Source organism: Streptomyces sp. NPDC056479 (assembly GCF_042795335.1).
Taxonomy (GTDB): domain Bacteria; phylum Actinomycetota; class Actinomycetes; order Streptomycetales; family Streptomycetaceae; genus Streptomyces.
This window is the reverse complement of the sequence record NZ_JBHTRZ010000001.1, coordinates 648,761-871,055: the sequence shown is the minus strand read 5'-3', so window position 1 is coordinate 871,055 and position 222,295 is coordinate 648,761. Positions and strand designations below refer to the sequence as shown.

The 222,295-nt window shown below is 71.0% G+C and carries 203 protein-coding genes and 3 pseudogenes; 95 read left to right on the top strand and 111 right to left on the bottom strand.

Features of this window, described 5'->3' with window-relative positions; translation table 11 throughout:
* The first annotated feature begins 64 nt into the window (after positions 1 to 64).
* Positions 65 to 430, top strand: coding sequence for a nuclear transport factor 2 family protein (locus tag ACFQ6S_RS03920; protein WP_383403017.1), 366 nt, complete (start codon positions 65 to 67; stop codon positions 428 to 430).
* Positions 431 to 486: 56 nt separating this feature from the next.
* Here the strand turns inward: ACFQ6S_RS03920 and ACFQ6S_RS03915 are convergent, their stop codons facing one another.
* The 3 genes from ACFQ6S_RS03915 to ACFQ6S_RS03905 all read right to left on the bottom strand — a co-directional run bounded on the left by ACFQ6S_RS03915 (position 487) and on the right by ACFQ6S_RS03905 (position 3,441).
* A complete protein-coding gene (locus tag ACFQ6S_RS03915) occupies positions 487 to 1,659 on the bottom strand; it encodes an alanine--tRNA ligase-related protein (protein ID WP_383403015.1) in 1,173 nt (390 codons plus the stop codon).
* Between the two features lie 266 nt (positions 1,660 to 1,925).
* A complete protein-coding gene (locus ACFQ6S_RS03910; RefSeq protein WP_383403012.1) occupies positions 1,926 to 2,915 on the bottom strand; it encodes a CU044_5270 family protein in 990 nt (329 codons plus the stop codon).
* Positions 2,908 to 3,441, bottom strand: coding sequence for an RNA polymerase sigma factor (locus ACFQ6S_RS03905; protein ID WP_383403010.1), 534 nt, complete (start codon positions 3,439 to 3,441; stop codon positions 2,908 to 2,910). The genes ACFQ6S_RS03910 and ACFQ6S_RS03905 overlap by 8 nt, the downstream gene beginning before the upstream one ends.
* A 105-nt stretch (positions 3,442 to 3,546) precedes the next feature.
* Here ACFQ6S_RS03905 and ctaD point away from each other — a divergent pair, with 105 nt between their 5' ends.
* Positions 3,547 to 5,166, top strand: coding sequence for a cytochrome c oxidase subunit I (ctaD, locus tag ACFQ6S_RS03900; RefSeq protein WP_383403007.1), 1,620 nt, complete (start codon positions 3,547 to 3,549; stop codon positions 5,164 to 5,166).
* Positions 5,163 to 5,486 (top strand): hypothetical protein, encoded by a 324-nt coding sequence (locus tag ACFQ6S_RS03895; RefSeq protein ID WP_383403004.1) that lies wholly within the window; start codon positions 5,163 to 5,165, stop codon positions 5,484 to 5,486. Before ctaD ends, ACFQ6S_RS03895 begins: the two co-directional genes overlap by 4 nt.
* A gap of 10 nt (positions 5,487 to 5,496) precedes the next feature.
* Here ACFQ6S_RS03895 and ACFQ6S_RS03890 read toward each other — a convergent pair whose 3' ends face one another.
* Positions 5,497 to 7,461, bottom strand: a complete 1,965-nt coding sequence (locus ACFQ6S_RS03890; protein ID WP_383403001.1) for a ricin-type beta-trefoil lectin domain protein — start codon at positions 7,459 to 7,461, stop codon at positions 5,497 to 5,499.
* Positions 7,462 to 7,661: 200 nt separating this feature from the next.
* On the opposite strand from ACFQ6S_RS03890, the gene ACFQ6S_RS03885 reads away from it, so the two are divergent.
* Both ACFQ6S_RS03885 and ACFQ6S_RS03880 read left to right on the top strand, forming a co-directional pair.
* Positions 7,662 to 8,873: a glycosyltransferase gene (locus ACFQ6S_RS03885; protein WP_383404306.1), complete on the top strand. Its 1,212-nt coding sequence runs from the start codon at positions 7,662 to 7,664 to the stop codon at positions 8,871 to 8,873.
* Between the two features lie 101 nt (positions 8,874 to 8,974).
* Positions 8,975 to 9,301, top strand: coding sequence for a hypothetical protein (locus ACFQ6S_RS03880; RefSeq protein ID WP_383402999.1), 327 nt, complete (start codon positions 8,975 to 8,977; stop codon positions 9,299 to 9,301).
* 35 nt (positions 9,302 to 9,336) lie between these two features.
* Here ACFQ6S_RS03880 and ACFQ6S_RS03875 read toward each other — a convergent pair whose 3' ends face one another.
* The gene (locus tag ACFQ6S_RS03875) at positions 9,337 to 9,999 is read right to left on the bottom strand and encodes a TetR/AcrR family transcriptional regulator (protein WP_383402996.1); all 663 of its coding nucleotides are present in this window, start codon (positions 9,997 to 9,999) and stop codon (positions 9,337 to 9,339) included.
* A 185-nt stretch (positions 10,000 to 10,184) separates the two neighbouring features.
* On the opposite strand from ACFQ6S_RS03875, the gene ACFQ6S_RS03870 reads away from it, so the two are divergent.
* Positions 10,185 to 11,435 (top strand): YncE family protein, encoded by a 1,251-nt coding sequence (locus tag ACFQ6S_RS03870; protein ID WP_383402993.1) that lies wholly within the window; start codon positions 10,185 to 10,187, stop codon positions 11,433 to 11,435.
* Here ACFQ6S_RS03870 and ACFQ6S_RS03865 read toward each other — a convergent pair whose 3' ends face one another.
* The 4 genes from ACFQ6S_RS03865 to ACFQ6S_RS03850 all read right to left on the bottom strand — a co-directional run bounded on the left by ACFQ6S_RS03865 (position 11,436) and on the right by ACFQ6S_RS03850 (position 17,413).
* Positions 11,436 to 12,635, bottom strand: coding sequence for a nucleotide disphospho-sugar-binding domain-containing protein (locus ACFQ6S_RS03865; RefSeq protein ID WP_383402991.1), 1,200 nt, complete (start codon positions 12,633 to 12,635; stop codon positions 11,436 to 11,438).
* Positions 12,632 to 13,423: a MerR family transcriptional regulator gene (locus ACFQ6S_RS03860; RefSeq protein ID WP_383402989.1), complete on the bottom strand. Its 792-nt coding sequence runs from the start codon at positions 13,421 to 13,423 to the stop codon at positions 12,632 to 12,634. Before ACFQ6S_RS03860 ends, ACFQ6S_RS03865 begins: the two co-directional genes overlap by 4 nt.
* Before the next feature lie 65 nt (positions 13,424 to 13,488).
* Entirely contained in the window at positions 13,489 to 15,345 is a 1,857-nt protein-coding gene (locus tag ACFQ6S_RS03855; RefSeq protein WP_383402986.1) for a cellulase family glycosylhydrolase, read from the bottom strand.
* Between the two features lie 73 nt (positions 15,346 to 15,418).
* Positions 15,419 to 17,413, bottom strand: coding sequence for a GTP-binding protein (locus ACFQ6S_RS03850; protein ID WP_383402984.1), 1,995 nt, complete (start codon positions 17,411 to 17,413; stop codon positions 15,419 to 15,421).
* Positions 17,414 to 17,690: 277 nt separating this feature from the next.
* Between ACFQ6S_RS03850 and ACFQ6S_RS03845 the strand changes: the two genes are divergently transcribed.
* A complete protein-coding gene (locus tag ACFQ6S_RS03845) occupies positions 17,691 to 18,788 on the top strand; it encodes a glutamate--cysteine ligase (protein ID WP_383402981.1) in 1,098 nt (365 codons plus the stop codon).
* A 77-nt stretch (positions 18,789 to 18,865) separates the two neighbouring features.
* A complete protein-coding gene (locus tag ACFQ6S_RS03840; protein ID WP_383402979.1) occupies positions 18,866 to 19,966 on the top strand; it encodes an XdhC family protein in 1,101 nt (366 codons plus the stop codon).
* A 222-nt stretch (positions 19,967 to 20,188) separates the two neighbouring features.
* On the opposite strand, the gene ACFQ6S_RS03835 is transcribed toward ACFQ6S_RS03840, so the two are convergent.
* Positions 20,189 to 20,689, bottom strand: coding sequence for a metallophosphoesterase family protein (locus ACFQ6S_RS03835; protein ID WP_383402976.1), 501 nt, complete (start codon positions 20,687 to 20,689; stop codon positions 20,189 to 20,191).
* Positions 20,690 to 20,833: 144 nt separating this feature from the next.
* Between ACFQ6S_RS03835 and ACFQ6S_RS03830 the strand changes: the two genes are divergently transcribed.
* Together ACFQ6S_RS03830 and rfbC are read left to right on the top strand one after the other, a co-directional pair.
* Positions 20,834 to 22,771, top strand: a complete 1,938-nt coding sequence (locus tag ACFQ6S_RS03830; protein ID WP_383402973.1) for a glycosyltransferase family 2 protein — start codon at positions 20,834 to 20,836, stop codon at positions 22,769 to 22,771.
* A 4-nt stretch (positions 22,772 to 22,775) separates the two neighbouring features.
* Positions 22,776 to 23,372, top strand: coding sequence for a dTDP-4-dehydrorhamnose 3,5-epimerase (gene rfbC, locus ACFQ6S_RS03825; RefSeq protein ID WP_383402970.1), 597 nt, complete (start codon positions 22,776 to 22,778; stop codon positions 23,370 to 23,372).
* Positions 23,373 to 23,453: 81 nt separating this feature from the next.
* Here the strand turns inward: rfbC and ACFQ6S_RS03820 are convergent, their stop codons facing one another.
* The 5 genes from ACFQ6S_RS03820 to ACFQ6S_RS03800 all read right to left on the bottom strand — a co-directional run bounded on the left by ACFQ6S_RS03820 (position 23,454) and on the right by ACFQ6S_RS03800 (position 29,722).
* A complete protein-coding gene (locus tag ACFQ6S_RS03820) occupies positions 23,454 to 24,254 on the bottom strand; it encodes a class I SAM-dependent methyltransferase (protein ID WP_383402967.1) in 801 nt (266 codons plus the stop codon).
* Entirely contained in the window at positions 24,241 to 25,122 is an 882-nt protein-coding gene (rfbD, locus tag ACFQ6S_RS03815; protein ID WP_383402964.1) for a dTDP-4-dehydrorhamnose reductase, read from the bottom strand. The genes ACFQ6S_RS03820 and rfbD overlap by 14 nt, the downstream gene beginning before the upstream one ends.
* Positions 25,119 to 26,108 (bottom strand): dTDP-glucose 4,6-dehydratase, encoded by a 990-nt coding sequence (gene rfbB, locus ACFQ6S_RS03810; protein ID WP_383402960.1) that lies wholly within the window; start codon positions 26,106 to 26,108, stop codon positions 25,119 to 25,121. The genes rfbD and rfbB overlap by 4 nt, the downstream gene beginning before the upstream one ends.
* Positions 26,105 to 27,172: a glucose-1-phosphate thymidylyltransferase gene (locus tag ACFQ6S_RS03805; protein WP_383402957.1), complete on the bottom strand. Its 1,068-nt coding sequence runs from the start codon at positions 27,170 to 27,172 to the stop codon at positions 26,105 to 26,107. The genes rfbB and ACFQ6S_RS03805 overlap by 4 nt, the downstream gene beginning before the upstream one ends.
* 93 nt (positions 27,173 to 27,265) lie before the next feature.
* On the bottom strand, positions 27,266 to 29,722 hold the full coding sequence (locus ACFQ6S_RS03800; RefSeq protein ID WP_383402955.1) for a SpoIIE family protein phosphatase: 2,457 nt from the start codon (positions 29,720 to 29,722) through the stop codon (positions 27,266 to 27,268).
* A gap of 196 nt (positions 29,723 to 29,918) precedes the next feature.
* On the opposite strand from ACFQ6S_RS03800, the gene lanKC reads away from it, so the two are divergent.
* The 4 genes from lanKC (at position 29,919) to ACFQ6S_RS03780 (ending at position 36,541) form a co-directional block, all read left to right on the top strand.
* Entirely contained in the window at positions 29,919 to 32,645 is a 2,727-nt protein-coding gene (gene lanKC, locus ACFQ6S_RS03795) for a class III lanthionine synthetase LanKC (RefSeq protein WP_383402952.1), read from the top strand.
* A gap of 47 nt (positions 32,646 to 32,692) precedes the next feature.
* The gene (locus ACFQ6S_RS03790; protein ID WP_062720510.1) at positions 32,693 to 32,803 is read left to right on the top strand and encodes a SapB/AmfS family lanthipeptide; all 111 of its coding nucleotides are present in this window, start codon (positions 32,693 to 32,695) and stop codon (positions 32,801 to 32,803) included.
* 97 nt (positions 32,804 to 32,900) lie between these two features.
* Positions 32,901 to 34,622, top strand: a complete 1,722-nt coding sequence (locus ACFQ6S_RS03785) for an ABC transporter transmembrane domain-containing protein (RefSeq protein WP_383402949.1) — start codon at positions 32,901 to 32,903, stop codon at positions 34,620 to 34,622.
* Entirely contained in the window at positions 34,619 to 36,541 is a 1,923-nt protein-coding gene (locus ACFQ6S_RS03780; protein ID WP_383402946.1) for an ATP-binding cassette domain-containing protein, read from the top strand. The genes ACFQ6S_RS03785 and ACFQ6S_RS03780 overlap by 4 nt, the downstream gene beginning before the upstream one ends.
* Here the strand turns inward: ACFQ6S_RS03780 and ACFQ6S_RS03775 are convergent.
* A pseudogene (locus tag ACFQ6S_RS03775) lies at positions 36,464 to 37,024 on the bottom strand (response regulator); the annotation flags it as partial. The gene ACFQ6S_RS03780 and the pseudogene ACFQ6S_RS03775 sit on opposite strands and share 78 nt — an antisense overlap.
* A gap of 292 nt (positions 37,025 to 37,316) precedes the next feature.
* On the opposite strand from ACFQ6S_RS03775, the gene ACFQ6S_RS03770 reads away from it, so the two are divergent.
* Positions 37,317 to 39,467, top strand: coding sequence for a SpoIIE family protein phosphatase (locus tag ACFQ6S_RS03770; protein WP_383402943.1), 2,151 nt, complete (start codon positions 37,317 to 37,319; stop codon positions 39,465 to 39,467).
* 122 nt (positions 39,468 to 39,589) lie between these two features.
* Here ACFQ6S_RS03770 and ACFQ6S_RS03765 read toward each other — a convergent pair whose 3' ends face one another.
* Positions 39,590 to 40,942 carry a S1 family peptidase gene (locus tag ACFQ6S_RS03765; protein ID WP_383402941.1) on the bottom strand — a complete coding sequence of 451 codons (1,353 nt, stop codon included), beginning with the start codon at positions 40,940 to 40,942 and terminating at the stop codon, positions 39,590 to 39,592.
* 188 nt (positions 40,943 to 41,130) lie between these two features.
* Between ACFQ6S_RS03765 and ACFQ6S_RS03760 the strand changes: the two genes are divergently transcribed.
* From ACFQ6S_RS03760 to ACFQ6S_RS03740, 5 genes are all read left to right on the top strand, one after another.
* The gene (locus ACFQ6S_RS03760) at positions 41,131 to 41,544 is read left to right on the top strand and encodes a PaaI family thioesterase (RefSeq protein WP_383402938.1); all 414 of its coding nucleotides are present in this window, start codon (positions 41,131 to 41,133) and stop codon (positions 41,542 to 41,544) included.
* 474 nt (positions 41,545 to 42,018) lie between these two features.
* On the top strand, positions 42,019 to 42,234 hold the full coding sequence (locus tag ACFQ6S_RS03755; RefSeq protein ID WP_383402936.1) for a type A2 lantipeptide: 216 nt from the start codon (positions 42,019 to 42,021) through the stop codon (positions 42,232 to 42,234).
* A gap of 144 nt (positions 42,235 to 42,378) precedes the next feature.
* A complete protein-coding gene (locus tag ACFQ6S_RS03750; RefSeq protein WP_383402933.1) occupies positions 42,379 to 43,185 on the top strand; it encodes an HlyD family efflux transporter periplasmic adaptor subunit in 807 nt (268 codons plus the stop codon).
* Entirely contained in the window at positions 43,182 to 45,404 is a 2,223-nt protein-coding gene (locus ACFQ6S_RS03745) for an NHLP family bacteriocin export ABC transporter peptidase/permease/ATPase subunit (protein WP_383402931.1), read from the top strand. Before ACFQ6S_RS03750 ends, ACFQ6S_RS03745 begins: the two co-directional genes overlap by 4 nt.
* 1 nt (position 45,405) lies before the next feature.
* Positions 45,406 to 48,222 (top strand): NHLP bacteriocin export ABC transporter permease/ATPase subunit, encoded by a 2,817-nt coding sequence (locus ACFQ6S_RS03740; protein WP_383402928.1) that lies wholly within the window; start codon positions 45,406 to 45,408, stop codon positions 48,220 to 48,222.
* A gap of 4 nt (positions 48,223 to 48,226) precedes the next feature.
* On the opposite strand, the gene ACFQ6S_RS03735 is transcribed toward ACFQ6S_RS03740, so the two are convergent.
* A complete protein-coding gene (locus tag ACFQ6S_RS03735; RefSeq protein ID WP_383402925.1) occupies positions 48,227 to 48,757 on the bottom strand; it encodes an SRPBCC family protein in 531 nt (176 codons plus the stop codon).
* A gap of 6 nt (positions 48,758 to 48,763) precedes the next feature.
* Positions 48,764 to 49,132 carry an ArsR/SmtB family transcription factor gene (locus ACFQ6S_RS03730; RefSeq protein WP_383402922.1) on the bottom strand — a complete coding sequence of 123 codons (369 nt, stop codon included), beginning with the start codon at positions 49,130 to 49,132 and terminating at the stop codon, positions 48,764 to 48,766.
* Between the two features lie 138 nt (positions 49,133 to 49,270).
* On the opposite strand from ACFQ6S_RS03730, the gene ACFQ6S_RS03725 reads away from it, so the two are divergent.
* Positions 49,271 to 49,453 (top strand): hypothetical protein, encoded by a 183-nt coding sequence (locus ACFQ6S_RS03725; RefSeq protein ID WP_383402919.1) that lies wholly within the window; start codon positions 49,271 to 49,273, stop codon positions 49,451 to 49,453.
* A 142-nt stretch (positions 49,454 to 49,595) separates the two neighbouring features.
* A complete protein-coding gene (locus ACFQ6S_RS03720; protein WP_383402917.1) occupies positions 49,596 to 50,009 on the top strand; it encodes an STAS domain-containing protein in 414 nt (137 codons plus the stop codon).
* Positions 50,010 to 50,156: 147 nt separating this feature from the next.
* Here the strand turns inward: ACFQ6S_RS03720 and ACFQ6S_RS03715 are convergent, their stop codons facing one another.
* Complete coding sequence (locus ACFQ6S_RS03715) at positions 50,157 to 50,591, bottom strand: protease inhibitor (RefSeq protein WP_383402914.1); 435 nt, start codon at positions 50,589 to 50,591, stop codon at positions 50,157 to 50,159.
* Between the two features lie 325 nt (positions 50,592 to 50,916).
* On the opposite strand from ACFQ6S_RS03715, the gene ACFQ6S_RS03710 reads away from it, so the two are divergent.
* The 5 genes from ACFQ6S_RS03710 (at position 50,917) to ACFQ6S_RS03690 (ending at position 56,192) form a co-directional block, all read left to right on the top strand.
* Positions 50,917 to 51,474: a hypothetical protein gene (locus ACFQ6S_RS03710; protein WP_383402913.1), complete on the top strand. Its 558-nt coding sequence runs from the start codon at positions 50,917 to 50,919 to the stop codon at positions 51,472 to 51,474.
* A 195-nt stretch (positions 51,475 to 51,669) separates the two neighbouring features.
* Entirely contained in the window at positions 51,670 to 53,280 is a 1,611-nt protein-coding gene (locus tag ACFQ6S_RS03705) for a purine-cytosine permease family protein (protein WP_383402910.1), read from the top strand.
* Entirely contained in the window at positions 53,277 to 53,975 is a 699-nt protein-coding gene (locus tag ACFQ6S_RS03700; protein ID WP_383402907.1) for an alpha/beta fold hydrolase, read from the top strand. The genes ACFQ6S_RS03705 and ACFQ6S_RS03700 overlap by 4 nt, the downstream gene beginning before the upstream one ends.
* Positions 53,976 to 54,048: 73 nt before the next feature.
* Complete coding sequence (locus ACFQ6S_RS03695; RefSeq protein WP_383402903.1) at positions 54,049 to 55,218, top strand: lactate 2-monooxygenase; 1,170 nt, start codon at positions 54,049 to 54,051, stop codon at positions 55,216 to 55,218.
* Positions 55,215 to 56,192: a 2-hydroxyacid dehydrogenase gene (locus tag ACFQ6S_RS03690; protein WP_383402900.1), complete on the top strand. Its 978-nt coding sequence runs from the start codon at positions 55,215 to 55,217 to the stop codon at positions 56,190 to 56,192. The genes ACFQ6S_RS03695 and ACFQ6S_RS03690 overlap by 4 nt, the downstream gene beginning before the upstream one ends.
* A 75-nt stretch (positions 56,193 to 56,267) precedes the next feature.
* Here the strand turns inward: ACFQ6S_RS03690 and ACFQ6S_RS03685 are convergent, their stop codons facing one another.
* The 3 genes from ACFQ6S_RS03685 to ACFQ6S_RS03675 all read right to left on the bottom strand — a co-directional run bounded on the left by ACFQ6S_RS03685 (position 56,268) and on the right by ACFQ6S_RS03675 (position 59,053).
* Entirely contained in the window at positions 56,268 to 57,884 is a 1,617-nt protein-coding gene (locus tag ACFQ6S_RS03685) for an RICIN domain-containing protein (RefSeq protein ID WP_383402897.1), read from the bottom strand.
* A gap of 542 nt (positions 57,885 to 58,426) precedes the next feature.
* Complete coding sequence (locus ACFQ6S_RS03680; protein ID WP_383402894.1) at positions 58,427 to 58,804, bottom strand: toxin Doc; 378 nt, start codon at positions 58,802 to 58,804, stop codon at positions 58,427 to 58,429.
* Positions 58,805 to 58,807: 3 nt separating this feature from the next.
* Positions 58,808 to 59,053, bottom strand: coding sequence for a hypothetical protein (locus ACFQ6S_RS03675; RefSeq protein ID WP_383402891.1), 246 nt, complete (start codon positions 59,051 to 59,053; stop codon positions 58,808 to 58,810).
* 200 nt (positions 59,054 to 59,253) lie between these two features.
* Between ACFQ6S_RS03675 and sigJ (ACFQ6S_RS03670) the strand changes: the two genes are divergently transcribed.
* The 3 genes from sigJ (ACFQ6S_RS03670) to ACFQ6S_RS03660 all read left to right on the top strand — a co-directional run bounded on the left by sigJ (ACFQ6S_RS03670) (position 59,254) and on the right by ACFQ6S_RS03660 (position 62,597).
* Positions 59,254 to 60,186 (top strand): RNA polymerase sigma factor SigJ, encoded by a 933-nt coding sequence (gene sigJ, locus ACFQ6S_RS03670; protein WP_383402888.1) that lies wholly within the window; start codon positions 59,254 to 59,256, stop codon positions 60,184 to 60,186.
* Entirely contained in the window at positions 60,183 to 61,652 is a 1,470-nt protein-coding gene (locus tag ACFQ6S_RS03665) for a cytochrome bc complex cytochrome b subunit (RefSeq protein WP_383402886.1), read from the top strand. The genes sigJ (ACFQ6S_RS03670) and ACFQ6S_RS03665 overlap by 4 nt, the downstream gene beginning before the upstream one ends.
* Positions 61,653 to 61,808: 156 nt before the next feature.
* On the top strand, positions 61,809 to 62,597 hold the full coding sequence (locus ACFQ6S_RS03660; RefSeq protein ID WP_383402884.1) for an acyl carrier protein: 789 nt from the start codon (positions 61,809 to 61,811) through the stop codon (positions 62,595 to 62,597).
* A 7-nt stretch (positions 62,598 to 62,604) separates the two neighbouring features.
* On the opposite strand, the gene ACFQ6S_RS03655 is transcribed toward ACFQ6S_RS03660, so the two are convergent.
* Both ACFQ6S_RS03655 and ACFQ6S_RS03650 read right to left on the bottom strand, forming a co-directional pair.
* Positions 62,605 to 64,839, bottom strand: coding sequence for a glycoside hydrolase family 9 protein (locus tag ACFQ6S_RS03655; RefSeq protein ID WP_383402882.1), 2,235 nt, complete (start codon positions 64,837 to 64,839; stop codon positions 62,605 to 62,607).
* A 292-nt stretch (positions 64,840 to 65,131) separates the two neighbouring features.
* A pseudogene (locus ACFQ6S_RS03650) lies at positions 65,132 to 66,015 on the bottom strand (sugar-binding domain-containing protein); the annotation flags it as partial.
* 189 nt (positions 66,016 to 66,204) lie between these two features.
* Here ACFQ6S_RS03650 and ACFQ6S_RS03645 point away from each other — a divergent pair.
* Together ACFQ6S_RS03645 and ACFQ6S_RS03640 are read left to right on the top strand one after the other, a co-directional pair.
* On the top strand, positions 66,205 to 68,586 hold the full coding sequence (locus ACFQ6S_RS03645) for a SpoIIE family protein phosphatase (protein ID WP_383402879.1): 2,382 nt from the start codon (positions 66,205 to 66,207) through the stop codon (positions 68,584 to 68,586).
* Between the two features lie 32 nt (positions 68,587 to 68,618).
* The gene (locus tag ACFQ6S_RS03640; RefSeq protein ID WP_383402876.1) at positions 68,619 to 69,290 is read left to right on the top strand and encodes a DUF4232 domain-containing protein; all 672 of its coding nucleotides are present in this window, start codon (positions 68,619 to 68,621) and stop codon (positions 69,288 to 69,290) included.
* Positions 69,291 to 69,299: 9 nt separating this feature from the next.
* Here ACFQ6S_RS03640 and ACFQ6S_RS03635 read toward each other — a convergent pair whose 3' ends face one another.
* Positions 69,300 to 71,384 carry a ricin-type beta-trefoil lectin domain protein gene (locus ACFQ6S_RS03635; protein ID WP_383402874.1) on the bottom strand — a complete coding sequence of 695 codons (2,085 nt, stop codon included), beginning with the start codon at positions 71,382 to 71,384 and terminating at the stop codon, positions 69,300 to 69,302.
* Between the two features lie 347 nt (positions 71,385 to 71,731).
* The gene (locus ACFQ6S_RS03630; RefSeq protein WP_383402871.1) at positions 71,732 to 72,649 is read right to left on the bottom strand and encodes a helix-turn-helix domain-containing protein; all 918 of its coding nucleotides are present in this window, start codon (positions 72,647 to 72,649) and stop codon (positions 71,732 to 71,734) included.
* Between the two features lie 63 nt (positions 72,650 to 72,712).
* Between ACFQ6S_RS03630 and ACFQ6S_RS03625 the strand changes: the two genes are divergently transcribed.
* Positions 72,713 to 73,534 carry a phytanoyl-CoA dioxygenase family protein gene (locus ACFQ6S_RS03625; protein WP_383402867.1) on the top strand — a complete coding sequence of 274 codons (822 nt, stop codon included), beginning with the start codon at positions 72,713 to 72,715 and terminating at the stop codon, positions 73,532 to 73,534.
* Positions 73,535 to 73,548: 14 nt separating this feature from the next.
* On the opposite strand, the gene ACFQ6S_RS03620 is transcribed toward ACFQ6S_RS03625, so the two are convergent.
* Genes ACFQ6S_RS03620 through ACFQ6S_RS03610 form a run of 3 tightly spaced genes read right to left on the bottom strand, consistent with a single transcriptional unit; the run spans position 73,549 to position 75,626 of the window.
* Entirely contained in the window at positions 73,549 to 74,517 is a 969-nt protein-coding gene (locus tag ACFQ6S_RS03620; RefSeq protein ID WP_383402864.1) for an aldo/keto reductase, read from the bottom strand.
* Positions 74,518 to 74,557: 40 nt separating this feature from the next.
* A complete protein-coding gene (locus ACFQ6S_RS03615; RefSeq protein ID WP_383404304.1) occupies positions 74,558 to 75,130 on the bottom strand; it encodes a flavoprotein in 573 nt (190 codons plus the stop codon).
* A gap of 37 nt (positions 75,131 to 75,167) precedes the next feature.
* Positions 75,168 to 75,626: a DUF1348 family protein gene (locus ACFQ6S_RS03610; RefSeq protein ID WP_383402861.1), complete on the bottom strand. Its 459-nt coding sequence runs from the start codon at positions 75,624 to 75,626 to the stop codon at positions 75,168 to 75,170.
* Between the two features lie 108 nt (positions 75,627 to 75,734).
* Between ACFQ6S_RS03610 and ACFQ6S_RS03605 the strand changes: the two genes are divergently transcribed.
* A complete protein-coding gene (locus tag ACFQ6S_RS03605) occupies positions 75,735 to 76,286 on the top strand; it encodes a TetR/AcrR family transcriptional regulator (protein ID WP_383402858.1) in 552 nt (183 codons plus the stop codon).
* Positions 76,287 to 76,359: 73 nt separating this feature from the next.
* Here the strand turns inward: ACFQ6S_RS03605 and ACFQ6S_RS03600 are convergent, their stop codons facing one another.
* Positions 76,360 to 76,560 (bottom strand): ferredoxin, encoded by a 201-nt coding sequence (locus tag ACFQ6S_RS03600; RefSeq protein WP_383404302.1) that lies wholly within the window; start codon positions 76,558 to 76,560, stop codon positions 76,360 to 76,362.
* A gap of 69 nt (positions 76,561 to 76,629) precedes the next feature.
* On the bottom strand, positions 76,630 to 77,838 hold the full coding sequence (locus ACFQ6S_RS03595) for a cytochrome P450 (RefSeq protein WP_383402855.1): 1,209 nt from the start codon (positions 77,836 to 77,838) through the stop codon (positions 76,630 to 76,632).
* Between the two features lie 319 nt (positions 77,839 to 78,157).
* Between ACFQ6S_RS03595 and ACFQ6S_RS03590 the strand changes: the two genes are divergently transcribed.
* Both ACFQ6S_RS03590 and ACFQ6S_RS03585 read left to right on the top strand, forming a co-directional pair.
* Positions 78,158 to 78,781, top strand: coding sequence for a LysE family transporter (locus ACFQ6S_RS03590; protein WP_383402851.1), 624 nt, complete (start codon positions 78,158 to 78,160; stop codon positions 78,779 to 78,781).
* Between the two features lie 97 nt (positions 78,782 to 78,878).
* Positions 78,879 to 79,328, top strand: a complete 450-nt coding sequence (locus ACFQ6S_RS03585; RefSeq protein ID WP_383402848.1) for a nitroreductase family deazaflavin-dependent oxidoreductase — start codon at positions 78,879 to 78,881, stop codon at positions 79,326 to 79,328.
* Between the two features lie 132 nt (positions 79,329 to 79,460).
* Here ACFQ6S_RS03585 and ACFQ6S_RS03580 read toward each other — a convergent pair whose 3' ends face one another.
* The gene (locus tag ACFQ6S_RS03580) at positions 79,461 to 80,432 is read right to left on the bottom strand and encodes a cation diffusion facilitator family transporter (protein ID WP_383402845.1); all 972 of its coding nucleotides are present in this window, start codon (positions 80,430 to 80,432) and stop codon (positions 79,461 to 79,463) included.
* A gap of 107 nt (positions 80,433 to 80,539) precedes the next feature.
* Here ACFQ6S_RS03580 and ACFQ6S_RS03575 point away from each other — a divergent pair, with 107 nt between their 5' ends.
* Both ACFQ6S_RS03575 and ACFQ6S_RS03570 read left to right on the top strand, forming a co-directional pair.
* Complete coding sequence (locus ACFQ6S_RS03575) at positions 80,540 to 81,553, top strand: glutathione S-transferase family protein (RefSeq protein WP_383402842.1); 1,014 nt, start codon at positions 80,540 to 80,542, stop codon at positions 81,551 to 81,553.
* Positions 81,554 to 81,602: 49 nt separating this feature from the next.
* Positions 81,603 to 81,881, top strand: coding sequence for a DUF4235 domain-containing protein (locus ACFQ6S_RS03570; RefSeq protein WP_383404300.1), 279 nt, complete (start codon positions 81,603 to 81,605; stop codon positions 81,879 to 81,881).
* A gap of 58 nt (positions 81,882 to 81,939) precedes the next feature.
* Here ACFQ6S_RS03570 and ACFQ6S_RS03565 read toward each other — a convergent pair whose 3' ends face one another.
* From ACFQ6S_RS03565 to ACFQ6S_RS03555, 3 genes are all read right to left on the bottom strand, one after another.
* A complete protein-coding gene (locus ACFQ6S_RS03565; protein ID WP_383402839.1) occupies positions 81,940 to 82,332 on the bottom strand; it encodes a VOC family protein in 393 nt (130 codons plus the stop codon).
* Between the two features lie 80 nt (positions 82,333 to 82,412).
* Positions 82,413 to 82,877: a pyridoxamine 5'-phosphate oxidase family protein gene (locus ACFQ6S_RS03560; protein WP_383402836.1), complete on the bottom strand. Its 465-nt coding sequence runs from the start codon at positions 82,875 to 82,877 to the stop codon at positions 82,413 to 82,415.
* On the bottom strand, positions 82,874 to 83,650 hold the full coding sequence (locus tag ACFQ6S_RS03555) for a TetR/AcrR family transcriptional regulator (protein WP_383402833.1): 777 nt from the start codon (positions 83,648 to 83,650) through the stop codon (positions 82,874 to 82,876). The genes ACFQ6S_RS03560 and ACFQ6S_RS03555 overlap by 4 nt, the downstream gene beginning before the upstream one ends.
* Before the next feature lie 123 nt (positions 83,651 to 83,773).
* On the opposite strand from ACFQ6S_RS03555, the gene ACFQ6S_RS03550 reads away from it, so the two are divergent.
* The 3 genes from ACFQ6S_RS03550 to ACFQ6S_RS03540 all read left to right on the top strand — a co-directional run bounded on the left by ACFQ6S_RS03550 (position 83,774) and on the right by ACFQ6S_RS03540 (position 88,147).
* Positions 83,774 to 85,279: an APC family permease gene (locus ACFQ6S_RS03550; RefSeq protein ID WP_383402830.1), complete on the top strand. Its 1,506-nt coding sequence runs from the start codon at positions 83,774 to 83,776 to the stop codon at positions 85,277 to 85,279.
* 21 nt (positions 85,280 to 85,300) lie between these two features.
* A complete protein-coding gene (locus ACFQ6S_RS03545; RefSeq protein ID WP_383402827.1) occupies positions 85,301 to 86,935 on the top strand; it encodes an amidohydrolase in 1,635 nt (544 codons plus the stop codon).
* 180 nt (positions 86,936 to 87,115) lie between these two features.
* Positions 87,116 to 88,147, top strand: a complete 1,032-nt coding sequence (locus tag ACFQ6S_RS03540) for a 7-epi-alpha-eudesmol synthase (protein ID WP_383402824.1) — start codon at positions 87,116 to 87,118, stop codon at positions 88,145 to 88,147.
* 114 nt (positions 88,148 to 88,261) lie between these two features.
* On the opposite strand, the gene ACFQ6S_RS03535 is transcribed toward ACFQ6S_RS03540, so the two are convergent.
* From ACFQ6S_RS03535 to ACFQ6S_RS03510, 6 genes are all read right to left on the bottom strand, one after another.
* Entirely contained in the window at positions 88,262 to 89,509 is a 1,248-nt protein-coding gene (locus tag ACFQ6S_RS03535; RefSeq protein ID WP_383402821.1) for a cytochrome P450, read from the bottom strand.
* A complete protein-coding gene (locus ACFQ6S_RS03530) occupies positions 89,506 to 90,111 on the bottom strand; it encodes an ATP/GTP-binding protein (RefSeq protein WP_383402819.1) in 606 nt (201 codons plus the stop codon). Before ACFQ6S_RS03530 ends, ACFQ6S_RS03535 begins: the two co-directional genes overlap by 4 nt.
* Positions 90,092 to 90,463: a DUF742 domain-containing protein gene (locus ACFQ6S_RS03525; RefSeq protein WP_383402816.1), complete on the bottom strand. Its 372-nt coding sequence runs from the start codon at positions 90,461 to 90,463 to the stop codon at positions 90,092 to 90,094. Before ACFQ6S_RS03525 ends, ACFQ6S_RS03530 begins: the two co-directional genes overlap by 20 nt.
* A complete protein-coding gene (locus tag ACFQ6S_RS03520; RefSeq protein WP_383402813.1) occupies positions 90,460 to 90,870 on the bottom strand; it encodes a roadblock/LC7 domain-containing protein in 411 nt (136 codons plus the stop codon). The genes ACFQ6S_RS03525 and ACFQ6S_RS03520 overlap by 4 nt, the downstream gene beginning before the upstream one ends.
* 4 nt (positions 90,871 to 90,874) lie before the next feature.
* Positions 90,875 to 92,584 carry an ATP-binding protein gene (locus ACFQ6S_RS03515; protein ID WP_383404298.1) on the bottom strand — a complete coding sequence of 570 codons (1,710 nt, stop codon included), beginning with the start codon at positions 92,582 to 92,584 and terminating at the stop codon, positions 90,875 to 90,877.
* A gap of 266 nt (positions 92,585 to 92,850) precedes the next feature.
* Positions 92,851 to 93,813 carry a GlxA family transcriptional regulator gene (locus ACFQ6S_RS03510; protein ID WP_383402811.1) on the bottom strand — a complete coding sequence of 321 codons (963 nt, stop codon included), beginning with the start codon at positions 93,811 to 93,813 and terminating at the stop codon, positions 92,851 to 92,853.
* A 71-nt stretch (positions 93,814 to 93,884) separates the two neighbouring features.
* Here ACFQ6S_RS03510 and ACFQ6S_RS03505 point away from each other — a divergent pair, with 71 nt between their 5' ends.
* Positions 93,885 to 94,835 carry an NADP-dependent oxidoreductase gene (locus tag ACFQ6S_RS03505; protein ID WP_383402808.1) on the top strand — a complete coding sequence of 317 codons (951 nt, stop codon included), beginning with the start codon at positions 93,885 to 93,887 and terminating at the stop codon, positions 94,833 to 94,835.
* 70 nt (positions 94,836 to 94,905) lie between these two features.
* Here ACFQ6S_RS03505 and ACFQ6S_RS03500 read toward each other — a convergent pair whose 3' ends face one another.
* Together ACFQ6S_RS03500 and ACFQ6S_RS03495 are read right to left on the bottom strand one after the other, a co-directional pair.
* Positions 94,906 to 96,012 (bottom strand): NAD(P)-dependent alcohol dehydrogenase, encoded by a 1,107-nt coding sequence (locus tag ACFQ6S_RS03500; RefSeq protein ID WP_383402805.1) that lies wholly within the window; start codon positions 96,010 to 96,012, stop codon positions 94,906 to 94,908.
* A 25-nt stretch (positions 96,013 to 96,037) separates the two neighbouring features.
* Positions 96,038 to 97,489 carry an aldehyde dehydrogenase family protein gene (locus ACFQ6S_RS03495; protein WP_383402803.1) on the bottom strand — a complete coding sequence of 484 codons (1,452 nt, stop codon included), beginning with the start codon at positions 97,487 to 97,489 and terminating at the stop codon, positions 96,038 to 96,040.
* A gap of 103 nt (positions 97,490 to 97,592) precedes the next feature.
* Here ACFQ6S_RS03495 and ACFQ6S_RS03490 point away from each other — a divergent pair, with 103 nt between their 5' ends.
* Both ACFQ6S_RS03490 and ACFQ6S_RS03485 read left to right on the top strand, forming a co-directional pair.
* Complete coding sequence (locus ACFQ6S_RS03490) at positions 97,593 to 98,030, top strand: MarR family winged helix-turn-helix transcriptional regulator (protein ID WP_383402800.1); 438 nt, start codon at positions 97,593 to 97,595, stop codon at positions 98,028 to 98,030.
* A 153-nt stretch (positions 98,031 to 98,183) separates the two neighbouring features.
* Positions 98,184 to 98,564: an anti-sigma factor antagonist gene (locus ACFQ6S_RS03485; protein ID WP_383402798.1), complete on the top strand. Its 381-nt coding sequence runs from the start codon at positions 98,184 to 98,186 to the stop codon at positions 98,562 to 98,564.
* Between the two features lie 45 nt (positions 98,565 to 98,609).
* Here ACFQ6S_RS03485 and ACFQ6S_RS03480 read toward each other — a convergent pair whose 3' ends face one another.
* Positions 98,610 to 99,563, bottom strand: coding sequence for a ribose-phosphate diphosphokinase (locus ACFQ6S_RS03480; RefSeq protein WP_383402795.1), 954 nt, complete (start codon positions 99,561 to 99,563; stop codon positions 98,610 to 98,612).
* A gap of 100 nt (positions 99,564 to 99,663) precedes the next feature.
* Positions 99,664 to 100,854: a cytochrome P450 gene (locus ACFQ6S_RS03475; RefSeq protein ID WP_383402793.1), complete on the bottom strand. Its 1,191-nt coding sequence runs from the start codon at positions 100,852 to 100,854 to the stop codon at positions 99,664 to 99,666.
* 142 nt (positions 100,855 to 100,996) lie between these two features.
* Between ACFQ6S_RS03475 and ACFQ6S_RS03470 the strand changes: the two genes are divergently transcribed.
* Entirely contained in the window at positions 100,997 to 101,659 is a 663-nt protein-coding gene (locus tag ACFQ6S_RS03470; protein WP_383402789.1) for a DUF4230 domain-containing protein, read from the top strand.
* A gap of 4 nt (positions 101,660 to 101,663) precedes the next feature.
* Here ACFQ6S_RS03470 and ACFQ6S_RS03465 read toward each other — a convergent pair whose 3' ends face one another.
* From ACFQ6S_RS03465 to ACFQ6S_RS03440, 6 genes are read right to left on the bottom strand one after another with little or no spacing between them, the layout of a single operon-like run.
* Entirely contained in the window at positions 101,664 to 103,424 is a 1,761-nt protein-coding gene (locus ACFQ6S_RS03465) for a complex I subunit 5 family protein (protein ID WP_383402788.1), read from the bottom strand.
* Positions 103,424 to 103,771, bottom strand: a complete 348-nt coding sequence (locus ACFQ6S_RS03460; protein WP_383404296.1) for a sodium:proton antiporter — start codon at positions 103,769 to 103,771, stop codon at positions 103,424 to 103,426. The genes ACFQ6S_RS03465 and ACFQ6S_RS03460 overlap by 1 nt, the downstream gene beginning before the upstream one ends.
* A gap of 8 nt (positions 103,772 to 103,779) precedes the next feature.
* Positions 103,780 to 104,520, bottom strand: coding sequence for an MnhB domain-containing protein (locus ACFQ6S_RS03455; RefSeq protein WP_383402785.1), 741 nt, complete (start codon positions 104,518 to 104,520; stop codon positions 103,780 to 103,782).
* Positions 104,517 to 104,768, bottom strand: a complete 252-nt coding sequence (locus tag ACFQ6S_RS03450) for a Na(+)/H(+) antiporter subunit B (RefSeq protein WP_383402782.1) — start codon at positions 104,766 to 104,768, stop codon at positions 104,517 to 104,519. Before ACFQ6S_RS03450 ends, ACFQ6S_RS03455 begins: the two co-directional genes overlap by 4 nt.
* Positions 104,761 to 105,213: a monovalent cation/H+ antiporter complex subunit F gene (locus tag ACFQ6S_RS03445; protein ID WP_383402779.1), complete on the bottom strand. Its 453-nt coding sequence runs from the start codon at positions 105,211 to 105,213 to the stop codon at positions 104,761 to 104,763. The genes ACFQ6S_RS03450 and ACFQ6S_RS03445 overlap by 8 nt, the downstream gene beginning before the upstream one ends.
* Entirely contained in the window at positions 105,210 to 105,392 is a 183-nt protein-coding gene (locus tag ACFQ6S_RS03440) for a hypothetical protein (protein WP_383402776.1), read from the bottom strand. The genes ACFQ6S_RS03445 and ACFQ6S_RS03440 overlap by 4 nt, the downstream gene beginning before the upstream one ends.
* Before the next feature lie 226 nt (positions 105,393 to 105,618).
* Here ACFQ6S_RS03440 and ACFQ6S_RS03435 point away from each other — a divergent pair, with 226 nt between their 5' ends.
* Positions 105,619 to 106,272, top strand: coding sequence for a VanZ family protein (locus tag ACFQ6S_RS03435; RefSeq protein WP_383402773.1), 654 nt, complete (start codon positions 105,619 to 105,621; stop codon positions 106,270 to 106,272).
* Here the strand turns inward: ACFQ6S_RS03435 and ACFQ6S_RS03430 are convergent.
* On the bottom strand, positions 106,269 to 107,060 hold the full coding sequence (locus tag ACFQ6S_RS03430) for a sulfite exporter TauE/SafE family protein (RefSeq protein WP_383402770.1): 792 nt from the start codon (positions 107,058 to 107,060) through the stop codon (positions 106,269 to 106,271). The genes ACFQ6S_RS03435 and ACFQ6S_RS03430 overlap by 4 nt on opposite strands.
* A 221-nt stretch (positions 107,061 to 107,281) precedes the next feature.
* On the opposite strand from ACFQ6S_RS03430, the gene ACFQ6S_RS03425 reads away from it, so the two are divergent.
* Positions 107,282 to 108,511, top strand: coding sequence for a ricin-type beta-trefoil lectin domain protein (locus ACFQ6S_RS03425; RefSeq protein WP_383402767.1), 1,230 nt, complete (start codon positions 107,282 to 107,284; stop codon positions 108,509 to 108,511).
* Between the two features lie 18 nt (positions 108,512 to 108,529).
* Here ACFQ6S_RS03425 and ACFQ6S_RS03420 read toward each other — a convergent pair whose 3' ends face one another.
* Positions 108,530 to 108,766 (bottom strand): hypothetical protein, encoded by a 237-nt coding sequence (locus tag ACFQ6S_RS03420; RefSeq protein ID WP_383402765.1) that lies wholly within the window; start codon positions 108,764 to 108,766, stop codon positions 108,530 to 108,532.
* Between the two features lie 153 nt (positions 108,767 to 108,919).
* On the opposite strand from ACFQ6S_RS03420, the gene ACFQ6S_RS03415 reads away from it, so the two are divergent.
* The 3 genes from ACFQ6S_RS03415 to ACFQ6S_RS03405 all read left to right on the top strand — a co-directional run bounded on the left by ACFQ6S_RS03415 (position 108,920) and on the right by ACFQ6S_RS03405 (position 112,338).
* Complete coding sequence (locus tag ACFQ6S_RS03415; protein WP_383402762.1) at positions 108,920 to 109,948, top strand: PHP domain-containing protein; 1,029 nt, start codon at positions 108,920 to 108,922, stop codon at positions 109,946 to 109,948.
* Positions 109,949 to 110,273: 325 nt separating this feature from the next.
* The gene (locus ACFQ6S_RS03410) at positions 110,274 to 111,236 is read left to right on the top strand and encodes an SDR family NAD(P)-dependent oxidoreductase (protein WP_383402759.1); all 963 of its coding nucleotides are present in this window, start codon (positions 110,274 to 110,276) and stop codon (positions 111,234 to 111,236) included.
* A 73-nt stretch (positions 111,237 to 111,309) separates the two neighbouring features.
* Positions 111,310 to 112,338, top strand: coding sequence for an SDR family oxidoreductase (locus tag ACFQ6S_RS03405; protein WP_383402756.1), 1,029 nt, complete (start codon positions 111,310 to 111,312; stop codon positions 112,336 to 112,338).
* Positions 112,339 to 112,374: 36 nt separating this feature from the next.
* Here ACFQ6S_RS03405 and ACFQ6S_RS03400 read toward each other — a convergent pair whose 3' ends face one another.
* The 3 genes from ACFQ6S_RS03400 to ACFQ6S_RS03390 all read right to left on the bottom strand — a co-directional run bounded on the left by ACFQ6S_RS03400 (position 112,375) and on the right by ACFQ6S_RS03390 (position 117,177).
* A complete protein-coding gene (locus tag ACFQ6S_RS03400; RefSeq protein ID WP_383402753.1) occupies positions 112,375 to 112,614 on the bottom strand; it encodes a hypothetical protein in 240 nt (79 codons plus the stop codon).
* Positions 112,615 to 112,677: 63 nt separating this feature from the next.
* Positions 112,678 to 113,967 (bottom strand): ROK family protein, encoded by a 1,290-nt coding sequence (locus ACFQ6S_RS03395; protein ID WP_383402751.1) that lies wholly within the window; start codon positions 113,965 to 113,967, stop codon positions 112,678 to 112,680.
* A 60-nt stretch (positions 113,968 to 114,027) separates the two neighbouring features.
* Entirely contained in the window at positions 114,028 to 117,177 is a 3,150-nt protein-coding gene (locus ACFQ6S_RS03390; RefSeq protein ID WP_383402748.1) for a cytochrome P450, read from the bottom strand.
* Positions 117,178 to 117,366: 189 nt separating this feature from the next.
* Here ACFQ6S_RS03390 and ACFQ6S_RS03385 point away from each other — a divergent pair, with 189 nt between their 5' ends.
* Positions 117,367 to 117,969 (top strand): PAS domain S-box protein, encoded by a 603-nt coding sequence (locus ACFQ6S_RS03385; RefSeq protein ID WP_383404294.1) that lies wholly within the window; start codon positions 117,367 to 117,369, stop codon positions 117,967 to 117,969.
* On the opposite strand, the gene ACFQ6S_RS03380 is transcribed toward ACFQ6S_RS03385, so the two are convergent.
* Positions 117,897 to 118,823: a DUF3626 domain-containing protein gene (locus ACFQ6S_RS03380; protein ID WP_383402745.1), complete on the bottom strand. Its 927-nt coding sequence runs from the start codon at positions 118,821 to 118,823 to the stop codon at positions 117,897 to 117,899. The two genes, ACFQ6S_RS03385 and ACFQ6S_RS03380, sit on opposite strands and share 73 nt — an antisense overlap.
* A 93-nt stretch (positions 118,824 to 118,916) precedes the next feature.
* Here ACFQ6S_RS03380 and ACFQ6S_RS03375 point away from each other — a divergent pair, with 93 nt between their 5' ends.
* Entirely contained in the window at positions 118,917 to 119,411 is a 495-nt protein-coding gene (locus ACFQ6S_RS03375) for an FBP domain-containing protein (RefSeq protein ID WP_383402742.1), read from the top strand.
* A gap of 10 nt (positions 119,412 to 119,421) precedes the next feature.
* Here the strand turns inward: ACFQ6S_RS03375 and ACFQ6S_RS03370 are convergent, their stop codons facing one another.
* Positions 119,422 to 120,756: an erythromycin esterase family protein gene (locus tag ACFQ6S_RS03370; RefSeq protein WP_383402739.1), complete on the bottom strand. Its 1,335-nt coding sequence runs from the start codon at positions 120,754 to 120,756 to the stop codon at positions 119,422 to 119,424.
* Positions 120,757 to 121,016: 260 nt separating this feature from the next.
* On the opposite strand from ACFQ6S_RS03370, the gene ACFQ6S_RS03365 reads away from it, so the two are divergent.
* From ACFQ6S_RS03365 to ACFQ6S_RS03355, 3 genes are all read left to right on the top strand, one after another.
* A complete protein-coding gene (locus tag ACFQ6S_RS03365) occupies positions 121,017 to 122,270 on the top strand; it encodes an aromatic acid exporter family protein (protein ID WP_383402737.1) in 1,254 nt (417 codons plus the stop codon).
* A gap of 55 nt (positions 122,271 to 122,325) precedes the next feature.
* Positions 122,326 to 123,363: a hypothetical protein gene (locus tag ACFQ6S_RS03360; RefSeq protein WP_383402734.1), complete on the top strand. Its 1,038-nt coding sequence runs from the start codon at positions 122,326 to 122,328 to the stop codon at positions 123,361 to 123,363.
* A 122-nt stretch (positions 123,364 to 123,485) separates the two neighbouring features.
* The gene (locus ACFQ6S_RS03355; RefSeq protein ID WP_383402731.1) at positions 123,486 to 124,706 is read left to right on the top strand and encodes a lactonase family protein; all 1,221 of its coding nucleotides are present in this window, start codon (positions 123,486 to 123,488) and stop codon (positions 124,704 to 124,706) included.
* Here the strand turns inward: ACFQ6S_RS03355 and ACFQ6S_RS03350 are convergent.
* Positions 124,674 to 125,399: a DUF2470 domain-containing protein gene (locus tag ACFQ6S_RS03350; protein WP_383402728.1), complete on the bottom strand. Its 726-nt coding sequence runs from the start codon at positions 125,397 to 125,399 to the stop codon at positions 124,674 to 124,676. The two genes, ACFQ6S_RS03355 and ACFQ6S_RS03350, sit on opposite strands and share 33 nt — an antisense overlap.
* Before the next feature lie 95 nt (positions 125,400 to 125,494).
* Complete coding sequence (locus ACFQ6S_RS03345) at positions 125,495 to 126,103, bottom strand: TetR/AcrR family transcriptional regulator (protein WP_383402725.1); 609 nt, start codon at positions 126,101 to 126,103, stop codon at positions 125,495 to 125,497.
* A 108-nt stretch (positions 126,104 to 126,211) separates the two neighbouring features.
* Here ACFQ6S_RS03345 and ACFQ6S_RS03340 point away from each other — a divergent pair, with 108 nt between their 5' ends.
* The gene (locus tag ACFQ6S_RS03340; RefSeq protein ID WP_383402722.1) at positions 126,212 to 127,723 is read left to right on the top strand and encodes a cytochrome P450; all 1,512 of its coding nucleotides are present in this window, start codon (positions 126,212 to 126,214) and stop codon (positions 127,721 to 127,723) included.
* On the opposite strand, the gene ACFQ6S_RS03335 is transcribed toward ACFQ6S_RS03340, so the two are convergent.
* A complete protein-coding gene (locus tag ACFQ6S_RS03335; protein ID WP_383402719.1) occupies positions 127,685 to 128,515 on the bottom strand; it encodes a pentapeptide repeat-containing protein in 831 nt (276 codons plus the stop codon). The genes ACFQ6S_RS03340 and ACFQ6S_RS03335 overlap by 39 nt on opposite strands.
* 158 nt (positions 128,516 to 128,673) lie before the next feature.
* Here ACFQ6S_RS03335 and ACFQ6S_RS03330 point away from each other — a divergent pair, with 158 nt between their 5' ends.
* Entirely contained in the window at positions 128,674 to 128,868 is a 195-nt protein-coding gene (locus ACFQ6S_RS03330) for a DUF5999 family protein (RefSeq protein ID WP_383402716.1), read from the top strand.
* Between the two features lies 1 nt (position 128,869).
* Here the strand turns inward: ACFQ6S_RS03330 and sigJ (ACFQ6S_RS03325) are convergent, their stop codons facing one another.
* From sigJ (ACFQ6S_RS03325) to ACFQ6S_RS03280, 10 genes are all read right to left on the bottom strand, one after another.
* Entirely contained in the window at positions 128,870 to 129,766 is an 897-nt protein-coding gene (gene sigJ / locus ACFQ6S_RS03325) for an RNA polymerase sigma factor SigJ (RefSeq protein WP_383402713.1), read from the bottom strand.
* A 30-nt stretch (positions 129,767 to 129,796) separates the two neighbouring features.
* Entirely contained in the window at positions 129,797 to 130,540 is a 744-nt protein-coding gene (locus tag ACFQ6S_RS03320) for a PIG-L deacetylase family protein (protein WP_383402710.1), read from the bottom strand.
* A gap of 28 nt (positions 130,541 to 130,568) precedes the next feature.
* A complete protein-coding gene (locus ACFQ6S_RS03315; RefSeq protein ID WP_383402707.1) occupies positions 130,569 to 131,870 on the bottom strand; it encodes an alpha/beta fold hydrolase in 1,302 nt (433 codons plus the stop codon).
* 101 nt (positions 131,871 to 131,971) lie between these two features.
* Entirely contained in the window at positions 131,972 to 132,997 is a 1,026-nt protein-coding gene (locus tag ACFQ6S_RS03310) for a LacI family DNA-binding transcriptional regulator (RefSeq protein WP_383402704.1), read from the bottom strand.
* A gap of 84 nt (positions 132,998 to 133,081) precedes the next feature.
* Positions 133,082 to 134,512: a BNR repeat-containing protein gene (locus tag ACFQ6S_RS03305; RefSeq protein WP_383402701.1), complete on the bottom strand. Its 1,431-nt coding sequence runs from the start codon at positions 134,510 to 134,512 to the stop codon at positions 133,082 to 133,084.
* A 50-nt stretch (positions 134,513 to 134,562) separates the two neighbouring features.
* The gene (locus tag ACFQ6S_RS03300) at positions 134,563 to 134,883 is read right to left on the bottom strand and encodes an L-rhamnose mutarotase (RefSeq protein ID WP_383402698.1); all 321 of its coding nucleotides are present in this window, start codon (positions 134,881 to 134,883) and stop codon (positions 134,563 to 134,565) included.
* Between the two features lie 17 nt (positions 134,884 to 134,900).
* Positions 134,901 to 135,980, bottom strand: a complete 1,080-nt coding sequence (gene rhaS, locus ACFQ6S_RS03295) for a rhamnose ABC transporter substrate-binding protein (RefSeq protein WP_383402695.1) — start codon at positions 135,978 to 135,980, stop codon at positions 134,901 to 134,903.
* Between the two features lie 103 nt (positions 135,981 to 136,083).
* Positions 136,084 to 137,058, bottom strand: a complete 975-nt coding sequence (locus tag ACFQ6S_RS03290; RefSeq protein WP_383402692.1) for an ABC transporter permease — start codon at positions 137,056 to 137,058, stop codon at positions 136,084 to 136,086.
* Positions 137,051 to 138,091, bottom strand: a complete 1,041-nt coding sequence (locus ACFQ6S_RS03285) for an ABC transporter permease (protein ID WP_383402689.1) — start codon at positions 138,089 to 138,091, stop codon at positions 137,051 to 137,053. Before ACFQ6S_RS03285 ends, ACFQ6S_RS03290 begins: the two co-directional genes overlap by 8 nt.
* Positions 138,088 to 139,605 (bottom strand): sugar ABC transporter ATP-binding protein, encoded by a 1,518-nt coding sequence (locus tag ACFQ6S_RS03280; RefSeq protein WP_383402686.1) that lies wholly within the window; start codon positions 139,603 to 139,605, stop codon positions 138,088 to 138,090. The genes ACFQ6S_RS03285 and ACFQ6S_RS03280 overlap by 4 nt, the downstream gene beginning before the upstream one ends.
* 295 nt (positions 139,606 to 139,900) lie before the next feature.
* Between ACFQ6S_RS03280 and rhaI the strand changes: the two genes are divergently transcribed.
* From rhaI to ACFQ6S_RS03250, 6 genes are all read left to right on the top strand, one after another.
* A complete protein-coding gene (gene rhaI / locus ACFQ6S_RS03275) occupies positions 139,901 to 141,061 on the top strand; it encodes an L-rhamnose isomerase (protein WP_383402683.1) in 1,161 nt (386 codons plus the stop codon).
* Between the two features lie 112 nt (positions 141,062 to 141,173).
* Positions 141,174 to 143,213, top strand: coding sequence for a bifunctional aldolase/short-chain dehydrogenase (locus tag ACFQ6S_RS03270; protein WP_383402680.1), 2,040 nt, complete (start codon positions 141,174 to 141,176; stop codon positions 143,211 to 143,213).
* Positions 143,210 to 144,658, top strand: coding sequence for a rhamnulokinase family protein (locus ACFQ6S_RS03265; RefSeq protein ID WP_383402677.1), 1,449 nt, complete (start codon positions 143,210 to 143,212; stop codon positions 144,656 to 144,658). The genes ACFQ6S_RS03270 and ACFQ6S_RS03265 overlap by 4 nt, the downstream gene beginning before the upstream one ends.
* A 71-nt stretch (positions 144,659 to 144,729) precedes the next feature.
* The gene (locus ACFQ6S_RS03260) at positions 144,730 to 145,485 is read left to right on the top strand and encodes a (Fe-S)-binding protein (protein ID WP_383402674.1); all 756 of its coding nucleotides are present in this window, start codon (positions 144,730 to 144,732) and stop codon (positions 145,483 to 145,485) included.
* The gene (locus ACFQ6S_RS03255; RefSeq protein WP_383402671.1) at positions 145,482 to 146,969 is read left to right on the top strand and encodes a LutB/LldF family L-lactate oxidation iron-sulfur protein; all 1,488 of its coding nucleotides are present in this window, start codon (positions 145,482 to 145,484) and stop codon (positions 146,967 to 146,969) included. Before ACFQ6S_RS03260 ends, ACFQ6S_RS03255 begins: the two co-directional genes overlap by 4 nt.
* The gene (locus ACFQ6S_RS03250; protein WP_383402668.1) at positions 146,966 to 147,634 is read left to right on the top strand and encodes a lactate utilization protein C; all 669 of its coding nucleotides are present in this window, start codon (positions 146,966 to 146,968) and stop codon (positions 147,632 to 147,634) included. Before ACFQ6S_RS03255 ends, ACFQ6S_RS03250 begins: the two co-directional genes overlap by 4 nt.
* Here the strand turns inward: ACFQ6S_RS03250 and ACFQ6S_RS03245 are convergent.
* The 3 genes from ACFQ6S_RS03245 to ACFQ6S_RS03235 all read right to left on the bottom strand — a co-directional run bounded on the left by ACFQ6S_RS03245 (position 147,607) and on the right by ACFQ6S_RS03235 (position 152,511).
* Positions 147,607 to 150,726 (bottom strand): family 78 glycoside hydrolase catalytic domain, encoded by a 3,120-nt coding sequence (locus ACFQ6S_RS03245; protein ID WP_383402665.1) that lies wholly within the window; start codon positions 150,724 to 150,726, stop codon positions 147,607 to 147,609. The genes ACFQ6S_RS03250 and ACFQ6S_RS03245 overlap by 28 nt on opposite strands.
* A gap of 169 nt (positions 150,727 to 150,895) precedes the next feature.
* Positions 150,896 to 151,825, bottom strand: a complete 930-nt coding sequence (locus ACFQ6S_RS03240; protein ID WP_383402662.1) for a hypothetical protein — start codon at positions 151,823 to 151,825, stop codon at positions 150,896 to 150,898.
* Between the two features lie 95 nt (positions 151,826 to 151,920).
* Entirely contained in the window at positions 151,921 to 152,511 is a 591-nt protein-coding gene (locus tag ACFQ6S_RS03235; protein WP_383402659.1) for a hypothetical protein, read from the bottom strand.
* 170 nt (positions 152,512 to 152,681) lie between these two features.
* On the opposite strand from ACFQ6S_RS03235, the gene ACFQ6S_RS03230 reads away from it, so the two are divergent.
* A complete protein-coding gene (locus ACFQ6S_RS03230; protein ID WP_383402656.1) occupies positions 152,682 to 153,473 on the top strand; it encodes an ABC transporter ATP-binding protein in 792 nt (263 codons plus the stop codon).
* Between the two features lie 3 nt (positions 153,474 to 153,476).
* A complete protein-coding gene (locus tag ACFQ6S_RS03225) occupies positions 153,477 to 154,787 on the top strand; it encodes an FtsX-like permease family protein (RefSeq protein WP_383402654.1) in 1,311 nt (436 codons plus the stop codon).
* 70 nt (positions 154,788 to 154,857) lie between these two features.
* Here ACFQ6S_RS03225 and ACFQ6S_RS03220 read toward each other — a convergent pair whose 3' ends face one another.
* Entirely contained in the window at positions 154,858 to 155,427 is a 570-nt protein-coding gene (locus ACFQ6S_RS03220) for a TetR/AcrR family transcriptional regulator (RefSeq protein WP_383402651.1), read from the bottom strand.
* A gap of 178 nt (positions 155,428 to 155,605) precedes the next feature.
* Here ACFQ6S_RS03220 and ACFQ6S_RS03215 point away from each other — a divergent pair, with 178 nt between their 5' ends.
* Both ACFQ6S_RS03215 and ACFQ6S_RS03210 read left to right on the top strand, forming a co-directional pair.
* The gene (locus tag ACFQ6S_RS03215; RefSeq protein WP_383404292.1) at positions 155,606 to 156,463 is read left to right on the top strand and encodes an AAA family ATPase; all 858 of its coding nucleotides are present in this window, start codon (positions 155,606 to 155,608) and stop codon (positions 156,461 to 156,463) included.
* Positions 156,460 to 157,818 (top strand): VWA domain-containing protein, encoded by a 1,359-nt coding sequence (locus ACFQ6S_RS03210; RefSeq protein WP_383402648.1) that lies wholly within the window; start codon positions 156,460 to 156,462, stop codon positions 157,816 to 157,818. Before ACFQ6S_RS03215 ends, ACFQ6S_RS03210 begins: the two co-directional genes overlap by 4 nt.
* On the opposite strand, the gene ACFQ6S_RS03205 is transcribed toward ACFQ6S_RS03210, so the two are convergent.
* Positions 157,819 to 158,523 (bottom strand): SDR family oxidoreductase, encoded by a 705-nt coding sequence (locus tag ACFQ6S_RS03205; protein ID WP_383402646.1) that lies wholly within the window; start codon positions 158,521 to 158,523, stop codon positions 157,819 to 157,821.
* A 179-nt stretch (positions 158,524 to 158,702) separates the two neighbouring features.
* Here ACFQ6S_RS03205 and ACFQ6S_RS03200 point away from each other — a divergent pair, with 179 nt between their 5' ends.
* Entirely contained in the window at positions 158,703 to 159,680 is a 978-nt protein-coding gene (locus ACFQ6S_RS03200) for an NAD(P)-dependent alcohol dehydrogenase (protein ID WP_383402644.1), read from the top strand.
* Positions 159,681 to 159,701: 21 nt separating this feature from the next.
* Here ACFQ6S_RS03200 and ACFQ6S_RS03195 read toward each other — a convergent pair whose 3' ends face one another.
* From ACFQ6S_RS03195 to ACFQ6S_RS03185, 3 genes are all read right to left on the bottom strand, one after another.
* A complete protein-coding gene (locus ACFQ6S_RS03195) occupies positions 159,702 to 160,058 on the bottom strand; it encodes a cupin domain-containing protein (protein ID WP_383402642.1) in 357 nt (118 codons plus the stop codon).
* Between the two features lie 159 nt (positions 160,059 to 160,217).
* Positions 160,218 to 161,195 (bottom strand): threo-3-hydroxy-L-aspartate ammonia-lyase, encoded by a 978-nt coding sequence (locus ACFQ6S_RS03190; protein ID WP_383402639.1) that lies wholly within the window; start codon positions 161,193 to 161,195, stop codon positions 160,218 to 160,220.
* Entirely contained in the window at positions 161,192 to 161,920 is a 729-nt protein-coding gene (locus tag ACFQ6S_RS03185) for a transcriptional regulator (RefSeq protein ID WP_383402637.1), read from the bottom strand. Before ACFQ6S_RS03185 ends, ACFQ6S_RS03190 begins: the two co-directional genes overlap by 4 nt.
* Positions 161,921 to 162,111: 191 nt before the next feature.
* Between ACFQ6S_RS03185 and ACFQ6S_RS03180 the strand changes: the two genes are divergently transcribed.
* The 4 genes and pseudogenes from ACFQ6S_RS03180 (at position 162,112) to ACFQ6S_RS03165 (ending at position 169,323) form a co-directional block, all read left to right on the top strand.
* Entirely contained in the window at positions 162,112 to 163,314 is a 1,203-nt protein-coding gene (locus ACFQ6S_RS03180; RefSeq protein WP_383402634.1) for an MFS transporter, read from the top strand.
* 80 nt (positions 163,315 to 163,394) lie between these two features.
* A complete protein-coding gene (locus tag ACFQ6S_RS03175) occupies positions 163,395 to 165,158 on the top strand; it encodes a glycoside hydrolase family 35 protein (protein WP_383402631.1) in 1,764 nt (587 codons plus the stop codon).
* Between the two features lie 129 nt (positions 165,159 to 165,287).
* Entirely contained in the window at positions 165,288 to 166,355 is a 1,068-nt protein-coding gene (locus ACFQ6S_RS03170) for a LacI family DNA-binding transcriptional regulator (RefSeq protein ID WP_383402628.1), read from the top strand.
* A 191-nt stretch (positions 166,356 to 166,546) separates the two neighbouring features.
* A pseudogene (locus ACFQ6S_RS03165) lies at positions 166,547 to 169,323 on the top strand (M4 family metallopeptidase).
* A 69-nt stretch (positions 169,324 to 169,392) separates the two neighbouring features.
* Here the strand turns inward: ACFQ6S_RS03165 and ACFQ6S_RS03160 are convergent.
* From ACFQ6S_RS03160 to ACFQ6S_RS03135, 6 genes are all read right to left on the bottom strand, one after another.
* Positions 169,393 to 171,378: a heavy metal translocating P-type ATPase gene (locus ACFQ6S_RS03160; protein WP_383402626.1), complete on the bottom strand. Its 1,986-nt coding sequence runs from the start codon at positions 171,376 to 171,378 to the stop codon at positions 169,393 to 169,395.
* Between the two features lie 57 nt (positions 171,379 to 171,435).
* The gene (locus ACFQ6S_RS03155) at positions 171,436 to 172,311 is read right to left on the bottom strand and encodes a metal ABC transporter permease (protein WP_383402623.1); all 876 of its coding nucleotides are present in this window, start codon (positions 172,309 to 172,311) and stop codon (positions 171,436 to 171,438) included.
* Positions 172,308 to 173,126 carry a metal ABC transporter ATP-binding protein gene (locus ACFQ6S_RS03150; protein WP_383404290.1) on the bottom strand — a complete coding sequence of 273 codons (819 nt, stop codon included), beginning with the start codon at positions 173,124 to 173,126 and terminating at the stop codon, positions 172,308 to 172,310. The genes ACFQ6S_RS03155 and ACFQ6S_RS03150 overlap by 4 nt, the downstream gene beginning before the upstream one ends.
* Positions 173,127 to 173,152: 26 nt before the next feature.
* The gene (locus ACFQ6S_RS03145) at positions 173,153 to 174,097 is read right to left on the bottom strand and encodes a metal ABC transporter solute-binding protein, Zn/Mn family (RefSeq protein WP_383402620.1); all 945 of its coding nucleotides are present in this window, start codon (positions 174,095 to 174,097) and stop codon (positions 173,153 to 173,155) included.
* A 143-nt stretch (positions 174,098 to 174,240) separates the two neighbouring features.
* Complete coding sequence (locus ACFQ6S_RS03140; protein ID WP_383402618.1) at positions 174,241 to 174,987, bottom strand: SOS response-associated peptidase; 747 nt, start codon at positions 174,985 to 174,987, stop codon at positions 174,241 to 174,243.
* A gap of 211 nt (positions 174,988 to 175,198) precedes the next feature.
* Positions 175,199 to 175,951, bottom strand: a complete 753-nt coding sequence (locus tag ACFQ6S_RS03135) for an SDR family NAD(P)-dependent oxidoreductase (RefSeq protein ID WP_383402615.1) — start codon at positions 175,949 to 175,951, stop codon at positions 175,199 to 175,201.
* Between the two features lie 147 nt (positions 175,952 to 176,098).
* Here ACFQ6S_RS03135 and ACFQ6S_RS03130 point away from each other — a divergent pair, with 147 nt between their 5' ends.
* Positions 176,099 to 176,728: a TetR/AcrR family transcriptional regulator gene (locus tag ACFQ6S_RS03130; RefSeq protein WP_383402612.1), complete on the top strand. Its 630-nt coding sequence runs from the start codon at positions 176,099 to 176,101 to the stop codon at positions 176,726 to 176,728.
* A 296-nt stretch (positions 176,729 to 177,024) separates the two neighbouring features.
* Here ACFQ6S_RS03130 and ACFQ6S_RS03125 read toward each other — a convergent pair whose 3' ends face one another.
* Positions 177,025 to 177,594 (bottom strand): TetR/AcrR family transcriptional regulator, encoded by a 570-nt coding sequence (locus ACFQ6S_RS03125; protein WP_383402610.1) that lies wholly within the window; start codon positions 177,592 to 177,594, stop codon positions 177,025 to 177,027.
* Between the two features lie 86 nt (positions 177,595 to 177,680).
* Between ACFQ6S_RS03125 and ACFQ6S_RS03120 the strand changes: the two genes are divergently transcribed.
* Positions 177,681 to 178,604 (top strand): SDR family oxidoreductase, encoded by a 924-nt coding sequence (locus tag ACFQ6S_RS03120; protein WP_383402608.1) that lies wholly within the window; start codon positions 177,681 to 177,683, stop codon positions 178,602 to 178,604.
* Positions 178,605 to 178,705: 101 nt separating this feature from the next.
* On the opposite strand, the gene ACFQ6S_RS03115 is transcribed toward ACFQ6S_RS03120, so the two are convergent.
* Positions 178,706 to 179,284 carry an alpha/beta hydrolase gene (locus tag ACFQ6S_RS03115; protein WP_383402605.1) on the bottom strand — a complete coding sequence of 193 codons (579 nt, stop codon included), beginning with the start codon at positions 179,282 to 179,284 and terminating at the stop codon, positions 178,706 to 178,708.
* Between the two features lie 281 nt (positions 179,285 to 179,565).
* Here ACFQ6S_RS03115 and ACFQ6S_RS03110 point away from each other — a divergent pair, with 281 nt between their 5' ends.
* Genes ACFQ6S_RS03110 through ACFQ6S_RS03100 form a run of 3 tightly spaced genes read left to right on the top strand, consistent with a single transcriptional unit; the run spans position 179,566 to position 183,525 of the window.
* A complete protein-coding gene (locus ACFQ6S_RS03110; protein ID WP_383402602.1) occupies positions 179,566 to 180,861 on the top strand; it encodes an MFS transporter in 1,296 nt (431 codons plus the stop codon).
* 56 nt (positions 180,862 to 180,917) lie between these two features.
* Positions 180,918 to 182,819, top strand: a complete 1,902-nt coding sequence (nhaA, locus tag ACFQ6S_RS03105; RefSeq protein WP_383402599.1) for a Na+/H+ antiporter NhaA — start codon at positions 180,918 to 180,920, stop codon at positions 182,817 to 182,819.
* Between the two features lie 55 nt (positions 182,820 to 182,874).
* Entirely contained in the window at positions 182,875 to 183,525 is a 651-nt protein-coding gene (locus ACFQ6S_RS03100; RefSeq protein WP_383402596.1) for a TetR/AcrR family transcriptional regulator, read from the top strand.
* Positions 183,526 to 183,664: 139 nt separating this feature from the next.
* Here ACFQ6S_RS03100 and ACFQ6S_RS03095 read toward each other — a convergent pair whose 3' ends face one another.
* Positions 183,665 to 184,159, bottom strand: a complete 495-nt coding sequence (locus ACFQ6S_RS03095; protein WP_383402593.1) for a PaaI family thioesterase — start codon at positions 184,157 to 184,159, stop codon at positions 183,665 to 183,667.
* A 91-nt stretch (positions 184,160 to 184,250) separates the two neighbouring features.
* Between ACFQ6S_RS03095 and ACFQ6S_RS03090 the strand changes: the two genes are divergently transcribed.
* Positions 184,251 to 184,715 carry a winged helix-turn-helix transcriptional regulator gene (locus ACFQ6S_RS03090; RefSeq protein WP_383402590.1) on the top strand — a complete coding sequence of 155 codons (465 nt, stop codon included), beginning with the start codon at positions 184,251 to 184,253 and terminating at the stop codon, positions 184,713 to 184,715.
* 214 nt (positions 184,716 to 184,929) lie between these two features.
* On the opposite strand, the gene ACFQ6S_RS03085 is transcribed toward ACFQ6S_RS03090, so the two are convergent.
* Complete coding sequence (locus ACFQ6S_RS03085; RefSeq protein ID WP_383402587.1) at positions 184,930 to 185,394, bottom strand: MarR family winged helix-turn-helix transcriptional regulator; 465 nt, start codon at positions 185,392 to 185,394, stop codon at positions 184,930 to 184,932.
* A gap of 156 nt (positions 185,395 to 185,550) precedes the next feature.
* On the opposite strand from ACFQ6S_RS03085, the gene ACFQ6S_RS03080 reads away from it, so the two are divergent.
* From ACFQ6S_RS03080 to ACFQ6S_RS03070, 3 genes are all read left to right on the top strand, one after another.
* Positions 185,551 to 186,582 (top strand): LLM class flavin-dependent oxidoreductase, encoded by a 1,032-nt coding sequence (locus ACFQ6S_RS03080; RefSeq protein WP_383404288.1) that lies wholly within the window; start codon positions 185,551 to 185,553, stop codon positions 186,580 to 186,582.
* A gap of 4 nt (positions 186,583 to 186,586) precedes the next feature.
* Positions 186,587 to 187,294, top strand: coding sequence for an NADPH-dependent F420 reductase (locus ACFQ6S_RS03075; protein WP_383402585.1), 708 nt, complete (start codon positions 186,587 to 186,589; stop codon positions 187,292 to 187,294).
* A 77-nt stretch (positions 187,295 to 187,371) separates the two neighbouring features.
* Entirely contained in the window at positions 187,372 to 187,938 is a 567-nt protein-coding gene (locus tag ACFQ6S_RS03070) for an NADPH-dependent FMN reductase (RefSeq protein WP_383402582.1), read from the top strand.
* A gap of 52 nt (positions 187,939 to 187,990) precedes the next feature.
* On the opposite strand, the gene ACFQ6S_RS03065 is transcribed toward ACFQ6S_RS03070, so the two are convergent.
* The gene (locus tag ACFQ6S_RS03065) at positions 187,991 to 188,620 is read right to left on the bottom strand and encodes a 2'-5' RNA ligase family protein (RefSeq protein ID WP_383402579.1); all 630 of its coding nucleotides are present in this window, start codon (positions 188,618 to 188,620) and stop codon (positions 187,991 to 187,993) included.
* 30 nt (positions 188,621 to 188,650) lie between these two features.
* Positions 188,651 to 189,616: a YhjD/YihY/BrkB family envelope integrity protein gene (locus tag ACFQ6S_RS03060; protein WP_383402576.1), complete on the bottom strand. Its 966-nt coding sequence runs from the start codon at positions 189,614 to 189,616 to the stop codon at positions 188,651 to 188,653.
* Between the two features lie 220 nt (positions 189,617 to 189,836).
* On the opposite strand from ACFQ6S_RS03060, the gene ACFQ6S_RS03055 reads away from it, so the two are divergent.
* A complete protein-coding gene (locus ACFQ6S_RS03055) occupies positions 189,837 to 190,673 on the top strand; it encodes an endonuclease/exonuclease/phosphatase family protein (RefSeq protein ID WP_383402573.1) in 837 nt (278 codons plus the stop codon).
* A 101-nt stretch (positions 190,674 to 190,774) separates the two neighbouring features.
* Entirely contained in the window at positions 190,775 to 191,437 is a 663-nt protein-coding gene (locus tag ACFQ6S_RS03050; protein WP_383402571.1) for a pyridoxamine 5'-phosphate oxidase family protein, read from the top strand.
* 106 nt (positions 191,438 to 191,543) lie between these two features.
* Here the strand turns inward: ACFQ6S_RS03050 and ACFQ6S_RS03045 are convergent, their stop codons facing one another.
* Together ACFQ6S_RS03045 and ACFQ6S_RS03040 are read right to left on the bottom strand one after the other, a co-directional pair.
* The gene (locus ACFQ6S_RS03045) at positions 191,544 to 193,262 is read right to left on the bottom strand and encodes an acyl-CoA dehydrogenase family protein (RefSeq protein ID WP_383402569.1); all 1,719 of its coding nucleotides are present in this window, start codon (positions 193,260 to 193,262) and stop codon (positions 191,544 to 191,546) included.
* 72 nt (positions 193,263 to 193,334) lie between these two features.
* Positions 193,335 to 193,901, bottom strand: a complete 567-nt coding sequence (locus tag ACFQ6S_RS03040) for a PadR family transcriptional regulator (RefSeq protein WP_383402567.1) — start codon at positions 193,899 to 193,901, stop codon at positions 193,335 to 193,337.
* A gap of 236 nt (positions 193,902 to 194,137) precedes the next feature.
* On the opposite strand from ACFQ6S_RS03040, the gene ACFQ6S_RS03035 reads away from it, so the two are divergent.
* Entirely contained in the window at positions 194,138 to 194,908 is a 771-nt protein-coding gene (locus tag ACFQ6S_RS03035; protein WP_383402565.1) for an SDR family oxidoreductase, read from the top strand.
* A gap of 70 nt (positions 194,909 to 194,978) precedes the next feature.
* Here ACFQ6S_RS03035 and ACFQ6S_RS03030 read toward each other — a convergent pair whose 3' ends face one another.
* From ACFQ6S_RS03030 to ACFQ6S_RS03010, 5 genes are all read right to left on the bottom strand, one after another.
* The gene (locus ACFQ6S_RS03030; protein ID WP_383402562.1) at positions 194,979 to 195,875 is read right to left on the bottom strand and encodes a LysR family transcriptional regulator; all 897 of its coding nucleotides are present in this window, start codon (positions 195,873 to 195,875) and stop codon (positions 194,979 to 194,981) included.
* A 91-nt stretch (positions 195,876 to 195,966) separates the two neighbouring features.
* The gene (locus tag ACFQ6S_RS03025) at positions 195,967 to 196,902 is read right to left on the bottom strand and encodes an ABC transporter substrate-binding protein (RefSeq protein WP_383402559.1); all 936 of its coding nucleotides are present in this window, start codon (positions 196,900 to 196,902) and stop codon (positions 195,967 to 195,969) included.
* Between the two features lie 52 nt (positions 196,903 to 196,954).
* Entirely contained in the window at positions 196,955 to 197,644 is a 690-nt protein-coding gene (locus ACFQ6S_RS03020; protein WP_383402556.1) for an ABC transporter permease, read from the bottom strand.
* Positions 197,641 to 198,306, bottom strand: a complete 666-nt coding sequence (locus tag ACFQ6S_RS03015) for an ABC transporter permease (protein ID WP_383402553.1) — start codon at positions 198,304 to 198,306, stop codon at positions 197,641 to 197,643. The genes ACFQ6S_RS03020 and ACFQ6S_RS03015 overlap by 4 nt, the downstream gene beginning before the upstream one ends.
* Positions 198,303 to 199,457: an ATP-binding cassette domain-containing protein gene (locus tag ACFQ6S_RS03010; protein ID WP_383402550.1), complete on the bottom strand. Its 1,155-nt coding sequence runs from the start codon at positions 199,455 to 199,457 to the stop codon at positions 198,303 to 198,305. Before ACFQ6S_RS03010 ends, ACFQ6S_RS03015 begins: the two co-directional genes overlap by 4 nt.
* A 185-nt stretch (positions 199,458 to 199,642) precedes the next feature.
* Here ACFQ6S_RS03010 and ACFQ6S_RS03005 point away from each other — a divergent pair, with 185 nt between their 5' ends.
* Entirely contained in the window at positions 199,643 to 200,644 is a 1,002-nt protein-coding gene (locus tag ACFQ6S_RS03005) for an ornithine cyclodeaminase family protein (protein WP_383402547.1), read from the top strand.
* Positions 200,641 to 202,188: a histidine ammonia-lyase gene (gene hutH, locus ACFQ6S_RS03000; protein WP_383402545.1), complete on the top strand. Its 1,548-nt coding sequence runs from the start codon at positions 200,641 to 200,643 to the stop codon at positions 202,186 to 202,188. Before ACFQ6S_RS03005 ends, hutH begins: the two co-directional genes overlap by 4 nt.
* Before the next feature lie 43 nt (positions 202,189 to 202,231).
* Here the strand turns inward: hutH and ACFQ6S_RS02995 are convergent, their stop codons facing one another.
* A complete protein-coding gene (locus ACFQ6S_RS02995; protein WP_383402542.1) occupies positions 202,232 to 203,434 on the bottom strand; it encodes a cytochrome P450 in 1,203 nt (400 codons plus the stop codon).
* 525 nt (positions 203,435 to 203,959) lie between these two features.
* On the opposite strand from ACFQ6S_RS02995, the gene ACFQ6S_RS02990 reads away from it, so the two are divergent.
* On the top strand, positions 203,960 to 204,790 hold the full coding sequence (locus ACFQ6S_RS02990) for a DUF1684 domain-containing protein (protein ID WP_383402539.1): 831 nt from the start codon (positions 203,960 to 203,962) through the stop codon (positions 204,788 to 204,790).
* Between the two features lie 12 nt (positions 204,791 to 204,802).
* On the opposite strand, the gene ACFQ6S_RS02985 is transcribed toward ACFQ6S_RS02990, so the two are convergent.
* Complete coding sequence (locus ACFQ6S_RS02985; RefSeq protein ID WP_383402537.1) at positions 204,803 to 205,768, bottom strand: pirin family protein; 966 nt, start codon at positions 205,766 to 205,768, stop codon at positions 204,803 to 204,805.
* Positions 205,769 to 205,881: 113 nt separating this feature from the next.
* Between ACFQ6S_RS02985 and ACFQ6S_RS02980 the strand changes: the two genes are divergently transcribed.
* Genes ACFQ6S_RS02980 through ACFQ6S_RS02970 form a run of 3 tightly spaced genes read left to right on the top strand, consistent with a single transcriptional unit; the run spans position 205,882 to position 207,214 of the window.
* Positions 205,882 to 206,373, top strand: coding sequence for a MarR family winged helix-turn-helix transcriptional regulator (locus tag ACFQ6S_RS02980; RefSeq protein ID WP_383402534.1), 492 nt, complete (start codon positions 205,882 to 205,884; stop codon positions 206,371 to 206,373).
* Positions 206,370 to 206,816 carry a MarR family transcriptional regulator gene (locus tag ACFQ6S_RS02975; protein WP_383402532.1) on the top strand — a complete coding sequence of 149 codons (447 nt, stop codon included), beginning with the start codon at positions 206,370 to 206,372 and terminating at the stop codon, positions 206,814 to 206,816. Before ACFQ6S_RS02980 ends, ACFQ6S_RS02975 begins: the two co-directional genes overlap by 4 nt.
* 50 nt (positions 206,817 to 206,866) lie before the next feature.
* Entirely contained in the window at positions 206,867 to 207,214 is a 348-nt protein-coding gene (locus ACFQ6S_RS02970; protein ID WP_383402529.1) for a tetratricopeptide repeat protein, read from the top strand.
* A gap of 87 nt (positions 207,215 to 207,301) precedes the next feature.
* Here the strand turns inward: ACFQ6S_RS02970 and ACFQ6S_RS02965 are convergent, their stop codons facing one another.
* Positions 207,302 to 208,726, bottom strand: coding sequence for a PepSY-associated TM helix domain-containing protein (locus tag ACFQ6S_RS02965; protein WP_383402526.1), 1,425 nt, complete (start codon positions 208,724 to 208,726; stop codon positions 207,302 to 207,304).
* A gap of 144 nt (positions 208,727 to 208,870) precedes the next feature.
* On the opposite strand from ACFQ6S_RS02965, the gene ACFQ6S_RS02960 reads away from it, so the two are divergent.
* Positions 208,871 to 209,518 carry a peptide deformylase gene (locus tag ACFQ6S_RS02960; protein WP_383402524.1) on the top strand — a complete coding sequence of 216 codons (648 nt, stop codon included), beginning with the start codon at positions 208,871 to 208,873 and terminating at the stop codon, positions 209,516 to 209,518.
* A gap of 22 nt (positions 209,519 to 209,540) precedes the next feature.
* Here ACFQ6S_RS02960 and ACFQ6S_RS02955 read toward each other — a convergent pair whose 3' ends face one another.
* Positions 209,541 to 210,968 carry a dihydrolipoyl dehydrogenase family protein gene (locus tag ACFQ6S_RS02955; protein ID WP_383402521.1) on the bottom strand — a complete coding sequence of 476 codons (1,428 nt, stop codon included), beginning with the start codon at positions 210,966 to 210,968 and terminating at the stop codon, positions 209,541 to 209,543.
* Between the two features lie 122 nt (positions 210,969 to 211,090).
* Between ACFQ6S_RS02955 and trxA the strand changes: the two genes are divergently transcribed.
* Positions 211,091 to 211,477: a thioredoxin gene (trxA, locus tag ACFQ6S_RS02950; protein ID WP_383402518.1), complete on the top strand. Its 387-nt coding sequence runs from the start codon at positions 211,091 to 211,093 to the stop codon at positions 211,475 to 211,477.
* Between the two features lie 21 nt (positions 211,478 to 211,498).
* On the opposite strand, the gene ACFQ6S_RS02945 is transcribed toward trxA, so the two are convergent.
* Genes ACFQ6S_RS02945 through ACFQ6S_RS02930 form a run of 4 tightly spaced genes read right to left on the bottom strand, consistent with a single transcriptional unit; the run spans position 211,499 to position 215,960 of the window.
* A complete protein-coding gene (locus tag ACFQ6S_RS02945) occupies positions 211,499 to 212,935 on the bottom strand; it encodes a benzaldehyde dehydrogenase (protein ID WP_383402515.1) in 1,437 nt (478 codons plus the stop codon).
* A gap of 30 nt (positions 212,936 to 212,965) precedes the next feature.
* A complete protein-coding gene (locus tag ACFQ6S_RS02940; protein ID WP_383402512.1) occupies positions 212,966 to 214,144 on the bottom strand; it encodes a 4-hydroxybenzoate 3-monooxygenase in 1,179 nt (392 codons plus the stop codon).
* 48 nt (positions 214,145 to 214,192) lie between these two features.
* Positions 214,193 to 215,227 carry a LacI family DNA-binding transcriptional regulator gene (locus ACFQ6S_RS02935; protein ID WP_383402509.1) on the bottom strand — a complete coding sequence of 345 codons (1,035 nt, stop codon included), beginning with the start codon at positions 215,225 to 215,227 and terminating at the stop codon, positions 214,193 to 214,195.
* A 58-nt stretch (positions 215,228 to 215,285) separates the two neighbouring features.
* Positions 215,286 to 215,960: a TetR/AcrR family transcriptional regulator gene (locus ACFQ6S_RS02930; protein WP_383402506.1), complete on the bottom strand. Its 675-nt coding sequence runs from the start codon at positions 215,958 to 215,960 to the stop codon at positions 215,286 to 215,288.
* Between the two features lie 136 nt (positions 215,961 to 216,096).
* Between ACFQ6S_RS02930 and ACFQ6S_RS02925 the strand changes: the two genes are divergently transcribed.
* On the top strand, positions 216,097 to 216,660 hold the full coding sequence (locus ACFQ6S_RS02925; RefSeq protein ID WP_383402503.1) for an NAD(P)H-dependent oxidoreductase: 564 nt from the start codon (positions 216,097 to 216,099) through the stop codon (positions 216,658 to 216,660).
* Positions 216,661 to 216,721: 61 nt separating this feature from the next.
* Here the strand turns inward: ACFQ6S_RS02925 and ACFQ6S_RS02920 are convergent, their stop codons facing one another.
* Complete coding sequence (locus ACFQ6S_RS02920; protein ID WP_383402500.1) at positions 216,722 to 217,627, bottom strand: LysR family transcriptional regulator; 906 nt, start codon at positions 217,625 to 217,627, stop codon at positions 216,722 to 216,724.
* A gap of 115 nt (positions 217,628 to 217,742) precedes the next feature.
* Here ACFQ6S_RS02920 and ACFQ6S_RS02915 point away from each other — a divergent pair, with 115 nt between their 5' ends.
* On the top strand, positions 217,743 to 217,961 hold the full coding sequence (locus tag ACFQ6S_RS02915; protein ID WP_383402498.1) for a hypothetical protein: 219 nt from the start codon (positions 217,743 to 217,745) through the stop codon (positions 217,959 to 217,961).
* Between the two features lie 9 nt (positions 217,962 to 217,970).
* Here the strand turns inward: ACFQ6S_RS02915 and ACFQ6S_RS02910 are convergent, their stop codons facing one another.
* Both ACFQ6S_RS02910 and ACFQ6S_RS02905 read right to left on the bottom strand, forming a co-directional pair.
* Positions 217,971 to 218,852: an LLM class F420-dependent oxidoreductase gene (locus ACFQ6S_RS02910; RefSeq protein ID WP_383402495.1), complete on the bottom strand. Its 882-nt coding sequence runs from the start codon at positions 218,850 to 218,852 to the stop codon at positions 217,971 to 217,973.
* Between the two features lie 68 nt (positions 218,853 to 218,920).
* Positions 218,921 to 219,901 (bottom strand): ArsR/SmtB family transcription factor, encoded by a 981-nt coding sequence (locus ACFQ6S_RS02905; protein WP_383402493.1) that lies wholly within the window; start codon positions 219,899 to 219,901, stop codon positions 218,921 to 218,923.
* A 56-nt stretch (positions 219,902 to 219,957) separates the two neighbouring features.
* Here ACFQ6S_RS02905 and ACFQ6S_RS02900 point away from each other — a divergent pair, with 56 nt between their 5' ends.
* A complete protein-coding gene (locus tag ACFQ6S_RS02900; protein WP_383402490.1) occupies positions 219,958 to 221,187 on the top strand; it encodes an MFS transporter in 1,230 nt (409 codons plus the stop codon).
* Here the strand turns inward: ACFQ6S_RS02900 and ACFQ6S_RS02895 are convergent.
* Complete coding sequence (locus ACFQ6S_RS02895) at positions 221,123 to 222,088, bottom strand: TerC family protein (protein ID WP_383402487.1); 966 nt, start codon at positions 222,086 to 222,088, stop codon at positions 221,123 to 221,125. The genes ACFQ6S_RS02900 and ACFQ6S_RS02895 overlap by 65 nt on opposite strands.
* Between the last annotated feature and the right edge of the window lie 207 nt (positions 222,089 to 222,295).

Genomic DNA, 222,295 nt, shown 5'->3' with positions numbered 1-222,295 from the left:
ACTCTCGGAGGTGAGGCCCTCGCGGCCGCCCCTCGTCCTGCCGCGGGCCTCGGAGGAGGTCACCATGGGCACCGCCGCAACCCCGGCGTTCGACACCGAAACACTGCGCAGCGCCGTCGAAGGACAGAACCCGGACACGCTTCTGTCGCTCTACACGGACGACGCCGAGATCCGCGTCGTGAACCGCAACGCGCAGCCGAGCCACCCGAAGGTGATGACCGGCCGCAACCAGATCGCCGACATGCTCACCGATGTGTACAGCCGCGACATGACACACAAGCTGGAGGGATGCGTGATCCAGGGCGACCGCGCCGCCTACAGCGAGTCCTGTGAGTACGCGGACGGCGTGCGGGTCATGTCCGAGTCGATGATCACGCTGCGCGACGGCAAGATCTCCCAGCAGATCATCATCGAGGCATGGGACGAGTAGAAAGGGAGCAGAGAAGGTCCAGGCCGGCTCGGAGCCGGCCTGGACCTTCTCGTCCGTCATGGCGTGCGGAGCGTCGTGATCAGATCGCGGGGCAGCCCGTGGGTGTCGTGCAGGTAGCGGTAGTCCTCGTCGCTGAGCCGGCCCTCGAACTCCGGCTTGCCCAGCACGAGGCGCCCGCGTTCCAGGAGCCTGCCGAACCTGCGTTCCTCCCCCTCCAGCACCTCGCGCACCGTGCCGGTGCCACAGGTCTGACGGAAATGGTCCAGGGTGTGCCGGAGGACCTCCCCGGGCAGGTCGGACAGTGTGCGCGAGGGGTCGTCGCGCCACAGTGTGGTGAGGACACGGCGGATCAGCCGGCGGAGCACGTAGCCGTGTCCCGTGTGGGAAGGCCGTACGCCGTCGCCGATGACGACGACACTTGAGCGCAGGTGGTCGCAGACCAGACGGGTCGAGGATTCGTCCAGGGGCCACAGAGGTGGCATGAGCCGCATCCAGGGTTCGAACAGGTCGCTGTCGTAGACCGAGCCGTGGCCCTGGAGGACGCAGACGAGTCGCTCCAGTCCCATGCCGGTGTCGACACCGGGCTGCCGAAGGGACCGTAGGCGGCCGTCCTCGTCACGGCGGTGGCGCAGGCTCACATGGTTCCAGACCTCCACCCACCGCGGGTCGGTGGTGGGGCTGCCCTGGGGTGGCGTGCCCGGGTCACCGGTCCAGACGAAGATCTCCGAGTCGGGACCGCACAGGCCGACGGGGCCGTGGGACCACCAGTTCTCGTCGTGGGTCGGCTCCACGGGCAGGCCCAGGTCCCGCCAGGTGTCCAGCGATTCACTGTCGGGGCCGACCTCGTCGTCGCCACCGAAGACGGTGACGTGCATCAGCCCCGGCGGGATCCCGAATCCGTCGCGCAACAGCTCGTATCCCCAACGCAGGCTCTGGGAAAGGCCGTAGTCGCCCAGGGACCACGAGCCGAGCATCTCGAACACGGTGAGGTGTGTGCGGTCGCCGACCTCGTCCAGGTCGGTGGTGCGCAGACAGCGCTGGAGGCTGAGCAGGCGTCGGCCCTGTGGATGCCGCCGCCCTTCCAGGTACGGCGTCAGCGGATGCATGCCCGACGTGGTGAACAGCACCGGGTCGGAGGACGGTGGCAGGAGTGTGCCGCCGGTGACGGGCTCGTGTCCGCGCTCGCGGTAGAAGTCGTTGAACGTGCGGACGATCTGATCGGTGTTCATCATGGCGTTCCTTCGGGTCAGGGACCGGAAAGAGCCGCGCAGAGATGCGACCGGGAAGGAGAAGGCACACATCGGCGGTCCGTTTCCGGCCGCCGGGTGGAATGGGGTCAGGCGTCGGCAGCCGACGAGCTGGTCGCTCGCGCGGCTGCGGCGTGAATGTGCCTGATGACCTTCATGGGAGCGACGCTAACAGCCGCCGCCTGATCCGTCTCCGCAATTTCCTGCCGAGGGAGGGCAAAGAGGGAGGGCAAAGGTGAGGTCAGCGGTCAGCGCATCCAGGCGCTGTACGTCATCACCTCACCGGCCTTCACGCCGAACCGGGGGTCGTCCCGGGTGAAGGTGACCTCCAGCCCCAGGACGGCACCGTTGGCGGGATCCATGATCAGCATCCGGCGGCTGTCGTCACCCTTGTACACGTACGCCTGCCCGCGCCGGCCCAGCCGGTCCGTCACCTGGCCGACGGGCCGTAGTCCCTCGGCGTCCGCCAGCAGACGGGCCAGCGCGGCCGACTCGCGGGGGCCGAGGGTCCAGTGGTCGAGCAGGGTCTTGGTGGCGTCGAGGAGCTCGGCGGTAGACAGTGGCCGCGAGTGGTCGGACAGGAAGGCGCGCTCCGCTTCCTCCAAGTAGTCGTGCAGGGCCGCGGCGTCGTGCGGCGGCGGGGACTCGGGCGGCGCGTCGCTCCAACTCCGCGGGTACGTCCGCCTGCTGAGTACGTGGCCGTCGTCGACCAGACGCGGTTCACCCCCCTCGTCCGTGAGGACCGGCCGGCCGGGGTGACGCGGGTCGGTCGCCACGACGATCTCCGTGTGGCTGTCGTCGTCGTTCCAGCGCACGATCGTCTCCTGCGGAAGGGTGACCGGCGGGTCCTGGTCGCTCATGGCCAGGCTCCATGACTGCACATGCGTGCCCTTGCGCAGTGCGGGCGAGCCCGCCGACGAAGCCTGCTCGGCACGCTCGGCCAGCCGTTCCAGGGAGACCGGCCTGGAGTCGGTCTGCACGATCAGCGGGCGCGGCGCGGCGACCGCGGGGGCGGTGGTCTGGCCGGTGAGCAGCAGTGCCGACACCAGCGTGGCGACCACGGCCGTGGCCGCGAGGCCCCACGCCAGCCGGGCACGTCGGCGGGGAGCGGGCGGGCGCTCGTGCAGCAGCCGGTTCAGATGCCGTTCGGCGTGGTGGTCCAGCGGGCCGTCGCCGTAGTGCGGGCCGTCGACCGGCACCGGGTTGGCTCGGCGCAGCAGTTCGAGTTCGTCAGCCATGGCTTCGTTCCTTGGACGCGGTCGCTGGGCTCGTACGGTCGATCTCGGCTCTCAGCCGGCGCCGGGCCCGGTGCAGCCGCATCGACGCGGCCCGGTTGCCGCAGCCGAGCGCGACGGCGAGTTCGTCGACGCCGAGTTCCTCCCAGGCGGTCAGCCGCAGCACCTCCTGGTCGGCCGGGGACAGCTGGGCCAGTGCCTCGTGCACCCAGGCGCCGGGCGCCTCGGTGTCGGGGCTGTCCACGATGTGCCGGCCGTGCGCGGCGTCGTCGTTGCCCATCCGGTCGACCAGCCGTCGGCGGCGCCCGTAGCCGCGTACCGCGTTCGCCAGGCAGTTGCGTGCCACGCCGTACAGCCAGGGCAGGGGGGCGGCCGGCAGGTCGGTCCGGCGGCGCCACGCCACGGTGAACACCTCCGCCACCACTTCCTCGACCTCACTCATGCGCCCGTCCAGTCGCCGCGCGACATAGCGGCTGACCGCCCAGTAGTGCTCGCGATAGGCAGCGGCGAAGGTCTCGTCGTTGCTCATGTTCCGTTCGTGTCCGGCACCCACCGGATCGTCACACCCGTTTCCGTGATTCTCGTCGCGTCCCCCGAGTGTGACGTGCGGCTCGGCTGCGGACACAGGCGGGGCGTGAAGAGGATCAATGACATCAAGGCGGTCCAGTGGCTGACCACCACGGATCACAAGACGATCGGCACGCTCTATCTGGTCACGTCGTTCGCGTTCTTCGTGATCGGTGGTGTGATGGCGCTGCTGATGCGCGCCGAGCTCGCCCGGCCCGGTCTTCAGATCATGTCGAACGAGCAGTTCAACCAGGCGTTCACGATGCACGGCACGATCATGCTGCTGATGTTCGCGACGCCGCTGTTCGCCGGCTTCGCGAACTGGATCATGCCGCTGCAGATCGGTGCGCCGGACGTGGCCTTCCCCCGGCTGAACATGTTCGCCTACTGGCTCTACCTGTTCGGCTCGCTCATCGCGGTCGGCGGCTTCCTCACCCCGGACGGCGCGGCCGACTTCGGCTGGTTCGCCTATGCACCGCTGTCCGACGCCGTGCGCAGTCCCGGTGTGGGCGCCGACCTGTGGATCATGGGCCTGGCCTTCTCCGGCTTCGGCACCATCCTCGGCTCGGTCAACTTCATCACCACCATCATCTGCATGCGCGCCCCCGGCATGACCATGTTCCGCATGCCGATCTTCGTGTGGAACGTGCTGCTGACCGCGGTGCTGGTCCTGCTCGCCTTCCCCGTCCTCGCGGCGGCGCTCTTCGCGCTGGAGGCGGACCGCAAGTTCGGCGCCCATGTCTTCGATGCCGCGAACGGAGGGGCGTTGCTATGGCAACACCTGTTCTGGTTCTTCGGGCATCCAGAGGTGTACATCATCGCGTTGCCGTTCTTCGGCATCATCAGTGAGGTCATCCCGGTCTTCTCCCGCAAGCCGATGTTCGGCTACATGGGTCTGATCGCGGCGACCATCGCCATCGCGGGCCTGTCCGTGACGGTGTGGGCCCACCACATGTACGTCACCGGCGGCGTCCTCCTACCGTTCTTCTCCTTCATGACGTTCCTCATCGCCGTACCAACGGGCGTGAAGTTCTTCAACTGGATCGGAACGATGTGGAACGGATCGCTGAGCTTCGAGACGCCCATGCTCTGGGCCTTCGGATTCCTGGTGACCTTTGTCTTCGGCGGCCTCACCGGCGTCATGCTCGCCTCACCGCCGCTGGACTTCCCGACCTCCGACACCTATTTCGTCGTGGCTCACTTCCACTACGTCATCTTCGGGACGGTGGTGTTCGCGATGTTCGCCGGCTTCCACTTCTGGTGGCCGAAGTTCACCGGCAAGATGCTCGACGAACGGCTCGGCAAGATGACCTTCTGGACGCTGTTCGTCGGCTTCCACGGAACGTTCCTGGTCCAGCACTGGCTGGGCGTGAACGGAATGCAGCGCCGGATTCCCGACTATCTGGCGGTGGAGGGGCTGACGACGCTCAACTCACTGTCGACCGTCTTCTCGTTCGTGCTCGGCGCGTCACTGCTGCCGTTCTTCTACAACATCTGGAAGACCGCGAAGTACGGCCAGAAGATCGAAGTCGACGACCCGTGGGGATATGGCCGCTCGCTGGAATGGGCGACGTCCTGCCCGCCGCCGCGCCACAACTTCCTGGCGCTGCCGAAGATCCGTTCCGAATCCCCGGCGTTCGATCTGCATCACTCGCCCGCGCCGGAGAAGGAGTTGACGACTCTGTGAGCGTCACCGACAAGTTCCTGAACGACATCGAAGGGCATCTGCTGCTCGCCGCGACCCGCGAGGAAGGCCGTACGGCCGCCGCACGTTTCAGCGCCCCGCTGTACTGGCTGACGGACGCGCAACGGGGCGAGGTGGAGCGGCGGTTCGAGGCGGAGTACCTCGCACTCGCCCGTGTCTCCTGGCAGCGCACGGCGGAGCGTGCCGGGAGACTGCGGGACGAGTACGAGGCGACGTACCGGGACCTGCGGCGCCGGCTGCTGGCCGGCTGGCTGCTGACCTGCGCCCTGGCCTTCGGTGTCCTCGTCGTGTGCCTCGCCTAGGCCTGCCGCCCTAGCTCACCGTCCACTTCTGGTTGCCCTGGCCGTTGCAGGTCCAGAGCACCAGTTTCGTGCCGTTCGCCGTGGCCGCGCCGTAGGCGTCCAGGCAGAGCCCGGCGTTGACGTTGGTGAGGGTGCCGTCGCTGCCCAGGTTCCACTTCTGGTTGTTCTGGCCGTTGCAGTCCCAGATGACGACGCGGGTGCCGTTGGTGGTGCCGAGGTTGTAGGCGTCGAGGCACTTGTTGCCGTAGACGACCAGTTCCTTGCGGGTGCTGTTGTACTGCCAGACCTGGTTCTGGCCGCCGTTGCAGTCCCACAGCTGGGCGTCGGTGCCGCCTGCGATGGTGTTGTCGTCGATGTCGACGCAGCGGCCGGACCCGGTACCCGTGATCTGGGTGCCGTTCCTGCCGGGCAGCGGCCGTACGACGATGCCCTCGAGGGTCGGGGCGCCCGAGAAGGCGATCGTGTTGGCGCTGCCCTTGGCGAGGGAGACGTTGACGGAGATGTTGCCCGGGCTGGATCCGGTCGGCGGGAGGGAGACCCTCGTGGAGGTCTGGCCGTTGACGGTGAGTGTGGCCGTGCGTGCCGTGGACGTGTTGTTGGTGTAGGAGACCTCGACCGTCTTCAGACCGGCGCTTCCCGCGACCACGCCGGAGAAGCTCGATGTGCCGCTGTAGGTGCTCGCGGACTGCTCGGTGCCGCCCGTGACCGTGAGCATCACGGAACCGCCCGCCGGGACGCCGGTGGTGTAACTCGTGCCGGTGGTGGCCACGTTCTGCCGGGCCCACAGGTCGCGGACGGTCGCGGAGGCGTTCGTCAGGCCGAGGTCGGACCAGCGGACGGTCATGTTCTGCGTGGTCGACGTGCGGTTGAGGAGGACGACGGCACGGTTGCCGCTTCCGGCCAGGACCTTGCCGTACACCTGGAGGCCGGTGGTGTCCTCGGCGACCTCGACGCCCTGGAGGCCGCGCGGGTCCTGGTCGACGGCGATGACCTCCGGGTTGGTGAGGATGCCCGTCGTCTCGGCGGTGAGGGTGGTGAGGTCCACGCCGGCGAGGAGCGGGGCGCCGGAGATGGCCCACAGGTTCATGTGGCTGCGGCTCTGGGCGGCGGTCAGGCCCGTCATGCCGACGACCATCATGTCGGGGTCGTTGTAGTAGCCGGTGTGCTGGGCCGTGGGGTGGATGTTGCGGTCGAAGGCGGTCAGGACGTTGCCGTACGACGGTGTGCCGCCGTGGAAGAAGATGTCCGTGTTCGTCCGCCACATCGGGCCCATGCCCGGCGCCCAGTTCCAGGGGTTGTCGTAGCCCCAGTTGCACAGCGAGAGGGCGAGCGGGCGGCCGGTGGTGGCGGTCGCGGACGCCACGGCGTCACTGATCGCCTGGTAGGTCGTCCTCGGGTCGAGGCCCTCGGCGTCCCCGCCGCACCAGTCGACCTTCACGAAGTCGAAGCCCCAGCGCGAGAACTGGAGCATGTCCTGCTCGTAGTGTCCCTCGCTGCCCGAGCCGGGCGCGGCCGGGCGGCCGGTCGGGAAGTAGTAGCCGCAGCCGTCCTTGCCGGCGTCGGTGTAGATGCCGGCCTTGAGGCCCTTGCTGTGGATGTAGTCGGCGATGGCCTTCATGCCGCCCGGCCACTCGGCCTCATCGATGGTGATGTTGCCGGCGCTGTCGCGGGTGCCCTGCCACCAGCCCTCGTCGATGTTGATGTAGTCGTAGCCGGCCTCGGGCAGTCCTGCCGCCACGAACGCGTCGACCTGCCGCTTGATGACGTTGTGGTCGACCTTCGCGGCGAACGCGTTCCAGGAGGCCCAGCCCATGGGCGCGCTGGGCACCGGGATCTGCCGTGCCGTCGTCGCCGCCCGGGCCGGTGCGGGGCCGGCGAACAGCAGGGCGGCCGTCGCGGCGAGCACGAGGACCAGGACCCGCGCGACGGCGGATCTGCGGCGGCGGACGGGGCCGACGCGAGGAGGGAGGTACATGCGGCTCCTTCATGCGGGGGATGACACAACACGTTCGTTATTTCGAACGAGAGTCGGAACATCGAACATGTGGCGCCGAAAGTAGAGCCACGGGAGGGGGAAGTCAACGGATGGGACAGACCTGAAGTCGCCCGTCGGCGCGGCAACTTGGCGCTCGCCAGGGCGGACGCCGCCATACTGGCGGGGTGCGTGTAGCGATCATGACGGTGGGTTCCCGGGGCGATGTGGCCCCCTACACCGGACTCGGGCACGCCCTGGTCCGGGCCGGACACGAGGTGACCCTGGTGACGCACGGCCGCTTCGAGCGGCTGGTGGCGGGATCGGGCGTGCGTTTCCATCCGCTGCCGCTGGATCCGCGCGCGGAACTGGAGTCCGCGCGCGGCCGGAGTCTGCACCGCAGCGGGACCGGCGTGGGCAAGCTCGTGCGCGTGGTGGGGTTGGCGCGGAACCTGGCCGGGCGGATGACCGACGACATGCTGGCGGCAGCGCGGACCAGCGACGTCCTGCTCCTGGCGGGCTCCACCACGCCGTTGGGGCACGCCATCGCCGAGGGCCTGTCCCTGCCCTGCGTCGACCTTCCTCTGCAACCGCTCGCCCCCACCCGGGAGTTCGCGCCGCCGATGCTCGGGGGCGGCTCCTGGGGCGGCTTCGGGAACCGGGTCGCCGGACATGGGGTGACCCTGGCCGTCGAGCGGGTCTTCTCGGCGGCCGTACCCGAGGCGCGCGCGAGGCTCGGGCTGCCCCGCACACGGCCCCGGGGCGAGCGAGGCGGCCCCGTGCTGCACGGCTTCAGCCCTCTCGTGGTGCCCCGGCCGTACGACTGGCGCCCGCATCTGCGCGTGACGGGCTACTGGTGGCCGTACGACGGCGAGACCCGACTCCCCCGCGAGCTACGGGACTTCCTCGACGCCGGCCCGCCGCCGGTCTTCGTGGGCCTGGGCAGCGCGACCGTGCCGGATCCGGCGCGGCTCAGCGCCGATGTCGTGCGCGCCGTGCGCAAGGCCGGGCTGCGGGCGGTGATCCAGCGGGGCTGGGGCGGGCTGGAGGCCGCCGGGGACGACGTGCTGACCATCGGCGAGGTGCCGCACTCGGCGCTGTTCCCGAGGATGGCCGCCGTGGTCCACCACTGCGGGGCGGGCACGACCGCCGCCGGGCTGCGGGCCGGGGTGCCGGCCGTACCGCTGCCGATCCAGTTCGACGAGGGCTTCTGGGCCGCCCGTCTGGTCGCCCTGGGGGTGGCGCCGCGCGCCGTCCCGCTGCGGAGGTTCACGGCCGAGGGGCTCACGGAGGCCCTACGGCAGGCGACCGAGGATCCTTCCTACGGCCGTCGCGCCCGCGGGCTGGCCGACGGGCTGCGCGCCGAGGACGGTGCGGCCCCGGTGCTCGACGCGGTGGACCGGCTCTCCGGCTGAATCGTCGTTCAGCTTCGTTCAGCATGCGTTCAGCGACGGCATCGCATCCTGGAACCGCAGGTGGGACCACACGCAGGGCGGGCGCGGCACAGGGAGCGGACATGGAACGCAAGGGCAAGTGGATCGTCGCGGGCGTGGTCTCGGCCGCGCTCATCGGCGGCGGCACCGGACTCGCCGTGGCCACGGCAGGCGGCGACGACTCCGAACAGCCCATCACGGGAAGCGCGCTCAGGAGTGCGAGCGCCGCCGCGCTGGAACACACCGGTGGCGGCAAGGTCACGGACACCGAGGTCGGCGACGAGGACGGGTACTACGAGGTCGAGGTCACATTGCCCGACGGCAAGCGGACCGATGTCCATCTGGACAAGGACTTCAAGGTCATCGGCAGCATGGCGGACAGCGAGAACGAACAGAACGAGGAGGACTGATCCCGGCGTCCCGCGGTGACGTCACGGCATGGGCGTCAGGGCGCGGCGAGCGGCGGCCCGGCCGGCTGGAGGATGCCCAGGAGGATGCGGACGAGTTCGTCGACCACCTCGTCGAGGGTCGCCTCCACCCAGCCCGCGCTCCAGTCGTGCAGCAGCCCGTTGACGCTGCCGATGAACGCCGTGGCGGCGAGGCGGTAGTCGCGCGGTGCCGCCTCCCCGCGCGCCACGGCGGCCGCCACCTCGGCGCAGACGAGGTCGATCCAGCGGGCGCGGCGGGCGAGCCGCTGCTCTTCCAGGCGGGGGCTGACGCCGACGATCTCGACGAACGTGATGCGGATGCGGCACGGGTCCGCGGTGACGTTCGCGGCGTAGGCACGGAAGATCACGGTGGCGCGTTCGGCGAGCGGCAGATCGACCGCCTCCGCCACCGCGGCCAGCACGGCCTCCTCCGCCCACGCGTTGACCTGGAGGTGGAGGGCGGCGAGCACATCCTCCAGGGTGCGGAACTCCTCGTAGAACTGACGGGTCGACAGTCCGGCGGCCTCGCTGAGTGCCGCCACGGTCGTGCCCCGGTAGCCGGGACTGTCGCCGAAGAGCCGCAGCGCCGCGTCGAGGAAGCGGCGGCGCCGCTCGGCCTGTCGCTCCTCGGCCGACTTGCCGCCATAGCGGCCGGTGGGCGCCTTGAGCCTGCCCGCCACACTGTCCTCCTGCCGCCTCGCCGACCTGTCGGTCAATTTTGTCGTGTACGCAGCCTTGTGGAGAAGGGCACCCCCTCCTTACTTTTCAGTAAGTTGATTCTGAAAGCACCAGTGTTCAGATTCATCGCGCTGCTTTGGCATGCCCCACTCATGACGCCCCGCCCCCTCAGAGGAAGAGAGCAGTCATGCCTGCCATCAGACCCAGGCACCTGTGCTCCGTAGCCGCCGCCCTCGCCCTGACCGTCACCGCCCCGGCGAGCGCCGCCAGCGCCGCCGACTCCTCCGCCGCCCTGCGTGAGGTGCTCTTCGTCGGCAACAACTGGGACGGCACCGCCGATGTCATCAAGTCCTCCGGCGACTTCGCGAAGATCGGCCGTGTCAACGTCGTCCCCGACAAGGACGAGCGGATGGCGGAGATCAACGCGAACCCGATCAAGTGGATCTACTTCATGGCGATCCGCAACAGCGTCGGTGAGGGCCACGACCAGTTCGTCGACGACATGTACTCGACGCCGGACGGGAAGTCCGTGGTCGTCTCGCGCCCGAGCTTCGCCGACGTGGTCTCCCTCGACCTCGCCACGGGTGCCGTCAACTGGCGCTTCCCCGTGTCCGGTTACCGCGCCGACCACATGGCGGTCTCCCCCGACGGCAAGCGGGTGGCCGTGTCGGCCTCGACCTCGAACACCGTGCACGTGCTGGACATCGAGAGCGGCAAGGAGCTGGGCAAGTTCACCACCGGCGACAAGCCGCACGAGAACATCTTCACCAAGGACGGCAAGTACATCTACAACATGGCGATCGGCGACGTGAACACACAGACCGACGCCCCCTGGCTGGACTGGACGAAGGGCGACCGGCGCGTCACCGTCGTCGATGCGACCACGTACCAGCAGGTCAAGGTCATCGACATGCGCCCGAAGCTGGACGCGATCGGCCTGACGGACTACTCCGACGCGGTCCGGCCCGCCGTGTTCTCGCCGGACGAATCGAAGCTCTACTTCCAGGTGTCGTTCTTCAACGGCTTCTTCGAGTACGACCTGGCCACCGAGAGGATCACCCGCACCAAGGCCCTGCCGAAGAACCCGGCGACCAGCGACGACCGCACCACCTTCGTCAACGACTCACGCCACCACGGCATCTCGATGAGCCCCGACGGCAGCAAGCTCTGTGTCGCGGGCACGATGGACGACTACGCGACCGTCGTCAACCGTTCCACGCTTCAGGAGGGTCCGCTCGTCACCGCCTCCAAGCCCTACTGGGCCACGGTCAGCGGTGACGGCAAGTCCTGCGTGGTCTCCGAGAGCGGCACCGACCAGGTCACGGCCATCGACTTCGCCACCGGCAAGAAGCAGGTGTCCGTCCCGGTCGGCGACCACCCGCAGCGGGTCCGGCTCGGCCATGTGGAGGCCGCCTGGACGAGTCCGTCCGCCGGCTGATCAGCCGAGGGCCTTCAGTACGGCCCCCACGCCGTCCTCGGTCGCCATGTGCCGCGCGGCGACCGAGGCGGCACGGGCGTACGACCGCTGCCGCACGGCCTGCCCGAGCGCGTCCGCGAGCCGCTCGGCGGTGAGGGACGCGAAGGGAATCGGATCGGGTGCCGCGCCGATCGCGGCGAGCCGTGCCGCCCAGAACGGCTGGTCCGCCGTCACCGGCACCGGGATCGCGGGCGCTCCGGCGCGCAGTGCGGCCGCCGTCGTCCCCGCCCCGGCGTGATGAACCACCGCGGCCACCCTCGGGAACAACAGCGCGTGCGGTACGTCGCCGATGGTCAGGATGTCCTCGCCGGCGACGGCGAGTCCCGCGCTGCCCGCCTGGACGACGCCGCGCAGCCCGGCGCGGCGCAGCGCCCGGACGGCGAGCTCGCCGAGCCGCTCGCCGTGCCCTGCCGCCATGCTGCCGAAGCCGATGAACACCGGGCGTGACCCGGCCGCGACGAAGTCCTCCAGTTCGGCGGGCAGTCGACGGTCCGGGGCGAGGCATGGCCACCAGTTGCCGACGACGTCGAGTCCCGCGCGCCAGTCGGCCGGGCGCGGCACCAGCGCCGTGCTGAAGCCGTGCAGGACGGGCCGGATCGCTCGCTCCTCGCGGCGGCGCGTCTCGGCCGGGGTCAGCGGCGGCAGGTCGAGGCGGCGGCGCAGTTCGGTGACGGCCTCGGTGTAGACCCGGTCGGCCATGCGCAGGGCGAAGCGTCCGGCGACGCGGTTGCCGAGCCGGCCGAAGGAGCGCGTTCCCATGACGGTGGGCGGGAAATCGCCCGTCGGGGCCGTGGGTTGGAGGGACGCGTCGATCGCCGGGATGCCCATGGCCTCGGCCACATGCCGGCCCAGCGGTGCCGTGGTGGTCGACAGCAGCAGCAGTTCCGTGTCCTGGTCCACCGCGTCGGCGAAGCCCCGGCCCAGCTCGGTGACGAACGCGGCCGCGGTGCGCATCAGTTCGCGCCGGCCTTCCACCCGGTCTCGGCCCTGCGGGCGGCTGGGAAGGCTCCGGAATCCCAGGCCGGCCTCCCCCACCAGTGGCGCGAAGGCGTCGGTGGTGGCGATCGTGACGTCGTGCCCGGCCTCGCGCAGACCGGCGCCGAGCCCCGTGTACGGTGCGACGTCGCCGCGTGATCCGGCGGCGGCGATCAGGATCCTCATCCGTCCTCCTCCTCACGATGCGTCCGGCGGGCCGCGTTGGCGTGCACGGCCCGGCGCAGATGGGCCGCGAGGCCCGGGCGTTGCTGCGACGGCGGTACGAGGAGCGCGAAGGCGCGCGGATCGGTGGCGAAGTCGTCCGCGATCCGCCGGTGCATGTCGGGCGGACAGGTGGTGAACCAGCGGGCGATGTGCAGCCGGTGCTCCTCGGCGAGGTCCATCGCCCGTTCGCCGTCGGCGGGCTCACCCTCGTCGAAGGCGGCGAGCAGCTCCGCGCGCCAGGCGGCGGCCTCGCCCATGAGCTGCCGCCAGTCCTCCTTGGTGTGGGCGGCGGCGCGCGCCATCGACTCCTTCTGCCCGGCCGAGTCCTGCCACTTGAGCTGGGCCTCGGTGGCGTAGGAGAGGTCGAAGGCGATCTCGCCGAAGACCTCGAAGCGCTCCTCGGGTGTCAGCTCCACGCCCGTCTGCCGGACCTGGATCGCCTGCTCGGCCACCTCGGCCAGCCGCCGCAGCCGGGCGATCTCCTCGGTCAGCTGCCGTACCCGGCCCCGGAGCTGTTCCAGGGCGTTGGCCTGCGGGTCCTTGAGGATCTCGGCGATCTCGTCGAGGGAGAAGCCGAGTTCACGGTAGAAGAGGATCTGCTGGAGCCGGGCGAGATCGGCGTCGTCGTACAGCCGGTAACCGGCGCCGCTGCGGCCACTGGGCGAGAGCAGTCCCGCCCGGTGGTAGTGGTGCAGCGTGCGCACGGTCACCCCGGCGAAGGCCGAGACCTGTCCCACGGAATAGCTCATTCACCTGCCCTTTCGTCGACTACAGCGTGCGGCCTGACGTAAGGGGAGGGTCAAACGGCGGGTGGCTATCCGGCGTTCCGAGCGGCCCACGCGGCGAGTTCGGACCGCGCGGCGTTCAGCAGTGTGGCGGAGGGAGCGGTCGTCCCGTTCGTCACCAGCGCGTAGTGCAGGGCTCCGGAGTCGGTGTCGCCGAGGAGCAGGCGACGGCTGCCCGTGCCGCCCGGCTCGGCGGCCACTCCGACCGGCGTGGTGGCGGTGTACGACGGCGGCGAGTGCACCGTGCCCAGGTCGGAGACCACGGTGGTGGACCCGGTCGGGAAGGACGCCGGAAGATGCAGCTCGGTCGGCGCCGAGCCGCTGTTCGAGCGCCACACCAGCAGCCCGTACTGACCGGATCCCACCAGCTGCGCCACGTTCGGCAGCGAGCTCGGCACCGGGTTCCAGGTCAGTGTGGTGTCGCCGTCCCGGGAGCGGTCCTCGTAGGTGAAGGCGACGGTCGTCCCGGAGGTGGCGCTCGGGTAGACCCGGTCGAGCAGCCGGGCGTCCTGGCGAAGCGTCGGCGTGCCGGAGTCGTCGAGGCGTACGGCGGACAGGTCCTCGTCGTTCCAGGCGTCACCGGTGGTGAGGACCTTGTCGGGGTTGTCGTTCATCAGCTCGTGGTGCCGTCCGTTGTAGATGTCCCACTGCCACTGCGTACCGGAGAGCACCGGGCCGGAGCCGGCCGGGTCGGACCACCATCTCGCCCCCGGCACACGGGAGTCGAGGGCCTGGTACATCGCCTTCAGCACGGTCGGCGCCTTGTCGGAGACCGAGCCGGACAGCGGATGGCCGAACTCGCTGACGATCGCGGGGGTGCCCGTTGCCGAGGAGCGGTCCCGGACCGTGCCGAAGTCGCCGGTGTACTGGCCGTCGGCCGCCTTGCCCCACATGAAGATGCCGGAGATGGCCTTCTGGTCGTAGAAGTGGGTGTTGAAGACGTACCGCGGACCGAGCGTGCGGGCGTCGAGCAGTCCGCCCTCCTGCTTCTGGAAGTCGAGGTTGGCGTTCCAGAAGAGGTTCGGTTCGGCGAGGACCGGCTTGTCCTGCCAGCCGGCCGCGTCCATCCGGGCCCGGAACTTCTCGTAGAACGGCCAGAGCACATCCCGTTCCCAGGTGCGGCTGCTCTGGCCGGAGTCATAGCTGCCGGCATGCGGCTCGTTGTAGGGGTCGAAGCCGACGACGCCCGCGAACTCGGCGGCGGAGACGTTCTGCCGGACGTACGTCATCGTCTTCTGGGCGGTGGCCAGGAACGCGTCCTGGAGGCCGTACTCGTTGTGCCAGAAGTCGTACGACGCCTGCTTCACGGCCTCGTTCTGGGTGATGTTCTGGCCCCAGAAGAGGCAGATCCCGCAGGACTCGTCCGGGTAGTTGCCGGCGTCCACGGCCCACTTGGGAGCGCCGTCGCCGCTGTACCAGCTGTCCGGGTCGAACAGGTACCGGGAGTAGAGGTCCTGGTGGAAGTCGGGGTAGACACGGATGCCCGCGTCGAGGAACGCGCGCATCTGGGCGGTGGCGGCGGCCAGATACGTGGTGTCGACCTGGCCACGCACGGGTTCGGCATGGGCCCAGGAGAGAAGGAAGCGGATCGAGTTGCCGCCGCCGAGGGCGCGCAGCGCGGTCGCGGATTTCTTCGCGTCGGCGACCGAGGCGAAGGGCAGGCCGCCGTTCTCCGCCAGTTTCGTCTCGCCGGAGACGTTGTAGCCGCGCAGCACGACCTCACGGCCGTTTCCGTCGACGAAGCGGCCGTTCTGCACGGTCAGGGGCGTTTCGTCGAACCAGAGGGAGTCGGGAAGGGTGGCGGCGGCGGGAGAGGGGCCCGCCACCGTGAGGGATCCGAGGAGGACGACCAGAACAACCAGCAGACGCGCTCGTATGTTCGGCATGTCCACTACAGTCCGGTGATATCAGGACACCGTCAATACTTCTGACCCATGAGTAAGTTGTGTCTCCGGCGGCTCAACTGCCCACTCTGCGCGTCAGGTTCAACAGATACTCCTTCCGGTTCAGCGGATTGAGGTCGGTGCGCCGGCGCTCGGGTTCCGCACCGCGTACGGCCGGGGCGTAGTGGTCGAAGGCGCTCTCCAGCTCGCCCTCACCACGCGTCAGGCCCGGCAGTTGCTGCTCCAGTTCGTGCACATGGGCCGCGGGCACCGAGCCCTCCAGCGAGCAGGAGTCGCCCCGTGTCTCCGTGGTCTGCGGCACCGCGCGCAGCCTGGCCAGGACCGGCAGCAGCGCGGCCAGCGTGTCGGTGGGCACCTCGACGCGGAAGCGGTGCATGGGCTCGTGGACCCGGGTGCCCGCCGCGCGCAGTGCCTCGATGAGGACCAGCGGGGTCAGACCCCGGAAGTCGTAGCCGGTGCTGGACATGCTCTTGTCGAAGCCCTGGTGCGCATGGCTCTGGCGGGGCGAGTAGCCGGAGTGGGTCATGGTGATCGCGCAGTCGGGGATCTGCCAGCCGTACAGTCCCTGGCCGAGCGTCTCGCGGACGGTGTCCTCGACGGCCTTGAAGAAGGCGTACGGCATGGAGCCCAGCTCCACCTCCAGACGGAACTCCACGCCGGATCCGACGGGCGCCGGGTCGACGCGCAGGCCGACCGTCGCGAGGAACGGGTTGCCGTCCTTCTTGTTGAACTCGACCGCCCCGCCCGAGCCGACCGGCCGCTCGACGCACAGCGGTGTCGTCTCGCGGAAGGTGACGTCGAGGCCGAAGTCGGCCGCGAGCGTGGCCTGGATGACCTCCTTCTGCACCTCGCCGTAGAGGGAGACGAAGGTCTCCTGCCGTACCTCGTCATGGCGCAGATCGATCAGCGGGTCCTGTTCGGCCAGCCGGGTGAGCGCGCGGTGCAGCGCCCGCCGGTCCGTGCCGTCGGCCGGGGCGACGATGGATTCCAGGGTGGGCGGGGCGAAGCAGTACCCGAAGGCCTTGCGGGGCTCACCGATCGCGTCGCCGATCCTGATGTCGGCGAGGCCCCACAGCTTGGCGATCCGGCCCGCCGTCACCTGGTCGTCCCTGACGTCCGTGCCCTGGTCGAAGACGCTGACCGCGGTGACCCGGCCTTCGGTGCGATCCACTCCCTTGTCCCACGCCCCGGGGGCACCGAAGGGGATCCGGTCGCGCGTGCGCAGCGTCCCGGAGAACATCCGCGCGTAGGCGACCTTCTCCCCCGCCGACCCCCGCTCGACCTTGAAGACGGTGCCCGAGACCGGGCCGTCCGGCTCCCCGTCGGCGGCGGGCAGCAGCTCCCTGATGCCGTCGATCAGCGCGCCGACGCCGGCGCCCGTGACGGCGGACCCGAAGTAGACGGGGTGGACCAGTGCCTGCCGGGTCTGGCCGGCGAGGGCGGCGCGGAGGTCGTCGTAGGAGACCGTGCCCTCGACGTATGCGGTGAGAAGTCCGTCGTCGTGGTCGGCGAGGACGTCGATCGCCGACGGTGCGAGACCCGGGACGAAGCCGGCTTCGCGGGTGCCGAGGGCGTCGGCCGTGCCCATCGGCACGACGGCCGGCGTCAGCCGTTCGGAGACGGCTCTCAGTACGGCGTCGCAGTCCGCCCCGCGTCGGTCGATCTTGTTGACGAACACGAGGGTCGGGATGCGCAGCCGTTGCAGCGTGCGCATCAGCACCCGGGTCTGCGGCTGGACGCCCTCCACGGCGGAGACGACCAGCACGGCGCCGTCGAGCACGCCGAGCACCCGCTCCACCTCGGCGATGAAGTCCGGGTGGCCGGGGGTGTCGATGAGGTTGACCGTCACGTCGTCGAGCGCGAAGGAGACGACGGCGGACTTGATGGTGATGCCGCGCTGCCGCTCCAGCGCGAGCGAATCGGTCTGTGTGTTCCCGGCGTCCACACTGCCGATCTCGTCGATCACACCGACCGAGTGCAGCAGGCGCTCGGTCAGGCTGGTCTTACCCGCGTCGACATGGGCGAGGATCCCGAGGTTGAGCAAATGCACGAAGCGTCATGTCCTTCGATGAGGGGGTCGATCCTTCCTGGGCGGACATGAACGCAGTGCGCATCTTTTTTCTCCTGGATCTCCGGCGATCGGTCCCAGGCAGTGCAGCAGACCTTCCCGACCGGGAGCAACGGAATAAACGCTCCGCACCGCGCCGGCGCGGCAGGGTTTGACCCGCGGCGACCGCGGCACTCGGATCCCCCGCGAGCGTGCACGTACCCGGTGGCCGCCACGGTGGGATCCGGATTCAGGCAACGGCACTAGGCAGAGGCGGCCGATGACGACGCTCGGTGTGGAAGAGGAGTACCTGCTGCTCGACCCGGTCACGGGATTGCCCGTACCCCTGGCCGACAAGGTGCGCACCGCGGCGGGCCTGGGGCCTTCCGTAACCGCCCAGGAGGTGCAGAGCGAACTGCTCCAGGCGCAGGTGGAGGTGGCCACGCCGGTGTGCGGCACCTTGGAGGAGGCCGCGGGGCATCTGCAGCGCCTGCGGCACGCCGTCGCGGCGGCGGCCGAGCGGCACGGGTGCCGGCTCGCGGCCTGCGGGACCTCGCCGCTGCGGCACGGCCGCCCGGAGGCCGTCACCGACAAGGCCCGCTACCGGGCCATGCGCACACAGGCGCCCCAACTGGTGGCGGAGCAGTTGGTCAACGGCATGCATGTGCATGTCGCCGTACCCGGCCGGGAGGAGGGCGTGCAGGTCATGAACCGGCTCCGGGTCTGGCTGCCGGCGCTGACGGCGATGTCGGCGAACTCCCCGCTCTGGGACGGCCACGACACCGGCTTCGCCAGCTGGCGCACCGTGGTCTTCAGTCGCTGGCCGGTCAGCGGCACGCCCCCGTACTTCCATGACGTGGCCGACTACGACCGACGGGTGCAGCGGCTGGTGAAGAGCAGGCTGATCTCGGACCCCGGGCAGTTGTACTGGCAGATCCGCCTCTCGGCGCAGTACCCCACCATCGAGGTGCGGTGTCTCGACGTCCAGCTGCGGGTGGATGACGCGGTCATGCTGGCCGGCCTGGTGCGGGCCCTGGTGAGTACGGAGCTGGAGGCGGTGGCCGCCGACACCCCGGCGCCCGACTGGGCCCCGGAGCTGCTCGGTGCCGCGCTGTGGCACGCCGCCCGGCACGGTCTGGGCGACACCTTGCACGACCTCGACGGCAACGCACACCCCGCGGGCGATGTGCTGTACCAGCTCCTGCGGCACGCCACTCCCGCGCTGGAGGCGTCCGGCGACACCCGGCGGGTGGCGGCCCTGGTCGACCGCCTTCTGCAGGACGGAACCGGCGCCGACCGACAGCGCGCCGCGCTCGCCGACGGTGGCCTCCGTGCGGTCACCGACCTCATCGGAGCGGAGAGTACGGCGGCGCCCTGAGCGAGCCGATCGATCTCGACCTGCGAAAATACAGGTCAGGAGCTCGTCCCCGGTCTCACCAGGAGGGATCCACGGCCATGCGTGACATTCTCCCGGCGATCAGCGGCTGGTACACGGCCCGCACTCCGTTCGGACTGGCCACGGTGGTCGCCACCAGCCGCAGCACCCCGCGCGACCCCGGAGCCTCGATGGCCGTGAGCCCGGACGACGAGGTCGTGGGCAGTGTGTCCGGCGGCTGTGTCGAGGGAGCGGTCTTCGCACTCGCGCAGGAGGTGGTGGCGAGCGGCGAGGCGCGGCTGGAGACCTTCGGGTACAGCGACGAGGACGCCTTCGCCGTCGGGCTCACCTGCGGCGGCGAGATCACCCTGCTGGTGCGGTCCGTCACTCCCGAGAGCGATCCCGTGTTCGGGGAGGTCGCCGAGTCGGTCGCGGCGGGCGGTCCGGTGACCCTGGCGACCGTGACCGACGGGCCCGCCCCGCGCGGGGCGACGCTGGCGGTGTGGCCGGACCGGGTCGCCGGCACCCTCGGCACGCATGGCCTGGACGTGGCGGTCACCGCCGACGCGCGCGGCGAACTCGCCCTCGGTGCCACGGGCCTGAGGCACTACGGCCCGCATGGTGAGCGCCGCGAGGACGCGGTCACCGTCTTCCTGCACTCCTTCGCCCCGCCGCCCCGCATGCTGGTCTTCGGCGCGATCGACTACGCGGCCGCCGTCGCCCGCATCGGCGACTTCCTCGGCTACCGGGTCACGGTGTGTGACGCCCGCCCGGTCTTCGCCACGCCGAAACGCTTCCCGGCGGGCGTGGAGGTGGTCGTCGACTGGCCGCACCGCTACCTCGGCGGCACCGACACCGATGAACGCACGGTGATCTGCGTGCTGACCCACGACCCGAAGTTCGACGTCCCCCTGCTGGAGGAGGCGCTGCGCCGCCCGGCGGCGTACATCGGGGCGATGGGCAGCCGTCGTACGCACGACGACCGGATGAAGCGGCTGGCCGAAGCCGGGCTCGACGAGGGCGAGTTGGCCCGGCTGCGCTCTCCGGTCGGGCTCGACCTCGGGGCCCGTACGCCCGAGGAGGTCGCCGTGTCCGTCGCCGCCGAGATCGTCGCGCTGCGGTGGGGCGGCACGGGCACCCCGCTGACGACCACCTCGGGCGCGATCCATGCATCGTCGTAGCGACCGGGGGAGACTGCGGCGGGCCGGTCGAAAGTAACCGCATTCAGGGTGTGTAAGCCGGGCACGAAGGGGTATTCGCCGCACAAAGGAGGCACATAAAGGGAGGCATACGCACCTCCGAGCACAGCCTCTTAGCGGGAAGGAGGTCCATGACAGCGCATAGTCAGCGCCCGGGCCGCTTCTCCAACGCATGGAGCGGCCCGGATCTTGTGCAGGGGCCCCTCAGCGCTGTGGCAGCCGGTGCAGCCGCACGTCCCTGAGCAGGCCCTCTTCCACGGTCGCGGTCATGTAGGTGCAGTGGGGCTGTCGGCGGCGGTCCGTCGGCGAGCCGGGATTGAGCAGGCGCAGGCCTGAGGGGGCGGTGGTGTCCCACGGGATGTGGCTGTGCCCGAAGACCAGGACGTCCAGATCGGGAAAGCGGACGGCGCAGCGCGCCTCGCGCCCCTGGGCGGAGCCGGTCTCATGGACGACGCCGAAACGCAGGCCGCCGAGCTCGGCGTACGCCATCTCGGGGAGCCGGGCGCGCAGCTCCGGGCCGTCGTTGTTGCCGTAGACCCCGACGAGCCGGGTACAGCGGCTCTCCAGCAGGTCGAGCGTGGCCGTGTCGACCCAGTCCCCCGCGTGGAACACGACGTCGGCGCGCGGGATTTCGGCGAGCAGCGCCTCGGGGAGGACCTTGGCGCGCTTGGGCAGGTGGGTGTCGGACATCAGCAGCAGGCGCACGGCGTCAGGCTACCGGCGGGAAGATCGCCATGCCGGGTCGGCGTGGTTGAGCGGTGGACAAAGCCGGTGACAGGGTTAGGATTTGGCCACGAGCACCACAATCCGACGTAAACGCACAGCGACCCCTAGGGGGCTCGGGCCCGGATGCCGGTCAAGGTCAGCGTCGTCATCCCCGTGTACAACCCCGGGGTCTATATCGAGGACTGCGTCACCTCCCTGCTCGGACAGTCGCTGCCGCCCGACGAATACGAAGTGATCTTCGTCGACGACGGCTCGACCGACGGAACACCCGCCCGGCTGGACGCGCTCGCGGCCACGGAGCCCCGGGTGACCGTCGTCCACCAGGAGAACTCCGGCTGGTCGGGCAAGCCCCGCAACGTCGGCATCGAAGCCGCCCGGGGCGAGTACGTGATGTTCGTCGACAACGACGACTACCTCGGCGACGAGGCCCTCCAGCGCATGTACGACTACGGCATGGCCCACGGCGCCGATGTCGTGGTCGGCAAGATGGCCGGCAAGGGCCGCGGGGTGCCGGTGGAGCTGTTCCGCCGCAACCACCCGCGCGCCACCGTCGAGAACGCGCCGCTGATCGACAGCCTCACCCCGCACAAGATGTTCCGCCGCGCCTTCCTCGACGACATCGGGCTGCGCTTCCCCGAGGGCAGGCGGCGCCTGGAGGACCATGTCTTCGTCACGGAGGCCTACCTGCGCGCGGCGAACGTCTCGGTGCTCGGCGACTACGTCTGCTACTACCACGTGCGCCGGGACGACGCCTCGAACGCCGGTTTCCAGCGCTTCGACCCGGGTGGCTACTTCAAGAACCTCCGGGAGGCCCTGGACGTCGTCGAGCGGTACACCGAGCCGGGCCCGTTGCGCGACCGGCTGTTCCGGCGCTGGCTGCGGGTGGAGATGGTCGAGCGGATGCGCGCGCGGCGGCTGCTCGCGCTGCCGGCGGACTATCGCCGGGAGCTGTTCGAGGAGATGCACCAGGTCGTCGTGGAGCGCTTCGGACCCGGTGTCGCGGCCGGGCTCCAGCCGACGCAGCAGGTCGTCGCCGCGCTGATCACCGCGGACCGGTACGACGATGTCGAGGCCTTCGCCGAGTGGGAGGCCGGTATCGCGCTGACGGCCGTCCCCGAGCGCGTGGCCTGGGAGGACGGTGTGCTGCGGGTGGTCATCACCGCCGAGTACACCTCCGCCGGAGAGCCGATGACCTTCGCCGCCGGCACGGCCCGTACGTCTCTCGACGGACCGCCCGAGGACCTGGCCGCGGCCGTCGCCTGGGTCGGCGCGGACACCGTGTCCCGGTTCGGACAGGCCACCGCCGACCTGCTGGTGCGCGAACGCGCCAGTGCCGCCCAGTACTTCCAGCCGGTGGAGTTCACCCGGGAGGAGGTGCCGGCCGGCGACGAAGGCCGGGTCCGTCTGGTGCTGCGCGCGACCGCCGGCATCGACCCGGGCACCCTCACCCGCGCCGGCCTGTGGGACACCTTCGTCCGCGTCAAGCTGGGCGGCTGGACCAAGGAATGCCGCCTGGGCCCGGCCCCTCTTGCCGCCCGCCCCACTCCCTCCCCCGCGCTGGTCGGCGGCCATCTGGTCCTGCCGTACTGGACCTCCCCGCACGCACATCTCGCGCTGGACCTCGACCGGGCGACCCACCGCCTCGGCCTGGGCACCCTCGCACCGGGCGACGTGACGGTGTCCGGCGGCAGACTGCGCGCACCGCTCCCGCTGCACGTCCCCCGCGACGGCACCGAGGTGTCACTGCGCCTCACCTCGCCCCACACCGCCCACGACGTGCCCGCCACGCTGTCCCCCCAGGGCTCCGGCGCGCTGCTGGAGGCCGTGCTGCCCCTCGGCGACCTGAGAGGGTCGACGTGGCGGGTCTCGCTCGGCGCGCCGGGACCCCGCTTCCTCCCGCTCCCGCTCGCCCTGCGCGCCGGCACCGGCGGGGTGCACGTCGTCCGCACCGCCCGTCCCAGTGCGCTGCGGCGGCTGGTCCGCAGGGCGCGACGCAAGCTCGGTACGGCACTGGGCCGGACGGCGGCCCGGCTGCGGGCCCGGGCCGCCCGGAGGAGGTGACGGCATGCGCTCCCTCGGCATCGAAGGCGCCTGGGCGCTGGAGCCCAAGGTCTTCCCGGACGAACGAGGCAGTTTCCACGAGTGGTACCGAGGCGCCGAGTTCCGCGAGGCCACCGGCTACGACCTGTCGTTGGCGCAGGCCAACTGCTCGGTCTCCCGCTGGGGCGTGCTGCGCGGCGTGCACTTCTCCGATGTGCCGCCCGGACAGGCCAAGTACGTGACCTGTCTGCGCGGCGCCGTTCTCGATGTGGTGGTCGACATCCGCGTCGGCTCACCCACCTTCGGTCGCTGGGAGGCACTGCGCCTCGACGACGACAGCCACCACGCCCTCTTCCTCGCGGAGGGCCTGGGCCACGCCTTCATGGCCCTCACCGACGACGCCACGGTGGTCTACCTCTGCTCGACCGGCTACGCCCCGGAGCACGAGCACGGCGTGGACCCCCTGGACCCCGAGCTGGGCATCGCCTGGCCGGAGCACATTCCGCCGGTGCTGTCCGAGAAGGACGCGGCGGCGCCGTCGCTGGCGGAGGCGGAACGGGCGGGGCTACTGCCGTCATATGAGACCTGCACGGCCCACTACGACCAGTTGCGCGCCCCTTAGGGGCGCGGGGAACCGCGCGACCAGCCACAACACACCCGCGGACGCACCACGACACATCGCGGCACCACCGGAGCGCATCGCTCAGCCGCCGGCCAACTGCCCAACCGCCGCACGCAACGGCTCCCACCCCCGAGACCGTCCGACACCCAACGTGCGCGCCCGTGCCAACGGCTTCCAGAAGCTCCCACCCAGCAACGCCTGAGGTGCCACCGCTCCCGCCCGGTCCAGAATCGTCTCGGGCACCTTCTGCGGGTCGGGCACGTCGTACTCGGCGACGATCTCGTCGTACCGATCCCGCAGCACCGTGTTGCGGCGGTCCGCGCCGAACACGACAAGCTGCCCGGTCGGCTGGGTGTCGACCGGCACGGTCACCAGATCGGGGCGATACCGCCCGAGGATCTCAGCGATCTTGTACACGTCTCCGGTCCATGCCCCGGTGTGCCGATCCCGTGCCGCCTCGTCGACGTTGCGCGGCAGCATGTCGTCGAAGACGATCACACTCGTCCAGTCCGAGTGCCGCTCGATGTTCATGAAGTCCCGCAGCGCGTACTCGAAGAGATGCATGCCGTCGATGAACGACAGGTCGAGGACGGTGCGGCGCCAGTACCCGAGCGGACTGCGCCCGCGCCGCAGGTTGCGCAGCGGATGACGGCCGCCCTTGAGGTGGATGAGCGGGTTGTCGCGGGCGAAGAAGTCGTCGCTGGTGGCTTTCACCAGGTGCACGTCGCAGCGGATCTCCGTGACGACCTTGAAGGCGGGGTCGACGGCGATGGTGGGGACGCGGGACAGCCGTAGGCTGCGGCCGTCGTTGACGCCGATCTCCAGATAGTTGCGGTTGCCGCTGACCTTGTGCAGTTCCCTCAGGAACTCATGGCGTTTCACGAAGGGTCTCCTTGCGGATCCGGGGCAGTGCTTCGTGCAGGGCGGTGCGCCAGTCGCGCGGCGACCCGAGGCCCAGCCGCCGGCGGCGGCCGTGCGCGAGGACGCTGTACGCGGGGCGGGGCGCGGGCCGGGGAAAGGCCTCGCTCGTGACGGGGCGCACCCGGTCGGGGTCGGCGTCGAGCAGCCGGAACACCTCGCGGGCCAGGTCGTACCAGGTGGCCTCGCCGGAGTTGGTGGCGTGGAGTACGCCGGTCGCGTCGCCGCCGACGCGCGGGCCGAGGTCGGCGACGAGCGCGGCGACGTCGGCGCTCCACGTGGGCTGGCCGCGCTGGTCGTCGACGACGTCCACGGTGTCGCGGCGGCCCTCCAGCTCGATCATCGTCCGGACGAAACTGCGGCCGTGGACGCCGTAGAGCCAGGCGGCACGCAGCACCGCGCTCGTGGCCGGCAGTTCGTCGGACACGCCCCGCTCACCCGCCAGTTTGGTGCGGCCGTAGGCGGTGCGCGGGGCAGGAGGGTCGTCCTCCGCGTAGGGGGTTCGGCCGTCTCCGGCGAAGACGTAGTCGGTGGAGACGTGGATGAGACGGGCGCCGTGTGCGGCGCAGGCCCTGGCAAGGAGGCGCGGGCCGTCGCCGTTGACGCGCAGGGCCTGTTCCTCGTCCGTCTCGGCGTTGTCGACGGCCGTGTAGGCGGCGCAGTTGACGACCAGTTCGGGGTGGTGCGTGGCGACGGCGCGGTCGACGGCCCGGGAGTCGGTGATGTCGAGGGCTGCGTGGTCGAGGCCGGTCACCTGCTCGTCACGGGCGAGGAGTTCCTCGACCACGTCCCGGCCGAGCATGCCGCCCGCGCCGGTGACCAGCCACCTCATCCGTGCTCCTCGCCCACGCGGCGTTTCAGGGGCTCCCACCAGGCACGGTGGTCGCGGTACCAGTCGACGGTGGCGGCGAGGCCCGACGCGAAGTCGTGGCGGGGCCGGTAGCCGAGTTCGGTGCGGGCCTTGGCCCAGTCGACCGAGTAGCGCAGATCGTGCCCCTTGCGGTCCTCGACGTGCCGCACCCGGTCCCAGTCGGCGCCGCATGACCGGAGCAGCAGCGCGGTGAGGTCCTTGTTGCTCAACTCGGTGCCGCCGCCGATGTTGTAGACCTCGCCGGGGCGGCCGTTGGTCCGGACGAGTTCGACGCCGTGGCAGTGGTCGTCGACGTGCAGCCAGTCGCGGACGTTGAGGCCCTCGCCGTAGAGGGGGACCGGTTCGCCGTCGAGGAGGTTGGTGATGAACAGCGGGACGACCTTCTCGGGGAACTGGTGCGGGCCGTAGTTGTTGGAGCAGCGGGTGACCCGGACGTCCAGGCCGTGGGTGCGGTGGTAGGCGAGGGCGAGCAGGTCGGAGGAGGCTTTGGAGGCGGAGTACGGCGAGCTGGGCCGCAGGAGGTCCGCCTCGGTGGACGAGCCGATCTCGACGGAGCCGTAGACCTCGTCGGTCGAGATGTGCACGAAGGGTTCGACGCGGTAGCGCAGGGCCGCGTCCAGCAGGGTCTGGGTGCCGACGACGTTGGTGAGGACGAAGTCGCCGGCGCCCTCGATAGAACGGTCGACGTGGGACTCGGCGGCGAAGTGCACGACCTGGTCGGCCTCGGCCATCAGCTTGTCGACCAGTTCGGCGTCCCGGATGTCCCCGCGCACGAACTCCAGCCGGGGGTGGTCGAGTTCGAGGTTGTCGAGGGTGCCGGCGTAGGTGAGCTTGTCGAGGACCGTGATCCGTGGGGCGTCGGGCGCGCCCGGTGCGTCGCGGGCGAGCAGGGTGCGGACGTAGGTCGAGCCGATGAAGCCGGCGGCGCCGGTGACGAGAAGGTTCATGGGTGGATCTGCACCTTGCTGTGGTCTCCGAGGACGAGCCGGTGGGCGCTGGGCACGCTGGGCGCGGGCGTGACCTCGACATGGCGGCCGATGAGCGAGGACTCGATCCGGCCGGCTCCGTGGAGGGTGGCGTCCCGCAGGACGATGGAGAACTCCAACTCGCTGTCGGTGATACGGCAGTTCTCCGCGATGGAGGTGAAGGGGCCGACGTAGGAGTCCTCGACGATCGTGCCGGCGCCGACCACGGCGGGTCCGACGATGCGCGAGTTGACGATGCGTGCCCCTTCCTCGACGATCACCCGTCCCACGGTCTCCGACGCCTCGTCGACCTCGCCGTCGATACGGCGGGTGAGGCTCTCCAGGACGGTCCGGTTCACCTCCAGCATGTCGGCGACATTGCCGGTGTCCTTCCAGTAGCCCTCGATGACGGTGCAGCGCACGTCGGCGCGGGCGTCGATGAGGTGCTGGATGGCGTGGGTGATCTCCAGCTCGCCGCGCCAGGACGGTGAGATGGCGCGGACGGCGTCGTGGATCACCGGGGTGAACAGGTAGACGCCGACCAGGGCGAGGTCGCTCTTGGGGCGTTCCGGTTTCTCCTCCAGGCCGAGGACCTGGCCGGCGTCGTCGAGTTCGGCGACACCGAAGGCGCGAGGGTCCTGCACCCGGGTCAGCAGGATCTGGGCGTCGGGGCGGCCGCGCCGGAACTCCTCGACGAGGTCGGCGATGCCGCCGACGATGAAGTTGTCCCCGAGGTACATCACGAAGTCGTCGTCGCCCAGATAGTCCCGGGCGATGAGCACGGCGTGGGCCAGCCCCAGCGGGCGTTCCTGGGGAATGTAGGTGATCTCCAGACCGAACTTGGAGCCGTCTCCGACGGCGTCCTGGATCTCCGGGGCGGTGTCACCGACGATCACACCGACGTCGGTGATGCCGGCCGCTGCGATCGATTCCAGCGCGTAGAAGAGGACGGCCTTGTTTGCCACGGGCACGAGCTGTTTGGCCGAAGTGTGCGTGATCGGCCTCAAGCGCGTGCCGGCACCGCCGGACAGCACGAGAGCCTTCATCGGTTCACCTTAGCCCCGATTCCGCCAATTTGACGGTGCAAGGTTGGCTTGTTCGCCACTGCTCAGCCGTCTGGCGTTCACCGGAACGGACCTTCAGTCGCCCATCGCGATCTCGCTCCACACCTGTTTTCCGCCACTGACCGGCACGGTTCCCCACGTCACCGACACGGCCTCGACCAGGAGGATTCCGCGGCCGCCGGTGGCCTCCCAGCTCACGCTGGTCGGCCGGACGGGTGTGCGGGGCGAGGCGTCGGCGACCGCGACCCGCATCCGTTGGTTCACGAGGGTGAGGTCGAGACGGACGCGGCCATCCGTGTGCACGAGGGCGTTGGTGACGAGTTCGGAGACGACGAGCAGGACGGTGTCCCGGTCCTGCGGCCGCACGTTCCAGGTGCGCAGGGTGCGGCGGGTGAAGCGGCGGGCGTGGCCGACGGCCTCCGGGACGCGCCAGACCGTCCAGCTCTCGCGCAGCGGACGTACGGCCATGCCGTCGTAGCGCATCAGGAGCAGGGCGATGTCGTCGCTGCGGCGCGCCCCGACCAGCAGGGCGTCGGCGACGAGGCCGAGGTGGGCGGGGTCGGAGCGGGCGAGTTCGCCGGCGAGCCGGTCCATGCCGGTGTCGATGTCGTCCTCGGCGGACTCGACGAGGCCGTCGGTGGTGAGGGCGACGACGGTGCCGGGCGTCAGCCGCAGCGGGCTCATCGGGAAGCCGGCCTGCCGCAGCACGCCGAGCGGCGGGCCGCCCTCGGCCTCGGCTATCTCCGTGCTGCCGTCCGGCCGGCGCAGGACCGGCGGGAGGTGACCGGCGCGTACGCACCAGGCGGAGCCCTCCTCCAGGTCGACGTCGACGTAGCAGCAGGTGGCGAAGAGGTCGGTCTCCAGGTCCATGAGGAGACGGTTGGCGTGGTCGACCACCACGTCGGGCGGGTGCCCCTCGGCGGCGTAGGCGCGCAGCGCGGTGCGCATCTGGCCCATGAGGGTGGCGGCGGCCGCGCTGTGGCCCTGGACGTCGCCGATGACGAGGGCCACACGGTTGTCGGGCAGCGGGATCACGTCGTACCAGTCGCCGCCGACCTCCAGGCCGGCCGTGGTCGGCAGATAGCGGGCGACGGCCTTCGCGCCGGGCAGCCGGGGCAGCCGGCGCGGCAGCAGCTGGCGCTGGAGCATGCCGACGAGTTCGTGCTCGGCGTCGAAGGCGTGGGCCCGCAGCAGGGCCTGACCGGCGAGGCCCGCGGAGGCGGTGAGCAGGGCGCGCTCGTCGGCACCGAACTCGTGCGGGGCGTCCCAGCCGATCAGACAGGCGCCGGCGATACGGCCCCCGGCGGGCAGCGGGAGGACGGCGAGCCCGCCGGGGCCGACGTCGGCGAGGGCGGGTTCCAGCGTGGTGCCGGCGGGCCAGATCCGGGCGCGTCCCTCGCGCAGGGCGGCGGCGAGGGTGGGCATGGCGCGCACGGGGGCGTCCGGCCATTCGGTGCGCCACTCCAGGCGCCACAGCTCCGGCCAGGAGTCGGGGTCGGGCGGATCGAGGACGGTGACGACGAGCCGGTCGTGCTCCAGCTCGGCGAGCGCGATGCGGTCGGCGCGCAGCGGCTTGCGCAGCGCGGTGACGACGGCGTGGCTGACGTCGCGAACGGTGCCGGCGGTGGCGAGTGCGGCGGCGAGCCGCTGGACCCGGGCGACGTCGGTGACCTCGGGGCGCAGCGTGGAGGCGTCGGCGACGGTGCCGACGAGCCGGGCCGGGCGGCCCTCGCCGCCGGGCACCAGGCGTCCGCGCAGTCTGAGCCACTTCGGCGGCCCGGTGGGCTGCAGGACGCGGAACTCCAGCTCGCGGTCGCCGATGGACATGTGGTCGGCCTCGACGACGGACATCAGCGACGGAAGGTCCTCGGGGACGGTCAGGCCGAGCAGGGTCTCGACCTTGCCGTCGAACTCCTGCGGGCCGAGGCCGAACAGTCCCAGGATCTCTTCGCCGACCTCGACGCGGCCGGTGTCCATGGCGAGGCTGAAGGCGTCGAGCGGCAGCTCGCCCCCTTCGGCGGCCGCGGGCGGGGCGGGCAGGGCCACGGACGCGGCGATGAGCTCCAGGGACTCGCGGTCCTCGGGGTCGAAGCCGCCGGGTCTCTCGCTCACGGCGAGCAGGCAGCCACCGCCGCCGTCGCCGTGGGCGGGCATGGCGGCCAGGGAGAAGTCCCCCGAAGGGGCCCGCCGTGACTCCGCGCGGTCGGCGAGTTGCCGGGGCCCGAGCCAGACGGGACGGCCGGTGCGGTGGGCGTCGGCGATCGGGGACCGCCCGGTCAGCGGGTAGGCGTCGCGCAGGCCGTACAGGGTGCGGGGCACGCCGACGGACTCGGCCAGGCAGAGCAACTCGCCGTCCTGACTAGGTGTGTACACGGCGACGAAGGACGCCCCGCCGAAGACCAGCGCCAGTTCGAGTACCCGCCGCAGCCGCTCGGGCGAGGCCGGATCGACGGTAAGCGCCTTCAGGGCTCCCTCGACGCGCAGACTCCTCGTGCTGCGTCCCGCGGCGCCCTCACTGACCACGTCCGCCATTACAGCGCCAAATGAGTCACCTGCGCAGCCCCTGTGAACGTTCCGTGGATCGGTCCGGGGTGCCGGTGCTCGAAAGATGCCGAACAAGTCTTTACGCATGCGTTCCGCACGGTGATCTCGTGACAGCCGTGACTGTCCGTGGCCGTGTGCCCGCTGGAAGGCTCGGTGCCGCATCGGCGGAGGGGGACGCGAGGCCATGGACAAGCGCTACGAGGTGTACGCGCTCGCCGACAGGCACTTCTACGAGACGCCCGACCGGCTGTCGGTGGGCGGACAGGGGACCGCACCCCTGTTCGAGACGGCGCGCCGCGAGGTCCCGGAGGGCTGGCGGGCGGCGCGGATCGGCGACTGGCTGACACTGGCGCCGCTCGGCCCGGGCGGCACCACACTGCCGGACCGGGACCAGGGCTGGAAGATCCATGTCTCGGCGACCCTGACGAACGCCGAGAAGATCGCGCGGATCGTGTGGGACTACTGCGTTGCTCGGACCATCGCCTTCAAGTTCGTGCCCGGCCGGCACCTGCTGCACCTGCGCAACGCCAAATACGCGGGCCGGGACTCCAGCGGCAAGTTCGTCACCGTCTATCCGGCCGACGAGGAGCAGCTCCACACGGTGCTGCGTGAGCTGGGACGGCTGCTGGAGGGTTTCGAGGGGCCCTACGTCCTCACCGACCTGCGCTGGGGCGAGGGCCCGCTGTACGTCCGCTACGGCGCCTTCGCGCGGCTCTTCGTCGTCGACGAGCGCGGTTCGCTGGTGCCGGCGGTGCGGGACGGCGCGGGGCGGCTGGTGCCGGACCGGCGGGCGCCGTCGTTCCAGGTGCCGGAGTGGGTGACGCTGCCGTCCTTCCTCGAGCCGCATCTGGCGGCCCGCAACACCACGACGGTGGGCGAGTTGCCGTACCGCATCGAGAAGGCGCTGCACTTCTCCAACGGCGGCGGGGTGTACGCGGGCACCGACACCCGGGACGGACGCCGGGTCGTCCTGAAGGAGGGCCGGCCGCACGCGGGGCTGGCGGCGGACGGCGCGGACGCCGTGGCCCGGCTGGAACGGGAGAGGTACGCGCTGGAGCAGCTGACGGGCACCGGAGTGGTGCCCGAGGTGCGCGACTGGTTCCTGCTGGGCGACCACCGCTTCCTGGTCATGGACTTCGTGGAGGGACGCACCCTCAACTCCTTCTTCGCGGAACGGCATCCCCTCATCGGCCCGGACCCCGATCCGCGCGCCGTCGCCGACTACACCGCCTGGGCCCTGCGCATCCACGGTGCGGTCGAGCGCGCGGTGGAGGCCGTGCACGCGCGCGGCATCGTCTTCAATGACCTGCACGTCTTCAACATCATGGTCGCCCCCGACGAGGAGTCGGTGTCCCTGCTCGACTTCGAGGCGGCGGCCCCGGTCGCCGAGCAGGGCCGCCAGGTCGTCGCCCACCCCGGCTTCCTGGCCCCGCCCGACCGCAGGGGCGTGGACGTCGACCGCTATGCGCTGGCCTGTCTGCGGCTGGCGATGTTCCTGCCGGTCACCACCCTGTTCGTGGTGGACCGCGACAAGGCCGCGCATTTGGCGGAGGTGATCGCGGGCCAGTTCCCGGACGTGCCGCGACGGTTCCTGGACGAGGCGGTCGCCGAGATCACCCGGGATGTGCCCGACCCCGCGCGGGACGCCGTCGCCACATCGCCGCCGTCTGTGGCCCGCTCGGTCGCCGCGTCGTTCGTGGAGCCCGGCGACTGGCCCTACAGCCGTGACTCGATGGTCAAGGCGCTGCTCGCCTCGGCCACCCCGGAGCGTGCGGACCGGCTCTTTCCCGGCGACGTCGCCCAGTTCTCCGACGGCGGCGGGCTGGGCCTGGCCCATGGCGCGGCCGGTGTGCTGTACGCCCTGGCCGCGACCGGCGCCGAACGCTACGACGAGGGCGAGCGCTGGTTGCTCGACCGCACCGACCCGCCGCCGGTCGGCACCCCGCTGGGCCTGTACGACGGTCTCGCGGGCGTGGCCCACGTCCTCGTTCTGCTCGGCCACCGGCAGCGGGCCCTGGACCTGATCGACACGGTCCTGCGCGAGAGGTGGCAGCGCCTGTCCTCCGACCTGCGCGGCGGGCTGGCCGGGCTGGGGCTGGTCCTGGACGGGCTGGCGCACACGACCGGCGAGCCGGAACTGCGCGAGCGGGCGGCGGAGGCCGAGGAGATCCTCGTCCGGCGTCTCGCCGAACCGGCCCCGGCGGGGCCCCGGCCACGCGCCGGACTGATGCGGGGAGCGAGCGGCCCGGCCCTCTTCCTGCTGCGGCGCTACGAACGGACCGGCGACCGCCGGCTCCTGGAGGCCGCCGGCGAGGCCCTGCGCCGGGACCTGGCGTGCTGCGTCGAGCAGAAGGGCGGCTCGCTGGAGGTCGACGAGGGCTGGCGGACCATGCCGTATCTGGGCGACGGCAGCGTGGGCGTGGGGATGGTTCTCGACGACTATCTTGCCCACACCGGCGACGGGACCGGCGCGTCCGAGCAGGCCCGCGGCGACGAGGGGACCGGCGCGCCGGAGCGAGCCGCCGACGACGACAAGGACGGCGCTCTGGACCGCGCCCGCACCGGCATCATCACGGCCGCCACCTCCCGCTTCTACGCCCAGCCCGGCCTCTTCCAGGGACGCACCGGGATGCTTCTCCACCTCAGCCGCACCACCGCGCCCGGCGCCGGCGCCGACCGGCTGGCCGCCCAGATCACCGGGCTCGGCTGGTACGCGATGTCCTACCAGGGCCAACTGGCCTTCCCCGGACACCAGATGATGCGGCTTTCCATGGACCTGGGCACCGGAACGGCCGGGTGCCTGCTCGCCCTTCAGGCGGCGCTCGGCGCCGACACGACGGGCGCCGCCCCGGCCCACCTGCCCTTCCTCCCGCCGCCACCGCGGCACCCGGAACGCGGCTCCGCCACCTGACGGAGTCGTGACACAACCCCGTCCCCACAAAGAGGAGAGGACCCGACATGGCACTGCTCGACCTGCAGACGATGGAGACCGAGGAGCACACCGGCGGCGGCAGCGTGGCCAGCCTGCTGCTCTGCGCCAGCCAGGCCAGCATCACGCTCTGTCTCTGACGGACATCGTGCAACCGCGGCCCCGGGCGATCCCCCTCCCTCACGGGAGGGGCCGCCCGGGGCCCTTGCCCGGACCGGGGAGCGAGGCCGCGGCCGTATGACGACTCCTGCCGACGATCCGTCCCGGCCGCTGCTGCGCGCGGCCACCGTCCACAGCGCGGCCCGTACGGCGGCCCTGTGCCTGGTGAGCACGGCCGCGACCGGCGCCGGTCTGCTGCTGCCCCTGGCGCTCGGCCGGACACTGGACCTTCTGCTGGCGCGGGCTCCCGCCACGGGCTGGGTGCTGTACTGCGCCGCACTCGTGCTGTCGCTCGCCCTGCTCGACGCGTGCCAGAGCGTCCTGGTCGGCGTCGTGGACGCCCGCACCACCGCCTGGCTGCGCGGGCACCTGACCCGGCACGTCCTGGCCGTGGGCCCACGGGCCACCGCCCGCTTCGGGGCCGGCGACCTGGTGGCACGACTCGTCGGCAACGCCGCCCAGGCGGGCACCGCGCCCGCCGCCCGTGCCGCGCTGGCCGCCGCGCTCGCCGGACCGGTCGGAGGCATCGTCGCCCTCGCCCTGATCGACCCGTGGCTCGCCGCCGTGTTTCTCGCCGGGGCCCCGGTGCTGGCCCTTCTTCTGCGGGCCTTCGCCCGCGACACCTCCCGCTGTGTGACGCGCTACCAGCAGGAACAGGGGCGGATCGCGGCGGCCCTCGCCGAGGCCGTCGACGGTCATCGCACCATCGCGGCGGCGCACACGGCGGACCGGGAGACGACGCGGATCCTGCGGCCGCTGCCCGCGCTCTCCCGCGCGGGGCACCGCATGTGGCAGGTGCAGGGCCGGGCCGCCGCCCGTGCGGTCGCAGTGGCCCCGCTCCTCCAGCTCGGTGTGGTCGCCGTCGCCGGCGTCCTGCTCGTCCGGCACCGGCTGACCGTCGGCGAGATGCTCGCCGCCTCCCGCTACGCGGTGCTGGCGACCGGCGTCGGCATGCTCGTCGCCCAGCTCGCGGGTGTGGCCCGCGCCCGGGCCGCGGCCGGACGCCTCGGCGAGATGCTCGCCGAGCCCGCCCCCACCCAGGGCGGGCACCGACTGCCGCCCGGCCCCGGCCGGCTGGAGCTGCGCGGGGTGAACGTCCGGCGCGGCGGACGCACCGTGCTGGACGGGGTCGACCTCGTCGTTCCGGGCGGGACCACCCTCGCCCTGGTCGGCCGCTCCGGCACGGGCAAGTCGCTGCTCGCCGCGCTCGCCGGACGGCTGGCCGACCCGGACGGCGGTGAGGTCCTGCTCGACGGAGTGCCCCTGAGCGAGCTGACCCACGACGACCTGCGGCGCGCCATCGCCTACGCCTTCGAGCGCCCGGTCCTGCTCGGCGACACCGTCGAGGACGCGATCGGCCTCTCCCTGTCCGCCCCCTCCCCCACGATCGTCCGGCAGGCCGCCCGTACCGCCCACACCGACGACTTCGTGGCCCGCCTGCCGAACGGCTACGCCACCACCCTGTCCGACGCCCCGCGCTCCGGCGGCGAGACCCAACGCCTCGGTCTGGCCCGGGCGTTCGCCCACGGTGGCCGGCTGCTGATCCTGGACGACGCGCTGTCCAGCCTCGACACGGTGACGGAGGCCCGCATCACCGAGGCCCTGGCCGGCGGCGGCTCGTCGGCCACCCGACTCCTGATCGCCCACCGGGCGGCCACGGCGGCCCGGGCCGACGCGGTGGCCTGGCTGGACGGCGGGCGGGTGCGAGCGGTGGGACGGCACGAGGAGCTGTGGGGGATCACGGCGTACCGGGAGGCGTTCACAGGAACGGAACCGGCGGCCGAAGGGGCGTATCCATGACCGACGGGCTCCACGCGCGCGGGCTGCGTTTCCTGGCGGTCCGGTGGCGGGTTCTCCTGCGGCTCGGTCTCTGGTCCGTGCTGGAGACGGGGCAGAGCTTCCTCATCGGGTACGCCCCGGCCCGCGCCCTGGACGACGGGTTCCTCCAGGGCCGCACGGAAACCGGGCTCGGCTGGCTGGGCGTCGCCGGGCTCGGGGTCGTCGTCGGCGCCTACGGCACGGCTCGTGTGTACGCGGCCGTCGCGGCGCTGGTCGAACCGCTGAGGGACCGGCTCATGCGGCGGGTCGTGGAGCGCGGGGTGCGCGAGGCGGATCGTGGGGCGCTGTCCGGGCTCACCCAGCAGGTGGAGATCGCGCGGGACACCTCCGCGGGGCTGGTGATGGTGTCGCGGTCGTTCGTGTTCACGGCGGTGGGCGCGCTGGTGGGTCTCTTCTCGCTCGCCCCGCTGCTGCTGCTGGTCGTCCTGCCACCGCTGGCCGCGGGAGTGGGACTGTTCGCGGTGACGCTGGGTCCGCTGGCGCGTCGGCAGGAGGCGTTCCTCGTCGCCGACGAGGCCCTGGCCGACCGGCTCGGCGCCGTCTGCCCGGGACTGCGGGACATCACGGCGGCGGGGGCGGAGCAGCGTATGTCCGCCGACGTCGAGAACCTGGTGGACGCCGAGCTGCGGGCCGCCCGCTCCCTCGCCCGCTTCGGCGTCCTGCGCGTGGCCGCGCTCGCGCTGGGCGGACATCTCCCGATCGTGCTGCTGCTCGCGACCGCGCCCTGGCTGCTGCGCCAGGGCGTCACCACCGGCGCCCTGATCGGCGCCCTGTCCTACGTCACCCAGTCGCTGCTCCCCGCCCTGCACAACCTGGTCCACGGCCTGGGCACGAGCGGCTCACGGCTGGCGGTGGTGCTACGGCGGCTGGCGCCCGCGGGGCCCCGCAGGGACGCGGTGAACCGCGCGACCAGTCACGCCGAGCCCGCGGACGACCGGCGCCCCGTCGCCGCGCCTCCGGCCGGCCCCTCGGTGACCGCCCCCCTGCCGAACGCCGACACCCCCGCCCTCACGCTCTCCTGCGTGACCTTCGCCTACGGCCCGGCCTCGGTCCCCGTGATCGACCACCTCGACCTCGCCCTCCCGTCCGGTTCCCATCTGGCCGTCGTCGGGCCGAGCGGCATCGGGAAGTCCACTCTGACGGCACTGATCGCCGGCCTGCTGCGGCCCCGGCGCGGCACGATCCGGGTGTGCGGGGAAGCGGTGCCGGGGCCGGAGGCCGTCGCGCGGCGCGTGCTCATTCCGCAAGAGGCATACGTGTTCACCGGCAGCCTCGCCGAGAACCTCGCCCACCTGCGCCCGGACCCCGTCCCCGAGGCGGAGTTGCTGTCGGCCGCCGAGGCGGTCGGGCTCGTGCCGCTGCTCGAAACGCTGGGCGGACCCGAGGGCCGGGTGGATCCCGCGGCGCTGTCCGCGGGCGAGCGTCAGTTGATCGCGCTGACCCGGGCTTATCTGGCGGAAGCCCCGCTCGCGCTGCTCGACGAGGCGACCTGCCACCTGGACGGACCGGCGGAGGAACGCGCGGAGCGCGCCTTCGCGGCCCGCCCAGGCGGCACCCTGGTCGTCGTCGCCCACCGCATCAGCTCGGCCCGCCGCGCCGACCGGGTGCTGATGATGGACGGCCGGGACACGGCGTACGGCACGCACGACGAACTCCTCCGGGGCTCGGCGCGCTACCGCGAACTCGTCGGCGCCTGGGCCCCCGTACCCCGCGAGGGGTCACAGCCAGCCCTCGCCCTGCGAGATCCGGATGGCGTCGATGCGGTTGCGGGCCCCGGTCTTGCGGGTGATGGCCGCCATGTAGTTGCGCACGGTCCCGTGGGACAGGTGCAGGTTCCCCGCGATCTCCGCGATGGACGCCCCCTCCGCGGCGAGGGATAACACGCTGAGCTCCCGTCGGGTCAACGGCATCTCGGCGGCCTTGAGGAAACCGAAGCCCAGCGAGTCGTCGACGAAACGTTCCCCCTCGGCCACGCGGCGGATCGCGCGCACCAGGCGGTCCGGCGAGCCCTCCTTGTCGACATAGCCGAGCGCCCCGGCCTCCAGGGCACGTTTCAGCAGCCCCGGACGCTTCGCGCTGGCAAGCACGAGAAGGTGCGGCGGGGGCATGCCCGCGTCCCGCACCCGCAGCTCGCCCAAGGGCGGGATGCCGTACGCGTCCGAGCACTCCAGGTCCGCCGCGCACACATCCGGGCGCACCGATCGCACCCGGGCGGGCGCGCTGCGCCAGGGCGCGTCATAGACCCCCAGGTCGGGTTCTCTGCGCAGCCACTCCGCAAGCACCGATCGCACCAGACACGCGTCGTGCACCACCAGGACACGGATCACTGCTGCCCCCTCCAGCCCGCCGTTCGCCGCGTTCATCGCTTTCATGGTGTTGAGCGCGTGCCCCATTGTTGGCGTTTGTGACCGCCTGCGGGCGCGAAGATCCGGCCATCAGGGTGCGTGGGGGCGCACGCCAGGCGCCCGTACGCCGTGCCGCGCATCGATTGTGGGGGCATGGGCAGGCGGTCGAGGGGTAAGGAGGGCGCTCTCCCGGGCATGACGCGAGGCTCCCGGGCCCCTCGGGTATGTCCGGTGCCCGCTCGCCGTGCGCGGCGGGCCCGGAGGGGGGAGATTTGAGCCCTGGGACCCGTCGCGCGGCTCCGCGGAGGAGGTGGTCGGCGTGTCCGACGGGCAGACGTCCGCTCAGGCGCCGGCGGCCGCGAAGACGCGGGTCGGCCGGCCGCTGCTGTCGCTGGCGCTGGCCTCGATGATGGACGAGGTGCATGCGCACTCCGGTGCCGTGTATCTGCTGGCGGCCGACGAACCCGTGCTGGAGATGGCGGTGATGGCGGGGCTGCCCAGGGCGTTCGCGGCCCCGTGGGAGCGGGTCGGGCTGAGCGCGCCGATCCCGGTCGCGGAGGCGGTGCGTGAGCGGCGGCTCGTCTGGATCGGCGGCGAGGAGGACATGGCGGCCCTGTATCCGCGGATCGCGGTGGTGCTGCCGTATCCGTTCGCGCTGGCCGCGCTGCCGGTGGCCACCGAGACCACCGCCTACGGCGCGATCTTCGTGACCTGGCCCGGGTCGCACCCCCGGGAGCTGTCGGAGCGGGACCGGGAGCATCTGACCGCTGCCTGCCGACGGCTCGCCGTGCGGCTGGAGCGCGCCTTCGATGCGAGCCGCCCGCCGCTGCCGGAGCCCGACCTGCTCGCCGGGCCGGCGTTCGGCGGCACGTCAGGACTGTTCGGCACGGTGGAGGCGGCGCGCATGGTGTCGCGGCTGCCGTACGGACTGTGCTCGCTCGATCTGCACGGCCGGATCAGCTTCGCCAACCCCGCGGCGGCCGAGCTGATCGGCGTGCCCGTCGCCCGGCTGCTCGGCAACCAGCTGTGGGCCGCGGTGCCCTGGCTCAACGACCCCGTCTACGAGGACCGTTACCGGGCCGCGCTGCTCAGCCAGCAGATCACGTCGTTCGTGGCGCTGCGCCCGCCCGGCGACTGGCTGTCCTTCCGCATGTATCCGAGCACGACCGGACTGAGCGTGCGCATCAGCAGGGCGCGCGCGGTGGCGGAGATGGCCCGCCAGGGGCCGCAGCCCGGCGACGCACCGGGCCGGCTGGTGACGATCTCGCAGGTGCTGAGCCTGGCCGGGGCACTCACCGAGGCGGCGAGCGTGCAGGACGTGGTGCAGCTCGTCGCCGACGAGATCGTCCCGGCCGTCGGCAGCCAGGCGCTGGTCGTGCTGGGTTCGCGGTCGGGCCGGCTGCATCTGCTCGGCCACCGCGGCTACCACGACCCGCATGTCGTCGAACGGTTCGACGGGCTGCCGCTGGCCGAACGGACCCCGGGCGCCCACGTCCTGAGCACCGGTGTGCCCGCGTTCTTCGACTCCCAGCAGCAGCTGGAGCGGCTGTATCCGACGCGGCACTCGACCCCCGACGGCTTCGCGGCCTGGGCGTATCTGCCGCTCATCGCCTCCGGCCGGCCGGTCGGCACATGTGTGCTCGCCTACGCCGATCCGCACCCCTTCCCGGCGGACGAGCGTGCGGTCCTGACCAGTCTGGGCGGGCTCATCGCGCAGGCGCTGGAGCGGGCCCAGCTCTACGACGCCAAGCACCAGCTGGCGCACGGCCTCCAGGCCGCCCTGCTCCCGCACACCCTGCCGGTGCTGACCGGCATCGAGGCGGCGGCCCGCTATCTGCCCGCTACTCAGGGCATGGAGATCGGCGGCGACTTCTACGACCTGGTGCCGACGGACGAGGGACTGACGGCGGCGGTGATCGGTGACGTGCAGGGCCACAACGTCACCGCGGCCGGGCTGATGGGCCAGATCCGCACCGCCGTACGGGCGTACACGACCGTCGGTCACGCGCCGGAGGAGGTCATGCGCAGCACCAACCGGCTGTTGATCGACCTCGGCTCCGACCTGTTCGCCAGCTGTCTGTATCTGCGCATCGACCCGGAGCGCGGGCGGGCGGTGATGGCCCGTGCCGGGCATCCGCCGCCGCTGCTGAGGCGGCCGGACGGGCGGGTGCGGGTGCTCGATCTCGCTGGTGGCCCGCTGTTGGGCATCGACGGCTCGCCGACCTATCCCACGACGGAGTTCGACCTCACGCCCGGCTGTGTCCTCGTCCTCTACACCGACGGGCTGGTCGAGTCACCCGGCGTCGACATCGAGGACGCGCTCGCCGACCTCGGGCGGGTGCTGACGGAGGCCGGGGAGCTGCCTCTGGACGAGCTGGCCGACCTGCTCGTTGAGCACAGCGGGTCGGTGCGGGAGCGGGTCGACGACGTGGCGGTGTTGCTGCTGCGGGCGGGTCGCTGACGGGTGGCGGACCCCGGACACGGAGCGGTCCGGCCCTCCCGCCGGAGGGCCGGACCACGTTCCCGTCCGGGCCGGATCACTCGGATCCGTGCGTCGGTGACCGGGTGCCGGTCAGCGGAGCGTCAGTTGTTCCCGACGCCGTTGCCGACGATCTCGCCGAGGCCGTTGCCCGTGCCGTCGGCGTTGCCGTTGCCGACCTCTTCACCGGCTCCGGCTTCCTCCCCGGCCCCGGCTTCCTGACCGGCACCGGCCTCTTCACCAGCGCCGGCCTCTTCACCTGCACCGGCTTCCTCACCGGCGCCGGCCTCATCGCCCGCGCCCGCTTCGCCACCGGCACCGGCCTCGTCACCGGCGCCCGCGCCGCCGCCGAGGGTCGCGCCCACCGCTTCCAGGGCGGTGGTCACCGGCTGGAAGAAGGTCTCGCCGCCGACCGTGCAGTCGCCGCTGCCACCGGAGGTCAGGCCGATCGCCAGACCGTCCTGGGTGAACAGGGAGCCGCCGCTGTCGCCGGGCTCGGCGCAGACGTCGGTCTGGATGAGCCCGGTGACGGTGCCCTCCGGGTAGTTCACGGTGGCGTCGAGGCCCGTGACAGCACCGTCGTTCAGGCCGGTGGTGCTGCCCATGCGGAAGACCTGGAGGCCGACCTCGGCATCAGCGGCCTGGCTGATCGCGAGGGTCTGGTCGCCGAGGTTGACCTCGCTGGGCGCCTCGGTGGCCGGGTCGTCATACTTGACCAGCGCGAAGTCGCCGTCGCCGGGGAAGGTGGCCTGGTCGACGGTGGCGATCGGCTGACCGCCCTCGGCGTCCGACCACTGCTCGGCCGCGACCCCGCAGTGTCCTGCGGTCAGGAAGGCCGGGGTGCCGTCGCCCGCGGTGACGTTGAAGCCCGCGGAGCAGCGCGCGCCGCCGGCGAAGATGGCGTCGCCGCCGGAGAGGAACGTCTTGAAGGTGCCGGCCGACTTCTTGATGCTCGCCATGCCCGAGCCGAGGGTCTCGACGGTCGACTCCAGCTGGTCCCAGTTGTCGCCGGTGACGGTGCTGTCGGCGGTGACGAGGATCTTGTTCGTTCTGGGGTCGACCGCCCAGGCCGTGCCGGGGATGGTCGCCTCGGACTTCAGGGTCTGCGCACCGGACTTGAGCTCGTCGATGCTGTTCTCGACCTCGCGGACCTTCGCTCCGGCCTGCTTCGCCTGGACGATCACGTTGTTGTTGTCGCCGGGGATGACGTTGACGACGAGCTGCTGGCTCTCGGCGTCGTAGTACGAACCGGCGAAGGCGTCGCCGAGCAGTCCTGCGAGCTGCGAGGCGAGATCCGAGGCATCCGCCGCCTTCAGTGTCTTGGGGGCGGCGGCGTCGTTGGACGCGCCGTCCTGGGACGCGTTGGCGTTGGGCAACAGGATCGCGGCCGCTCCGAGCGCCACCACGCTGCCCGCGGCTATCGCGACCTTGCGCTTCGGCATTCGCTTGTGACTCAAACTTCTCGACCTCCTGGGGGACGGGGTCTGTGCCGCCGTATGTGCGGCAGCTGTTCGGGGCGCCTGGTTGGCCATGGGTACGCACGAGCCGGGTGGGGCGTTCAATTCCGTTTGCGGGCAACCGACTCGGGACACCTATCCGGCCAAGGAACTCGTGGCGACGGCCGCCGGCGGGAACAATCCCCCATATGACGATGACGACCGCCGAAGCCGACAAGATCCTCTCCGCCAACTTCGCCCCTTGGGTCCTCCGCCTGGGCCTGTCCGTCGAGGCGGTGGAGGATCACCGCGCGATTCTGCGAATGCCCTGGTCGAACGAGTTGGCGCGGGAGGGCGGCGCGCTGTCGGGGCAGGCGCTGATGGCCGCCGCCGACACCGCCACCGTGATCGCCGTGGCCGCGGCGCGCGGGGCGTACGGGCCGATGACGACGGTGCAGCAGTCGACCTCGTTCCAGCGTGCGGTGATCGGTTCGGATGTCCTGATCGAAGCGGTCGTGACCAAGCTGGGCCGCCGTATGGCGTTCGCCGACATCGCGATGACCGACGAGAGTTCGGGAGAAATCGCGGCCCGCGCGAGCACGGTGTACGCGCTCCTGGGCTGACACGATCTGCTACCGATCGGTAACGATCGGTTGTGAAACCGTAGCGGAATTCAAGCTTCAACGAATCCGCACATTCAATACTCAACGAAGTCACCGGGGACCTGACTTCTGCACACGCCACTACCGCCGGTTACGTCATTGGGACGGGAGTGTCGGATTCGCCACCACTGCGTCCGCCCACTCCCGGACCGATGCAACAGCCCTTCCGAGCCGATGCTGTGACGCATGTGAAGAAGTCGCCGACGAGACGTGCGCGCGTCTGCACGGAACGAGGCCGCTGGGGCCGAAGTGCCCTGGTGAGACGGATGTTTGATTGGAAGCCCGCACCGACGGCGTGCTTTGATCCATCGCACCGCGGGGGCAACGAACGGTTCCCGGAAACGGGCGCCGGACGCCCGCGGTCGCGGCCGTCATCTGTCCCCAGAGGGGGCCGCTCCCCCTTGTGAAATACCCATTAGGAAGGGAAGTTCCATCATGAACTCCACCCCCCAGGTTGCGACCGTCGAGATCTCCGACGCCGAGCTCGACAACGTCTCCGGCGGCCTGCAGGTCAACGCCGTGAACGGTGCCCTCGACGCTGTCAACGGCATCGCCCCGGTTTCCGGCGTGGTCGACACGGTCGTCGGCACCGTGGAGGGTGTCACCGGCCTGAGCACCGCCCCGGTCACGGGCCTGGTCGCCGGTCTCTGATCGCACCTTTTACAACCGCTGAGTCCCGGAGCCGTTCCCCGGTTCCGGGGCTCTTCGGGTGCCGCAAACAAGCAGGCACCGCCCCGCAGCACGACCGGCCCACGCGCGCCGGTCTCCACTCATCCTCAGGTGAGGGAAAGTTCCGTGCAGTTCCGCCAACAGGCCCTCGCCAAGCTCCAGTCACCGGAGGAGCTCGACCTTCCGGTGCGCTTCGCCCGCCCCCAGGGCTGGCTGGTCCTCTCCGTGACGGTGGTCGTCATGGCCGCCGCCTCCGTGTGGGCGGTGACCGGTTCGGTCGCCTCCAGCGTCGGCGCGCCCGCCATCCTCACGCACGGCCAGGGCAGCTACATCCTCCAGAGTCCGGTCGCCGGCCAGGTCACCGCGGTCCTCGCCAAGCAGGGCCAGCAGCTGCCCGCCGACTCCCCCGTGCTGAAGGTCCGTACCGCCAAGGGCGAGACGGTCGTCCGCACGGTCGCCGCGGGCCGGGTCAGCGCGCTCGCCGCCACCATCGGGCAGATCATCACCACCGGCGCCAACGTCGCGGCCGTGGAGAAGGTCGCCCGCACCAAGGACCCGCTGTACGCCACGGTGTACGTCCCCGCCGAGAACGCGGCCTCCATACCCGACGACGCCGCCGTGGACCTCACCGTGCAGTCGGTGCCCACCCAGGAGTACGGCGTGCTGCGCGGCCATGTGAAGTCGGTGGACCGCTCCGTGCAGTCGGCACAGCAGATCGCCGCCTTCCTCGGTGACAACCAGCTGGGCGAGCAGTTCACCAAGGACGGCAGGCCGGTGGCCGTACTGGTGCGGCTGGACAAGAAGTCGAGCACCGAGAGCGGCTACAAGTGGTCGTCCGCCGACGGGCCGCCCTTCTCCCTCACCTCCCTGACCACGGCCGACGCCTCGATCCGGCTGGCCGACCAGCGTCCCGTCGATTGGCTGCTGCCGTGAGCGCCGCACCGCAGACCCGCAGCCGGCGCCGCGCCGCCCCGCCCAAGCGCCCCGTGCCCAAGGGCAGGGCGAAGACCGTCCGCACACCCACCGTGCTCCAGATGGAGGCCGTGGAGTGCGGCGCCGCCTCCCTCGCGATGGTGCTCGGCCACTACGGCCGCCATGTCCCGCTGGAGGAGCTGCGCATCGCGTGCGGTGTCTCCCGCGACGGCTCGCGCGCCAGCAACCTGCTGAAGGCGGCCCGCAGTTACGGTCTGACGGCCAAGGGCATGCAGATGGACACGGCCGCCCTCGCCGAGGTGAAGACACCGGCCGTCCTGTTCTGGGAGTTCAACCACTACGTCGTCTACGACGGCATGGGCCGCCGCTTCGGCCGCCGGGGCGTCTACATCAACGACCCCGCCAAGGGCCGCCGCTTCGTGCCCATGGAGGACTTCGACGGCAGCTTCACCGGCGTCGTCCTGGTGATGGAGCCCGGCGAGGACTTCTCCAAAGGCGGGCGCAAGCCGGGTGTGCTCGGCGCGATGCCGGCCCGTCTGCGCGGCACCGCCGGCACGATGCCCGCCGCCGTCCTCGCGAGCCTCCTCCTGGTCCTGGTCGGCGCGGCCGTCCCCGCCCTGAGCCGCACCTACATCGACATGTTCCTCATCGGCGGCGAGACCTCCCTGCTGGGCGTGCTGTTCGCCTCGATGGGCACCTGCGTCGCACTCACGGTCGTGCTGACCTGGCTGCAGCAGACGAACCTGCTGCGCGGCCGCATCATCTCCTCGACCCTCTCCAGCGCCCGCTTCCTGCGCCATCTGCTGCGGCTGCCCGTGACGTTCTTCTCCCAGCGCAGCCCGGCCGACCTGGTCCAGCGCCTCCAGTCGAACGACGCGGTGTCCGAAACGCTGGCCCGCGACCTCGCGGCGGCGGGCGTGGACGCGGTGGTCGTCGTCCTCTACGCGCTCCTCCTCTACACCTACGACCCCCAGCTCACCTTCGTCGGCATCGGCGTCGCGCTGCTGAACGTCGTCGCCATGCGCGTCGTCATCCGGCTGCGCGCCACCCGCACCGCGAAGCTGCGCGCGGACAGCGCCCGGCTCACCAACACCGCCTACACCGGTCTCCAACTGATCGAGACGATGAAGGCGACCGGCGGCGAGGACGGCTACTTCCGCAAGTGGGCCGGACAGCACGCCACCACGCTGGAGGAGCAGCAGCGCCTCGGCGTGCCGAGCGCCTGGCTGGGTGTGGTCGCGCCCACGCTCGCCACGCTCAACAGCGCGCTCATCCTGTGGATCGGCGGCATGCGCGCGGTCGAGGGCGGCATCTCCGTCGGCCTGCTGGTCGCCTTCCAGGCGCTGGTCACCCGCTTCACCGCTCCGATCACCCGCCTGAACGGCGTCGCGGGCCGCATCCAGGACTTCGCCGCCGACGTGGCCCGCCTGAAGGACGTGGAGAACTTCGAGGCGGACCCGCTCTACGGCCGCCCCGGCACCGGCGACTCCACCCGCCGGCTGCACGGCCACGTCGAGCTCCAGAACATCACCTTCGGCTACAGCCCGCTCGACAAGCCGCTGCTGACGGGCTTCGACCTGACGGTGGGACCCGGCCAGCAGGTGGCCCTGGTCGGCGGCTCCGGCAGCGGCAAGTCGACCGTCTCCCGCCTGATCTCGGGCCTGTACGCGCCCTGGGAAGGCGTCATCCGCATCGACGACCAGCGCATCGAGGACATCCCGCGCGGCGCCCTCGCGGCCTCCGTCTCCTTCGTCGACCAGGAGGTGTTCCTCTTCGAGGGCACCGTTCGCGACAACGTGGCGCTGTGGGACCCGTCGATCCCGGACGACGCGGTGGTGGACGCGCTGCGCGACGCGGCCCTGTACGACATGGTCATGCGCCGCCCCGGCGGCATCCACAGCAGGGTCGAGCAGGATGGCCGCAACTTCTCCGGCGGGCAGCGCCAGCGCCTGGAGATCGCGCGGGCGTTGGTGCGCCGCCCCAGCATCCTGGTGCTCGACGAGGTGACGAGCGCGCTGGACGCGGAGACCGAGCTGGTCGTGATGGACAACCTGCGCAAGCGCGGCTGCGCCTGTGTGGTGATCGCGCACCGGCTCAGCACCGTGCGCGACAGCGACGAGATCGTCGTACTCCAGCACGGCACGATCGTGGAACGCGGGCGGCACGAGGAGCTGGTGGCGCGCGGCGGCGCGTACGCGGCACTGGTCAAGGAGCACTGACATGACCTCCGTCCACGAGGGTGACCTCGTCCTCGACGCGCTCGGGCAGATGGGCACGCGCATCGACTGCGCGGGCTTCAACCGGCTGGATCTCGAAGGCCCGCAGGTGCTGTGGCTGGTCGCGTCGGGCGCCGTGGACCTGTTCGCGGTCGACGCCGGGCAGCAGGGCCACTGGCACCACCTCGGCCGGCTGGAGGCGGGCTCCCTGCTGCTCGGACCGGTCGCCGGACCCCAGCACACGCTGGTCGCACGCCCGCTCAGGGACTGCGTCGTGCACCGCATCGGGCTGCGCGAGCTGTACCAGCCCGCGAACACCCAGACCTGGTCCTACGACGAGTACGGCAATCCGCAGTACGTCCCGCCGCAGACGAGCCCCCTGGAGTACGCCCTCGCCCTGGGCGTCGGCCGCAGCCTCTCCATCCTCTTCCAGGCGCCGATGGCCACCGAGCGGGCCGCGGAGATCACCGACGACGACGTCTTCTGGATGCAGGTCCCGCCGGGCAGCGTGCAGTACGGCTCGCTGTACGGCGCGGAGGCCGCCGCCGACCTGCTGATGGACCCGGCGGTCTGGCAGTCCATGGTCGACCAGCAGTACCGCCTGCTGACCACGCTGGACCGCTGGATCGAGCAGCTGGAGCGCACCCACGAGTCGCGCACGGCGGAGGGCATCAAGGCCGGCGAGGCTGTGCGCGCGCAGGCCGACCGGACGCTGCTGGCGTCCATCGGCAAGCGCGGTGACAAGCGCACGACGGCCGCCGACGCGGACGCCAGCTACGCGGCGTGCAAGCTGGTCGCCGAGGCGGCCGGGATCACGCTGGCCGAGCCGGCGCAGAGCGGCACCGAGAGCGACCGGCTCGACCCGGTCGAGCGCGTGGCCATCGCCTCGCGGGTGCGCACCCGTGCCGTACGCCTCGACGGGCGCTGGTGGCGGGACAACATCGGCCCGCTGGTGGGGCATCGGGCGTTGTCCGGTGCGCCGGTGGCGCTGCTGTGGCGGCGCGGCGGTTATGTTGCCGTCCATCCGGCGACCGGCCGTGAGACGCCGATCGAAAAGGCCAACGCGGAGGAGTTCGAGCCGCGCGGGGTGATGTTCTACCGCCCGCTGCCCGACCGTGCGTTGAGCCCGGCGAGGCTGCTGCGGTTCAGCATGCGGGGCACGGGCGGCGACCTCACGAACCTCCTCGTCAGCTGTCTGGTCACGGTGGGCATCGGTGCGCTGGTGCCGATCGCGACCGGCAAGGTGCTCGGTGAGTTCGTGCCGAAGGCCCAGACCGGGCTGATCGTGCAGTTCTGTCTGGCCGTGATGATCAGCAGTGTCGTGGCCGCGGCGTTCATGCTGCTGCAGAACCTGACGATCCTGCGCCTGGAGGGGCGTATCGAGTCGACGCTCCAACCGGCCCTGTGGGACCGGCTGCTGCGGCTGCCCACGAAGTTCTTCACCGAGCGCTCGACCGGCGAGCTGGCCAGCCAGGCCATGGGCATCAGCGCGATCCGCCGGCTGATGGCGGGAGTCGGCCCGGTCGTCGCGTCGTCGGTGACGGTGGGCGCGATGAACCTCGGGCTGCTGTTCTGGTACAGCGTGCCGATGGCGCTGGCGGCGATCGGCATGCTCGTCGTCATCGCGGCCATGTTCCTGGGGCTCGGGCTGTGGCAGGTGCGCTGGCAGCGGCGGCTGGTCGTGCTGAGCAACAAGCTCAACAACCAGGCGTTCCAGACGCTGCGCGGACTGCCGAAGCTGCGCGTCGCGGCGGCGGAGAACTACGCGTACGCGGCCTGGGCGTCGCAGTTCGCGCGCAGCCGTGAGCTCCAGCAGAAGGTGGGGCGGATCAAGAACCTCACCACGGTGATGGGCGCGGTGTATCTGCCGCTGTGCACGCTGCTGATGTTCATGCTGCTCGCGGGACCGGCGCGCGGGTCGATGTCCGCGGCGGCGTTCCTCACCTTCAACACCTCGGTGACGATGCTGCTGACCTCGGTCACCCAGCTGACCGGCGCGTTCGTCTCGGCGGTGGCCGCGCTGCCGCTGTTCGAGGAGATCAAGCCGGTGCTCGAGGCCACGCCCGAGGTGCGCACGGCGAGCACCCGGCCGGGCCCGCTGACCGGGGCGATGGAGTCCCGCCGCCTGTCCTTCCGGTACTCCGACGACGGCCCCCTGGTCCTCGACGACGTCTCCTTCGACATCCGGCCGGGCGAGTTCGTGGCGATCGTCGGCCCCAGTGGCTGCGGAAAGTCGACGCTGCTCAGGCTGCTGATCGGCTTCGACAAGCCGGTCTCGGGCAGTGTGCTGTACGACGGCCAGGACCTGGCGGCGCTCGACCAGTCGGCCGTGCGCCGGCAGTGCGGGGTCGTGCTCCAGCACGCCCAGCCGTTCACCGGGTCGATCATGGACGTCATCTGCGGCACCGAGCCGTACACGCCGGAGGAGGTCATGGCGGCGGCCGAGATGGCGGGCCTCGCCGAGGACATCAAGCGGATGCCGATGGGTCTGCACACCATCGTCTCGGGCAGCGGCGCGGTCTCCGGCGGTCAGCGCCAGCGTCTGATGATCGCCCAGGCGCTGATCCGCCGGCCGCGCATCCTCTTCTTCGACGAGGCGACCAGCGCCCTGGACAACGAGACGCAGCGCGTCGTCATCGAGAGCACCAAGGCCCTCAACGCCACCCGCATCGTCATCGCGCACCGACTGTCCACGGTGCTGGACGCCGACCGCGTCATCGTGATGGAGGACGGCAAGGTCGCCCAGCAGGGCCCGCCCGCGCAGCTGCTCGCGGACACGAGCGGGCGGCTGCACGAGCTGGTGCGGCGCCAGCTGGCCTGATCCGTCAGGCGTCCACACCCGGGACGGGGGCGCCGGAGGGGAAACCGGCGGCGACGTAACCGTCGTAGAGCCCCTTCCAGGGTGCCTCGGCTCCGGCGTGCGGCCCCTCGAAGCGCCCCCCGCGCGCGTGTGCGTCCAGGGCGGTCAGACACACCTCCCACCCGGCGCCGTTGCGGGCGGCGGTGTTCTCGGCGACGAGGACGTTGGTGAGCGTGAAGCGGGTGCGCCCCTCGTCCAGGGGCTCCAGGTCGAAGTGCAGCTCGTCGCCGCCCCATGCGAAGGACAGGTGCCGGGGCTCGGTGACGGCGATGACCCGGCCCGTGGAGTCCGCCATGTTCGGGTCGCCGCCGAACTGGATCGTGCCGCCGGGGCGCAGCTCGATCTCGGCGCGGGACGGGAACCAGTGGGCCAGTTCGTCGACGTCGGTCACGAACCGCCAGACCCGCTCGACGGGGTGGTCGTAGGTACGGCTGAAGCGGACGGCCGGGCGGCCGTCGTCCAGTGTCAGGTAGGTGCCGGTGAGGTCGGCGCTCATGGTGGATCAGTCCTTCGTGGTGGGTCCTTCGGGGTCGTACGAGGTGTCCGCCGACGTCTCTGGCGCCGTCAAGTCGAGGCGGCGGCCCAGCGCGTCCAGGCTGCGGTTCCAGAGCTTGCGGTACGGGGCCAGCCAGGCGTCGAGCGCGGCGATCGGGGCGGGATCGAGGGCGTAGACGCGCCGCTGCGCGTCCTGCCGCACCCGCACCAGGCCGGCCTCCCGCAGCACCTTCAGATGCTTCGAGGTACTCGGCTGGCTCAGCCCGCATTCCTCCACGATCTCCCCGACGGACCTCGGCCGCTCCATGAGCAGCGCGATGATGGCCCGCCGATGGGGGTCGGCGAGGGCGCTCCAGAGGAGGGCGTCGTCGGACATGAGTTCCAATATGCCTCGATGGTTATATGCCTGTCAAGGAATACAGACCTGGTCAGGGGCATCGACTGTTTGCCCTGGCCCCCATCAGGTACACGCGACGGCATGCGATCGGTTGCCCGACGAGGAAAGGAGATCGTCGTGCCCGACGAGAAGGAGCAGCACGAGGAACACCCCGACACGGCACTCGAAGAGGTCATGAAGGAGATCACCGACGCCGAACGCCGCACCACCGAGGCCGCCGAGCAGCGCCGCCGGAGGGGCGAGTCCGGCGAGGCCGTCACACCCGACGCGCACACCCAGGAGGAGTCCGAGGGCGACTGACCTTGCCGAGGCGTCAAGCCCCGACGGGCGAAATTCACCTGGTCGAGTGAACTAGATCTTGCGCGCGGTGCGGCAGGGATGCTTGGCCTCTTCGCCGGGTAACAACCCGGATCGAATGCGCCCCTGCCGAGGTGGAGCGGACATGACGCCGGACGCCGACGACCGCGCCCCCCGTCCGACCGAGGGCCTGGCCGCGGACCTCTTCCGGTCCACGCCGCCCGCGGCGAACGACCATGCCCGCACCCGCAGATGCGGTGCGTTCACCGTGGTCGAGGTGACGGGTGAGATCGATCTGGCGACGGAGGTGTTCCTCGCCGAGCACCTCAACGCCGCGACCCTGAGGCCGGAGGCGGATGTGCTGGTCGATCTGCGGCGGGTGACCTTCTTCGACTGCTCCGGGCTGCGCGTGCTGTGCCGGGCCGAGACACGGGCCAGGGACCACGGCGGCCGGCTGCGGATCGTCTCGGACGCGCCGCGGATACGGCGGCTGTTGCGCGGTGCGGGACTACTGGACCGCTTCCCGATCCTGCCCGGGATCCCCGGGGAGGACGGGTGACACCTTGATGGGACGAGGTGCCGACCGGGCGGCCCCACTCCGCCCGGCCGACCCCCCGACGCGAGATCGCAGGGCCTCCTCGGCAGCGCTCGCACTCCCCATCCGCGAGCCGCTGCCGAACTGCACGGGACCGTGCGATCCCGGTCCTTAGAACGCGAAGAGGCTGGTCCCGTAGGAGCCCTTCACGCACTCGTTGGCGAAGATGCGCTCATAGGAGACGCGCTGCCCCTGCCAGACCCCGTCGACCGTGACGACCACGGGGTCGTACTGCTTGGTACACAGCACGCCCTCTCTGCCTCTCAGGGCGTCGAAGTCCCCGTTGACCCCGCGCAGTTCGGCGCAGGCCGAGCCGGGGGCGGGATGAGTGCCCGAGGCCGTCGGCGCGCAGCTGAGGGTGACCGCGCGTGCCGGGGTGGTCAGGGTGGAGTTGTCGCCGTGGGCCATGGTGAGCACCAGGGCCGAGGGAGCGTAGAGAGAGGCGGGGGCGGCGTCCGGGGTGGCGAGGGCAGATCCGGTGAGGGGTCCGCAGACGGCGGTGGCCGTGAGAGCGAGGCTCGCTGCCCAGCGCGCGGTGTTCCGCATTGTGTGCATCCTTCCGCTTGAGTCGGGGGTGTGTCGGCTCCGGCGCGATCGGTGCCGGAACGACGAGCGGGAGTCTGCCTACTCCGGCTCCGAAACTCACATCGACACCACAGGTTTCAGTAACCTTGCGTATTGAATCAGTGGCGTGAAGTGACGGAGTTCGAACGTTACAACGCCGGAACTTGGCGCCTCTTGATCGTTCCAACCCGCCGAGTGGCGTGATTTCGCAGGTTGATTAATAGGCCTGAAACATTCCGGTTGAGCCCTCGGCTGACAGGCCCGCCACGCCCTTGTGTTCATGAAGAGGGCGAGTAATGGTAATTACATGATTACCAACGAGCAACGAGAGAAGCTGCGCGGCTGGTTCGCCGGCCGTCTGCCGGACGACCTCTTCGAGGAGCTGGCCGAGGTCAAGGTCGACCGCGAGGAGATCACGGTGATCGGCCGCATTCCCGCACCCCACCTGGCCGAGGGCGTCTCGGCCGCCGAGCGGGAGGCGGCCGTGGAGGGCCGGATCCAGGAATTCCGGGAACGCACCCGGGAGACCCGGATCGAGGTGGCCCAGGAAGCGGAACGCCGGTTCCGCAGGAAGGTCTCCTGGGGCGTGGAGTGCGACGGCGAGCGCGCCCTGTTCACGCATGTCGCCGCGCCCGTGATGACCCGGCTGCGGCAGCCCGAGCGCCAGGTCCTCGACACCCTGATCGCCGGCGGTGTCGCCCGCAGCCGCAGCGACGCCCTCGCCTGGTGCGTCCGGCTGGTCCAGCGGCACACGGACGACTGGCTCGCAGAACTGCGCGAGTCCCTGGAGAACGTCCAGCGGGTGCGGGCACAGGGGCCGGACGCCGAGCCCGAGCCCGAGGACGGCCCAACGGACACCGAGTGATGGAGGATTCGCACACTCCCGGCACGGAAGATGGATGAACCGTCCTCTGGTGCGGATCTCAGACACCGCCGTACCGTCTGCTGATCCACGTCAGGACGGCATCCGCGCTGCTCGCACACCCCAGCGGCAGGCACCGGCCGTTGCCCACGCCGCGCCACAACGCGCTCCACCGCCCCGCCCCCGCTGGAGCCTTCCGTGTCCCCTCAGTCCGATCCGTCCGTCCCGTCCGAGATCCCCACCCCCGCTCCCTCCCTGACCGAGGTCGAGTCCCACGGCGTCGACCGAATCCCCGACGCCGAGCGTTCCGCGTCCCCGCTGGACCTGTTCCGCCTCGCCTTCGGCGGCGCCAACACCTTCTCCACCTGCGTCCTGGGCGCCTTCCCGATCCTGTTCGGCCTCTCCTTCTGGCAGGGCCTCGCGGCCACGCTGCTCGGAGTCGTCGCGGGCGCCCTGATCCTGTGCCCCATGGCCGTGTTCGGACCGGTCAACGGCACCAACAACGCCGTCTCGTCCTCCGCACACCTGGGTGTGCACGGGCGCGTGGTCGGCTCGTTCCTGTCCCTGCTGACGGCCGTCGCCTTCTTCTCGATCTCCGTGTGGAGTTCCGGCGACGCCCTGGTCGGCGGCGCGCACCGGCTCTTCGGCCTGACGCGCGGCAACCTGTCGTACGTCGTCGCCTACGCCCTGTTCGCGGGGCTGGTTCTCGCGGTGTGCGTATACGGCTTCCGCTTCATGCTGTTCGTCAACAAGATCGCGGTGCCCTCGGCGAGCGTGCTGTTCCTGATCGGCGTGATCGCCTTCGCCGGTGACTTCGACCCGTCGTACGCGGGCGTGTTCACCGACTCCGCCGACGCGGCGACCCGGTCGCTGTTCTGGCCGTCGTTCATCGGCGCGGCCCTGATCGTGCTGTCCAACCCCGTCTCGTTCGGGGCGTTCCTCGGCGACTGGTCGCGCTACATCCCGGCGCCCACCCCACGCCGCAAGGTGATCGGCGCCGCGTTCCTGTCGCAGATCGCGACGCTGCTGCCGTTCGTCTTCGGCCTGGCGACGGCGAGCATCATCGCCACGAAGGTCCCCGAGTACGTCGATCCGGCGGCGCCCGACTTCGTGGGCGGGCTGCTGGCGATCTCACCGGGCTGGTACTTCCTGCCCGTCTGCCTGCTGGCGCTGATCGGCGGCATGGCGACGGGGACGACCGCGCTGTACGGGACCGGTCTCGACTTCTCCTCGGTGTTCCCGCGGCTCTCACGCGTGCAGGCGACGCTGCTGGTCGGCGCGTTGTCGATCGGGTTCATCTTCGTCGGGCGCTTCGCTCTCGACCTCGTCCAGTCGATCTCGACCTTCGCCACCATGATCATCACCTGCACCACACCGTGGATGGTCGTGATGATGCTGGGCTACTGGACCCGGCGCGGCTGGTACGACCCCGACGCCCTCCAGGTCTTCAACCGCCGTCAGCGCGGCGGTCGCTACTGGTTCGCGCACGGCTGGAACTGGCGGGGCATGACCGCCTGGTGGGTGTCGGCGCTGATCGGAGTGCTGTTCACCAACATCCCCGGGCAGTTCGTGGGCCCGCTGGGCGATCTGGCCGACGGGGTGGACATCAGCCTGCCGTTGTCGCTGATCGTCGCCGGTGCGCTCTACCTGACGCTGCTGCGGGTGTTCCCCGAACCGAGGGCCGTCTACGGGCCGCAAGGTGCCCGGCTCGCCCGGACCGTCGAGGTGCCGGTCCCGCCGATCACCGGGCCCGGTGCGGCGGGTGACGGGGAGCCGTTGTCAGACCCGTCCACTACGTTGCGGGCATGACCAACTTCGTACTGGTGGCGGGGTCGTGGCTCGGCGCGTGGGCGTGGGACGAGGTGGCGGCCGCACTGCGAGCGGCCGGGCACGGCGTCCATCCGCTGACCCTGTCCGGCCTCGCCGAGAAACAGGGCGGGCCGGCGCCCGGGCAGCGGACCCACGTCCAGGACATCGTCGACGAGGTGGAGCGCCTCGATCTGCGGGACGTCCTCCTGGTCGGGCACAGCTACGCGGGCGTGCCGGTGGGGCAGGCCGCCGTCCGGATCGGTGACCGGCTGCGCCGCGTGGTGCTGGTGGACGCCAATGTCGCCGTCGACGGGGAGTCGTTCCTGTCGGGCTGGCCGAGCGACGAGGTGCGGGCGGCCATCACGGCGAACGACGGCTTCTGGCCGCCGCTCACGGCGGACGAGTTCGCGGGCCAAGGGCTGACGACCGAGCAGATCGCCCGCATCGTCGACGGCTCGACCCCGCACCCTGGCGCCACGCTGACCGAACCGGCTGCCCTGCCCCGCCCGTTGAGCGAGCTCCCCGGGACCTACATCAAGTGCCTCCTCGACGGTGAGGAACCCTGGGGCACCGCGGCCGAACTCCTCAAGAGCGACCGCTGGGAGTTGGTGAACATGGACACCGGCCACTGGCCGATGTTCTCCCGGCCCCAGGACCTGGCCAGCATCCTGCACGCGACGGTGACGGCCCCCTGATCCACTCACTGGCCTACTGGTCGGTATGGTCTGCGTACGGCGCGTTCTCAGTGACGAGAGGCGGGGTCAACGCATGGGCAAGCACTGGGCGGACTTCCAGTACGAGATCTATCTGAACGGGATGTCGGGGGCCGTACCCCGGCTCCCCACCGATCTGACCCGGCTGGAGGAGCTGACGGAGCAGCGCCTCGGTCCCGGTCCCGTCGGCTATGTGGCGGGCAGCGCCGGCGACGGCAGTACCGCCCGCGCCAACCGGACGGCCCTCGGGCGACGCCGGATCGTGCCGCGCATGCTGCGGGACGTGCACGAGCGGGACCTGTCCGTCGAGGTACTGGGCCGCGCCCTGCCCGCCCCGCTGGGGCTGGCACCCATCGGAGTGCTGTCGATCATGCACCCGGACGCCGAGTGCGCGGCCGCCCGTGCCGCCGCCGCGCAGGGCGTGCCGTTCACCCTGTCCTCGGCGTCCAGCACGCCCATGGAGCAGGTCGCGGAGGCGATGGGCGACGCCGAGCGCTGGTTCCAGCTGTACTGGCCGAAGGACCCGGAAGTGGCCCGGAGTTTCCTGACCCGCGCGAAGGCGGCCGGGTTCAGCGCGCTCGTCGTCACCCTGGACACACCGATGCTGGCCTGGCGCCCGCGCGATCTCGACCAGGCGTATCTGCCGTTCCTGCACGGTGTGGGCACCGCCAACTACTTCTCCGACCCGGCCTTCCAAGCCGGCTTGGCGAAGCCGGTGCACGAGGATCCGAACGCGGCCGTCATGCACTTCGTCGGCATGTTCTCCGACCCCGCCAAGACCTGGCCGGACCTGGCCTTCCTGCGGGAGAACTGGGACGGCCCGATCGTCCTGAAGGGCATCCTGCACCCGGACGACGCCCGCGCGGCCGCCGACGCCGGGATGGACGGGGTGATCGTCTCCAACCACGGCGGCCGCCAGGTGGCCGGCTCCGTCGGGGCGGCCGACGCGCTGGTCCGGGTCGCGGCGGCCGTGGGCGACCGGCTGACGGTGCTGTTCGACAGCGGCATCCGCACCGGTGACGACGTCTTCAAGGCGCTCGCCCTCGGCGCGCGTGCGGTGCTCGTCGGACGGCCGTACGCCTACGGGCTCGGCCTGGACGGACAGGCGGGCGTGGAACACGTCATCCGCTGTCTGCTCGCCGAACTCGACCTGACCCTCGCCCTGTCCGGGCACGCCACCCCGGCCACGATCGGCCCCGCCGACCTCATAGAGGAAACCGCATGACCGTCACGAAGAACGTCCTCGCCATCGTCTCGCCCCACGTGGGCGGCCGCGGCATCGGAGCCGGCCTCGCCTCGCTCTTCCCCGAGGACGCGCGGGTCACCGTCGTCGAGGCGGCCGACGAGGACCCGGCGGCGCTGCGCTCCGCGCATGTCGTCATCACCGCGCTCTCCTCCGTGACCGCCGAACACCTCGCCGCCGCACCGGAGTTGGAGCTGGTGCAGTGCGCGAGCCACGGGTTCGACTATGTCGACGTGGACGCGGCCCGCGAGCGCGGAGTGCGCGTGTGCAACATCGGCTCCAGCGGTGCCGAGGCGCAGAACGTGGCCGAGCAGACCTTCGCCCTCATGCTCGCCCTGGCCAAGCAGCTGATCCCCGCCCACACCGCGCTCGTCGATGCCGACTGGGCGCTCCCCCGGCTGCAGAACTCGCTGACCGAGCTGTGCGGCAAGACGCTCGGCGTCGTGGGCCTGGGCCAGATCGGCCGGGAAGTCGCGCGGCGGGCGGTCGCGTTCGACATGAGCGTCGTCTACGCCGGACGCCGTCGGCTGTCGCCGGAGACGGAGGCCGAGTTCGGCGGTGCCCGCCACGTCCCGCTCGACGAACTCCTGCGCACCGCCGACTACGTCTCGCTGCACACCCCGCTCACCGACGAGACCCGGCATCTGCTGGACGCGGAGCGGCTGGCGCTGCTCAAGCCGACGGCGTTCGTCGTCAACACGGCCCGCGGCGCCCTGATCGACCAGGACGCCCTCGCGGACGCGCTGGAGAAGGGCGCCCTGGCCGGGGCGGGGATCGACGTCTTCGACCCCGAACCGCCCACCCCGGCCCTGCGTCTGCTCCGCGCGCCGAACGTGGTGCTCTCCCCGCACGCGGGCGGCGTCACCCGCGAGACCCTGGTCCGTATCGCGCTCGCCGCCGTGCAGAACGTACGGGGCTTCCTCGCGCGCCAAGAACCGCGAGACGTCGTGAACTAGACCTCGGGAGCACCTTCAGGAGGGCGGGGCCGCCCTCCATGGCGCACCGCGTCACACCTTTCCGTCCGCTCTCACCTACGCGTTCTCCTCCCCCAACCGCACCGCCCGTGCCCCCGGCGTCTCCACCTCGGCGCTCGACAGCGAGCCGGGGCTCGCCGATGTCGCGGGGTCGGTGAGCCAGCGCTGTCCGTCGGAGCCGTCGCGGACCTTGACTACGATGTCAGCGCCCGCGTCGGCGGTGGTGGCCGCCAGGGCGAGCTGCTCGTCCCAGCGGGGCAGCAACTCGCCCTGCACGGTGAGGTCGTAGCGCACGTCGTCGGCCCGCTTCGAGTCGTCGTCGGTGCACTTGCCGAGGATGACCACACCGGCGTCCGCATGCGAGTCCAGGCAGAGGTCGGGCTCCGCCACACTGCGCAACAGGCCGTCCTTCTCGTACGACCACTGCTGGGTGTCGTCGTCCGAGCACTCGGCCAGCTCGGTCCCGGCGCCGGTCTCGGCGTCGCCCCTGATGTCGAGGCACAGGTCGGCGTCGGCGTTGCGCAGCCTGGTCCGCCGCGGTGCGTCGGGGAGCTGGGCCGTGCCCGGGGGCGAGGAGGACACCGCCGGAGGCATCCGGGTTCCCGGGCCGCCGCCGGTGGCCGAGGCGGCCGGGTCGACACCGTCGTCGTCCGACAGCAGGCCGGCGACGAGCATGATCGCGATCAGTCCGGCCGAGGCCACGCCCACCCCCGTGAGCAGGGTCCGCGAGGAGCGCGGTCCGCCCGGCGACCTGCGGACCTGTGCGGGGATACGCGAGAGGAACCGGCGGCGTCCGGCGCCGTGCCGGGCGGAGCCCCGCGAGCGGGGTGCGCCCCCCGGGGTACGGCCCGGACGGGTCTCCAGATACCTGCGCGCCCCCCAGCCGAGCACCGCCTCGGCGATGAGCACGCCCAACCCGGCCTCGAAATGACTCAGTTGTTCGGCGGCGTTCCTGCAGTAGCGGCACCCCGTCAGATGCTGCTGCACATCCGGCAGTAGGGCGCCACCCCGGCGAATCGGGACGTCGAGGAGACGGTTGTAGAACCGGCAATCCTTCGTCGGCGCGAGTTCCCGATGAGCATGTACACAACCTTCGCGGAATTTATCACGCGCCTGTTCGAGCGCGGCCGAAGCGGTAACGGTATCCATGCCCAGCAGACCGGCCGGGACGCCTATCGGCTCGGCTTCGACCTCGGTGTGCCAGAGCAGACATCGGGCAAGTCCCGGAAGCGCCTGGAATGACCGATCGGCAAGCTTCCGATTTTCGGGCGTCATGGACTTCGCGGTACGCATACCGCGACCGCCCGAGGGTTTCCCCAGCTCCGGCAGAACGCCCGCTATTCGCTCGTCGGCCGACCACTGCCGGACGGTGTCCCGAACGGCGACGAGGAGCCTCGGGCGCAGCGCGAGGGCGGGTTCGCCGAGGGCGAGCCGGTCGAGGACCTGATGGAACGCGGCGGCGGTGACCAGATCGACGCCACCGGCGGACGAGGCGAGACAGATCACCGCGTATTCGTGGGCCGGTTGCCAGTGCCGTGCCATGAGCAGCGCGACGGACGGAGCGGCCTCACCGTCCGGGCGGCCCCTGAGTCTGGCGGCGAGGCCTTCGTCGGATTCCTCCGGAACCCCGCCGGGCGGGGGGTAAGGGGGGCGAGGGGGGTGGGGGGTGGGCACTGAACGGATTCCTTCCCACGCGCATGTCACAGAAGTTCTGACTGCCGAAAAGGACCGGGTGACTTGGTGTGTACCTCTTCAGCACGAGCGCGGGGAGCACGAATTCACCAACCTCCATGCGCTCCGGTTCCCCCTCGGAACGAATGCGAGCCGGCCTTTTCCACCCCCCACGGGTATGTTCACCCTTGCACAGCACACTGATGACCAACAAGGCACTTGGGCAACATCCGCCCCTTTGAAAGAAAGTCAGAAACGGCCGCAACTCGCCCTACCGGCGCGACCTTTCGGCATTCCATGCGCCCCGTGTGAAACCCACGCACGCGCCGGAGCACCACGCACGCTCCCCGGCGCACGCGCCGGCGTAGTCCACTGGGAGCGGCCCTCTCGGAAGGCCCCGCGCAGGACGGCGGCTCTCCTGCGCGCCATGGGCCGTCGACCCTGTTCCTCCCGCCCTCGGTCGGCGGCCCGGGGGGCGGGAGGAACGGGGGCAGGGGGAAACCGGGACCGCCGGGCCCGTGGGCCCGGCTCCCGCGCGAGATACCTCAGATCTGCCAGGAGCGCAGCCGATCGGCCGCGCCGTACACGTCGACCTTGCCGGAGATCAGATCACGGGCCAGGTCGACGATGGCACCGTAGGGCGGGTCGATGCCGACCCCGCTGACGAACATGTAGGCCACCGCCGAGGCGCAGGCGAAGCGGGCGTTGGCCGAGGGCAGCGGCTTGAGCAGGGCGAGGGTGTGCAGCAGTGCGGCGGCCCGCCAGGCCGGGTCGGAGTCGACGCCCAGACGGGGCGGATCCACGCGATGGCGGGCGACGGCCGCGACCAACGCCGAGAAGTCGTTGATCGTGGGCTGCTCGGGCAGGACCTCTTCGTGCCGTTGGAGCAGCCAGGGCACATCGATATGGATGACGGGTGCCATCGCTCAGGCGGCCCGCCCTTCACCCTTGGCGGACGGTTCGTCGTCCGGGAAGGCGGCCGCGAACTCGTCGGCGTGCGACGAGAAGAACCGGCGGAAGGCCTCGGCGCCCTCCTGCAGCGCCCGGTGCCGGGCTATGTCGGCCGCGGCGGCCTCCCGCACGAGCGCCTTCATCGACGTACCGCGTTCCTTGGCGATCTGCCGGAGGTCCTCTAGCTCGCGGTCGCTGAACTCCACGTTGAGAGCTGGCATGTCTCTCAAGGTACCGCTCGGGTACTTACGCGTAAATACATGCAGGTCAAGCGTGATGCACGACGGTACCGGGAGCCGCGGACAGCACGACCGGGCGCGCGTCGACGGCGAGACGTAGGTCACATGCGGCGCTGAGATGTCACATTCCGGCCCCCGTCGGCCCTCGCAGTGGTGAGCGCGCGCATTGGGAGGCCCCACGCATGTCCGACATCCCCGTACCCGTCACCGACGACGCGACCGGCGTCTTCGTCGAGCACCGAGAGCTGATGTTCGGCGTCGTCTACAACATGCTCGGCAGCGTCGCCGACACCGAGGACGTACTTCAGGAGACCTGGCTGTCATGGACGGCGCGCCATGCGGGCGCCCCGCTCGACGGCGTCATGAACCCGCGGGCGTACCTCGTGCGGATGGCCGTCAACCACGCGCTGACGCGTCGGGCCGCGATCAGCCGGCGGCGAGAGACGTATGTCGGCCCGTGGCTGCCGGAGCCGCTGGTCGCACAGGGCGAGGTCGACAGCGCCGACGACCCGGCGCTGCGCACCGAGTCGGTGTCGCTCGCGATGCTGGTCGTCCTGGAGTCGCTGACTCCGCTGGAGCGCGCGGTGTTCGTACTGCACGAGGTGTTCGGGTACGCGCACACCGAGATCGCGGAGATCATCGACCGCAGACCGGCGGCCGTACGGCAGCTCGCCCATCGCGCCCGCGAGCATGTTCATGCGCGGCGGCCACGGTACGAGGCGCATCCACGGGTACGACGGGAGGCGACCGAGCGGTTCGTGCGCGCCGCGGTGGGCGGGGACGTCGCCGCGCTGCTGGAGATACTCGCGCCGGATGTGACGGTGTGGACGGACGGCGGCGGCAAGCGGAAACGGGCGGGGCTGCGTCCCGTGCACGGCCGTGACAAGGCGGTCCGGCTCTTCGACTCGTTCGCGCGCCGGGGCGGCGCAGGCGCAGGCCACCTGGACCTGCGGTACCGGCGGGTCAACGGCGACGACGCGGCCGTGCTGTTCCAGGGCGAGGAGCCGTACGCCGTCCTGGTCCTGGATCTCACGCCGGACGGCCGGCGGGTGTCCGGCGTCTACGTGGTGAGCAACCCCGAGAAGCTCACGCATGTGCACCGGGAGCAGGCATGAGCGCCACCCGGGAACTGCCCGGCAGGGGCGAGCGGATCGCGGACTGGTTCGACGGCCGGCTCGGCATCCACTCGCTCGGCCGGAAGTATCTGCGCAAGGTCTTCCCGGACCACTGGTCGTTCCTGCTCGGCGAGATCTGCCTGTACAGCTTCGTCGTGCTGATCCTGACGGGCGTGTACCTCACCTTGTTCTTCCATCCGTCGATGAACGAGGTGACCTATCACGGCAGTTACGTACCGCTGAACGGCGTCCGCATGTCCGAGGCGTACGCCTCCACCCTCGACATCAGCTTCGACGTGCGCGGCGGACTGCTGATGCGGCAGGTGCACCACTGGGCGGCGCTGGTCTTCGTCGCCGGGATGCTCACGCACATGATGCGGCACTTCTTCACGGGGTCGTTCCGCAAACCGCGGGAGATCAACTGGCTGTTCGGCTGGACCCTGCTGTTCCTCGGTCTGTTCGAGGGCCTGTTCGGCTACTCGCTGCCGGACGACCTGCTGTCGGGGACCGGGCTGCGGTTCGTGAACGGCGCGCTGCTCTCCGTCCCGATCGTCGGGACGTATCTGTCGATGTTCCTGTTCGGCGGCGAGTTCCCGGGACACGACATCGTGGCCCGCTTCTACTCGCTGCACATCCTGGTGATCCCAGGCGTCATGGCGGCGCTGGTCGTCGCGCATCTCCTGCTGGTCGTGTACCACAAGCACACACAGTTCGCGGGTCCCGGACGCACCGAACGCAATGTGGTCGGCGCCCCGTTCATGCCGGTGTACCTGGCGAAGGCGGGCGGCTTCTTCTTCCTGGTCTTCGGCGCCCTCGCCCTGATGGCGGCCGTGGCGGCGATCAACCCGGTCTGGTCCTACGGCCCCTACCGTGCCGACCAGGTCTCCACGGGTGCCCAGCCCGACTGGTATCTGGGCTTCGCCGAGGGGCTGGTCCGCGTCATGCCGGGCTGGGAGATCAACCTGTGGGGCCACACGCTCGTCCTCGGGGTGCTGATCCCGGTCGTGGTCTTCCCGCTCCTGCTGGTGTTCATCGGCGTCTATCCGTTCCTTGAGGCCCGGTTCACGGGCGATCGGCGTGAGCACCACATCCTCGACCGGCCCCGCAACCGCCCCGTGCGCACGGGGATCGGCGCGGCCTGGATCAGCCTGTACCTGATCCTCCTCGCGGGCGGCGGCAACGACATCGTGGCGACCCGGCTCCACCTCTCGATCAACACGGTGATCTGGGCGATCCGCATCGCCGCGCCGGTCGTCCCGGTGGCCGTGTTCGTCATCACCCGTCGCATCTGTCTGGGCCTCCAACTCAGCGACAGGGAGCGGGTGTTGCACGGCCGGGAGACGGGCGTGATCAAGCGGCTTCCGCGCGGCGAGTACGTCGAGGTGCACGAGCCGCTGAGTCCGGCGCGGCTCCACACGCTGACCGCTCACGAGCGGCCCGGCGAGCTCGTGGAGCGCGAACCGTAGGGGAATCCACGGCGACAACCAGGCGAACGGCGTGTACCGGGGCCGTCTCGGCCCGACGGCCCCTACAACCCCGGGTGATGTCCCGCTGTCAGACCCCGTACCGACACCCCTGGTGCTCCGGTGATCACAACAGCTCACACCACCAACGGAGTTCACGTGAACATGCGCTCAACGGCCGCTCGAACGTCCGCCGTCGCCGCCTTCGCCCTGGCCGCCACCGCGCTGGTCGTGCCGCCCGCCGACGCGGCGGACGGCGACGACTACGCGGTGACCCTCACCAGCAGCAGGGCCACGACCGACTACAAGAACCGCACGGTCGACCTGACCGGCACCCTGACCCGCACCGACGGGACTCCCGTCGCGGACGCACCGGTCCAGCTCGAGGAATCGGTTCTGTTCGACACCTGGAACCCCTGGGGCGACCCCATCGACCCGACCGAGTGGGAGACCCGCGGCCTGGGCACGGTCCACACGGACGACGAGGGGAACTTCACCCTCGAGGACGTCCCCGCGGACCGTGTCGAGAACACGCCCAGCCCCTATCCGTTCCCGCGCCACCAGGTGATGTTCCGGGCGATCTACGACACCGACCCCACCGACTTCCACATGGCCTTCGCGGACACCACGGTCAAGGTCAAGCCGGTCACCAGCCTCATCACCTACAAGGTCAACAAGACCAAGGTGCGCAAGGGCGACACCCTCGTCGTGAAGGGCAGGATCGCCTGGACGGGCGGCCACGGCCCGCTCACCGGCACCCGGGTGTTCCTGCGCACGTACTTCGAGAGCTCCTCGAACGCGCAGACCACCACCGACGCGCTCGGCAACTTCACGGTCCGGGCCAAGATCCGCGACTACGACAACGAGTTCGTGATCTTCTCCGCACCGAAGGACTACTACATCTCGGGCGCGAGCAGGGATCTGCCGGTCAAGAACGTCACCCCGTGACCCACGACTATCCCTGGTCGGCGACGAAGGAGGCCATCCGGGTCAGGGCCGAGTTCCAGTTGATCGTGTGCTCGTTCGTCGACCAGGACTGGATGTCGTCGATGTAGCAGAACTGACCGACGCAGCCCCGGAGTTTGCTCTGTGCGTAGGGGTCCTGGATGCTCGAGTTCGGCCCGCCCGAGAGCGTGCCGACCGGCGGGTTCGGCTGGTTCGGGTCCAGCTGGTGGGCGTACCAACGGGCGTGCTGGTTGTGGGAGTTGATCTCTCCGTAGCCGGTCACGTACGAGATGTTCAGTGCGTTGCGCCCGAACAGGTAGTCCATGCTCTGCACCGCACCGTCCCGGTACTTCGCGACGCCCGTGATGTCGTACGCGGAGGCGATGACGACGGCGTTGTGCAGGATCTGGTGGTTGGAGCCCCAATCGTAGAGGTTGCCGTCGGGGGCGTACGGCATGCCGTACGGCTGTGCCTTCAGGGTGGCCAGATAGCGGTCGGCGCCCTGGACGACGGACCGGCGCACCTTGTCGCGGCCCGGCAGCCCGCTCGGCACGGTCGCCAGGTCCAGCCGGGCCGCGGCGGCCGTCCTCGCCCAGTCGTAGCCGAGGGAGCCGAAGATGTCGGCCGTATGGACGGGTGAGTTCAGGACGTGGTCCGCGAACTGCCGTTCCCCGGTGCTGAGATACAGCTCGGCCGCGGCCCAGTAGAACTCGTCGATGACATTGCCGTCGGCGTACGTACCCCCGCCGATGCCGTCACTCTCGGAGGCGTACAGGTCGGGATGCGCGAGCGCCGCCGACCAGGCCTTACGGGCGGCGGCCAGCGCCTTGGCCGCGAACTGCCTGTCGTACGGCTTGTACAGGCGTGCCGCCTGCGCGGCCGTCGCCGCCAGGTTCAGGGTCGCCGCGGTGGACGGCGGATGCAGCTCGCGCTTCTGCGGATCGTCGCTCGGCAGCAGGGGCAGGCCGGTCCACTGCTCGTCGTGGATCTTGTGGTGTGCCATGCCGGCCAGCGGCTGCCCGGCGGGCACCTGCATCTTCAGCAGGAAGTCCAGCTCCCAGCGGACCTCGTCCAGGATGTCCGGCACCTTGTTGCCGCTCTCCGGGATGGCGAGCGTGCCGTCATCCAGCCTCTGCGACTCCCCGGTGCGGGCGAGCAGTTCGCGTTCGTAGGTGCTCAGCAGCTCCCAGACGGAGATACCGCCGTTGACGACGTACTTGCCGTGGTCACCCGCGTCGTACCAGCCGCCGGTGACGTCGAGCTTGTAGTCGCACACGCCCGGCTGGCAGGGCACAGCGCCGTCGCCCTGGTTGGGGGCCACGTCGACGTGTCCGGCGGGGCGCGCGTATCCCGGGCGCAGATCGTCCCGGATCGCGATGCCGCTGCGCTGCGTGTAGTAGTACTTCACGGCATCGAGGCGCAGCCGCTCGTAGGCGGCCGTACCGATGTCGAAGGGGCGGCTCGCCTCCCCGTCGGCGACGAGCGTGAAGTCCCTGCCCTTCTTGCGGAAGGCGCCGAAGTCGATGGAGTGGACGTTCTGCGCGGAGGAGGCGTCGGTGCCGCGCGGCACGCTCCAGCCGTGGGCGACCACGGCCCCGGACGCGTTCTTCAGCTGCCAGGGCAGCCTCTCGGTGACGTCGGTGACCAGCGTGGCGTTCTTCGGTCCGGCGGGCAGATAGGCGACCTGGTTCACCCGCACCCGGGGCCCGGTGTCGGGTTCGTACACCTCCGGCGGGACACCGCCCAGCAGCGAGGCGTCGTCCATGCAGAAGCGCCACGCGTCCGCGCTGCCGCCGAGCTGGAAGGCGACCTGGCCCTGCGGGGTGTCGACGGGGGAGGTGAAGGTGTACGCGTAGGAGTTCCCGGAGACGCTCAGCTCCGGCGTCACCTCGAAGTAGGTGTCGTACGGCGCCTCCGACAGGCCGACGATCGCCCGCACTGCATGGCCCTCGGGCGAGCCGTTCGCGGTGAAGGAGAAGCGGTACGACTCGCCCTTCACCAGCGTGATGTCGTTCTGGCCGACCGCGGCGTCCCATGGGTTGGCGGTGCCGCCGGGCACGTCGGCGCAGAGCTGCCTCTCGGACAGACCCGCGGTGACGTTGCCGGTGGTCCACCACGGCTCGATGGTGGTGTCGAACGTGCCGTTCTTGAGCTGCTCGACCTCCTCGGCACCGGCGGGTGCGGCGGACAGGCCTGCGGCCAGCAGGGCCGACAGGGTCAGCAGGGTGGTTCTGCGGCGTTTCACAGCTGGGCTCCTCGGGGGGAGGTGCGGGTGGCGCTCCGGTGGGAGCGCTCCCAGGTGTGGGTGCAGCCCATGGTTGTTGGCGACATGACAGTGCGTCAACGGTCAGGACGTAACGCTCCGCCGGATGGCGCCGGGCGGGGTCGGCTTTCGAGTGCGGCGCCGCTGTGGTTGCTCGCGCAGTTCCCCGCGCCCCTTTGGGGCGCCGAGGAACCGGGCGTCCGACCCGTGACGTGGGTCAAGTGGCGGGGATCTCTAGCCTGCTGATCCGTATCGCTCCGCGAGCCTCCCCCGGGGTGTAGCGGTGGTGCGGGGTCGCGAAATCCCACAACTTCGGTTCGGGGACGGTGAGTTCATGGGTCTCGGTCACCCTGTCGATGAGGGCGGGCGTGGAGGACGTACGGGCGACCGTACGGCCCCCGGGGTCGACGATCCGCGAGACGAGCTCGACGTCCGTGCCACTTCCGGAGGCGTTCACCAGGGAGGTCCGCACCCGTACGACGCCCCGCTCCGCGCTGATCTGCGGCGTCGTGACATACGTGCCCCAGCGCTCGACGTGCACCGGTTCGGTGACGACGAGGCGGGCCTCGCGGTAGATGCCGCTGCCCGAGTACCAGCGACTGCTGGGCAGACGGTTCTGGACCTTGACCGCGAGCACGTTCTCGGTCCTGCCGTCGGTGTGCAGAAGGTCGGTGAGGTCGAGGGCGAAGCCGGTGTAGCCATAGGGGTGGCGGCCGGCCTCCGTGCCGTTGCAGTAGACGTACGAGTCCATGTAGACGCCGTCGAACTCCACCGATATCCGCTTGCCCGCGAGGGAGCGCGGAAGGGTGAAGGCGAGGCGGTACCAGCCGAGGCCGCCCGGGAAGAAGCCGGTGCCGCCGGTGGTGCCGTGCTCGGTGGTCGGGGCGAACTCGATGCTCCAGTCGTGCGGCACCGCGATCTCGCGCCAGTCCGAGTCGTCGTAGCCGGGCTCGGCGGCCCCGGCGTGGGCGCCGGTCGGGTCGGTGATGCCGCCGGGGTTCACCAGGGCGAAGCGCCAGCCGTCGCGCAGTGGCACGGTACGGCGGCCCGACGCGGCACCGGCGGCCTCGACGGCCCGTGCCGTCGGGCTGCTCAGCAGTGTCCGGCCGCCGGGGCGGCCGTGGAGGCGAGCAGTAACGATCTTCGAGAGACTGTCATGACGGCTCTCCCTCATCAGGACCCAGAAGTACTCACAACTGATCGTGAACAAACAGATTCTGACGGTCTGGCCCGCGGAGCAGTCAAGGGTGCGGGTGCGGGTTCGCTACGTGCACGTCACCGAAGCACTAGGCTGGAGCCCAAGTGACACGCTCGTTCACCGTGAGTGTGCGCGTGGGAGTGGCGCCCATGAGCCCGGAGTATCCGTTCGACGAGGCCGCGACGGCCCGGGCGGTCGTCGACGCCAGCGGTGTGCTCGTCGACTGGAACGCCGGCGCCGAGGCGCTGCTGGGCCATCCGGCCACCGAGGTGGTGGGGCGCCCCGCCGCGGATCTGCTGGTGGGCGAGGCGGAGGAGGGTTCCGTCACCCCGGACGGCACACGCTGGGACGGCATCGTGACCCTGCGCCGCCACGACGGCGGCACGCTACCGGTGTGGCTGCTCGCCCATCGGGTGCGGCCCCGGGACGACGGCCCCCATCAGTGGCTCGTGGTCACGCCGCTGGACGACGGTGCACGTCCGCCCGACGATCCGCTGGACGCCGTCGGGCTCCTCGATTCGCCCTGTCCCATCGCGATCTACGACGAGCGGCTCCGGCTGCGCAGGATCAACTCCGTCATGTCGGAGGTCCTCGGTCTCTCCGAGGAGCATGTGCGCGGGTTGCGAGCTCCCGAACTGACCGGCAGACGGCAGAGCCACGACATCGAGCGACAGCTCCTGCGCGTGCTCACCACGGGCCGGGGCACCGACGTACGGACGTACGTCCCGGTCGGCGGGGACCAGACCCATGCGTGGCTGGCCCGGATGGCCCCGATCACCGACGCCAAGGGGCGGGTGCGGGGTGTGAGCGTCGCGGCACACGACTTCACCGACCAGTACATGGCCCAGGAGCGGCTTCAGCTGGTGAACCAGGCCAGCGTGCGCATCGGCACCACTCTCGACGTCACGCGCACGGCACAGGAGCTGGCCGACGTCTGCGTCCCCGCCCTCGCCGACTTCGTCAGCGTCGACCTGCTGGACCTTCTGGAGCACGGCGGCGAGCCTCCCACCGACGGGCTGACCGCACCGATCAGCCTGCGCCGCGTCGCTCACCGGTCCATCAACGCGGGCAGCCCCGAAGCCGTGGTCAAGCCCGGAAACGAGGACGTGTACCCGACCCCCTCGCCCCAGGCCGACGCGCTGCTGGCGGGCCACACCATCGTGGCCTCCCTCTCGACCGGCGACCTGGAGGAGTGGCTCGCGTGGGACCCGGCACGCGCCGAGCGGATCAAGGAATACGGCATCCACACCACCATGTCCGTTCCGATCCAGGCCCGCGGCGCCACCCTCGGCGTCGCCGTGCTCACGCGGTTCAAGAACGCCCAGCCGTTCACCAAGGACGACGCGCTGCTGGCCGAGGAGATCACGGCCCGCGCGGCCGTCTGCATCGACAACGCGCGCCGCTACTCACGCGAACGCGAGACCGCTCTCGCGCTGCAACGCAGCCTCCTGCCCCAGTCCCTGCCGCGGACCGCCGCGCTGGAGGCGGCCTCCCGCTATCTCCCGGCGGCGCGCTCCGGAGTGGGCGGTGACTGGTTCGACGTGATCCCGCTGTCCGGGATGCGGGTGGCGATGGTCGTCGGGGACGTCGTCGGCCATGGCATCCAGGCCTCGGCCACCATGGGCCGGCTGCGCACCGCCGTGCGTACCCTGGCCGACATCGACCTCGCGCCCGACGAACTGCTCACCCACCTCGACGACCTGGTCGTGCGGCTGTCGGAGGAGGCGGGCATCGAGGCCGGTCCCGGCGAGGTCGGCGCCACCTGTCTGTACGCGGTGTACGACCCGGTCTCCCGGCGCTGCACGCTGGCGCGGGCCGGGCACCCCTCGCCCGTGATGGTCCCGCCCGGAGGCGCGGCGCAGGAGATCGAGCTGCCCGCGGGGCCGCCGCTGGGTCTGGGCGGCCTGCCGTTCGAGTCCGCCGAGATCGAACTGCGCGAGGGCACCGTGCTCGCCCTCTACACCGACGGCCTGATCGAGACCCGGGAGCGCGACGTCGACTCCAGCCACGCGCTGCTGTGCGCCGCGCTGTCCGCCCTGCCCGACTCGCTCGACGAGACCTGCGACCGCGTCCTGCACGCCCTGCTGCCGCCGGGCGGCGTCGCGGACGACGTGGCTTTGCTGCTGGCCCGCACCCAGGGGCTGCCCGCCTCCCGGGTCGCCACCTGGGACATCCCGGCGGACCCGGCGCTCGTCGCGCCGATCCGCAAACAGGTCGTGGAGCAGCTCGACGTCTGGAGCCTGAGCGAGGCGTCGTTCACCGCCGAGCTGGTGGTGAGCGAGCTGGTGACGAACGCCATCCGCTACGGCACCCACCCCATCCGGCTCCGTCTGATCCATGACACGGCGACGCTGATCTGCGAGGTGTCCGACACCAGCCACACCGCACCGCATCTGCGTCGCGCCAAGATCTTCGACGAGGGCGGCCGCGGTCTGCTGCTGGTCGCCCAGCTGACCCAGCGCTGGGGCAGCCGGCACACGGCTGACGGCAAGACGATCTGGTCGGAGATCGGGCTGCTCGGCGAGGAGTGAGTACTCCGCGCCAGAACGGGGAGTCGTCAGACATGGGACGTGCGCGGGTATCCCCCTCCTTACACCGAGCGATTCCCCTCCTGAGCACCGTGGCGCTGCTGAGCGCGCTGACGGCATGCGGAGACGGCGGCGATTCCACGGGCGCCGTCAAGACATCGGCAGGCCCGAGCAGCCGCACGACCGCACCGGCCACGACCGGCACCGCGAGCCCCACGACGCAGCTGGACTCGAACGAGCCGACTTCCGTCGATACCACCGGTCCAGCCACACAGACGGGCAGCTCCGGTGGGCGCTGCCACACCTCCGAGCTGCGCGCGTCGATCGGCCGGCCCAGCCCCGGGGCCGGGCAGCGGAACTTCCCGATCGTGCTGACCAACACCGGCGACCGCACCTGCGGCGTGCGCGGCTACCCCGGTGCCGCCTTCGTGGACGGGTCGGGCAAGCAGCTCGGCCCTGACCCGAAGCGTTCCCCCGACTCGCCCACGACCGTCACGCTGACGCCGGGTCGGAGTGCGTGGGCGGGACTCACCTTCGCCAGCCCCGAGATCAGCGGGGCCCGTACGGCCCGGCCGGCGGCGCTGCTCGTGACGCCGCCCGACGAGCGGGATCCGCTCAAGGTGGCCTGGACGGCCGGTGAGGTGCCGGTGGCCGGGAACGAGTCCTCGGTCTTCCTGACGGTGGTCCAGCCCGGCACCGGGGGCTGATCCGTCCGCTCAGCGGCCGCCGCCACCGCCGCCGTGACCGCCGTATCCACCGCCGTACCCGCCCCCGTATCCGCCACCGGACCAGCCGCCGTTGTCGTCCCAGGAACAGGCGTACGGGTTGGCGTAACAGGACTCGTCGGTCGCGGCCGGGCTCGCGGACGTCGGTTGCGAGGCGGACGGGGTCGCGGACGGGGCCGGCGTGGACGTCGTCGTCCTCGACGGCTCGGGGGTGGGCGTCGGGGTCCGTGTCTCGGGCACCTGCGTCGCCGAGTCCCAGTTGACCACCTCCAGTTGGAGATCCGGCTGGGAGGTGTCGATGACCCAGTGCTGGGAGTCGCCCTCGTCCTCGCGGGACTTGAGGACCAGGGCGCCCGAGCCGTCGGTGGCGGCGGGGCTCAGGGCCAGGTCCTGGTCGAAGCGGGGCACCAGGGTGCCCTGGAGGGTGAAGTCGTAGCGGATGTTCTTGGTCGCGGAGTCGGCGGAACCGGTGCAGCGGGCGAGCCGGACCGAATAACCGAGGTGGGAGTCGAGGCAGAGGTCGGGGTCGGCGCCGCTGCGGATCAGTCCGTCGGTCTCGTACGCCCACTGCTGGCCGGGCGTCGAGGAGCAGGCGGCGAGTTCGGTCTCCGCTCCCTCGACGGCCTTCTCGCCGACGATGCCGACGCACAGCCCGGAACCGATGTTGTGCAGCCGGCCCCTCAGGTCGCCCTTCGCGGCCTCGGCGGCGCCGGCCCAGGACGGGTTGCCGGTGGCGGAGTCCGCGCCCGAGTCGGGCACCTCGGAGGGGCGGTCGCCGGCCGACGGAGCCGAACCGTCGCCGGATCCGGCGATGGACCAGATGAACAGCGGCAGGACGACCAGGGCGCTGACGGTCGCGACGGCGGCGGTGAGGTTGCGGCGCCGAGTGGCGCGGCGGGCGGCCTTGAGAGCCGCGCGGCCGGTGCAGGTGCGGGCGGTGCCGGCATCGGGTGCGGTGGCGGGCCGGGCCCGCCGGGCGGCGCGGCGGGCGCTGCGGGGGCCGGGTGCGGCGACCTGGTCGGCAGGGGCGGCGGAGGGCTGCTCCGCGGGGAGAGGCCCCGGCCGTCCCACGGGGGCTCGTGTCTCGGCGCCGGGGGCGAAGAAGGTCTCCGGAGCGGGGGCGTGGGCGGGGGCCTCGACCGCGTCCGCCGCTGGTGCGGGGGCGGCTGCCTCGGTGTCCGCGAAGAAGGACTCGCCCGCGATCGAGACCGGTGGCGCCGGCTTCGCCCGGGCCGTCTCCTCGGTGAGGGTCGCCCTGGACAGCAGATACTCACCTGCGCCCCAGCCGAGCACCGCCTCGGCCAGTGCGACACCGAGTCCCTCGTTGAAGAAGGTGAGCTGGCAGGCGGTGTCGCTGCAGTGCCCGCAGCGGTTCAGGTGCTCGCCCAGATCGGGGTCTACGGCGACACCGCCGCGCCGGTACGTCACGTCCAGCATGCGGAGGTACTGGCGGCACTCCTGCTCGGGGGCGAGCTCGCGATGGACCTGGAGGCACTCCTCGCGCAACCGCTCGCAGGCCCGTCCCAGTTCGAGCCGCGCGGACTCCTCGTCGAGGCCGAGGAGTGCGGCCGGTACGGACAGCGGTTCGGCCTCGACCTCGGTGTGCCACAGCAGGCAGCGGGCCGACTGGGGAAGTCGCTGGAAGGCGCCGGACAGCAGGCGACGGCTCGCCGGCGGCAGCAGCCGGGCGGCGACGCGCTCCGCGCCGTCCGCCTCGGATCTCAGCTCGGGGTGGAGCAGCTCCCGTCTGCGGTCGATGTCCCACTCCGCCGCTATGCGGCGCACGGTGACGAGCAGTTGGGGACGCCAGGCGGCCGTCGGGCCGGTCTGCCGCAGTGTCTCGCCGAAGAGCCGGGTGAACGCCGCGGTGGTGAGCATCCCCGCCGACCGGGCGTCGGCCGTGCAGAGCCGCGCGTAGGCGAAGCCCGCTTCCCAGTGCCGGTCGAGAAGTTCACCGACCGGATGCAGCGCCGGTGACACCCCCGTCCACTTCTTGAGTTCGGCGCTCAGTTGAGCGTCCGTGACATCAAAGATGCGGGCGTCGCTTGGGGAATTCGACAGGCCTGCGTCTTGCACGGCGGCATTCCTCCGGAGGGCATGCGGCATTGAAGGTCCATACCAAAGGGTATGCTCCGGGCTCAGCTCTTGTCGGGCATGGGGCTTAGGGGAGCGAGCCACACCTTTGCACAGGTCAGGGGCAGAGAACAAGCGATTGAAGTTTTTGCGCATTGCGTGTGCGCCGGTCACTATTTGACGAGTGGTCAATAGCGCGGTCGCAGCCATTGCCGGGATATCGGCAATGACAATGGGAAACGATATTCACCGGACCGGCTTCGCGCCTCGGCGCAAACCATTGAGCGGCCGCACTCCGACGTTTTTGCCTGGTCATACGGATGTCCACGCCTTCACCGACCCTTCACAAGTCACATGCCAACCATTGGCCCGCCCGTCCGGTACGCGCCCGGCGGCCTCCCGTACCGCTCCCGGAACACCCGGTTGAAGTGATAGGGGCTGACGAAGCCCGAGGCGGCGGCCACGCGTTCCACGGACAGTCCCGTGCTCTCCAGCAGCCGGGCGGCGTGCCGCAGACGGGCCTCGCGCAGGGCGCGCATGGGTGACTGGCCGAGTTGCCGGGTGAAGAGGTGGGCGAACCGGGAGGGCGAGAGCGCGACGTGTTCGGCGAGCGAGCGAACGGTGTGCGGGGCGGCCGGGTCGGCGTCGATCAGCGCCTGCGCACGGCGCACCCGGGCGTCCACCCCGGGCTGGAGGGGCGTCCGCGCGATGCCGGCCGTGAGCAGGACGACCTCCTCGAGTGAGCACAGGGCGAGTTCGCGGGCCGCGGTGCCGTGGGCCACGGCGACCTGCTCCTCCCCCGGCGCCCTGACGGGCGGCGCCTCGGTGCCCGTCCAGCGGGCGTCGGCGAGCATCCGGCGAAACGCCGTCCCGATGCGACCGCGCAACACGTCCGGCGTCGGCGTGACGACGTACATCCCCGCACCGGTGCCGTACGGGCGCAGCCAGGACCGCCAGGTCGGGCGGACCTGGCAATGCACCCACCAGAACTCCCAGTGGGGCGCTCCCGGTTCGACCCCGTAGCCGTGCGGGACACCCGGCCCGAGCACCACGAGGTCCCCGGCCCCGGCCCCCGCCTCTCTGTTCCCGTGCCGCAGTCGGCCCCGCCCTCCGGTCGTCCAGGTGAAGAGCCAACTGTCCGCTCCGCGCGGCCTGTCGACCCCGTATCCCGACGGCTGGTCGAAGTGCCCGACCACCACCAGGCCGGGCGGCGGCGCGGGGTCACCGGGCGCGGCAGCCTCGGGCAATCCGTCAGCGCTCACGGTCATCCTCCTGATGCGCGTACCTGCCTAGCGTGGCAGGCCCAGGACATCTCATCGAGGAGTGGACGCATGACAGCCACGGACATCGGCGCCGCCGGCGCCCCCATCCTGCCCGAGGCCGGGCTCCGCCAGTTCCGCGAGGAGGGCTTCACCGTCGTACGCGGGCTGTTCGGGTACGACGAGATCGACCGGTTGCGCGACGGGTTCACGGCACTGCACGCGGCCGGGCCGGTGGTCGGGCACTTCGAGCCGCGGCCGGGCGATTCCGACCCGCTGCGTGCTTATCCGCGCGTGATGCATCCGCACGAGATCGACGATCTGTCGCTGCGGGTGCTGCTCGATCCCCGGCTGCGGGACGTGCTGGAGACGCTGCTCGGGGAGGAGGTGCTGGCCGCGCAGAGCATGTTCTACTTCAAGCCGCCGGGCGCGCGGGGGCAGGCGCTGCACCAGGACAACTTCTATCTGCGGGTCGAGCCGGGCACGTGTGTGGCGGCGTGGATCGCCTGCGATGTGATCGACCGGGACAACGGGGGGCTCGAAGTCGTCCCCGGCACCCATGCGATGGACTTGTTCTGCCCGGAATCGGCCGACGCCGAGGTGTCCTTCGCACGGGAGTACGTACCGCCGCCGGCAGGTCTGGAGGCCGTGCCCGTCGACATGACGCCGGGGGATGTTCTGTTCTTCAACGGGAGCCTGGTGCACGGGTCGCAGCCGAACCGCACCGAGGACCGGTTTCGGCGGTCGTTCATCGCTCACTACGTCGGGCGGTCGGCCGAGCGGATCGGTCGCTTCTACCGGACGCTGACGATGAGTGGCGATCGTGTTCCGCTGCCGGAGAGCGAGGGGGCGGGCCCGTGCGGCAGCGAGTTCGCGCCGCACGGGCCCCACTAGAAGTGAAGGGCGCTTCAGTGGCCGATGACCGGGTGGGGAGCGTAGGGCTGCTGTAGTTCCTCCAGCTCCTTCTCCGTGAGCTGGAGTTCCACCGCCGCCGCCGCGTCCTCGATGTGCTGCGGCTTGGCGGCACCGATGATCGGGGCCGTCACCGGGCTCTGGTGCAGGACCCAGGCCAGGGCGATCTGGGCGCGGGGGACGCCACGTTCGTTCGCCACCCGGGTGACGGCCTCGACCACGACCCGGTCACTGTCCACGTACAGACGGCTGCCGAAGTTGTCGTTGGCGCTGCGGTCGGTCACCGTGCCCCAGTCCCGGGTGAGGCGGCCACGTGCCAGCGGGCTCCAGGGCAGCACGCCGACGCCCTGGTCCGCGCACAGGGGCAGCATCTCGCGCTCCTCCTCGCGATAGAGGAGGTTGTAGTAGTTCTGCATCGAGACGAACTTCGTCCAGCCGTGCCGCTCGGCCGTGTACTGCATCTTGGAGAACTGCCACGCGTACATCGAACTCGCCCCGATGTAGTGCACCTTGCCCGCCTTCACCAGGTCGTGCAGCGCCTCCATCGTCTCCTCGACCGGCGTGTGCGGGTCGAAGCGGTGGATCTGGTAGAGGTCGACGTAGTCCGTGCCGAGGCGGGCGAGGCTGTGGTCGATCTCCGTCATGATCGCCTTGCGGGAGAGACCGGCTCCGTTGGGTCCGGGCCGCATCCGGCCGTTCACCTTGGTGGCGAGGACTATCTCGTCCCGGCGGGCGAAGTCGCGCAGCGCCTTGCCTACGATCTCCTCGCTGGTGCCGTCGGAGTAGACGTTCGCGGTGTCGAAGAAGTTGATCCCGGCGTCCAGCGCCTGCCGGATGAGCGGCCGTGACGCCTCCTCGTCGAGCGTCCACTCGTGCACACCGCGGTCGGGGAGGCCGTAGGTCATGCAACCCAGACAGATCCGCGACACGTCCAGGCCCGTCGAACCGAGCTTCACGTACTGCATCGTTGCTGCTCCTGCCTTCGGAGTGGGGTACCAGGGGAGCCTACGTGGCCCCGTGGCGCTCCAGCATGTCCAGCGCCCGCTCCCACCCGAACTCCGGCCGCGCGCCGTCCTCCCCCGCCTCGCCGGTGTACGGCTCCCCGAAGCGCACACCCATCCCCCGCAGCCGTATCAGGCCCTCCTGGTAGGCGGGATGGGCGGCGAGCGCGTCGGCCACGCAGGGCAGGACGGCGATGGGGACGCCGAGGCCGTACGCCTCGCACAGGGTGCCCAGGGCGAGGGTGTCGGCGATGCCGGCCGCCCATTTGTTGATCGTGTTGAAGGTGGCCGGCGCGACGACTACGGCGTCCGGTGGCGGGAAGGGGCGTGGATCGGCGGGGGTGCGCCAGACGGAGCGGATCGGGCGGCCGGCCAGGGCTTCCACCGCGGCGGTGTCGAAGAAGCCGTTCATGGCGACCGGGGTCGCGATGACGCCGACCTCCCAGTCCCGCTCCTGCGCGGCGCTGATCAGCTTGCTGACGTCCACGGCGATCCCGGCGGCGCAGACGACGACGTAGAGGAAGGGTTTCCGAGTCCGTGCGGTCACCGCCGGTGCGGTCGCTGCCTGTTCGGTCACTGCCTGTTCGGTCACTCGGGAACCCTACTCAAAGGGCCTAGGCCAGCGGGAAGGACAGCCCGCGCTCGTTCTCCGGCCGGGGGCCGAGGATGCGGCGGTCCCTCTCCTCGATCGGCACGTCGTTGATGCTCGCCTCGCGCCGGGTCATCAGCCCGTGCTCGTCGAATTCCCACAACTCGTTGCCGTACGACCGCCACCACTGGCCCTCGGCGTCCTTGCACTCGTATTGGAAGCGGACCGCGATGCGGTTGCCGTCGAAGGCCCACAGGTCCTTGCGCAGCGCGTACTCGTGCTCGCGCGCCCACTTCGCGGTGAGGAACTCGACGATCTCGGCGCGACCGGTGACGAAGGTGCCGCGGTTGCGCCACACCGAGTCCTCCGAGTAGGCGAGCGCCACTCTGTGCGGGTCGCGGGTGTTCCAGGCGTCCTCGGCGGCCTGCACCTTCTGCGCGGCGGTCTCTCGGGTGAACGGGGGCAGGGGCGGGCGGTCGTTCATGGCGTCCTCCGGGGACGGATCGGCGGTCGAGACAAGGGAGAACGTGCGTTCTCCCGATGGCTGCTACCGTAGGAGAACGCTCGTTCTCGCGTCAAGGAGTGTTCGTACATGGACAGCGCAACCGCCCGGGAGCAGGCACTGGACGCCGCCGAGAGCCTCTTCTACGGGCGCGGCATCCAGTCCGTCGGCATGGACGACATCCGGGGCACGTCCGGGGTCTCGCTGAAGCGGCTCTATCAGCTGTTCCCGGCGAAGGAGCAGCTGGTCGAGGCGTATCTGGAGCGACGGGATGTGCGCTGGCGCGGAGGGCTCGCGGCCTATGCCGAGCGTCAGGCCGACCCCGAGCGGCGGATCCTCGCCGTCTTCGACTGGCTGGAGGAATGGTTCGGCGAGGAGGACTTCCGCGGGTGCGCCTGGATCAATTCCTACGGCGAGCTGGGCGCCCGGTCGGAGCGGGTGGCGCAGCAGGTACGGGCGCACAAGGCGGCGTTCCGGGACTACCTCGCCTCACTCGTGGCCGGGGCCGGGCTGCCCGACGCGCTGACCGGGCCGGTGTATCTGCTGGCCGAGGGCGCCATGGTCACGGCGGGGATAACGGGCAGTACGCGACCGGCGGCCGAGGCGCGGGAGGCGGCGCGGTCGCTGCTGGCCGCGCACTGAGATCGGGCGGGCGGACCCGGCACCGGGGTGCGGGCCCGCCCGCGGCTGGGGACGCCGAGCGAGGCGCCCTGCGTCAACTCCCCGTCTCGGACAGGCTGATGGCGCCGACCGGGCAGGCCCGGGCCGCTTCCCGCACCATCGGGTCGCCGCCGCCGTCCTCCCGGCCGGGGATCACCACGCTGAAGCCGTCGTCGTCCTGGGTGAAGACGGACGGGGCGGCCAGGGCGCACTGGCCTGCCCCGACACAGAGGCTGTGGTCGATGTCGATGTCGATGCCCATGTCCATGTCCATGTGGCCTGATTCGTGTGTTTCGTGCGTTTCGTTCTGCATGACCGGAGCCTCTTACCAGGCCACCGGGAGTTCCAGCATCCCCTGGATCGTGTCGCCGGGTTTGAAGGGGATTTCCTCCGCAGGGACGGCAAGCCGCAGGGTGGGCAGGCGGTCGAAGAGGGTGCGCAGGGCGATCTCCATCTCGGCGCGGGCGAGGTTCTGGCCGAGGCACTGGTGGATGCCGAACCCGAAGCCGACGTGATGGCGGGGCGGGCGGTGCCAGTCCAGGGTGTCGGGTTCGGGGTAGACGGACTCGTCGCGGTTGATGACCGAGGTGGAGAAGAGCACGCCGTCGCCCGCCCGGATTCTCTCGCCGCCCGCCTCGATGTCCTCGGCGGCGACCCGCAGCAGTCCGTCGGCGATCGACAGCATCCGCATGAGTTCCTCGACGGCGGCGGGCAGCAGCGTCGGATCGGCGCGCAACTCGGCCAGGCGCTCGGGGTGCTGGAGGAGGGTGAAGGTGCCCAGGGAGATCATGTTGGCGGTCGTCTCGTGACCGGCGACCAGCAGGATGGTCGCGAGGGCGATGAGCTCGTCCTGGTCGAGTTCGCCGGCGCTCAGCTGCCCTCGGACGAGTTCGTCCAGGACGCCGTCGCCGGGCTCCGCCTCCTTCCGTTTGCGGTCGATCAACTCGGCGAAGTACGCCTCCAGCCGGTCGCGGGCATCCAGGGTGTCGGCCGGCGCGGGGCCGCGCAGAAGGCGGCGTGACTGCCCCTCGAAGAAGTCGTGGTCGGCGTAGGGGACGCCCAGCAGGGCACAGATGACCATCGAGGGCACGGGCAGCGCGAAGGCGCTCACCAACTCGGCGGGCGGACCCTGGGCGATCATCGCGTCGAGGCGTTCGTCCACGATCCGCTGGATCTCCGGGCGCAGCTCGACGGCGCGCCTGAGGGTGAAGCTGGGCACCATCATGCGCCGCTGGACCCGGTGTTCGGGATCGTCGACACCCAGCAGCGCACTCTTGCGGTCGCGGACCGCGGCGAACCGGGCGGTGGGCGCGGGGAAGCCCGGCCGGCTGCGGTCGGAGGACAGCCGCGGGTCGGCGAGCAGGGTGCGGCAGAGGGCGTGTCCGGTGACCAACCAGGCCGGGCGGCCGTCGTAGAGGGTGATGCGGGCCAGGGGGCGCGTGTCGCGCAGCGGGTCGTAGGCGGTGGGCGGGTGGTAGGGGCAGGTTCGGTTCTGGGGGAAGGCGACGATGTGGGGTTCCGTCATGTCCGTCATGGAAGACCTCGCAGACGAAGTGAGCGTCGTGCCGATCTTCATTAGATGCCTGGGGCATCTAAGCCAGCGACGCCAAGTTCGGCCAGATCAGGCGCGCGGGCAATCTGGCCGGGGATCGTCGCACAGAGCTTCGGTCCGGCGGACGTCGGATCGGTGCCGCGGCGCTCTCCCGCGAAATTCGCTTGTTCGCGGGCCGCCGCCACCCCCAGAATCCGGCCATGCCTACCACCACCGCCTTCCTGCCGCTTTCCGCCACCGCTCGTCCGGTGCGGGTCCAGCAGCAGCCCGGCCGCCCCTGGAGGCCCACGCTTCCCACGTCGTGACCGCCGCGCTCGTCGCGGGGCTGCTCGCGGGCTACGGCATCGCCGTCCCGGTCGGCGCGGTCGCGACCTATCTCGTCTCCCTCACCGCCCGTACGTCCCTGCGGACCGGGGTCTGCGCCGCGCTCGGCGTCGCGACCGCCGACGGGCTCTACGCCCTGGTGGCCACCCTCGGCGGCTCCGCACTCGCCGCCGCGCTGCGACCGGTGCTGGTGCCGCTGCGCTGGGCCTCCGCCCTGGTGCTCGCGGCCCTCGCGGTACGGGGCGCGGTCATCGCCGTACGCCACTACCGCGACCACCGGCTCGCCACCCGCTCCACTCCCCCGCCCCCGAGCCCGGCTCGCGCCTATGGGGCGCTGCTCGGCATCACCCTGCTCAACCCGACCACCGTGATCTACTTCGCGGCCCTGGTCCTCGGCACCCGCACGACGGATGCCGTATCGCCCCTGGAACAGGGCGTGTTCGTCCTGGCCGCGTTCGCCGCGTCGGCGAGCTGGCAGCTGATGCTGGCCGGCGGCGGGGCGCTGCTGGGGCGGGTACTGACGGGGCATCGGGGGCGGCTGGTGACGGCGCTGTTGTCGAGCGGCGTGATCCTTACGCTGGCGGTGCGGATGCCGCTGTAGTGGTTGGGCCGGTCGGCGCCGTGCGGATGATTCCCGCATGTGCCGGTGTTGAATGGGGCGTCAGTGATCACCAGGACACGACGATGGGACCGATGTCATGCCTCTTGAGGGCGAGTACGAGCCCAGTCCGACCGAGTGGGTGCGCAAGCAGGTGGAGCTGTACGAGAGCTCCGGTGGCACCCAGGGCACGACCCTCATGGACACGGGGATGCCCGTGATCCTGCTCACCACTCGGGGCGCCAAGAGCGGCAAGATCCGCAAGACGCCGCTGATGCGCGTCGAGCACGACGGGACCTACGCCGCGGTGGCCTCACTCGGCGGGGCGCCGAAGCACCCGGTCTGGTACCACAACGTCAAGGCCGATCCCCGTGTGGAGCTGCGGGACGGGACCGTGCTGCGGGACATGAGGGCCCGCGAGGTCACCGGCGCGGAGAAGGACCAGTGGTGGGAGCGGGCCGTCGCGGCCTATCCGCCGTACGCGGACTACCAGAAGAAGACGGACCGGAGCATCCCGGTGTTCGTGCTGGAGCCCGCAGAGGAGGGCTGACCCGGGGTTCCGAGGACTCGTGGTCGGGGCCTCGGCGCCGGCTCCCGGTCGGCTCCATGTCGGCTCCTCAGGGTTCCGGAAACAATCTTCTCCTCGGAACGCATGAACCCCCGTTCGCCGGGCACACGTGCGTCAGGCCCCGCCGCGTTCCCCCGTCGCGGCGGGGCTTCCCTCTGCCTCGCGCGCGGAGCGTTCGGTCACGTCGAGGAAGATCTGGTCCGCCTCGGCGACGGTGTTGCCGATGGACCGCTTGATGCGGACGGCGACCTCCTCGACCTGTTCGCTGTCCAGGCCCGGAACCAGGTCGACCCGCGCCGCCACCAAGGCGGTTTCCAGGCCCGTCTTCATCGTGAACAGCGCCTCGACGCTGTCGATCTCGGGCTGTGCCGCCAGCAGTGCGCGGATCCGGGCGTCGGCCTCGGGATCGGCGGCCTCCCCGATCAGCTGGTCGCGGGCGTCGCGGCCCAGGCGGTAGGCGACGAACACGAGCAGCGCGCCGATCGCGAGCGAGGCGGCCGCCTCCCATGCGACCTGCCCGGTGACCATGTGCAGTGCCATGCCCGCGGAGGCGAGGGTCACGCCGAGCACGGCCGTGGCGTCCTCGGCGACCACCGTGCGCAGGGCCGGGTCACGCAGACCGCTCGCGAGGCCGCCCTGCCGGTGCACCTGATGGAGCGCCCGAACCAGGGACAGGCCCTCGGCGACGAAGGCGAATCCGAGCACGATCATGCCCGCCGCATAGCCGCCGAACGTCTCGTCGGAGCCTTGCCGCAGCGCCTCGACGCCCTGGAAGAAGGAGAAGCAGCCGCCCATCACGAAGATCCCCACGGCGGCGAGCAGCGACCAGAAGAAGCGCTCCTTGCCGTAACCGAAGGGATGACGGGAGTCGGCGGGGCGGCGGCTGCGGCGCAGCGCGGCCAGCAGGAAGATCTCGTTCATGCTGTCCGCGACGGAGTGCGCCGCCTCCGACAGCAGCGCGGGAGAGTGGGCGATGAGACCGCCGACGGCCTTGGCGACCGCGATGACGAGGTTGGCGGCGAGGGCCACCAGGACGGTGACCCGGGTCCTGCGATCTGTCTTCGGTGCCTCGGTCGTCCTGCTCATCTGACTCGGAATGCCCCGATCGGTCGGGCTCACACGGTGCCGTAAGCGGAAATCGGGGGACTCGTAGCAGACGGAATGCGCGGTGCGCGCAAGAGAGGAGTGCGGGCATGAGCGGCGTGGGCAACACCGCCTACGGGAGGAAGTCGTTCCAGCGGTCCAAGGCCCATTTCACGGACCGGATCACGACGGACGGCGAGGACGGCTGGCCGGTGGAAGCGGGCCGCTACCGTCTGGTGGTCAGCCGCGCCTGTCCGTGGGCGAGCCGGGCGGTGATCTCGCGGCGGCTGCTGGGCCTGGAGGACGCCCTGTCCATGGCGATCGCCGACCCGATCCAGGACGACCGCAGCTGGCGCTTCACGCTGGACCCCGACGGCCGCGACCCGGTGCTCGGCATCCGCTTCCTCAGCGAGGCCTACGACCGGCGGGAGACGGACTACCCGGGCGGCGTCAGCGTCCCCGCGATCGTGGACGTGCCCAGCGGCGAGCTGGTCACCAACGACTATCAGCGGATCACGCTCGACCTCGCCACCGAGTGGACGGCCCTGCATCGAGCGGGTGCGCCCGATCTCTACCCGGAGCCGCTGCGGGACGAGATCGACGAGGTGATGGCCGACGTCTACGAGGACGTCAACAACGGTGTGTACCGGGCGGGCTTCGCCACCGGCCAGGAGGCCTACGAGGGGGCGTGCACCCGGCTGTTCCGGCGGCTGGAGCTGCTGGCGGAACGGCTCGCCGGGCGGCGCTACCTGGTCGGCGACACGATCACGGAGGCGGACATCCGGCTGTTCACCACGCTGGTGCGTTTCGACCCCGTCTATCACGGCCACTTCAAGTGCAATCGCTGGAAGTTGACGGAGAACCGGGTCCTGTGGGCGTACGTCCGCGACCTCTACCAGACGCCGGGATTCGGTGACACCGTCGACTTCGACCACATCAAGCGGCACTACTACCAGGTGCACAGCGGCATCAACCCGACCGGCATCGTGCCCCTGGGGCCGGATCTGGCGGGCTGGCCGACGCCGCACCACCGTGAGGAGCTCGGCGGCAGGCCGTTCGGCGACGGGACGCCGCCCGGGCCGGTTCCGCAGGCCGAGGAAGTCCCTGCTCGGGGGCGGCCCTGACACCAAGGAGGCGCACGTGGCCAAGAAGACCGACAAGAAGAAGCTGAAGATGCCCCTCGCCTACAAGCCCCTGGGCTTCGCGCTGGGCTGGGCGAGCGGTGCGCTGGCGGGGCTCGCCTTCCGCAAGACCTGGATGGCGATACGGCACGAGGAGGACGCCCCCGACGCCCTGGACCGCGACCGCGGCTGGGGAGAGGTCCTGCTGGCGGCCGCCGTCCAGGGCGCCCTGTTCGCGGTGGCCCGCAGCCTGGCCGACCGTACCGGCGCGAAGGCGATCGAGCGCTCGACGGGCGTGTGGCCGGTCTCCGACAAGGGCGGGCGGGACTGAGCGCCCGCCCCGGCCGGCCTGGAAACCGGGCGCACGCCCGGGCCGTCCCCTGGAGGTCTCAGCCCTGCTTCGGTCCCGCGGCGGTGGTTCGGCGCAGGGTGAAGGAGTGGCCGGCCGGGTCGGCGTAACCGCGCTCCTCGTACGGGCCCGGCGCGTCCTTCGCCTCCAGGGGACGGCCGCCGAGCCCGACTATCTTGCGCTCCACCTCGTCCAGGTCCTCCACCACGAAGTCGATATGGGCCTGAAGGGAGTTCTCCGGGCGCGGCCAGCTCGGCGGGGTCGCGTTCATGTCGCGGCGGAACGCGATCCGGGTTCCGTCGGCGCCCCTGATCTCGACGCGGTTGGCGGTGGCTTCCGTCTGCTCGCCTTCCAGTAGTTCCGTGTAGAACACGGCGAGCTTCTCGGGCTCGGCGCAGTCGAGCACCACGAAGCCCGCTTTCACCATGGGCATGGCTCCTCCGAAGGGTTCTGGGCGCGGGACGGTCCTGTCCCGCCGCCCTGTACCCCCACGGGTGTCCCGGCCAGGCCGTTTCAGTCCGCCACCAGCCACGCCCCGTCCCTCATCAGCTCCCGCCCGTCCAGTTCGTCGGCCTCGCGCCAGGCCTGTACCCGGGTCGGCCGTACACGGAAGTACAGGTAGGGCGTGCTGAGTCGACGCGGGTCGAAGCCGGTCCTGGCAGCGAAGCGGTCGCCGTCCGCCTCGGACAACCCGGCCCGGGTGATCGTGTCCACCGTGCCCTCGATCATCACGACGTCCCGGGTCGGACCGATACCGAGGCGCGTTCTCCCGGTCGCCTTCAGATTCCGGCCGGTCGGGCTCGCGGCCGGGGTGGCCAGCAGCAGGGTCGAGCCGTCCCAGAGGAAGGAAAGGGGGACGAGATAGGGCACTCCCCCGTCGGCGTCGGCGGTGGCGACCCACACGTCCTCGTCGTGCTCCAGGCGGTGCAGGGTGTCCAGCTTGCGCTGCTCGGCGGTGCGTGCGGCCGGCCTGGTCATCGGCGGACGGTCTCCTCACGGGACGGTTTCGGCGGACGGTCCAGTGTGGCCTTCGGGTCTCCGGCCCGGGACCGGTTTTCCCTCAGCCGGGCCGCCGCAGCGCTCAGCAGCAGGTCCAGAGCCGCCGGGTAGGAGCTGCGCGGCATGTCCGCCACGAGATGGCGGGCCGTGGCGGCGATGTGCGGGTGTGTGTCGGCGGGCAGCCGCGCGTACGTCCGCCGCCAGACGGCCGCCTCCGCCTCCCGCGCCGGCTTCGGCATCGCGGCGCTCGCCGAGTCGAGGGCACCGTAGGCGAGGGCCTGGTCCACGAAGGCGTGGTAGATGCGCACCGCCTCCGCGTCGGGGAAACCGGCGCCGCGCAGCACACCGAGGATGGTCTCGACGGCCTGGATCTCGTACGCCCGCCCCGTCACCCGGTACGAGCTCAGCACCGCCGCCCGGGGATGGGCGAGGGCACCGGCGTGCATGCGCAGGCCGAGATCCCGCAGGTCGGCGCGCCAGTCACCGCTGGGCCGCCAGGTGCGCAGGGTGCGGCCGATGAGCTCGTCGGCGATGGCGAGCATCAGGTCGTCGGTGTGCCGGAAGTACCGGTACAGCGAGCTGGGATCGGCGCCGAGGGCGCGGCCGAGGCGGCGCACCGAGAGGGCGTCGGTGCCGTGCTCCTCGATGAGTCTGAGGGCCGTCTCGACGATCAGGTCCTCGGACAGCACGACGCCCTGCTTGGTGGGGCGTCTGCGCTGCCGGGCGGCGGGCGGGACGACGCGCTCGCTCATGGACTGCCTCCCTCGGCCGGTGCCCGCACCTTACGACAACACCGTTGACGTGTTAAGCCCCCGTTCAGTTTCATGTGCGCTCATCGGGGCCGCCCAGGCCCCCGGTGCGAGCGGAGACCGGTCATGTCCGACCAGCAGCCTCACAGCGTCGATCCACCAGCGCGGCCCGAGCTGCGCAAGACCCTCGGCGTCCTGGACGGCTTCGCCATCGCCGCGTCCAGCACGGCCGCGACCACCAGCATCGGCATCGGTCTCGGGGTCACCGCGGGCGTGGTCGGTCTGCACCTGCCGGCGATCATGCTGCTGGCGTTCCTGCCGGTCCTCGGCATCGCGGGCGCGTACTCACGGCTCAACAAGGTCGAGCCGAACGCGGGCAACGGCTATGTGTGGGTGGGGCGTTCGCTCACCCCCTGGCTGGGCTTCATGGTCGGCTGGGTGAACATCGTGGCCGTGGTGGCGTTCCTCGCGTACACCACGGCGGTCACCGGCTCGGCCCTGATCCAGCTGGCGGGCGATGCCGGGCTGCACCGGGTGGGCGGGCTGGCGCTTGACCCCGGTTCGACCGCGCAGACCACGGCGCTCGGCATCCTGGTCCTGGCGGCGGTGACGCTGACGGCCGTGACCGGCGTCCGCACCGCCGCGCGACTGCAGGCCGGGCTGCTGGTCTTCGAGTACGTCGTCCTGCTGGGCTTCTGCGGATACGGCATCGTCACCGGCCCGCACGACTTCAGCCTGAGCTGGTTCGACCCGTTCGCGATCCCCTCGGCGACCGCGCTCGCGCAGGGGATGCTGCTGTCGGTGTTCTGCTACTGGGGCTTCGAGTCGGCGTTCAGCGTCAACGAGGAGGTGCGCGACCCGCGCGACGCGTCCCGGGCCGGGACCACCACCCTGTTCACCATGCTGGCGCTGTTCCTGCTCGGCTCGGTCGCCTTCCAACGCGTGCTCTCCGAGGAGGAGTTGGTCGGCCACGGCCCCGAGGGCCTCGCCTTCTTCGGCGACCGGCTGGCCTCCCAGCCGTGGGCCGCGCTCCCCCTGATCGCCCTGATGTTCTCGGCGGTCGCCTCACTGCAGGCCGGGGTGATCCCGACGGCTCGTGGGATGTTCGCGATGAGCCGGGACCGCACGCTCGGGCCGGTGTGGTCCAAGGTCAGTCCGCGGTACGGGACTCCCGCCGTCGGCACGGTGCTGATCGGCGCGCTGGCGGCGGCGGTCGCGGGCCTGGCGCTGGTCATCCCGCGACTCGCCGACATGATCATGGCGACGGTGAGCGCGGTGGGCATCGTGGTCGCCCTGTCGTACGCCCTTACTGCGCTCGCGGCCGCGGTGCGGTTCCGCGCGCTGCTGCGCGAGGACTGGCGGGAGGGAGTGCGCGCGGTGGTCCTGCCGACGCTGAGCGCGGCCGTGCTCCTGGGTCTCGGCGGGTACCTCGGCTGGTCGTTCTACACCTCCGCCGACCACTTCGAAGTCAGCGCGGACAACGGGTGGTTCCTGCTCGCCACTCCCCTGGCGATGATCGCGTCCGGCTTCGTGGCCGCCGCTTGGGCCCGGTGGGTGCGCAGGTCGCCGTACTTCCGCACCGGCAAGGGCACCGACGCCGACGCTCCGCAGCTTCTCGCCACCTCCCGATAACCCCCCACCAGGAAAAGGAACATGTACGCAGATCTTCTCTTCACCGGCGGTCCCGTCCTCACCCCCGAGGGCCGCACCGCGACCGCCGTGGCCGTCACCGGCGACCGCGTCACGGCCGTAGGGCGCGAGGAGGTGCACGATCTCGCCGGACCACGGACCGAGGTCGTGGACCTCGCCGGGCGGCTGCTGCTGCCCGGGTTCCAGGACGCGCATGTGCATCCGGTGCCGGCCGGGCTGGAGCTCGGCCAGTGCGATCTGACGGAGGCGAAGACGGCGGCCGACACGCTCGCCGCGGTGCGCGCCTACGCCGACGCGCACCCCGAGCGGGAGTGGATCACCGGTGGCGGCTGGTCGATGGAGGCCTTCGAGGGCGGTACGCCGACGAAGGAACTCCTGGACACGGTGGTGCCGGACCGGCCGGTGTATCTGCCCAACCGTGACCATCACGGCGCCTGGGTCAACAGCCGTGCCCTCGCGCTGGCGGGCATCTCGCGCGACACGCCCGACCCGGCCGACGGGCGGATCGACCGGGACGCCTCCGGCGAGCCGAGCGGAACCTTGCAGGAGGGGGCGATGCAGCTGGTGGGACGGCTCACCCCGCCCGCCACGCTTGCCGACCGGGTGGCGGCCCTGCTGCACGCCCAGCGGCATCTGCATGCCCTAGGCATCACCGCCTGGCAGGACGCGCTGGTCGGCGAGTTCCTCGGCATGGACGACCCCTCGCAGGCGTATCTGGCGGCCGCGCGGGACGGCTCGCTGACCGCGCGTGTCGTCGGCGCGCTGTGGTGGGACCGGGAGCGCGGCGCGGAGCAGATTCCCGAACTGGTCGAACGGCGCGCCGCGTTGAGCCACGGCCGGTTCCGCGCGGGCAGCGTGAAGCTGATGCTGGACGGAGTCGCCGAGACCGGTACCGCGGCGCTCCTGGACCCGTACCTCGACAAGTGCGGCTGTGCCACCGCCAACCGGGGCACGGCCTTTATCGACGCGGGGCAACTGCCCAAGTACGTCACCGAGTTGGACGCGCTCGGCTTCCAGTGTCACTTCCACGCCCTGGGTGACCGGGCGGTACGCGACGCACTGGACGCGATCGAGGCCGCGCGCGCCGCGAACGGGGCGAGCGACACGCGACCGCACCTGGCACATCTCCAGGTCGTCCAGCCGGCCGACGTGCCGCGGTTCGCCCGGCTCGGGGCCACGGCGAACATCCAGCCGCTGTGGGCCGCCCACGAACCGCAGATGGACGAGCTGACGATCCCGTTCCTGGGACCCGAACGGGCCACGTGGCAGTACCCGTTCGGCGCGCTGCTGCGCTCCGGCGCACGGCTCGCGGCGGGCAGCGACTGGCCGGTGAGCAGCCCCGATCCGCTGCACGGCATCCATGTCGCGGTCAACCGGGTCGCACCGGACCGCGGCGACACGCCGGTGTTCCTGCCCGGCGAACGCATCGGACTCGCCGAGGCGTTCACGGCCTACACGGCCGGCTCGGCGTACGTGAACCACCTCGACGACACGGGCGAGATTCGTGCAGGAGCGCTGGCGGATCTCGTGGTCCTGGACCGCGATCCGTTCGACGGGCCGGTCGAGGAGATCGCCGGCACGCGGGTCGCGCTGACATACGTGGGGGGCGCGCGAGTATACGCAGCTCATGAGTCGTGAGCAGTAACGGATATCACGGTCCGGTCACGCGTAGATCATTTACGCTCTGGGCAGTCTCGTACCGCTTCTCGGCTCAACTTTCGTACCGCGAAGCCCAGTTCGAGTGCACGGGCGGTCGTCATGACCGCCCGTTCGCAGGGCCGGGGGGACTCTGCGCTGCCGCCTCCCGAAAGGAAGCACATGCCTCAGGACGTCCGGTTCGACCTCCCCTTCGACACCCCCGTCAACGAGCATCTGGAATACGCCCGGGCACGCCATCTGCGCTGGATCTGGGACATGGGCCTGATCCGCAGCCAGGCAGGGTTCGAGGAGTACCAGTCCTGGGACCTGCCTCAGGCCGCCGCCCGCACCTACCCGCACGCCTCGGCGGACGACATGGTCGTCCTGATGAACTGGTTCTCCCTCGCCTTCCTCTTCGACGATCAGTTCGACGCGAACCAACCGGACCGTGCCGACCGAATAGCCGAGGTCGCGCGCGAGCTGATCATCACCCCGCTGCGCCCGGCGGGTACTCAGCCCCGCGTGACCTGCCCGATCACCCTGGCCTGGTCGGAGGTCTGGAAGCATCTCTCGGATGGCATGCCCTTGACATGGCAGACGCGGTTCGCCGCCTCCTGGGGCCGGTTCCTGGTGGCGCACTGCGAGGAGGTCGACCTGGCGGCCCGTGGGCTGGAGGGCACGCTGGACCTCGACGAGTACGCGATCTTCCGGCGCCGTACCGTCGGCATCCACCACAGCATCGACGCGGGCGAGCGCAGCCGTCGCTTCGTGGTGCCCGCGCAGGTGATGGCACATCCGCTGATGGAACGGATGCGGGACCTCGCCGCGGACACCATCGGCTTCATGAACGACATCCACTCCTTCGAGCGCGAGAAGCGCCGAGGCGACGGCCACAACCTGATCGCCGTGCTGCACCGGGAGCGGCGCTGCTCATGGGAGGAAGCGGCCGACGAGGCGTACCGGATGACGGTCGCCTGCCTCGACGAGTACCTCGAACTGGAGGCGAGTGTCCCGCAGATGTGCGACGAACTCGACCTCGACGCCAAGGCCCGCGACGAGGTGCGGATGGGCGTGGAGGCCATCCAGCACTGGATCAACGGCAACTACGAGTGGGCGCTGGTGTCGGGCCGATACAGCTCGGCCAAGGAAGGACCCGCGGTCGCCGCCGAGTTGGCGGGTCGGGGGTCCGTGGACGACCTGCTGGCCGTATAGGGAATGCACCTTGAGCGACGAAGCCGTCCGGCCGGGACAAACCGGCCGGACGGCTCGCTTGTGACCGTCGTGCGGGGAACCTGATCGGCAGGGTGTCCAGCCTGCATTCCCGATCTAGACAGGGAACTCGATCGGCAGGCTGTCGAGCCGCGACTCCCAGGTGGATGCGGTCGAGGTCAGTTCCTCCGGCGGTACGGCCAGACGCAGACCCGGCAACCGGTGCAGCAGGATGTCCACGGCCACCTCGATGATGGAGTGACCGGTGTTCTGCCCGGGGCACTCGTGCGGACCCGAACTGAACGCGAGGTGTGCCTGGTTGCCCTGAACGGAGACCCCGGCGTCCGGCCGGATCTCGGGGTCGACGTTGCCGGCCGCCAGGCCCAGCACCACCAGGTCGCCCTCCTTGATCGGACAGCCACCGAGTTCGATGTCTGCGGTCGCGAAACGCCCCGGCAGCACGACGAGCGGCGGGGTGTTCCACATCACCTCCTCCACGACCGCGGAGACATTCAGCTGACCGCTGACCAGTCCGGACAACCGCGACTCGTCGGTGAGGACCAGCTGCAGCACCCGCGCCAGCAGGTTGCTGGTCATGTTGTGGGCCGTGATGAGCACAAGACGCAGGTGGCTGACGATCTCGTCCTCGTCGAGGCCCGCGCCGTGGTCGATGAGTCCGGTGGTGAAGTCGGAGGCCGGCTCCTCGCGCTTGCGGGCGGCGAGGTCGGCGAGGATCGTCATGACGCGCTCGTTGTGTTCGAGCGCCTCCGCGCCTCCGTTGAGGACCAGTTTGCAGGACTCCGCCAGGTTGCGGCTCTCGTTCTCGGCCAGCCCGAAGACCCGGCACAGCACCAGCATCGACAGGTGCTCGGCAAAGTCGGCCACCAGGTCGGCACGGCCGTCGTCGATGAAGGCGTCGATCAACTTGTTGGCGTAGTGGGTCACATGACGGCGGATGCCGCGGCCGGTCATGGCCTGCAGGTTGTCGGTCACCGCCGCCCGCAGTCTTCGGTGCGGCTCGCCGTCCTGAGAGACGGCGTCGGGTCGCCAGCCCAGCACCTGGATCAATGGCGAGGTGGCGTCGATCCGGCCCTCGTTCCAGTCCCGCCAGATCCGTGAATCCCGGGCGAACTGGAGAGGGTTGTCCAGCACCCTCCGGTTCTCCCGGTAACCGAGCACCAGCCACGCGGGAATATCGCCGTCGAGGAGGACCGGCGCGACGGGACCGTGCTCCTTGCGCAGCTGCGCGTAGACGCCGTGCGGGTCGGTCGCCACACCTGGCCCGTACAGCCGGGTGATGTCCTCGCCGTGTGCGACGGGGCAACCGCGGGGCGTATCGGGATCGTTTAAGGGCTGGGCGTTCATCGGGACTCCAGGGCGACGGCGGAGCGTTCCTTCAAGTGACGTATCAGGGCGACGAGGACGTCACGGCTGGAGGCCCGGTCGCGGGCGTCGCAGGCAACGACCGGGGTGTGCGGGGAGATGTCGAGGGCGTCCCTTATCTCCTCGACCGGGTACTCCTTGGAGTCGGGGAAGACGTTCAGCGCGACGACGAACGGGACGTCCTGCCGCTCCATCTCCTCGATCGCCCGGAAACTGGAGTCGAGCCGCCGGGTGTCCACCAGGACGATCGCGCCGAGCGCGCCCTTGAACAGGCCGTTCCACAGGAACCAGAAGCGTTCCTGGCCGGGCGTGCCGAACAGGTACAGCGTCAGGCTCTCGTTGAGGCTGATCTTGCCGAAGTCCAGGCTGACGGTTGTCTCCGTCTTGTCAGCGACGCCGATGAGGTGATCGTCGTCGACGCTGGCCTGGGTGAGGGTCTCCTCGGTGGTGAGCGGCTTGATGTCGCTCACCGAGCGGACCATGGTGGTCTTCCCGGTGCCGAATCCGCCGGCGATCATCACCTTCACCGAGCGGGTGCCCCCGGCACCGGGTCCGCCGGGCTGGTCAAAGCCTTTGAAGTCCACTGAGTACCTCCTCAAGGAGCGCGAGGTCCGGCCCGCGGCCGGCGGAGTGCGCCGGGATGGGGTCACGGGCTTCGACACGGGCTGCCTCCAGCAGATCCGTCAGCAGCACCGCGAGAATGTTGAAGGGCAATCCGAGGTGGGCGCCGAGTTCGGCCACCGACAGCGGATCGCGGCAGCGCCGGAGGATCTCCTCGTGCTCGTGCTGCATCCCCGGTACGGGGGTCGTGCGGGAGACGATGAGGGTCGCCACGTCGAGACTCGACGCCGAACCGCCCGGTCCGCTACGCCCCTTGGTGAGGACGTAGAAGCGTTCGAGACCGGACGGATTCGTGGACCGGCGGGGAGCACTCATCCAGAGTGCTCCTCCATGCGCGGCGTGGTGCCGAGCAACTCGCCCATCCTGCGGGCCAGGTCCCTCATCTGATGACCGAGCAGTCCCTGGTCGAGGCCTTCCCGGGCGAGGACGCCGAGATAGGTCTCCACCCCGGCCCGTACGACGAAGAGATGGCCGCCGTCGACCTCGATCATCGCCAGCCTGAGCTGTCCCGCGTACTTGGGGAACTGCTCGGCCACCGGCTGGGCCAGCGCCTGCAGTCCGGCCACCACGGCCGCGAAGCGGTCGACGTCGTCGGGGTCCTCGGCGCCGTAGGAGGTGATGGCCTTGCCGTCGCTGGAGGCCACCAGTGCGAAGTTGATCTCCTGAATACTCTCCACCAGGTCGCGGAGCGCCCAGCTCACGTCGGTTCCCTGCTGCGTCATGGGACTAGTCGCTCTCTTCGGTGCGGTGCTCGGTGGACTCGCGGCCGTCGGCCGTCGCGCCTTCCTCACCGGGCTCGCGGCCCGCGGAGGCGAAGGCGGCGAGGCCCGCGAAGGAGGCGTCGGGCGGAACGGCGACGACGGACGTCGTGTCCTCACTGCGCTCCGGTCGCTCGACCACCTCGTGCCGCCTGCTGCGGCGCCGGGGCAGGCCGCCGGGCGTGGTGTCCACCGCGTCGTCGGAGTCGGCCGGGGCCGACTCGGCGACGACCGGCTCGCGGGCCGGAGCGGAGCCACCGGCCTGTGCCGTCGCAGCGGCCGGTGCCGAAGTGGCGGAGGCGGCCGCGGGCAGCGGGCTGAAGTACTTGTGCGGGACCACGACCACCACCGAGGTGCCGAGCCACGGCGAGTCCGCGAAGGTGACGCGGATGCCGTACCGGCGGGCGAGGATGCCGACGACGCGCAGACCGATGTTCGCGTCCTCCGAGATGCCGCCGAGGCCCGCGCCGGGCACGGTGCCCGTGAGGGCGTACTCGGCCTCGCGCTTCTTCTCCTCGCTCAGGCCCTTTCCGGAGTCCTGGATCTCGATACCGACGCCGTTCGGGACCTCCTTGCCGGAGACGACGACCGGCTCGGTGGGCGGCGAGTAGCGGGCGGCGTTGTCCAGCAGGTGGGCGAAGATCAGCGTGAGGTGGTCCACCAGGCCGCCGTCGACGCCGAGTTCGGGCAGGTGGCGTACGTCGATCCGGTGGAAGTCCTTGATCCGGCCGATGCCACCGCGGACCACGCTCAGCAGGCGCTGCGGCTCCTGCCACTGCCGGCCGGGCCGGTCCGAGCCGCCGAGGACGCTGATGCTGGCGGCGAGGCAGTCGGCGGGGCCGATCGCCTGGTCGAGCTCCATCAGACCCCGGGCGACGGCGGGCAGCCGGCCGTGCTCGCCCTGGAGGTCGTGCAGCCGGCCGCGCAGCTTGCTGGTCAGGACGTGGATGCGGTTGCCGATGCCGACCACGGCCTGCTCGGCGGAGGTGGAGCGGTTGAACTCCGTCTCGACGCCGATCAGCGAGGTACGCAGGACCTTGCGCAGGTTGGCCTGGAGCTCGGCGCTGACCTTGGCGCACTGGTTGACGCTCGGCAGAACGTCGTCGATGGAGTCGCCCTCGCGCAGCCGGCGCAGCGCGTCGGGCAGTTGCTCGTCGGCGAGCCGGGTGATGGCGGCGAGCTGGTGGGCCAGCTGGTCCTGCCAGACCTCGGCCTGGTCGGCGAGCTGGGCCTCGTAGGACTGTGCCTGGGCGGCGATCCGCTCCTCGTAGGAGCCGCTCTCCTCGGCCAGTCGCTCCTCGTATGCCCGGGTCTGCTCGGACAGCTGGGCCTCATAGGCCCCGGACTGCTCGGCGAGGCGGCCCTCCATTGCGGCGCGGTCGGCGCTGAACTTCCGCTCCAGGCCCGCCACATGCTGCTGCCACTGCTGCGAGTGCTCGGCCTGCGAGGTGCGGAACTCGCCCTCGGACCGGCGAAGCTGTGCCCGGGTGCGGAGCAACAGGCGTACGCACACGGAGCTGGCGGTGGTGGCCGCGACACCGGCGACGGCGGTGGTTATTCGCTCCGAGCTCATGAAAGTGGCGGCAACGGTCCCACCTCCTAAAGCCAGCGGCATGAGCCACCAGCTGTACCAGGCGACAGGGGGCCGCGCCGCCGGCGGCGGTGTGGCGAGTTCCATCTGCATCCTTCGAGGCGACGATCGAACAGGGGGGTGTGCTAGGCGATCGCACTCATGAGTACGCACCGCGAGACGACCGTTCACGACCGACTCAACTCGCAGCGCTGCACGGGAGCTTATCGGGTTTGAACGCAAAAGGATCAACCGCAAGGCTAGGCGGACGTGAGGGTTCCGTCACTGTCCGCCAAGGGAACGTAAATCGACAAATGCCTTTACGGACCTGAACAGTTGACCAAAACGACCACCCGCCGCCAGGGCTTTCGTGGTCAGTGGGCGGCGGTCGCCTGGAAGGTGCGGCGGTACGTCTGGGGTGACACCCCGATCGCGGCGTGCAGATGCTGGCGCAGGGAGGCGGAGGTGGCGAAGCCGACCTGGCCGGCGATCCGGTCGACCGGAAGGTCGCTGGACTCCAGCAGATGGCGGGCGCGGGTGACGCGCTGCTGGATCAGCCAGCGGCCGGGGCTGAGGCCGACCTCCTCGTTGAAGCGGCGGGCGAAGGTGCGCAGGCTCATCCGGGCATGGCTCGCGAGGTCGGTCAGGGTGAGGGGCTCGTCGAGGTGCTCCAGGGCCCAGGCACGGGTGGCGGCGGTGCTCGCGGCGCCGCTCTGCGGGACCGGCTGCTCGATGTACTGGGCCTGGCCGCCGTCCCGGAAGGGCGGCACCACACAGCGCCGGGCCACGGTGTTGGCCAGTTCGCTGCCATGGTCGGTGCGGACGATGTGCAGGCACACGTCCACCCCGGAGGCCGCGCCGGCCGAGGTGAGGATGCGGCCGTCGTCGACGAACAGGACGTCCGGGTCGAGGTCGACCCGCGGGTAACGGCGTCTGAACAGATCGGTCACCCGCCAATGGGTGGTGGCCCTGCGTCCGTCGAGGAGGCCCGCCTCGGCGAGCACGAAGGCGGCGGTGCAGATGGACACGATGCGCGCGTCCGGGCGGATCCACGCGAGCGCGGCGGCGACCTCGGCGGAGAGCTCGACGGGAATGTACGAGTCGGCGATGGAGGTGATCACCACGGTGCCGGCCGTGGCGAGGATCTCCGGGCCGTGCTGGACCCCGATCGTGAAGTCCGCGTTGCTGCCCACCGGCCGGCCGTCGACGCTGCACGTCAGCACCTCGTACCGGCCGTCGGCCGCGCCGAAGATCCGGCTGGGGATGCCCAGCTCGAAGGGGTAGACGCCGTCCAGCGCCAGCACCACGACCCGTTCCACTCGCCCGTCACCATCCATGGCACGATTCTATCGAAGGTTGGCAATCATGCCATTTTCCTGTGCGGCGGCGCACGGCAGGCTGGTTCACCATGAGCACTGTGAACACCATGCGAGCCATCGGCCAGGACGCCCTCGGCGGCCCCGAGGTCCTGAAGGAAGTGGAACTGGAGCGCCCGACGCCGCGCCCGAACGAGGTACTGGTGCGGGTACGCGCCGCCGGCGTCAACCCGACCGACTGGAAGCACCGCGCGACCGGCGGCTTCCTGGGCGAGCCGCCCTTCGTCCTGGGCTGGGACGTCTCCGGCGTCGTCGAGGAGGTCGGGATCGGCGTGGCCCGGTTCCAGCCCGGTGACGAGGTCTTCGGAATGCTGTCCTACCCGTTCGGCCACGGCTCGCACGCCGAGTACGTCACGGCCCCGGCCCGCACCTTCGCGCACAAGCCCGCCTCGATCGACCACACCCAGGCGGGCGCGCTGCCGCTGGTCTCCCTGACCGCGTGGCAGGCCCTGGTCGAGTACGCCGATCTGCGTCCGGGCCAGCGGGTGCTGATCCACGCCGCGGCCGGCGGCGTCGGCCACGTGGCCGTGCAGATCGCCAAGGCGCGGGGCGCGTACGTGATCGGCACGGCGAGCGCGGGCAAGCACGACTTCCTGCGCGAGATCGGTGTCGACGAGGCGATCGACTACCGGGAGACCGACTTCGCCGAGGCGGTGAAGGACGTCGACGTCGTCCTGGACACCCTCGGCGGCGACGTCTCCACCCGCTCGCTGCGGGTGCTGCGGCCGGGCGGCATCGTCGTCTCGATCCTGCCGGTGGGTTCGGAGGACTTCCACACGGAGGCCGAGCGGCTCGGTGTCCGGGCGCTGCGCATGCTGGTCGACGCCTCGCACAGCGGCATGAAGGCGATCGCGGAGCTGGTCGAGGCGGGGAAGCTGCGCCCCACGATCGCCGGTACCTTCCCGCTGGCCGATGCCGCGAAGGCGCATGCGCTGGGCGACACCGGCCGGACGGCGGGCAAGCTGGTCCTCACGGTCGGCTGAGCCAGGTCGGCTGAGCCAGGTCGGCTGAGCCAGGTCGACCGAGTCCGTTCGACCGAGTCCGTCGACTCGGTCAGAAGGTCAGCACGGGCTTGATCGCCTTGCCCGCGCCCATGTCGCGTACCGCCTGGTCGATGTCCGTGAACGGATAGGTGCTGATCAGGCGGTGCAGCGGGAGCCGTCCTTCCTTCACCAGCCGGACCAGGGCCGGGATGAAGGTCTGCGTCTCGGCGTCGCCGAGGGTGAGGCCGACGATGCGCTTGCCGCCGAGCAACCCGTTGACGTCCAGGGTGACTTCGGTGCCGAACGGCGGGGCGCCGACGACGACCAGGGTGCCGCGGGCGGCGAGCGCGTCGACGCCCTGGCGCAGGACGCCGACGTTGCCCGTGGTCTCCACGACGCCGTCCGCGCCCTGGCCGCCGGTGATCTCGGTGAGCGCCGCACCGAGGTCGGCCTCGGCCGCGTCGACGGTGTGGGTGGCACCCAACTCCCTGGCCAGCGACAGGCGTTCGCCGACCCGGTCCACGGCGACGATGTTGCCGGCGGGGGTCAGCGCGGCCGCCATGACGGCGGACAGACCGACGGCTCCGGCGCCCAGGACGACGACGGTGCTGCCGGTGACCGGCCGCAGTACGTTCCAGACGGCGCCGACTCCGGTCTGTACCCCGCAGCCCAGCGGGGCGATCGAGGCGAGCGGTACATCGGGGTCGACCTTCACCAGGCTGCGCTGATCCACCAGCGCCCGCTCGGCGAAGGAGGACTGCCCGAAGAAGTGGCCGCCGAGTTCCGCGCCGCCCCGGCTGATCGTGCCGCTGCCGTCGGCCCGGCGCCCGCCGATGAGGTTCAGCGGCAGCCAGGTCGCGCAGTACGCCGGGTGGCCGCCCCGGCAGTTGCGGCATTCCCCGCACGAGGTGAACGACAGCACGACATGGTCACCGGGCGCGACGCCGGTCACGGCGGAGCCTACGGCCTCGACGACGCCGGCGCCCTCGTGCCCGAGGACACCGGGCAGCGGGAAGGGCAGTCCGCCGCTCGCCACGCCGAGGTCGGTGTGGCACAGGCCGGTCGCCACCATGCGGATGACGGCCTCGTGCGGTCCGGGCTCGTCGAGTTCGACGTCGGAGAGGGTGAAGGGCGCTCCGCCGGACTCGACGACGGCGGCACGGGTGGGGATGGACATCGCGGGAACTCCTTGGCGAGGGCGCTCAGTCGAGCGAGACGACGACGGACTTGGTGGTGGTGTAGGCGTCGAGCGCCTCGGGGCCGTACTCGCGGCCGAACCCGGAGTCCTTGACACCGCCGAAGGGGACGGCGGGGTCGAGCATCGCCCAGTCGTTGACCCAGACGATGCCGGCGTCCAGCCGGTCGGCGACACGGTGCGCACGGGCCAGGTTGCCGGTCTGGACGCCCGAGGCAAGTCCGTACGGCGTGGAGTTGGCGAGCTCGATCGCCTCGTCCTCGGAATCGAAGGGCTGGACGGTGAGGACGGGGCCGAAGATCTCCTCCTGGACCACCCGGGAGTCGTTCGGCAGGTCGGCGATCACGGTGGGCCGGTAGTAGTAGCCACCGTCCAGATCGAGCCGCTCACCTCCGCAGACGATACGGGCGCCTTCCTTGCGGGCGAGTTCGACGTACTCCTCGACCTTGCGCAGATGCCGCTCCCCCGCCATCGGGCCGATGACGGTCTCGGGCTTGCGGGGGTCGCCGAGCGGCACGCCGGGCACGGCGTCGGCGAGGATGCCGAGCAGGGTGCCGTAGACCTGGCGCGCCACCAGGAGCCGGGGTCCGCCCATGCAGAACTGCCCGGTGTTGAAGACGAAGCCCTTGATGATCGCGCCGACGGCCTTCTCCAGGTCGGCGTCCTCGAAGACGACGTGGGCCGCGTTGCCGCCGAGTTCCATGGTGACCGGCTTGAGCGACTCACCGGCGAGGGCCGCGACCTTCCGGCCGACCGAGGTCGAGCCGGTGAAGGCGACCTTGTCGGTCCCGGAGTGCCGCAGCAGCGCCTCGCCGGCCGCGGGGCCGCCGGTGACGACGTTGACCACGCCGTCGGGTACACCGGCCCGCTTGAACAGCTCCGCCATGTACAGGGCGCTCAGCGGGGTCTCCTCGGCCGGCTTGTGCACCACCGTGTTGCCGGCCGCGAGCGCCGGGGCGATCTTCGAACCGGCCAGGATCAAGGGGAAGTTGTACGGCGTGATCGCCGCGACCACGCCGATCGGCCGGCGCCGGACGTAGGCGAGGGCGTTCATGGGGGTGTCGCGGACGGAGCCGTCGAGCGTGTGGGCGAGGGCGGCGAAGTGCTCGTAGTCATTGGCGGCGTTGGTGACGTCCACGGCGTGGGCGAGCGTGATCGGCTTGCCCACGTCACGGCTCTCCAGCTCGGCTATCCGGTCGGCGTTCTCCCGGATCAGCTCGGCGATCCGGTGCAGGACCCTGCCGCGCTCCCGACCGCTCAGCCCCGACCAGGCGCCGTCGTCGAAGGCCTCCCGCGCGGCGCGCACGGCCGCGTCCACATCGGCGACGCCGGCGTCCGCGACGGTGGTGACGGCCGTGCCGCGGGACGGGTCGACCACCTCGGTGCGCGCTCCGTCGGCGGCCTCGCACCACCGGCCTCCGATGAACAGCCGACCGGGTTCGATCTCGAAGGTGGTCATCGCCACTCCTCAGCCTTGTCGCCAAGCTTTCAACAAACAGGATTCCTGCGTGTTCGCAGTCTCATTACAGACAGGATTCCTGTCAATGCTCTAGGCTGAACGCATGCTCGACGCCAAGGCAACCAAGGCACCACCGTCGCTGCTCTACATGGTGAAACAGGTGGAGCTCGTCGTCCGCTCACACCTGGACGAGCTGGTCAGACCGTCCGGGATCACGGCACTCCAGTACACGGCGCTCACCGTGCTTCAGCGGCACGACGGACTGTCGGCCGCACAGCTGGCCCGCGACTCCTTCGTCACGGCCCAGTCGATCGCCGATCTCGTACGGAGCCTGGAGAACCGCGGGCTGGTCCGCCGGGAGCGCAATCCGGACAGCCGCCGGGAGCTGCTGATCCTGCTGACCGACGCGGCCCGCGAGCTGCTCGCCCGGCACGAAGGGCCGGTGCGGGAGCTGGAGGAGCGGATGGTGCGCGACCTCACGGCCCATCAGACCGAGCAGTTCCGCCAGGCGTTGTCGAAGGCCTGGCACGCGCTGTCGTAGCCACGTCCCGAACATCGGGCGAATCATCTGTCGCAATTCAAAGACATATGTCAATCGAACATGCTCAGATTCGCTCGATCGAGGGTAACTTGCAGTGCGGGGACTGGATTTGAGCAGCCCGCCTCAAGTGAACAGGTTGGAGGCGATGTCGTAGTGCAGCAGGATCATGCGCCGTTCAGCCGGCATCTGCGCGTCCACCGGCACCGGGACCACACGGTGCTGGAGTTCCTGGGCGAGATCGACATCGCCGCGGCGGTGGAGATAGCCCCGTACCTGGACCGGGTGACGACACACCCCGAAGCGCGGATCGTGATCGACCTCAGGAGCGTCGAGTTCTTCGACTGCTCCGGACTGCGCCTGCTGTACCGCGCCCGCAGCCGGGTGCATGAGCACGGCGGGCAGCTGCACCTGGTCTGCACCCACCCGCTGACCCTGCGCGTCCTGAGGATCACCGGCCTGTCGCGGCTGCTGCCCCCGCATCCGACGCCGGACGCGGCCCTGGGCCAGCCCGAGGCCAGGTCCGGCACATTATGAGGGGTCGAGCCGCCTCGATGAGGGCACTGAGCCCAGTCTTGCCGTCTATTCGGTTCCGGGCGCGTCGAACAGGGCGCTGACGGACTCCCCGTTGTGAATACGACGTACCGCCTCGGCGAGCGCCGGAGCGATCGAGAGCACCCGCAGCTTCTCGGTGCGCTCCTCCGTCTCAATCGGCACGGTGTTGGTGCACACGATCTCCAGTACGTCCGGCTGCTCGCCGATCCGCTTCAGCGCGCCCGACGCGAACAGGCCGTGCGTACAGGCGACACGGATCGAGCGCGGCCCCAACTCCCGCAGCCGGTCGAGAAGTTCGAGGACGGTACTGCCCTTGGCGATCTCGTCGTCGAGGATGATGACATCCCGGTCGGTCACATCGCCGATGACCGAGCTGATGGTGACCCGGTCGTCCGCGAACCGTTGCTTGGCCCCGGCGGCCACCTGGGCGCCGATCAGCCGTGCGAACGCGGCGGCCTCCTTGGCGTTGCCGAGGTCCGGCGAGACGACGGTGGTGCGGGTCAGGTCGTACTGCCGGAAGTGCACGGCGAGTTCGCGCAGCGCGTGCAGGTGGTCGACCGGCACCGTGAAGAAGCCGTGCACCTGAGGGGCGTGCAGGGTCATGGCGAGGACGCGGCTCGCTCCGGCCGCGACCATCAGGTCGGCGACTAGCCGGCCGCCGAGGGAGATGCGCGGCGCGTCCTTCTTGTCGGAGCGGGCGTAGGAGTAGTGCGGCATGACCACGGTGATCCGGCTCGCGGACGCCCCGCGTGCGGCGTCGCACATCAGCAGCAGCTCGACCAGGTGCTCCTGCACCGGCCTGACCAGGGGCTGGATCAGGAAGACGTCCCGTTCCCGGCAGTTGGCCTGAAGCTGTACCTCCAGGCAGTCGTTGGCGAAACGACTCACCCGGGTCGGGCTGAGCGGCACCCCCAGGTGAGAGCAGACCTCTGCCGCAAGTTCGGGGTGGGCACTACCGCTGAACACGGCGATCTCTCGCACGATCCGCTCCTCGCATGATCATTCCGGGTGGCGGACTCATGCTACTGACGTCTGCAGAAACGTTGCGGCTCGTGGGCGGGCACGGCGTGTGGTGATCGCCTCACCACGACACGGGCAACCGGCGCGGGCTCCGTGTCATCTGCCCCTCCCGCCACTGAACGGTCTCGGTCCTGAACTCGGCACGCAGGCCGGGAAGGCGGACGGCGAGGCGGTGCAGAGCCAGTTCGAGCTCCAGTCGGGCGAGCCAGGCGCCCAGGCAGTGGTGGGCGCCGGCACCGAAGGCGATGCCGGGCGAGGTCAGGGGCGCGAAGAGATCGGGCTCGCCCGGCGGGAAGGCCTCCGGATCACGGCCGGCCGAGTTGGTCTGCAGGGCGACCACGCTGCCCGCCGGGATCAGCACGCCACCGACCTCGGTGTCCTCGACGGCCCGGCGGATCAGACCGGGCAGGACCCGGCCCTCGCTGAGCGGGATGGTCCGCAGCAACTGCTCGGTCGCGGTGGCCGCCGCGTCCCCGTCCTCGGCGAGCCCGGCCCAGGCGGCCCGCCCGTCGGTGAGCAGATACACGACGGCGTTGCCGAGCGCCGTCATGGTGGTCTCGTGCCCGGCGACCACCAGTCCGCACACCAGACCGACCAGCCGGCGCTCGTCGATCCTGAGCTCGTCCCCGGCCGCGACCAGCCCGCTCACCAGGTCGTCACCGGGTGCGCGGCGCCGCTCGGCCACCAGCGCACCGGCGAAGTCCCCGAACTCGCGCATGGCCAGGCCGACTTCCCCTGCGGTGTGGGCGCCGCCGGACAGGGCGTGGTCGGCCCAGTGCCGTATGCGCTCACGGTCCACGTGCTCCAGCCCCATCAGACGGCAGATCACCGAGACGGGCAGCGGACGCGTGAACCCCTCGACGATGTCGGCGGGGCGGTCGTGCCCGGCGAAGTCGTCGAGCAGCGCGTCGACGACGGAGGCGACCCAGGGGCGCCAGCGGGCGATGGCCCGGGGGGTGAACGCCCGTTGCACCGTGCCACGCAGCAGCTGGTGGGCGGTGCCGTCCTGGTTGAGCAGTCCGTCGGGGGCGTCCAGCAGATTCGGTACGACGAGCAGGGGCGGGGCGTCCGGCGCGTGCAGCGAGCTCCGGTCGAACCGTGGGCTCATCAGCACCTGCCGCACTTCGGCGTACCGGGTGACGATCCACACCGGGGTGCCGGTGGCGAGGGTGCCCAGCCGGGGCGGGCCGGGCTCGGGAAGGGGGACGCGATGCATGGGCGGAAGCGGCCGGGAGGTGCTCTCTGCGCTCATCCGGGACTCCAGACGCGCCGGTACGGGCGGTCACCACGCTAGTGCGCCGCCCCTGCTCCGGTCAGCGGCGGCAATCGGACAACGAACCGGTCCGAGAAGGGATTTGGGGGTATCCGAACAGCAGGGAAGGAGGGACGTCGACATGACGACTCCCATCAGGCGCATCAACAAGCGCATGCCCGGCTGGGCGAAGGCGGTGAGCGCCCTCGTGCTCGTGCTCGTCGTCTTCTTCGCCGGGATCCGGCTGAGTGTGATCCCCGGCCTCAAGGACCTGTTCGGCACCGAGACCAACGACCGCTCGGGTCCCGCGCTGCTCCAGTCCATCCAGGACATGAGCCGCTACGACGCCGCCTCCGGCAACTTCCAGATCGTCGTGGATCTGGAGAAGGACGCCAAGTTCCTGCCCGACGCGATCCGCGGCACCCGCACGCTGTATGTCGGCGCGGGCACCGTGGACGCCTATGTCGACCTCGGAAAGGTCGGCGAGGACGACGTCACGGTCAACGGCGACCGTACGTCCGCCACCCTTCGCCTGCCGCACGCCGCTCTCGGCAAACCGTCGCTCGACCCCGACCGCTCCTACGCCGTCTCCAAGCAGCGCGGTCTGCTCGACCGGCTCGGCGACCTCTTCTCGGACAACCCCAACGGCGAACAGGCCGTGCAGAAGCTGGCGGTACGGCACATCGGCGACGCCGCCAAGCAGAGCGGGCTGACCACACGCGCGGAGACCAACACCACCAACATGCTCGAAGGACTGCTTCACTCCCTCGGCTTCAAGGAGGTGAAGGTGACCTACGGGGCCTGATGCCTCAGGACAGCAGTCCGGGCAGGGCCAGTGCCCCGAGCACGGTCGCGCCCACCAGCAGCCAGGCCACGTAGTCCCCGACATGCCCGGACTGCAGCCGCCTCAACGGCAGTGCCCGGTCCGGGGCCGCGAGCAGCCCCGGCCGGGTGACCGCCACGGCGGCGAGCCCCAGGGCCAGCGCCGTCGAGGTGAGGTCCAGCAGCACACCGGCCGGGCTCCAGTGCGGTGCGGGGACCACGGCACCGCCGGACCCGGCCTCGTTGACGGCGTGCGACACCACCTCGCCGAACCCGGGGGCCAGGCCGACGGCCAGCGCCCCGGCGAGCAGCACGGCGGGGACGGCGGTCATGGTGTCGGGGATCCGGCCGAGCCGGTGCCGGGTCTCGGGCCGCTCTTCGATCCCCGTCGTCTCGTACTCGGTGCCGTCCTCGGGTGCCGGGCCGAGCCCGAGGAACACCCGGGCCGCGACCCGCAGCACCGCCCCCGCGGTGACGGCGGACGCGGTGACGTACAGCACGGTGAGCGGGCCGCCCACCGCCTCCTCGGTGACGGCCTTGCCGAACCCGGTGCCGAAGGGCGGGAGCCCGGCGAGTGCGAGGCCGCCCACGGCGTACAGCACGGCGACGCCGCGCAGTTCCCGGGCCCTGCCGTGCAGGGCGTGCTCGTCGACGTTGCCGTACCGGTCGAGGAGGATGCCCGTGCAGGCGAACAGCGCGGCCTTCACCCCGGCGTGCCCGAGGACGTACAGCGCGACCCCGTCGTCGGCCTCGGGCTTCAGCACGCCGATGCCGATCAGGAACAGCCCGGTGTGGGCGACCGTCGAGTACGCCAGCAGCCGCTTGATGTGCCGCTGGTACCAGCACATCACCGCGCCGATGACCGCCGTCACCGCGCCCAGCACGAGGAGCACGCGTTCCAGGTCGGCCGCCGGGATGCCGCCGGGTCCGGCGAAGACCGTGCCGTACACCCGCCAGACGCCGTAGACGCCGAGTTCGACCATGACGCCCGACAGCAGCATGCACACCGGGGTGGGGGCGACGGCGTGGGCGTCCGGGAGCCAGAAGTGGAAGGGGACCGCGGCCGCCTTGACCAGCAGGCCGGTCAGGACGAGGACGAAGGCGGCGAGGACCAGCGCGTCCGGCGGTCCGTGCGCGTCGAGGCCGCGGCCGATCTGCGCCATGGCGAGCTCGCCGGTGCGGGCGTAGAGCAGCGCGATGCCCATCAGCATGGCGTACGCGCCGAGGGAGGTGACGACCGCGAAGGTCAGCGCGCCCTGGACGGCCTTGGCCTCCTCGACCCGGGTGCCGGTCAGCGCGTAGGCGACGACGCTCATCAGCTCGAACCACACGAACGCGTTGAACAGGTCGCCCGCGATCGAGAATCCGCACATGCCGGCCTGGAAGAGCAGTATCAGCGCGGGGAACGAGCCGGCGTGCCGGCGCGGGGGTTCGTCGAAGTAGTGCCAGGAGTAGACCAGGGCCGCGAGGGTGAGCAGCGAGGCCAGGGCCGCCATGCCGAGCCCCGGGCCGTCCCCGATCAGAACGATCCCGACGCTGCGGCCGTCGACGGGCGTCCAGCCGCCGGCCCATTCGGCCATCGGCGGCGAGGAGTTCAGCAGCAGCACGATCGCGAGCCCTGCGGTGCCCGCCGAGACGGCGCAGCCCAGCGATTCGGCGAGGACACGGGGCAGGAAGCGTCCGGCCGCGACCAGCAGGGCGGCTCCGAGGAGCGGAACGGCGACGAGCAGCGGCAGCAGGTCGTTCATCAGCCGCGCAGCTCCGTCAGTTCGTCCGGGTCGACGGTGCCGTGCCGTTTGGCGACCTGGATGACGAGAGCCAGGAGAAGGGCGGTGACGGTGGCGCCGACGACGACATCGGTCAGGGCCAGAGCCTGGACGACCGGATCGACGACGGGGCGTGAGCCGGGCTCGATGTCGGAGAACACGGGGGCGGTGGCGCCGTCGCGGTAACCGACGGCCAGCAGCAGCACATAGGTGCCGCACTGGCACACGGACAGACAGCCGACGGCGTGGATCAGATTGCGGCTGGTGGCGAGGCCGTAGCAGCCGACGAGGAAGACCCATGCGGCGACGAGGTACGGCACGACGTCCATCACGGCGCTCACTTCGCGCTCTCCTCCTCGATCTCGACGGCCTGGTCCAGGAAGCGGGCGAGCAGCACGACGACCGCGCAGGCGACCTCCATGCCGACGGCCGCGTTCAGCAGCGGCACCGTGCCACCGGAGGACAGCGTGTTGAACGTGCCGTACGGCAGCAGGGTGTTGGCGAGGAACGCGGTGCCGCCGATGAGGCCCGCGAGACCGGTGACCAGGTAGGCGGAGGCCGACAGGGCGTCGCCGACCTCGAACAGACCGACCGGGCGGATGCGTTCCAGGGCGCGGTAGTCGGCGCCGAGGTAGAGCAGGTGCAGGGAGGTCGCGGTGACGACGCCGCCCTGGAATCCGCCGCCGGGGCTGAGCTGTCCATGGGCGATGACGTACAGGCCGACCACCAGAGCGATCGGCAGGACGACGAGGGCGTAACGGCGTACGGGTGGCGCCACGTCGGCGGGTTCGGGCGGGGCGCGGTGCTCGTCGCGGGTCTGGCGCAGCAGGACGACACAGCCGACGACGGCCGCGAACAGGATGGTCATCTCGCCGAGGGTGTCGAAGGCGCGCTGGTCGAAGTTGACGGAGGCGATGGTGTTCGCGGTGTGCCGGTCGAGCGATGCGTGGACCGCGCGCTCGCCATAGGGGTGGCGGTCGCCGCCGAAGTCCGGCAGTTGCAGGCAGGCTGCGACGAGAAGCGCGGCGAGGCCGGCGAGGCCGAGGGCGACGATCCCGAGCCGGGTGCGCGGGTTCACCGCTCACGCCCCTTCCGCCGCTTGACCTTGCGGACCGCCAGGAGCAGCAACAGCGGGGTGAGCGCACCGCCGACCGCCAGCTGCGACAGGGCGACGTCGGGTGCCTGCAGCACGGTGAACAGCACGGCGAGCGCCACCCCGAGGAGGGCCAGCACCAAGGCCTGGCGCACGGGGTCACGGACCAGTACGGCCACGGTCGCGCCCACGGCGACCAGCAGCAGCGCGACGACGATCACCGCGTCAGCCACCACGCACCCCCGCGAAACCGCCGGACAGCGCGCGGGAGGCGACGACGTTCCCGCCGACCAGCAGCGCGCCGGTGACGAGGAGCTTGACCATCGCCCGGCTCGGTCCGGCCACCGCGCACAGCGCCAGTACCACCACCGCGCCGAGCCCCGCGGCCGCCCAGGTCAGGCCCCAGGCGCGCGGGGGGTCCCCGGCGAGTTCGTCGGCGAGCAGACGGGCGAAGACAAGGGTGCCGACCGGGCCCAGCAAGGCGAGCACCAGGGCGAGATCGACATACGCGGGGCGGTCGTAGGCCTGGGCCAGCAGGAGCAGTCCGGGGCAGGCCAGGGCGGTGGAGAGGTTCTGGGCCACGACGCGACGCCGCAACGGGCCGGTGGCGACGCCCCAGAGAGTGGCGCCCACTCCCCCGCCGAGCACGACGGTCGCCGCGAGGAGCCAGCCGTTCATCGTCCGGTCACCGCCCGGCGCGCGGCGACCGCGGCCAGCGCCGCCAGGCCGGCGACGCCCGCGCCGACCGTGAGTTCCAGGATGTCCACGGTGCTGATGAGGACCAGCCACAGCACGGCGAGCCCGGCCCACCAGGCCAGGAACTCGGCCGCGGTGAAGAGCGCCGTACGCCGGTACATACGCCACCTCCGCGGGCCAGATGTCCGTTGTTTCCGCTCCGCGTCATCCAAGCACCGCCCCCTGGGACAGGGGCGGCGGCACGCGCGGGTCTCCGCCCGGAGTGCCCCGACAGCGTCAAGGGAAACCGACCGGGATCACGTCCGGTCGGGCAACACGGTGGGCATCGCCTCCCGGTACCGGGGTAATCCCCATAGAACGAAGGGACGTTGAAGACTGGAGGATCGCATGGCCCGTGGAACCCCACATTCGCGTGCCGCACTGCACCCCGGCACTCTCAAATCCTCAGGCACCGCCAAGTCGTCCGCGGGCGGCCGCAAGTCGGCGACCGGCGCGAAGGCGAAGGGCAACGCCAGATCGAAGGGCGCCGCCACATCGAAGAGCTCCGCCAAGTCCGGGCGCGCCCCGCGATCCGGACGAAGTCCCCTGCGCGTTCTCGCCCGGCTCGTGGCGATGCTGTGCGCCTTCGCGTTCATGGTCGCCTTCGCCGTCGTACTGGCGAAGCTGACCCTGCAGCCCTCGCCCGCGTCGGAGGCCCTGACGCACACCAACCTGCAGCCGGGCAGCACTCTGCGGGCCTATCTGGACCAGCCCGAACTGCGTGACGCCGTACGGCAGATCGGCGGCAATGTGCTGCTGGGTGTTCCGTTCGGCATCCTCGTCCCCGTCGTCGCCCCGAGGACACGCGGCGTTCTGCGCGTCCTGCTGCTGACGGCGATCGTGATGCTCCTCGTCGAGTTCGCGCAGGGCGCGCTGGTCACGGGACGCGCCTTCGACATCGACGACGTCATCCTCAACACCTCCGGGGCCCTGGTCGGCTACGTCCTGCTGGGACGGCGGCTGAGCCGCGCGGTGCACGCCCGGCGGCCCCGCTCCTCCTAGCCGGGTCCGGCCTGGCCCAGCACCAGCTGGACGATCGCCACCGTGCCGACCACGACGATGAACGCGCGCAGTACGACGGGACGCAGCCGGCGGCCCACGGTCGCACCGAGGTGACCGCCGGCCGCGGATCCGATCGCGAGCAGGGCCACGGCCGTCCAGTCGAAGTCGGCGACGACGAGGAAGAAGAGCGCGGCGGTGGAGTTGACGACGGCGACGAGGACGTTCTTGACCGCGGTGAGGCGCTGCAGACCCTCGTCGAGGAGCATGCCCATCAGGGCGACGTAGATAATGCCCTGGGCGGCCGCGAAGTAGCCGCCGTAGACGCTGGCCAGGGTCAGTCCGGCGAGCAGCAGGGGGCCGCCGTCGGGGCGGGCGGGCCGCCCTGTCCGGGCCCGGCGGTCGCGCAGTCGCCGGCTGATCAGCGGCTGGAGCACGACCAGCACGAGCGCGAGCCCCACCAGGACCGGCACGATCCGCTCGAACGCCGAGGCGGGCAGGGCCAGCAGCAGCGTGGCCCCGGTGAGTCCGCCGGCCAGTGCGCCGGCGCCCCACTTCAGGATGCGCCGGCGCTGGCCGCTCAGTTCGTGCCGGTACCCGATGGCCCCGCTGATCGAGCCGGGGATCAGGCCCAGCGCGTTGGAGACCGTGGCGGTGACGGGCGGCAGGCCGGTCGCGAGCAGCACCGGGAACGTGATCAGCGTCCCCGAGCCGACGACGGCGTTGACGGCACCGGCGGCGACACCCGCGCCGAGGACGGCGAGCAGCTCACCCATGTGTGCGGCGTTCATGGCGAGCAGCCTAGGAATTCAACAGTTCGGCAGGGGGCGAAGTGTGACGGACATCGCGCGTGAGCCGGTCTGCCTGTCCTGACGGGGCACCGCCAACTTCTGGTCCGTACCAAGGTATTGACGCCCTCTTATCTCACTCCTTAAATCAAGTGGCGACACCTTCACCCCCCACCACGGTCGGCGTATCCCGTCCCTCGGGTCGCCGTACGGAAGGGAGCACGATGGCCTCCCCACGCCTGCTCCGCAATGCTCTGCTCGCCGCGCTGTCGGCCGTTCTGGTCGCGTCCGCCGCGATCGGCCCCGCACAGGCGGAACAACCGGACGTCTCGGCAGCGGCGGTGACGTTCTCGGACAACTTCGACGGGGCCGCCGGCTCCGCGGTCGACTCGTCGAAGTGGCAGATCGAGACCGGCGACAACGTCAACAACCACGAGCGGCAGTACTACACCTCGGGCAACAAGAACGCGGCGCTGGACGGCCAGGGTCACCTGGTGATCACGGCCCGGCGGGAAAACCCGGCCAACTACCAGTGCTGGTACGGCACCTGCCAGTACACCTCGGCCCGGCTGAACACCTCAGGCAAGTTCACCGCCCAGTACGGGCACGTCGAGGCACGCATGAAGGTGCCCCGCGGACAGGGCATGTGGCCGGCGTTCTGGATGCTCGGCACACCGGTCAACTGGCCCGACTCGGGCGAGATCGACATCATGGAGAACGTCGGCTTCGAGCCGTCCACCGTGCACGGCACCATCCACGGCCCCGGCTACTCCGGCTCGGGCGGCATAGGCGCCGGCTACTCGCTGCCGAACGGGCAGGCCTTCGCCGACGCCTTCCACACCTTCGCCGTCGACTGGGCGCCCGACTCCATCACCTGGTCCGTGGACGGCAACGTCTACCAGCGGCGCACTCCGGCCGACCTGGGCGGCAGGCAGTGGGTGTTCAACAAGCCGTTCTTCCTGATCCTGAACCTCGCGGTGGGCGGCTACTGGCCCGGCGACCCCGACGGCTCCACGGTGTTCCCGCAGCAGCTGGTGGTGGACCACGTCTCGGTGACCACCGGCGACACGGCCATCGGCACGGCGATCAAGGGCCTCGGCGGCAAGTGCGTCGACGTGGCCGGGGCGAGCTCCGCCAACGGCACACCGGTACAGCTCTACGACTGCAACGGCACCGCCGCCCAGCAGTGGTCCGTCGGCTCGGACGGCACGCTCCGCGCGCTCGGCAAGTGCCTGGACGCCACCGGCAACGGCACGGCGGACGGCACGACCGTGCAGTTGTGGGACTGCGGCGGCGGCGCCAATCAGAGATGGACGGTCACCGCGGCACGCGACATCGTCAATCCACAGGCCGACAAATGCCTCGACGTGACCGGGAACAACTCGGCCAACGGCACCCGGCTGCAGATCTGGACCTGCACGGGCAGCGGCAACCAGAAGTGGACGGTCGGCTGACCGCGCCGTCCAGGCCGCCTAGTGCCGACGCCAGGTGAACTTGTCGCCGCCGACCCAGCGGACCACGTCCGGGTCGTCCAGGTCATGGACCCTGATGCCGTAGAGGGCGGCTGTCTCCAGGACGTCGGTGACGGTCCTCGCCGAGCCGACGACCACGCCGTCGATCTCCATGATGCGGAACGGAGGCGTGCCCGGCTGAACCCCGAGCACCATGATCCGCGGCTGTGAGATGTGCGGGCTCGCGCTTTCGGTCATGGATAGAGCGTAGAACGCAACCCGCGTCAACGGGTCCTTCAGGTCATAAGGGGCTTTCAGGTCATCCGCCTGCGGATCGCCGCCCCGCCCGGCCCTGTCCGCGCCGCCGTGCGGGCGCGACAGGGCCGGGGAACCCTGGAGGAGGAGGTGGCAATGGATCCCGTGGAGGCGCTGAACCGGATCGCCTTTCTGCTGGAGCGGTCCCTGGAGCCGACCTATCGCGTACGCGCCTTCCGTACGGCGGCCCGGGTGCTGGCGGAGCTGCCCGCGGACGAGGTGCGGGCCCGGGCGGAGGCCGGCACGCTGGAGTCGCTGCGGGGCGTCGGGCCGAAGACGGCCCAGGTGGTGCGTGAGGCGCTGGCCGGTCAGGTGCCCGGTTATCTGACCGACCTGGAGAGCCGGCCCGCGGCCGGTCCGCCCGAGGGGGGCCGGGAGCTGTGGGAGCTGCTGCGCGGGGACTGCCATCTGCACTCCGACTGGTCGGACGGCGGCAGCCCGATCGAGGAGATGGGCCGGACGGCGGCCGAGCTCGGGCACGAGTGGGCGGTGCTGACCGATCACTCGCCCCGGCTGACCGTCGCCCGCGGACTGTCCGCCGACCGGCTGCGCGAGCAGCTGGACGTGGTGGCGGAGCTGAATACGACCTGGGCACCCTTCCGGCTCCTCACCGGCATCGAGTGCGACATCCTCGAGGACGGCTCCCTCGACCAGGAGCCCGAGCTGCTCGAGCGGCTCGATGTCGTGGTGGTGTCCGTCCACTCCAAGCTGCGCATGGACGCCCGCGCGATGACCCACCGCATGGTCACCGCCGTACGCGATCCGCACGCGGACATCCTCGGCCACTGCACCGGGCGGCTGATCACCGGGCGGGGGCGGCCGGAGTCGGAGTTCGACGCGGACGAGGTGTTCGCGGCCTGCGCCGAGTCAGGAACGGCGGTGGAGATCAACAGCCGGCCCGAGCGGCTGGACCCGCCGCGGCGGCTGCTGCGCCGGGCCGTCGAGACGGACGTGCTGTTCTCCGTCGACACCGACGCGCACGCGCCCGGACAGCTGGACTGGCAGCGCTACGGCTGTGCGCGGGCGGAGGAGTGCGAGGTGCCCGCCGAGCGGATCCTCACCACCTGGACGGCGGACGAACTGCTGGCCTGGACGCGCGAGAAGTCGGCGCGTCCGACCCCGTGACGCAGATCACCGCCCGGTGCGGTAATCCCAGGAACACCCGCCGGTAGTTTCCCGTTGAACCAGCCGTGGGTGTGGATGGGACAGTGTCCCCGGGCCTCACCTTTTGCCCACAGGGACGATCGTTCGGCTGAAGCCCTGTGGAGCGTTCCGCCGAGAGGCGACCGCCATCCGCACCCACCTCTGACCGCCCCGACCGGAATCCCCCGTCCGGCCGGGGCTTTCTTCTGTCCGGCTTCTGATCCGGCTTCCGTTCCGGCTCCCGTTCGGGCGCGTGCTCACGAGTCGGCTTGACTTCGAGAGCACTCCAATTCGTAGCGTTCCGGACATGAGCACTGCACAGCACAAGATCGGCTCCGGTTTCGGGGCCACCAGCACCGCGGACGATGTCCTCCAGGGCATCGACCTGACCGGAAAGCTCGCGATCGTCACGGGCGGCTACTCGGGCCTCGGCCTGGAGACCACGCGGGCCCTCACCAAGGCGGGCGCCCAGGTGGTCGTGCCCGCGCGCCGCCGGGCCACGGCCGAGGAGGCGCTGTCCGGCCTCGCCGGTGTCGAGGTGGACGAGCTGGACCTCGGCGACCTGGAGAGCGTGCGCGGCTTCGCCGAGCGGTTCCTCGCCTCCGGCCGCACCGTCGACTTCATGATCGACAACGCCGGGATCATGGCCTGCCCGGAGACCCGGGTCGGGCCCGGCTGGGAGGCGCAGTTCGCGACCAACCACCTCGGCCACTTCGCGCTGGTCAACCGCCTGTGGCCGGCGATCGAGCCGGGCGGCGCCCGCGTGGTCTCCGTGTCCTCACGTGGCCACCACCTGTCCGGGATCCGCTGGGACGACGTGCACTGGCGGCACGGCTACGACAAGTGGGAGGCGTACGGACAGGCGAAGACCGCGAACGTCCTGTTCGCAGTCCACCTCGACAAGCTCGGCGCCGAGCGCGGCGTGCGGGCCTTCGCACTGCATCCGGGCGGCATCCTCACCCCGCTGCAGCGTCACCTCCTGAAGGAGGAGATGGTCGATCGCGGCTGGATCGACGAGCAGGGCAACATGATCAACCCGGAGGCCTTCAAGAGCCCGGAGCAGGGCGCGGCGACCCAGGTGTGGGCCGCGACATCGCCGGAGCTCACCGGCATGGGCGGTGTCTACCTGGAGGACTGCGACATCGCCGAGCCCGCCGTCGAAGGCGACGAGCGCGGTGGCGTCAAGGACTGGGCGGTCGACCCGGCGCAGGCCGCGCGGCTGTGGGAGCTTTCCGCGGAGCTGACCGGTGTGAACGCGTTCGCCGCGTAGCCCGGGATCGGACGTTCGAGCGCCCCTGACGGGGTACTCGAACGACCCGTCCCCTCTCCGGGAGGAGCCGCAGGTGAGCAGCGAACCGGCCCACAGGGTCGTGGTCACCGGAGCCACGGGCAACGTCGGAACCAGCGTGGTGCGGCTCCTCTCGGAGGATCCCGAGGTCGGCTCCGTTCTGGGACTGGCCCGGCGGACTCCGGACCGGTCCCCTGCGAAGACCGACTGGGCGCCGGTCGACCTGACGTCCGAGCAGGCCGACCTGACGCGTCTCTTCGCGGGCGCGACCGCCGTCATTCATCTGGCCTGGGCCTTCCAGCCGACGCACGACCCGGCGACGACGTGGCGGACGAACGTGCTGGGCAGCATCCGTGTCTTCGACGCGGTGGCCGCGGCGAAGGTCCCGAAGCTGGTGCACGCGTCGTCGGTCGGCGCGTACTCGCCGGGGCCGAAGGACCACGCCGTGGACGAGTCGTGGCCCACCCACGGCTGGCCCGACGCCGCGTACTGCCGGGAGAAGGCCTATCTGGAACGGACGCTGGACACCTTCGACCGGGCCCATCCCAGGGTGCGGGTGGTGCGGATGCGGCCGGCGTTCCTGTTCAAGCGTGAGTCCGCGAGCGAACAGCGCCGCATCTTCGGCGGCCGGTTCCTGCCCGGTCCCCTGGCGCGGCCCGAGCTGCTGCCGCTCCTGCCCGACATTCCGGGACTGCGGGTGCAGGCCCTGCACACCGACGACGCGGCCGCGGCGTATCGGCTCGCCGTGAAGTCCGACGTCCGGGGCGCCTTCAACCTGGCGGCCGACCCTCCGGTCGACGCGAAACTGCTGGGCGAGATGCTCGGGGCCCGCCCGGTACGGCTCCCGCGAACGGCAGCCCGTTCGGCGATCGCCGCCGCGTGGGGGCTGCATCTGCTTCCGGCCTCCCCGCACCTGTTCGACGCGGTCCTCAGGCTGCCCCTGATGGACTGCACACGCGCGCGTACGGAACTGGGCTGGCACCCGGAGCGCACCGCGCCCCAGGTGCTGGAGGAGTTCCTGCAGGGCCTCCAGCACGGCGCGGGAGCGGCCACGGCGCCGATGCGGGGGCGGAAGGTGGGCTGACGCCCCCGGAGGACGGATCCTCGGGCAGACGCCTCCTCAGCCGGACGGCTCCTCGGGCGTCGGATGCTCGGGGTGGACCGTGCCCGACCGCGGTGCGCCCTGCCGGCCCGTGCCCGCCTCGTCCGTGTCCGGGACATCGTCCGCCTCGGCCCCGTCGTCCGCGGACTCGACGGGCACCTCCCAGGGGTCCTCGCCCGCGTCCGCCTGCTGGTCGGGCAGGTCCCTGGGGACCGGCTCCTCGGATTCGCCCGGCGCCTCGCGACGCTTGTCGTCCATGGGTGTACCTCTCTCGCGTCGTCCAAGGTCACCGCGAGTACCGTCCCCGACGACGGCGAAACGTCAGTGCGGCACCCGCTCCGCCACCTCCGGCTGCGGAGTCGGCGACGGTGACCGCGACCCGGGCTCGGCGCGTCTGCCGCCGTGGGCGAAGAAGTCCGCGAGCGGCAGGATCGCGGCTCCGACCGTGACCGCGTCCGGTCCGAGCCTGCCCAGGTCGATGGTGACCTTGTGGGCAGGATGCCGCAGGGCGTACGAGGCCGCGTGCCGGCGCACGGCGGGCAGGAAACGGGTGCCGAGCTGGAGACCGGCCCAACCTCCGATCAGGATGCGCTCGGGCTGGAAGAGGTTGATCAGGTCGGACAGGCCCGCGCCGACGTACTCGGCGGTCTCCTCCAGGACGGCGACCGCCACCGGGTCCGGCGCACCGCCCTCGACCGGATAGGCGCCGGCCAGCATCGCCGTCAGCGCGGTCTCCTCGTCGGCCCCCTTGGGCGCGCTCCCACCCTGCTCGCGCCAGCGATCCAGCAGCGACTCGGCGCCCGCGTATGCCTCCAGGCAGCCAAGGGCACCGCACCGGCAGCGGCGTCCTCTGACCCGTACCGTCAGATGCCCCCACTCGACCGCCCGGCCGTGCTCCACCTCGGGAGTGACCAGGCACGCTCCGACGCCGGAGCCGAAGAGCACGACGACCGCGTTGCGGGCGCCGCGTCCGCCGCCGAACCACATCTCGGCCTGGCCCAGGGTCCGGGCGCCGTTGTCGATGAAGTACGGGACACCGTCGGGGAGTTGGGAGCCGTCGCGCAGCAGCTTCTCCAGCGGTACGGCGTCCCAGCCGATCGTCTGACCGTGCACCACGGCGCCGAGCTCCCCGGTGTCCTCGACGATGCCGGGGACTCCGATACCCACGCCGAGCAGCCGCTCGGGCCCGATGCCCGCCTCCGCGAGCACCTCGGCGATGCCGTCGCGGATGTGCCCGACGATGCCCTCGACCTCGTACCGCTGCTGCGCCAACGGCCGTTCCGCGCGGGCGAGTTCGGTGAGGGTCAGGTCGAACAGGCCGATCCGCACCCGGGTCTCGCCGACGTCGACGCCGATCATGTGACCGCTGGCGGGCGCGACACGCAGCAGGATGCGGGGCCGGCCGCCGTCGGAGTCGACGCTGCCGGCCTCCTCGACCAGGCCGTCGGCGATCAGCTCGGCGACGACATTGCTGACGGAGCCGGAGCTGAGCCCGGTCGCCGGGCCGAGTTCGAAGCGGCTGAGGGGGCCGTCGAAGTAGAGGCGCTGCAGTACCGCGGTACGGTTGCCCCGCCTGAGGTCCCGTACCGTGCGCCCATTACGCCCCGCCATGCGGCTCCCTCCGGATCAGCCCTGGTCCCCCGCCGTGTTCGGACCGCCTCCCATTGTGACCTACGCCGCGTAGACGTCCTCCACGTACCGGCCGTCCGCGATCAACGCGTCCAGCCATCGCTCGGCCGCCGCGTCGTCGGCGCCCGGTGTGCGGTCCCGGTACAGCGTACGGAAGGCCTCCCGTACGCCCGGCGCCATACGGGAGCCGTCACCGCAGACGTACACCCGGGCGCCCGCTCCGAGCAGCTTCCAGACGTCGTCGGCCTCGGCGGCGATGCGGTGCTGCACGAAGGTTCCGGCGGTGCTGAAGGCGGGACGGAGCGAGACGGCTCCGGCCGCGGCCGCGGCGTGCAGTTCCTCGGCGTGCAGGAAGTCGGCGTCGGGGGCGTCACAGCCGAAGTAGCACAGGGCAGGCGCGAGTTCGGTGCCGGCCGCGAGGGCCGCCGTACGGTCGGCGACGGCGCCGCGGAACGGGGCGAGCCCGGTACCGGCGGCGACCATGACGACCGGCGCGCCGGCGTCGATCCGAAAGGCCTCGCGGCACGGCTGGACGCGTGCGTACACCGTGTCGCCGGGCTCGACGTCCGTGAGGTAGCCGGATCCGGTACCCCGGTGGACGCCCTTGCCGGAGAGCGCGGGGGCCTGGAGCAGGGAGATCATCAGGTCCGCGTGGCCGGGGTCGACGGCGGGCGAGGAGGAGATCGAGTAGTGGCGGGGCCGCAGCGGGGTGAGCAGATCGAGGAGGGTCGGCCAGTCCAGGGCGCCCCGCAGGGCCGGGAAGTCCTCGATCAGCTCGACCAGGGTGCGCTGGTCGTCATGCAGTCCCGCCAGCTCGACGCGCTCGGGCGGACAGGGGTTGGCGGCGGCGAGCGCGGACAGCTGGTCGGCGCTCGGGCGCTCGCGCAACTCGACGTGCTGAGTGAGAAGTTGGCGTACGGTCAGTGGCCGGTCGATCGCGAGGCCGTCCCGGCGGGGGCGGGTGGCCCGGATGTCCAGGACGGTGTCGAGGTCGACGCCGAGCGCGGCGGCGGCCCGCTCGACCAGGGCCGGGGCGTTCGCGGGCAGGACGGTGAGGTGGTCGGCGGTGCGGTAGGTGACGCCTTCCGGGAGGGCGAGGCGTACGAAGCGCTTGCGGCGCGGGTGGTCCGGGGCCGTCAGGTCGCGCACCTCGGTGACCGTCATCGGGACGACTCCGTGCCGTTCGGCGAGGGCGTCCAGTGGGCCGCCCCTCAGGGTGCGGACCTCGTAGGCCGCCGTGGGCTCGTCGGCCGGGGCGGTGGCGTCGGGGTCGCCGTACTGCTCCAGCAGGGCCGTCCGCAGTCGGGCGGTGAAGTCACGGACGGCGCCGGTCAGGTCGCCGGAGGCGTCGGCGGCTGTGCGCTCGAGGAGCCGGGTGGCGCCGAGCCGGGCGAGGCGGTCGTCGATGCGGGTGGGGACCTGCTGATAGGTGGCGGCCCAGTTGCGGTCGCCGACCCCGAGGACGGCGTAGGCGACGTCCGAGGCGTCGGTGGCCTGCTCCAGCCAGGCGGCGAAGGCGGTGGCGTCGTCGGTGGGGCGGCCGTTGTAGGAGGCGGCGGTGATCACGACGGGCCGGTCGGTGGGCAGACCGGCCGCGTAGGCGTCGAGCGGCGCGGTCTCGGTCTCGCAGCCGACGGCGGCGGCCTCGTCGGCGAGGGACGCGGCGAACTCGCGGCAGGTGCCGTAGTTGCTGCCGTGCAGGAAGAGGGCACGGGTGCCGGGGCGGACGCGGGCGGGCAGCGACGTCGTGTCGGTGGTCCGGGGCGCTTCGGCCGGCGTGCTTCCGGGCAGCGGGGCGTGCCCGCGCTCGGCGGTGGTGCGCGGGCTCAGGGTGAGGGTGAAGCCCTCGGGCTTGAGGGTGAGGGTCTCCTTGACGGTGAGGCGGTAGTCGGCGTGGTCCTGCAGCCGGTAGCGGTGGACGAGCATCGCCAGCAGCATGGTCGCCTCGTGCAGCGCGAACTGCCGCCCGATACAGGCGCGTTCACCGGTGCCGAACGGCTTGAAGGCGTGCACCGGCCGGGCCTCCTCGGCCTCGGTCGTGAAGCGCGAGGGGTCGAACAGCTCGGGGTTGTCGCCCCAGACCGGCTGCCGGTGCAGCATGGGCGTGAGCACCAGGGCGGACTGTCCGGCGCGCAGCGGGATGCGGCCGCCGAGCAGCGTGTCCTCACGGGCGTGCCGGGCGAACACGGCGGCGGTCGGCCACAGCCGGAGCGCCTCGTTGAGGACCTGGCGGGTGTACGTCAGCCTGCCGACCTCGTCGTACGTAGGCTCCGGGTCGGCCCGGTCGCCCCACAGCCCGTCGACCTCGCGCCGCACCAGCTCCAGCGCCGTCGGGTGCTTGGCCAGGTAGTACAGCGCGAAGGACAGCGCGCCGGAGGTGGTCTCGTGGCCGGCGATCAGGAAGGTGATGACCTGGTTGCGGATGTTGGCGGCGTCGAGGGTGGTGTCGTCGGCCGGGTGCCGGGCGGTGAGCATCAGGCCGAGGAGGTCCTCGGCGGCGCTCTGATCGGTGCCGGCGCGGGCGGCGATGACGTCGTCGACGACCTGGGCGAGGTAGGCGGCGTCGGTGCGGAAGGCCGCGTCCGCTGTGGAGTAGTCGCGGCCCGGGACTCGGGCCAGCCGGGTCATGCTCCACTCCAGACAGCGGACCATCGACTCGACGAAGGGGTGCGGCTCGGGCCGCTCGAAGGAACCGAAGTCGTAGTCGAACCCGGCGAGCACGATGGTGTCCAGGGTCATGCGCGTCATGTCGTCGGGGACGTTCACCGGCCGTCCGGCACGGGCGTCGCGGTCCCATGACTCGATGAGCCGGTGGGCCACCTTCAGCATCACGGGGTGGTAGGTGCGCATCGAGCCGAGCGCGAAGGCGGGCATGAGGATGTCGTGCGCCTTGGCCCAGTTGGGCTCGTCGTTGTACGCGGTGAACAGGCCGTCGGCGGCGAACTCACGGACGTTCTCCAGACCGGGGCCGACGTGCTTGGCGAACCGCTGCTCGTCGGCGAGCTCGGTCACCAGGTCCAGGTCGCCGACGAACAGCGCGTCCCGCCCGTACAGCCGCCGCACGAACACGGGCCCGTGCTCACGCATGAGCTCCATGGCCTGCTGCACGGGGGTGCCGCCGGGTCCGGTGGCGGAGATGTCGGCGACGGGGAGGGCGTCCAGGGTCTGCTGGTCCAGCGCGGTGGGGGGCATGGCGCGGCAACTGCCTTTCGCGGTACGGGACTACTGCGATCCAGGTTGGTCGACGGGTCCCGGCCGCCGGCCCCCCGGCACTACATGATTGTGTAGTGCCTGCCCGTACGCCGCTCTTGCGCCGGATGACCGGAGGTGCTCGTGGACCGGACCCACCCGCAGGCGGTGGTGTGGCGCAACCGCGCCCTGATGGTCTTCGACCGCGTCGCCGTGCCGGTCGCGGTCTGCGACGTGTACGGCGCGGTCCAGCTGGCCAATCCGGCGATGGCGGCGGAGTGCGGTACGACGCCGGGGCGGCTGCGCGGCCGGGACGTACTGGAGCTGTTCCGGCCGCTGGAGGCGACGCAGGTCGAGCGGATCGCCGAGGCGCTGCGGCTGCGGCACCGCTCGCGCTACCAGGTGTCGGTGCGCTGGCGGGGGCCCGGCGGCGTGGAACGCCACGGGGAGCTCACGGCGGACCCGGTGAGCGACACCGTGGAGGAGACACCGGCGCTGCTGGTGATGCTGCGGGTCCTGGGCGAGGGCGAGGCGGCCCCCGAGCCATCGCCCGCGCCGGTCACACCGATGGAGGCACGCATCCTGGCGCTGCTCGCCGGAGGCGCGACGACGGCGCGGGCCGCCCGGGAGACGGACCTCACGGTGGACGGGGTCAACTACCACCTGCGGCGCCTGTCCGCACGCTGGGGAGCGTCGAATCGTACGGAACTGGTGGCCAGGGCCTACGCGCTGGGCGTGCTCACCCCCGGCGTGTGGCCCCCGACGCCGGCCGCTGCCTCGGGGGAACCCGAGTAGGCCGTACCCGCGCCCGCCGGGGCACCGAAACGGGCCAGGATGTGCCACACCATCTTCAGGTCCTGGAGCTCGTAGCGGCCCGTGCGGGTGGCGTCCCCGATGACGCGCGGGTCGACGCGGCCGTCGTGGGCGATCCGGGCGCCCAGGTCGACGTACTCCTGGCCACGGTAGTCCGCGTGGCGTCGCAGTGCGGGCACGGTGATCCGGTAGCCGGGGTGCCATTCGACGGGGCAGGGCAGCAGGCGGGCCGCGGTCTCCACGGGGGTGCCGCGATAGCAGGCGTCCAGGACCACGGCCTCCACGTCCCGGGCGAGCACGACTCCGCCGTGGACCTGGGCCTCGATGTAGTCGTTGAGGGCGTCCTGCTCGTCGGCCTCGGCGAGTGCGAGGAGGTGCATGCCCGCGGCGACTCCGAATTCGGTCGGTTCGGCGGCGCTGTCGGGGTAGCAGAAGGTGGCGCGGGCGAGCGTCGTGCCGGTCAGCCGGAAGTGCGAGGAGCCGAACCTCGGGGCGGCGCCGACCGTTTGGCGGCGGAAGTTCAGCGCGCCGTACACCGGCCGCTCGCGGGCCGCCGCGTCGTCGTAGACCCCGCCGAAGATCCGGCTCTCCCAGCGCCAGCGGTCGCCGCCCGGGTGGGCGGTCAGCCCGCCGTTGCTGGTGCCGGTGACGAACTGGGAGTGGTACGTGCCGTCCTCGGCGAGCGCGCGCAGGATCGGCACCCCTCTCACCAGCCGGTCCGGATGGAAGTTGAGGGTGACGCGTACCTCGGGGCCGACGGCCGGCCCCGCGGAGGCGGCCGCGACATGCCGTAGTGCCGCACGGGCCCGAGGTGACCCGGCATCGTCGATATTCACTGGCTCCCCTTCACTCGGCCTGCCTAACCTAGCCACTAACCTAGGACCCCTAGGTTTCGCTTCGCCGATCGACCCGAACCCAGGAGACTCCCCATGAGGTCACTCACCGAGCAGGCCATTCGCAACTCCTTTGTCAACTGCTCGAAGGGCGAGGCCAAGCGAATCTCCCTCCCCCGCGATCTCGACGAACGCCCTTGGGACGACCTCGACTTCCTCGGCTGGCGGGATCCCGGTGCCCCCGATCGCAGCTATCTGGTGACCGAGCAGGAAGGACGCCCGGTGGGCCTCAGCCTCCGCTTCCCGTCCTCGCAGCGCGGGTTCCTGCACCGCAGCATGTGCTCCCTGTGTCTGACGACCCATCCGGGCGGCGGCGTCTCACTGATGACCGCCCGCAAGGCCGGTGCGGCGGGGCGCGAGGGCAACTCGGTCGGGCTGTACATGTGCACCGACCTCGCGTGTTCGCTGTACGTCCGGGGCAAGAAAATCCCGGAGCCCGGGGGCCGGTTCGAGGAGAGCCTCACTCTGGAGGAGCAGATCGCCCGGACCAGGGGCAATCTGTCCGCCTTCCTCGCCAAGCTCTACGCCTGACGGGGGACGTTCAACCATTCCGCAGGCGCGCCGCCTCCACCCGGTGCAGATGGATCAGGACGTCGTGAGTGCGGGCGAGTGCGATGTCGTGCGGGCCGTCCGGATAGGCCGTGCCGATGCTGCGCGTCGGCCGGGCCCGGCGCAGCCAGTCCCGGGCCGGCGGCCCGACGGACCGCATGTCGAGCATGTAGTCGCGGCACCGCACCCGGTCCAGGGTCCGCTCGTTGCCGTTTGGGCCCGCCGGTCCCAGGGTCCAGCGGCGAATCGTGTCGTCGTCCCAGCCGGTGGCGTTGAAGGAGCCGTGGTCGAAGGTCAGGCCGATGCTCACATAACCCGCGCCGAGGCTCTCGCGCAGAAACGCGCCCTGCACCTTCGGGTTCTGGGCGGGCTCCTCCGGCACATAGCCGACGTGGTTGTTGTGGGCCGACAGCAGCACCTTGGTCCCGGTGTGCCGCTGCCACCACACCACGTTGGCCGCCATGGCCCCGTCGCGATAGCGCATGGCGGCGGCGATCTGGGCGGGATCCTCGACGTCGAAGGCGTACTGCCGGGCGGTCTGGTCGATGACCGTCGCCTGCTGGACCGCCCAGTCGTGCGCCGCGCGGTGGGCGCCCGGGTCCGTCCGCCGGAGCAGCCGCAGCGCCTCACCCGTATGGGCCGCCCGCTCTTTTCGTTCGGCGTACGGCAGCGCCAGGTACCGCTCGATGTACGCCCCCGTCCGCACGGCGGGCCGCAGACCGCGATAGAGCTCGGCGAGCCGGGTGCCCAGCTCGGGGTGTGCGTCGGCCGCGTAGTCCTCGACGGCGTCGTACAACTCGGCTCCGGACCAGGCGATGTCGTCGCCGATGAAGCGCACGGGATCCTCGGGATGGCGGATGTTGTACGCCCGCATCCACTCGACGAGCCGCAGATAGTCCGTGTTGTTCCACCACAGGTAGTCCCGCTGGAACTCCTCGCGCATGATGCGCCGGGGGTCCCCCTTGCCGTACCGCACATAGGCGTCGAGGCGCAGACCGGTGCTCCAGGGGGCCTCCAGGGCGAAGGTGCGGAAGCCCTCGTCCTCGACGAGATGGCGGAAGACGCGGGCCTTGAGGGCGAAGAAGTCGTGAGAGCCGTGGGTGGCCTCCCCCAGGCCGACGACCCGGGCGGCGCCGACCATCCGGCCCAGCGGGCGCAGGTCAGCGGTGTCGCCGCGCGGTTCGACGGTACGCAAGGGGTGGGCCGCACGGTCGAGCGCGTCGACCACCGGGGCGGGGGCGGATGCCGCCGTGGCCGGGATGCCGGTCGTCAGGGCGGCGAGGATGATGAACAGGGTCAGCACTAGTCCGGTCCGATGCCGATTCATGATCCAAGGCTTGCGCCCCGGCCGGGCGGGGACCATCCGGCGGTCCTCCGTCCCCGGGTGCGGACAACCACGGGGTGACGGCGGGGGTTTTCCTCAGCGCCGGACCCGGTCGGCAGACCTGCCTCGTTCGGGTGTCGATGATCACCGGCCCAGCCCCTTGCCGAACCGTGGCCGTGGCGATCAATCTGGGGTTCCTTGCGGACCGTTACGTTCCGCAAGCGGCGTGCGGGAAGCATCGGTGGAAAGGGAACAGCCCGAGGATGCGAGAGGGACGTGAGGGGACGCCGACCCGGGAGCGGCTGACGAAGCTGGGCCGGGACCCGGTGGTGGTCCAGACGCTGCGGTCGGCGGCCGCGGCGACGATCGCGTATGTCATCGCGCTGCGCCTCAGTCCCGAGGCCGCACCGCTGACCGCCCCCCTGACCGCGCTGCTGGTCGTCCAGGTCACCTTCTACGCCACACTCACCAACGGCATCCGCCGGGTGAACTCCGTGGTGGCCGGCGTCCTGGTGGCCATCGCCTTCAGCCTCCTGGTCGGTCTGACCTGGTGGAGCCTGGGCCTGCTGATCGTGGCCGCGCTGGCGGTCGGGCATCTCGTGCGTGTGAACGAGTACGTTCCCGAGGTGGCGATCAGCGCGATGCTGGTCCTCGGGGTCACGACGGTCGGGGACACGGCGTGGGCGCGCGTGCTGGAGACGCTGATCGGCGCGGTGGTGGGGCTGGGCTTCAATCTGCTGCTCGCGCCGCCGGTGTGGGTGGACGAGGCCGGTGAGTCGCTGGAGGACCTGGCCCGTCGGCTGCGGCAGTTGATGCTGCGCATCGGCGAGGAGGCGGCCGGCCGCCAGCCGGTCGAGCAGGCCGCGGCCCGGCTGCATGAGGCGCGCCGGCTCGACCACGACATCGTGGAAGTGGACGCGGCGCTCAGACAGGCCGAGGACAGCCTGCGGCTCAATCCGCGCGTGCGTGACAGCCTGCTGCACCGTGTGGTGCTCCGTACCGGACTGGACACGCTGGAGATCTGCACGGTCGTCCTGCGGGTGCTCGCGCGCACCCTCACGGACCTCACCAAGGAGCGGGAGCCCGAGCCGCTGTTCGCGAAGGAGACGGGCGCCGTCCTGGAGCAGCAGCTGTCGGAGATCGCCGACGCGGTGGTCAGCTTCTCGGTGCTGGTCACCACCCATGTCAGCACCAACGCGGACGCCGCGGAGACCCGGCTGTCGGCGGAGCTGCGCACGGCGGCGGGCACCCGCGACAAGCTCGCCCTGCTGCTGCGCGAGGAGGCCGAGCGAGAGAGCCGGCACTGGCAGCTGCTCGGCGCCGTCCTGACCGAGGTGAACCGCATCATCGACGAGCTCGACACCGAGCACCGCTCGCGGAGGCTGCTGGAGGAGCTGGACCGTGTGTCGCAGGAGCAGCGCGTGCGGATGCCACGGCTGACCAGGCTGCGCGAACGCATGGGTGTCCAGGAGCAGCTGTGGCGGAACCGTACCGGGATGGGCGAGCGTTCTCGCTAGGGGAAAGGCGGGGCCAGGGCCGGCGCCGGACGACAGGACCTAGGGGAGCGGGCCGATGACCGACACGACCGTACGGATCGACGGAAACACCCTGCGGCTGCCGGGCGGAGTGGCGGTGCGCTTCATTCGTACGCTGCGGCTGCCGGAGACGGGCACGCACGCGCTGCCGCCGGGGCTCGGCGAGTTCCCGGTCCGGCGGGTGGCGGACTACGCGGACACGGTGCCTCAGGCGTGGCGGGCGCGCGGCGGTGTGATGCTGCCGGTCTATCTGCGCGAGGCGATGTGGCTGAGCTTCGGGGGTACGACGGAGCCCGCCGCCTTGCAGGTGGGCGTGGGCAAGGTGTGCGCGGTCTCGGGGAAGCCGTGGAGCGACCGGCTGTCGCGCAAGCCGCAGAACTACCTCACGCTCCCCCGCCAGCCGTGGCTGGACGGCATCAACTCCGGGAAGGGCACGGTCCGCCAGTTCGTGGCGGTGCCGCTGGGGCTGGGCGCGACCGTCGAGGGTCAGGTCACCGGCGAGGAGGTCTGGGGCGGCGTACAGCTGCAGTCCTTCGCGCTGAAGGAGCCGCAGCTGGCCAAGTGGCGCGAGGAGGAGCGGCGCCGGGCGGAGCGGGCGCGGGCGATGCCGCAGTTCGGCGGCTATGGCGCTGCCATGCCCATGTCGGCACCGGCGCCCGCGGCCGCTCCGGCCGGCGGGGCGCCCCGGGCCGCCGCAGCGATGGGCCTGGGCGTCGGCGGGTCGATGCGCCAGGAGGTCTACGAGGACGACCGGCCGCTGAAGGACTGGACCGACCGCCCCGGTGGGCGGGTGTTCGTCCATCTGGTGACGCCTCCGGAGTGGCGCCGCATCACCGGGGAGGCTCCCCCGCCGTCGCCGGTCGACCGGGCCGCGTACACGCAGGCGGGGCTGCCCTGGTTCGACTACTACGACCAGGACGCCGAGGATCTCGCCCCGAGCGACACGCTGGAGGCGGTGAAGCCGGTCGGCGACTGGCTCGGCGACGACCACGAGCCCTGGCAGCCACCCACGCCGGGCCAGGTCGTGCCGCTCAAGGACGCGCAGGGCAAGCCGGTGGAGGACGGCGACTGGTAGCCGACGCGAAACAGTCCACCGTTGCACAGAATGCAATACCCGTTGCTGTTCTTGCGCTCGACGGGCGGTCCACGCCAAGGTTGCTGTCGCGACCACGACGACCGACGACCTGAGGTGTGGACATGGGCAGTGGTGGGCTGAGCAGGCGCCGATTCGTCGGAACCCTCGCGGGATCGGCCGCCGGTGTGACACTCCCGGCGGCCACCGGGTGCTCCGACGCCCCCGCCCCCGCGGACCGCGCCGACGCGGCGACCTCCGAGGCCACCGGCCCCGAGACCCGTCCGAGCGCCCAGACCGAGAGCCGTGAGCCGTCCGGCCCCCGCCCCCTCTACCTCGGCACCTACACCTCGGTCGAGGGCGGCGGCCAGGGCATCGGCCTCGCCACCTACGACCCGGCATCGGGCGCGATCACCGGCACCGGAACCATCACGGACGTCCCCGACCCGTCGTATCTGACGCTGCACCCGAACGGCCGGACGCTGTACGCGGTCGACGAGCGCGAGGACGGCGCGGTGACCGCCGTGCGCCTGGCCGACCGCAAGATCCTGGGGAGCCGCGCCACCGGCGGGGCGGCGCCCTGCCATCTGTCGGTGCATCCGAGCGGACGCTGGCTGCTGAGCGCCAACTACGGCACGGGCAGCGTGGCCGTGCACCCGGTCGATGCCTCGGGCGCGCTCGGCGAGCGCACCGACCTGGTCACGCACTCCAGTCCGGCACCCGGTCCGGGCCAGGAGGGGCCGCACGCCCATCAGGTCATCACCAGCCCCGACGGCCGCCATGTGCTCGCCGTCGACCTGGGCACGGACACCGTGTACACCTACCGCCTCGACCAGAAGGCGGGCACGCTCACCGAGGTCACACGGGCGCAGACGAAGCCGGGCGCGGGCCCGCGTCATCTGACCTTCCACCCGGGCGGCCGGTACGCGTATCTGGCCAACGAGGTCGACAACAGCGTCGCGGTCTGCGCGTACGACCCCGGCACGGGCCGGCTGACCATCGGCGCGGAGCAGGACACGGGCACGGGCTCGGGCACCAGCTATCCGGCGCAGATCGTGGTGACGCCGAACGGCCGCTACGCCTATCTGGCCAACCGGGGCCACAACAGCCTCGCGCGCTACGCCGTGGAGGCGAAGGGCGCCCGGCTGAGGCTGCTCGGCACGGTGCCGGTGTCCGGGGACTTCCCGCGGCAGATCGCCCTCTCCCCGGACGGGACCCTGCTGTTCGCGGCGAACCAGCGGTCGGGCACCGTCAGCGTCTTCCATGTCGCCGAGGACAGCGGTGAACTGCGGCTCGCGGGCGAGCCGTTCGCGTCACCCGTCGCCGTCTGTGCGCTGCCGCTGTAGGGCGCGCGGGCAGGAGGCGGCGCTGGCCTGGGTGAGCAGGATGTGCATGCGCTCGGTGAGCTGGGCCACGTCGTCGGCGGGCCGGTGGAACGGCAGTCGTACGTCGCCCTGGGAGCGGGCGCGCTCGATGCGCAGCGTGAGTCCGTGCCGGTCGACGGCGAGGGGCTGGACGCGGACGGCGCCGTGCAGGCTGTCGGAGTCGACGAGGCGGGTGAGCCGCTCGACGGCGTCCGGGTGGCAGTCGGCGAGGTGGGTGAGCAGCCTGGCCTCGGCGGTGGCCAGCGGGTCGGGCGAGGCGTCGGCGAACTCCTTGAGGTCGACGACGACGGCACCGGACGGCTGCCGCAGCACCACGCGCGTCGGCCGGAAGGCGAGTTTGCCGTCCTCGGGGGCGAACCAGCCGGACAGCCAGAGCCTGGTGCGGATCCGGCTGCGTACGGGAACGGGGGCCACGTCGGCGAACTCCAGGACGGCGGAGGGCTCTCCACGCGGCGCGCAGATCGCCGCCGTGACGAGCACACTGTCCTCCGGCACCTCCAGCAGGACACGTCCCTCCTCGGTCACGGTGTGCGCGCCCACGAGCTCCTCGCGGCAGCTCTCCGCGGTCACCCCGCAGGACCACGCGCCGGCCAGCACCGACCGGGCTCGTTCCGCCGCGGAAGGCGCGGCCGTCCAGGCTCGGCTGTCACCCATCCCATACCTCCTTAGGTAAGCCTTGCCTAACCTATCGAAGATCGAGCCGCACGCCAACCAGGCCCGGCGATACCGTGCGATCTCTTTGCGGGGGTTCAGGGTGCGATGACGCCCAGGAGGGCGCGGGCACACAGGTCACGCACCTGTTCCCGGGAGAGGTCGGCGCCCCTCAGCCACTCCAGACAGACGGCGGTGGTGAACGCCAGCCAGCCCCGTACGGCGAGCTGGACTTCCGGCCGCTCCTCGAAGGCCGGTCCGAACTCGGGGTCCGCCGTCATCGCCGCCAGAATCTGCTTCTCCTGTGCGGCCAGGGCCCGTTGATAGACCTTGCGCACGGCCTGGTCGCCGGCGGCGTCGGCGCGATGGAAGGCGCGGTAGCCGTGGGCATGCGCCTCGACGTACTCCAGGAACGTGTCGAGGCCCGCGCCGAGCTGTGCGCGCACCGGGACACCGGGTACGGCGGCCGTCATCCGCAGCATGCGCTCGCTCTCGCGCTCGACGACGGCGGCGAAGAAGTCACGCTTGGTCGGGAAGTAGTGGTAGAGCAGCCCGCGCGAGACCCCCGCTATCTCGGCGACCTGCTCGATCCACACATCGTCGTACGGGCTCTCCGAGAACAGCCGCGCCCCGACCGCGAGGAGCTGCTCACGACGCTCCTCGGTGCTGAGCCGGCGACGTGTGCGCTCACCCTGGTTCGCGGCCATGCCCGCACTTTACTTGACGTGAGTTCAACAGCGGGACCAGACTGAGGCGCGTTATTGAACCCACGTACAACGAGCTCAACCTGCCGCTGGTGCAAGGGAGATCGCGTCATGGCGGAGACGATGACCGGGACCGCACTGCCCAAGGGATTCCGGAGCGCCGAGCAGGGCTGGCCGGAGCTGTTCCGCATACCGCATCCCCCGCACCGGCTCCCGCTGCTCGGCGATGTGCTGGGCGCGAGCAGGGTCACGCCGCTGCAGGACTCCCTGCGGTTCGCCCGGGAGCTGGGACCGATCTTCCGGCGCCGGGCGTTCGACAAGGAGTTCGTGTTCGTGTGGGGCGCCGCGCTCGCGGCCGACATGGCGGACGAGTCCCGCTTCGCCAAGCATGTCGGGCTCGGCATCGCCAATCTGCGGCCGGTCGTCGGGGACGGCCTGTTCACGGCGTACAACCACGAGCCCAACTGGCAGTTGGCGCACGACGTGCTCGCCCCGGGGTTCAGCCGTGAGGCCATGTCCGCGTACCACCCGATGATGCTGTCCGTGGCCGGCCGGCTGATGGAGCACTGGGACCGCGAACTGGCGGCGGGCCAGGCCGTGGACGTGCCCGGCGACATGACCAAGCTGACCCTGGAGACCATCGCGCGCACCGGGTTCGGGCACGACTTCGGCTCCTTCGAGCGGACCCGTCCGCATCCCTTCGTGTCGGCGATGGTCGGCACGCTCACCTACGCGCAGCGGCTCAACACCGTGCCGGCGCCGTTCCTGCTCCGGCGGGCCGCGCGCCGCAACCAGGCCGACATCGCCCACCTCAACCGTACGGTCGACGACCTGGTCCGCGCCCGCATGGCGAACGGGCCCGGGGACGGCGACCTGCTGGACCGGATGCTGGAGACCGCCCATCCCGAGACGGGCGAGCGGCTGTCCGCGCAGAACGTCCGCCGGCAGGTGATCACCTTCCTGGTGGCCGGCCACGAGACGACCTCGGGCGCGCTCTCCTTCGCCCTGCACTACCTCTCGCGCCACCCGGAGATCGCGGCCCGCGCCCGCGCCGAGGTGGACCAGGTCTGGGGTGACACCGCGACACCCGGCTACGACCAGGTGGCCCGGCTTCGCTATGTACGCCGCGTGCTCGACGAGTCGCTGCGGCTGTGGCCGACGGCGCCCGCCTTCGCGCGGGAGGCCCGCGAGGACACCGTGCTCGGCGGGGCCCATCCGATGCGCCGAGGCGCCTGGGCGCTGGTGCTCGCCGCGATGCTGCACCGTGACCCCGAGGTGTGGGGCGCGGACGCCGAGCGGTTCGATCCGGACCGCTTCGATCCGAAGGCCGTACGGACGCGGGCGCCGCACACCTTCAAGCCGTTCGGGACGGGGGCGCGGGCCTGCATCGGGCGCCAGTTCGCGCTGCACGAGGCCACGCTGGTGCTGGGGCTGCTGCTGCGCCGGTACGAGTTCGGCGCCGATCCGGCCTACCGGCTGCGGGTGACGGAGCGGCTGACGCTGATGCCGGAGGGGCTGCGGCTGCGTCTGGAGCGCCGCTCCCCCGTCGGCGCCGCGCCGGGAGCCGCCGCGGAGGAGCCGCCCTCAGAGCTCCGCTGTCCAGTGCACCGGGCGGCCGACTGAGGCGGGCAGCCGGGTCCCCGCACTGCCCCGGGCCGCGTTCAGCTGGGGCTGGGTCAGGAAGAACGCGCCCGTCAGATCGGCGTCCGTGAGGTCGGTGTCGCGCAGGTCGGCGCCGATCAGGTCCGCCCCGCGCAGATCGGCTCCGGTCAGGTCGGCGGCGATCAGGTAGGCGCCCCGCAGGTTCGCGCCGCGCAGGTCGGCGCCCTTGAGCCGGGCGCCCATCAGGTCCGCGCCGCGGCGGTCCTTCTTGCGGCCGCGTACACCCGCCCGCGCGAGCTCGCTGGTCTTCAGCAGCAGGACGTTGACCTCCTGCCGGTGCGCCGCCACGTCAAGGGCTGCCAGCTCCTGCGGAGTGCGGCGCGTGAGCTCCTCGGTGGTCCGCAGGAGTGCGCGCAGCTCGGTGTGGACGGGACGGGCCGCGGGCATGGTGAGTGCCTCGGTCAGATACCACAGCAGTTCATGGAGCTGGCGGACGACCGGGAAGACGTCGAACATCCGGCGCGCGTCCTCGCCGGGGCCCGTGCGCCAGTCCTTCCCGGCGAAGGTGATCTGCGAGACCTTCTGTCCGGCGCCGAAGCAGTCGTAGACCGTGCAGCCGCTGAAGCCGCTCTGCCGGAGCCGGGCGTGGATGCCACAGCGGTGGTCGTCCTGGAGGTTGCGGCACGGCGTCCCGGCGTTCTTGTCGACCGCGAAGTCCGTCGAGGCGGTGAAGGGCAGCGCGACACAGCACAGCCCGAAACAGTTCGCGCAGTCTCCGCGCAGGTCCTTGAGGTCGCCGGGGTGATCTTGCATACCGTCAAGCCTAATCGCCGCCCCGGAACGAAAACTCACCGATGAATTTCCGGCGTTGTGGGGGTCCTCTCATACAGCGGAAAACAAGCTCGGCTATCACTGAGACAGAAGCCGACGGAAGCAGGAGCAGCGCCCCATCGAGGAACCCAGGAGACGTCATGTGCAGCCACCAGCCCCCGGCCGCCGACCATCCGCTCCATCACACCGCCGTGATCGTGTCGGCCCACCCGGAACAGGGCTGGAGCCTGCTGTGCAACGGCACCATCGTCTTCGACGACACCGGTGAGCTCCTCCCGGACGGGCGGGTGGTGAGCCCGCACCGCACGGTCGGCCCGCTGGTCGTGGCGGCCTGACTCAGCCGCCCAGCTCCGGCAGTTCGAGGCCGTCGAGCCGCTCGGGGTCGGCCAGGATGTACATGTGCGTGATCCGGCCACCGGCGATGGTGACGGCCATCACCGACTGCGGTTGCCCCTCCGGCGCGTGAACGACTCCGATCTCCCCATTGACCAGCACCAACTCTGCGTGCTGCGCGAACTGGGCGAACAGCAGCGCCTGTTCGGCCACCGGCTTCGCGCCGCGCACCACCTTGGACGCCGCCGCACCACGGACCAGCGGCCCGGAGTCGGCCCGCAGCACCACCTCGGGGTCCAGGACCGCGAGCAGGGCGTCGAAGTCCCCCGCCCGGGACGCGGCCATGAAGGCGTCCAGGACCTGTCGCTGTCTGCCCAGATCCGGCTCGGTCGACGGTGTGGCGCCCTTCACCCGGCGCCGGGCACGGCTGGCGAGCTGCCGGGCGGCGGCCGAGGAGCGCTCCACGATCGGCGCGATGTCGTCGAAGGGCACCGAGAACATGTCGTGCAGCACGAACGCGATCCGCTCGGCGGGCTCCAGCGTCTCCAGCACCACCAGCAGGGCCAGGCCCACCGAGTCGGCCTGGAGCACCTCCTGTTCCGGGTCGATCTGCGACAGGGGCCGGATCACGGGGTCGGGCACGAAGGTGTCGTCCAGCGGCTCCTCGTGGCGCCGGGTGCGCGAGCGGAGCATGTCCAGGCAGACCCGGCCGACGACGGTGGTCAGCCAGCCGCCGAGATTGTCGATGTCGTCCGCGTCGGTCCGGCTCAGCTTCAGCCAGGTCTCCTGGACGGCGTCCTCCGCCTCGGCCAGTGAGCCGAGCATGCGGTAGGCGACCGCCTTGATCCGACCGCGGTGCTCCTCGAAGCGGTCCGCCAGCAGTTCCGTGTCCTTCACCATGCCCCCGTCTCCTCCGTCAGCCGGTCGGGACTACCTGCCGAACAGCTCGAACGCCACAGCCGGCTTCCCGCCGAACCGCTCCCCCGTCGTCTCGGCGTGCGCCGTGAGGAAACCGCGGACGTAGGTCTCCGGGTCCTCGTCCGTCAACACCTCGATGTAGGTGCGGTGTTCGAGCAGCGAGTGCACCGCGCGCTCCAGGCCGGGCGTCGCGTCGGCCGCGTGCGTGGGTGTGCTGGAACCGGCGACGGCGACCCAGCGGACGCCGTTCCACGGTTCGAGGCCCTGTTCGGTGAGCTCCGGGAAGATCCAGCGGTTGCCGGCGTCGCCCGCCGCGTCCAGGGTGGCGCGGCCGACGGCGACGTGGTCCGGGGTGTTCCAGGCGACGCCGCCCCAGGTGTCCCGGTGGTTGAGCGTGATCACCAGCTCCGGCCGGTACCGGCGGATCGCGGCGGCGATGTCGCGGCGCAGGGCGGTGCCGTACTCGATCACGCCGTCCTTGTGGTCGAGGAACTCCACCGCCGTCACACCGACGACCGCGGCGCTGGCCCGCTGCTCGCGCTCCCGCAGCGGGGCGCATCGCGCCGGGTCCAGGGTGTCGATCCCGGCCTCGCCGCGGGTCGCCAGGACGTAGGAGACCTCACGGCCCGCGTCGGTCCAGGCGGCGATCGCCGCCGAGCAGCCGTACTCGAGGTCGTCCGGGTGCGCGACGACGGCGAGCGCGCGCTGCCAGTCGTCCGGCATCGGCTGGAGCTGAGTGATCGTCGGCTCGGTCATGCCCGCACACTAACCCGTGACACCGACATCACGCTTCGTCACGGGTGAGCGCGAGCAGCCGGTCCAGGACGCGGGGGCCGCCGGCCCGTACACCGTCGTGCTCGAACTCGTCCGTCACCCAGGTGCGCAGTCCGCGGATCGCGCGGGCGGTGGCGAGGGAGTGGGCGGTGTCGACGTACATGTCGTCGTGGTAGACGGCCGCGGCGGCCGGCACCTCGTTGGCGGCGAGGCGTGCCGGGTCGTACAGGGGCGTCCAGTCGGTGCGGGCGGCGAGGAGTTCGGCGGTCTCGCGCAGCGGGCGCAGGGCCGGGTCGCAGTCGAACATCCAGGGGTGGATCGTCTCGCCGGTGAACAGCAGCGGCCCGTCGCCCGCGAGGGTCTTGGCGGCGTCGAACTGCGGGAACTCGGCGCGCACCCGCTCGGCGGCCCAGGCGGTGGGGCGGGTGTCCTGGCCGTAGATCGCCTCGTGGACGAGGGCGTACAGCGGGTGGCTCGCGTACGACAGCAGGCCCTGGACCTCCTCCTGGAAGGCGTCGGAGAGGGCCGAGCCCTGCGGGGTGCGGACGAACGCGTTCTCCAGCAGGTAGTGCAGACGGTGGCTGCCCTCGCTGCCGCCGAGGAGGATGCCGAGGGACTGGAAGGCCTCGGCGGTGAGGCGGTAGCCGTTCGGCAGGACCACGTCGTGGGCGAGGAGGTGGTCGGCGATACGGCGGGCGCGCTCGACGTCCTGCGGGTAGCGGGCGTAGTGCGCGCCGACCTTGCGCTCGATGCGCGGGTAGGCCGCACGGTAGACGTCGTCGGCGTGCGCGTCGAGGGAGGGCAGGCCGCCGGTGACGACAGCGGCGGTGAGGCCCTCGGGGGCGGTGGAGAGGTAGTTGACCGTGCAGAAGCCGCCGAAGCTCTGGCCGAGGACGGTCCAGGGGGCGCCGCCGGTCACCTCGCGGCGGATCGCCTCGCAGTCGCGGACGATCGAGCCGGCGCGGAAGTGCGTGAGGTACTCGGCCTGTGCGGCGGGGCCGCCGCGCAGCGGGAGCGTCTGGCGGTTGGCGGGCGTGGAGTGCCCGGTGCCGCGCTGGTCCAGCAGCAGGACGCGGAACTCCTTCAGCGCACGGCCGAGCCAGGCGCCCTTGCCGACGAAACGGTTCGCCCCGAAGCCGGGGCCGCCCTGGAGGTACACCAGCCACGGCAGGTCCTGGTGTGCCTTGTCGCCGGCGACGACCTCACGGGCGTAGAGCTCGATCGCCTCCCCGGTCGGGTCCTCGTGGTCGAGGGGCACGGTGAAGTGGCGGTCGGTGAGGACGACGCCGGGCTGGCGGTAGCTGACGGTCAACAGGGCTCCCGGGACGAATGGTTTTCGGGCCGCGTCCCAGTTCAGCACATGTTCGTCCGCCGACCGAGCCCCGGGATCATGAAATCGTACTGAACCGCCGATCAGCGGGCCGAGAGGCTGGACCGCCGCACCACCAGCTCCGGCTGGAGCACGACACGCCGGTGCTCGTGCCTCTTCCCCCCGGTCTCCGCCTCCGTCTCCTCCAGCAGCATCTCCGCCGCGAGGGTGCCCATGGTGACCGCGGGCTGCCGTACGGAGGTGAGGGGGACGGCCGCGGCGGCGGCGAACTCGATGTCGTCGTAGCCGACGATCGCGAGGTCGTCGGGGACGCCGACGCCCGCGGCGTACATGGCCTGGAGGACGCCGAGGGCGAGCAGGTCGTTGGCGCAGAAGACGGCGGTGGGGCGCTCGGCGAGGCCCAGCAGGCGGGCGCCGGCGTCCCTCCCGGCGGCGACGTCGAGTCGCTCGGTCGGCAGTTCGCGCAGGTTCTCGGGGCCGAGGCCGGCCTCCTTCAGCGCGTTCAGGGCGCCGGTGCGGCGGTCGCGGACCTGGTTGAGGCCGGGCGGCCCGCTGACGTAGGCGATGGAGCGGTGCCCGGCGTCCACGAGATGGCGCACGGCCAGCGCGCCGCCCGCGACGTCGTCGACGGAGACCGAGCACTCGGTGGTGCCCTCGGCGACCCGGTCGACGAGGACGAAGGGGATGTTGTGCCGCCGGAACGTCTCGATGTTGCGGCCGGTGGCGTCGGCGGGAGTCAGCAGGACGCCCCGCACCCGCTGCTCGGCGAAGAGCGACAGATAGTCGGCCTCCTCGCTCGCGCTCTGCGCGCTGTTGCAGACCATCACGCCGAGACCGGCGTCCCGCGCGGTCCGCTCGGCTCCGCGCGCCACGTCGACGAAGAAGGGGTTGCCCATGTCGAGTACGAGCAGGCCCATGATCCGGCTGCGGCCCGCACGCAGTTGGCGCGCGGACTCGCTGCGGACATAGCCCAGCCGGTCTATCGCGGACTGCACCCGCGCCCGGGTCTCGGTCGCGACCGTGTCCGGACGGTTGATGACGTTCGAGACCGTGCCGACCGACACTCCGGCGGCGCGGGCGACGTCCTTGATACCCACCGACTGGGTCATCGGTCAGGGACCTCCAGGAAGACTCGTAAAGCGTGGGGACCGCGGGACGGAACATTACCGTCATGCCGCCCACAACGGCTGCGATCAGGCAGGCAGGCGGAAGTTGAGGTTACGCAGCGCCGACGGCGTCGTGCCGCTGGACTTCTCCTGGTACATGATCGACAGGAAGTTGTCCTGCCCCACGCGCGTCTCGTCGATCACGACCTCGCCGAAGGCGTTCAGACCGGCGGTGACGCCGTCGTACAGCAGGGTCCAGTCCGTGTACCCGGAGGCCTTGGAGGCGCCGGCGATCCGGCAGAAGGGGAAGATCGCGTAGGCGTTGTCGTACTTGTCGAGGATCAGCTTGGTGCGCTGGCTGGAGTTCAGCGGAACCGGGATCTCCGTCTTCTGCCAGCTGCCCGAGGCGTTCTTGCGCACATGGAAGGCGCGGCCGTTCGCGGTGCGATCGGCGACGTAGTTCGTCGTGCACTGGCCGAACCGGCCGGGGACGTAGCTGATGATCGCGTGCGGCAGGCCGGCGGAGTCGGTGAACTGGCTCTCCTGGTTCATCAGGGAGTGGTCGGGGTTCAGCGCGTCGATCACCAGGCCGCCGTCGGTGACGGCCACCTTGTCGGAGCCGCCGGTGGTGCCGACGACGGTTCCGGCGTTGTTGCGCCAGGTGCGTCCGCGGTCGTCGGAGTAGACATAGCCGGTGTCGTGGTTGGTGATGCCGCCGCCGGAGCACATCACGGCGCCGTTCTGCTCTCGCCAGGTGAAGAAGGAGTGCAGGCGCCCGCCCCGGTCGTAGTCGATGCCGTGCAGGTACATGTTGCGGGCGGTCGAGGAGCTGTGCTCGCTGGTGTACGTCCCCGTGGAGCTGCTCCACTCGCCGAGGCTGGTCCAGGTCGAACCGTCGTACTCCGCGAGGGCGTTGCGGCCGTTGCCGGAGACGGCCACGCGGTAGCTGAGCTGCAGCTTGCCCTCGGGGGTCGAGACGAACTGCGGGTAGGTGAACTGCGAGGTGAGCGCGAGCCCGTCCAGGGTGGACCGGGGTGCGCCGAAGCGGCTCGCCGTCCAGCTGAGACCGGCGGGGTTGTCCATCAGCCCGGCGACCGACTTGACGTAGGTGAAGCCGTCGCTGTGCGAGTCCATGTTGAGGTGGAGGCGGCCGTCGATCTTGGAGACGCCCATGGAGATGACGTTGTGGGAGTCGTCGTAGCGCAGGGTGTGGCCGACCTTGACCGTGGACCAGGTGGTGGCGCCCAGCGCGCGGCGGCCCACGACGGCGCCTCGGTCGGCGGTGTACCAGACGGCGTACTGGTAGCCCTTGTAGGTCAACAGGCCGTTCTTCTGGAAGGCGTTGTTGTTGACCAGTCCGTCGTACGACACGAAGAAGATGGCCTGCGTGTCAAGGGTGGTCGTGCCGGTCAGGGTGAGGGACGGGCCCGGGTCGGCGGCGCGGGCGGAGCCGGATGCGAGGGCAGGGGTCACGACGGCTCCGGCGAGTGCGGCGCCCAGCAGGGTGCGTCTCTTCATCTCGGGGGACTCCATTGTCGGCGAGGGATCAGGAGCGGTACGGGGAGGGGTCAGGCCAGGTGGAACACTTCCGTGAGCGGTTTCATGGCCTCGTCGGGCCGGGCGCCGTCCAGTGCCTCGAAGAACGGCGCCATCTCCGCCTGCCAGCGGGCGTTGACGTCGGTGGCTTCCATACCGGCCACGGCGGCTGCGAAGTCCTCGGTCTCCAGGTAGCCGACGAGCAGGCCGTCGGCACGCAGGAAGAGCGAGTAGTTGTGCCAGCCGGTGGCCGAGAGCGCTTCGAGCATCTCGGGCCACACGGCGGCGTGCCGCTCGCGGTACTCGTCGAGGCGGTCCGCCCTGACCTTCAGCAGGAAGCACACGCGCTGCATCAACAACCCTCCGGATGTCAGAAGTTGAACTGGTCGATGTTCTTCGCGTCGAAGACGGTGGGCTTGCCGAGGCTGATCACGCCGTCCTTGCCGATGGTGTACGTGGTGTCGCCGGCCTTGAAGGTCTCGCCCTCCTTGCCGGTGATCTGGCCGGAGACCAGCGCGACGGCGGCGCGGGCGGCCAGGTCGCCGAGCTTGGCCGGGTCCCACAGCTCGAAGGCGTCGACGGTGCCGTTCTTGACGTACTTGCGCATGTCGTTCGGGGTGCCGAGGCCGGTCAGCTTGACCTTGCCCTTGTACTTGGAGCCCGACAGGTACTGGGCGGCGGCCTTGATGCCGACGGTGGTCGGGGAGATGATCCCCTTCAGGTTCGGGTACTCCTGGAGCAGGCCCTGGGTCTGCTGGAAGGACTTCTGGGCGTCGTCGTCACCGTAGGCGACCTTGACGAGCTTGACGTCCTTGTACTTGGGGTCCTTGAGCTCCTCCTTCATGAAGTCGATCCAGACGTTCTGGTTCGTCGCCGTCTGCGCGGCGGACAGGATCGCGATCTCGCCCTTGTAGCCGATCTGTTCGGCGAGCAGCTGCACCTCGGTGCGGCCGAGGTCCTCGGCGGAGGCCTGCGAGACGAAGGCGTTGCGGCAGTCGGCGGTGGTGTCGGAGTCGTAGGTGACGACCTTGATGCCGTTCTTCATGGCCTGCTTGAGCGCGGTGCACAGGGCGCCCGGGTCCTGGGCGGAGACGGCCATCGCGTCGACCTGCTGCTGGGTCAGCGTGTTGACGTAGCTGACCTGCCCGGCGGTGTCGGTCGCGCTGGACGGCCCGACCTCCTTGTAGCTGGAGCCCAGCTCCTTCAGCGCCGCCTCGCCGCCCTTGTCGGCGGAGGTGAAGTAGGGGTTGTTGACCTGCTTCGGCAGGAAGCCGACGGTCAGCCCCTTCTTCAGCTCGGCATTCGGGTCGGCCTTGCCGGCGGTCGCGGCGGAGGCGCCCTCGTTCTTGACGTCCTCCTTGGTGGTGCCGCCGCAGGCGGTGGCGGCGAGGGCGAGGGAGGTGACGGCGGCGAGGGCCGCGCAGGTACGGCGGAGGGATGACTTGCGCATGACGGTTTCCTTTGGACGAGGTTGAGGGACGCGCCCTGAAGGGGCGCGGGGCTGTATCGATTTGCGGCTCCGCCGCGCGGGCGCGACCAGCCACAGACGACGGTCAGCCGGACGATCGAGCACGCACAACGGCGACTTGCCGCGCCACCCGCGGCCCGAGGACGGAAAGAACGAGCAACACACCCGTGACGACGATCTGCGACTGCGCCGAAACGTCCTGAAGGCTCATCACGTTCTGCAACGCCCCCAGCAGAAACACCCCGGCGATGGCACCGCCCAACGTGCCCTTGCCACCGTCGAAGTCGATCCCACCGAGCAACACGGCGGCCACAACCGACAGTTCAAGACCGGTCGCGTTGTCATAGCGAGCGCTGGCGTAGTGCAGCGCCCAGAAGATCCCGGTCAGCGACGCCATCAACCCCGTCACCGTGAACAGGATCAACTTCTGCCGCTTGACCCGGATCCCGGCGAACCGCGCGGCCTCCTCACTCGCGCCGGTCGCGAAGATGGACCGCCCGAATGGCGTGGCATGCAGCACGACCACGGCGATGGCCAGCAGCACCAGGAACGGCAGGAAGGCGTACGGAATGAACGTGTCGCCGATGCGTCCGGCCGCGAAGTCCAGGTACTGGGTCGGAAAGTCGGTCACCGCGTCCGACCCGAGCACGATCTGTGCGATGCCCCGGTAGGCGGCGAGGGTACCGATGGTGACAGCGAGGGACGGCAGGCCCAGCTTGGTCACCAGCAGCCCGTTGATGAGGCCGCACACCACACCGAGCAGCAGACAGATCGGAATGATCGTCTCGATCGTCATGCCCTGGTTCCACAGTGCGCCCATCACGGCGCCCGAGAGCCCGGCGGTCGAGGCGACCGAGAGATCGATCTCGCCCGAGACGACCAGGAGCGTCATGGGCAGGGCGATCAAGGCGATGGGAAGGGTGTTTCCGATCAGGAACGACAGGTTGAGCGCGTTCCCGAATCCATCGACCGTCCCGAAGGACAGCAGGAGCACGACGATGAGGAGGGCGCCGACCACCGTGTCCCAGCGAACGGCGCGCGCGAGCGAGAAGTCAGCCATGGCGGGCGTTCCTCTTCTTCAGGGCAGTGGCCACGCGCAGCGCGACGATCCGGTCGACCGCGATGGCGAGGATGAGCAGGATGCCGTTGATGGCGAGCACCCAGACGGAGCTGACGCCGAGGGCGGGCAGCACGCTGTTGATGGACGTCAGCAGCAGCGCGCCGAGCGCCGCGCCGTAGACGCTGCCGGAACCACCGGTGAAGACGACGCCGCCGACCACGACCGCGCTGACGACGGTGAGTTCGTAGCCGTTGCCGGTGCCGGAGTCGACGTTGCCGAACCGGGCGAGGTACAGGGCCCCCGCGAGCCCGGCCAGCGCACCGCAGAAGGTGTACGCGGCGAGGATCCGCTTGCGCACCGGGATGCCGGCGAGGCGGGCGGCCTCCGGGTTGGAGCCGAGGGCGTAGAGCTCGCGTCCGCTGCCGAAGTGCTTGAGGTAGTACGCCGTGGCGACCAGGACGGCGAGGGCGATCATCGCCAGCCACGGCACCGCGGAGATGCCGGAGGAGCCGAAGTCGACGAAGCCGTCCGGGAGGTCGGCCGCGGTGATCTGGCGGGAGCCGACCCAGATGGAGTCGATGCCGCGGATGATGTAGAGCGTGCCGAGGGTGACGACGAGCGCGGGCACCTGGCCGAGGCTGACGAGGAGGCCGTTCAGCAGACCGAAGCCGATGCCCATGAGGACCGCCAGGAGCACGGCGACGACGGAGTTCCCGCCGCCCTGGAGGTAGGTGCCGGCGGCGAAGGCGCTGATGCCGAGCGTCGAGCCGACCGACAGGTCGACGTTCCTCGTGATCACCACGAGGGACTGGCCGGTGGCGACCAGGACGAGGATCGTCGCGTTGAGGAGCAGGTCCTTGATGCCCTGCTCGGTGAGGAACTGGCTGTTGCCCAGCTGGGTGACGACGATCATCACCACGAAGACGACCAGGATGGCGAGTTCGCGCATCTTGAAGACGCGGTCGACGAGGCGGGTGCCGCTGGACTTGGGTACGTCGGTCACGGGAGCCTCTTTGGGCGTGACGACCGTCATGCGGCGGCCCTCCCGGTGGCTGCGGCCATCACGGTTTCCTCGGTGGCTTCGGAGCGCGGGATCTCGGCGGTGAGGCGGCCCTCGTGCATCACGAGCACACGGTCGGCCATGCCGAGGATCTCGGGCAGGTCGGAGGAGATCATCAGGACGGCCACGCCGTCGGCTGCCAACTCGCTGAGCAGCCGGTGCACTTCGGCCTTCGTGCCGACGTCGATGCCGCGGGTGGGCTCGTCGACGATCAGCACCTTGGGGCCGGTGGCCAGCCACTTGGCGAGGACGACCTTCTGCTGGTTGCCGCCGGACAGGGTGTTGACGGTGTCGGCGATCCGGGCGTACTTGACCTGGAGCTTGACGGCCCAGTCGAGGGAGCGGCTGCGTTCGGCGCCGCGGTCCATCAGCCCGGCCCTGACGGTCGTACGCAGTCCGGTGAGGCCGATGTTGCGCTCGATGGACATGTCCATCACCAGGCCCTGGGCGCGCCGGTCCTCGGGGACGAGGGCGAGTCCGCAGGCCATGGCGGTGGAGGGGGCTCCATTGGTCAGCGCCTTGCCGCCGACGGTGACCTCGCCGGCGTCCCAGCGGTCGATGCCGAACACGGCTCGCGCGACTTCGGTGCGGCCCGCGCCGACGAGCCCGGCGAGGCCGACGATCTCGCCGCGCCGTACGTCGAAGGAGACGTCGGTGAAGACGCCCTCACGAGTCAACCGGCGGACTCTGAGGGCGACTTCACCGGGCTTCACGTCCTGCTTGGGGTACAGCTCGTCGAGGTCACGGCCGACCATCCGGCGCACGAGGTCGTCCTCGGTCATGCCGTCCAGCGCTTCACTGGCGATCCAGACACCGTCGCGCAGAGTCGTGACCCGTTGGCAGATCCGGAAGATCTCCTCCAGCCGGTGGGAGATGAACAGAACGGCGGCGCCCTGCTCGCGCAGGGTGCGTACGACGCCGAAGAGACGGGCGACCTCGCTGCCGGTCAGGGCGGCGGTCGGCTCGTCCATGATCAGGACGCGGGCGTCGAAGGAGAGCGCCTTGGCGATCTCGACGATCTGCTGGTCGGCGATGGACAGCCCGCGCGCCGGGCGGTCGGGGTCGAGTTCGACGCCGAGGCGCCGCATCAGGGCCAGGGTCGCGGCGTGCGTGGCCTTGTGGTCGATCCGGCCGAGACCGCGTCGCGCCCGGCGGCCCATGAAGATGTTCTCGGCGATCGACAGGTCGGGGAAGAGGGTCGGCTCCTGGTAGATCACGGCGATGCCGGCGTCGCGGGCGTCGCCGGGGCCGTGGAAGGCGACGGGCGAGCCGTCGAGCAGCACCTGGCCCGCGTCGGGCCGGTGCACGCCGGCGAGCGTCTTGATCAGGGTCGACTTGCCCGCGCCGTTCTCGCCGGCGAGGGCGTGCACCTCCCCGGGGAACAGCTCCAGGGAGACGTCCCGCAGGGCGCGGACCGCGCCGAAGGACTTGGAGACGTCCCTGAGCGCCAGAACCGGGGCCGTACCCGTGGTGGACGGGTGGGTCATGGGGGCTCCTCGACGACACCGGCAGGACGGGCCACTCGGCGTCGTGAAAGGTTTCAACTTGGTTGCCGGGACGTTAGACATGGAGCCGATGTCACGTCAATGGGTCCGTGTCGAAAAAGTTTCGATGAACGAAGGTCACGGCGGAGTCACACACAACAGCCTTGGTCACGGGGCTTGACACCCCTTCGGGAGGCCCATACGTTCCCGTCTTGAATCGTTTCACAGTGAAGCGTTTCAGACGTCCACCGTCCGTCCGCCGTCCGTCTTCCGTTCCCGACGTCACAGGAGCCCTGAAGTGACCGAGCTCGCCGCGGTGAAGGCCGCACTCAAGACCCAGGCCGTCGAAACGCCGTCGTGGGCGTACGCGAACTCGGGGACGCGGTTCAAGGTGTTCGCGCAGCCGGGCGTTCCCCGCACACCGCGGGAGAAGTTGGACGACGCCGCTCAGGTGCACGCCTTCACCGGCGTGGCCCCGACCGTCGCCCTGCACATCCCCTGGGACAAGGTCGACGACTACTCGGCGCTGGCCAAGCACGCCGAGGAGCGCGGGGTGAAGCTGGGGGCGATCAACTCCAACACCTTCCAGGACGACGACTACAAGCTCGGCAGCATCTGTCATCCGGATGCGGCGGTGCGGCGCAAGGCGCTCGATCATCTGCTGGAGTGCGTCGACATCATGGACGCGACCGGCTCGCGGGACCTGAAGCTGTGGTTCGCGGACGGCACGAACTACCCCGGGCAGGACGACATCCGGGGACGTCAGGACCGGCTCGCCGAGGGCCTCTCCGAGGTGTATGAGCGGCTGGGTGACGGGCAGCGGATGCTGCTGGAGTACAAGTTCTTCGAGCCGGCCTTCTACGCGACGGATGTGCCGGACTGGGGGACGGCGTATGCGCACTGTCTGAAGCTCGGGCCGAAGGCGCAGGTCGTGGTGGACACCGGGCATCACGCGCCGGGCACCAACATCGAGTTCATCGTCGCGACCCTGCTGCGGGAGGGGAAGCTCGGGGGGTTCGACTTCAACTCGCGGTTCTATGCGGACGACGACCTGATGGTGGGGGCGGCCGACCCGTTCCAGTTGTTCCGGATCATGTACGAGGTCGTGCGTGGGGGTGGGTTCACCTCCGACGTGGCGTTCATGCTCGATCAGTGCCACAACATCGAGGCGAAGATCCCGGCGATCATCCGGTCGGTGATGAATGTGCAGGAGGCCACGGCGAAAGCGCTGCTGGTCGACCGGTCCGCGTTGGCCGAGGCGCAGGCCTCCGGTGATGTGCTGGGCGCGAATGCGGTGCTCATGGATGCGTACAACACGGATGTGCGGCCGTTGCTGGCCGAGGTGCGCGAAGAGATGGGGCTCGATGCCGATCCCATGGGTGCGTATCGGCGGTCCGGGTGGGCCGAGAGGATCGTGGCCGAGCGGGTGGGTGGGCAGCAGGCCGGGTGGGGGGCGTAAGCGTCTGCCGCGATTTGTTGGCTGCGGACTGCGGGCCCGATGTGGCTGGTCGCGCGGTTCCCCGCGCCCCTAGGTAAATGCACTCCCCCTCTCTCGTAAGGACTGGAAGTTCATGGCAACCCATTCCGAAGCCGCCGCCCTCCTCGCCCGGTCCCATCGGCTCGGCGCTGATCCGCGTAACACCAACTACGCCGGGGGCAACGCCTCCGCCAAGGGCATTGACACCGATCCCGTCACCGGTGGTGACGTCGAGCTGATGTGGGTGAAGGGGTCCGGGGGTGATCTCGGCACGCTCACCGAGGGCGGGCTGGCCGTGCTGCGGCTGGACCGTATGCGGGCGCTCGTCGACGTCTACCCCGGCGTCGAGCGCGAGGACGAGATGGTCGCCGCCTTCGACTACTGCCTGCATGGGAAGGGCGGGGCGGCTCCGTCCATCGACACCGCCATGCACGGGCTCGTCGAAGCGGCGCACGTCGATCATCTGCACCCGGACTCCGGCATCGCGCTCGCCTGCGCGGCCGACGGGGAGAAGCTGACCGCCGAGTGTTTCGGGGACACCGTGGTGTGGGTGCCCTGGCGGAGGCCAGGCTTCCAGCTCGGGCTCGACATCGCGGCCGTCAAGGAGGCCAATCCGCAGGCCGTCGGGTGCGTTCTCGGTGGGCACGGGATCACCGCCTGGGGCGACACCTCCGAGGAGTGCGAGCGCAACTCGCTGCACATCATCCGGACCGCCGAGGCGTTCCTGGTGGAGAAGGGGAAGGCCGAGCCCTTCGGACCCGTCATCGAGGGGTACGGGGCGCTGCCCGAGGCCGGGCGCAGGGAGCGGGCCGCCGCGCTGGCGCCGTATGTGCGGGCACTCGCCTCGCAGGACAGGGCTCAGGTCGGGCACTTCCATGACTCCGAGGTCGTGCTCGAGTTCCTGGCCCGCGCCGATCATCCGCGGCTCGCCGCACTCGGTACGTCGTGCCCGGATCACTTCCTGCGGACCAAGGTGCGCCCGCTGGTGCTGGATCTGCCGCCGACCGCTGCGCTGGAGGACGCCGTGGCGCGGTTGCAGGAGCTGCACGCCGAGTACCGCGAGGAGTACGCCGCCTACTACCGGCGGCACGCCCTGCCCGACTCCCCCGCCATGCGTGGCGCCGACCCGGCGATCGTGCTGGTGCCGGGCGTCGGCATGTTCAGCTTCGGCAGGGACAAGCAGACCGCCCGGGTCGCCGGCGAGTTCTACGTCAACGCCATCAACGTGATGCGGGGAGCCGAGGCCGTCTCCGCATACGCGCCCATCGAGGAGTCGGAGAAGTTCCGGATCGAGTACTGGGCGCTCGAAGAGGCCAAGCTGCAGCGGATGCCGAGGCCCAAGCCGCTCGCGACCCGGATCGCGCTGGTGACCGGCGCGGGCAGCGGGATCGGGAAGGCCATCGCGCGTCGGCTCGTCGCGGAGGGCGCGTGTGTCGTGGTCGCGGATCTCGACGCCGAGAACGCCCAGGCCGTCGCCGCGGAACTGGGCGGTCCCGACAAGGCCGTCGCCGCGACCGTGGACGTCACTTCCGAGGAGCAGATCGCCGACGCCTTCAAGGCGGCCTTGCTGGCGTTCGGCGGGGTCGATCTCGTCGTCAACAACGCCGGGATCTCCATCTCCAAGCCGCTCCTCGAGACCTCGGCCAGGGACTGGGACCTGCAGCACGACATCATGGCGCGCGGTTCCTTCCTCGTGTCGCGGGAGGCGGCTCGCGTCATGATCGCGCAGGGGGTGGGCGGCGACATCGTCTACATCGCCTCCAAGAACGGCGTGTTCGCCGGTCCCAACAACATCGCGTACGGCGCCACCAAGGCGGACCAGGCCCATCAGGTACGGCTGCTGGCCGCCGAGTTGGGCGAGCACGGCATCCGCGTCAACGGGATCAACCCGGACGGTGTCGTGCGCGGGTCGGGCATCTTCGCCGGCGGTTGGGGTGCCAAGCGCGCCGCCGTGTACGGCGTCGAGGAGGCGAAGCTGGGTGAGTTCTACGCCCAGCGGACCATCCTCAAGCGGGAGGTGCTGCCCGAGCACGTCGCGAACGCCGTCTTCGCCCTGACCGGCGGGGACCTGACGCACACCACCGGGCTGCACATCCCGGTCGACGCCGGTGTCGCGGCCGCCTTCCTGCGATGAGCAGGGACGTGAAGTCGTACGCCGCGGTCGACCTCGGCGCGTCCAGCGGGCGTGTCATGGTCGGCCGCGTCGGCCCCGACGCTCTGGAGCTGACCGAGGCACACCGCTTCGTGAACCGGCCCGTCCGGGTGCCCGAGGGGCTGCGCTGGGATGTGCTCGGGCTGTACGCGGGGGTGCTGGAGGGGCTCAGGGCGGCGGGGCAGGTCGACTCCGTCGGGATCGACAGCTGGGCCGTCGACTACGGACTGCTAGACGCGGACGGGGCGCTGCTCGGCAACCCCGTGCACTACCGGGACCCCCGGACGGAAGGGGTCGCGGAGAAGGTGTGGGCGACCGTCCCCGCGGCGGAGCTGTATGCCGCGACCGGGTTGCAGTACGCGCCCTTCAACACCCTGTACCAGTTGACCGCGGCGCGCGAGTCCTCCCAACTGGCGTACGCCGAGCGGCTCTTGCTCATCCCCGACCTTCTGACGTACTGGCTCACGGGCGAGCAGGGCACCGAGCTCACCAACGCCTCCACCACCCAGCTCATCGATCCCCGCACGCGCGACTGGTCGTACGGCATCGCCTCCCGGCTCAGCATCGACCTCGGCCTGTTCGCGCCGCTCAGGCAGCCCGGCGATCCGGCGGGGCTGCTGCGCGGCGAGGTGCTGGAGGAGACCGGGCTCGGCGGGCCGGTGCCGGTGACGGCGGTCGGGTCGCACGACACCGCCTCGGCCGTGGCCGCCGTTCCGGCCGACGGCGAGCGGTTCGCGTACATCTGCACCGGCACCTGGTCGCTTGCGGGGCTGGAGCTGGACGCGCCCGTGCTCAGCGAGGAGAGCCGGGCCGCCAACTTCACCAATGAGCTGGGGCTGGACGGCACGGTCCGGTATCTGCGGAACATCATGGGGCTGTGGCTGCTCCAGGAGTGCCTACGGGCTTGGGGGGACCCCGACCTGAGCGCTCTGCTGCCGGCGGCGGCCGAGGCGCCGGCGCTGCGGTCGGTCGTGGACGCGGGGGACCCGGCGTTTCTCCCGCCGGGGCGGATGCCGGAGCGGATCGCCGAGGCGTGCGGTGTCTCGGGGCAGCCGGTACCCGTCTCGCCCGCCGAGATCACGCGCTGCATCCTCGACTCGCTCGCCCTCGCCCACCGCCGGGCCGTCCGGGACGCACAGGCGCTGGCCGGCCATCCCGTCGACGTCGTACATGTCGTCGGAGGCGGTACGCGCAACGCCCTGCTGTGCCAGCTGACCGCCGATGCCTGCGGGCTGCCGGTGATGGCCGGTCCGGCCGAGGCCGCCGCGCTCGGCAACGTCCTCGTCCAGGCGCGTGCCCACGGGCTGGTCGGGGATCTCGCCGACGGGCGGCGCCTGCTCGCCCGTACGCAGCCGCTGACCCGGTACGAGCCCCAAGGGGACACCGATCGCTGGCGCGAGGCGGAGACCCGGCTCGCCCGAGGCTGATCGGGGTCTCCCCCCGGCCGCGCCGCCGCATTACGCTGCACTCATCCGATGATCGATCACAAGGAGCCGCGATGCGTGTCGCCCTGTTCCTGACCTGCGTCAACGACACGCTCTATCCGGACACGGGGCGCGCCGTGGTGAAGCTGCTGACCAGGCTGGGCGTCGAGGTCGACTTCCCGATGGACCAGACCTGCTGCGGACAGGCCCACTACAACACCGGCTATCGGCATGAGGCCGAGCCGCTGGCGCGGCATTTCTCCGATGTCTTCGGGGAGTACGAGGCGATCGTCACCCCCTCCGGGTCGTGCGGGGCGATGGTGCGGGAGCTGTATCCGCGGATGGGTGAGCGGGCGCGGGCCGAGGGGCGCGGGGACACGCTCGCGGCGACGCTGGCGCCCGTGGTGCCGAAGACGTACGAGCTGACGGAGTTCCTGGTGGATGTGCTGGGCGTGACGGATGTCGGGGCCTGCTACCCGCACCGGGTGACCTATCACCCGACCTGCCACGGACTGCGCGGACTGGGACTCGGCGACCGTCCCCGGCGCCTGCTGGAGGCCGTCAAGGGGCTGGAGTTGGCGGAGTTGCCGGGCGCCGACGAGTGCTGTGGGTTCGGCGGCACCTTCGCCCTGAAGAACTCCGATGTCTCGGCGGCGATGGGTGCGGACAAGGTGCGCAACGCCGAGTCGACGGGGGCGGAGGTGCTGTGCGCGGCCGACAACTCCTGTCTGATGCACATCGGCGGGACCATGTCCCGGCTGCGGACGGGGATGCGGCCGGTGCACATCGCGGAGATCCTGGCGAGCACGGAGGAGGAACCGGCCGTATGAGCGGGACGTATCTGGGGATGCCGGCCTTTCCCGAGGCCGCGCACAAGGCCGTGCACGATACGACCCTGCGGGGCAATCTGCGCCACGCCACACACACGATCCGCGCCAAACGGGCCAGGGCCGTCGCGGAGGTCTCCGACTGGGCGGAGCTGCGCGAGGCGGGCAAGCGGATCAAGGACCATACGCTGCGTCATCTCGACCGCTATCTCGTGCAGTTGGAGGAGTCGGTCACCGCGGCGGGCGGCACGGTCCACTGGGCCGCCGACGCCGACGAGGCGAACCGGATCGTGGCCGATCTGGTCAAGGCGACCGGTGAGTCGGAGGTCGTCAAGGTCAAGTCGATGGCCACCCAGGAGATCGGGCTGAACGAGGCCCTGGAGGCCGAGGGCATCCGCGCCTACGAGACCGATCTCGCCGAGCTGATCGTGCAGTTGGGCAAGGACCGGCCCTCACACATCCTGGTCCCGGCCATCCACCGCAATCGGGGCGAGATCCGCGACATCTTCCGGGGCGAGATGGCCGAGTGGGGCCGCCCCGCGCCCGAGGGCCTGACCGACACGCCCGCCGAACTCGCCGAGGCCGCACGTCTGCACCTGCGTGAGAAGTTCCTGCGCGCCAAGGTCGGCGTCTCCGGCGCCAACTTCATGGTCGCCGAGACCGGCACGCTGGTGGTCGTGGAGTCCGAGGGCAACGGGCGGATGTGCCTGACCCTGCCCGAGACGCTGATCTCGGTCGTCGGCATCGAGAAGATCGTGCCCACCTGGCGGGACCTGGAGGTGTTCCTCCAGACACTCCCCCGCTCCTCCACCGCCGAGCGCATGAACCCGTACACGACCATGTGGACCGGTACCACGGACGCCGGGACGGCGGACGGGCCGCGGAACTTCCATCTGGTCCTCCTCGACAACGGCCGCACCGACACCCTCGCCGACGAGGTCGGCCGGCAGGCCCTGCGCTGCATCCGCTGCTCGGCGTGTCTCAATGTGTGCCCGGTGTACGAGCGGGCCGGCGGGCACGCGTACGGCTCGGTCTACCCGGGCCCGATCGGAGCCATCCTCAGCCCTCAACTCCGCGGCGTGACCAGCGAGATCGACGCCTCACTGCCGTACGCCTCGTCGCTGTGCGGCGCCTGTTACGAGGTGTGCCCGGTCGCCATCGACATCCCCGAGGTGCTGGTGCATCTGCGGGAGCGGGTCGTCGAGGGCGGGCCGGTGACCACGAACGGCAACAAGGTGGTGCTGAAGCCCGCGAAGGGACATGCCGCCGAGCGGGCGGCGATGCGGGCGGCACGCTGGGCGTTCGGCCACCCGGGCGTCCTGCGCACGGGGCAGCGGCTGGCCTCGCGCACCCGGCGCGTCCATCCCCGGTCGCTGCCCGGCCCCGGCAAGGCGTGGAGCGGCAGCCGCGATCTCCCGGCGGTACCGGCGGAACCCTTCCGCGACTGGTGGCAGCGCACACAGGGTGGAAAGGACGGCGCCAAGTGAGCAGCAGGGAACGGATTCTGGGCCGGGTGCGGCGCGCCCTCGCGGACGTGCCTGACGAGGACATCGCGTACGAGCAGGCTGTTCCGCGCGACTATCTGCGCGAGCACGGGGAGCGGAGTGTCGCGGAGACGGTCGAGTTGCTGGCGGAGAATCTGGCGGACTACCGGGCGATCGTGCATCGCTGCACCCCTGCCGATCTCGCGGTGACGATCGCCGGAATGCTGGCGGCGCGCGGTGCGAAGACGGTGCTCGTGCCGCCGGGCCTGGACCCCGGGTGGCTCGCCGAGAGCGACTCCGAGCGGATCCAGGACCGGGTGGAGAGCACCCCGCACGAACTGGACCAGGTCGACAGCGTGGTCACCGCGTGTGCCGTGGCGGTCGCCGAGACCGGCACCATCGTCCTCGACGCCTCCCCCGACCAGGGCCGCCGCCGTATCACTCTCGTCCCCGACCACCACATCTGTGTCGTACGGGTTCCCGAGCAGGTCGTGTCGTCCGTCCCGCAGGCCCTCGAACGCCTCGACCCGGCCCGCCCGCTGACGTGGATCTCCGGTCCGTCGGCGACCAGTGACATCGAGCTGGACCGGGTCGAGGGGGTGCACGGTCCGCGCACCCTGGAGGTGGTGCTGGTGGGCGATCAGGCGAGCGCGGACGTCACCGCGTAGCGGCCGGAGGGCAGTCGGTAGGAGGCGACGCCGTCCGTGAAGCCCAGGTACTCGACGCCCTCGACCTCGGCCAGGGGCGTCCGGCCTTCACGGACGGTCGACGGATCGGCGGTGGGAAGCGAGAGGGTGGCGGTGCTGTTCGCGGGCACCGCGGCCCGGTAGGTCAGCTTCCGGTCGCCCTTGTGCCACTCGCTCACGATCTCGCCGTAGGGCGAGAGATGGGCGCCGCCGACCCGTGTGACCTTGCCGGTCGGGTCGAGATGGGGCCTGAGGAAGAAGTGCCGGAACCCCGGGTGGGCCGGGTCCTTGGCGATGCCGGCCATGCTCTCGTACATCCACTCCATGATCGCGCCGTAGGAGTAGTGGTTGAACGAGTTCATGTCGACCGGGCCGAAGCCGTCCTCCTTGGAGTACGAGTTCCAGCGCTCCCAGATGGTGGTGGCGCCGTTGCGCACCGAGTAGAGCCAGGAGGGCATGGCGTCCTGGTGGAGCAGTCTGTACGCCAGGTCGACGCGGCCTTCGTCGGTCAGCACGGGGGCGAGGACGTTCACGCCGAGGAAGCCGACGGACAGGGTGTTCTCGGCGTACTTCACGCGGGTGCTGCCGGGGTGGGCCTCCTTGTAGGCCTCGTCGTTGCCGATGTTGTCGGCGAGGAGCGTGACCAGTTGGCGGCGCTGGGCCTCGGTCTCGTGGAAGCCGAGTTTGAGGACCCACAGCAGGGCGGTCTGGCTGTTGTCCTCCGTCTTGCCACCCGTCGGCGGCGCGTCACCGAGGCTGGAGCGTACGGACACCTGTCCGCCGGCATCGGTGACCAGGTACTTGGTGACGAAGGCTCGCTTGATGCGGGCGAAGAGATCCTCGTAGGTGCCGGTCTCGGTGGTGCGGCCGGTGGCACGGGCCATGTCCGCCATCAGCCGGGCGCTGTAGCCGTAGTAGAGGTCGCTGATGAGCTGGGTGCTGGTGTCCTGGAAGGCCAGCCAGTCGCCGAAGATCGCGCCCTGTCCGGCGTAGGTGTCGCCGGTGCGTTTGCGGATCCAGTCCATGTACTTCGTCATGGCCGCCCAGCTGCGGTCGACCACGGTGGTGTCGCCGGACATCTGCCACACCGTCCAGGGCACGACCACCCCGCAGTCCGCCCAACCGCTGGCGGGGATCGGCTGGTTGTAGCGGGAGCCGGGGGCGACCCAGGTGAACTGGGCGCCGTCCTGTCCGTAGGTCTTCTGTGAATCGATCAGGATGTCCTCGAAGTGACTGAGGAAATTGACGGCATCGGCGTTGTAGAGGCCCGTGTTGGAGAAGAGCTGGGTGTCGCCGGTCCAGCCGAGGCGTTCGTCGCGCTGCGGGCAGTCGGTGGGCACCCACAGGTAGTTGCCGCGCTGGCCCCAACGGACGTTGCTGATCAGCTGGTTGACGTCGGTGTCGTCGGTGGTGATCGTGCCGATGTCACGGAGGGCGGAGGTCGCGACCCGGCCGGTGAAACGGGTGAGGGTGACGGTGTCGGTAGCGGTGACGGAGACATAGCGGAAGCCGTAGAAGGTCAGCGAGTCCTGATGGGTCTCGCCATCGGGATCGCCCTTGAGGACATAGGTGCTGGTGGCCTTGGCGGCTCGGAGATTGGCGCGGTACACCGAGCCGGCGGGACCGTCGGCGCCGTCGCTGTCGTCGTTGAGCATCTCGCCGGGTTTGAGGACGACTTGGGCGCCCGCCGGGCCGCGCAGGGTGTAGCGGGGCACGCCGACCATGTTCTGGCCGAGGTCGATCACGGCCGTGTCGCCGGTGCGCAGGGTCACCGGTGTGGTGGCCGCGGCGGCCGGGTCGGTGACCGTGCGGGCGGGGTCGACGACGATGCGGCCCTTGCCGTTGGGGCTGCCGGCCTGGCCCGACACACCGGTGTAGACGGTGATGGAGTGCGGCCGGCGGTCCCACTCGGGCATCAGACGGGCGCTCTCGCCGGGGTAGGCGAGCAGCTTCCCTGCGGGGAACCTGGAGGCGAAGTCGTGTTCGCTGACGCCCGCCCAGCCGGAGGCGTCGAATCCGTTCGCCGTCCAGCCCGGGAGTTCCTTGCGGGCGTCGTAGGTCTGGCCGTCGTAGATGTCGTCGGCGCGGTACGGGCCGGTGTCGGTGGCCTTCCAGTCCCCGCCGGTCTCGGTGACGATCGTCTGCCCGGATCCGTCGGCGTACCGGATGAGGAGTTTGGCCTTGAGGGCGAGGCGGTTGCCGTCGGCCGAGTAGTACGTGCTGTTCTCGGAGACGCGGCCGTTGTACCAGCCGTTGCCGAGCACGGCGGCCAGGGTGACCTGTCCCCGGTGCCGCTCCCCCGCGACCAGGTCCGTGACGTCGTAGGTGAAGTAGTTGACGGTGCTGTCGTAGTTGGTCCAGCCCGGGGTCAGGAGCTCGTGGGTGGTGCCGTCGCCCTGCGGTACGGCGACACGACGGCCGTTGACGTAGGCGTCGTACACGCCGAGGGCGGTGATGTAGAGCCGGGCTGCGGTTACTTGGCGTCCCGTCAGACGTGCCTGTCGGCGCAGCAGCGGGGCGCCCGGGGTGTTGGGCTGCTTGTCCGCCATGCTGATCCACCGGGCGCCGTCCCAGCCGGCGATGCCGTCGGTGCCGAGGAGGCCGGTCTCGAAGTGGGCGGTGGGGGCGGCGGGTACGGTGCGGCCGGTCTCGTCCCAGACCGTCACCGTCCAGTGGTAGCGGGTGGCGGGGTGCAGGGCGGGGCCCGCGTAGCGCACGGCGACCGAATCCGGTGAGGTGACGCGGCCGCTGTTCCAGACGTCCGCCCGGGCGGGGGTCAGACGGTCGGGGGCGGTGGCCACCAGGATGCGGTACGCCGACTGGCGGCGGCCGCGTACCGGGGAGGCCATGCGCCAGCCGAACCTCGGGTGTTCGGCGTCCACGCCGAGGGGGTTCGTTCTGTGCTCGACCGTTAGGCCCTCGACGGCGGTGCGCTGCGAGGTGGGTGCGGCCGTCGCGGGCCCGCCGCCGATGATCCCGCCCGCCACGGCGAGCGGTGCGGCGCCCAGTGCCGTGGTGAGCACGGTCCTGCGACGCACCCCTCTGCCCTTCGTGCTGTCGACTCCGTCGTTCATGCCGTAGTCCCTTTCGGCTGCTCGAAGTTGGAACGATTCAGCTCGAACGACGGTTGAAGCTAGTGGCAGAAGTGAGAGGTGTCTATGCCTAGATCAGGACGAATACCTTGCAGAATCCAACAGAACTCCCCAGTCACAGAAGGGGAATTGAAACCGTTCAAAAACGGAATCAGCTGTTCTTGCTCGGCTTTCTGGTCGAGTCGCGGCTCAGGATGCCGAAGGCCCATCGCTCGTTGAAGCCCGCCACGAAGCCGATGGCGCACCAGAAGCCCCAGAAATCGGTGCCCGCGGCGCCCGATCCCGGACTCCCCGCTCCCGGGCAGATATCGCTCGTGGTGGCGGGCGGCTCGAAGACGGTGACGATGCCGCCGCTGAGCAGGAAGTAGACGGCGAGGGCGAGGATCCAGCCGACGCACACCCGGTACACACCCTCATGGCGCATGCTGCGGGCCATCTGGCCGGGCACGACGATGCCCTCCCGCCCGTTGGTCTGCCGGCGCGCCAGCTGGTCCGCACTGCCCCGCAGCCGTACCAGCACGCTGAGCACGGCCCCGAACGCGCCGACGCCGCCGCACAGCACCGCGCCCAGCAGGCTCCAGCGGTTGGTGCAGTTCAGTGTCACGCCCAGGGCGCCCAGCAGGTCGACCCCCCAGAGCAGCGGCACGACCAGCAGCGCCAGTCCCGCGGCCGAGCCCATGGCGAGCCCTAGGTTGAGGCCCCGGCTCACGGCGGTCGCACTGTCCTGCGCCAGCCGGCCCCTCAAGTCGGCGATCTCCTGGTCGAGATACTCGGTCAGATGCGCGTTCGGCTCGGCCTCACGCAGCCGTGAGTCGCTCAGGGCGTTGCCCAGCACCCGCACCACGGTGACCCGGGCGGAGACGCGCGTCCGGCGCTCGAAGGCACTCTGCGAGGCCCCGTAGAGAAGCTGTAACTGCAGCTGCTGTTCCGGATACAGAGCGCCGAACTGCACATAGTCACGGTCGAAGCCGTCCGGCACGATCTCCATCAGCCCTTCGGGCCACAGCTCGGTGTCCGCCCCCTGGACCGACTCCCGCATTCCCCGCCACCAGGTCCGGCGGCGTCCCCCGTTTTCCGTCATGGCCACACCTGTACCGGCATCGGCCCTCTGCGGGGAAGCCTCCCAAGGCACCAGTACGGTCACTGATTTCACGGACCCGCGACCGCCGCCCGGTGTCAGGAGTAGACGATCGGGCAGCCGCGTCGTATCGAGTGCTGGGCGGCGCGCAGATACACCGCCGCGTAGAAGGCCGCGTCGAGGTCGTCGCCCCACCGTCCCGGCCGGGCCGCCGCGATCCGCTTCGCCGGCCCGTCCAGGAACCAGGCGGTCAGCTCGAGGTTGTCGGACGTCGCCGGCATCTCGTCCGACGGCAGGTCCACGGCAGCCGCCAGCCGCTCCGTGAGGGCGAGAACCTGCGGCGCACCGGCGACGGTCGTCGTCAGGTCGTAGGCGGACTCGACGGGCAACTCGATCACCTCGTCCAGCGACACCGGCACGAGCACCGTCCAGCCGAGGAGCAGCTCCTCCTCCGGCTTCGACAGGTGCGCCCGGCACAGCGCGACGAAGCCGTCCATCGGTGGGACGAGCTTCTCCTCGAAGGCCGTCCCGGAGCCGGGTGCGAAGCCCGTCTCCTCGGGAACGCTCGTGTACGGCGCGAGTCCGCGCCGCTCCAACTCCTCGTTCAGGCCGGTGGCGACGTCCCCACGCCCGTCCTCCTCCTCGCCGAACCACTCCTGCGCACCGACACTTACCAGATAGATCCCCATGCGTCGGAAGGTACAGCTCACCACTGACATCGCCGCCGGTCGCGGGCGTCGGACCCCCCTCGATGGTGTCGCCAAGTACACCCGCCCATACGGGTTCTGCGCCCAATGTGGTCCCGTCGCCGGCTCCGTAGCTTCGTCGGCAGGGCACAGGGAGTGCCGGACGGAGGGTGATGACGATGTTTCGAGCAGGCTCGCGGCGTACGCACGACCAGGGGCCCGCCGCCGAGGCGCTCCGGCTGGTCAAGGTCACCAAGACCTACGGTGCGCACGGCAGTGCCGTGACCGCGCTGGACGGGATCACGCTCGGGCTGGGGCGCGCCACCTTCACCGCGGTGATGGGGCCGTCGGGTTCCGGCAAGAGCACGCTGCTGCATTGCGCGGCAGGTCTCGACCGGCCCGACAGCGGCATCGTGCGGGTGGACGGCACCGAGCTGACCGGGGGCGGCGAGGCGGAGTTGACGAAATTCCGGCGGGGTCGGATCGGGTTCGTGTTCCAGCAGTACAACCTGCTGGAGACGCTGACCGTCGCGCAGAACACGGTGCTGCCGCTGAAGCTCGCCGGCCGGCGCGTCGACCGCGGACGGGCCAGGGAGATCCTGACGTCCGTCGGCCTCGGAGACCGGCTCGGGCACCGCCCCGACCAGTTGTCCGGCGGCCAGCGGCAGCGCGTGGCCATCGCCCGCGCGCTCGTCACCGAGCCCCGGGTGATCTTCGCGGACGAGCCGACGGGCGCCCTGGACACGCGCAGCGCGCGTGAGGTGCTGCGGCTGCTCCAGCAGGCGGTGCGGGCGCACGGCCGGACCGTCGTGATGGTCACCCACGACCCGGTCGCCGCCTCCTACGCGGACTCGGTGCTGTTCCTGGCGGACGGCCGGCTGGCCGGGCGGATGGACGCGCCGACCCCGGACGCGGTGGCCGAGCGACTGGCGCACCTGGGCGACGACGTGGCAGCGGGGGTGTGAGCGATGTTCATGCTGGCCATGCGCTCGATCAGGCACCGCCCGGGACGGTTCCTCGCGACGCTGCTGTCCGCGTTCCTGGGCGCGGCGATCATCATGACGTTCAACTCGATGCACGACACGGCCGGACAGGACGGCGTCGACTCCACCAGCGCGGAGACGCTGTCCACCGCTGCGGGCGTCGTCGGCGGCTACGGCACGCTGTTGGTCTTCTTCGCCGTCGCCTCGACGCTGACGGTCAACGTCCGTCAGCGCACGGCGGAGTTGGAGCTGCTGCGCTGTTCGGGGGCGACTCCGGCGCAGCTCAGGCGGATGGTCGTCGGTGAGGCCGTGGCCGTGGCCCTGGTGGGCGCGGCCCTGGCGATCGGTCCGGCGATGCTGGGCGGTCGGGCGCTGCTGGAGGTGTTCCAGGACAGCGGGCAGGTCGCCGGGTCCGTCGACCACTCCTTCGGCCCGATCGCGCTCGTCACGGGCATCGACATCACTCTGCTCGCCTCGGCGGGCGCCGCCTTCCTCGCCGTACGGCGTGCGACACGGGGGCAGCGACAGCGGGGCCGGGCACGGAAGTTCCTCGCGTACGGCGCCCTGCTCACCGGTACGGTCTCCGCCACCTCCACCTTCGCGTTCTCGGGGTCGGACGCGGCCCTGATGGCGCCGCCGGCCTATGGGGCGATCCTGCTGTCGGTGGGCTTCGCGCTGCTGGCGCCTCGGCTGCTGGAGGGTGTGCTGAACCGGCTGCCGCTGAACGGGGCGAGCGGCTGGCTGGCGGTACGGAATCTACGGGAGCGGGCGGCTCATCTGGCCGGGATCATGATGTCGCTGATCCTGTTCACGGCGGTGGCCACGGCCACGCTCACCATGCAGGCGGTGGAGAACGACACCGTCGAGGCCCTGGGCATCACCAAGTCGATCGACGACAAGACGCTCGAGACCCTCAACTTCACGGTCGTCGGCATCATCGTGGTCTTCGTCTGTGTGATGCTGGTCAACTCGCTGTACGCGGCGACCAGTTACCGCGCCCGTGAGTTCGGGCAGCAGCGCCTCGCCGGCGCGACGCCGGGCCAGGTGCTCGGGACGGTGGGTGTCGAGGGGCTGGTCCTCACGCTCACCGGTGTCTTCTTCGGTGCGCTGGCCGCGCTGGCCGGGATCGTCCCGTTCACCGTGGTCCGCAGCGACGGAGTGCTGCCGGGTGAGGTGTACGGCATCGGAGCGGCGGTCGTCGCGGTCGCGGCGGCGGTGACGCTGGGTACGAGCCTGGCGACCGCCCGGCGGATGCTGCGGACCCCGGCCGTGGGGGCGGTGGCGGTGGCTTCCTGAGCCGGACCATCGGAGGGGACGGTCGCTTCGGCGGCCGTCCCGCATTTTTCGCGGTGCCGGCCGGCTCCCGTCATTTCATGCCGGCCGCCTCCAGCAGCGTGGTCACCGTCGCCACGGTGAGTCCGTCCAGGGTCTCGACCCGGGCTCCCGCCCGCGCGCTGGCCCCGTCGAAGACCAGCATCAGCTGGCGGGCGAGCAGTTCCGGATCCCGTGCCCCGCCCTCCTCGGCGCGGGTGCGCAGGAACTCCTTCATCCATCCCTTCGCCCCGCCGGCGACCACACTCGCCGGGTGTTCCGGGTTTTTCAGCTCTACCAGCGCGGCGAGGTAGGGGCAGCCCTGGTAGGCGGGCTCGGCGGACACTTTCTCCAGCCGTTCGAAGACATGCAGGATCCGCTCGCGCGGCGTGGCATCACCCTGGGTGTCCGGCGCCAGCTGGGCCTCGTACGTCGGCAGCCGGCGGGCCAGGCTCGCCGCGAGGACCTCGTCCTTGCTCGTGAAGAGCTGGTACATGGACCGCTTCGAGACCCCGGCCGTCCGGCACAGCGTCTCGACGCCGACGGAGACGCCCTCGCGGTAGAAGAGCTCACCGGCCGCGTCGAGGAGCCGGTCCCTGGTGGACGCCTTGTCTGTGGTGGTCATACCCGCGAGGTTACCGCGTGGCGCGGTGAGAGGAAACCGATCGGTCTACCACCTTCCGATCCATGGAACCTCCGTGCCATCATCGGTGAACAAGCGCTTAGACATGCGTGTCCCGAACGCCCCGGCAGTCGCCGCCTCGCCGGCGGCCCCGACTGCCGCCGCCGAGCTGGAGGCCCCGTTGTTCACATCCGTCGACGACGTCTCCGCGCGCCTGGCCGAGACCGGCTATCTCGCCTCGCCCGCGGTCGCCACGACCGTCTTCCTCGCCGACCGCCTCGGCAAGCCGCTGCTGGTGGAGGGCCCGGCCGGGGTCGGCAAGACGGAGCTCGCCAAGGCCGTCGCCGAGGTCGCGCAGGCGCGGCTGGTACGGCTCCAGTGCTACGAGGGGGTCGACGAGTCCCGGGCGCTGTACGAGTGGAACCACGCCAAGCAGCTGCTGCGCATCAGCGCGGGCCGCGACGAGACGTGGGACGAGACGCGCACCGACATCTTCAGCGAGGAGTTCCTGCTCACCCGGCCCCTGCTGACGGCCATCCGGGGCGACGACCCCAAGGTGCTGCTGATCGACGAGACCGACAAGGCCGACGTCGAGGTGGAGGGCCTGCTGCTGGAGGTGCTCAGCGACTTCCAGGTCACGGTCCCCGAGCTGGGCACCATCACCGCGACGCGCCGCCCCTTCGTCGTCCTCACCTCCAACGCGAGCCGTGAGCTCTCGGAGGCGCTGCGCCGTCGCTGTCTGTTCCTGCACATCGGCTTCCCGGACGAGGAGCTGGAGCGCCGGATCGTACGGCTGAAGGTGCCGGGCCTGGACGAGGCCCTGGCCCGCTCGGTCGTCCGGGTCGTGGGCGCGCTGCGGGCGATGGACCTGCGCAAGGTGCCCTCGGTCGCCGAGACCATCGACTGGGCGCGCACCCTGCTCGCGCTCGGCGCCGACACACTGGACGAGAAGGTCGTACGGGACACCCTCGGCGTCCTCCTCAAGCACCAGGACGACGTCCTCAAGGCCGGCGCCAAACTCGACCTGGACGCCCTGTGACCACGCCCGTGGGCGTCGCGGAGCGGCTGACCTCCCTCGTCGGGGCGCTGCGTGCGCACGGTGTCCGGATCGGCACCGGCGAGACGGTGGACGCGGCGAACGCGGTCGAGGCGCTGGGCCTGGCGGACCGCGAGCTGATGCGCGAGGGACTCGCGGCGACGCTGTTGCACGGCCCGGGGCAACGCCAGGTGTTCGACCCGGTCTTCGACCTCTACTTCCCGCGCGGTGTGGGCGCCCCGCAGGAGAAGGCCGCGGGCCGCGACGACCTGCGCGACCGGCTGGCGGCCGCCCTGGCCGCCGACGACCTGGCGCTGATGGGGCGGCTGGCGGGCGAGGCGGTCGACGGGTTCGGCGGCTACGGTTCCTCGCCGGAGTCGGACGGCTGGTCGTCGTACCAGGCACTGGAGCGGCTCCGTCCGCAGACCCTGCTCGCCCGCGTCCGCAACGACATCCGTGGACAGGGCGGGAGCTCGGGGTTCGCGGACCGGCTGCTGGAGGACGAGATCCGGCGGCGGATCGAGACCTTCCGCGCGCTGGTGGCAGCCGAGGCGCGGCGCCGGGTCGCCGAGCGCAGAGGACGGGACGAGATCGCCCGGCGTGCGGTGACCCCGACCGCCGACCGGGTCGACTTCCTGTTCGCCGGGAAGGCCCAGCTCGCCGAGTTGCGCAGGGCCGTTCAGCCGCTGGCCCGCAAGCTGGCTACCCGGCTCGCGGCCCGGCGCCGCCGGGCCTCCCGGGGCACGATCGACCTGCGGCGGACGCTGCGCGGGTCGCTGTCGACGGGCGGGGTGCCGATGAAGCCCGTGCTGCGCAGACGGCGTCCCGTCCGTCCCGAACTGGTGCTGCTGTGCGATGTGTCGGGCTCGGTGTCCGGCTTCTCGGACTTCACCATGCTGCTGGTGCAGGCACTGCACGACCAGTTCAGCAAGGTGCGTGTGTTCGCCTTCGTCAACCGGATCGACGAGGTGACCGGGCTGCTCGAACGCGGCACCGCGGACCCGGAAGGGCTCAGCGCCCGCATAGAGGCCGAGGCCACGCTCACCGGCTATCACGGCAGCAGCGACTACGGCATGGCGCTGGGCGAGTTCGCCGAGCGGTACGTCGAGGCGGTCGGTCCGCGCACGACCGTGTTCGTCCTCGGTGACGCCCGCACGAACATGAGCGACCCGAATCTGCCCGCCGTACGGCAGATCGCCGAACGGGCGCGCCGCGTCTACTGGTTGAACCCGGAGCAGCACTCCAACTGGGGCACGGGCGACTCCGCCGCACCCGCCTACGCCGAGCTGGTCGAGATGCACGAGTGCCGCACCGCCCGGCAGCTCAGCGCACTGGTGGCACGGCTGCTGCCGGTGTGATCAGGCGGCGTCGAGCTGCGGGTAGAGGGCGCCGCCGTCGGACGACAGACCGGCCTTGACCTTCCGCGAGACGTCGTCGGCCAGGACCTCGAAGGCATTCGACGCGATCCCGTCGAGGGCCTGGGCCGCGACACTCTCGGCCGTGGACTTGGGAGCGTCGACTTGGGCGGCCAGGTCGGTGTCGACGTAACCGACATGCAGGCCGGTGACCTCGATGCCGCGCGGCTTCAGGTCCAGCCGCAGCGAGTTGGTCTGGGACCAGAAGGCGGCCTTGGACGCGCTGTAGGAGCCGGCGAGGCCGACCCACGACAGCACGGAGTGGACGTTGAGGATGTGGCCGCCGCCGTTGCGCTCGATGACGGGGGCGAAGGCCCGGGTGACCAGCAGCGGTCCGTAGAAGTTGGTCTCGAATTCGCGGCGGACGTCCTCCACGGGCGAGTCGAGGAAGTTCGCGTTCACGTAGGCACCCGCGTTGTTGATCAGCAGGGTGACGTCCTGCGCCTGCTCGACGGCCGCGGCGACGGACGCGGGGTCGGTCACCTCCAGTGCGAGCGGCACGGCGTCGGGGTGCGTGACGGTGCGCGGATCGCGGGCGGTGGCGTACACCTTCTTCGCGCCTCGCTCGTACAGGGCCGCGACCAGGGCACGGCCGATGCCGCGGCTGCCGCCGGTGACCAGGGCCACGGAACCTTCGATGGCGGTCATGGGACTCTCCCTCGCAATTCGCCACGTCGGAAACCGATCGGTTTCCACATCCGTAAGCATAAACCGATCGGTTTCCTCAGGGCAAGGGGAGGGCCCGACCCTGGCGAAAATCAGGGTTCGTCCCCGATGGCCGTCACGAGGTGGATTTCCTACGCTCGGCGGGAGCGGAGGGGGATCCCATGAAGGCAGTGGTTCAGGATCGGTACGGCTCGGCGGACGTCCTGGAGTTCAGGGACATCGACAGGCCGGTGCCGGCGGCCGACGAGGTGCTGGTGCGGGTGCACGCGGCCTCGGTGAACGCGTACGACTGGCACCTCATGCACGGCGACCCGGTGATCGGCCGCACCATGATGGGGTTCCGCAGGCCCAAGGCGCCCGTGCGGGGCCGGGACTTCGCGGGCGTGGTGGAGGCGTTGGGCTCCGGCGTCACCGGGCTCAAGCCCGGCGACGAGGTGTACGGCGAGGCCGACGGCGCGTTCGCGGAGTACGTGTGCGCACGGGACAGCGAGGTCGGCCCGAAGCCGGCCAACCTCACCTTCGAGCAGGCGGCGGCGATACCGCTGGCGGGGAACACCGCCCTGATCGGCCTGCGCGACGTGGCCCGGGTGCAGCCGGGCCAGACACTTCTGGTCAACGGCGCGTCGGGCGGCGTGGGCACCTTCGCGGTGCAGCTCGGCAAGGCGTACGGCGCCGAGGTCACGGCGGTGTGCAGCACGAGGAACGTGGACATGGTCCGCTCACTCGGCGCGGACCGGGTCGTCGACTACACCCAGGAGGCCTTCACCAGGGGCGGCACACGGTACGACGTGGTGCTGGACCTGGTGGGCAACCACTCGCTCGGGGAGTTCCGGCGCGTACTGACGCCCACCGGGACGCTCGTCCTGTCCGGTGGCGGGGTGTACGAGGGCGGGAGCGTGGTCGGTCCGATGGGGCTCTTCATCAAGCGGCGGCTGGCGGCGCCCTTCTCACGCCACCAGCGACTGCTCGAAATATCGGCGCGGCAGAGCCGGGCGAACCTCGCGGCACTGCGGGAGCTGGCCGAGTCCGGGAGGATCGCCCCGGTCGTCGAGCGGACGTATCCGCTGAGCGAGGCGGCCGAGGCCATCCGGTACCTGGAGGTGGAGCACGCGCGCGCCAAGGTCGTCGTCACCGTGTGACGTGCCGGGTCGGGCGGGGCGCTACTTCTTCGCGTACTCCCTCGCCGTCTGCCCCTGGAAGTCGTAGACGATGACCTGCTCGTCGCCCACGACCCAGGCGTCGTGCCCGGGAGAGCAGACGAAGACGTCGCCGGGGCCGACCTCGCTCTCACCGCCGTCGTCCATGCGGATGTGCATTCGCCCCTGGACCATGTAGCAGTTGTGGTGCATCTGGCAGGTCTCGGTTCCGGCGAGCGGGGCCACGGACTCCGTCCAGCGCCAGCCGGGCTCGAAGGTCGCCACGGCGAAGTCGAGGTCCGTCATGTGGAGGGCTTCGAGGTGGCCGCGGGGGAAATCACGTCGTTCGTCAGGCTTGTCGAGCGTCTTCACTTCCAGCATGACGCGCTCCCTTCCGGCCGCGCCTCACCGCGGCCGGAGCCGGTCTCCCCGGCGGCCCTGGACACCGTCGTCGGCGGCCGGCCTTTTACCCCTCAATCGTCCGCCCGTCCATCCGGGGCTGCCAACCGGGGCGCACCTCTTCAAGCCGGGCTCACCCGCTCAGCGCCGGCTCCCGCAGAGCTCGGCGAATCGCTCGGCGTCGACGTTGCCACCCGAGACGATCACTCCGACCCGGTGCGGCAGCGCACCCGCGCGGCCGGTGAGCAGGGCGGCCAGCGGGGTGGCACCGCTCGGCTCGACCACGATCTTCAGACGCTCGAAGGCGAATCGCATCGCGTCCCGGATCTCGTCGTCGCTGACGAGCGCGATCTCGTCGACGAGCCGCCGGTTCACGGAGAAGGTCAGCTCCCCCGGTGTGTGCAGGGCCTGCCCGTCGGCGATGGTGCGCGGCACGGGGATGCTGATGCGCCGCCCCGCCTCCAGGGAGCGCTTGGTGTCGTCCCCTGCCTCCGGTTCGACGCCGATCATGCGAATGCCCGGGTGCAGCCCCTTGGCCACGGTGGCACTGCCGGCCATGAGCCCACCACCGCCGACCGGTGTCAGCAGCGCGTCCAACTCCCCCACTTCTTCTAGGAGTTCGAGAGCCGCAGTGCCCTGACCGGCCATGATGTGCGGGTGCTCGTACGGCGGGATGACGGCGAGTCCGCGCTCGGCGGCGAGGGCCTCGGCGATGGCGACACGGTCGCCGGTGTAGCGGTCGTACGTGACGATCTCGGCGCCGTAGCCCTCGGTCGCCGCCCGCTTCGACGGCGGGGCGTCCTCGGGCATGACGATCACTGCCGTGGTGCCGAGTTCCCGGGCGGCCAGGGCGACGGCCTGGGCGTGGTTCCCGGACGAGTAGGCGGCGATGCCCCGGCCGAGCTGCTCCGGGGTCAGACGTGACGCCGCGTTGTAGGCGCCGCGGAACTTGAAGGCGCCGACGCGCTGGAAGTTCTCGCACTTGAGGAAGACCTCGGCGCCCACGAGCTCGTCGAGGGTGCGCGAGCGCAGCACCGGGGTGCGGTGCGCGACGCCCTTGAGCCGCGCGGCGGCGTCACGGACGTCGTCGAGGGTGACCGGTGGGGTGGTGGTCGTCACGCGTGTCCTCCTGATGGTGTCTTGTCGGTCGCGGCCCGGTCCGTCGCCGCGCTCCCCGTCGTCCCGGCCTCGGCGCGCGCCTGCGACAGATAGCTGTAGGCGGACGCGCGCGAGATGCCGAGCCGTGCCGCGACCTGTTCGATCGCGCGTCGCACGGCGAACACGCCCCGCTCGTCCAGGCCTCGGAACAGCTCCAGGCGCTCGGCCCGGCCCAGACCCGCCCAGCTCCCGTTCTGCCGGAGCCGATGGGCGTCGAGGATGGCGTCGACGACGGAGTCGATGTCATTGCCGAAGGTGGTGACCGGTACGTCGGCCGTAGGACCGCCGATGCCGGCGAGGGCGCCGAGCAGGGCCTGCGCGTCGCTCACGGCGGTGACGTCGAGATTGACGCAGAGGGCGCCGAACACGGTGCCCGTGGAGTCCCGCAGCACCATCGTGGAGGCCTTGACCAGCTTGCCGCCCCGGGTCCGGGTGACGTAGTTCAGCTCGTCGCCCGCCCCGTCGCCGCGCGCGACGATTCGCATGCCGATCTCGCTCATCGCCCCGCCCACGGCCCGTCCGGTCACCGAACCGGCCACGGCGACCACGGACTCCTCGGGCTGCCGGTAGTCGTGCAGGACCACCTCGCACATCGACCCGAACGTCGCCACGAGCCCCTCGACGACCGGCGTCAGCGCGGCGACGATCGCGTCCCGCTCCGCCTCCAGAGCCCGCTCGCCCGTCATCGCAGGCTCCTCCCGTCCGACCTCGGCACCCCGTCCATTGAACCGATATCTAGACTACCCGTCCAAACTCTGTACGGACAGTCCAGCTCTGCAGGACGGACGACCCTCCCACCCGTCACCGACGCGCCCCGGAGCAGGGCAGTGAAAAGCCCTTGACGAGCCGCGCGATGTTACCGGTAACATCGCTCGGCATGACGCTGACGTCGGCACCTTCGCACCCACGGGTCTTCAGTCCCGCCGCAGTGGTCGCCTCCTGCCTGGGCTTCGTGCTCATGGGCGTCCTCCAGGCCCTGTACGGCCCGGCGATTCCCGCCTTCCGGGAGGAGTTCGGGCTGTCGCCGTCCGCCGCCGGTCTCGGGCTCAGCGCGCACTTCGTGGGCGGGGTGGCGGGTGTACTGGTCTTCGACCGGCTCTACGGCCGGGTCGGCAACCGGCGGATCCTCGGCGCGTCGTATCTCCTGATGGCCGTAGGCGCGGCCGGCTTCGCGCTTGCCCCGACCTGGCCGACCGCTCTCGCCGTGTCAGTGCTCGCCGGGTTCGGTGTCGGCGGTATCGACTACTGCCTCAACCAGTTGTTCGCCGTCGGCTTCGGCACCCGCTCGACGGCCATGCTCAACATCCTCCACGCCCATTTCGGCATCGGCGCGATTCTCGGCCCGGCCCTGATCGGCGCGGTCGGCTCCGCGCACTACCCTGCGGTGTTCCTGGGCTTCGCGCTGGCCAACCTGCCGCTGCTGCTGTGCCTGCGCGGCGTACGAGACCGGGCGCCCCAGCCGGCCGACGCGGCCACCGAGTCACCCGGCGGCGCGGTCCTCACCCGCGGCCTCGGCTCCGTACTCGCGTTGTTCGTCACCCTCTACGTCCTGCACGTCGGCATCGAGGCCGGCGTCGGCGGCTGGGAGCCGACGCACCTGGAAATTGTCGGCTACTCGGCCGGGGCCGCCGCGACCGCCACGTCCGCGTACTGGCTGATGATGACCGTCGGCCGCTTCCTGGTCGCGCCGATCGCGCTGCGCTTCTCCCCGCAGTCCATCATCGCCGTCTCGTGCGCGGGCATGACGGTCTGCCTTCTGCTCGCCTCGGTTCCCGGAGCGGCCCCGTACGCCTACGCCGGTGTGGGGCTCTTCATCGCGCCCCTCTTTCCCACCGGTCTGCCCTGGCTGCATCAGGCCGCCCCACGGGCCCGTCGGGCGGGTGCCCTCGTCATCGCCGCCTCGCTCATCGGCGGTGTGGTGGCGGGCCCGGCACTCGGCAAGGCCATCGAGTGGTCCGGCATCCGCAGCGTCCCCCTCATCCTGGCCACCGTATCGGCCCTGTGCCTGGCCGCGACCTTGTGGCTGATCCGCGTCACCCGGCCCGCTGATCCCGGCCACGCCCCGCCCGACCCCCGCTGACCCATGCCCCGTACGTCCGAAGCACCGCACCACTCTCTCGACGACACTCCCGAATTCTCGAAGCGAAGGGAAGCTTCCGCATGTCCGCTCTGACGACGTCCGCCGACGGTTTCCTGTTGCACGGCGACCCGCTGCGGATCATCTCCGGCGCGATGCACTACTTCCGGATCCATCCCGACCAATGGGCGGACCGGCTGCGCAAAGCGCGGCTGATGGGGCTCAACACGGTGGAGACGTACCTCCCGTGGAACCTCCACCAGCCCGACCCCGACGGACCACTCGTCCTCGACGGCTTCCTCGACCTCGCCCGCTACCTCCGGCTCGCCCAGGCCGAGGGCCTGCACGTCCTGCTGCGTCCGGGTCCGTTCATCTGCGCCGAGTGGGACAACGGCGGTCTGCCCGCGTGGCTCGTCGCGGACCCCGGCATCCGGCTGCGCTCCAGCGACCCGCGCTTCACCGGGGCGTTCGACCGCTACCTCGACGCACTGCTGCCCGAACTGCTGCCGTACACGGCCGCGGCCGGCGGCCCGGTGATCGCCGTACAGGTGGAGAACGAGTACGGGGCCTACGGCGACGACACGGCGTACATGCAGCACCTCGAACAGGCCTTCAGGACCAGGGGCGTGGAGGAGCTCCTCTTCACCTGCGACCAGGCCGCCCCCGAGCATCTGGCCGCCGGCTCCCTTCCGGGTGTCCTGGCGACCGCCACCTTCGGCAGCCGGGTCGATCAGAACCTGGCCGAGCTGCGCAGGCACCAGCCCGAAGGCCCCCTGATGTGCGCGGAGTTCTGGATCGGCTGGTTCGACCACTGGGGCGGTCCGCATCATGTGCGGGACGCGGCCGACGCCGCCGCCGACCTGGACCGTCTGCTGACCGCGGGCGCCTCGGTCAACATCTACATGTTCCACGGCGGCACCAACTTCGGCTTCACCAACGGCGCCAACCACAAACACGCCTACGAGCCCACCATCACGTCGTACGACTACGACGCCGCTCTCTCCGAGTGCGGCGACCCCGGCCCCAAGTACCACGCCTTCCGCGAGGTCATCGCCCGGCACGCGACCGTGCCCGAGGGGGCCGCCCCGGCGCCGGCTCTCAAACTCCCGCCCATCACAGTGGAGTTGAGCCGCCGGGCACCGCTGCTGACGCATGTGAAGGCGCTCGCCGAGCCCGTCCGCACCGAGCACCCGGCGACGATGAACGACCTGGGTCTGCACACCGGTTACGCGCTCTACCGCACGGCCTTCGACGCGGCGGGCGACGGACTGCTGCACTTCGCCGGCGGTGTCGGCGACCGCGCCCAGGTCTTCGTGGACGGCGCCCCCGTCGGCGTACTGGAACGCGAACGCCATGACGAGACGCTGCCCGTCCGCGTCCCGCACCCCGGGGCCATGCTGGAGGTCCTCGTCGAGAACATGGGCGGCGTCAACTACGGTCCCCGCATCGGCGCCCCCAAGGGCCTCCTCGGCCCCGTCACCTTCGACGGCAGCCCCCTGCGCGACTGGCAGTGCCACCCCCTCCCCCTGGACGACCTGAGCACGGTGCCGTTCGCAACGTCGGACGCGCTCACGGCCACCGAACCCGCCTTCCACCACGGCACGTTCGAGATCGACACTCCTGCCGACACCTTCCTCGCACTGCCCGGCTGGACCAAGGGCCAGGCCTGGATCAACGGCTTCCACCTGGGCCGCTACTGGAACAGGGGCCCGCAGCGCACCCTCTACGTCCCCGCGCCGATCCTGCGCCCCGGCACCAACGACCTGGTCCTGCTGGAACTGCACGCCACGACCGGCACCCGCGCCCGGCTCACCGACGCCCCCGACCTCGGCCCGGAGACCGACTGATGCCCCGCCCCCGCCACCTGCGCGGCCCCACACCCGCCACTCCCCCGCCGACCGGCGCCTCCCTGCCTATGCTGGGGTCCTGCCGGGGCAGAACCCCGCCCCCGTGACGATGTCGAGGAAACAGCGACCATGACCCGAAGCTCCGCCGACGGCGCCGCTCCGCGAGGGCGCAGCAGACGGAACTTCGCGGGCTCGCGTCCCGTGATGGACGACGTCGCCCGGCTGGCCGGTGTGTCCAAGCAGACCGTCTCCCGTGTCCTCAACGACCATCCGTCGGTTCGGGCCGAGACCCGCGAGACGGTCCTGGACGCCATGCGGACGCTGGGCTACCGGCCGAGCCGCAGTGCCCGGTCGCTGGCCAGCGGGCGGACCCGGATGGTCGGCGTGATCTCCTTCGACGCCGCCCGATACGGTCCCGCCAGCATCCTGACCGCGATCAACACCGCCGCCCAGGAGGCCGGTTACCTGCTGAGCTCGATCGCGCTGGACACGGCCGAGCCCGACACGGTCGTCGAGGCGGTGAACCGGCTGTCGGCCGAGGGCGCGGACGGGGTGATCGCCATCGCCCCGCAGCTGTGGGTGGGCAAGGCCCTGGCGGACACCCGCCTCGACACCCCGCTGGTGGTGCTGGAGAACGGTCTCGACGCCGACACCCAGCAGGTCACCGGTGACTCCCGGGCCGGGGCCCGCAAGGCCGTCGGGCATCTGCTGGGTCTGGGCCATCGCACGGTGTGGCACATCGCGGGCCCGACCGGCTGGACCTCGGCCGATCACCGGCTGGGCAGTTGGCAGACCTGTCTGGAGGCGGCGGGAGCCGAGGTGCCGGCCCCGCTGACCGGCGACTGGAGTGCCGACTCCGGCTACGAGCTCGGGCGGCATCTGGCCCGGCGCCCGGACGTCACGGCCGTGTTCGCCTCCAACGACCAGATGGCCCTCGGTCTGCTGCACGCCCTGCACGAGGCCGGCCGGTCGGTACCCGGTGACGTCAGTGTCGTGGGTTACGACGACATCCCCGAGGCCGCGCACTTCCTGCCGCCGCTGACCACCGTGCGCACGGACTTCGCCGAGATCGGCACGCGTTCGCTGCGTCTGCTGCTGGACCGGCTCGACGGCTCCGAGGGACCGTCCCGGGCCGACTCACTGGTCCCCGTCGACCTCGTGATCCGCCGCAGCAGCGGCCCGGCGCCCCGCCGCTGACCGCCCGTCCCCGCTACGGCCGGAAGTCATCTGTGGGCGCAGGCGCCCCGTTGATGGAACGGCACATCGCCGCTTCGATGACCCCCTGGCCGGGCGGCGTTCCGCTCCCGGCCCAGCGACCGAGGGGGGTTTGGGAGACCGTGCGTCACCCCAGAAGAGACGGAAGAGTCAGAGGCGGCGGCAGAACACAACTGAGCGGATTACCGGGTGCGGCGGCGCTGTTGAGCGTCGCCGCACTCGTCGTCCCGGCGCTGCCGGCCCACGCCGCGACTCGGACGACGCCACCGGCGGCCGGCCCGGCCGAGGTGATCCCGGGGCGGGAGACGGACACCCCGGCACTGGTGCGGGGCATCCGGGAGCAGGCGCCCGCCGGGGGCAGCGCGGCGGCCGCGGCCCGCGCCTATCTGGACGGCAGGCAGAGCCGGTACCGGATCGCGGACCCCGAGCGCGATCTGGTGCCCGCCGGGACCACCGCCGCCGACGGCCGCGAGACGGTCCGGCTCCAGCAGCGGCATCGGGGCGTGCCCGTCCTGGGCGGCAGTACGTCGTCCGCATGGAAGGCGGGGACGGCGAGCGCGTCGTGACGGGCACCTCGGGCAAGTACTTCACCGGGCTCAGCACCGGCACGACGCCCGAGGTCGGCGAGGCGCTCGCCGTCGAGCGTGCCGTGAACGCCGTACTCACGGAGCTCGGCGACGGGTACTTCTCCTCGACGCAGCCGGGTGAGGAGGAGTCCTCGCCGGCAGGCACCGCGCGTGGGTTGGTCGTCCTGCCCATCGGGGCGGGCGTCCTGACCCGGCACGTCACCGTGCACGGCAGCGGCCCGGCGGGCGGTGAACCCGTGCGCCGCGAGGTCTACATCGACGCACGCGCCGGATATCCGGTCCTTCAGTACAGCGCTATCAAGACGTTCGGCACACCGCCCGCGACAACCGCACGGTCGACGCCGGGCAGCGCCTCGCGGCAGGCGCACGCCGCCGAGCAGGGCAGCGGCGTCAGGCTCGACGGCACGACGGTCGGCCTCGCCGTCGAGCACGACGCCGACCGCGGCCTGTACGTGCTGCGCGACCGCTCCCGAATACCCTCCGACCAGGCCCTGTCGACCTGGGACGCACGCGGCAAGTGGTACACCGACGTGGCGGGGCCGTGGCCCGAGGGACTCCAGGAGTTCGGCTCGCCGACCCCCGCGTTCGGCGGCGAGGCCACCGACTCGGGCGCCGTGGACGCCCACTGGGCCGCCGGAAAGGTCTACGACTACTTCAAGGACAAGCACGGCCGCAACAGCCTCGACGGCCGCGGCATGAGCGTCAACTCGCTGGTGGGCGTGACCGATTACGGGCAGCCGTACGTCAACGCCTTCTGGGACGGCCAGAAGATGGTGTACGGCAGTGGGGACGCCGAGTACCGTCCACTCTCCGCGGCCATGGACGTCGTGGGCCACGAGATGACGCACGGCGTGATCGAGCACACCGCGAACCTCGTCTACGCCGGCCAGTCCGGCGCCCTGAACGAGGCCGTCGCCGACTACTTCGGCAACGCCATCGAGGCGGATGTGTACGGCATCCCGGCGACGGACCCCGACTCGGGTCTGCTGGGCGAGCGGCTGTGCCGGACCAAGTCTCCCCGCGAGTGCGCGCTGCGCGACCTGGCCGACGGACGGACCACGGCGAAGTCGTTCCTCGGCCTCGGCTTCGCCACCGACAACGGCGGCGTCCACCTCAACTCGACCATCTTCGGCGGCGCGCTGTGGGACGCCCGTGAGGATCTGGGCGCCGAGGTGATGGACAGGATCGTCTATCGGGCGCTGACCGAGTACATGACTCCGCTCGACGGCTTCACCGAGGCGCGGGCCGCCGTGCTCGCGGCCGCCGGGGACCTCAGGATCCCGGCCGCCGGGCAGCGGGCGCTGCAGCGGGCCTTCACGGCTCACGGCATCGTGCCGGGCTGGGAGTCGGCCCTCGGCGTGGACTCCGACCTCCTCCTCGACCGGGTCAACACCAGCGGGACGGACCTGGGTGCGGGCGGCGGCTGGTGGGCGGCGTCCAAGTCCGACGAGACGGGCTCGGAGCCGTACTCGGTGTGGGCCGGCCGCGCCGACGGCGAGGGCCCGCTGAGGCTGATGAGCCCCAACGACGGCCGTTTCCACGTCAATCCGGCCACGGACGGAAAGACGGTGGTGTGGCAGGCGTACGGCGCCGACGGCGTCGACGTCCTGGCCAGACCGCTCGCGGGCGGCCCCGTGAAGAAGCTCTGGCACGGCCGCACCCCCGGCAGCTCGGTGGACGTCGACGGCGACCTCGTGGCCTTCGACCATGTGACGTACGGCGGGCGCCGGGCGGTGGCCCATCTGAGCATCAAGGACCCGGCGAACGTGGAGACGATCGGCGGCGGCACCTACCACCGGGCCTGGGCCCCGTCGGTGAGCGACGGCAAGGTCGCCTACCAGGAGCGGCGGCGGGTGCGTGCCGAGTACGCGGTCGGAACGCGGGTCGTCGACGTCGCGACCGGCGAGAACAGGCAGATCCAAGCGGCGACGGACGGCACTGACCTCGGTCCGACGGCCATCAATGGCACGCACGTCTTCTGGCTGCTCGACGACGACGCGACGAACGGGACGACCACCCTGCGCCGGGCCGCGCTCGACGGCTCCGGCGTGGTCGACCTCAGCCCGGAGACCGGGCCGGGCGCGCTGAACGCCTACGCCCTGACGGCGTCCGAGGACACGGTGACGGTCGGCGCCTACCTCCCGGACACCGAGATCCGCAACGAATCCCTGCCCAAGCTGCACCAGTTCGCGGCGAACGGCTCGCCCGACGCCCCCGGCACCCGCAAGGGCCGTGTCTCCTGCAACCGCGGCGAGCAGTCGTCGGCGGCCGCGGTCGCGGGCGGCCAGGTGGTGTGGCTGGACTCGACGACCGGCATCACCCAGGTGGTGACCCGCACCCGGCCGGCGGGCCGCTGCGGCTGACGCCGAGCAGCGGAGCGACAGGGGCCGCCGGCCGCACGGTGTCCTCACGTGCGGCCGACGGCCCCTGCCTCATGAGCCGCCGGTGCCGTCGGCTGCCGCCCGGTCCCAGGCCGTGTCCCTGAGCAGCCGCAGCCCGTTGAGGCCGACCAGGACGGTGGAGCCCTCGTGGCCCGCGACGCCGAGCGGCAGCGGCAGCGTGCCGAACAGGTCCCAGACGACGAGTCCGGCGATGAACACGCCGGCGATGACGAGGTTCTGCACGACCAGTCTCCGGGCGCGCCGGGCGAGGGCCACGGTCGTGGGGACGGCGGCGAGTTCGTCGCGGACGACGACCGCGTCGGCAGTCTCGAGGGCGAGGTCGGAGCCCGCCCGTCCCATGGCGACGCCGATGTGGGCGGCGGCCAGCGCGGGCGCGTCGTTGACGCCGTCCCCGACGACCATGACCTGGTGGCCCGCTCCCTCCAACTCCCTGACGGCGCCCAGCTTGTCCTGCGGCAGCAGCCCGGCGCGCACGTCCTCGATGCCCGCCTGGGCGGCCAGGTGGGCGGCGGCCCGGGAGTTGTCGCCGGTGAGCAGGGCCGGTGTCGTACCGGTGAGTGCGGTGAGGGCCGCGACGGTGGCGGCCGCGTCGGGGCGGAGCCGGTCCGCGATACCGAGCACCGCTGCGGGGCCGCCGTCGACGATGACGAGGACGGCGGTACGGCCGCACTCCTCGAGTTCCTCGACCAGTGCCACGACCGCGCCGTCGGGGTCGGCGAGCAGCCGGGCGGGGGTGCCGACCTCGACCGTACGGCCCTCGACGACGGCCTTGACGCCGGTGCCGGGCGCGGACGTGAAGTCCCGCGCGGCGGGCAGGTCGAGGCGTCGTTCACGAGCGGCCTCCACCACTGCCCGCGCCAGCGGGTGTTCACTGGGGTGCTCGGCCGCCGCGGCGAGCCTCAGCAACTCGTCCTCGTCCAGGCTGCATTCGGGCACCGGCCGTACATCGACGACTCGTGGCGTGCCCTCGGTGAGCGTGCCGGTCTTGTCCAGTGCCACGGTGTCCACCTGGCCCAGGCGCTCCATCACCACGGCCGACTTCACCAGCACACCGTGCCGGCCGGCGTTGGCGATGGCCGAGAGCAGGGGCGGCATGGTGGCCAGGACCACCGCACACGGCGAGGCCACGATCATGAAGGTCATGGCGCGCAGCAGCGCTTCGGAGAACTCCTGACCGAACGCGAGCGGCACGCCGAACACGGCGAGGGTCGCGGCGACCATGCCCAGCGAGTAGCGCTGTTCGACCTTTTCGATGAACAGCTGGGTGGGCGCCTTGGTCTCGGAGGCCTCCTCCACCATTCTCACGATCCGGGCGATCACGGAATCGGAGGCGTCGCGTTCGACCCGGACGCGCAGTGCGCCGGTGCCGTTGAGGGTGCCCGCGAAGACCTCGTCGCCCGGCTCCTTGACCGCCGGGAGCGGTTCGCCGGTGATGCTCGCCTGGTCCACCTCACCGGTTCCGTCCAGCACCCGCCCGTCGGCCCCGACTCGCTCGCCGGGCCGTACGAGGATGGCGTCGCCGACTGTCAACTCCTCTACCGCGACGGCCTGTTCACGGCCGTCGGCGGCGATTCGGGTGGCCGTGGCGGGGGCCAGGTCGAGCAGACCGCGCACCGAGTCGGCGGTACGGGCGGTGGCGAGCGCCTCCAGCGCGCCCGAGGTCGCGAAGATGACGATCAGCAGGGCGCCGTCCATGACCTGCCCGATGGAGGCGGCGCCGAGCGCGGCGACGACCATCAGCAGATCGACGTCGAGCGTCCTGTCCCTGAGCGCCTTGAGCCCCGCCCAGCCCGGCTCCCAGCCACCCGTGACGTACGCCAGTGCATAGAGCGGGCCCCAGGTCCAGGCGGGCGCTCCGGTCAGCTGGAGGGGCAGCGCGAGCAGGAACAGCGCGGTGGCCGCGCCGGCCCAGCGGACCTCCGGCAGCGCGAGCAGCCGGGTGCGCCGCCGGGGTACGGCTGTGGCGCGCGCGGACGCCGCATGGGCGGCCGAAGGTGGGGTGAGCGTGGCAGTCATGCCACCACCATAGAGGAACAAATGAAGACTCATTCATGTCTTCATGTCAGCTCCGAGTCATGTCATGCGGTGGCTCGCACTCCCCAACCGCCGGGCCCGGTGGCCGCCCATTCGTCGGCACACGAGATAGATCCCGAACGAGATCGTGGTGACGTAGGGGCTGATGGGGATGGAGCCGCCGAGGGCCAGCAGGATGCCGCCCTCGATGGAGACCACCGCGAACGCCACGCTCAGAACGGGCAGCAGTACCGGTGACGCGGTGATCCGGGCCGCCGCGGCGGCCGGCGTGACGACCAGGGTGAGGACAAGCAGCGCGCCGACGATCTGCACGGACAGGGCGACCGCCAGACCCAGCACGATCATGAAGGCGAACGACAGCGCGCGCACCGGCACTCCCCGCGCCTCGGCCACCTCCGGGTCGGCGCCGGCGAAGGCGAGCGGCCGCCACATGACGGCGAGCGCGACCAGCACCACGGCCGACGTGCCGAGCAGCCAGGCCATCTGCGGGGTGTCGACGGCGACGATCTGCCCGGTGAGCAGGCCGAACTTGTTCGCCGCCCGGCCCTTGTACAGCGCGAGGAACAGCACTCCGAGGCCGAGCCCGAAGGGCATGATGACCCCGATCACCGAGTTGCGGTCCCGGGCGCGCGAGCCGAGCAGCCCGATCGCCCCGGACGCGATCAGCGAGCCGACGATCGAGCCGGCGACGATGTTCACGCCCAGCAGCAGCGCGGCCGAGGCTCCGGCGAACGACAGCTCGCTGATCCCGTGCACCGCGAAGGGCAGGTCGCGCATGACCACGAACACCCCCACCAGGCCGCCGACCAGGCCGAGCGCGGCCCCGGCGATGAGCGAGTTGCGGAAGAGCGCGAGCAGTTCGCCGTAGTCGTCGAAGTGGAAGATCTGCTGCCAGATCCCCTGGGCGATGGTCATGGCCGTACCCCGTGCGGCAGTTCGGGATGATGCGGCGGCCGCGCCACCTCGTCGGGTGCGCCCACGACGACGACGCGGTCGCGGACACGGACGACGTCGACCTGCGTGCCGTACAGCCGCGAGAGCGCCTCGGAGGTCAGTACCTCGTCGGGTGTGCCGACCCGATGGCCGCCGCGGGCGAGGTACAGCACGCGGTCCACGAGGCCCAGCACGGGGTTGATCTCGTGGGTTACGAAGACCACCGCCGTGCCGTGGGAGCGGCGCCTCGCGTCGACCAGTTCGGTGACGGCACGCTGGTGGTGCAGATCGAGGGAGAGCAGCGGTTCGTCGCAGAGCAGGATCCGCGGGTCGGTCGCCAGCGCCTGCCCGATGCGCACACGCTGCCGTTCGCCACCGGAGAGCAGGCCTACGGGTACGTCCGCGTAGGCGGTGGCGCCGACCGAGGCGAGGACTTCGTCGACGCGGTGGCGTACGGCACCTGCACACAGCCTGGGTCCGAAGCCGTGCCCGTCGATGCCGAAGCGGACCAGATCCCGGGCGCGCACCATCGCCTGGGCGGACAGCGTCGCCTGCTGGGGGACGTAGCCGATGTGCCGGCTGCCGTTGCGGGGCGGGCGGCCCAGGACCGTCAGCGTTCCGCCGGACAGTTGCCGTTGCCCCAGCAGGGCACGCACAAAGCTGGTCTTGCCCGCTCCGTTGGGCCCGAGCACGGCCAGGAACTCGCCCGGCCGCACATCGAGATCGAGGTTCCGCCACACCACGCGCTCGCCATAGGACAGGGCGGCCGCACGCATGCTGATCAGCGGGGTGTCCATGCCGTGGCCCGGCACGTCGTGGCCGCTCACTTGGCCAGCGCGCTCGCGAGCGCGTCGACGTTGGCGCTCATCCAGCCGAGGTAGTCCTTGCCCTTGGGAAGGGTCTCGGTCACGGGAACCACGGGAATTCCCGCGGACTTGGCCGCCTGCTCCACCTTCTCGGTCTCCGGGCCCGAGGTCTGCTCGTTGTAGACCAGCGCCCCGACCTTGTTCCCGGTGAACAGCGCGAGCGTGTCCTGGAGGGTCCTCGGGGAGACGTCGTCACCTTCCTCGACGGCCTCGCTGAACTCCCCGGGCGTCGCGTTCCGCAGCCCACTGGCCTCGATCATGTACAGCGGCACGGGCTCGGTGATGGCCACCGCCGCGCCGCCGTGATCGGCCTTGATCCGGGCTTCCTTCCGCTCCAGCGGCTCGAGCTTCCGGGCGAAGTCCTTGGCGTTTGCGGTGAAGACGGCGGCGGCGTCCGGGTCGACCTTGCCGAGGGCGGCGGCAATCCGGTCGGCGAGCTTGGCGGCCGTCGGGAAGTCGTACCAGACGTGCTCGTTGAGTTCCCCGCCCGCCGGTGCCGTCTTCCCGGAGACCTTGACGGCGTTGATCACCTCGGGGGACGAGCCGCCGCTCTTCAGCATGCGGTCGATGAAGTCGTCGTAGCCGCCGCCGTTCTCGATGACGACCTTCGCCTTGGACAGGGCCAGTTGGTTGTGGGTGTTGGCCTCGTAGGAGTGCGGGTCCTGGTCGGGGTCGCTGATGATCGAGGTGACCTCGACCTTGTCGCCGCCTATTCGCCCGACCAGGTCCCCGTAGACGTTCGTCGAGGCCACGACGGGGATGACGGAGGCCGCGGCGGGGCGGCCCTGCGAGGCACCCTTGCCGCCGCCGGTGTCGGACGAACTGCCGCAGCCCGCCAGGAGGATCAGGCAGGCGGCGCCGGCTGTCAGCGGGACGAGAGATCGGGGCGTGGGCGCGGGCATGGGGTACCTCCGAGCAAGGCGAATGGATCCGCCGAGCTCCATGCGTCCCGGCTTCGCGCCCACGCTAGATGAAAACGGATGTCAAAACCGCTGCGAAGCGATCCCCGGCGGCAACCCTTACCGAGAACTCACCTATGCCGTGGTCAGGGCGCGGGAACCTCGTCCAGGAGCTGGGGGCCGTTGTTGCTGACGCTGTTGACCGCGGGCGAGACGGGGCGGGCGTCCAGGTGGCCGTCCGCGGGCTGGACGAGCAGGGCGCGCAGTTCGTCGGTCGACTGGTGATGCGGGTCGAGCCAGGCATCGTAGTGCTCGGGGGTGAGGGCGAGCGGCATGCGGGGGTGGATGCGACCCGCCGCATCGGTGGCATCGGTGGTGATGATCGTGCAGGTCAGCACCCAGGCGGCGGGGTCGTCGTCATCCTTGACCGCCGGGTCGCGCCAGAACTCGTACAGGCCGGCGAGGGCCAGGACCTGCCCGTCCTCGGGATGGATGAAGTAGGGCTGCTTGCGGACCTTGCCCGACGTCCGGTCCTCGACCCGGTCCCACTCGTAGAAGCCGTCGGCGGGCAGCAGGCAGCGGCGCTTGACGAACGCGCGGCGGAAGGCGGGCTTCTCGTGCACGGTCTCGACCCGTGCGTTGATCAGCCTCGCCCCGATCTTCACGTCCTTCGCCCAGGAGGGCACCAGCCCCCACCGCAGCGGCCGCAGCCGGCGCCGGACCGGGGCATCCTCGTCGGCGCCTCGCGGCCTGCGCTCCAGCACCGCCCACACCTCGTCGGTCGGGGCCACGTTCCAGCTGGGCGCCAGGGTTTCCTCCGGATGCCACTCGGGGACCTGGAACAGCTGGGCCAGGTCCTCGGGGCTGCGGGTGGAGGCATAGCGGCCGCACATACGGCCACTGTGCCATGGGGTGGTGCGTCGGTCCTGGCGAGGTGGTCGGCGGGGTGACGCAGGGGGGTCGGGTCCGGTTGGGTCCGGCTCGCTGTGCACCGCCGCCGTCTCGAGGACGGGTCGTCGCCAGGGGCATCGGGGGCACCCGGCAGGGGCTCTTACGTCGCGTCGTCGCGGCGAAGGGTGACGGCACGAGAAGCCCCATCAACGGTTACGCGACATCGGCCCGCGGGGTCAGCGCCGCAGGGTGGGCCTGCTCGACGCGGTCACGGCGGGTGTACATGTCCCAGTAGTGCTCGGCGAGTTCGTCGGGGTGCACGACGGGGAAGTCGATGCCCGCGCCCAGGACTTCGTCCTCGACACCGGCGGACGACTCGACCCGCTCGGCCGCCTCGCTTCCGGTGATCATGGCGCCGATGGTGAGGGTGCCGGCATAGACGCCCTTGTCGGCGAGTTCGCCGTTCAGGGCGTACAGGTAGTTGCGGGCGGCCGACATCGCCGGGCCCGGTCCACTGAGGTGAGGCATAGGACGCATCGCCGTGAGGCCGGTGGTCATCAGAAGCGCGCCGTCACCGCGCTCGGTCATCTCGGGCAGCACCGCGCGGAACACCTCGACGGGAGTGAGCAGGAGCAGCCGGGAGTACGCCTCCAGGGTGGCCGCGTCCAGCTCGGCCGCCGGCGAGAAGGCCACGTCGCCTGCGATCGGCCCGTACTCGACGACATCGATCCGGCCGAAGTGGTCACGGATGGCGTCCACCAGGGCGGGCACCCCGGCCGGGTCGGACAGGTCGGCCGGGAAGGCGGCGGCCTCGATGCCCTCGTCGGCGAGGCGTGCCACGAGGCTGTCGAGCCGGTCCTTGCGGCGGGCGACCAGAGCGACCCGGAATCCTTCCCGGCCGAAGCGACGGGCGACGGACACACCGAGACCGGTACCGGCACCGAGGACGGCGATCACTTTGGACATGGGGTTCTCCTTGCCGCAGAGTTATCTTGACCCATAGGTCAATTTCTGAGGTCGACCCTAACACGCAACTTGACCCCACGGTCAAGTTAGGTGACGGCCGGTGGATGCGACCATGGACGCCGAACGGGCGACGAGGAGGAACACCGGATGCGGGCCGACGCGCAACGCAACGCGGAGAAGCTGCGCACGGCGGCAGCCGAGCTCTTCCGCGAACGCGGACTCCAGGCGCCGCTGAAGGAGATCGCCCGCCGCGCCGGAGTGAGCCACGGCACCCTCTACAACCTGTTCGGCAGCCGCGAGGCGCTGATCGACGAGGTCGTCACCGACCTGGCCGCCGTCCGGCTCGACGAGGTCGCCCAGGAAGCCCTGGCGCGGGACGACGCCTGGGACGGATTCGCGTACTACGTCGAAAAGCTCTGCGAGCTGCAGGTCACCGACCCCGCCATCGGCGACGTGGTCGCCGGCCGCTACCCGAACGCCGGTCGCCTGATGGCGGTCTGCGGGCGGGCCCAGGACGCCGCCACACGCATCATCGAGCGGGCCCACCGGGACGGCGCCCTGCGCCCCGACTTCACCGGCGAAGACCTGGTCTTCGTCTTCGCCACCAATGCCGTGCTGTCCCGGGCCGTCAAGGACATCGCCCCCGACGCCTGGCGCCGAGGCGTCGCCTTCATGCTCGACGGCCTGCGCACCGAGGCCGCCCATCCACTCCCGACACCTCCTTTGACCCCGCAGCAGTTGTACGCGGTCATGGGCAGGGTCGCCGACGCGACGTGACGCCCCTCCGGCGTCGTCGGTCCCTCACCTGACCAGGAAGATCGTCGGTAGCCCTGCTGACCGCGCACGAGATGGCCTTCCTCGCCGGCTCCGACGCACGCTATGTGACGGGTGATCAGATCCCGGTGGACGGCGGCCTCGGCGCCACGAGCGGGCAGCCTCGCGTCGCCTTGTGACGTGGCGAGGCGGGGCGGGCGGGCTGCCGGGGTCGCTCTCGAGGAGGTGCCTGAGCGAGCCTCGGCCGTCGAGAAGGGCAGATCGGGGATGCCGAGCACTGACGATCCGCGGAAAACGGCCTAACTCCCCGCCGCCACGGCAGCCCTGAACTCCTCCAGCGATTCCCGCATCGACTGCGCCAGGGTGCGTTCCTCGGCCGCCGCGATCCACCGCTCGAAGCCGACCTTGAAGACGGCGACCCCGGCCTCGGCGGTCAGGCTCGCGGCCGGCTCCCCCACGCCGCGCAGCCTCAGGGCATCGGCCAGTGCGGCCGACAGTGAAGCGAGCTTGATCAGCTCGCGCTCCTGCAGTTCGGCGTTCGCCACGATGACGGCCTGTCGTCGCCGAGAGTGCTCGATGCGGTCGACGAACACCATGCCGACCGCAGCAAGCCCCGCTGCCACCGCGTCGATCGGCACCGCGGACTCCGGAGCCTCGGCGACGGCGTTCACGAACAGGTCCTGCAGCGCGCCGGAGCCGTCGAACAGCACCTCCCGCTTGTCGGCGTAGTGCCGGAAGTAGGTCCGCTCGGTGAGTCCGGCCCGTCCGGCGATCTCCGCCACGGTCGTCTGTTCGTAGCCGCGCTCGCTGTAGAGGTCCAACGCGGCTTTCGCCAGGCGTTCCCGCGCGTTCGGCTCCCATCTGCCCATGCGCAGATCCTACGCGATGACAGTTACTGACATCACGTGTTAGCGTCGATGACAGTCACTGACATCAATTGTTGGAGAACCCTCCCATGCGCATCTTTGTCACCGGCGCGTCCGGCTGGATCGGCTCCGCCCTCGTGCCCGAACTCATCGACACGGGCCACCAGGTCGTGGGGCTCGCCCGCTCCGACGCCTCCGCCGCCGCCCTCACCGCCGCGGGAGCAGAAGCGGTCCGCGGCACCGTCGACGACCTCGACGTCCTGCGCGACACCGCGGCCGCATCCGACGCGGTGATCCACCTCGCCTTCAAGCACGACCTCGCCTTCACCGGCGACTACCAAGGCGCCGCCGAGGCCGACCGTCGCGCCGTCGACGCTTTCGGCGACGCCCTGGCGGGCACCGGCCGCCCCTTCGTCCTCGCCTCCGGGCTGGCCGGCCTCAAACCTGGGCAGGTGGCGACCGAGCAGGACCAGCCCACGGTCGACGGCTCTCCCACGTCCATCCGCTCGGCCACGGCCGCGGCGGCTCTCGCACTCACCTCACGCGGCGTGCGTTCGTCGGTGGTACGACTCGCCCCGACCTGCCACGGCGACGGGGACAACGGGTTCATGGCGACCCTGGTCGCCATCGCCCGCGCCAAGGGCGTCTCCGGCTACATCGGCGACGGCACCAACCGCTGGCCTGCCCTCCACCGCCTCGACGCCGCACGGCTGTTCCGTCTCGCGGTCGAGCAGGCCCCCGCGGGAACAGTGCTGCACGGCGCCGCCGAGGAAGGCGTCGCCATCCGCGACGTCGCCGAAGTGATGGGCCGCCACCTCGACATACCGGTCACCTCCGTGGCCCCGGAAGCCGCGACCGGCCACTTCACCTGGCTCGCCGGCTTCCTGGCCCTCGACGTCCCGGCGTCGAGCGCACAGACCCGCGAACTCCTCGGCTGGGAGCCCGCCCACCCTGGCCTGATCGAAGACCTCGACAAGGGTCATTATTTCCAGACGCCCGCCATCCCGTCCTGACCAACGCCGGGGGCGGGAGGGCAGGGGACAGCACGCGTCGCGAGCGAGCGTGCAGAGGTTCTTCAGCGCGTTCTGCGAGCCTTCAGCGCTCGGGCCGGGCGTCACCTGGGCCATCGCCCGTCTGCTCTGCGAGCCAGGTCGCGGCCAGGCGTGTCCAGGTCGACGCCGCGCCCGCCCCCGGCGAGGCCGAGACTGTGCGGGCCGTGGTCGAAGACGTGCGCCGTGTGCGGCACATTGTCGGCGGCCAGGGCTGCGGCGAGGCGGTAGGTGTGCTCGGGCGGAACGTAGGGATCCTGCGCCGTGTGCCAGATGAAGAACGGCGGAGCCGACTCGGTCACCAGCGCGTCGAGTGAGGTCGCCCGGCGCGACTCCGGCGAGGGGTCCTCGCCCAGCAGTACGCGTTGCGAGGGCCGGTACGTCTCCGTCTCCATCGAGGTGATCGGATAGCCCAGCACCGCGAACTGAACCGAGGCAAGTTCGTCGGCGTCCGGCGCGAGTGCCGCCAGACCCGCGAGGTGTCCGCCGGCCGAGAAGCCGACGATCCCGATCGTTTCGGCGCCATCGGCTCGCAGGCACCGGATCTCGCTCCGCAGTGCCTTGAGCGGCGCCGGATGCCACGCATTGAGCGGATACCGGAAGACGCTCCCCGCCAGTCCGAGGGCGAGCCCTTGCCAGTCCATGAAAACGCTCCATGCGACCGCGCCCAGTCTGTCGGAGCGGAAGTGGCCGCGCCCCCGTCAGCCACACCGGCGGCGGCCTCCCGCCGTCGCGTAACCAGAGCGTCGTTCACGCCCCCGTGATCAACAAGGCGCTCGGGTGCCATGGTCCGTAAGTTCCGGGACCCCGACGGCTCCGGCACCGACCCACTCCCGCCCCGCTGGGAATAGACAGACCTGTCTACCTTGCTGCCACTCTCACAGACAGACCGGTCTACTCAATCCGTCGCCGCGAAGGGTCGCCGATGAACTCCCTGCAACAGCCCGGGCGCACCATGTCATCGACCCGGCCCATACCGCCGCGCGTGGCGTTCTACGTCCTCGCCTCCGTCGTGGTCTCCTTTCTCGCCGCCTCCAGCGCACCCACCCCGCTCTACGCGGCCTACCAGGCCGAATGGGGGTTCGGCCCCCTCACCACCACGCTCGTCTTCGCGGTCTACGCGATCGCCGTCCTGACGGGCCTGCTGATCCTCGGGAAGCTGTCCGACCACGTCGGGCGCCGCCCTGTCCTGATCACCGCCATCGCCGCGCAGGCCGTGGCGATGCTGATGTTCACCACCGCCGGCGGTGTCGGCGAACTCCTCTTGGCCCGTATGGTGCAGGGCCTGTCCACAGGCGCGGCGCTGGGCGCCGTCGGTGCCGCGATGATGGACATCAACCGGTCGCGCGGCACGGTCGCAAACGCCTTCGCACCCGGTCTGGGCACCGCGTCGGGCGCCCTGATCAGCGGTTTCGTCGTGCAGTACCTGCCCTCGCCCACACACACGATCTACCTCGGCCTGCTCGTCGTCCTCGTGGCCCAGGCGATCGCCATCACACTGATCGACGAGACCGTCACCCGTGAACCCGGAGCGCTGGCGAGCCTGGTACCCGAGGTCAGGCTGCCGCCCACGGTCCGCAGTGCCGTCCTGGCGGCGGCTCCCGTCGTCTTCGCCGTCTGGGCACTCGCCGGGTTCTACGGTTCCCTCGGCCCCGCCCTGGTCCGCACCCTGGTCGGCTCCAGCTCCGCCGTCTACGGAGGCCTCGGTCTCTTCGTCCTCGCGATCGTCGCGGCGGCGTCCGTCCTCGCCCTGCGCAACACCCGGGCCACGACCGTGATGTACACCGGCATCGCGGCTCTGATCTCCGGTGTGGCCCTCACCCTGCTCGCCGTCGCCACAGGCGCGCCGGCCCTGTTCTTCATCGGCACCGCGGTCGCCGGCCTCGGCTTCGGCAGCGGCTTCCAGGGCGGCATCCGCACCGTGATGCCCCTGACCAAGGCCCATGAGGGATCGGGTGTGCTGTCCCTGCTCTTCGTCATCTCCTACCTCGGCATGGGCGTCCCCTCCGTCGTAGCCGGATGGCTGGTGGTCCACGGCGGAGGTCTGGTCCCGACCGCCGAGGGATACGGCGCGGTGGTCATCGCCCTGGCTCTGGTGGCCCTCGCGGCTCTGCTGCTGCGCGGCACGGGCGCGCGCACCCGCGGGGTGGCCGTGGCCGCCGGCGCTGCGGCCACGGGTCTTCGGGTGGCGGAGGCCGAGCCGCTGCAGCGCGTGTCCTGAGCGGCCCGCGCGCCCCCCGAGGCATGACAATGCCCAGGAGACCAGGAGAACGAGCCATGTCCCTGCCCGACCAAGCGGTTCCCGACGGCGCCCTGACCGGACAGACCGCGTGCGGTCATGAATCGCGCGGTCCGCTGCGTGCCTTTCTGCGGACCGAGACGGGTAGCGCCGCGGTCCTGTTGGGCGCCGTGGTGGCGGCCCTCGTCTGGGCCAACGTCTCCCCCGGCATGTACGACTCGTGGTGGCGGACCGAGATATCGTTCCGCATCGGTTCGGTCGGCGTGTCCATGGAGCTGCGCGAGTGGGTCAACAGCGGGCTGATGTCGCTGTTCTTCTTCATCGTCGGGCTGGAGGCCCGCCGCGAGCTGGACATGGGCGAGCTGCGCGAACGCCAGCGTCTCGCACTCGCGGTGGCCGGCGGAGTCAGCGGCATGCTCGTTCCCGTAGCGATCTATCTGGGCATCAACGCCGGTCAGGACTCCCTGCAAGGCTGGGGCGCCGCCATGTCCACCGACACGGCCTTCGCCCTCGGCATGCTCGCCCTCTTCGGCTCGCGGCTGCCGGGAGGTCTGCGCGTCTTCCTGCTGAGCGTCGCGGTCACCGACGACCTGCTGGCGCTGGCGGTCATCGCCATCGCCTACAGCGGCGCGATCTATCTGCCCGCCCTGCTCACGGCGCTCGGCATCTTCGCCGCCCTCCTCGCGCTGCGCGCCGCCGGTGTGCGGATCTCCGGTATCTACGCGGTGCTGGCCGTCGCCTTGTGGGGTGCGCTTCTGCGTTCGGGCGTGGACCCCGTGGTCAGCGGCCTGGCCGTGGGCCTGCTCACCTACGCCCATCCGGCCGAGCGGCACTCCCTGGAGCGGGTCAGCCGACTGTTCCGTGGTTTCCGTGAACAGCCGACACCCGAGCTGGAACAGAGCCTGCGCCGCGGACTGGCATCCGCCCTCTCGCCCAACGAGCGGCTCCAGCGGATGATCCACCCCTGGACGAGCTATGTCATCGTGCCGCTCTTCGCGCTGGCCAACGCCGGGCTCACCATCGACGCCGAGGGCCTGCGAGAGGCCTTCACCTCGCCCATCACCCTCGGGATCCTGTTCGGCTACGCCCTGGGCAAGCCGGTGGGCATCCTGGTCGCCACCTGGGCCGCGATCCGGCTGAGCCGGGGGCGGCTGCGTCCACCGCTGGGGTGGGGTGCCGTCGCGGCGGGCGGGAGCATCGCCGGAGTGGGCTTCACGGTGTCCCTGCTGATCGCCACGCTCGCCTTCGACGGCGGGCAGCTGGAGCAGGCGAAGATCGGCATCCTGGCGGCCGTCCTGGCCTCCTTCCTGATCACCTGGTCGATCACGCAGATCATCGCCTTGCTGCCCGCCCAGGCGCGGACCCGGGCCCTGCTCGGCGCGGGCCACACCATCGTCGATCTCAGCGACCCCGTCGACACGACGCGCGACCACGTGCGCGGCCCGCTGGACGCTCCGGTCACCCTGGTCGAGTACGGCGACTACGAATGCCCGTACTGCGGCCTGGCGGAACCGGTGGTCCGCGAGCTGCTCGCCGACTTCGGTGACGAGGTGCGCTACGTCTGGCGGCACCTGCCCCTCCCGGACGTCCACCCCAACGCCCAGCTCGCCGCCGAAGCCGCCGAAGCCGCCGCCTCGCAGGGCCGCTACTGGCAGATGCACGACATCCTGATCAGCCACCAGGGGGACCTGCGGCTGAAGGACCTTCTGCGCTACGCCGAGGAGATCGGACTCGACCTCGACGAGCTCCGCCAGGATCTGCGGGCGCGTGTCGGCGCGCAGCGGGTGGAAGAGGATGTCGAATCGGCGGATCTGAGCGGCGTCTCGGGCACGCCCACGTTCTTCGTCAACGGCCGCCGCCATCACGGCGCCTACGACATCGCCTCGCTGTCCGCGGCCGTACGGGCCGCCCGGGATCGGGCGGCCCTGAGCGACAATTGAGTAGACCGGTCTGGTCAAGGGCCACGGTGACCCATCCGTCGAGAAGGTGAGCGGCATGCCGAAGACGCGGAGCGCGAAAGCTCCTACCGCCCGTGAGCGGTTGCTCTCGGCCGCGGACGAACTCTTCTACGCCGAGGGCGTGCGGACGGTCGGGATCGACCGGATCATCGAGCACGCCGGGGTCGCCAAGGCGTCCTTGTACAACGCCTTCGGAGGCAAGGAACAGCTCATCCGTGCGTATCTCGACGCCCGGAGCGCCGCGGTGACCAGCCGGCTCCTGCGAGCCGTCGACGCCGCCGAGACTCCGCGTGAGCGGCTGCTGGCGGTCTTCGAGGCGCAGGGAGAGTTGTTCGCCGAGGAGGACTACCACGGCTGCGCCTTCGTGGCCGCGAGCGCGGAGGCGAGACACGGCAGCGCCATCGAGGAGGCCTCCGACGCCTACCGGGCGGGGATCCGGGCCCTGTTCACCGAGCTCGCCCGGGACGCCGGCACCCCGGACCCCGAGGAGCTGGCCCGCCGGCTCCACCTTCTTTACGACGGAGGTGGACTGTCCGCACGAATGGACCGCGACCCCTCAGCGGCCGCGACCGCCCGAGCGGCGGCGTCCGTCCTCATCGACGCGGCGCTGCCCAAGCCTCGGCCTCAGCGGAGGGCGAAGACGGTGAAGGCCTCGAGCTCCGCGTTGGCGGTGAACTCGCCGATGTGACGGGCGACTTGGTCGGGCACCTCTAGTGGGGACAGGTGGCCCGTGCCGACGAGCTCGGGGAGGGTGGCGGTCGGGATCAGGGGAAGCAGGTGTTCGCGCGGGACCTGCGGCGGGTCCCTCGATCGCGCGCCTGGAGTCGTCAGCGCGGCGGGACGGGGAAGAGCATGCAGCTGCTGGTGGCATGGGCGAGCAGACGGTCCTGGGAGTCGAGCAACTCGGCTTGCGCCAGGGCCGTGCGGCGGCCGTGGTTGAGGACGGTGCCGATGGCACGGACCTTGCCGGTGTCGACGGTGATCTGGCGCAGGAACTTCACGCTCAGGTCGAGTGAGGTGTATCCCATGCCGGCCTGAAGCACGGACTGCACCGCACAGCCCGCGGCCGAGTCGAGGAGGGTGGCGTACACGCCGCCATGGACGCTGCCGATGGGGTTGTAGTGCTCCTCCCCCGGCTCCAGGACGAAGACCGCACGACCGAACTCGACTTCCTCCAGCGTGAATCCGAGCGTCGCGGCGATGGGCGGGGCGGGCAGACGTCCGCTCAGCACGCTGCGCAGGAAGGCGAGGCCGCTCTCCTGGCCGACATCGGCCGCGGAGATGCTCGGATCCTGCCACTCGTACGTGCGTGACCTCGTCATGTGTCTTTTCCCTCCACAGCTGGCTTCAATAATCGAAGTTAGCTGGGCGAGAAGCTGGCTGTCAATCGCGAAGCCAGCCTACGATGGCGCCATGACCTGGCTGGAGACGAACACCGAGAACTGCACGGTGCAGCGCACCCTCGACCTGATCGGCGAGAAGTGGTCGCTGCTGGTGTTGCGTGACGCCATGAACGGCGTGCGCCGCTTCGACGACTTCCGCCGGCACGTGGGGCTGTCGGAGGCGGTACTGGCGGACCGGCTGCGCAAACTGGTCGCCGCCGGGGTCCTGGACTCCGTCCCGTACCGCGAGCCCGGCCACCGCACTCGTCAGGAGTACCGGCTCACGAGCAAGGGCTGGGATCTGTGGCCCGTGATGCTCGCACTCAAGCAGTGGGGCGACCGGTACACGGCCGACCCGGAGGGGCCGCCCTTGGAGGTACGTCACCGCGACTGCGGCGAACCGCTGGAGACGGTCGTCGTCTGCGCGGGTGATCACGGGCCTCTGGCCCCGCGGCAGGCCTACACACGGCCTGGCGCGGCGGCGCACGCTTTGTGAGATCGCCGGTTGCGGAGGGACCGTCCTCGGTGATCACACCCCGGCCGCTCACGAGCCGCGCGCCCGCAGCGCCGTTCCTCCTGTCAAGGCCGGCCGCCGGGAGGCCGCGTCCCTCGAGGCTGCCGAAGCGGTCGGAGCCCGCCTGCCGGTCCTGCCGGGTGCACGCACCCCGCCTCACGGACGATGAACCGGCGCTGGATTGACGACCCCCGGGTCAGGACTGCTCGTCGTCGAGCTTGCCGACGACCCGCTCGGAGATCTCGGCCAGCACGCGCAGTTCCGCCGGCGTGACATGGTCGATGAAGAGTTCGCGCACGGCCTCGACATGCCGTGGGGCGGCCGCCTCGATGGTCTCGCGCCCAGCGTCCGTGATCACCACGAACGCGCCGCGGCCGTCCTCGGCGCACTCCTCCCGCACCACGAGGCCTCGTCCCGCCATCCGGGCGATGTGGTGGGACATCCGGCTCTTCTCCCACTCCAGCGCCCGAGCGAGATCCTGATATCGCTGCCGCCCGTCCGGCGCGTCCGTCAGATGGACCAGGACCGCGAAGTCAGCGGGCGAGACGTTCGACTCCGACTGCAGCAAGCGCCCCAGGCGCCCTACGAGCCGTTCATGCAACCGGACGAAGCCCCGCCACGCGCGCTGCTCCTCCGGCGTCAACCACCGCGTCTCTCCCATGGAGCAAGTGTATTCGTGGTTGACGCTTCACCGAACTGGCGGCAGCGACGACCTACAGGCCTCAGTCATACCTCAGCCACTAGTTGATGCATCAAGTATACTGGACGTCGACTGACACATCAACCGGTCGACCGTGGAGCCCCCGCCATGTCTGATATGTCTGATCTCGTCTTCGGCCTGGACACTTTCGGCGATGTACCGGAAGACGATTCCGGCAACCCGGTATCCGATGCGCAGGCCATCCGGCTGGTCGTCGACGAGGCCGTGCTCGCGGAGCAGATCGGTGTCGACGTCATCGCCCTCGGTGAACACCACCGCCCCGAGTTCGCGATCTCGACACCGGAGACCGTGCTCGCCGGAATAGCCACGCGCACGAACCGTATCCGCCTCTCCTCCGGCGTGACCGTACTGAGCTCCGACGACCCGGTCCGCGTTTTCCAGCGGTTCTCGACCGTGGACGCGCTCTCGAACGGCCGGGCCGAGATCATCCTCGGGCGCGGCTCCTTCACCGAGTCCTTCCCCCTCTTCGGATACGACCTCGCCGACTACGACGTGCTGTTCGAGGAGAAGATCGAGCTCTTCGCCAAGCTGCTGGAGGAGAAGCCGGTCACTTGGAGCGGTACCAAGCGGGCGGCGCTCGAAGGCGCCGACGTCTTCCCCAAGACCGAGTCCGGGCACCTGAGCACGTGGGTCGGCGTCGGCGGTTCGCCCCAGTCCGTCGTCCGGACCGCGCGCTACGGATTTCCGCTGATGATCGCGATCATCGGCGGCACCCCGGAACGCTTCGCGCCCTACATCGACCTCTACGAGCGCGCGACCGACAAGTTCGGCACGACCGCTCATCCCGTCGGCATGCACTCCCCGGGCTTCATCGCCCCCACGGACGAGGAGGCCAAGGAACTGCACTGGCCGCACTACAAGGTCATCCGGGACCGCATCGGCGCGCTGCGGGGCTGGCCGCCGGTCCGCAAGGAGGAGTACGAGGCCGAGATCGAGCACGGCTCCCTCTACATCGGCTCCCCCGAGTCGGTCGCCCGCAAGATGGCCCGCGCCATCGAGGCGCTCGGCGTCGGCCGGTTCGACCTCATCTACACCACGGGGGCCCAGCCGGTCAGCGCTCGACTGCGCGCCGTCGAGCTGTACGGCACCAAGGTCATCCCGATGGTCCGCGACCTGCTCGCGGGCTGACCCCATGATCGGAGAAGACGACGTGGACACCGCTGCCGCCGTACCCACCGTCGGCATCCTGGGTGCGGGGAAGGTCGGCACCGTGCTGGCACGCCTGGCGCTGGCAGCCGGACACCGGGTGCTCATCGCCGGCTCGGGCGATCCGGCGAGGATCGCCCTCACCGTCGAAGTGCTCACCCCCGGCGGGGAGCCGGTCACCGCGATCGAGGCCGCCGAGCAGGCGGACGTCGTCGTCCTGGCGCTCCCCCTCGGCAAGTACCGCACCCTTCCCGCCGAAGCACTGCGCGGAAAGCTCGTCATCGATGCGATGAACTACTGGTGGGAGGTCGACGGCATCCGCGACGATCTCACCGACCCGCTGACCTCCTCGAGCGAGCTCGTGCAGGGGTATCTGTCCGGGGCGCGGGTGGTCAAGGCCTTCAACCACATGGGCTACCACGATCTGGAGGACGGGGCCCGGCCCGCGGGGACGCCGGGACGCAAGGCGATCGCGATCGCCGGTGACGACGCGGACGACCTCGCGGCCGTCGCACACCTCGTTGACGCCCTCGGCTTCGACCCGGTCATGGCGGGCCGCCTTGCCGACGGGGTACGGCTCGAACCGGGCACCGAACCCTTCGGCGCCAACGTGGGTGCGGGAGAGCTGCGCTCGATGCTCTATCGCTTCCCGGAATCGGAGCGCGGACGGGCTGCGATCGGAGCGCGGACGTGAATGGTTGACGCATCATCCAACTGTCCTTAATTTATATGACGCATCAACTTCTGCCAGCGAACGTTGAGGACATCCCCATGACCAGGATCGGCATCATCCTCGGCAGCACCCGTCCCAACCGCAACGGCGAGCAGGTGGCCAAGTGGGTCTATGACATCGCCTCCCGGCGCAGTGACGCCGAGTTCGAACTCGTGGACCTGCGCGACTACCCGCTTCCGCACCTGGACGAGCCGCTGCCCCCGTCGATGGGCCAGTACCAGGGCGAGCACACGAAGCGGTGGGCGGAGAAGATCGCCTCCTTCGACGGGTTCGTCTTCGTCACCCCGGAGTACAACCACAGCACGTCCGGCGTGCTCAAGAACGCCATCGACTACCTCTACACCGAGTGGAACAACAAGGCGGCCGGCTTCGTGTCGTACGGCGGTGTCGGCGGCGCCCGGGCCGTGGAGCACCTGCGACTGGTCGTCGGTGAGCTGCAGATGGCGGACGTGCGCCAGCAGGTGGCGCTGTCACTGATGACCGAGTTCGAGAACTTCAGCGTCCTCAAGCCCGGCGAGTACAACATTCAGGCTCTCGACACCCTGCTCGACCAGGTCATCGCCTGGAGCGGGGCCCTGGCGCCGCTGCGCACCTCCGCCGCCTGAGCCACCTCCTGAAGCCGAGGAGCCGAGCCCGCCCGACGTTCATGGCCCGGCTTCACAGCGATCCTGCCCCGGCGGCATCCTGGGGAGGGGGAGGGCGGTGCCGGACGTCGCCCGTCCCCAGTTCGATCACGGCCCGGGGCAGCATGGGCTCCTCGCCACGAGGGGCGAGCAGGACCACCTCGTCCACCGCCGCCGAGAGCGTGCCGAGCCGGGCGGCACACTCGGCTGCCAGGCGCTTCGGGTCCTGGCTGCGGCCGAGGGACAGATGCGGGGTGAAGCGGCGCCCACGCCCGAGGCATTGGGGGAACCGCAGTTGTAGCTCCCGCTGGAGGCGGACCCAGGGCGCCAGGTCCGCCGCGGCGGGATCGAGCCAGACGGTCGAGTAGCGCCGGTGTCGGAAGTACCGCACTCCGGCCAGGCGCGCCGTGAACGCGGCGCTTGCCGCCGCCCCGGCCGAGAGCAGTGGCAGAGCCCGCGTGAAGGTCTCCTCCGGCACGAAACCGAACAGCAGATTCACATGCGGCGGCCACCGCCGTACCTGCGGATCGTGCTCCCAGCGGATGTCCTGGATCCCCGGCCAGAGCTCGCGCGGCGGCAGCCACGCCACCGCCGTCCGGGCCGTCGGCGCCACGTCAAGTGCGTCCTCCGGCCCGGCCGCGCCGAGGTCCGGATACCCGTCCACATGGCCATGGTCCCAAATCGGGAACCGACGTCATATGTCGTCGTTGTCGTCCGGTGCTGACGTCGGTGTTCCGAGGCGCCGTCTGAGAAAGGGTTCCTGGGACAGTACGGCGCCCATGCTGAGGCCGATGGCGACGGCGACGCTCACCACGATCAGCCAGGACAGCAGGACGAAGACCGAACCCGCGGGACCGTAGTCCGCCAGTGCCCGGTTGAGCGCGCGGGGCATGTAGAAGTGCGCCGAGATGGAGAGGGCACTGACCGCGATCGCCGTGATGAGAGCCCCCGGCAGAAGAGGCGCCCAGCGGACGGCGCCGCCCAGCAGGAGATGCTGGGTCCACCACCACATGACCGCCTGCATGACCAGGACGATCGGAGCGCCCAGCCACTCCCCGAGGCCGAACCCGTTGTGCATCAGCCCTTGGACGACCAGCGCGCCGAGCCACAGGACGATCCACGCCAGCCATCGCCACGGAGCGACTTTCGCCCCTGTCCGGGACAGTAGCCAGGCCCGTCTGCACAGCCGCTGGACCGCGCGGCTCACCGCGGTGGCCGACAGCAGCACCATCAGGACGCCCACCAGCCCGGTCGCCTGTCGCAGATCGTCGGTCGGGGGCTGGAACGTCTGCTCGACCTGGGCCTTCGCCTGCCCGGTCAGACCGAACACGGCACTGATCGATGCGGTGACCTGATCCTGCACCGCCTTCGGCGCGTACGCACCCAGGACGAACAGCAGCGGAACGGCGGTCAGAAAGCACTGCGCGGCGATGCGGGTGGCGGAGTCGAAGATGTTCACGGACACCATGCGGTCCACGAGTCCGGTGATCACCGGAAACCGGGTCTCCAGCCGTGCGTGGACGGCTCGCAGCCAGGCCGTCATTTGCCGGGTACGGCCACGCCACCATGACACGCGCAGCGGGGAACGCTCCCGTCGACGGGAGCCGCCTTCTCCTCCTCCGTCGTCGGGCCGACTGGACGGCTCGGGCGAAGTCTCCATCGAGCCGCTCCTTCCCATCTACAGGGTGCGCGACGAAACGGCCCACGGCATCCCGCCGGTCCAGGGACGTACGGATCGGACTCGCAGCGACCTCACCTCCTGATGTGCTCGCTGACCTGCCGCGCCCGGGATCCGGCAACGCATGTGTCGCTCACAGTTTCGTCTCCTAACCTCGTGTATGGAGACGTCAGATGCCGGGTGTATCCACGCTGAGGAGGCGATGGTGCTCGCACGGGGCACGCGGTTGCTCGCGGTCGCCATGACCGTGGCCGCCTGCGTCATGCTCGTCGGCCCCAGTGCACCGGGCGGCGCCGCCGGGTCGCTGCCCGCCGAGGCCGTCAGGGATGTCGTACCGAACCGGGTCATGACGTGGAACATCTGCAACCCCTGCGAGGAGAGCGACGTCGAGCGGGCGGCGGAGATCGCCACGTACGCACCCCAGGTCATCGGCATGCAAGAGGCGTGCGTGCGTGACGTCGAGAGGATCCGGGAGCATCTGGAGAACCTGTACGGACTGGTCTACCACGTCGAGTACGGCACGGTTCTTCGGAGTTGGGGCCGCTGCGGTGGAGTGCCGTGGAGTCCGGGAGCGTACGGTCAGGCGGTCCTCTCGGCGGCGCCGATGACCGACCCCGTCGACGTGGAATACCCCGACGGCGGATCCGAGGACCGTGGGTACATGGCAGTCACCACCACCGTGGCCGGCCGGTCCGTCCGGGTCTTCAACACGCACCTCGCCCACCGACGGCAAGAGGCGGTGCGGGCGGACCAGATCGGCGTACTCGCCGCGGAGGTCGCCCGGCACGACCGCGCGATCGTCCTCGGCGACTTCAACGCCGTGCCGGACGCCCCCGAACTGACCAAGATCTGGGCTCTGGCCACGGACACGGACCCCCAGTGCCGCCCCTCGTCCACCGGCTCCTGCGAGACGACCACCGACTGGCACACCAAGTTCGACTATGTCTTCCTGCGAGGCATCGTCCCGCTAGAACACGGCGTGCATCCGACCCCGCACTCGGACCACCACCTGGTGCACACCGACGTGGATCCAACCTAGAGTCGCTCACCTGTACCGGCCACGACAGCGTGCTCCATCCGGCGTTAGAGTGCCGTCGCTCCCCACGCCCAATTGAAGGCCCTAGGAAGGCAGCGCATTCCGTGACCCACCCCCACGAGTCCACCGCCTCCGTCGGCGAGCGCCGCCTGCAGCACCTTCTCGGCACGGCCGACCAGGCCGCCGGTTTCTACGACCGCCAGGTGCAGACCCGTCTGACCCCGCAGATGATGGACTTCATAGGGCGGCAGACCATGGCGTTCCTGTCCACGTCGGACGCCGGCGGAGCCTGTGACGTCACCTTCCGTGCCGGTCCCCCGGGCTTCGTCACCGTGCTGGACGACGGGACCCTCACCTACCCCGAGTACCGTGGGAACGGGGTCCTCGCCAGTGCGGGAAACATCACCGAGAACCCGCATATCGGCCTGCTCTTCGTCGACTTCGCCCATGACCACATAGGCCTGCACGTCAATGGCGCAGCTCGGCTCCACGGGGACGACGAGCAGCGACGGGCCTACCCCCACCTTCCTGAGGACACCGCTCCGGGACGCAGGCCCGAATTCTGGGTGCACATCACGGTGGAGGAGGCGTACGTGCACTGCTCCAAGCACATCCCCCATCTCGAGCCGGCGCCGCGTCCACGGCCGGGGGCCGAGCGGCCGAAAGATGCCGATTACTTCGTTACCCGCGCCGAGCACCAGTCACCGCCCTACGAGGGCGAGCGAACTGCGGGTACCCACACCGGATCGATGCCGGGCAGGGGCTGACCCTCGGCACCGCGTGCCGTGGTCTCCGCGCGGAGACCACGGCACGTGCGTCACTGCTCCCGGGGACCACGACCGTCACGTGTCGACGGGCCCCCCGGGCGTGCTGTCAGGGCGCCATCTCGTACGCCCCGGACAGTGCCTCGACACGCTCCCAGACGCGCTTCGAACGCGCGTCGTCGACGACGGGACGCCGGACCGCTCCGAGCGCCCAGCTCTGCTGATCCGCGGTGGCGGAGTCCTTGCCGTACAGCTCGACGGCGAAGGCGGAGAAGTCGCGGACGAGGACGGAGAACAACTCGTCGAGCACGTCCTCGTCCAGGCCCGTCAGGCGGGCCTGCTCCAGGATCAGCTGGCCGTGCACCACCAGCGCGAACAGCTGGCCGACGGCGAGGAGGAGATCGAGGTCGCGGCTCTGCTCCTCGTCGGGGGCTGCGGTGGTGACGAACTCGCACAGGGCGTCCGCCTGTTCCCGGAAGCGGGCGACGTTCGGCACTCCGGCGTATGCGTCGTAGGCGGGGCGCCAGTCGTGGAAACGCACGGAACCCAGGCCACGGGCCGGTCCCTGCTCGAAGAGGAACGTGTCGTCGGCCGCGTCGAGGCGGGTCGGCACGGGCGCGAACTCGGCGGGGTTCAGGAGGTGGTTGCGCATGAACTTGAGGATCAGCGCGAGGTTGACGTGGACCGTGCCCTCCAGCTTGGGCAGCCCCCGGATCTCGACGGCGGCCTGTGCGAAGTAGTTGTCCTTCTCGAAGCCCTTGGCCGCGATCACGTCCCACATCAGGTCGATGACCTTCTCGCCCTCCGTGGTCACCTTCATCTTCGTCATCGGGTTGAAGAGCAGGTAGCGGCGGTCGTCCGGCGAGGCGGAGCGGAAGTAGTCGACGGCGCGGTCACTGAACAGCTTCATGCCGACGAGGCGGACGTACGCGTCGGCCAGCTCGCGGCGCACGTGCGGGAAGGCGGTGACGGGACGGCCGTACAGGATGCGGTTGTGCGCGTGGGTGACGGCCTCGTACATCGCGTGCTCGCAGATGCCGATCGAGGCGGTGCAGAGGTTGAACTTGCCGACGTTGACGGTGTTGAGGGCGGCGTCGAAGGCGGCGCGGCCCGTGTGCAGGACGTCGTCCGGGCTCACCGGGTAGTCCTCGAGGCGGAACTCGCTGACGTACTTCGAGGAGTCGACCACGTTCTTCACGAGGTGATAGGCCGGGTGACGGCTGTCGGCGGCGAAGAACACGTAGCCGTCGGGGCCCTCGATGTCGGCGCGTCGGCCGAAGACCGAGACCAGCCCGGCGGCATTGCCGTTGCCGATGTAGTACTTGGAACCCGCCGCCGTGAAGCCGCCGTTGCCGTCCGGCGTCAGCAGCATGTCGGTGGAGTAGATGTCGGCGCCATGGGTCTTCTCGGAGAGGCCGAAGGCGAACACCTCGCCCTGGGTGAGGAGTTCCGCGGCACGGGTGCGAGCCGCCGCGTTGTCGCTCTGCCAGACCGGTCCGAGACCGAGGATGGTCACCTGCCATGCGTACCAGTAGTCGAGACCGTAGAACCCGAAGATCTCGTTCAGGGCGGCGATCCGGGCCGTGTCCCAGCGCTGGTCCTCGTGGCCGGCGGCGGACGCCGGGGTGAGGAAGGTGGCGAACAGCCCTTCCTTGGCGGCGAACGCGAGGAAGTCGGCCAGCCAGACGCGGGAGCGGTAGTCCTCGATGAGCCTGCGCTTGCCGCGCTCCTCGAACCAGTCGACGGTGGCACGCAGCAGCCTGCGGGTCTCGGGGTCGAACTGGGCCGGGTCGTACGTGCGCGGGTTGAAGAGGAGGGAGTCGGCCATGGAGGTCCGCCTTCCGAGGGTTGAGGGTGAGGGAATGGAGGTCGCGGAGCGCGGGCGGTGGTCGCCGGCTCCTCAGGTGTGCGGGTGTGGCGTGCCGAGCCGGCGGAGGGTGGCGAGCACGTCGTCGAGCCAGGCGATCGTCATCCGCTCGTACGCGATGCCACCGCGCAGCACGACATGCTGGAGCTCCTCACCGGCGTCGAGCGAGGTGGGGGCCGTCGGGCCGGTGAAGTCGCGCAGTTCTCCGGCGAGATAGTGCGCGAGCCGGTCGCTGTGCACCTGGCGGTGCCGTTCGACCTCACGGATCAGCACGGACGGGTCGTCGAAGGCCGCGCCGCGGATCTTCACGGCGAGGTCGTGCCGGACGCTCTCGGGTTCGATCGGTTCGTGCAGCCACTCAGAGAGGGCGGCGCGGCCGGGACCCACGACGGAGTACTCCTTCTTGTCCGGCCGGCTCTGCTGCGGCAACCCGCGGACGGCGAGCAGGCCGTCGCTCTCCATGCGCTTGAGAACGCGGTAGATCTGCTGGTGCGTGGCGGTCCAGAAGTAGCCGATGGACCGTTCGAAGCGCCGGGCCAGCTCATAGCCGGAACCCGGCTTCTCCAGCAGGGAGACGAGGATCGCGTGCTCGAGCGCCATCCCCCGATCTTCATATGCAACTCGTTGCATAGCCAAGGGGTGCTGCCCGGGTGAGACGGGGCTCACTCCGTGCGGCGGCGGGCTGTGGTCCGCGGTCCTCGCCGTCGCGCCATAGGAGTTCCCTATAGCACCTGCTGACTATTCGTCTTTGCCTCTCTTTCTTTCCCGCCCATACGGTGAAACACGTCAAGCCTTATTTGGCCGAGCAGGCAATTTCGCATCGAGAGGACCGCGATATGACGACGATCGAGAATGCATCGGGAATGAGAGAACTCGCGGGAAAGCGAGCCCTGGTCACGGGTGGTACGCGCGGAATCGGAGCGGCCGTCGTGCGCCAACTCCTGGACGCCGGTGCCGAGGTGCTCACGACTGCCAGGTCGGCGACGGACACGGTGCCGGAGGGGGCCACCTTCGTGGCCGCCGACGTGCGGACACGGGCAGGCTCGGAGGCGCTCGCCACGGCCGCGCAGGAGGTGCTCGGCGGGGTGGACGTCCTGGTCCACAACGTGGGTGGGGCGCAACCGTACAAGGGAGCATTGGCCATCCCCGACGAGGTGTGGCAGGACGCGCTGGATCTCAATTTCCTGGCGTCCGTGCGGCTTGATTCGCTGCTGGCACCGGGGATGCGGGAACGACGTTCGGGAGTGATCGTGCACGTCTCCTCGGCCGCGGTCCCGCCCACGCCACCGCCGTTCCTGCACTACACGGCGGCGAAGGCGGCGCTGGAGAACTACAGTCGGGGACTGGCCGCGGAGCTCGCCCCGTTCGGAATCCGGGTCAACACGGTGTCTCCCGGCAGGACCGCCACCCCCGGCGGCGAAGCGACGCGGGAACAGTGGGCGCGTCTGGACGCGGGGCCCGGCCAGGCCACCAACACCCCTCCGCTGGGGCGTGACGGTCAGCCCGACGACATCGCCCACGCGGTGCTGTTCCTCGCGTCGGACCGGACGAGCTGGCTGACCGCCGGCAATCTCGTCGTGGACGGCGGCGAATTCCCCAGGGGTTGAGTGCCGTCGGAATTCCGGAAGGCCGGTTTCGTCAACACGAATTCAGCGGCGCCCGCCTTCTTCTCGGCGGTCAGGACACCGGTGAGAAGAAAGCGGACTCGGACCAGCTCTCCTTACGCAGGAGTTCGAGCAGGGCCGTCTCCGCCGGGCCCGTGCCGTGCCGGAGCACGGCGATGACGGGCTGGGACACGACCGGGGACACCGGGCGCGCGAGGTGCTCGTGACCGTGAGGGACCGCGGAGGCCGGGACGAGTGTCACCCCCAGCCCGTGGGCGGCCCAGCGCACGGCCGTCGCCGTCTGGGACGCGCGGGCGACGGTGTTCGGGGTCAGGGCGTTGTCCCGCAGCACGTTCAGCAGTACGGCGTCGAGCGCGCTGTCTCGGTCGAACCTGACCCACGGCTCCCCCTCCAGCTCGCGCAGCTCGACCCGGTCCGCGGCGAGCAGCCGGTGCCCGGCGCCCAGCACCACGACGAATTCCTCGTCGCCGAGGTGGTGGGCGTCGGCGGGGCTCCGCTCGCAGGCTGCCATCAGGGCGAGGTTCAGCACGCCCCGGCGGCACAGCCGCTCCATCTCGGCGTAGCTCGGCTCCTCGAAGACGGTGACCTCCAGCCGCGGGAAGCGGTGACGCAGCGCGCCCAACGCGCCCGGTAGTTGGCGCGTGCCGAAGCCCATCTGCGCAGCGACCACCAGCTCGCCCACCAGCTCATCGGCCCCGGCCCGCGCCGTCGCCCTCGCCCGCCGCGCCGCGTTCACCGCGATCTCGGCCTCCCGCAGGAACGCCCGGCCGACCACGGTGGGCACCAGTCCGGACGGCGTGCGGGCGAACAGGGTCACTCCGAGTTCCCGCTCCAGGCCGCGGATCTGCTGGGACACCGACGGTTGAGCGACGTGCAGCAGCTCCGCCGCCGCCGTCACCGAGCCCTCTTCGGCAACGGCCAGGGCGTACTCGTACTGACGAAGGCTCATCGGCTCCCGTTCCCTTACTGCGCAGGACCGCGGTCCCCCGTTTGAAATCGTTGTGGAAGCAACTCCGTCCCGCCGGCGAAGATTCCCGTGGTCAGCTCGCGAGGCCGGTCTTCGTCAGCCATTCCTTGGCGACGGTGCTTGCGTCCTCCTTGTCATTGACGAGCTTCTTCATCATGTCCAGCAGGTCCTCGGTGGTGAGCTTGGCCGAGACGCCGTTGAGCGCCGCCTTGGCCGTGTCGTTGACCGCGGACTTGTGGACCAGGGGCGTGACGTTCTGCGAGGAGAAGAGGTTCTTCGGGTCCTCCAGCACCACGAGCTTGTCCTCGACTATGGCGGGATCGGTGGTGTAGATGTTCGCGGCCTGTACCTTGTCCGAGTTCAGCAGCTTCAGCAGGGTGCTCTGGGCCCCCGCGTCGAGCGGCTGGAACTTCCCGAACTCGACGCCGTAGATCTTCTTCAGACCGATCCAGCCCTGCGCACGGGTCTTGAACTCCGAGCCGGCGCCGATCGTCCACTTCCCGGCGACCGGCTCGAGGTCGGCGAGGGTCTTGAGGTCGTACTTCTCGGCCGTCTCGGCGGTGACCGTGACCGAGTCCTTGTCCTGCGCCTCGGCGGAGTCGAGGATCTCCACCGACGACGGGAGCTTCTTCTTCAGCGCGGCGTTGATGTCCTCCGTGCCGGTCGCGGTGCTGGTCTTGTCGACCGCCGTCGCCAGCAGGGCACCGTTGTACTCCGGGAAGACCTGGATGCCGCCCTTGACCACCTGGTCGTAGTAGACCTCACGGGCCCCGATGTCGAACTTGCGGGTCACCTTCAGGCCCTTGGCCTCCAGGGCCTCGGCGTAGATCTCGGCGAGCAGCTGGTTCTCGGGGAAGTTCGCCGAGCCGACGACGATGGACTTGCCGTCGCCGCCGTCGCCGCCGCCGCCCGTCAGCGGGTTGTCGTCGCTCTCGCCGGAGCCGCCGCAGGCGGTCAGCGACAGGGCTGCGATCAGAACGAAGGCGGCGCCGCGGTGGATACCTCGCATGGGTGTTTCCTTTCTCGGAGCCCGAGGGCTCGGAACAAACTTCGCAAAGAATTCAGGACTTGGTCGCCGCGACCCTGAGGCCCGGCGAGACGATGACGCGCCGCAGCGCGGTGAACAGGATCTGGACGACGAGCGCCAGCACGACCACGACGGTGGAGCCGCCGATGACCAGCTCGTAGTCGTTGCGGGAGAGCCCGTCGACGATGAAGCGCCCCAGGCCGCCGAGACCTGGATAGGCCGCGACGGTCGCGGTGGCCACGACCTGGATCGCGGCGACCCTGAGTCCGAGGAGGATCAGCGGCAGCGCCATCGGCACCTCCACCCGCACCAGGACCTCCCACTCGGTCATGCCGACTCCGCGCGCGGCATCCCTGGTGGCGGGGTCCACGCCCCGGACTCCCTCGAAGGTGTTGATGAGGATCGGCGGGACCGCGAGCGCGACCAGCGCGACCAGTACGGGGGTGGTGCTGAGCCCGGCGAGCGTGACGACGAGGACCACCAGGCCGAAGGTGGGGATCGCCCGCGCCAGGTTGGCGACGCCCGCCACGGCGAACGCGCCGCGGCCGGTGTGCCCGACGAGCAGCCCGAGCGTCAGTCCGATCAGGGCGGCGAACAGCAGCGACAGGCCGCTGTAGGTGAGGTGCTCCAGGAGCCGCTGCGGGATTCCCTCGGCGCCGTGCCACTGCTTCGAGGACGTCAACCAGTCGCCCACGAGGCCGAGTTGGTTCAGGAGATCGTTCATGTCGCCGTCACCTTGCTCCGGGACCAGGGGGTGAGCAGCCGCTGCGCCAGGACCAGCAGCGCGTCGGTGGTGAGCGCGAGCAGCATGATCAGCACGATCGCGGTGACGATCGGGGTCGGGAAGTCGAGCTGGAGGCCACGGGTGATGTAGTAGCCGAGCCCGCCCTGTCCGATCAGCTGTCCCACGGCGACGAGGCTGATGGAGGAGACCGCGGCGACGCGTACGCCGGCGATGACGACGGGTACGGCGATCGGCAGCTCCACCTGGACGACACGGCGTACCGGGCCGAATCCCAGCGCGGTGGCCGCCTGGCGGACCGGTTCGGGGACCGAGGCCAGCCCGTCCACGACGTTGGGCACCAGGACCGACAGCGTGTAGAGCGTCAGCGGGATCATCACGGTGCGTTCCGTCAGCCCGGTGTACTTGACAAAGACCATGAACATGGCGAGTGACGGGATCGAGTACAGGACGTTGGCCACGGTCAGCACCGGTGCGTAGAGCCATCGCCAGCGGTGGCAGAGGATGCCGAGGGGCACCGAGATGATCAGCCCGAACAGCACCGGCAGCAGGCCGAGTCGCAGATGGACTCCCGTGTGGTCGGCCAGTTCGCCGATGTGGTCGGCTATCCAGTCCCACCGGACCAGCGGTTCCTCGTCGCTCATCGCTCGCCACCGCCCGAGCTGCCGGCAACGGCCACGTCCCCGGTCGCCGCCGCTTCGGGCACCTTGGCCGCAGCCGCCACCGCGGACAGTTCATGCGCGTCCGCGACTCCGACGACCGCGCCGTCCGCGTCCACGCCCACCGCGAGCCGGGACGGCGACAGAAGTGCCGAGTCGAGGGCGGCCCGCGCCGAGTCGTCGACGAGGCTGAAGGTGTGGCCGAGCGGGGCGAGAGGCGCGTCCGCGAGGGTGCCGCTCTGCGGCAGCTCCGCGACCGCGGCCCAGCCGAGCGGTCGCCCTTCGTCGTCGACGACCAGCACCCACGGCTCGTCCGCCGCCCTGGCCCGTGCCACGGGGGAGGTCGCCGGCAGCACCGCACCGTCGCGCAGCGGCACTTCGGCCGCTTTGACGAAGGAAAGCCGGCGAATGCCCCGGTCCTGCCCGACGAATCCGGCGACGAAGTCGTCGGCGGGCTGCGCGAGCAACCGCTCGGGGGTGTCGAACTGAGCGAGCCTGCCTCCGGTTCGGAATACCGCGATGTTGTCGCCGAGTTTGATCGCCTCGTCGATGTCGTGGGTGACGAACACGATCGTCTTGTGCAGCTCCTTCTGCAGCCGTATGAATTCCGCCTGCAATTCCGCCCGCACGATCGGGTCGACCGCGCTGAACGGCTCGTCCATCAGCAGCACCGGCGGGTCGGCGCCCAGCGCCCTGGCCACCCCGACGCGCTGTTGCTGCCCGCCGGAGAGCTGACTCGGGTAGCGCCCCGCCATCTCGGTGGGCAGGCCGACCAGTTCCAGCAGCTCCGCCGCCCGCGCCCGCGCCTTCTTCCGGCTCCAGCCGAGCAGCAGCGGAACGGTCGCGATGTTGTCGAGGATGGTCCGGTGCGGGAACAGCCCGGCGTGCTGGATCACGTACCCGATACCGCGGCGCAGCTCAGGGGCGTTGACCTCCCGGATGTCCCGGCCGCGCAGGCTCACCGTCCCGGCCGTCGGCTCCACCATGCGGTTGACCATGCGCAGGGTCGTGGTCTTGCCGCAGCCGGAGGGGCCGACCAGGACCGTGATGCCGCCCTCGGCCAACTCCAGGGACAGCTCGTCCACGGCCGTGGTGCCGTTCGGATAGTTCTTGCTCACCGCGTCGAATTTGATCAAGGCTGCCCCTCACCTGACTGCATATGCGTATGCACATTTTCGAGTGAGTGAATGGCAGTCAATGGCCCACCGTGAACGCCGTGTTACGTTCGTACGAAATCAGGCCAGGGGCACCCGAAATGCCCACGTTCCACGACTGATGTGCCACTCACAATTGGCCAGCTCAGACGTAAGGGAGACACCCCATGGAACCGGTCTGGTTCACCTTCCTGAACGGCTCGGACATCGAACAGCTCGAGCTGACCGACATCGAGATACTCGACGCCGTCGAGGACGGGCTGCGCGCCCAGGGCCGCGGCGAGACGGTCATCGAACCGCGCGTCCATCTCGTGCCCGATCCCGCGTTCAACGGCCATTTCAATGTCCTGCGCGGCTACATGGCGCCCCTCGCGCTGGCCGGGGTCAAGACCGTGGGCGACTACGTGGACAACTACAAGCAGGGCCTGCCCTCCGAGATGGCGCTGCTCAACCTCTTCGACCCGCGCACCGGTATGCCGGTGGCCCTCCTCGACGCCACCGTCCTCACCGAGATGCGCACCGGTGCCCTCACCGCGCTGGGGGCGCGTCATCTGGCCCGCCCGGACGCCAAGGTGCTCGGGCACATCGGCGCCCGTGCCACGTCGTACTGGAACGTCCGCCTGCTCGACCGGATCTTCGACCTCGCCGAGATCCGCGTCCACTCGCGCCGCCCCGAGAGCCGCGAGGCCTTCGCCGAGCGACTTCAGCGGGAGCTCGGCAAGCCCGTGGTCGTGACCGACGACTGGAAGACCTGCGTGGAAGGCGCGGACATCGTGGTGGAGGCCTCCCGCCTCGAACGCCCGGAGCCACTGCTGAAGACCGAGTGGATCAGCCCCGGCTCCCTGGTCGTGCCCTACGGAACGAACAGCGCCGTCGAACTCTCCCTCACGGACGTCATGGACAAGATCGTCGTCGACGACTGGGGCCAGGCGCACGCCGGACCGTTCGGCGCGCTGCGGGCGCACGTCGACAGCGGCAGACTCGACGAGACCAATCTGCACGCCGAGTTGGGCGAGATCGTCGCCGGCCGCAAGCCCGGCCGGGAAAGCGCCGACGAGACGAACCTGTTCTGGCACCGCGGGCTCTCCCTCTCCGACATCGCGCTGGGCGCGGCCATGCTGAAGAAGGCCGCAGAGCGCGGCCTCGGCCAGAAGTTGCGGTTCTCATGACGCGGATCGTCGTCGACGGACGGACCCTGTCCTACGACGATGTCGTCGCCGTCGCCCACCACGGAGCCGAGGCCGTCCTGGCGGACGAGGTGCTCCCCCGCCTCACCCGCGAGCGGGCCGTCGTCGACGACGTCGTCGACCGCCAGGTGCCGACGTACGGGCTGACGACGGGCCTGGGCACACGCTCGTCGTACGCACTGCCACGCGACGAACTCGAGGCGTTCAGCGTCCGTACCGTCCGGGGGCGGGCCAACGCGGTCGGCGATCCGCTCCCCGTCCCCCTCGTACGTGCCGCCCTGCTCGCCCGCGTCAACGGCATCGCCGGCGGAGGCAGCGGCGTACGTCCGGAGATCCCACGGCTGCTGGTCGCCATGCTCAACGCGCGGGTGCATCCGGTGATACCCGAGGTGGGGTCGATCGGCGCCTCCGATCTGTGCCAGATGGCCCATGTCGGCCTGGTCGTCATCGGTGAGGGCAGGGCCGAGTCGGCCGGCGAGGTGCTCGACGGCGGCACGGCACTGCGGCGGGCCGGTCTCGCCCCTGCCGAACTGGGCCCGAAGGACGGACATGTGCTGTGCAGCGCGAGCCCGCTGGCGGCCGGACAGGGTGCCCTCGCGCTGCACGAGGCGGCCGCTCTGCTCACGCTGGCCCAGGCGGTCACCGCTCTCACCTACGAGGGCTTCCGGGCGAACACAAGCCCACTCGACGCCCGGGTACTGGACCTGCGCCCCGCCCCCGGTCAGTCCCGCGCGGCGGGCGAGCTGCTCGCCCTGCTGGACGGCGGTGAGCTGGGCGATCCCCGGCACGCGCGCCGGGTCCAGGACCCCGTCAGCCTGCGCTGCGCGGCCCAGGTGCACGGGGCACTGCACGCCGCGCTGGACTTCGCCGACTCAGCGCTCCGACCGGAGCTCAACGGCTGCGGCGACAATCCGGTGGTACTGCCCGACACGGGCGAGATCCTCTCCTCCGGCAACTTCCACACCCCGGCCCTGGCCCTCGCCTTCGACACCCTCGCGCTGGCCCTGACGCAGACCGCGGCGCTCTCCGCCGAGCGCATGCGACGGCTGCTCGACCCCGCCGTCAGCGCACTGCCCGCCAATCTCTCGCGGTACGGTCCGGAGCGCTCGGGCTTCGCACCGCTGGCCAAGACGGCACAGGCACTCGTGGCCGAGATCCGCATGCTGTCCGTACCCGTGTGCACCGACCCCCGCCATGGCGCGGACGCCGTCGAGGACGACTCGACCAATGCGGCGCTCGGGGCACGGCGGCTGGCCACGATCCTCGTCCGGCTACGGCAGTTGCTCGCGGCGGAGGCCGTCGTCGCCACCCAGGCCGTGGACCTGGCCGCACCTTCCGCGTTGGGACGCGGACCTCGGCTACTGCACCGGGCGATCCGGGAGATCGTGCCCCGCCTGGACGACGACCGGCCCTGCGGGGTGGACGTGGAGGCGGTGCATCGGGGCGTCCTGGGGTCCGACGACGTCCGGAGCGCGCTGCGCACGGTGGTGGGAGGGGTGTCGACCATGGTGGGAGGACGTTCATGACGAACGGGCCGTTCCTGGACGACTGGACCCTTCCGAGGTGCGGTCAGGCAGGACTGTCCCACAGCACATGCAGGGTGGGCGGCTTGCGGAAGACCAGACCGTACGGAGTCGTGGGGAAGTCCTGGTCGAGGCGCAGGCCGGGGAGTCGTTCGAGAAGGTGCTGGAGGGCGATGCGGGTCTCCAGGCGGGCGAGGTGCGCGGCGATGCAATGGTGCGGGCCGTGTGCGAACGCCAGTTGGAGCCGCGCGTTCTCGCGGCGGACATCGAACCGGTCGGGGTCGGGGAAGACGGCCGGGTCGCGGTTGGCGCCGGCCAGGGAGACCGTGACCGCTTCACCCTTACGGATGGCGGCCGGGCCGAGGACCGTGTCACGGGTGGCGTAGCGGTCCACGAGGGCCGCGCCGGGTTCGAGGCGCAGCGATTCCTCGATCGCACCGTCCAACAGGCCGGCGTCGCCCCGGACAAGGGCAAGCTGGTCGGGGCGCGGCAGGAGATGCAGCAGCGCGTTGGTGATCATCGCCTCGGTGGTCTCGATGCCTCCGAACATCAGGACCGCGGCGTTGGACGCCACCTCGGGCAGATCCAGCTGCCTGGCAGCGGAGACGAGAAGCGAGGGGGCTCCCTGGTCGGCGACGGTGGCTTCCACGGCCGCGCGCAGCTGCGCGTACGCGGCGGCGCCGTCGGGCCCCGCCGCATGGCCGGCGGTGATGTCCGAGACCGACCGCACGACGGAGTCGTACCAGGACAGCACAGTGACCGCGTCGATGCCCACCAGCCCAAGTGCCTCGGTCACGACCGCGACGGCGAGCGGACCGGCGAAGGCACTGCGTAGTTCGCCGGCGCCCGCCGCCTCCAGTGCGGCGATGAGACGGTCGGACTCCCGCTCGATGAACGCGGCGAACCCGTCATGTACCTCGCGAGGGCGGAAGGGGGCGGCGAAGGGCCCGCGGTGCCGAGTGTGCTCGTCGCCGTCCAGGGACAGCATGCTCGGTCCGACGACCTGTGCGGTGGAGAACCGGGGATCGTCGACGGTGAAGGTCGCGGCGTCCCGCATCACGCCGAGCGCGAGGTCGCGACGGGTCACCAGCCAACCGCCCAGCTCTGGCAGCCAGGACACGGGCTCATGCGCACGGAGCAGCGCCAACCGGGGATGCGGATCCTCGGCGAGTTCGGCGAGCGTGGTCGCGGCGCCGAGAGGGAAAGCGGAGCCGTGGTCCGATTCTCTGGGTGCAAGTGGAAGATCCATACCCGGGATCACATACCCCCGAGAAGGGTCGGTCAGCCTCACCTGCCGGTTCGGATCGCCGCGGTTCGCGCCGACGGATTGAGCTGGTGCGCCCATGGCAGCGTGTGATTACCTGACTCCATGACCGTGCTCGTGACCCGCCGCCACGTCGACTACGTGCGTGTCACCACCACGGGTTGTCCCGCCGTGAGCTGACTCCGTCCTCCGGCGTCCGACCAGCACTTTCGCACCGATGTCGCCGCAGGCCCACGCCACGCCTTGGGCCTGCACGCTCATGAGATGGGCGGCTTCGACCCGGAGCGGTCGCGCACCTCGCTCAGTGTCCCGGCCGGCCACCGGCCGCTTTCCCTCACCGCAGTAGGGGCCCCGGCAGCGGCGGACCTCTTCCCACAGGAGCTGCGCGATCGCGAGACCGCCGCTCGCGAGCGGCGACCCCTGACGGAGACATTCTTCGCACCACCCCAACCCTTGCTCGCGCCCCGCGCCACCCCCCTCCGACCACCAGCGCCATCCACAGGAGTACTCATGACCGTCCAGGACTCGCCCACCGGCATCGACACCTTCACCGCCGAATGGGAGGCGTGGCATCAGCGAAGGGACTCCGCCCTCGCCCATGAGCACGGATTCCTCGCCGTCACCGGCCTGCACTGGCCGACCCCCGACCCCCAGCGCTTCCCCGGTGCGCCGGGCACCTGGTCGGCGGGCGACGACGGGGTCATCGTCGTGCTCGACGAGGGAGAGGAACTCGTCATCGATGGCACCGTGGTGCGCGGACGGCACGCTTTCGGTGTCATCCCGGAACGCGGCGGGGTCAACGCCGTTTGGGGCGATGCCGTGATCGAGATCGCCAGGCGCGGCGGCCTCGACCTGCTCCGGCCACGGCACCCGGAGCATCCGCTGCGCACCGCGTTCGCCGGGACACCCGCGTACGCGGCGGACCCCCGTTGGGTGATCACCGGCACGTACACGCCGTTCCCGGAGCCGCGGCCGACCACCGTGGGCGCCGCCGTAGAGGGACTCCAGCACGTCTACGACGCACCCGGCAGGATCCGTTTCCGGATCGACGGCCGGGAACTGGGCCTGACCGCGTTCAACGGTCAGACACCGGGCAGCCTCATGGTGCTGTTCACCGACGCCACCTCCGGCGTGACCACCTACCCGGCCAATCGCGCCCTGCAGATCGTGGCACCGGGGCCCGGCGGAAGCGTGGTACTGGACTTCAACCGCGCCACCAACCTGCCCTGCGCCTACACCGACTTCGCGACCTGCCCGCTGCCGCCCGCCGAGAACCGGCTCCCGGTCGCGATCGAGGCGGGCGAGAAGATCCCCCACGAGCGCAAGCCGATCGCTCGGTGAGCACCTCGTGGGTCAACGGACCCTTCCACGCGGCTTCAGTGCCACCGGCGGCAACGCGGGGGCAGGCAACGGATCCCCGTCGTACCCCTTCACCTCGCCGAACCGCGTCCCCTCCATCCAGTCGCGGCGCGCCTGCTCGATCTCGTCCTGCGTCCGCCCGATCCAGTTCCAGAACATGATCAGCTCCTCCTCGAACGGCTCTCCGCCGAGGAGCATCAGGCCGGCGTCCGACTCCGCGCGCAGGGGGAGTTCGGTGCGGCCGCAGCCGAGGTAGAGCATGGAGCCGGGCAGTACCGGCACGCCGTCCACGTGGGCCTCGCCGGACATGGACAGGACGGCGTACTCGAAGTCCGGTTCCAGCGGGAGGCGTACGTCCGCACCACGCGACAGGGTGAGGTCCGCGCCGACGATCGGGGTGTAGGTCGTGCCGGGCGACGTCGCTCCGTCGAGGGCGCCTAGGATCAGCGTGGCCCGCAGGCCCGGTGCCGTGACGAGCGGCAGGTCGTCGTGGTGTTCGAAGTGCGGATCGGTGTGGCGGTCGCCGTCCGGGAGGGCGACCCACAGCTGGGCGCCGTGCAGAAAGCGGGCGTGCGACTTGGGGCTCTCCTCGGAGTGGCTGATCGCCCGGCCGGAGGTCATCAGACCCAGTTCGCGCGGCCGGATCGTCTGGAGGCTGCCCGTCGAGTCCCGGTGCAGCACCTCGCCGGCGTGCAGCCAACTCACCGTCTGCAGGCCCATGTGCGGATGCGGCGGCACCTGCATGCCGGGCTCGTCGGCGATGTCGTCGGGACCGTAGTGGTCGACGAAGCACCAGGCGCCGACCATGCGCCGGCCCAGATTGGGCAGCAGACGGCGGACCTCGGTGGATTCGCCGAGCTTGACGCGGCGCGGGCTGAGAAGTTCGCGTACGGGCTCCGCCACGACGAAGCCGCGGCCGCCGCAGACGGCGGGCACCGCCTCGCGATCAAGATTGCTCATAACGCCCAACCTAGCCCCGCCGGGGTCGCCTCGTCAGTCGGTAACCCGGGGCTGTCTCGAAGCGTTCGAGAAAATAGTAGCCATGGCTATAGTCGCCATGTACTGTATTTGCCATGAGCAAGGGTTCCGAGAGCGCGACGCCGGGGTTCCTGGTGTGGCGCCTGTCGACGAAGTGGCGGGTGGCGGTCGACCGGGCCGTCACCCCGCTGGGGCTCACCCACGCGCAGTACGCACTGGTGGCCTCGCTGTACGCCATGCAGCGCCGGGGAGAGCGACCCAGCCAGCGGCGCCTCGCCGACCACACCGGCCTGGAGGCGCTGTACGTCTCCAAGCTGGCGCGCTCCCTGGAGGCCGCCGGCGTTCTCGAACGCACCCGGGATCCCCGCGACCCGCGCGCGGTGCAGCTGGCCCTCACCGAGGAGGGCCGCGCTCGGGCCCTGCAGGCGATCAAGGTCGTCCATGGACTCCTCCAGCAGCTGCTGGCACCGCTCGGCGGCCTGGACAGCGCGCGCACGCGGGAGTTCACGCGCGACCTGGCGACCCTGCTCGACGCACCTCTTGATCCGTTCGTCATGGACAGTGAGAACGACAAGGAGCAGTCATGACCACCACCACTCCCCTGCTCGGCCCCCGAGACATAGCCCTGGCCCACTACGCCGGGCGCGCGCTGCTCGAGAAGGTGCTGGCCCGCCACGGCGCGACGTTCCAGCAGTCCGTCACCCTCCGGCTCGTCGCCGGCACCGACGAACCGATCGAGCGGGAGCACCTGGTCGACGGTGTCGTAGGCGCTCTGAAGATCGACGCGGCGGAAGCCCACGCAGTGGTCGACGAGTTGCTCGCGGCCGAACTGCTGGCCGACCAGGAGCCGTCCCGGGTGCGGATCACGGACGCCGGACGGGAGCTGTACGACACGACGTCCGCCGAGACCGCCCCCATCAGCGCCCGGATCTACGCCGGCATCCCGACGGAGGATCTGGCCGTGGCCGGACGGGTACTGAGCCTCATCACCGAGCGGGCCAACGCCGAGCTCAGCGCCATGACCGAGTAGTGGAATATTGAAGTACTGCGCTCGGTTGACGGCCTCGAAGGAGGTCACGAGTGGACACGACGTACTACGACCACGGAACACCGGCCGAGCGCTGGGAGCGCGCGCGGCAGTTCTTCGACGCCAAGGACTACGCGGCCGCCGCACGTGTCCTGGGCAGGCTGGTCGAGGAGGTGCCGGAGCAGACCGGACCGCGGCTGCTGCTGGCGCGCGCCTTCTACCACTCGGCCCAACTGCGGCGCGCGGAGACCGAGTTGCGCGCCATCGTCGAGCGCGACCCGGTCGAGGGATACGCCCGGCTGATGCTGGGCCGCACCTTGCAACGGCAGGGACGGGACGAGGAGGCGGAGCCGCACATGCGCCTCGCCTCCGCGCTGGCGGGTGACTTCGAGCAGCTCTGAGGCACGCTCGACCGACTCGGAAGCGATCGGAAGCAATACGAAGGGCCCGGTTCCCCCAAGGAACCGGGCCCCAGTCGTGCGTCCCGCCTAGTCGGCAGCCGCCGGCGTCACCGTCTCCCGCGTCTTCCGCGTCTCCCGCCTGCCCCGTCGATGAGCGATCTCGCCCAGGACGACGTCCACGAGGATGAACGCCGCCAGCGAGATGCCCAGGAGCGGCACGAAGTAGCCGACCACGGCGACGACCGCCACCAGCGGGACCAGGATCTGTGGTGGCACCTGCTGCCAGGCGCCACGCGGGACGGGCCGGCCGAAGGCCGAGCCGCGGCCGCGCTGCCACCACATGCGGTAGCCCCACACGATCAGCAGGATCAGACTCAGCGTGAGCGCCATCAGGGCGATCTGGTTGACCAGGCCGAAGAGGACCCCGGTGTGCATGTCGATGCCCCAACGGGTCAACTTGGCGAGCACCGGATAGTCGGCGAATCGCAGCGTGTCGGTGACCTCGCCGGTCGACGGGTCGATCGCGACCGAGTCCGCCTTCGTCGGCCAGGTGCGCTGCACCTGCTTCACGACGTACGCGGACGAGCCGTCGGCCGGCGGCACGATCTCCACGGGATCGCCGAGGCCTTCGGCGCGCGCGGCGGCCAGGACCTTGTCGAGGCCGACGCCGTGCTCGCCGCTGCCGCCCGCGCCGGCGGCGCCGCCGTGGCCGCCGTGCTCGCCGCCCGTCGAGGCCGAGACGGACGGGGTGGCCTGGCGCAGCGAGGTGCGCAGTTCGTCGATGTTGGCTCCGGCGTACGTCGACCAGGTCAGGCCGGTCGCCGAGAGGAAGAGGAAGCCTACGGCGGCCCAGGCGCCGACGGTGCCGTGCAGGCCGAGGGTACGGCGGCGACCGCCGGTGCCCCGCAGCTTGCGCAGGGCACGACGGCGGGAGAACCACAGCACCAGTCCGCCGGCCGCGATCACCCACAGCCAGCTGGCGGCGAGTTCGCTGTAGAGGCGGCCGGACTCGCCCAGATGCAGGTCGCGGTGGAACTCGTCGATCCAGGTGCGCAGCGGCAGCGCGCCGGTCGAGCCGTACTGTTCGAGGGCGCCGCGCACCTTCGCGGTGTACGGGTCGACGAACACGGCCAGCGCGTGGTCGGCGTCCACACCCTTGACCCCGGACAGCATGACCCGGGTGGACTCGTCGTCGGCCGGGGAGGGCCGTACCGCCGAGACCGTGCCCTCGGGGTGGGCCTTGCGTGCGGCGGCGACCTGCTCCGACATCGGCAGCTTCGTGTCACCGACCGGGACGTACATCTCGTGCCCGTACACGATCTTCTCGGCCTGGAACGCCCCGGCGTACAGGAAGCCGGTGGCCGCGGCGACGAGGAGGAACGGCGCGACCAGGACGCCGGCGTAGAAGTGCAGACGCAGGATCAGCGGGCGCAGCGGTGCCCATCTGCGAGGCGACGACGCCGAGGCGTCGGGCTGCGTCGCCTCCGCCGTGGTGGTCGTGGGAGCGGTCATCGGCGGCTTCTCCGGGGGTGGGGACGTTCTCTGCTGTGGCGGTCCAGTAGTCGGAGCCGGGAGCCGTCGAGTTCCCGCCGCCTCAAGTGACGTACGCCACAAGGGAGTACGTCCGTGATACGACCGTCATGGCATCCTGGCGCGATGGCACTTGAGAACCATCGCGCCCCGCTGGCCGAACAGGTCGAGCGACTCCTGGCCACCGAAGGCCCGTTGCCCATCGTCGCGGCCGGCGACCCGGTGCTGCGGCGTCCCACCGAGCGCTTCGACGGCCAGCTGGACCCCGCGCTGCTGGCCCGCTTCGTCGAGGCACTGCGGATCACCATGCACGCGGCGCCGGGCGTAGGCGTCGCCGCACCCCAGGTCGGGGTGCCGCTGCGGATCGCGGTGATCGAGGACCCGGCGCCGGTGCCGGAGGAGGTACGGCTGGTGCGCGCGCGGGTGCCGCAGCCGTTCCGGGTGCTGGTGAACCCGTCCTACGCGCCCGTCGGTGCCGTCCGCGCCGCGTTCTTCGAGGGCTGTCTGAGCGTCCCGGGCTATCAGGCGGTGGTGGCGCGGCCCGCCGAGGTGCGGCTGACCGGTGCGGACGAGCACGGGCACGCCGTCGACGAGGTGTTCTCCGGGTGGCCCGCCCGAATCGTGCAGCACGAGACGGACCACCTCGACGGGGTGCTCTACCTGGACCGCGCGGTGCCGCGCTCGCTGTCGTCGAACCAGGCGATGGCCGAGTACTGGGCCCAGCCCGCACCGGAAGAGGCGGCACGGGCTCTCGGCTTCGAACTGCCGGACTGACCGGGCGGGTTGCCGCCGTCGGTCAGTTGTCGCGATACGCCTCCAGCAGCCGCAGCCACACCTCACTGATCGTCGGATACGACGGAACCGCGTGCCACAGCCTGCTGATCGGCACCTGGCCGACGACCGCGATGGTCGCCGAGTGGATGAGTTCGCCGACGCCGGGCCCGACGAACGTGACGCCGAGCAGGATCTCGCGCTCCAGATCGACGACCATGCGGGCATGGCCGCGGTAGCCCTCGCCGTACAGGTACGAGCCCGCGACGGCGAGGTTGTGGTCGACGGCGCGGACGCGGTGGCCGGCCTGCTCCGCCTCCGCCAGGGACAGACCGACGGCGGCCGCCTCGGGGTCGGTGAAGACGACCTGGGGGACGGCGGCGTGGTCGGCGGTGGCCACGTGCGCACCCCACTCGGCGTCCAGCAGGGGCTCACCCGCGGCCCGCGCGGCGATCGCCGCGCCCGCGATGCGGGCCTGGTACTTGCCCTGGTGGGTGAGGAGCGCCCGGTGGTTGATGTCGCCGACCGCGTACAGCCATTCGCTGCCGGTGACGCGCAGGGTGTCGTCGACCTCCAGCCAGGAGCCGGGTTTCAGACCGACCGTGTCCAGGCCGATGTCGGCGGTGCGCGGGGCGCGCCCGACGGCGAAGAGGATCTCGTCGGCCTCGATCCGGTCACCCTTGTCGGTGCCGACCACGACCGTGCCGTTCTCCCTGGTCACCGACTCGACCGAGGTGCCGGTGCGGACATCGACACCGGCTTCGGTGAGCGCCTCGGCGACCAGTTCCCCGGCGAAGGGCTCCATGCGGTTCAGCAGGCCCTTGCCGCGGACGAGGAGCGTGACCTGTGAGCCGAGGGCCTGCCAGGCCGTGGCCATCTCGGTGGCGACCACTCCCCCGCCGACCACGACCAGCCGGCCGGGCGCGGACTGGGCGCTGGTGGCCTCGCGGCTGGTCCAGGGCTTGACCTCGGAGAGTCCGGGCAGGTCGGGGAGGGCGGCCCCGGTGCCGGTGCACAGGGCGACGGCGTGCCGGGCGGTCAGCAGCTGCCGGGCGCCGTCGGGGCCGGTCACCTCCACCGTTCGGGGGCCGGCGAGACGGCCGTGGCCGCGGTAGAGGTCGGCGCCGATGCCGTTCAGCCACTGGACCTGGCCGTCGTCGTGCCAGTCGGAGGTGACCTCGTTGCGCCGGGCGAGGACAGCGGCCGTGTCCAGGGGGCCCTGCACCGACTGGCTGAGGCCGGGCAGGCGGCGGGCGTCGGCCTGGGCGAGGACCGGGCGCAGCAGTGCCTTGCTGGGCATGCACGCCCAGTACGAGCATTCGCCGCCGATCAGCTCGCTCTCCACGATCGCGGTGGAGAGGCCGGCCGCACTGGTGCGGTCGGCGACGTTCTCCCCCACCGGCCCGGCTCCGAGCACCACGACGTCGTAAGCGATGGAATCCGTATCCGTCATGGGCTCAGTCTTGCGGGTGGTGTGCGGAGTGGCCACACGGGTACGTGCGCGGAATACGTGACCGTAGGGTCGTGTTGTCGCCGACGGCTTCGCCCCCGACACCAGGAAGAGGGAATTACGCCATGAGCAGCACCGTGGAGCTCACCAAGGAGAACTTCGACCAGACGGTCACGGAGAACGAATTCGTCCTGATCGACTTCTGGGCGTCCTGGTGCGGGCCGTGCCGTCAGTTCGCCCCCGTGTACGAGAAGGCCGCCGACGAGAACCCGGACCTCGTGTTCGGCAAGGTGGACACCGAGGCGCAGCCGGAGCTGGCCGCCGCCTTCGGTATCCAGTCGATTCCGACACTGATGATCGTCCGTGACCGCGTCGCCGTGTTCGCGCAGCCGGGTGCCCTGCCCGAGGCCGCCCTGACGGACGTCATCGGGCAGGCCCGGAAGCTCGACATGGACGAGGTCCGCAAGGCCGTGGCCGACCAGCAGGAGCAGGCCGAGCAGAACGGCCAGTAGGACCTCGATCGGCGACGCGATCTAGAAGGGGTAGGCCGCCACGTCCCCGCGCACCGTCGTCCAGCGCACGTCGGTGAAGGCCTCCAGGTTGGCCTCGCCGCCGAAGCGGGCACCGGTGCCGGAGGCGGCGATGCCCCCGAAGGGCGCGACGGCCTCGTCGTTCACGGTCTGGTCGTTGATGTGCACGATGCCGGTCGGGATCCGCTCGGCCAGGTCGAGACCGCGAGCGGCGTCGCCGGTGACGATGCCCAGGGAAAGGCCGTAGGAGCCCGCGGCGGCGAGAGCCGCGGCCTCGTCGAGCGTGGTGAAGGAGCGTACCGGCGCGACCGGGCCGAAGACCTCCTCGGTGTACGCGGGGGTCTCGTCGTCGACGCCCGCCAGTACGGTCGGCCGGTAGAACAGCTCCTCGTGGGTGCCGCCCGCGGCCAGCTTGGCGCCCCGGGAGGCGCTGGACCGCACCAGGTCGTGCACCTTGCCCAGCTGTCCGGCGTCGATGAGCGGGCCGAGGTGGACCTCGGCACGGTGCGGGTCGCCGACGGCGAGGGAGTCGGCCTTGGCGGCGAGGCGCTCGACGTAGTCCGCGTACAGGGACTCGTGGACGAGATGGCGGCCGGTCGTCATGCAGATCTGGCCCTGGTGGAAGAACGAGCCCCAGGCGGCCGTGGAGATCACCGCCTCGATGTCGGCGTCCTCCAGCACGATCAGGGCGGAGTTGCCGCCCAGCTCCAGATGCGCCCGCTTGAGGTGGCGTCCGGCGGCCTCGCCGACGGCCCGGCCCGCGGCCGTGGAGCCGGTGAAGGAGATGACCGGCACCCGAGGGTCGGCGACCAGCGCCTGGCCCGCCTCCGGGCCGCCCGGCAGGACGTGCAGCAGCCCCTCGGGCAGACCGGCCTCCGCGAAGATCGCGGCCAGCGAGAGTCCGCCGCACACCGCCGTACGGGGGTCCGGCTTCAGCACGACGCCGTTGCCGAGCGCGAGGGCCGGGGCGACGGAGCGGATGGAGAGGATCAGCGGGGCGTTGAACGGCGCGATCACGCCGACGACGCCGGCGGGGACGCGGCGCGTGTACGACAGGCGGGGCATCTCGCTGGGCAGGACGTGCCCGGCCGGCCGGGAGGCGAGCGCGGCGGCCTCGTAGCACTCCTGGGAGGCCACATGCAGCTCGAAGTCGGCCTTGCCGGGGATGGAGCCGGACTCACGGACGAGCCATTCGCGCAGCTCGTCGGCGTGCTCGGTGAACAGGTCGCCGGCCTTGCGCAGGACCGCGGCGCGTACGAAGTGCGGGAGGCGGGCCCACTCGGCCTGGGCGGCGCGGGCGGCCTCGGCGGCCGTGGCGATGTCCTCGGCGGTGGCCAGGGTGACGGTGCCGAGCGTGTCGCCGGTGGCGGGCTCGGTGACGGCGTACTCGTCTCCCGACAGGGAGCGGGGCTGCCAGGCCTTGGGGTCGAGCAACGGCATTGCGACTCTCCGTTCGATCACCGGCGGGACTCACAGAGGGAGCGGAAGTCCCGAGTAGTTGACCGCCAGTTCGGCGGCCGCGTGACGGGATGCGGTGATCCGGCGCAGACGTGCGAGCTGCATCCGCTGGTCGAACGCATCCCCGTCTGGTTGAGCATGCAACATCTTAGTCATGTCATCCGAGAACCGGGTCGTCTGCCACACCCGTCGAAGGCACAACTCCGAATACCTGTCGAGAAGTTGCGTGTTCCCTGTGCGGTGCAGCTCGATGAAGGCACGGGCCAGCACCCGGATGTCCGACACCGCGAGGTTGAGGCCCTTGGCGCCCGTCGGCGGCACGATGTGAGCGGCGTCCCCGGCGAGCAGCAGGCGTCCGTGGCGCATCGGCTCGTGGACGTAACTGCGCATCGATGTCACGGACTTGGCGGTGATGGGGCCTCGGCACAGGGTCCAGTCGGCGTCGATGGCGAAGCGGGCGGCGAGCTCGTCCCAGATGCGGTCGTCGGCCCAGTCGTCGGCGTCGGTGCCGTTGGGCACCTGGAAGTAGAGCCGGGAGACGGACGGTGAGCGCATACTGTGCAGCGCGAAGCCGCGCTCACCGCGTGCATAGATCAACTCGTCGCAGGACGGGGCGACTTCGGCCATGATGCCGAGCCATGAGTACGGGTACTCGTGCGCGAACGAGCGGCCGGCCCCGTCGGGGAACACGCCCCGGGAGATGCCGTGGAAGCCGTCGCAGCCGGCGACCCAGTCGCAGGTGAGCGTCTGTTCGCGGCCCTCGTGCAGGAACCGTACGACGGGCCTGGCGCTCTCCGGCTTCTCGACGGCGAGCGCCTCGGCCTCGAACAACAGCGATGGGCCGCCCTCGAGTTGCAGCGCGATCAGGTCTTTCACGATCTCGGTCTGCGCGTAGATCGTCACCGTACGGCCACCGGTCAGGGCCGGGAAGTCGATGTGGTGGCGTTCCCGGTCGAAGCGCAGCTCGATGCCCTGGTGCACCAGGCCCTCGGCCACCAGCCGGTCGGCGGCGCCCGCCTCGCGCAGCGCGTCGACGGTGCCCTGCTCCAGCATTCCGGCCCGCTGGCGCTGCTCGGCGTACTCCCGCGTCCTGGCCTCCAGGACCACGCAGTCGATGCCCGCGCGGTGCAGCAGCCGCGCGAGGAGCAGTCCGGCGGGACCGCCGCCGATGATGCCGACCGTCGTACGCATTCCCACGCCTCCTGGCTTCGACGGTACGTCGGCCGGGCTCGCGGGGCCTCAGCTGGACTCGCGGTGCACCACTGTCGCTCCCAGCACCTTGTGCGTCTCGGGCGCTGCGCCCGGGTTGCGCACCGCGCGGTCGACCAGCTCCGCGAGGTCGCGGCCGGACGGCAGCTCGATGTGGACCGTGCTCAGCCTAGGCCGCAGCAGCCGTCCGAGCATCAGGTCGTCGGCGCCGATGACGGCCACGTCGGCGGGGACCCGGACGCCGGCGTCCTGGAACGCGCGCATCAGCAGCATCGCGTACTCGTCGTTGTAGGCGAACACGGCGTCGAGGCCGAGGTCGCGCCAGCGGGCGGCGAGCCGCGTGGCGGACTCCTCCTCGTAGGCGAGCGGCAGCTCGGTGACGGTCGCGTCCGTGCCGCCGAGGGCGCGCCGTACGCCTTCCAGGCGGGGCGCGGAGAAGGACTCCAGGCCGTCTTCCTCGGGCACGACGACGCCGATCCGGCGCCTGCCGCGGTCGTACAGATGGCTGCCCGCGCAGTGGCCGACGGCCTCGTAGTCCATCAGCAGGCCGTGGGCGCCGTCGACGGACTCGGGGCCGAGGCTGACCACGGCCCGGGCGCCGGAGCGCTTGAGCACCGTCACACCCTTGGGGCCGAGGCCGGAGCCCGAGACCAGGACGGCGACGGGGCGCAGCTCGGCCCAGGCGCGGGCGGCCTCGTCGCCGTGCAGGCCGACGCTGCCGTGCTGTACGACCGTGTAGTCGAGGCGGCCGAGGGCGAGCTGGAGGTCGCTGAGGAACTGGCTGTACAGAGGGCCGACGGGGAAGCTCGGCGCGGGCATCAGGACCATGCGGCTGTGCCCGGCGCGCAGGCTGCGGGCGGCGGCGTGCGGGACGTACCCGAGTTCCTTCGCGGCCTCGTGGACCCGGCGACGGGTGGGCTCGCTGATCCGGACGGCGCTGGTGTTGTTGAGGACGTAGGAGACGGTCGCGCGCGAGACGCCGGCCAGGCGGGCCACATCGGCGCTCGTGGGTACCGAGCGCGTTGCGGAGGAAGCGGGCGCGGGCGTTTTCGGTATCTGCACCATGACGTACCGCATCCTTGCAGAACCTGTGTACGGAACTCCCTTGAGGGTCCTCGCCCGTTCACGCCGGGGTGTGCGTCACCCGGTCGACCAGGTCGACCCAGCCCTTCTCCAGCCGCTCCATGGGCATGGCGCACTGCCGGGTCAGGTGGCTGATCAGGGCGGGGTCGAGATACGCCATGAGGGTCTGCGCGAGCAGCTCACAGTCGGCGCCGGGGTGTATCTGCCGCAGCAGCATCGTGACGTGGGTGTGCAGCGCCAGGTACGAGGGATGGGCGAAGCGGCGGGACGGATCCGTCTGGGCCGCCAGCTGAAGGTCCAGCTGTTCGGCCGAGCGGTACAGCGCCGCCACGCCGAACGCGCACAGGCGCTCGTGCGGCGGCGCGCCGGGGCCCAGCGGCGGCGGGCCGCCGAGGAAGTCGGCCTGCAGTTGTCGCGCGGAGTGGTCCAGCAGCGCCATCAGCAGTCCGGTGCGGTCGCCGAAGCGGCGGAAGACCGTGCCCTTGCCCACCCCGGCGGCGGCGGCCACCGCCTCCATGGTGACCCCGGCCACGCCGTGCTCCGCGATCAGCCGGGCGGCCGCCTCCAGCAGCCGGGCGCGGTTGCGGGCCGCGTCGGCGCGCAGGCAGGGCTCGTCGGGGGCGGAGCCGACCTCCAGCAGCTGGGGCGCGTCGAGGGGTTCCTGGGGCTCCGGGAAGGGCGGCAGGGCGGCGGACATGAAGACAGCGTAAAGCATCGGGAATGAAACTGGACCGTGGTCCGCTTAAGGTGCTAGAAACGTAAGCGGACCTCGGTCCGGATCGTAACGGCAGTGTTTCAGGTGTTTCAGCACCCCCATTCAGGACCCCTTTTCAGCACCCCTTGGAGTTCGCATGTCTGTTCGCATCCTCGCGCTCGTCGGCAGCCTTCGCGCCGGTTCGCACAACCGTCAGCTGGCTGAGGCGGCCGTCAAGCTCGCCCCCGAGGGCGCGGACGTCGTGCTCTTCGAGGGCCTGGCGGAGATCCCCTTCTACAACGAGGACATCGACGTCGAGGGCGACGTCCCCGCCGCCGCTGCCAAGCTGCGTGAGGCCGCACAGGCCGCCGACGCGTTCCTGTTCTTCTCCCCCGAGTACAACGGCACCATCCCGGCCGTACTGAAGAACGCCATCGACTGGCTGTCCCGCCCGTACGGCTCCGGCGCCTTCGGTGGCAAGCCGGTCGCCGTGGTGGGCACCGCCTTCGGCCAGTTCGGCGGCGTGTGGGCGCAGGACGAGACCCGCAAGGCCGTGGGCATCGCCGGCGGCAAGGTGCTGGAGGACGTCAAGCTGTCCATCCCCGGCTCCGTGACCCGTTTCGCCGAGACACACCCGGCCGACGACGCCGAGGTCGCCGCCCAGCTGACGGAGGTCATCGCGCGCGTCCACGGTCACGCGGGCGAGGCGGTGGCCGCCTGATCGGCGGGCCGGACATCTGCCGGAGGGGTCGGAGCCGAGTGCTCCGGCCCCTTCTCGCGTCTCACGCCACCGCGGTCGGCGCCAGTTCGCGCAGTTCCGCCAGCGCCGCCGCCACCGCCGGCCGGGTGTGACCGCCGCCCCGGGTGCAGGTCAGGAGCTTGCGGTGCGGGTTGCCCGTGCAGCTGACCCGGGTGATCGGCAGGTGCGGGGTCAGATGGGCGAGGCGGGGGATCAGTGCGACGCCGAGACGGTGGGCGACGAGGTGGGCCATGACGTTCCAGTCCATGGCGTGATGGACGATGTCGGGGGTGAACCCGGCCTCACCGCACGCCGACAGCACATGCGGGCGGCAGGGACTGTCCGGCACCGGCGCGATCCACTCCTCGTGCGCCGCCTCCGCCAGGTCGACGCCCGCACGCCCGGCGAGCGGGTGCCCCTCGGGCACGACCAGGTCGAACGGGTCGTCCAGGAGCGGGTGTTGGTCGAAGCGGGAGTCGCTCAGGGGCGGGTTGTAGATCGTCGCCTCGACGACGGCCAGGTCGATCTCCCCCTCGAAGAGCAGGTCGAAGCTGGCCGGCACCTCCGTCTCCTGGATCCGGACGCTGAGCCGCGGGTGGCGTTCACGCAGCCGCGCCGCCATGGGGGCGAGCAGCACCGAGACGGCCAGCGGGAAGCCGCTCGCCCGCAACGGCCCGGCGGGCGCGCCGTGGTCGGCCCGCAGATCGAGTTCGGCCAGCTCCCAGCGGGCCTGGATCGCGTCCGCGTGCGCCAGCAGGCTCTCGGCCGCCGGGGTGAGGCGCACCCCGCGGCCCTGCGGTTCGAGGAGGTCGACGCCCAGGTCGCGGGCCAGCTGGCGGATCTGCTGGGAGGCGGCGGACGGGGTGAAGTGCAGGGCGCGGGCGGCCCCGGTGACCGTGCCGTAGTGCGCCACGGCCCTCAGTACGTGCAGTCGGCGCAGGTCAATCATGAAGCCCACGCTTCAAGGTGAGGTCCACAAAGTCAACCTGGACGTGTACGAAGGCGCATCGCACCCTTGGTGGTGTCGCGACGGTCTAACCAGCCACGAGGTACGAGGAGTCGCCATGACCAGCACGACCGGCACCGTCTGCCCGCACTGCGGGTGGCCCGACGGCGCCGAGCCCTACCAGGTGGTGTCCCGGCACGGCACGGCGGCGGGCAGCACGGTGTGGACGCGATGCGCCTGCGGTTCGCTGCAGGTCCGTGTCGTGGACGCCCGGGGCATGCGCGTCGTCTCACGCAGTCGGCCCACGGGCGCGCCGACGAACTCGCCCTGCCGGTGACCTCCCCGCTCAGTCCAGCTCGGCCAGCCGGCGCACGGCGGACGCCGCGAAGTTCTCGATGAACGCCGCGGGTTCGCCGGTGCGCGGGCCGAGGATGACGGTGTCGATGCCGAGCTTGGTGTAACCCGCGATGTCCCGGGTGAAGGCGTCGAGGTCGCCCGCCGCGGCGGCCTCGCCCGAGTAGACGACGGTCTTGCGGATCTCGTCGTAGTCGCGCCCCTCGGTGTCGCAGTGGCCGCGCAGCACGTCGAGCTTGTGCCTGACCTCCTCGGGCGAGGTGGTGAAGAGGTTGCAGGCGTCTCCGTACCGGGCCACGAGCCGCAGCGTCTTCTTCTCGCCGCCCCCGCCGATCATGATCTCGGGGTGCGGGGCGCTGACCGGCGCCGGCACGCAGAGCGTCTCGGCCAGTCGGAAGTGCCTGCCCTCAAAGGGGCCGTCGGCCTCCGGGTCCCACATCTGGAGGCAGATCCGCAGGGTCTCCTCCAGTCGCTCGAACCGCTCGGCGACCGGCGGGAAGGGCACCCCGAGTCCCTCGTGCTCCCGGCCGTACCAGGCGGCGCCGATCCCGAGGGTGGCCCGGCCGCCGGACAGCACGTCGAGCGTGGTGGCGATCTTGGCGAGCAGACCGGGGTGGCGGTAGGTCACACCGGTCACCAGGGCGCCGAGGCGGACCGTGGAGGTGTGGGCGGCGAGGAAGCCGAGGGTGGTGTACGCCTCCAGCATGGGGTCCTCGGCGCCGTCGTTGAACTCCATCTGGAAGTAGTGGTCCATCACCGACAGCCAGCTCAGCCCGGCCGCCTCGGCGGCGGCGCCCGCGGCGGCGAGTTCGGTGCCGAGCGCGGGACCTCCTCCGGGATGGTCGAACCGGTTGATGTGCACGCCGACCCGCATGTCCTGTCTCCGTTCGCCCGGACCCTGCCCCGTCCCTGGCGACGCTAGAACTTCGAGCGCTCTCGAAGTCAAGCCCCTGCGGCCAGTTGGTCACCGAGCGCGGTGCGCCCGTAGAGCACGCGCCGTCCGTCACGGGCCCGGGAGACGAGTCCCGTCGCGTGCAGCACCTTCAGATGCTGGCTGACCGCGCTGGGCGTCACGCCGAGGCGGCGGGCGAGTTCGACCGTGGGCAGCGGTTCGGCGAGCAGCCGCAGGACGGTGGTGCGGGGTGCGCCCAGCAGCGCGGTCAGGGCGGATGCGTCGGGCTCGGGCTCCGGCTCCCACAGGGTCGCGGCGCCCCTGCCGGGGTAGGCCAGCATCGGGGGTTCGTCGGCGCTCACCGGCGGCGCGGGCTTGTGGGCGAACAGGGACGGCACCAGGCGCAGTCCGCGCCCGGATCCGTCCACCTCGTGCCGGCCGATCATCCGGTCGACACGCAGGACGCCGTCGTTCCAGCGCACATTGCGATGCAGGTCGGAGAAGAGCAGCTGGGCACCGCCCATGGCCAGCTGCCGGGCGCGGTGGGTGATGTCCGCCTCCAGCACCAGCCGTATCCGGTGCCAGTCCGGCCGTACGGCCAACTCCCAGTATCCGAGCAGGAGTTCACACAACTCCTCCAGCAGCTCCGCCACCGGCGCGTCGCCGGGTGCGGTGATCGGCCGCAGGGCGTCCGGGAGGGGGTGCGGGGCATGGGTGGCGAGCAGGTCGCGTCGTACGAGATCCAGTGGTGTCGCGCCGACGACGGCGAGCTGGTCCTCCAGCGCTGGTGCGAAGGTCGTCGGGCGTGGGGTCAGGAAGTCCGGCATGGTCAGGGTCGGCCCCACCAGGGCCCGCAGCAGCCGGGCGTCGGCGGGGTCGAGCCGGTCGAGCACCGAGCGCCGCCACGGGCTGTGCAGGGGATAGAGGGCGGGGGCACGCAGGGCCCGTAGGCTGCCCATCACCTCACGCAGCGGCGAGATGGCGAACCGGGTGTCCGCGAGGTCGTCGACGTCGAGCAGGAAGCTGATCATTAAGCCCCCCGCTTCATCCTTTGGCAACCGCCCGCCAGTGCCGTGGACTTCGGGCCATGACGGATCACGACCACCGGCAGACTACCTCGGCCATCGCGCTGCTCGCCTTCGCGTGCGGAGTCGCCGTGGGCAATGTGTACTTCCCGCAGGCGATCGGCCCGTTGGTGGCCTCGGGTCTCGGTGTCTCGCCCGACGCGGCGGCCACGGTGGTGACCGCGACCCAGTTCGGCTACGCGGCCGGCATCTTCCTGCTCGTACCGCTGGGCGACCGGCTGCGGCCACGCCGGCTGCTGGTCGCCCTGCTCACCCTGACCGGCCTCGGTCTGTTCGCCGCCGCCACGGCCCAGGCGCTGTCGCCGCTGGTGGCGGCCAGTGTCCTCGTCGGGGCGGCGACGGTGATCGCCCCGCTCGCGGGCCCGCTGGCGGTCGGCCTCGTGCCCGCCGAGCGGCGTGGCGTGGTCAGCGGCACCCTGCTGAGCGGCTGTCTCGCCGGCATGCTGCTGTCCCGCGCCGTCGGCGGCGCCCTCGGCGACTGGCTGGGCTGGCGGGCGCCGTACGTCCTCGCCGGCGTGGTGTCCCTCGCGGTCGCCGCCCTGCTGGCCCGCCTGCTGCCGACCCTGCCCCCGGCCACCTCGGCGCCCTACCCGGCGCTGCTCGCCGCACCCCTGCGACTGCTGCGCACCGAGCCGGAGTTGCGCCGCTCCTGCCTGTATCAGGCCACGGTGTTCGCCGGCTTCTCCGCCGTGTGGACCGGGGTGGCACTGCTGCTCACGGGCCCGGTGTACGGGATGGACGCGAAGGCCGCCGGGCTGCTCGCCCTCGTCAACGCGGCGACGATGCTGTGCACGCCGGTCGCCGGACGGCTGGTGGACCGCCGGGGCGCGGACCGGGTCAACCTCGTGTGCTTCCTCGTGGCCGGCGCGTCGGCGGTGGTGCTGGCGCTCGGCGGTCTGGGCGGCGCCACCGGGCTGACCGCGCTGGTCGTCGGCACACTGCTGCTCGACGTCGGCATGCAGTCCGGGATGGTGGCCAACCAGGTGCGGATCTACGACCTGGGCGCCGACGTCCGCAGCCGTCTCAACACCGCGTACATGACCTGCGCCTACCTCGGCGGCACGGCGGGCTCCTGGCTGGGTGCCCGCGCCTACGGCCGCTTCGGGTGGACCGGCGTGTGCGCACTGGTCGCGGGGCTCACCGCCGTGGCGCTCACCCGCCATCTGGTCACACGCTTTCGGCCGTTGCCTGCTCCTGCCTCCTCGAAGCGCGCAGGCTGGTCACCGTCGTGACCGCGAGGACGAGCACGATGAAGCCGAGGGAGAACGGGATGCCGATCTCGGGGACGTGGACGCCGGACTCGTGCAGCGCGTGCAGCACCAGCTTGACGCCGATGAAGCCGAGGATGATCGACAGGCCGTAGCTGAGGTGGACGAGCTTCCTCAGCAGGCCGCCGATCAGGAAGTACAGCTGCCTCAGGCCCATCAGCGCGAAGGCATTGGCGGTGAAGACGATGTACGGGTCCTGCGTCAGACCGTAGATGGCGGGGATGGAGTCGAGCGCGAACAGCACGTCGGTGGAGCCGATCGCCAGCATCACGACCAGCATCGGGGTCATGACCCGCTTGCCGTTCTGCTCGATCCACAGCTTGGTGCCGTGGTAGCGGTCGGCCACGCCGAAGCGGTTCTCCACCATCTTCAGCAGTTTGCTCTCCTGGTACTCCTCCTCGTGCTCCTCCTTACGGGCGTCCTGGATCAGCTTCCAGGCGGTCCAGATCAGGAAGGCGCCGAAGAGGTAGAACACCCAGGAGAACGTGGAGATGATCGCCGCGCCGGCCGCGATGAAGGCCGCGCGCAGCACCAGGGCCATGATCACGCCGACCATCAGGACGCGCTGCTGGTAGTGCGAGGGCACCGCGAACTTCCCCATGATCAGCACGAAGACGAAGAGGTTGTCCACGCTGAGCGACTTCTCGGTGATGTACCCGGCGAAGAACTCGCCCGTGGGCCGGGCACCGCCGTAGTAGAACAGGCCGAGGCCGAACAGACAGGCGAGGGCGACCCAGACGATCGTCCACGTGCCCGCTTCCCTGAGGGAAACGTCATGGGGTTTGCGGCCGATGAAGAAGTCCACGGCGACGAGCGCGCAGAGGGCCACGACGGTCAGCAGCCAGACGGCGAGGGAGACGTTCACGGGTGTTACTCCTGGTGCAGGTGGGGCCCTGCCAGAGTCCGTGGCGTCCAGGGATTCGTTCCACCCAGGGCGGGTGAACAACGGGTCATCACCTGGCAAGCTCCGGGTCACGGGGGGAACTTTCCGCCTACGATCGGAGGGAGGTCGTCGAAAAGGATGCCCCCCCAGGGGGGGGGGGGTGGGATAGTGGTTGCAAAGCAGGCGTGG

Bases quoted from the DNA above. Each gene is read 5' to 3' on its own strand.
- ACFQ6S_RS03910 (WP_383403012.1), bottom strand. From the start codon at position 2,915: ATGGCTGACGAACTCGAACTGCTGCGCCGAGCCAACCCGGTGCCGGTC.
- ACFQ6S_RS02980 (WP_383402534.1), top strand. From the start codon at position 205,882: ATGAGCAAGGGTTCCGAGAGCGCGACGCCGGGGTTCCTGGTGTGGCGC.
- ACFQ6S_RS03645 (WP_383402879.1), top strand. From the start codon at position 66,205: ATGAGCCCGGAGTATCCGTTCGACGAGGCCGCGACGGCCCGGGCGGTC.
- sigJ (WP_383402713.1), bottom strand. From the start codon at position 129,766: ATGGTGAAGGACACGGAACTGCTGGCGGACCGCTTCGAGGAGCACCGC.
- trxA (WP_383402518.1), top strand. From the start codon at position 211,091: ATGAGCAGCACCGTGGAGCTCACCAAGGAGAACTTCGACCAGACGGTC.
- ACFQ6S_RS03135 (WP_383402615.1), bottom strand. From the start codon at position 175,951: ATGTCCAAAGTGATCGCCGTCCTCGGTGCCGGTACCGGTCTCGGTGTG.
- ACFQ6S_RS03425 (WP_383402767.1), top strand. From the start codon at position 107,282: ATGGCCTCCCCACGCCTGCTCCGCAATGCTCTGCTCGCCGCGCTGTCG.
- ACFQ6S_RS03780 (WP_383402946.1), top strand. From the start codon at position 34,619: ATGACCGACGGGCTCCACGCGCGCGGGCTGCGTTTCCTGGCGGTCCGG.
- ACFQ6S_RS03195 (WP_383402642.1), bottom strand. From the start codon at position 160,058: ATGCTGGAAGTGAAGACGCTCGACAAGCCTGACGAACGACGTGATTTC.
- ACFQ6S_RS03460 (WP_383404296.1), bottom strand. From the start codon at position 103,771: ATGGACGTCGTGCCGTACCTCGTCGCCGCATGGGTCTTCCTCGTCGGC.
- ACFQ6S_RS03040 (WP_383402567.1), bottom strand. From the start codon at position 193,901: ATGGCGCTCGAGCACGCGATCCTCGTCTCCCTGCTGGAGAAGCCGGGT.
- ACFQ6S_RS02920 (WP_383402500.1), bottom strand. From the start codon at position 217,627: ATGATTGACCTGCGCCGACTGCACGTACTGAGGGCCGTGGCGCACTAC.
- ACFQ6S_RS03230 (WP_383402656.1), top strand. From the start codon at position 152,682: ATGACGATGTTTCGAGCAGGCTCGCGGCGTACGCACGACCAGGGGCCC.
- ACFQ6S_RS02925 (WP_383402503.1), top strand. From the start codon at position 216,097: ATGTCTGTTCGCATCCTCGCGCTCGTCGGCAGCCTTCGCGCCGGTTCG.
- ACFQ6S_RS03100 (WP_383402596.1), top strand. From the start codon at position 182,875: ATGCCGAAGACGCGGAGCGCGAAAGCTCCTACCGCCCGTGAGCGGTTG.
- ACFQ6S_RS03255 (WP_383402671.1), top strand. From the start codon at position 145,482: ATGAGCGGGACGTATCTGGGGATGCCGGCCTTTCCCGAGGCCGCGCAC.
- ACFQ6S_RS03800 (WP_383402955.1), bottom strand. From the start codon at position 29,722: ATGGCGGACGTGGTCAGTGAGGGCGCCGCGGGACGCAGCACGAGGAGT.
- ACFQ6S_RS03510 (WP_383402811.1), bottom strand. From the start codon at position 93,813: ATGGATGGTGACGGGCGAGTGGAACGGGTCGTGGTGCTGGCGCTGGAC.
- ACFQ6S_RS03790 (WP_062720510.1), top strand. From the start codon at position 32,693: ATGGCACTGCTCGACCTGCAGACGATGGAGACCGAGGAGCACACCGGC.
- ACFQ6S_RS03595 (WP_383402855.1), bottom strand. From the start codon at position 77,838: ATGACGGACATGACGGAACCCCACATCGTCGCCTTCCCCCAGAACCGA.
- ACFQ6S_RS03610 (WP_383402861.1), bottom strand. From the start codon at position 75,626: ATGAACGACCGCCCGCCCCTGCCCCCGTTCACCCGAGAGACCGCCGCG.
- rhaS (WP_383402695.1), bottom strand. From the start codon at position 135,980: ATGCGCAAGTCATCCCTCCGCCGTACCTGCGCGGCCCTCGCCGCCGTC.
- ACFQ6S_RS03680 (WP_383402894.1), bottom strand. From the start codon at position 58,804: ATGGCACCCGTCATCCATATCGATGTGCCCTGGCTGCTCCAACGGCAC.
- ACFQ6S_RS03110 (WP_383402602.1), top strand. From the start codon at position 179,566: ATGAACTCCCTGCAACAGCCCGGGCGCACCATGTCATCGACCCGGCCC.
- ACFQ6S_RS03175 (WP_383402631.1), top strand. From the start codon at position 163,395: ATGTCCGCTCTGACGACGTCCGCCGACGGTTTCCTGTTGCACGGCGAC.
- ACFQ6S_RS03365 (WP_383402737.1), top strand. From the start codon at position 121,017: ATGCGAGAGGGACGTGAGGGGACGCCGACCCGGGAGCGGCTGACGAAG.
- ACFQ6S_RS03920 (WP_383403017.1), top strand. From the start codon at position 65: ATGGGCACCGCCGCAACCCCGGCGTTCGACACCGAAACACTGCGCAGC.
- ACFQ6S_RS03845 (WP_383402981.1), top strand. From the start codon at position 17,691: ATGACGACGCTCGGTGTGGAAGAGGAGTACCTGCTGCTCGACCCGGTC.
- ACFQ6S_RS03520 (WP_383402813.1), bottom strand. From the start codon at position 90,870: ATGACGCAGCAGGGAACCGACGTGAGCTGGGCGCTCCGCGACCTGGTG.
- ACFQ6S_RS03400 (WP_383402753.1), bottom strand. From the start codon at position 112,614: ATGGACGACAAGCGTCGCGAGGCGCCGGGCGAATCCGAGGAGCCGGTC.
- hutH (WP_383402545.1), top strand. From the start codon at position 200,641: ATGACGCGGATCGTCGTCGACGGACGGACCCTGTCCTACGACGATGTC.
- ACFQ6S_RS03385 (WP_383404294.1), top strand. From the start codon at position 117,367: ATGGTCTTCGACCGCGTCGCCGTGCCGGTCGCGGTCTGCGACGTGTAC.
- ACFQ6S_RS03085 (WP_383402587.1), bottom strand. From the start codon at position 185,394: ATGGGAGAGACGCGGTGGTTGACGCCGGAGGAGCAGCGCGCGTGGCGG.
- rfbC (WP_383402970.1), top strand. From the start codon at position 22,776: ATGCGCTCCCTCGGCATCGAAGGCGCCTGGGCGCTGGAGCCCAAGGTC.
- ACFQ6S_RS03360 (WP_383402734.1), top strand. From the start codon at position 122,326: ATGACCGACACGACCGTACGGATCGACGGAAACACCCTGCGGCTGCCG.
- ACFQ6S_RS03690 (WP_383402900.1), top strand. From the start codon at position 55,215: ATGACCGTCACGAAGAACGTCCTCGCCATCGTCTCGCCCCACGTGGGC.
- ACFQ6S_RS03470 (WP_383402789.1), top strand. From the start codon at position 100,997: ATGACGACTCCCATCAGGCGCATCAACAAGCGCATGCCCGGCTGGGCG.
- ACFQ6S_RS03090 (WP_383402590.1), top strand. From the start codon at position 184,251: ATGACCTGGCTGGAGACGAACACCGAGAACTGCACGGTGCAGCGCACC.
- ACFQ6S_RS03080 (WP_383404288.1), top strand. From the start codon at position 185,551: ATGTCTGATCTCGTCTTCGGCCTGGACACTTTCGGCGATGTACCGGAA.
- ACFQ6S_RS03120 (WP_383402608.1), top strand. From the start codon at position 177,681: ATGCGCATCTTTGTCACCGGCGCGTCCGGCTGGATCGGCTCCGCCCTC.
- ACFQ6S_RS03025 (WP_383402559.1), bottom strand. From the start codon at position 196,902: ATGCGAGGTATCCACCGCGGCGCCGCCTTCGTTCTGATCGCAGCCCTG.
- ACFQ6S_RS03140 (WP_383402618.1), bottom strand. From the start codon at position 174,987: ATGTGCGGCCGCTATGCCTCCACCCGCAGCCCCGAGGACCTGGCCCAG.
- ACFQ6S_RS03035 (WP_383402565.1), top strand. From the start codon at position 194,138: ATGACGACGATCGAGAATGCATCGGGAATGAGAGAACTCGCGGGAAAG.
- ACFQ6S_RS03730 (WP_383402922.1), bottom strand. From the start codon at position 49,132: ATGTCCGACGACGCCCTCCTCTGGAGCGCCCTCGCCGACCCCCATCGG.
- ACFQ6S_RS03565 (WP_383402839.1), bottom strand. From the start codon at position 82,332: ATGCCCATGGTGAAAGCGGGCTTCGTGGTGCTCGACTGCGCCGAGCCC.
- ACFQ6S_RS03675 (WP_383402891.1), bottom strand. From the start codon at position 59,053: ATGCCAGCTCTCAACGTGGAGTTCAGCGACCGCGAGCTAGAGGACCTC.
- ACFQ6S_RS03030 (WP_383402562.1), bottom strand. From the start codon at position 195,875: ATGAGCCTTCGTCAGTACGAGTACGCCCTGGCCGTTGCCGAAGAGGGC.
- ACFQ6S_RS03475 (WP_383402793.1), bottom strand. From the start codon at position 100,854: ATGAGCGCAGAGAGCACCTCCCGGCCGCTTCCGCCCATGCATCGCGTC.
- ACFQ6S_RS03160 (WP_383402626.1), bottom strand. From the start codon at position 171,378: ATGACTGCCACGCTCACCCCACCTTCGGCCGCCCATGCGGCGTCCGCG.
- ACFQ6S_RS03350 (WP_383402728.1), bottom strand. From the start codon at position 125,399: ATGGGTGACAGCCGAGCCTGGACGGCCGCGCCTTCCGCGGCGGAACGA.
- rfbB (WP_383402960.1), bottom strand. From the start codon at position 26,108: ATGAACCTTCTCGTCACCGGCGCCGCCGGCTTCATCGGCTCGACCTAC.
- ACFQ6S_RS03370 (WP_383402739.1), bottom strand. From the start codon at position 120,756: ATGAATCGGCATCGGACCGGACTAGTGCTGACCCTGTTCATCATCCTC.
- ACFQ6S_RS03620 (WP_383402864.1), bottom strand. From the start codon at position 74,517: ATGCAGTACGTGAAGCTCGGTTCGACGGGCCTGGACGTGTCGCGGATC.
- ACFQ6S_RS03420 (WP_383402765.1), bottom strand. From the start codon at position 108,766: ATGACCGAAAGCGCGAGCCCGCACATCTCACAGCCGCGGATCATGGTG.
- ACFQ6S_RS02985 (WP_383402537.1), bottom strand. From the start codon at position 205,768: ATGAGCAATCTTGATCGCGAGGCGGTGCCCGCCGTCTGCGGCGGCCGC.
- ACFQ6S_RS03555 (WP_383402833.1), bottom strand. From the start codon at position 83,650: ATGAGCGAGCGCGTCGTCCCGCCCGCCGCCCGGCAGCGCAGACGCCCC.
- ACFQ6S_RS02940 (WP_383402512.1), bottom strand. From the start codon at position 214,144: ATGCGTACGACGGTCGGCATCATCGGCGGCGGTCCCGCCGGACTGCTC.
- ACFQ6S_RS03740 (WP_383402928.1), top strand. From the start codon at position 45,406: ATGACCTCCGTCCACGAGGGTGACCTCGTCCTCGACGCGCTCGGGCAG.
- ACFQ6S_RS03335 (WP_383402719.1), bottom strand. From the start codon at position 128,515: ATGCAAGATCACCCCGGCGACCTCAAGGACCTGCGCGGAGACTGCGCG.
- ACFQ6S_RS03430 (WP_383402770.1), bottom strand. From the start codon at position 107,060: ATGAACGCCGCACACATGGGTGAGCTGCTCGCCGTCCTCGGCGCGGGT.
- ACFQ6S_RS03435 (WP_383402773.1), top strand. From the start codon at position 105,619: ATGGCCCGTGGAACCCCACATTCGCGTGCCGCACTGCACCCCGGCACT.
- sigJ (WP_383402888.1), top strand. From the start codon at position 59,254: ATGTCCGACATCCCCGTACCCGTCACCGACGACGCGACCGGCGTCTTC.
- ACFQ6S_RS03245 (WP_383402665.1), bottom strand. From the start codon at position 150,726: ATGAACGACGGAGTCGACAGCACGAAGGGCAGAGGGGTGCGTCGCAGG.
- ACFQ6S_RS03625 (WP_383402867.1), top strand. From the start codon at position 72,713: ATGACAGCCACGGACATCGGCGCCGCCGGCGCCCCCATCCTGCCCGAG.
- ACFQ6S_RS03285 (WP_383402689.1), bottom strand. From the start codon at position 138,091: ATGACGGTCGTCACGCCCAAAGAGGCTCCCGTGACCGACGTACCCAAG.
- ACFQ6S_RS03560 (WP_383402836.1), bottom strand. From the start codon at position 82,877: ATGACCAGGCCGGCCGCACGCACCGCCGAGCAGCGCAAGCTGGACACC.
- ACFQ6S_RS03150 (WP_383404290.1), bottom strand. From the start codon at position 173,126: ATGGACACCCCGCTGATCAGCATGCGTGCGGCCGCCCTGTCCTATGGC.
- ACFQ6S_RS03715 (WP_383402914.1), bottom strand. From the start codon at position 50,591: ATGCGGAACACCGCGCGCTGGGCAGCGAGCCTCGCTCTCACGGCCACC.
- ACFQ6S_RS03505 (WP_383402808.1), top strand. From the start codon at position 93,885: ATGAGCACTGTGAACACCATGCGAGCCATCGGCCAGGACGCCCTCGGC.
- ACFQ6S_RS02945 (WP_383402515.1), bottom strand. From the start codon at position 212,935: ATGCCGTTGCTCGACCCCAAGGCCTGGCAGCCCCGCTCCCTGTCGGGA.
- ACFQ6S_RS03235 (WP_383402659.1), bottom strand. From the start codon at position 152,511: ATGGGGATCTATCTGGTAAGTGTCGGTGCGCAGGAGTGGTTCGGCGAG.
- ACFQ6S_RS03290 (WP_383402692.1), bottom strand. From the start codon at position 137,058: ATGGCTGACTTCTCGCTCGCGCGCGCCGTTCGCTGGGACACGGTGGTC.
- ACFQ6S_RS03735 (WP_383402925.1), bottom strand. From the start codon at position 48,757: ATGAGCGCCGACCTCACCGGCACCTACCTGACACTGGACGACGGCCGC.
- ACFQ6S_RS03840 (WP_383402979.1), top strand. From the start codon at position 18,866: ATGCGTGACATTCTCCCGGCGATCAGCGGCTGGTACACGGCCCGCACT.
- ACFQ6S_RS03045 (WP_383402569.1), bottom strand. From the start codon at position 193,262: ATGGCCGACTCCCTCCTCTTCAACCCGCGCACGTACGACCCGGCCCAG.
- ACFQ6S_RS03185 (WP_383402637.1), bottom strand. From the start codon at position 161,920: ATGACGGGCGAGCGGGCTCTGGAGGCGGAGCGGGACGCGATCGTCGCC.
- ACFQ6S_RS03170 (WP_383402628.1), top strand. From the start codon at position 165,288: ATGACCCGAAGCTCCGCCGACGGCGCCGCTCCGCGAGGGCGCAGCAGA.
- ACFQ6S_RS02995 (WP_383402542.1), bottom strand. From the start codon at position 203,434: ATGGATCTTCCACTTGCACCCAGAGAATCGGACCACGGCTCCGCTTTC.
- ACFQ6S_RS03760 (WP_383402938.1), top strand. From the start codon at position 41,131: ATGACGATGACGACCGCCGAAGCCGACAAGATCCTCTCCGCCAACTTC.
- ACFQ6S_RS03495 (WP_383402803.1), bottom strand. From the start codon at position 97,489: ATGACCACCTTCGAGATCGAACCCGGTCGGCTGTTCATCGGAGGCCGG.
- ACFQ6S_RS02990 (WP_383402539.1), top strand. From the start codon at position 203,960: ATGACCGTCCAGGACTCGCCCACCGGCATCGACACCTTCACCGCCGAA.
- ACFQ6S_RS03155 (WP_383402623.1), bottom strand. From the start codon at position 172,311: ATGACCATCGCCCAGGGGATCTGGCAGCAGATCTTCCACTTCGACGAC.
- ACFQ6S_RS03535 (WP_383402821.1), bottom strand. From the start codon at position 89,509: ATGAACGCCCAGCCCTTAAACGATCCCGATACGCCCCGCGGTTGCCCC.
- ACFQ6S_RS03490 (WP_383402800.1), top strand. From the start codon at position 97,593: ATGCTCGACGCCAAGGCAACCAAGGCACCACCGTCGCTGCTCTACATG.
- ACFQ6S_RS03830 (WP_383402973.1), top strand. From the start codon at position 20,834: ATGCCGGTCAAGGTCAGCGTCGTCATCCCCGTGTACAACCCCGGGGTC.
- ACFQ6S_RS03130 (WP_383402612.1), top strand. From the start codon at position 176,099: ATGCGGGCCGACGCGCAACGCAACGCGGAGAAGCTGCGCACGGCGGCA.
- ACFQ6S_RS03905 (WP_383403010.1), bottom strand. From the start codon at position 3,441: ATGAGCAACGACGAGACCTTCGCCGCTGCCTATCGCGAGCACTACTGG.
- ACFQ6S_RS03375 (WP_383402742.1), top strand. From the start codon at position 118,917: ATGAGGTCACTCACCGAGCAGGCCATTCGCAACTCCTTTGTCAACTGC.
- ACFQ6S_RS02965 (WP_383402526.1), bottom strand. From the start codon at position 208,726: ATGACCGCTCCCACGACCACCACGGCGGAGGCGACGCAGCCCGACGCC.
- ACFQ6S_RS03720 (WP_383402917.1), top strand. From the start codon at position 49,596: ATGACGCCGGACGCCGACGACCGCGCCCCCCGTCCGACCGAGGGCCTG.
- ACFQ6S_RS03890 (WP_383403001.1), bottom strand. From the start codon at position 7,461: ATGTACCTCCCTCCTCGCGTCGGCCCCGTCCGCCGCCGCAGATCCGCC.
- ACFQ6S_RS02900 (WP_383402490.1), top strand. From the start codon at position 219,958: ATGACGGATCACGACCACCGGCAGACTACCTCGGCCATCGCGCTGCTC.
- ACFQ6S_RS03755 (WP_383402936.1), top strand. From the start codon at position 42,019: ATGAACTCCACCCCCCAGGTTGCGACCGTCGAGATCTCCGACGCCGAG.
- ACFQ6S_RS03020 (WP_383402556.1), bottom strand. From the start codon at position 197,644: ATGAACGATCTCCTGAACCAACTCGGCCTCGTGGGCGACTGGTTGACG.
- ACFQ6S_RS03465 (WP_383402788.1), bottom strand. From the start codon at position 103,424: ATGAACGACCTGCTGCCGCTGCTCGTCGCCGTTCCGCTCCTCGGAGCC.
- ACFQ6S_RS03240 (WP_383402662.1), bottom strand. From the start codon at position 151,825: ATGACGGAAAACGGGGGACGCCGCCGGACCTGGTGGCGGGGAATGCGG.
- ACFQ6S_RS03805 (WP_383402957.1), bottom strand. From the start codon at position 27,172: ATGAAGGCTCTCGTGCTGTCCGGCGGTGCCGGCACGCGCTTGAGGCCG.
- ACFQ6S_RS03220 (WP_383402651.1), bottom strand. From the start codon at position 155,427: ATGACCACCACAGACAAGGCGTCCACCAGGGACCGGCTCCTCGACGCG.
- ACFQ6S_RS03880 (WP_383402999.1), top strand. From the start codon at position 8,975: ATGGAACGCAAGGGCAAGTGGATCGTCGCGGGCGTGGTCTCGGCCGCG.
- lanKC (WP_383402952.1), top strand. From the start codon at position 29,919: ATGGACAAGCGCTACGAGGTGTACGCGCTCGCCGACAGGCACTTCTAC.
- ACFQ6S_RS03270 (WP_383402680.1), top strand. From the start codon at position 141,174: ATGGCAACCCATTCCGAAGCCGCCGCCCTCCTCGCCCGGTCCCATCGG.
- ACFQ6S_RS03855 (WP_383402986.1), bottom strand. From the start codon at position 15,345: ATGCCGAACATACGAGCGCGTCTGCTGGTTGTTCTGGTCGTCCTCCTC.
- ACFQ6S_RS03870 (WP_383402993.1), top strand. From the start codon at position 10,185: ATGCCTGCCATCAGACCCAGGCACCTGTGCTCCGTAGCCGCCGCCCTC.
- ACFQ6S_RS02905 (WP_383402493.1), bottom strand. From the start codon at position 219,901: ATGATCAGCTTCCTGCTCGACGTCGACGACCTCGCGGACACCCGGTTC.
- ACFQ6S_RS03060 (WP_383402576.1), bottom strand. From the start codon at position 189,616: ATGGAGACTTCGCCCGAGCCGTCCAGTCGGCCCGACGACGGAGGAGGA.
- ACFQ6S_RS03630 (WP_383402871.1), bottom strand. From the start codon at position 72,649: ATGACCGTGAGCGCTGACGGATTGCCCGAGGCTGCCGCGCCCGGTGAC.
- ACFQ6S_RS03265 (WP_383402677.1), top strand. From the start codon at position 143,210: ATGAGCAGGGACGTGAAGTCGTACGCCGCGGTCGACCTCGGCGCGTCC.
- ACFQ6S_RS03525 (WP_383402816.1), bottom strand. From the start codon at position 90,463: ATGAGTGCTCCCCGCCGGTCCACGAATCCGTCCGGTCTCGAACGCTTC.
- ACFQ6S_RS03095 (WP_383402593.1), bottom strand. From the start codon at position 184,159: ATGACGAGGTCACGCACGTACGAGTGGCAGGATCCGAGCATCTCCGCG.
- ACFQ6S_RS02930 (WP_383402506.1), bottom strand. From the start codon at position 215,960: ATGCTTTACGCTGTCTTCATGTCCGCCGCCCTGCCGCCCTTCCCGGAG.
- ACFQ6S_RS03345 (WP_383402725.1), bottom strand. From the start codon at position 126,103: ATGGCCGCGAACCAGGGTGAGCGCACACGTCGCCGGCTCAGCACCGAG.
- ACFQ6S_RS03390 (WP_383402748.1), bottom strand. From the start codon at position 117,177: ATGCCCCCCACCGCGCTGGACCAGCAGACCCTGGACGCCCTCCCCGTC.
- ACFQ6S_RS03605 (WP_383402858.1), top strand. From the start codon at position 75,735: ATGGACAGCGCAACCGCCCGGGAGCAGGCACTGGACGCCGCCGAGAGC.
- ACFQ6S_RS03700 (WP_383402907.1), top strand. From the start codon at position 53,277: ATGACCAACTTCGTACTGGTGGCGGGGTCGTGGCTCGGCGCGTGGGCG.
- ACFQ6S_RS03055 (WP_383402573.1), top strand. From the start codon at position 189,837: ATGGTGCTCGCACGGGGCACGCGGTTGCTCGCGGTCGCCATGACCGTG.
- ACFQ6S_RS03545 (WP_383402827.1), top strand. From the start codon at position 85,301: ATGTACGCAGATCTTCTCTTCACCGGCGGTCCCGTCCTCACCCCCGAG.
- ACFQ6S_RS03115 (WP_383402605.1), bottom strand. From the start codon at position 179,284: ATGGACTGGCAAGGGCTCGCCCTCGGACTGGCGGGGAGCGTCTTCCGG.
- ACFQ6S_RS03580 (WP_383402845.1), bottom strand. From the start codon at position 80,432: ATGAGCAGGACGACCGAGGCACCGAAGACAGATCGCAGGACCCGGGTC.
- ACFQ6S_RS03665 (WP_383402886.1), top strand. From the start codon at position 60,183: ATGAGCGCCACCCGGGAACTGCCCGGCAGGGGCGAGCGGATCGCGGAC.
- ACFQ6S_RS03355 (WP_383402731.1), top strand. From the start codon at position 123,486: ATGGGCAGTGGTGGGCTGAGCAGGCGCCGATTCGTCGGAACCCTCGCG.
- ACFQ6S_RS03280 (WP_383402686.1), bottom strand. From the start codon at position 139,605: ATGACCCACCCGTCCACCACGGGTACGGCCCCGGTTCTGGCGCTCAGG.
- ACFQ6S_RS03070 (WP_383402582.1), top strand. From the start codon at position 187,372: ATGACCAGGATCGGCATCATCCTCGGCAGCACCCGTCCCAACCGCAAC.
- ACFQ6S_RS03570 (WP_383404300.1), top strand. From the start codon at position 81,603: ATGCCCCTCGCCTACAAGCCCCTGGGCTTCGCGCTGGGCTGGGCGAGC.
- ACFQ6S_RS03710 (WP_383402913.1), top strand. From the start codon at position 50,917: ATGATTACCAACGAGCAACGAGAGAAGCTGCGCGGCTGGTTCGCCGGC.
- ACFQ6S_RS03145 (WP_383402620.1), bottom strand. From the start codon at position 174,097: ATGCCCGCGCCCACGCCCCGATCTCTCGTCCCGCTGACAGCCGGCGCC.
- ACFQ6S_RS03320 (WP_383402710.1), bottom strand. From the start codon at position 130,540: ATGACCGAGCCGACGATCACTCAGCTCCAGCCGATGCCGGACGACTGG.
- ACFQ6S_RS03015 (WP_383402553.1), bottom strand. From the start codon at position 198,306: ATGAGCGACGAGGAACCGCTGGTCCGGTGGGACTGGATAGCCGACCAC.
- ACFQ6S_RS02960 (WP_383402524.1), top strand. From the start codon at position 208,871: ATGGCACTTGAGAACCATCGCGCCCCGCTGGCCGAACAGGTCGAGCGA.
- ACFQ6S_RS03300 (WP_383402698.1), bottom strand. From the start codon at position 134,883: ATGCAGCGCGTGTGCTTCCTGCTGAAGGTCAGGGCGGACCGCCTCGAC.
- ACFQ6S_RS03200 (WP_383402644.1), top strand. From the start codon at position 158,703: ATGAAGGCAGTGGTTCAGGATCGGTACGGCTCGGCGGACGTCCTGGAG.
- ACFQ6S_RS03075 (WP_383402585.1), top strand. From the start codon at position 186,587: ATGATCGGAGAAGACGACGTGGACACCGCTGCCGCCGTACCCACCGTC.
- ACFQ6S_RS03395 (WP_383402751.1), bottom strand. From the start codon at position 113,967: ATGGCGGGGCGTAATGGGCGCACGGTACGGGACCTCAGGCGGGGCAAC.
- ACFQ6S_RS03885 (WP_383404306.1), top strand. From the start codon at position 7,662: ATGACGGTGGGTTCCCGGGGCGATGTGGCCCCCTACACCGGACTCGGG.
- ACFQ6S_RS03440 (WP_383402776.1), bottom strand. From the start codon at position 105,392: ATGTACCGGCGTACGGCGCTCTTCACCGCGGCCGAGTTCCTGGCCTGG.
- ACFQ6S_RS03575 (WP_383402842.1), top strand. From the start codon at position 80,540: ATGAGCGGCGTGGGCAACACCGCCTACGGGAGGAAGTCGTTCCAGCGG.
- ACFQ6S_RS03225 (WP_383402654.1), top strand. From the start codon at position 153,477: ATGTTCATGCTGGCCATGCGCTCGATCAGGCACCGCCCGGGACGGTTC.
- ACFQ6S_RS03550 (WP_383402830.1), top strand. From the start codon at position 83,774: ATGTCCGACCAGCAGCCTCACAGCGTCGATCCACCAGCGCGGCCCGAG.
- ACFQ6S_RS02935 (WP_383402509.1), bottom strand. From the start codon at position 215,227: ATGGTGCAGATACCGAAAACGCCCGCGCCCGCTTCCTCCGCAACGCGC.
- ACFQ6S_RS03785 (WP_383402949.1), top strand. From the start codon at position 32,901: ATGACGACTCCTGCCGACGATCCGTCCCGGCCGCTGCTGCGCGCGGCC.
- ACFQ6S_RS03180 (WP_383402634.1), top strand. From the start codon at position 162,112: ATGACGCTGACGTCGGCACCTTCGCACCCACGGGTCTTCAGTCCCGCC.
- ACFQ6S_RS03005 (WP_383402547.1), top strand. From the start codon at position 199,643: ATGGAACCGGTCTGGTTCACCTTCCTGAACGGCTCGGACATCGAACAG.
- ACFQ6S_RS03310 (WP_383402704.1), bottom strand. From the start codon at position 132,997: ATGACCCAGTCGGTGGGTATCAAGGACGTCGCCCGCGCCGCCGGAGTG.
- ACFQ6S_RS03305 (WP_383402701.1), bottom strand. From the start codon at position 134,512: ATGAAGAGACGCACCCTGCTGGGCGCCGCACTCGCCGGAGCCGTCGTG.
- ACFQ6S_RS03860 (WP_383402989.1), bottom strand. From the start codon at position 13,423: ATGAGCTATTCCGTGGGACAGGTCTCGGCCTTCGCCGGGGTGACCGTG.
- ACFQ6S_RS03500 (WP_383402805.1), bottom strand. From the start codon at position 96,012: ATGTCCATCCCCACCCGTGCCGCCGTCGTCGAGTCCGGCGGAGCGCCC.
- ACFQ6S_RS03410 (WP_383402759.1), top strand. From the start codon at position 110,274: ATGAGCACTGCACAGCACAAGATCGGCTCCGGTTTCGGGGCCACCAGC.
- ACFQ6S_RS03640 (WP_383402876.1), top strand. From the start codon at position 68,619: ATGGGACGTGCGCGGGTATCCCCCTCCTTACACCGAGCGATTCCCCTC.
- ACFQ6S_RS02915 (WP_383402498.1), top strand. From the start codon at position 217,743: ATGACCAGCACGACCGGCACCGTCTGCCCGCACTGCGGGTGGCCCGAC.
- ACFQ6S_RS02910 (WP_383402495.1), bottom strand. From the start codon at position 218,852: ATGCGGGTCGGCGTGCACATCAACCGGTTCGACCATCCCGGAGGAGGT.
- ACFQ6S_RS03330 (WP_383402716.1), top strand. From the start codon at position 128,674: ATGTGCAGCCACCAGCCCCCGGCCGCCGACCATCCGCTCCATCACACC.
- ACFQ6S_RS03915 (WP_383403015.1), bottom strand. From the start codon at position 1,659: ATGAACACCGATCAGATCGTCCGCACGTTCAACGACTTCTACCGCGAG.
- ACFQ6S_RS03415 (WP_383402762.1), top strand. From the start codon at position 108,920: ATGGATCCCGTGGAGGCGCTGAACCGGATCGCCTTTCTGCTGGAGCGG.
- ACFQ6S_RS03585 (WP_383402848.1), top strand. From the start codon at position 78,879: ATGCCTCTTGAGGGCGAGTACGAGCCCAGTCCGACCGAGTGGGTGCGC.
- ACFQ6S_RS03125 (WP_383402610.1), bottom strand. From the start codon at position 177,594: ATGGGCAGATGGGAGCCGAACGCGCGGGAACGCCTGGCGAAAGCCGCG.
- ACFQ6S_RS03205 (WP_383402646.1), bottom strand. From the start codon at position 158,523: ATGACCGCCATCGAAGGTTCCGTGGCCCTGGTCACCGGCGGCAGCCGC.
- ACFQ6S_RS03865 (WP_383402991.1), bottom strand. From the start codon at position 12,635: ATGAGGATCCTGATCGCCGCCGCCGGATCACGCGGCGACGTCGCACCG.
- ACFQ6S_RS03695 (WP_383402903.1), top strand. From the start codon at position 54,049: ATGGGCAAGCACTGGGCGGACTTCCAGTACGAGATCTATCTGAACGGG.
- ACFQ6S_RS03540 (WP_383402824.1), top strand. From the start codon at position 87,116: ATGCCTCAGGACGTCCGGTTCGACCTCCCCTTCGACACCCCCGTCAAC.
- ACFQ6S_RS03340 (WP_383402722.1), top strand. From the start codon at position 126,212: ATGGCGGAGACGATGACCGGGACCGCACTGCCCAAGGGATTCCGGAGC.
- ACFQ6S_RS03445 (WP_383402779.1), bottom strand. From the start codon at position 105,213: ATGAACGGCTGGCTCCTCGCGGCGACCGTCGTGCTCGGCGGGGGAGTG.
- ACFQ6S_RS03260 (WP_383402674.1), top strand. From the start codon at position 144,730: ATGCGTGTCGCCCTGTTCCTGACCTGCGTCAACGACACGCTCTATCCG.
- ACFQ6S_RS03515 (WP_383404298.1), bottom strand. From the start codon at position 92,584: ATGGAACTCGCCACACCGCCGCCGGCGGCGCGGCCCCCTGTCGCCTGG.
- rfbD (WP_383402964.1), bottom strand. From the start codon at position 25,122: ATGAGGTGGCTGGTCACCGGCGCGGGCGGCATGCTCGGCCGGGACGTG.
- nhaA (WP_383402599.1), top strand. From the start codon at position 180,918: ATGTCCCTGCCCGACCAAGCGGTTCCCGACGGCGCCCTGACCGGACAG.
- ACFQ6S_RS02975 (WP_383402532.1), top strand. From the start codon at position 206,370: ATGACCACCACCACTCCCCTGCTCGGCCCCCGAGACATAGCCCTGGCC.
- ACFQ6S_RS02955 (WP_383402521.1), bottom strand. From the start codon at position 210,968: ATGACGGATACGGATTCCATCGCTTACGACGTCGTGGTGCTCGGAGCC.